The organism is Psychromonas sp. 14N.309.X.WAT.B.A12 (assembly GCF_030397575.1).
Classification (GTDB): domain Bacteria; phylum Pseudomonadota; class Gammaproteobacteria; order Enterobacterales; family Psychromonadaceae; genus Psychromonas.
On record NZ_JAPNXS010000008.1, the window covers coordinates 1 to 188,256 of the forward strand.

162 protein-coding genes, 3 tRNA genes and 3 pseudogenes are annotated in these 188,256 nt (G+C 38.0%); 100 read left to right on the forward strand and 68 right to left on the reverse strand.

Annotated elements, in window-relative coordinates:
* A partial coding sequence (locus tag OW492_RS11380; RefSeq protein WP_290040072.1) for a DNA-directed RNA polymerase subunit alpha C-terminal domain-containing protein occupies window positions 1-260 on the forward strand: 260 nt, incomplete at its 5' end.
* A gap of 36 nt (window positions 261-296) precedes the next feature.
* Window positions 297-677 carry a 50S ribosomal protein L17 gene (gene rplQ / locus OW492_RS11385; RefSeq protein WP_028869287.1) on the forward strand — a complete coding sequence of 127 codons (381 nt, stop codon included), beginning with the start codon at window positions 297-299 and terminating at the stop codon, window positions 675-677.
* A 97-nt stretch (window positions 678-774) separates the two neighbouring features.
* Here rplQ and oxyR read toward each other — a convergent pair whose 3' ends face one another.
* On the reverse strand, window positions 775-1,680 hold the full coding sequence (gene oxyR, locus OW492_RS11390; RefSeq protein ID WP_290040073.1) for a DNA-binding transcriptional regulator OxyR: 906 nt from the start codon (window positions 1,678-1,680) through the stop codon (window positions 775-777).
* Between the two features lie 176 nt (window positions 1,681-1,856).
* Between oxyR and OW492_RS11395 the strand changes: the two genes are divergently transcribed.
* The 4 genes from OW492_RS11395 to OW492_RS11410 all read left to right on the forward strand — a co-directional run bounded on the left by OW492_RS11395 (window position 1,857) and on the right by OW492_RS11410 (window position 6,090).
* Complete coding sequence (locus OW492_RS11395; RefSeq protein WP_290040074.1) at window positions 1,857-2,447, forward strand: superinfection exclusion B family protein; 591 nt, start codon at window positions 1,857-1,859, stop codon at window positions 2,445-2,447.
* A gap of 119 nt (window positions 2,448-2,566) precedes the next feature.
* Window positions 2,567-3,253 (forward strand): tRNA (guanosine(18)-2'-O)-methyltransferase TrmH, encoded by a 687-nt coding sequence (trmH, locus tag OW492_RS11400; RefSeq protein ID WP_290040075.1) that lies wholly within the window; start codon window positions 2,567-2,569, stop codon window positions 3,251-3,253.
* Between the two features lie 16 nt (window positions 3,254-3,269).
* Window positions 3,270-4,703, forward strand: a complete 1,434-nt coding sequence (locus OW492_RS11405) for a DUF2868 domain-containing protein (RefSeq protein ID WP_290040076.1) — start codon at window positions 3,270-3,272, stop codon at window positions 4,701-4,703.
* The gene (locus tag OW492_RS11410; RefSeq protein WP_290040077.1) at window positions 4,696-6,090 is read left to right on the forward strand and encodes a GTPase/DUF3482 domain-containing protein; all 1,395 of its coding nucleotides are present in this window, start codon (window positions 4,696-4,698) and stop codon (window positions 6,088-6,090) included. Before OW492_RS11405 ends, OW492_RS11410 begins: the two co-directional genes overlap by 8 nt.
* 11 nt (window positions 6,091-6,101) lie before the next feature.
* Here OW492_RS11410 and OW492_RS11415 read toward each other — a convergent pair whose 3' ends face one another.
* Window positions 6,102-7,004, reverse strand: coding sequence for a phospholipase A (locus tag OW492_RS11415; RefSeq protein WP_290040078.1), 903 nt, complete (start codon window positions 7,002-7,004; stop codon window positions 6,102-6,104).
* Between the two features lie 129 nt (window positions 7,005-7,133).
* Here OW492_RS11415 and recG point away from each other — a divergent pair, with 129 nt between their 5' ends.
* Window positions 7,134-9,206, forward strand: a complete 2,073-nt coding sequence (recG, locus tag OW492_RS11420; protein ID WP_290040079.1) for an ATP-dependent DNA helicase RecG — start codon at window positions 7,134-7,136, stop codon at window positions 9,204-9,206.
* Between the two features lie 83 nt (window positions 9,207-9,289).
* Here recG and glnG read toward each other — a convergent pair whose 3' ends face one another.
* The 5 genes from glnG to glnA form a co-directional block, all read right to left on the reverse strand.
* Window positions 9,290-10,690: a nitrogen regulation protein NR(I) gene (glnG, locus tag OW492_RS11425; RefSeq protein ID WP_290040080.1), complete on the reverse strand. Its 1,401-nt coding sequence runs from the start codon at window positions 10,688-10,690 to the stop codon at window positions 9,290-9,292.
* Window positions 10,691-10,724: 34 nt separating this feature from the next.
* A complete protein-coding gene (gene glnL / locus OW492_RS11430) occupies window positions 10,725-11,786 on the reverse strand; it encodes a nitrogen regulation protein NR(II) (RefSeq protein WP_290040081.1) in 1,062 nt (353 codons plus the stop codon).
* Between the two features lie 11 nt (window positions 11,787-11,797).
* On the reverse strand, window positions 11,798-12,340 hold the full coding sequence (locus OW492_RS11435) for a DUF4124 domain-containing protein (RefSeq protein WP_290040082.1): 543 nt from the start codon (window positions 12,338-12,340) through the stop codon (window positions 11,798-11,800).
* A gap of 235 nt (window positions 12,341-12,575) precedes the next feature.
* Entirely contained in the window at window positions 12,576-14,747 is a 2,172-nt protein-coding gene (locus OW492_RS11440; protein WP_290040083.1) for a glutamine synthetase III, read from the reverse strand.
* Window positions 14,748-14,947: 200 nt separating this feature from the next.
* A complete protein-coding gene (gene glnA, locus OW492_RS11445) occupies window positions 14,948-16,366 on the reverse strand; it encodes a glutamate--ammonia ligase (RefSeq protein ID WP_290040084.1) in 1,419 nt (472 codons plus the stop codon).
* A 459-nt stretch (window positions 16,367-16,825) separates the two neighbouring features.
* Here glnA and typA point away from each other — a divergent pair, with 459 nt between their 5' ends.
* From typA to dtd, 3 genes are all read left to right on the forward strand, one after another.
* The gene (gene typA / locus OW492_RS11450) at window positions 16,826-18,649 is read left to right on the forward strand and encodes a translational GTPase TypA (RefSeq protein ID WP_290040085.1); all 1,824 of its coding nucleotides are present in this window, start codon (window positions 16,826-16,828) and stop codon (window positions 18,647-18,649) included.
* 123 nt (window positions 18,650-18,772) lie between these two features.
* A complete protein-coding gene (locus tag OW492_RS11455; RefSeq protein ID WP_290040086.1) occupies window positions 18,773-19,645 on the forward strand; it encodes a virulence factor BrkB family protein in 873 nt (290 codons plus the stop codon).
* The gene (gene dtd, locus OW492_RS11460; RefSeq protein WP_290040087.1) at window positions 19,642-20,079 is read left to right on the forward strand and encodes a D-aminoacyl-tRNA deacylase; all 438 of its coding nucleotides are present in this window, start codon (window positions 19,642-19,644) and stop codon (window positions 20,077-20,079) included. The genes OW492_RS11455 and dtd overlap by 4 nt, the downstream gene beginning before the upstream one ends.
* 90 nt (window positions 20,080-20,169) lie before the next feature.
* On the opposite strand, the gene OW492_RS11465 is transcribed toward dtd, so the two are convergent.
* Genes OW492_RS11465 through OW492_RS11485 form a run of 5 tightly spaced genes read right to left on the reverse strand, consistent with a single transcriptional unit; the run spans window position 20,170 to window position 23,703 of the window.
* Complete coding sequence (locus OW492_RS11465; RefSeq protein WP_290040088.1) at window positions 20,170-21,801, reverse strand: pilus assembly PilX N-terminal domain-containing protein; 1,632 nt, start codon at window positions 21,799-21,801, stop codon at window positions 20,170-20,172.
* A gap of 14 nt (window positions 21,802-21,815) precedes the next feature.
* On the reverse strand, window positions 21,816-22,388 hold the full coding sequence (locus OW492_RS11470; protein WP_290040089.1) for a prepilin-type N-terminal cleavage/methylation domain-containing protein: 573 nt from the start codon (window positions 22,386-22,388) through the stop codon (window positions 21,816-21,818).
* Between the two features lie 9 nt (window positions 22,389-22,397).
* Window positions 22,398-22,814, reverse strand: a complete 417-nt coding sequence (locus OW492_RS11475; protein WP_290040090.1) for a prepilin-type N-terminal cleavage/methylation domain-containing protein — start codon at window positions 22,812-22,814, stop codon at window positions 22,398-22,400.
* Complete coding sequence (locus tag OW492_RS11480; protein WP_290040091.1) at window positions 22,814-23,278, reverse strand: GspH/FimT family pseudopilin; 465 nt, start codon at window positions 23,276-23,278, stop codon at window positions 22,814-22,816. Before OW492_RS11480 ends, OW492_RS11475 begins: the two co-directional genes overlap by 1 nt.
* 2 nt (window positions 23,279-23,280) lie before the next feature.
* Window positions 23,281-23,703 (reverse strand): type IV pilin protein, encoded by a 423-nt coding sequence (locus OW492_RS11485; RefSeq protein ID WP_290040092.1) that lies wholly within the window; start codon window positions 23,701-23,703, stop codon window positions 23,281-23,283.
* A 247-nt stretch (window positions 23,704-23,950) separates the two neighbouring features.
* Between OW492_RS11485 and OW492_RS11490 the strand changes: the two genes are divergently transcribed.
* From OW492_RS11490 to pyrE, 5 genes are all read left to right on the forward strand, one after another.
* Entirely contained in the window at window positions 23,951-26,848 is a 2,898-nt protein-coding gene (locus OW492_RS11490; RefSeq protein ID WP_290040093.1) for an insulinase family protein, read from the forward strand.
* A gap of 360 nt (window positions 26,849-27,208) precedes the next feature.
* The gene (locus OW492_RS11495) at window positions 27,209-27,958 is read left to right on the forward strand and encodes a DUF481 domain-containing protein (protein ID WP_290040094.1); all 750 of its coding nucleotides are present in this window, start codon (window positions 27,209-27,211) and stop codon (window positions 27,956-27,958) included.
* Between the two features lie 344 nt (window positions 27,959-28,302).
* Complete coding sequence (locus OW492_RS11500; protein WP_290040095.1) at window positions 28,303-30,513, forward strand: transporter substrate-binding domain-containing protein; 2,211 nt, start codon at window positions 28,303-28,305, stop codon at window positions 30,511-30,513.
* Between the two features lie 166 nt (window positions 30,514-30,679).
* Window positions 30,680-31,399 carry a ribonuclease PH gene (gene rph / locus OW492_RS11505; protein ID WP_290040096.1) on the forward strand — a complete coding sequence of 240 codons (720 nt, stop codon included), beginning with the start codon at window positions 30,680-30,682 and terminating at the stop codon, window positions 31,397-31,399.
* Between the two features lie 3 nt (window positions 31,400-31,402).
* A complete protein-coding gene (gene pyrE, locus OW492_RS11510; protein WP_290040097.1) occupies window positions 31,403-32,044 on the forward strand; it encodes an orotate phosphoribosyltransferase in 642 nt (213 codons plus the stop codon).
* A gap of 137 nt (window positions 32,045-32,181) precedes the next feature.
* On the opposite strand, the gene OW492_RS11515 is transcribed toward pyrE, so the two are convergent.
* Genes OW492_RS11515 through OW492_RS11525 form a run of 3 tightly spaced genes read right to left on the reverse strand, consistent with a single transcriptional unit; the run spans window position 32,182 to window position 36,987 of the window.
* Window positions 32,182-35,271, reverse strand: coding sequence for a multidrug efflux RND transporter permease subunit (locus tag OW492_RS11515; protein ID WP_290040098.1), 3,090 nt, complete (start codon window positions 35,269-35,271; stop codon window positions 32,182-32,184).
* A gap of 8 nt (window positions 35,272-35,279) precedes the next feature.
* Entirely contained in the window at window positions 35,280-36,401 is a 1,122-nt protein-coding gene (locus OW492_RS11520; protein WP_290040099.1) for an efflux RND transporter periplasmic adaptor subunit, read from the reverse strand.
* Between the two features lie 4 nt (window positions 36,402-36,405).
* On the reverse strand, window positions 36,406-36,987 hold the full coding sequence (locus OW492_RS11525) for a TetR/AcrR family transcriptional regulator (protein WP_290040100.1): 582 nt from the start codon (window positions 36,985-36,987) through the stop codon (window positions 36,406-36,408).
* Window positions 36,988-37,210: 223 nt separating this feature from the next.
* On the opposite strand from OW492_RS11525, the gene rep reads away from it, so the two are divergent.
* The 3 genes from rep to OW492_RS11540 all read left to right on the forward strand — a co-directional run bounded on the left by rep (window position 37,211) and on the right by OW492_RS11540 (window position 41,695).
* Window positions 37,211-39,220: a DNA helicase Rep gene (gene rep / locus OW492_RS11530; RefSeq protein ID WP_290040101.1), complete on the forward strand. Its 2,010-nt coding sequence runs from the start codon at window positions 37,211-37,213 to the stop codon at window positions 39,218-39,220.
* Window positions 39,221-39,361: 141 nt separating this feature from the next.
* Entirely contained in the window at window positions 39,362-40,093 is a 732-nt protein-coding gene (locus OW492_RS11535; protein WP_290040102.1) for a glutathione peroxidase, read from the forward strand.
* Between the two features lie 150 nt (window positions 40,094-40,243).
* Entirely contained in the window at window positions 40,244-41,695 is a 1,452-nt protein-coding gene (locus OW492_RS11540; protein WP_290040103.1) for a dihydrolipoyl dehydrogenase, read from the forward strand.
* Here OW492_RS11540 and OW492_RS17040 read toward each other — a convergent pair.
* The 3 genes and pseudogenes from OW492_RS17040 to OW492_RS11550 form a co-directional block, all read right to left on the reverse strand.
* Window positions 41,663-41,731: pseudogene (locus OW492_RS17040) on the reverse strand (hypothetical protein); the annotation flags it as partial. The gene OW492_RS11540 and the pseudogene OW492_RS17040 overlap by 33 nt on opposite strands.
* A gap of 44 nt (window positions 41,732-41,775) precedes the next feature.
* Window positions 41,776-42,642: a 4-hydroxybenzoate octaprenyltransferase gene (gene ubiA / locus OW492_RS11545; RefSeq protein ID WP_290040104.1), complete on the reverse strand. Its 867-nt coding sequence runs from the start codon at window positions 42,640-42,642 to the stop codon at window positions 41,776-41,778.
* Window positions 42,639-43,196, reverse strand: coding sequence for a chorismate lyase (locus tag OW492_RS11550; RefSeq protein ID WP_290040105.1), 558 nt, complete (start codon window positions 43,194-43,196; stop codon window positions 42,639-42,641). Before OW492_RS11550 ends, ubiA begins: the two co-directional genes overlap by 4 nt.
* A 294-nt stretch (window positions 43,197-43,490) precedes the next feature.
* Between OW492_RS11550 and OW492_RS11555 the strand changes: the two genes are divergently transcribed.
* Entirely contained in the window at window positions 43,491-43,907 is a 417-nt protein-coding gene (locus OW492_RS11555) for a flagellar basal body-associated FliL family protein (protein ID WP_290040106.1), read from the forward strand.
* A 17-nt stretch (window positions 43,908-43,924) separates the two neighbouring features.
* Here OW492_RS11555 and glpG read toward each other — a convergent pair whose 3' ends face one another.
* On the reverse strand, window positions 43,925-44,761 hold the full coding sequence (gene glpG, locus OW492_RS11560; protein WP_290040107.1) for a rhomboid family intramembrane serine protease GlpG: 837 nt from the start codon (window positions 44,759-44,761) through the stop codon (window positions 43,925-43,927).
* Between the two features lie 437 nt (window positions 44,762-45,198).
* On the opposite strand from glpG, the gene OW492_RS11565 reads away from it, so the two are divergent.
* Window positions 45,199-45,606, forward strand: coding sequence for a helix-hairpin-helix domain-containing protein (locus tag OW492_RS11565; protein WP_290040108.1), 408 nt, complete (start codon window positions 45,199-45,201; stop codon window positions 45,604-45,606).
* Between the two features lie 81 nt (window positions 45,607-45,687).
* Window positions 45,688-46,701: a UDP-glucose 4-epimerase GalE gene (gene galE, locus OW492_RS11570; RefSeq protein ID WP_290040109.1), complete on the forward strand. Its 1,014-nt coding sequence runs from the start codon at window positions 45,688-45,690 to the stop codon at window positions 46,699-46,701.
* 62 nt (window positions 46,702-46,763) lie between these two features.
* Here galE and OW492_RS11575 read toward each other — a convergent pair whose 3' ends face one another.
* On the reverse strand, window positions 46,764-47,642 hold the full coding sequence (locus OW492_RS11575; protein WP_290040110.1) for a GGDEF domain-containing protein: 879 nt from the start codon (window positions 47,640-47,642) through the stop codon (window positions 46,764-46,766).
* A 204-nt stretch (window positions 47,643-47,846) separates the two neighbouring features.
* Here OW492_RS11575 and OW492_RS11580 point away from each other — a divergent pair, with 204 nt between their 5' ends.
* Together OW492_RS11580 and miaE are read left to right on the forward strand one after the other, a co-directional pair.
* A complete protein-coding gene (locus OW492_RS11580) occupies window positions 47,847-51,089 on the forward strand; it encodes an SNF2-related protein (protein WP_290040111.1) in 3,243 nt (1,080 codons plus the stop codon).
* Window positions 51,090-51,848, forward strand: a complete 759-nt coding sequence (gene miaE, locus OW492_RS11585; protein ID WP_290040112.1) for a tRNA isopentenyl-2-thiomethyl-A-37 hydroxylase MiaE — start codon at window positions 51,090-51,092, stop codon at window positions 51,846-51,848. It abuts the gene before it with no gap.
* A gap of 56 nt (window positions 51,849-51,904) precedes the next feature.
* Here miaE and OW492_RS11590 read toward each other — a convergent pair whose 3' ends face one another.
* The 3 genes from OW492_RS11590 to OW492_RS11600 are packed head-to-tail and all read right to left on the reverse strand — an operon-like array spanning window position 51,905 to window position 53,854.
* Window positions 51,905-53,005, reverse strand: coding sequence for an MOSC N-terminal beta barrel domain-containing protein (locus tag OW492_RS11590; RefSeq protein ID WP_290040113.1), 1,101 nt, complete (start codon window positions 53,003-53,005; stop codon window positions 51,905-51,907).
* 9 nt (window positions 53,006-53,014) lie between these two features.
* Complete coding sequence (locus OW492_RS11595) at window positions 53,015-53,473, reverse strand: methylglyoxal synthase (RefSeq protein ID WP_290040114.1); 459 nt, start codon at window positions 53,471-53,473, stop codon at window positions 53,015-53,017.
* Window positions 53,474-53,494: 21 nt separating this feature from the next.
* Window positions 53,495-53,854, reverse strand: coding sequence for a YijD family membrane protein (locus OW492_RS11600; RefSeq protein ID WP_290040115.1), 360 nt, complete (start codon window positions 53,852-53,854; stop codon window positions 53,495-53,497).
* 209 nt (window positions 53,855-54,063) lie between these two features.
* Between OW492_RS11600 and sthA the strand changes: the two genes are divergently transcribed.
* On the forward strand, window positions 54,064-55,494 hold the full coding sequence (sthA, locus tag OW492_RS11605) for a Si-specific NAD(P)(+) transhydrogenase (protein WP_290040116.1): 1,431 nt from the start codon (window positions 54,064-54,066) through the stop codon (window positions 55,492-55,494).
* Window positions 55,495-55,548: 54 nt separating this feature from the next.
* Here sthA and nudE read toward each other — a convergent pair whose 3' ends face one another.
* Complete coding sequence (gene nudE, locus OW492_RS11610) at window positions 55,549-56,100, reverse strand: ADP compounds hydrolase NudE (protein ID WP_290040117.1); 552 nt, start codon at window positions 56,098-56,100, stop codon at window positions 55,549-55,551.
* Window positions 56,101-56,232: 132 nt separating this feature from the next.
* On the reverse strand, window positions 56,233-58,806 hold the full coding sequence (locus tag OW492_RS11615; protein WP_290040118.1) for a PBP1A family penicillin-binding protein: 2,574 nt from the start codon (window positions 58,804-58,806) through the stop codon (window positions 56,233-56,235).
* Between the two features lie 196 nt (window positions 58,807-59,002).
* Between OW492_RS11615 and pilM the strand changes: the two genes are divergently transcribed.
* The 12 genes from pilM to trpS all read left to right on the forward strand — a co-directional run bounded on the left by pilM (window position 59,003) and on the right by trpS (window position 70,442).
* On the forward strand, window positions 59,003-60,061 hold the full coding sequence (pilM, locus tag OW492_RS11620; RefSeq protein ID WP_290040119.1) for a type IV pilus assembly protein PilM: 1,059 nt from the start codon (window positions 59,003-59,005) through the stop codon (window positions 60,059-60,061).
* On the forward strand, window positions 60,061-60,618 hold the full coding sequence (locus OW492_RS11625; RefSeq protein ID WP_290040120.1) for a PilN domain-containing protein: 558 nt from the start codon (window positions 60,061-60,063) through the stop codon (window positions 60,616-60,618). The genes pilM and OW492_RS11625 overlap by 1 nt, the downstream gene beginning before the upstream one ends.
* Before the next feature lie 2 nt (window positions 60,619-60,620).
* The gene (locus tag OW492_RS11630; protein WP_290040121.1) at window positions 60,621-61,190 is read left to right on the forward strand and encodes a type 4a pilus biogenesis protein PilO; all 570 of its coding nucleotides are present in this window, start codon (window positions 60,621-60,623) and stop codon (window positions 61,188-61,190) included.
* Complete coding sequence (locus OW492_RS11635) at window positions 61,190-61,708, forward strand: pilus assembly protein PilP (RefSeq protein WP_290040122.1); 519 nt, start codon at window positions 61,190-61,192, stop codon at window positions 61,706-61,708. Before OW492_RS11630 ends, OW492_RS11635 begins: the two co-directional genes overlap by 1 nt.
* A gap of 26 nt (window positions 61,709-61,734) precedes the next feature.
* Window positions 61,735-63,813, forward strand: coding sequence for a type IV pilus secretin PilQ family protein (locus OW492_RS11640; RefSeq protein WP_290040123.1), 2,079 nt, complete (start codon window positions 61,735-61,737; stop codon window positions 63,811-63,813).
* Window positions 63,814-63,971: 158 nt separating this feature from the next.
* Entirely contained in the window at window positions 63,972-64,487 is a 516-nt protein-coding gene (gene aroK, locus OW492_RS11645; RefSeq protein WP_113819341.1) for a shikimate kinase AroK, read from the forward strand.
* On the forward strand, window positions 64,487-65,557 hold the full coding sequence (gene aroB / locus OW492_RS11650; protein ID WP_290040124.1) for a 3-dehydroquinate synthase: 1,071 nt from the start codon (window positions 64,487-64,489) through the stop codon (window positions 65,555-65,557). The genes aroK and aroB overlap by 1 nt, the downstream gene beginning before the upstream one ends.
* 6 nt (window positions 65,558-65,563) lie before the next feature.
* Complete coding sequence (locus tag OW492_RS11655) at window positions 65,564-67,159, forward strand: AAA family ATPase (protein ID WP_290040126.1); 1,596 nt, start codon at window positions 65,564-65,566, stop codon at window positions 67,157-67,159.
* Complete coding sequence (locus OW492_RS11660) at window positions 67,152-67,994, forward strand: Dam family site-specific DNA-(adenine-N6)-methyltransferase (protein WP_290040127.1); 843 nt, start codon at window positions 67,152-67,154, stop codon at window positions 67,992-67,994. The genes OW492_RS11655 and OW492_RS11660 overlap by 8 nt, the downstream gene beginning before the upstream one ends.
* A gap of 71 nt (window positions 67,995-68,065) precedes the next feature.
* Window positions 68,066-68,737: a ribulose-phosphate 3-epimerase gene (gene rpe, locus OW492_RS11665; protein WP_290040128.1), complete on the forward strand. Its 672-nt coding sequence runs from the start codon at window positions 68,066-68,068 to the stop codon at window positions 68,735-68,737.
* 10 nt (window positions 68,738-68,747) lie between these two features.
* Complete coding sequence (locus OW492_RS11670; RefSeq protein ID WP_290040130.1) at window positions 68,748-69,419, forward strand: phosphoglycolate phosphatase; 672 nt, start codon at window positions 68,748-68,750, stop codon at window positions 69,417-69,419.
* 21 nt (window positions 69,420-69,440) lie between these two features.
* On the forward strand, window positions 69,441-70,442 hold the full coding sequence (gene trpS, locus OW492_RS11675) for a tryptophan--tRNA ligase (RefSeq protein ID WP_290040132.1): 1,002 nt from the start codon (window positions 69,441-69,443) through the stop codon (window positions 70,440-70,442).
* 82 nt (window positions 70,443-70,524) lie between these two features.
* On the opposite strand, the gene gloA is transcribed toward trpS, so the two are convergent.
* Together gloA and plsY are read right to left on the reverse strand one after the other, a co-directional pair.
* The gene (gene gloA, locus OW492_RS11680) at window positions 70,525-70,935 is read right to left on the reverse strand and encodes a lactoylglutathione lyase (protein ID WP_290040134.1); all 411 of its coding nucleotides are present in this window, start codon (window positions 70,933-70,935) and stop codon (window positions 70,525-70,527) included.
* A 107-nt stretch (window positions 70,936-71,042) separates the two neighbouring features.
* The gene (plsY, locus tag OW492_RS11685) at window positions 71,043-71,639 is read right to left on the reverse strand and encodes a glycerol-3-phosphate 1-O-acyltransferase PlsY (RefSeq protein ID WP_290040136.1); all 597 of its coding nucleotides are present in this window, start codon (window positions 71,637-71,639) and stop codon (window positions 71,043-71,045) included.
* A gap of 173 nt (window positions 71,640-71,812) precedes the next feature.
* On the opposite strand from plsY, the gene folB reads away from it, so the two are divergent.
* Genes folB through OW492_RS11700 form a run of 3 tightly spaced genes read left to right on the forward strand, consistent with a single transcriptional unit; the run spans window position 71,813 to window position 73,485 of the window.
* On the forward strand, window positions 71,813-72,166 hold the full coding sequence (gene folB, locus OW492_RS11690) for a dihydroneopterin aldolase (protein WP_290040137.1): 354 nt from the start codon (window positions 71,813-71,815) through the stop codon (window positions 72,164-72,166).
* A complete protein-coding gene (gene folK, locus OW492_RS11695) occupies window positions 72,166-72,669 on the forward strand; it encodes a 2-amino-4-hydroxy-6-hydroxymethyldihydropteridine diphosphokinase (RefSeq protein ID WP_290040138.1) in 504 nt (167 codons plus the stop codon). The genes folB and folK overlap by 1 nt, the downstream gene beginning before the upstream one ends.
* Window positions 72,670-72,687: 18 nt before the next feature.
* Window positions 72,688-73,485, forward strand: coding sequence for an undecaprenyl-diphosphate phosphatase (locus tag OW492_RS11700; RefSeq protein ID WP_290040139.1), 798 nt, complete (start codon window positions 72,688-72,690; stop codon window positions 73,483-73,485).
* Between the two features lie 62 nt (window positions 73,486-73,547).
* On the opposite strand, the gene OW492_RS11705 is transcribed toward OW492_RS11700, so the two are convergent.
* A complete protein-coding gene (locus OW492_RS11705) occupies window positions 73,548-74,783 on the reverse strand; it encodes a multifunctional CCA addition/repair protein (RefSeq protein WP_290040141.1) in 1,236 nt (411 codons plus the stop codon).
* A gap of 184 nt (window positions 74,784-74,967) precedes the next feature.
* Between OW492_RS11705 and OW492_RS11710 the strand changes: the two genes are divergently transcribed.
* Both OW492_RS11710 and OW492_RS11715 read left to right on the forward strand, forming a co-directional pair.
* Window positions 74,968-76,620, forward strand: coding sequence for an AAA family ATPase (locus tag OW492_RS11710; protein ID WP_290040143.1), 1,653 nt, complete (start codon window positions 74,968-74,970; stop codon window positions 76,618-76,620).
* A 7-nt stretch (window positions 76,621-76,627) separates the two neighbouring features.
* Window positions 76,628-77,449 carry a general secretion pathway protein GspB gene (locus OW492_RS11715; protein WP_290040145.1) on the forward strand — a complete coding sequence of 274 codons (822 nt, stop codon included), beginning with the start codon at window positions 76,628-76,630 and terminating at the stop codon, window positions 77,447-77,449.
* 88 nt (window positions 77,450-77,537) lie between these two features.
* Here the strand turns inward: OW492_RS11715 and OW492_RS11720 are convergent, their stop codons facing one another.
* The 3 genes from OW492_RS11720 to OW492_RS11730 form a co-directional block, all read right to left on the reverse strand.
* Window positions 77,538-78,140: a TIGR04211 family SH3 domain-containing protein gene (locus OW492_RS11720; RefSeq protein ID WP_290040147.1), complete on the reverse strand. Its 603-nt coding sequence runs from the start codon at window positions 78,138-78,140 to the stop codon at window positions 77,538-77,540.
* A gap of 109 nt (window positions 78,141-78,249) precedes the next feature.
* Complete coding sequence (locus OW492_RS11725) at window positions 78,250-79,515, reverse strand: inorganic phosphate transporter (protein WP_290040149.1); 1,266 nt, start codon at window positions 79,513-79,515, stop codon at window positions 78,250-78,252.
* Between the two features lie 16 nt (window positions 79,516-79,531).
* Window positions 79,532-80,212 carry a TIGR00153 family protein gene (locus OW492_RS11730; protein ID WP_290040150.1) on the reverse strand — a complete coding sequence of 227 codons (681 nt, stop codon included), beginning with the start codon at window positions 80,210-80,212 and terminating at the stop codon, window positions 79,532-79,534.
* Window positions 80,213-80,389: 177 nt separating this feature from the next.
* On the opposite strand from OW492_RS11730, the gene OW492_RS11735 reads away from it, so the two are divergent.
* Both OW492_RS11735 and OW492_RS11740 read left to right on the forward strand, forming a co-directional pair.
* Window positions 80,390-81,901 (forward strand): CYTH and CHAD domain-containing protein, encoded by a 1,512-nt coding sequence (locus OW492_RS11735; protein WP_290040152.1) that lies wholly within the window; start codon window positions 80,390-80,392, stop codon window positions 81,899-81,901.
* Window positions 81,902-82,114: 213 nt separating this feature from the next.
* Window positions 82,115-83,260: a methyl-accepting chemotaxis protein gene (locus OW492_RS11740; protein WP_290040154.1), complete on the forward strand. Its 1,146-nt coding sequence runs from the start codon at window positions 82,115-82,117 to the stop codon at window positions 83,258-83,260.
* A gap of 101 nt (window positions 83,261-83,361) precedes the next feature.
* On the opposite strand, the gene OW492_RS11745 is transcribed toward OW492_RS11740, so the two are convergent.
* From OW492_RS11745 to OW492_RS11760, 4 genes are all read right to left on the reverse strand, one after another.
* Window positions 83,362-83,706 carry a hypothetical protein gene (locus OW492_RS11745; RefSeq protein WP_290040156.1) on the reverse strand — a complete coding sequence of 115 codons (345 nt, stop codon included), beginning with the start codon at window positions 83,704-83,706 and terminating at the stop codon, window positions 83,362-83,364.
* A gap of 2 nt (window positions 83,707-83,708) precedes the next feature.
* Window positions 83,709-84,356: a hypothetical protein gene (locus OW492_RS11750; protein ID WP_290040158.1), complete on the reverse strand. Its 648-nt coding sequence runs from the start codon at window positions 84,354-84,356 to the stop codon at window positions 83,709-83,711.
* 107 nt (window positions 84,357-84,463) lie between these two features.
* Window positions 84,464-85,147, reverse strand: a complete 684-nt coding sequence (locus OW492_RS11755; RefSeq protein ID WP_290040159.1) for a PspA/IM30 family protein — start codon at window positions 85,145-85,147, stop codon at window positions 84,464-84,466.
* Window positions 85,148-85,160: 13 nt separating this feature from the next.
* On the reverse strand, window positions 85,161-85,574 hold the full coding sequence (locus tag OW492_RS11760; protein WP_290040161.1) for a YjfI family protein: 414 nt from the start codon (window positions 85,572-85,574) through the stop codon (window positions 85,161-85,163).
* Between the two features lie 296 nt (window positions 85,575-85,870).
* Between OW492_RS11760 and glnE the strand changes: the two genes are divergently transcribed.
* Window positions 85,871-88,726, forward strand: coding sequence for a bifunctional [glutamate--ammonia ligase]-adenylyl-L-tyrosine phosphorylase/[glutamate--ammonia-ligase] adenylyltransferase (gene glnE / locus OW492_RS11765; RefSeq protein ID WP_290040162.1), 2,856 nt, complete (start codon window positions 85,871-85,873; stop codon window positions 88,724-88,726).
* Window positions 88,727-88,792: 66 nt separating this feature from the next.
* Here glnE and lpxL read toward each other — a convergent pair whose 3' ends face one another.
* A complete protein-coding gene (gene lpxL, locus OW492_RS11770) occupies window positions 88,793-89,716 on the reverse strand; it encodes an LpxL/LpxP family Kdo(2)-lipid IV(A) lauroyl/palmitoleoyl acyltransferase (protein ID WP_290040163.1) in 924 nt (307 codons plus the stop codon).
* Window positions 89,717-89,842: 126 nt separating this feature from the next.
* On the opposite strand from lpxL, the gene OW492_RS11775 reads away from it, so the two are divergent.
* Window positions 89,843-92,116, forward strand: coding sequence for a diguanylate cyclase (locus OW492_RS11775; protein WP_290040164.1), 2,274 nt, complete (start codon window positions 89,843-89,845; stop codon window positions 92,114-92,116).
* Here the strand turns inward: OW492_RS11775 and OW492_RS11780 are convergent.
* From OW492_RS11780 to OW492_RS11800, 5 genes are all read right to left on the reverse strand, one after another.
* On the reverse strand, window positions 92,105-93,550 hold the full coding sequence (locus OW492_RS11780) for an AMP-binding protein (protein ID WP_290040165.1): 1,446 nt from the start codon (window positions 93,548-93,550) through the stop codon (window positions 92,105-92,107). The two genes, OW492_RS11775 and OW492_RS11780, sit on opposite strands and share 12 nt — an antisense overlap.
* The gene (locus OW492_RS11785) at window positions 93,544-93,933 is read right to left on the reverse strand and encodes a hypothetical protein (protein WP_290040166.1); all 390 of its coding nucleotides are present in this window, start codon (window positions 93,931-93,933) and stop codon (window positions 93,544-93,546) included. Before OW492_RS11785 ends, OW492_RS11780 begins: the two co-directional genes overlap by 7 nt.
* 50 nt (window positions 93,934-93,983) lie before the next feature.
* A complete protein-coding gene (locus tag OW492_RS11790; RefSeq protein WP_290040167.1) occupies window positions 93,984-94,559 on the reverse strand; it encodes a hypothetical protein in 576 nt (191 codons plus the stop codon).
* Between the two features lie 63 nt (window positions 94,560-94,622).
* Window positions 94,623-96,026 carry a replicative DNA helicase gene (gene dnaB / locus OW492_RS11795; protein WP_290040169.1) on the reverse strand — a complete coding sequence of 468 codons (1,404 nt, stop codon included), beginning with the start codon at window positions 96,024-96,026 and terminating at the stop codon, window positions 94,623-94,625.
* 26 nt (window positions 96,027-96,052) lie between these two features.
* Window positions 96,053-96,409, reverse strand: a complete 357-nt coding sequence (locus tag OW492_RS11800) for a diacylglycerol kinase (protein WP_290040171.1) — start codon at window positions 96,407-96,409, stop codon at window positions 96,053-96,055.
* Between the two features lie 188 nt (window positions 96,410-96,597).
* Between OW492_RS11800 and plsB the strand changes: the two genes are divergently transcribed.
* The 6 genes from plsB to recQ all read left to right on the forward strand — a co-directional run bounded on the left by plsB (window position 96,598) and on the right by recQ (window position 103,866).
* Window positions 96,598-98,931, forward strand: a complete 2,334-nt coding sequence (gene plsB, locus OW492_RS11805) for a glycerol-3-phosphate 1-O-acyltransferase PlsB (protein WP_290040173.1) — start codon at window positions 96,598-96,600, stop codon at window positions 98,929-98,931.
* Window positions 98,932-98,939: 8 nt separating this feature from the next.
* The gene (locus tag OW492_RS11810; RefSeq protein WP_290040174.1) at window positions 98,940-99,335 is read left to right on the forward strand and encodes a rhodanese-like domain-containing protein; all 396 of its coding nucleotides are present in this window, start codon (window positions 98,940-98,942) and stop codon (window positions 99,333-99,335) included.
* Window positions 99,328-99,963 (forward strand): YigZ family protein, encoded by a 636-nt coding sequence (locus tag OW492_RS11815; protein ID WP_290040175.1) that lies wholly within the window; start codon window positions 99,328-99,330, stop codon window positions 99,961-99,963. Before OW492_RS11810 ends, OW492_RS11815 begins: the two co-directional genes overlap by 8 nt.
* Window positions 99,964-99,966: 3 nt before the next feature.
* Entirely contained in the window at window positions 99,967-101,424 is a 1,458-nt protein-coding gene (locus tag OW492_RS11820; protein WP_290040176.1) for a TrkH family potassium uptake protein, read from the forward strand.
* Window positions 101,425-101,964, forward strand: coding sequence for a menaquinone-dependent protoporphyrinogen IX dehydrogenase (gene hemG / locus OW492_RS11825; RefSeq protein ID WP_290040178.1), 540 nt, complete (start codon window positions 101,425-101,427; stop codon window positions 101,962-101,964). It abuts the gene before it with no gap.
* Window positions 101,965-102,063: 99 nt separating this feature from the next.
* A complete protein-coding gene (gene recQ / locus OW492_RS11830) occupies window positions 102,064-103,866 on the forward strand; it encodes a DNA helicase RecQ (RefSeq protein ID WP_290040179.1) in 1,803 nt (600 codons plus the stop codon).
* A gap of 57 nt (window positions 103,867-103,923) precedes the next feature.
* Here the strand turns inward: recQ and OW492_RS11835 are convergent, their stop codons facing one another.
* The 6 genes from OW492_RS11835 to OW492_RS11860 all read right to left on the reverse strand — a co-directional run bounded on the left by OW492_RS11835 (window position 103,924) and on the right by OW492_RS11860 (window position 109,735).
* The gene (locus OW492_RS11835) at window positions 103,924-104,886 is read right to left on the reverse strand and encodes a metal-dependent hydrolase (RefSeq protein WP_290040181.1); all 963 of its coding nucleotides are present in this window, start codon (window positions 104,884-104,886) and stop codon (window positions 103,924-103,926) included.
* A 134-nt stretch (window positions 104,887-105,020) separates the two neighbouring features.
* A complete protein-coding gene (locus OW492_RS11840; RefSeq protein ID WP_290040183.1) occupies window positions 105,021-105,374 on the reverse strand; it encodes a hypothetical protein in 354 nt (117 codons plus the stop codon).
* Between the two features lie 269 nt (window positions 105,375-105,643).
* Window positions 105,644-106,066, reverse strand: a complete 423-nt coding sequence (locus OW492_RS11845) for an META domain-containing protein (RefSeq protein WP_290040185.1) — start codon at window positions 106,064-106,066, stop codon at window positions 105,644-105,646.
* Window positions 106,067-106,180: 114 nt separating this feature from the next.
* Window positions 106,181-108,304, reverse strand: coding sequence for a RelA/SpoT family protein (locus tag OW492_RS11850; protein WP_290040285.1), 2,124 nt, complete (start codon window positions 108,302-108,304; stop codon window positions 106,181-106,183).
* 89 nt (window positions 108,305-108,393) lie between these two features.
* Window positions 108,394-109,242 (reverse strand): deoxyribonuclease IV, encoded by an 849-nt coding sequence (nfo, locus tag OW492_RS11855; protein ID WP_290040187.1) that lies wholly within the window; start codon window positions 109,240-109,242, stop codon window positions 108,394-108,396.
* A 193-nt stretch (window positions 109,243-109,435) separates the two neighbouring features.
* Complete coding sequence (locus tag OW492_RS11860; RefSeq protein WP_290040189.1) at window positions 109,436-109,735, reverse strand: hypothetical protein; 300 nt, start codon at window positions 109,733-109,735, stop codon at window positions 109,436-109,438.
* 76 nt (window positions 109,736-109,811) lie between these two features.
* Here OW492_RS11860 and OW492_RS11865 point away from each other — a divergent pair, with 76 nt between their 5' ends.
* Complete coding sequence (locus tag OW492_RS11865) at window positions 109,812-110,048, forward strand: DUF3624 family protein (protein ID WP_290040191.1); 237 nt, start codon at window positions 109,812-109,814, stop codon at window positions 110,046-110,048.
* A 29-nt stretch (window positions 110,049-110,077) separates the two neighbouring features.
* On the opposite strand, the gene OW492_RS11870 is transcribed toward OW492_RS11865, so the two are convergent.
* From OW492_RS11870 to yihI, 4 genes are all read right to left on the reverse strand, one after another.
* Window positions 110,078-111,184 (reverse strand): anhydro-N-acetylmuramic acid kinase, encoded by a 1,107-nt coding sequence (locus OW492_RS11870; protein WP_290040193.1) that lies wholly within the window; start codon window positions 111,182-111,184, stop codon window positions 110,078-110,080.
* A 3-nt stretch (window positions 111,185-111,187) separates the two neighbouring features.
* Window positions 111,188-112,555, reverse strand: a complete 1,368-nt coding sequence (gene hemN, locus OW492_RS11875) for an oxygen-independent coproporphyrinogen III oxidase (RefSeq protein ID WP_290040195.1) — start codon at window positions 112,553-112,555, stop codon at window positions 111,188-111,190.
* Window positions 112,556-112,793: 238 nt separating this feature from the next.
* Window positions 112,794-113,273: a DUF2489 domain-containing protein gene (locus OW492_RS11880; protein WP_290040197.1), complete on the reverse strand. Its 480-nt coding sequence runs from the start codon at window positions 113,271-113,273 to the stop codon at window positions 112,794-112,796.
* A 12-nt stretch (window positions 113,274-113,285) separates the two neighbouring features.
* On the reverse strand, window positions 113,286-113,858 hold the full coding sequence (gene yihI / locus OW492_RS11885; protein ID WP_290040198.1) for a Der GTPase-activating protein YihI: 573 nt from the start codon (window positions 113,856-113,858) through the stop codon (window positions 113,286-113,288).
* A 488-nt stretch (window positions 113,859-114,346) separates the two neighbouring features.
* Here yihI and yihA point away from each other — a divergent pair, with 488 nt between their 5' ends.
* On the forward strand, window positions 114,347-115,027 hold the full coding sequence (gene yihA / locus OW492_RS11890) for a ribosome biogenesis GTP-binding protein YihA/YsxC (RefSeq protein WP_290040200.1): 681 nt from the start codon (window positions 114,347-114,349) through the stop codon (window positions 115,025-115,027).
* 49 nt (window positions 115,028-115,076) lie between these two features.
* Here yihA and OW492_RS11895 read toward each other — a convergent pair whose 3' ends face one another.
* On the reverse strand, window positions 115,077-117,065 hold the full coding sequence (locus OW492_RS11895; protein WP_290040202.1) for an ATP-binding protein: 1,989 nt from the start codon (window positions 117,063-117,065) through the stop codon (window positions 115,077-115,079).
* 204 nt (window positions 117,066-117,269) lie between these two features.
* On the opposite strand from OW492_RS11895, the gene prlC reads away from it, so the two are divergent.
* The gene (gene prlC / locus OW492_RS11900) at window positions 117,270-119,321 is read left to right on the forward strand and encodes an oligopeptidase A (protein WP_290040204.1); all 2,052 of its coding nucleotides are present in this window, start codon (window positions 117,270-117,272) and stop codon (window positions 119,319-119,321) included.
* A 105-nt stretch (window positions 119,322-119,426) separates the two neighbouring features.
* Here prlC and cobO read toward each other — a convergent pair whose 3' ends face one another.
* Window positions 119,427-120,035, reverse strand: a complete 609-nt coding sequence (cobO, locus tag OW492_RS11905; RefSeq protein ID WP_290040206.1) for a cob(I)yrinic acid a,c-diamide adenosyltransferase — start codon at window positions 120,033-120,035, stop codon at window positions 119,427-119,429.
* Between the two features lie 580 nt (window positions 120,036-120,615).
* Here cobO and OW492_RS11910 point away from each other — a divergent pair.
* Entirely contained in the window at window positions 120,616-121,827 is a 1,212-nt protein-coding gene (locus tag OW492_RS11910) for a DUF945 family protein (protein ID WP_290040207.1), read from the forward strand.
* A 69-nt stretch (window positions 121,828-121,896) separates the two neighbouring features.
* Here OW492_RS11910 and OW492_RS11915 read toward each other — a convergent pair whose 3' ends face one another.
* Entirely contained in the window at window positions 121,897-122,526 is a 630-nt protein-coding gene (locus OW492_RS11915) for an MBL fold metallo-hydrolase (protein WP_290040208.1), read from the reverse strand.
* A gap of 228 nt (window positions 122,527-122,754) precedes the next feature.
* On the opposite strand from OW492_RS11915, the pseudogene msrB reads away from it, so the two are divergent.
* Window positions 122,755-123,171 (forward strand): annotated as a pseudogene (gene msrB / locus OW492_RS11920) (peptide-methionine (R)-S-oxide reductase MsrB); the annotation flags it as partial.
* Here the strand turns inward: msrB and OW492_RS11925 are convergent.
* Window positions 123,168-123,605, reverse strand: a complete 438-nt coding sequence (locus OW492_RS11925) for a GNAT family N-acetyltransferase (RefSeq protein WP_290040210.1) — start codon at window positions 123,603-123,605, stop codon at window positions 123,168-123,170. The pseudogene msrB and the gene OW492_RS11925 sit on opposite strands and share 4 nt — an antisense overlap.
* 88 nt (window positions 123,606-123,693) lie before the next feature.
* Here OW492_RS11925 and murB point away from each other — a divergent pair, with 88 nt between their 5' ends.
* From murB to OW492_RS11950, 5 genes are all read left to right on the forward strand, one after another.
* Complete coding sequence (murB, locus tag OW492_RS11930) at window positions 123,694-124,755, forward strand: UDP-N-acetylmuramate dehydrogenase (RefSeq protein WP_290040211.1); 1,062 nt, start codon at window positions 123,694-123,696, stop codon at window positions 124,753-124,755.
* Window positions 124,748-125,719 carry a bifunctional biotin--[acetyl-CoA-carboxylase] ligase/biotin operon repressor BirA gene (birA, locus tag OW492_RS11935; RefSeq protein WP_290040213.1) on the forward strand — a complete coding sequence of 324 codons (972 nt, stop codon included), beginning with the start codon at window positions 124,748-124,750 and terminating at the stop codon, window positions 125,717-125,719. The genes murB and birA overlap by 8 nt, the downstream gene beginning before the upstream one ends.
* 117 nt (window positions 125,720-125,836) lie before the next feature.
* Window positions 125,837-125,912, forward strand: a tRNA-Thr gene (locus OW492_RS11940).
* 10 nt (window positions 125,913-125,922) lie between these two features.
* Window positions 125,923-126,006, forward strand: a tRNA-Tyr gene (locus OW492_RS11945).
* A gap of 91 nt (window positions 126,007-126,097) precedes the next feature.
* Window positions 126,098-126,172 (forward strand) — tRNA-Gly (locus OW492_RS11950).
* A 116-nt stretch (window positions 126,173-126,288) separates the two neighbouring features.
* Here OW492_RS11950 and OW492_RS17045 read toward each other — a convergent pair.
* Both OW492_RS17045 and acnA read right to left on the reverse strand, forming a co-directional pair.
* A complete protein-coding gene (locus OW492_RS17045) occupies window positions 126,289-126,462 on the reverse strand; it encodes a helix-turn-helix transcriptional regulator (RefSeq protein WP_354669233.1) in 174 nt (57 codons plus the stop codon).
* Window positions 126,463-126,773: 311 nt separating this feature from the next.
* Window positions 126,774-129,500: an aconitate hydratase AcnA gene (acnA, locus tag OW492_RS11955; RefSeq protein ID WP_290040214.1), complete on the reverse strand. Its 2,727-nt coding sequence runs from the start codon at window positions 129,498-129,500 to the stop codon at window positions 126,774-126,776.
* Window positions 129,501-130,469: 969 nt separating this feature from the next.
* Here acnA and OW492_RS11960 point away from each other — a divergent pair.
* Genes OW492_RS11960 through OW492_RS11985 form a run of 6 tightly spaced genes read left to right on the forward strand, consistent with a single transcriptional unit; the run spans window position 130,470 to window position 136,264 of the window.
* Window positions 130,470-133,265 (forward strand): monovalent cation/H+ antiporter subunit A, encoded by a 2,796-nt coding sequence (locus OW492_RS11960; protein ID WP_290040215.1) that lies wholly within the window; start codon window positions 130,470-130,472, stop codon window positions 133,263-133,265.
* Window positions 133,265-133,615 carry a Na+/H+ antiporter subunit C gene (locus OW492_RS11965; protein WP_290040216.1) on the forward strand — a complete coding sequence of 117 codons (351 nt, stop codon included), beginning with the start codon at window positions 133,265-133,267 and terminating at the stop codon, window positions 133,613-133,615. Before OW492_RS11960 ends, OW492_RS11965 begins: the two co-directional genes overlap by 1 nt.
* A complete protein-coding gene (locus OW492_RS11970; protein ID WP_290040218.1) occupies window positions 133,615-135,126 on the forward strand; it encodes a monovalent cation/H+ antiporter subunit D in 1,512 nt (503 codons plus the stop codon). The genes OW492_RS11965 and OW492_RS11970 overlap by 1 nt, the downstream gene beginning before the upstream one ends.
* Window positions 135,126-135,626: a Na+/H+ antiporter subunit E gene (locus tag OW492_RS11975; RefSeq protein ID WP_290040219.1), complete on the forward strand. Its 501-nt coding sequence runs from the start codon at window positions 135,126-135,128 to the stop codon at window positions 135,624-135,626. The genes OW492_RS11970 and OW492_RS11975 overlap by 1 nt, the downstream gene beginning before the upstream one ends.
* A complete protein-coding gene (locus OW492_RS11980) occupies window positions 135,620-135,889 on the forward strand; it encodes a K+/H+ antiporter subunit F (protein WP_290040221.1) in 270 nt (89 codons plus the stop codon). Before OW492_RS11975 ends, OW492_RS11980 begins: the two co-directional genes overlap by 7 nt.
* A gap of 9 nt (window positions 135,890-135,898) precedes the next feature.
* Window positions 135,899-136,264 (forward strand): Na+/H+ antiporter subunit G, encoded by a 366-nt coding sequence (locus tag OW492_RS11985; protein ID WP_290040222.1) that lies wholly within the window; start codon window positions 135,899-135,901, stop codon window positions 136,262-136,264.
* A 156-nt stretch (window positions 136,265-136,420) separates the two neighbouring features.
* Here the strand turns inward: OW492_RS11985 and OW492_RS11990 are convergent, their stop codons facing one another.
* Window positions 136,421-137,320, reverse strand: coding sequence for a LysR family transcriptional regulator (locus OW492_RS11990; RefSeq protein ID WP_290040224.1), 900 nt, complete (start codon window positions 137,318-137,320; stop codon window positions 136,421-136,423).
* Between the two features lie 179 nt (window positions 137,321-137,499).
* Here OW492_RS11990 and OW492_RS11995 point away from each other — a divergent pair, with 179 nt between their 5' ends.
* The 3 genes from OW492_RS11995 to OW492_RS12005 all read left to right on the forward strand — a co-directional run bounded on the left by OW492_RS11995 (window position 137,500) and on the right by OW492_RS12005 (window position 142,607).
* A complete protein-coding gene (locus OW492_RS11995; protein WP_290040227.1) occupies window positions 137,500-138,783 on the forward strand; it encodes an aminotransferase class V-fold PLP-dependent enzyme in 1,284 nt (427 codons plus the stop codon).
* A gap of 165 nt (window positions 138,784-138,948) precedes the next feature.
* Window positions 138,949-139,938 carry a TAXI family TRAP transporter solute-binding subunit gene (locus OW492_RS12000; RefSeq protein WP_290040229.1) on the forward strand — a complete coding sequence of 330 codons (990 nt, stop codon included), beginning with the start codon at window positions 138,949-138,951 and terminating at the stop codon, window positions 139,936-139,938.
* 65 nt (window positions 139,939-140,003) lie between these two features.
* On the forward strand, window positions 140,004-142,607 hold the full coding sequence (locus tag OW492_RS12005; protein WP_290040230.1) for a TRAP transporter permease: 2,604 nt from the start codon (window positions 140,004-140,006) through the stop codon (window positions 142,605-142,607).
* Window positions 142,608-142,693: 86 nt separating this feature from the next.
* Here OW492_RS12005 and OW492_RS12010 read toward each other — a convergent pair whose 3' ends face one another.
* Complete coding sequence (locus OW492_RS12010; protein WP_290040232.1) at window positions 142,694-143,590, reverse strand: LysR family transcriptional regulator; 897 nt, start codon at window positions 143,588-143,590, stop codon at window positions 142,694-142,696.
* A 158-nt stretch (window positions 143,591-143,748) separates the two neighbouring features.
* Here OW492_RS12010 and OW492_RS12015 point away from each other — a divergent pair, with 158 nt between their 5' ends.
* From OW492_RS12015 to OW492_RS12080, 14 genes are all read left to right on the forward strand, one after another.
* Window positions 143,749-144,675, forward strand: a complete 927-nt coding sequence (locus OW492_RS12015; protein ID WP_290040233.1) for a DMT family transporter — start codon at window positions 143,749-143,751, stop codon at window positions 144,673-144,675.
* A gap of 729 nt (window positions 144,676-145,404) precedes the next feature.
* Window positions 145,405-146,310, forward strand: a complete 906-nt coding sequence (locus tag OW492_RS12020) for a LysR family transcriptional regulator (RefSeq protein WP_290040234.1) — start codon at window positions 145,405-145,407, stop codon at window positions 146,308-146,310.
* 168 nt (window positions 146,311-146,478) lie between these two features.
* Complete coding sequence (locus OW492_RS12025) at window positions 146,479-146,823, forward strand: RidA family protein (protein WP_290040235.1); 345 nt, start codon at window positions 146,479-146,481, stop codon at window positions 146,821-146,823.
* Window positions 146,824-146,876: 53 nt separating this feature from the next.
* Window positions 146,877-148,130, forward strand: coding sequence for an FAD-dependent oxidoreductase (locus OW492_RS12030; protein ID WP_290040236.1), 1,254 nt, complete (start codon window positions 146,877-146,879; stop codon window positions 148,128-148,130).
* A gap of 126 nt (window positions 148,131-148,256) precedes the next feature.
* Window positions 148,257-149,117: an NAD(P)-dependent oxidoreductase gene (locus tag OW492_RS12035; RefSeq protein ID WP_290040237.1), complete on the forward strand. Its 861-nt coding sequence runs from the start codon at window positions 148,257-148,259 to the stop codon at window positions 149,115-149,117.
* A 464-nt stretch (window positions 149,118-149,581) separates the two neighbouring features.
* Entirely contained in the window at window positions 149,582-150,409 is an 828-nt protein-coding gene (locus OW492_RS12040) for a transporter substrate-binding domain-containing protein (RefSeq protein WP_290040238.1), read from the forward strand.
* 52 nt (window positions 150,410-150,461) lie between these two features.
* Window positions 150,462-151,124 carry an amino acid ABC transporter permease gene (locus OW492_RS12045; protein WP_290040239.1) on the forward strand — a complete coding sequence of 221 codons (663 nt, stop codon included), beginning with the start codon at window positions 150,462-150,464 and terminating at the stop codon, window positions 151,122-151,124.
* Between the two features lie 11 nt (window positions 151,125-151,135).
* A complete protein-coding gene (locus OW492_RS12050) occupies window positions 151,136-151,891 on the forward strand; it encodes an amino acid ABC transporter ATP-binding protein (protein WP_290040240.1) in 756 nt (251 codons plus the stop codon).
* 103 nt (window positions 151,892-151,994) lie between these two features.
* On the forward strand, window positions 151,995-153,299 hold the full coding sequence (locus OW492_RS12055) for an aminotransferase class III-fold pyridoxal phosphate-dependent enzyme (protein ID WP_290040241.1): 1,305 nt from the start codon (window positions 151,995-151,997) through the stop codon (window positions 153,297-153,299).
* Between the two features lie 3 nt (window positions 153,300-153,302).
* Complete coding sequence (locus OW492_RS12060) at window positions 153,303-154,787, forward strand: PLP-dependent aminotransferase family protein (protein WP_290040242.1); 1,485 nt, start codon at window positions 153,303-153,305, stop codon at window positions 154,785-154,787.
* A gap of 284 nt (window positions 154,788-155,071) precedes the next feature.
* Entirely contained in the window at window positions 155,072-155,722 is a 651-nt protein-coding gene (locus OW492_RS12065) for a DUF1826 domain-containing protein (protein ID WP_290040244.1), read from the forward strand.
* A 4-nt stretch (window positions 155,723-155,726) separates the two neighbouring features.
* The gene (locus OW492_RS12070) at window positions 155,727-156,179 is read left to right on the forward strand and encodes a Fur family transcriptional regulator (RefSeq protein ID WP_290040245.1); all 453 of its coding nucleotides are present in this window, start codon (window positions 155,727-155,729) and stop codon (window positions 156,177-156,179) included.
* Window positions 156,180-156,242: 63 nt separating this feature from the next.
* On the forward strand, window positions 156,243-157,577 hold the full coding sequence (locus OW492_RS12075; protein ID WP_290040246.1) for a dihydroorotase: 1,335 nt from the start codon (window positions 156,243-156,245) through the stop codon (window positions 157,575-157,577).
* 101 nt (window positions 157,578-157,678) lie between these two features.
* Window positions 157,679-158,674, forward strand: coding sequence for a GTP-binding protein (locus OW492_RS12080; protein ID WP_290040248.1), 996 nt, complete (start codon window positions 157,679-157,681; stop codon window positions 158,672-158,674).
* Between the two features lie 133 nt (window positions 158,675-158,807).
* On the opposite strand, the gene OW492_RS12085 is transcribed toward OW492_RS12080, so the two are convergent.
* From OW492_RS12085 to OW492_RS12095, 3 genes are read right to left on the reverse strand one after another with little or no spacing between them, the layout of a single operon-like run.
* Complete coding sequence (locus OW492_RS12085; RefSeq protein ID WP_290040249.1) at window positions 158,808-159,374, reverse strand: ABC-type transport auxiliary lipoprotein family protein; 567 nt, start codon at window positions 159,372-159,374, stop codon at window positions 158,808-158,810.
* A complete protein-coding gene (gene pqiB / locus OW492_RS12090; RefSeq protein WP_290040251.1) occupies window positions 159,374-161,020 on the reverse strand; it encodes an intermembrane transport protein PqiB in 1,647 nt (548 codons plus the stop codon). The genes OW492_RS12085 and pqiB overlap by 1 nt, the downstream gene beginning before the upstream one ends.
* Window positions 161,021-161,035: 15 nt before the next feature.
* Window positions 161,036-162,379, reverse strand: a complete 1,344-nt coding sequence (locus OW492_RS12095) for a paraquat-inducible protein A (protein WP_290040253.1) — start codon at window positions 162,377-162,379, stop codon at window positions 161,036-161,038.
* Between the two features lie 458 nt (window positions 162,380-162,837).
* Between OW492_RS12095 and OW492_RS12100 the strand changes: the two genes are divergently transcribed.
* The 11 genes and pseudogenes from OW492_RS12100 to OW492_RS12145 all read left to right on the forward strand — a co-directional run bounded on the left by OW492_RS12100 (window position 162,838) and on the right by OW492_RS12145 (window position 173,998).
* Complete coding sequence (locus tag OW492_RS12100; protein WP_290040254.1) at window positions 162,838-164,709, forward strand: methyl-accepting chemotaxis protein; 1,872 nt, start codon at window positions 162,838-162,840, stop codon at window positions 164,707-164,709.
* A 208-nt stretch (window positions 164,710-164,917) separates the two neighbouring features.
* Window positions 164,918-165,712 (forward strand): LuxR family transcriptional regulator, encoded by a 795-nt coding sequence (locus OW492_RS12105; protein ID WP_290040255.1) that lies wholly within the window; start codon window positions 164,918-164,920, stop codon window positions 165,710-165,712.
* A gap of 98 nt (window positions 165,713-165,810) precedes the next feature.
* On the forward strand, window positions 165,811-167,034 hold the full coding sequence (locus OW492_RS12110; protein WP_290040256.1) for a Zn-dependent hydrolase: 1,224 nt from the start codon (window positions 165,811-165,813) through the stop codon (window positions 167,032-167,034).
* Between the two features lie 13 nt (window positions 167,035-167,047).
* Window positions 167,048-167,950, forward strand: coding sequence for an arginine deiminase family protein (locus tag OW492_RS12115; protein WP_290040258.1), 903 nt, complete (start codon window positions 167,048-167,050; stop codon window positions 167,948-167,950).
* 33 nt (window positions 167,951-167,983) lie between these two features.
* On the forward strand, window positions 167,984-168,829 hold the full coding sequence (locus OW492_RS12120) for a sugar phosphate isomerase/epimerase (protein ID WP_290040260.1): 846 nt from the start codon (window positions 167,984-167,986) through the stop codon (window positions 168,827-168,829).
* A gap of 40 nt (window positions 168,830-168,869) precedes the next feature.
* Window positions 168,870-169,916, forward strand: coding sequence for a 2-oxoglutarate and iron-dependent oxygenase domain-containing protein (locus tag OW492_RS12125; RefSeq protein WP_290040262.1), 1,047 nt, complete (start codon window positions 168,870-168,872; stop codon window positions 169,914-169,916).
* A 47-nt stretch (window positions 169,917-169,963) separates the two neighbouring features.
* The gene (locus OW492_RS12130) at window positions 169,964-170,764 is read left to right on the forward strand and encodes an ABC transporter substrate-binding protein (protein ID WP_290040264.1); all 801 of its coding nucleotides are present in this window, start codon (window positions 169,964-169,966) and stop codon (window positions 170,762-170,764) included.
* A gap of 128 nt (window positions 170,765-170,892) precedes the next feature.
* Window positions 170,893-171,501, forward strand: a pseudogene (locus tag OW492_RS17050) (amino acid ABC transporter permease); the annotation flags it as partial.
* 120 nt (window positions 171,502-171,621) lie between these two features.
* Window positions 171,622-172,383, forward strand: coding sequence for an amino acid ABC transporter ATP-binding protein (locus tag OW492_RS17055; RefSeq protein ID WP_354669234.1), 762 nt, complete (start codon window positions 171,622-171,624; stop codon window positions 172,381-172,383).
* Window positions 172,383-173,114 carry a class II aldolase/adducin family protein gene (locus OW492_RS12140; RefSeq protein ID WP_290040267.1) on the forward strand — a complete coding sequence of 244 codons (732 nt, stop codon included), beginning with the start codon at window positions 172,383-172,385 and terminating at the stop codon, window positions 173,112-173,114. Before OW492_RS17055 ends, OW492_RS12140 begins: the two co-directional genes overlap by 1 nt.
* A 2-nt stretch (window positions 173,115-173,116) precedes the next feature.
* The gene (locus OW492_RS12145) at window positions 173,117-173,998 is read left to right on the forward strand and encodes an NAD(P)-dependent oxidoreductase (protein ID WP_290040268.1); all 882 of its coding nucleotides are present in this window, start codon (window positions 173,117-173,119) and stop codon (window positions 173,996-173,998) included.
* A gap of 132 nt (window positions 173,999-174,130) precedes the next feature.
* Here OW492_RS12145 and OW492_RS12150 read toward each other — a convergent pair whose 3' ends face one another.
* On the reverse strand, window positions 174,131-176,536 hold the full coding sequence (locus OW492_RS12150) for an EAL domain-containing protein (protein WP_290040269.1): 2,406 nt from the start codon (window positions 176,534-176,536) through the stop codon (window positions 174,131-174,133).
* Window positions 176,537-176,543: 7 nt separating this feature from the next.
* Entirely contained in the window at window positions 176,544-177,575 is a 1,032-nt protein-coding gene (locus tag OW492_RS12155) for a spermidine/putrescine ABC transporter substrate-binding protein (protein WP_290040271.1), read from the reverse strand.
* 672 nt (window positions 177,576-178,247) lie between these two features.
* Here OW492_RS12155 and OW492_RS12160 point away from each other — a divergent pair.
* Genes OW492_RS12160 through OW492_RS12170 form a run of 3 tightly spaced genes read left to right on the forward strand, consistent with a single transcriptional unit; the run spans window position 178,248 to window position 180,210 of the window.
* Window positions 178,248-178,613 (forward strand): response regulator, encoded by a 366-nt coding sequence (locus OW492_RS12160; protein ID WP_290040272.1) that lies wholly within the window; start codon window positions 178,248-178,250, stop codon window positions 178,611-178,613.
* Window positions 178,610-179,239 (forward strand): hypothetical protein, encoded by a 630-nt coding sequence (locus OW492_RS12165; RefSeq protein ID WP_290040274.1) that lies wholly within the window; start codon window positions 178,610-178,612, stop codon window positions 179,237-179,239. The genes OW492_RS12160 and OW492_RS12165 overlap by 4 nt, the downstream gene beginning before the upstream one ends.
* 5 nt (window positions 179,240-179,244) lie before the next feature.
* Window positions 179,245-180,210 carry a diguanylate cyclase gene (locus OW492_RS12170; protein WP_290040276.1) on the forward strand — a complete coding sequence of 322 codons (966 nt, stop codon included), beginning with the start codon at window positions 179,245-179,247 and terminating at the stop codon, window positions 180,208-180,210.
* A gap of 50 nt (window positions 180,211-180,260) precedes the next feature.
* Here OW492_RS12170 and OW492_RS12175 read toward each other — a convergent pair whose 3' ends face one another.
* The 4 genes from OW492_RS12175 to OW492_RS12190 form a co-directional block, all read right to left on the reverse strand.
* Entirely contained in the window at window positions 180,261-181,571 is a 1,311-nt protein-coding gene (locus tag OW492_RS12175) for a sensor domain-containing diguanylate cyclase (RefSeq protein WP_290040278.1), read from the reverse strand.
* Window positions 181,571-182,593: an ABC transporter substrate binding protein gene (locus tag OW492_RS12180; RefSeq protein ID WP_290040280.1), complete on the reverse strand. Its 1,023-nt coding sequence runs from the start codon at window positions 182,591-182,593 to the stop codon at window positions 181,571-181,573. The genes OW492_RS12175 and OW492_RS12180 overlap by 1 nt, the downstream gene beginning before the upstream one ends.
* 334 nt (window positions 182,594-182,927) lie before the next feature.
* Entirely contained in the window at window positions 182,928-183,512 is a 585-nt protein-coding gene (locus OW492_RS12185; protein ID WP_290040281.1) for a VTT domain-containing protein, read from the reverse strand.
* Window positions 183,513-183,705: 193 nt separating this feature from the next.
* Entirely contained in the window at window positions 183,706-184,674 is a 969-nt protein-coding gene (locus OW492_RS12190; RefSeq protein WP_290040282.1) for an endonuclease/exonuclease/phosphatase family protein, read from the reverse strand.
* 456 nt (window positions 184,675-185,130) lie between these two features.
* On the opposite strand from OW492_RS12190, the gene OW492_RS12195 reads away from it, so the two are divergent.
* Both OW492_RS12195 and OW492_RS12200 read left to right on the forward strand, forming a co-directional pair.
* Window positions 185,131-186,090: an OmpA family protein gene (locus tag OW492_RS12195; protein WP_290040283.1), complete on the forward strand. Its 960-nt coding sequence runs from the start codon at window positions 185,131-185,133 to the stop codon at window positions 186,088-186,090.
* Window positions 186,091-186,131: 41 nt separating this feature from the next.
* Window positions 186,132-188,256, forward strand: a 2,125-nt coding sequence (locus OW492_RS12200; RefSeq protein WP_290040284.1) for an Ig-like domain-containing protein, incomplete at its 3' end; no start/stop codon positions are given.

Genomic DNA, 188,256 nt, shown 5'->3' on the forward strand with positions numbered 1-188,256 from the left:
AAGCTAAACCTGAGTTTGATCCAATTCTTTTACGCCCAGTAGATGATTTAGAACTAACTGTTCGTTCTGCTAACTGTTTGAAAGCAGAGTCGATTCACTATATCGGTGATCTAGTACAACGTACTGAAGTTGAACTTCTAAAAACGCCTAACTTAGGTAAGAAGTCTCTAACTGAAATCAAAGATGTGCTTGCATCACGTGGACTGTCTCTAGGCATGCGCTTAGAAAACTGGCCACCAGCAAGTCTAATCGAAGATTAGTATTAAACCGATTCACGAATAAATAAGGATTAGGTTATGCGCCATCGTCAAAGTGGACGTCAACTTAACCGAAACAGCAGCCACCGTCAGGCTATGTTTCGTAATATGGCAATCTCTATTGCTACGCACGAAGTTATTAAAACTACAGTGCCAAAAGCAAAAGAATTGCGTCGTGTAATTGAGCCATTAATTACATTAGCTAAAACGGATAGCGTTGCTAACCGTCGTCTAGCATTTGCTCGTCTTCGTGATGATGCAGTAGTGGCAAAATTATTTAATGAACTAGGTCCTCGCTACGCGACTCGTCCTGGTGGTTACACTAGTATCATTAAATGTGGTTTCCGTACTGGCGATAAAGCTCCAATGGCTTACATCCAGTTTGTAGACCGTCCAGTTGTAGCGGACGAAGAAGCGTAAGCTTCTTTATAGTTGCAATAAAAAAGCCGAACTTATGTTCGGCTTTTTTGTGTCTGAAATTCAAACTACCTTATATTAGTAAGATAGTTTGTTGTACTTAAAGGTACTCGTCTAATCGCGCCTGCACGGCTTTATTAATTACTTCCGCTAACTTATCAAAGCAAGCTTGTCGTGCACTGTTATTGCGACTTAACAGTACGATTTTACGTGATGGTACTGGTGGTTCAAACGGGATATATTTTACACCAGCCTGATAACGATTTAACGGTATTGCCAGTTGAGGCAGCAAAGTAACACCGTTGTCTGCACTGATCATATGACGTAATGTTTCTAAACTCGTTGCTTTAAAGCTATTATCTTCAATCGCACCTGCAGCAAAACAGAATCCTAACGCTTGATCGCGTAAACAATGCCCATCGGCTAACATTAATACATGTTCACCGCTTAGCTCTTGTAAATTAATATGGCGTTGATTAGACCATGCATGTTTATCAGATAATGCGAGTTCTAGTGGCTCATCGTAAAGTACTAGTTGTTTAAATTGTTCCATATCTGGCATTAACGCTAACATTAAACAATCTAATTCACCTTCTTCTAACTGTTTGATCAGAGTCTGGGTTTGATTCTCATGTAGATATAACTCTAAATCAGGGAATGCTTCTTTCATTACTGGAACAATTAATGGGAGTAAGTAAGGAGCAACAGTTGGGATCAGACCAATATGTAATGTGCCTCGCATCGGCTCATTATGGCTCTTTGCAATCTCTTTTAATGACTTGGCTTCCAATAGAATTGTTTTCGCTTTCGCTACGATATCTAGGCCAGCAGGTGTGAAGATAACCTTTCTTGAAGATCGTTCCATTAATTGAACATTAAGCTCTTCTTCTAATTTTTTAATTTGACCACTTAATGTTGGTTGACTGACAAAACATCTATCAGCGGCTTTTCTAAAATGTTTTAATTCTTCTAAAGCAATCAGGTACTCGAGATCTCTGAAATTCATAACATTAACCTTACACAATATATAATACTTTTATCGTACCATATCCAACTACTCGTGTTACTGGATTATTTACCGGTCCAAGTAAATACAAATACATCTTGTTCTTTATGATTTTTATTCTTGGCATGTTTCCTGCTTTTCTATAGCTGTGCAACAATTTATTGGCAGGAGCTATTATGAAACACTTTTTACAACGCATGACAGAGCAACAAGGGATCACCACGACTATGATGTGGATGTGTGTGAGTTGTGCTGTTTTATTAGTTATCCCTAGTTCATTATTTTCTCTCAATAACTCTGATCTATTACCCGCTTCATATGCACCTTACATATGGGTGTTAACCCTATTAACTGGCTGTTATCTATTGACTCGATTGTTATCATTTTCATTCTCTGGGTTAAAAGAGTATTACATGAACCAGCGTTTAATAGTGCGTAGAAACAAGATGATCCGTCAGTTAGACTTTGAAGAAAAAGCCTTATTACGAGAGTTTATTATTCAACGTAAAACCGTATTGGCTTTGCCACTAACGGAACCCGCGGTGAGCAATTTATTAGCTTCTGGTGTACTAGCGCCAGCTTTTGAAACACAAGAAATTAAGGGAAGCAGTCGTATTATCAAACTGTCTATTGCCATTGAAGCAAGAGAGCACTTAACCCACAAGGTAATAGGATTACCTGTTGGAAAATTGACAGAGACTGAAGCGGAAGTATTAAAAGCAGCTCGTCCCCAATATGCTCGTAATAACTATATATCGCTGAAGTAAATCCTCTCTTTATCCTCGCTTTAAAGCAGTGTTTTGAAAACGCTTTTTTGACACTGCTTTAGCCGAGCTCAAACTTTCTATATAATAAACTCTTTTATAACTTCTTTGTGTGAGAGAGTATGACTCCTGAACGTTTTGCCCGTATTACTTCCATGTTAAACCGCCGTCAACCTGACCTAACCGTTTTTATGGAACAGGTGCACATGCAACATAACTTAGCTGCTATCGTTCGTACAGCCGACGCTATGGGTATTAATAATGTGCATGCTACGTGGGATATAGATTCAACACGTATTTCGCGAAATGTTGCGTCAGGTAGTCAGAAATGGGTTAATGTACATTCTCATGATACGGTACAAGATGCGGTCGCTGTCATGCGCGAACAAGGGATGCAAATAATTGCGACTAATTTATCGGATACTGCCATTGATTTCCGAGAAGTTGATTACACGAAACCAACAGCTATTTTAATGGGCCAAGAGAAGTATGGTATTAGTGATGAGGCATTAGCCTTAGCTGACCAAGATGTAATTATTCCAATGGTTGGCATGTGTCAATCATTGAATGTATCGGTCGCATCTGCATTGATTATGTATGAAGCACAACGTCAGCGTGAAATAGCTGGTATGTATGATCAAGTTTGCCGATTACCTAAAGAAGAGCAACACCGTATTTTATTTGAAGGTGGTCATCCAATTTACCGTCAATTGTGTCGTGAAAAAAGCTTACCTTATCCGCCACTTGATGAAGAGGGCCAAATTGCCGCTTCTGAAGACTGGTGGAATGCTATTCGCGGACGTAAATAATTAAAGGGAGCGGTTAATGAGCTTATACCAAGACCGTTTATTGACGGAAGGCATACGTATCATTGAAAAAAGTACTCCATCAGACCAATTTCATGCCGATTACGCTGAGCTAAGCTTTGAACAAGCTTTAACTAAACGTACTAAATTAGCTGAGTTACGTTATCAAATTGCGCCTGTTTTAAAGCACTTTCAACAACTGTTTACTGTATTTTGCGGATTGTTGAGTATTCTGTTTTTTATTTTAGGTGCATCTAGCGTGTCACAGCTTTTAGTTAATCAAAGTAATTCACAGATTAACTTTTTTTGGGCTATCGTATTGTTTCTTGCTCCTAATCTATTATCACTTATCATATGGCTGTTTGTATTTTTCAAACCTGGTGCATTGAGTTCATCTTGGTTAGCAAACGTAAGCCTGTCACTTATTTCATTATTAGATAAGTTACTGCATAAAGCTCATGATCAACACCCTTATTATACGTCGCTGTTTCGTTATTATTTTGAGCATCAATTCGGTGCTTATTTTGGACGTGCTCGTTTATCTTTAGTGAGCCACTTATGGTGGACTTGTTATTTATTGGGCGCCACCTTGTCTCTGTTATTGGTATTAGCGACACATCAAGTGGACTTTATTTGGCAAACCACTATTTTAAGTGAAAGTGTGTTTACTCAAATTACGCAACTATTAACGACTCCGCCTCATTTTTTAGGGATCACTGTACCGAATGCCAATGATGTGGCACAGGCAAGTATTGGTGCGATCAACTCTCTAAGTTCTGCTCAACAAAGCAGAGTGAGTTGGGCTAATTTATTAATTTTTAGCTTAACGGTTTACGCATTGTTGCCTCGCGTTATGTTGATGCTATTTTTTAAACACCGAGTGAAATCTAAAAAGAGGCAGTTTCAGGTTAACTTCTCTTTACCTTATTATGTGCAATTAAAAGGGCAATTACAGCCAGTCAGTAACCGTTCTTTTATTAGCGACCCTGATTCAGAGGGCCGTGATAGTGTTGACTTGGCCGATCGTCATGACTTGGTAAGAAATAGTCGCTTTCCAACTGATGCTTTACCACTCGCCATTGAGTTAAATAGCGCTTTATTAAGTAAGGTTCGTGGACAGATTGATCCCATTTATTCTGTTTCATTAATCAACGTCATCGATGGACAGACTCAACAGCAAGCAATCTCTTTGATTAGTGATTCTAACGTCAATGATTTAGCTTTGTATGTAGATATAAAGCGTGTACCTGATCGAGGCTGGTTAAGCTTTGTGAAGAAGTGTAATACAGATCCTTCAATGATGATTTATTTGGTTATTTTAGGAGAGGTTATTCTACTAGAAGATGAGAGAGCTTCGCTCCGGTTTAAGGATTGGATTGAAATGGCTGCACAGGCAGGTATTGATGCAAGTCGTATCACCTACAAGCAAATCAATGAGGTTGAAAGTGAATAAACAATTATTATCAGTTGCAGTAGTAGGTCATGCGAATACGGGTAAAACTTCTTTAATTCGCACCTTGTTACGTGACGCTAGCTTCGGTGAGGTTGCTGATAAAGCGGGCACTACACGCCACGTTGAAGGCGCTGAAATCCGTGTTGATAACAATCAAAACTTAGTGATTTATGACACACCTGGATTAGAAGATTCGATTAATTTGTTGCAAGTGATTGATGGGCAATCACACCAAAATGATGGTGTGGATCGCTTACTCTCTTTTATTCAACATGAAGTTAACTTCCCTGAATTAAGCCAAGAGCTTAAAGTATTAAAGGCATTGTTAAGCAACGATATTATTTTTTATGTGGTAGATGTACGTGAGCCTATTTTAGGAAAATACCGCGATGAATTAAAAATATTAAGTTATGCGGCTAAACCTATTATCCCAGTATTAAATTTTATCGACTCACCGGGAGCAGATGTTGCAGCATGGCAAGCACAATTGGCACGTTTAAACCTACATGCATTTGTGAGCTTTGATAGCGTAGTATTTCGTTTTTCTGATGAATTAAAAATCTATCAAAAGATGCAGACCTTATTGGCTCACAGAGAACAGCAACTTGCGCAGCTTATTGAGCAACGTAAACAGCAATGGCAAGAAAGGGAGGTTGCTGCACAACAACTTATTGCACAGTTGTTAGTAGAAGCAGCAGCTTGTCGTTTCAAAGTCGATAATAATGAACAAAGCATTGAAGTATATAGTGAAAAATTGCAATCACGTATTCGTCAGTTGGAAAGGCAAACACTAACGCAATTATTAGCACTTTATCAGTTTAAACAAGATGATATTGACCAGCATGATTTGCCGATTCAAGAGGGACAATGGGAGTTAGACCTTTTTTCTTCTGATAATTTACAAGAGTTTGGTGTTAAAGCGACCAGTAACTTTGTAAAGGGAGCGGGGGTTGGTGTCGCTGTTGATTTGGTTGCCGCTGGTATGACTTTAGGTGCTGCTGCTTTAGCGGGTGGTGTTGCTGGCGTTTTATGGGGGGTGAAGCAACGTTACTATGATGAAATTCAAGCCAAGGTTACCGGCCATCGTTATCTATGTGCCGATGACTTAACATTACAAGTGTTATGGGCAAGACAGTTGAGTTTGTTACTTGCACTACAACAACGTGGTCACGCTAGCATGACTAAAGTTTCATTAGCTACTGTTCAGTCAGATAAAATAGAGCTGCCTAAAAAGTGGGGAAAATGGTTACGTAGAGCACGGCAGCACCCACAATGGTTGGCCTCTAATAATAGTGACCAACCTCTGTTAGCAGATAAAAAACAGCTTATCATCGAGCAAATCACCACCGCTTTAGCGGCGATCAGTGAAGGCAAAGTAGCTGATTAAACGATACAAGCTTAGAGCAAGTCTGAAATAGAAATACCTAAACCAACGGTATTAGTATATTCATTATATTCAATCAAGCTGTTGCCATACCCAGAGGTTACTTGTAAGTAACCTTTTACTTTCCCATAGAGTGGGAAGCTCCATGCTGCTTCAACTGTGCCTTTACTAAAGCCACTTTCTATATTGTTTTGGCTAGTGAATGAATACACATGTTCATTATGTTTATAGGCAATAATCACCTTACCATGACCGTAATAATCTAATAGATCGGGGTTATCATCATCTGAGCTTGCTTCTTCTAGTCGATACCAAGGGTTGATCGAGATAACTAGGTTTTGGCGATCAAAGATAAGATTACTCTCAATGCGATTCCAACTACGCGAGCTTGGTTCTGACTTGCCATTAGATTGATGCACAAAGCCAATGCTTGCGGCTTTAAAACGCCAACTAGAGCCTAAATTTTTATCGGCATCCCAGATTAAAAAAGCTTCTGGCTCATAGTTTGTTTCACGGAAGGGGGATGATGAGGCAGTATTATAAGCTTGCCATAATGACCGTTGTGTATAAGCCACATAACCTGAGATAGGCAAATCACCTATATTATGAAATAAAGGCATTTTGAAACTAATTTGAAACTTCACCTCTAAGCGTCGATACGTATTACCATCATTCTGATATATATCATAATCTTGGATTTTATCGTTAAAAGATAAGGGTAATAAATAGTTAGGTTTATGCGGTATAATTGAAAAATTAACCAGTTCACTAATTGCCTCATCTTCTAATCGCTCATCGATGGCATTTGTTTCTGGTAACAAGGTAACATCATCTTCAATAGGCTCTACGAGTGGCTCTGTTTCAGCCAATGCAAAAACATTCCATGTTGTTATGAAGATAAAAAAAATAAAACGCATACTTATTCCCTTAAATAAAAGATGCATACCACAAAGTTTATGTATTACATTATCGTTAATGTTGGTTCAGTCTAAACTATTATAAGTTTACGTATAGATTATTAAGCTTATAAGTTGCTAGGATTCAAAATGAAATTAAATAAAATTCCTCTATCAGCACTAAAGGGTGTTGGTGCAAAAGTAGCTGAAAGATTGAGTAAAATAGGCTTAAACTCAGTTGAGGATATGTTATTTCATTTACCTTTACATTATCAAGATCGCACTCGAATTTACCCTATTAAAGCAATCAAAGATGGGATGCAAGTGAGTGTGCAAGGTGAGGTAGTCAGTTGCCAAGTTCAGTTTGGGAAACGTCGTATCTTAAAGTGTAAAATAAGCGATGGTGAAGGCATTGCCACACTTAATTTTTTTCACTTTAACGCAGGGCAAAAAAACAGTTTTAAAGAAGGGCAATGGATCCAGTGTTTTGGAGAGTTTAAGCGAGGTTATCAAGGGTTAGAGGTCACTCATCCCGATTATTCCTTGGTGAGTGAAAATACTACTGTTTCCATGGCAGAAGCATTAACACCGATTTATCCAACAACCGAAGGGTTAAAGCAAAATAGCTTACGTCAATTGACTGAACAAGCGTTGCAGCACCTACAACAAAACCAAGTTGAAGAGTTAATTCCTACCGCCTTATTAACCCATCCAATTAGTCTATTTGATGCGCTAATGACGATCCATAGACCACCTCCATCGGCGAGCATTGAACAATTAGAAGATCGTTCTCATCCTGCTCAACAACGATTAATTATTGAGGAATTATTAGCTCAACAAATTAGTATGTTGGTGCTGCGCAGCCAAGCGCAACAGCATCAAGCGCCAGCATTGAGCGCCACAGGTGCATTATCGAATAAATTACTTGCCAATTTACCTTTTACACCGACCGGTGCTCAGCAACGAGTTAACCATGAAATTCAGCAAGATCTGATAAAAAGTGTGCCGATGATGCGCTTAGTACAAGGTGATGTTGGGTCAGGTAAAACGTTAGTGGCTGCATTAGCGGCATTAACCGCCATTGAAGCCGGTTATCAAGTTGCATTAATGGCACCTACTGAATTATTAGCTGAACAACATTTACTGAACTTCCAAGGTTGGTTTGAACCATTGGATATTAGAGTTGGTATGCTGTCAGGTAAAATGAAGGTAAAAGAGAAACGTGACCAAACTGAGAATATTACATTAGGTTTGTCGCAAATGGTGGTAGGCACACACGCTTTATTTTCTGATAACGTGAAGTTTCATAATCTGGCATTAATCATAGTTGATGAGCAACACCGTTTTGGTGTTGACCAACGTTTATCGCTACGTGAAAAAGGCATTAATAATGGTTTAGTACCTCATCAGTTAACCATGACAGCTACACCAATCCCTCGTACCTTAGCAATGACAGCTTATGCTGATTTAAGTGTTTCTATTATTGATGAGTTACCCCCAGGTAGAACACCTATCCAAACTGTTGCTCTTGCTGACTCTAGACGTGAGGAAATTATTGAGCGAGTTTATCAAGCCTGTAAAAATGAAGGACGTCAGGCTTATTGGGTGTGTACATTGATTGAAGAGTCAGAAGCGTTGGAATGCCAGGCAGCTGAAGATACGGCTAATGAATTACAGTTAGCGTTAACTGATTTACGCATTGGTTTAGTACATGGTCGAATGAAGGCTGCTGAAAAGCAATATGTGATGGATGCGTTTAAAGCCGGAGAACTTGATTTACTGGTAGCAACGACAGTGATTGAAGTGGGTGTTGATGTACCGAACTCTAGTTTAATGATTATTGAAAACCCTGAGCGTCTTGGTTTAGCACAGCTACATCAATTACGTGGGCGTGTCGGCCGTGGTGACGTTGCGAGTCATTGTGTCTTATTGTACAAATACCCTTTGTCTAAAACAGCACTAAAGCGCCTTAATGTACTTAGAGAAAGTAATGATGGTTTTTATATTGCAGAGCAAGATTTAGCGATTCGAGGCCCTGGTGAAGTGTTAGGCACAAAACAAACGGGCGTTGCGGATATGAAGATTGCGGATCTGTTAAGAGACCAAGTGCTAATTCCACAAGTACAGCAATTAGCATTAACGCTAATTCAATACCATCCTGAATATATTAAACCGCTGGTGGAACGTTGGTTGGGCGATAAGCCAGTTTATGCGCAAGTCTAATTGTGAACCGCTTATATCAAAAAGCCTCGCTTATTTATATAAGCAAGGCTTTTTGGCGGTATTACTAAATGATTAAAATAGGGTTAATCAGATAGATTAAGCTCTTTGAGTTTACGTGTGAGTGTATTACGACCCCAACCCAATAACTTAGCAGCTTCATGTTTTTTACCTTGAGTGTGTTTTAATGCGCTTTGTAGCATTATTTTTTCAAACTCAGGTAATAGTTGCCCTAAAATATTACTTTCACCATTTTTTAGTTGTGCATCAGCCCATTTCTTTAAGCTTTCTTGCCAAATAACTGGCTCGCCTTCTTGTTGAGGTACTTCCTGCTCACTTAACTCTGGAGGTAGGTCACTAATATGCACTTCCTGACCACTAGCCATCACCGTTAACCATCGACATATGTTTTCTAATTGACGAACATTACCCGGCCAAGGCAAGTCACTTAAATAGTTAATCGTTGCTTTTGTCAGTTGCTTACTTTCTACAGTTAGCTCGTTGGCTATGTTTTGTAAAAAGTGGTTGGCTAATAAAGCAATATCTTCACGACGCTCTTTTAACGCAGGTAACTGTAAGCGGATAACATTTAAACGGTGGAAGAGATCTTCTCGAAAATCGCCACTTTGTACTTTTTTCTCAAGGTTTTGATGAGTTGCTGCAATAATACGTACATCTACTTTAATAGCTTGATGCCCACCAACACGATAAAACTGTCCATCGGCTAATACACGCAATAGACGTGTTTGCACATCCAATGGCATATCTCCAATTTCATCTAAGAATAGTGTGCCACCATCAGCCTGTTCGAAACGACCTTGGCGATTAGCTGCAGCACCTGTAAAAGCACCTTTTTCATGTCCAAATAATTCAGCTTCGATCAGCTCTTTTGGGATCGCTGCCATATTTAAGGCGATGAAGGTTTCATTCTTTCGAGGGCTATGTTTATGTAAAGCTTGTGCAACCAACTCTTTACCAGTGCCTGATTGACCGTTAATTAATACACTCATACTTGAACGAGATAAACGTCCAATTACACGGAAAACTTCTTGCATCGCTGGCGCTTCACCAATGATTTCTGGTGTAGCAATAGGCTGTGTATTAGGCTTTCTTTGCTGTTTCAGCTCTTTACTATGGTTAAGTGCACGTTTGATTAGATCTGTTGCTTCATGGATATCAAAGGGTTTAGGTAAGTACTCAAAGGCACCACTTTGATAAGCATTTACAGCACTGTCTAAGTCTGAATGTGCGGTCATAATAATGATCGGTATCAGCGGGTAACGTTGATGTATTTTTTGCATCAACTCTAAGCCATCTATGCCAGGCATACGCACGTCAGAAATAATAATCTCTGGTTGTTCAATCAGCAGTTGTTGCCATAAACATTCTGCATCAGGGAAGCTAGCATGTTCAATATTTTCTGCTTTTAATGTGCGTTCTAATACCCAGCGAATGGCGTGGTCATCATCTACAATCCAAGCGGCCATTATAGCTCCTTATTTTTTATTATTATATTTAACGTTAAATTGGTAAAAACACAGAGAATTCTGTTTTGCCTTTACTACTTTTAAATTCAATTCGTCCATGATGTTGCTTGATTAATTCTTGGGCAATGGATAACCCTAAACCTGTACCGTCTTTACGTCCAGTGACCATCGGATAAAAAAGAGTGCTACGGAGGTGCATTGGAATACCAGGCCCTGTATCTGTTATTTTTATCTCTGTCGCTAAACGCTGTGGTAAACCATTAATGGTTACTTGATGCGCAGTGCGTGTACGTAAAGTAATGGAATGATTTTCTGGCAGGTCCTGCAATGCTTGTACCGCGTTTTGCACTATGTTCAAAAATGCTTGCTGTAGCTGATCGGGTTGCATTTCAAAATCTGGAATACTCGGATCGTAATCAATATTCAGAGTAATATTATCTGGGATATTGAAGCTCACTAGTTTACGTACTTTTTCTAATACCGAATGAATATTATGGATACTTTTAGCGCCCGGTTTTTGTGGGCCTAGTAATCTGTTTACTAGTGCACTGAGTCGATCTGCTTGTTCAATGATGATTTGCGTGAATTCTTTAAGATCTGGGTTAGGCAGCTCTGCTTCTAATAATTGTGCTGCTCCACGTAAACCCCCTAATGGGTTCTTAATTTCATGTGCTAAACCACGTACTAGCTCTTGTGCTGCTTTTTGTTGATGCTCTTGATAATGTACTTGGCTAATGCGTTTCTGTTGTTCGATACAACGCATTTCTATCAGTATGTATGGTGTGGCTTTAGTGTCAATATAACTCGCACTTAAATCGATAAGTAGCGGGCTGCCATCAATTAACAGTGTTGTTTCGTTTTCAGTAAATGAAGATTCTTCTAATAATAGGTTTTCTATCGACTCCGGTGAAAAGTGAAATTGCTCGGCGATAGCTTTTAAGGTCTGACCATATAATCGCTGTTTACTTTGCGATAGCAATTGCTCACTAGCTGGATTTGCATAGATCAGAGTTAATGAAGAATCTAAAGCTACAAATGCTGTTTTTGCTTCTTCAAGAAAGGTAGAGATAAGATCGAGACTAGGTTCTTTTTGCATATATTGGCAATCTACTTAATGGATATACGTTGTAAATGAATCGTAACAATTTGTGTTTTTGCTAGTACTTTTCCATCTTCATCAAGTAAGTGTGCTTGTACTTGGTGTGTGCCTCGGTCGACATTGAGTGCTCTGATGGTTGGTGACATTTGTGGAGATCCTAATGCTTGTCCATCTAAATATAATTGTAGCAACTGTGTGCTTTCTTTTTCTGGTGTTGTTTTGACATTAATTTCCAATGTGCCTTCATTGCTGCGAATAGCAGTATCATCTTGTGGATAAACAATTTCGGCCTGGTATTGAACTGCTGCTTTTTTATCTTTACCTGTTTCTTGTTTATTTTTGTTGGCAGGATTTACTGTGCGAGTATCAATAGGGTCTTGATTGGAAACAAGGTTTTTATTTTCAACTGTTATTTGTGGTGTTCCTGGAGGAGCGGTATCTGCAAAATGTGTTTTGCCTTGGCTGTCCACCCAACGGTATATTTTTGTTTCAGCAAAGGAAAGCGTGGAATAGGTGCAAAGTAATAATGTTAAAAATGTAGTTAATTTCATAATCTAAACCTTAATAGTAAATACTTGATTGTCGAATAGCTAAAGGATTAAGACAATAAAAAAATTTACTGTAAACGAGGTTATTCTATAAATGTTAACCTTTGCTCATATAATGAGGTTATTCAATGTAACAGTGGTCTGCATTTTCTATTGATAATTTTGCTTAGTTTTTATATGAAAACGTTAAAATAAAAGGAGTGAGCAACAGCCCACTCCTGATTCGGCTTTGTTACTATTATTTAATAAATAACATTTCAGAGTATTTAGGCAATGGCCATAACTCATCAGCAACAAGTAGCTCAAGTGCATCAGCGTGCTCACGTGCTTCACCCATAAGAGGACAAAGAACGTCTGCACTATGGCGCATATGTGCTTCTGCATCAGCAAAATCATGCTTAGCAACTTCAGTATCAATCTTAGTGATTGCAGCTAATAGACCATTTACATGTTCAGCAACTTGCTTAGTAATGCTTGAATCTAATTCAATACCTAAGTCTTGTGTTGATGTAGCAGCTAGGCTTAGCTCTGATAAGTAAGCAATTGCTGCTGGGTAGATTTTAGTTTTAGCAATATCACTTACTAATTTAGCTTCAACTTCAATCGCTAGATTGTATTGTTCAGCATAAACTTCGTAACGGCTTTCTAGTTCAACCGGTGTTAGTACACCCGTGTTTTGGAATAGATCAATCACTTCTTGTGATTTGAATGCAGGTAAAGCATCTGCCGTTGTTGGGATATTTTTAAGACCACGTTCTTCAACTGCGGCTTTATGCCATTCCTCTGAGTAACCGTCACCACCGAATACAGCGTTGCCGTGTAGTTCCATTAACTCTTTCAGTACAGTAATAACTGCGGCTGTTTGATCTTCAGTTTTTAAAGCAGCTTCTAGTTTTTCTGCAATCCAGTTTAATGAATCAGCAAGCATTGTGTTCATTGCAACTAATGGACCTGATACAGATTGCTCAGAACCTACAGCACGGAACTCAAAACGGTTACCTGTGAATGCAAATGGAGACGTACGGTTACGGTCACCTGGATCACGGTCAAAGTTAAGAATTTGCGAAAGACCTAGGTCCATCTCGCCGCCTTGAGTACAAGTTGTTAATTTACCTGTTTTGATTTCATCAAATACTTTTTCTAATTGGTCACCTAGGTAAACAGAAAGGATTGCTGGTGGCGCTTCATTAGCACCTAAACGATGGTCATTACCAGCAGAAGCGATAACTGCACGTAATAATGGACCGTATTTGTGTACACCACGAATTACCGCACCACAGAATAATAGGAACTGTAGGTTTTTATGTGGTGTTTTACCTGGATCAAGTAAGTTACCTTGTGTGCTGTTACCAACAGACCAGTTAACATGTTTACCTGAACCATTTACGCCTGCGAATGGTTTTTCATGCAATAGACATAGGAAGCCGTGCTCTTTAGCCGTTTGCTTCATCATTGTCATTAACAATTGTTGTTGGTCTGCACCTACGTTTGCTGCACCGTAGTAAGGAGCAATTTCAAATTGCCCTGGAGCAACTTCGTTATGGTGAGTTTTAGCTGGGATACCTAGCTTGTATAGTTTGTCTTCAAAATCTTGCATGAACACTTGAACACGTGCAGGGATTGCACCGAAGTAGTGATCATCAAATTGTTGACCTTTAGCTGGTGCTGCACCAAATAAAGTACGGCCAGCTAATAGTAAGTCTGGACGTGCATTAGCAAAGTTTTCATCAACTAAGAAGTACTCTTGCTCTGGACCACAGCTTGAGTTTAATGTAGCAACTTCTGTCTCGCCCATTAATTTAAGTACTTTCTGTGCTGCTGTATCCATTGCTGAATTAGAGCGTAATAGCGGGATTTTTTTATCTAGTGCTTCACCAGTCCAAGACATGAATACACTTGGGATCATTAATGTTGCGCCATTCGCTGTTTGTTGGATATAAGCAGGGCTCGTTGGATCCCATGCAGTATAACCACGTGCAGCGTTAGTCATACGTAGGCTACCGTTAGGGAAAGAAGAACCATCTGGTTCACCTTTAATTAATAGGCTACCTGTAAATTCGTTAATAGCATTACCTTCAGAGTTAGTCAGGATGAATGCATCATGTTTTTCAGCAGTAATGTTAGTCATTGGGTAGAAAACATGAGAGAAGAACTTAGCACCTTTAGATAGCGCCCAGTCTTTCATTGCTGCAGCAATAATATCAGCTGTTGCTTTATCTAAAGCAACACCTGTTTGAACTGTTTTCTTGATCGCTTTAAATGCATTTTTTGATACCGCTTCTTCCATCTTAGCTAGATTAAAAACATCAGTAGCCCAGATTTGATTTAGTGGCTCAGTTTGAGCGACCTCTTTTGGTGCACGGTTAGTAATTTGTTCAATTGCTTGTAGGCGGACTTGGTTTCCACTCATGTAATGCTCCTTGCTGATATTAATAGCGCTATTGTTATTTGTGATAACTATTATTAGATACTAAAATATGAAGTTATGACAACTAGATAACAAGAATTTAGCAAGAAGTAAGCCAGTTTTGTTTTTACAGGGATATTTGTAGATGAAAACAAAAAAGGACCGCAAGAAGCAGTCCTTTTAAATTTAAAAAGAGAGAAGGATTATACGCTGTAGTATAGGTCAAACTCTTTTGGATGTGTTGCTTGTGAAACAGCTTCACATTCAGCAGTTTTTAGCTCAATAAATGCATCAATTGCTTCGTTTGAGAACACGCCGCCTTCCGTCAAGAAGTCACGGTCAGCATCTAGTGCTGCTAGTGCTTCTTCGAAAGAAACCGCTACTTGCGGGATTGCATCAGCTTCTTCTTTTGGTAGGTCGTATAAATCTTTATCTAAAGAGTCGCCAGGGTGGATTTTGTTTTTAATACCGTCAAGGCCAGCCATTAACATCGCAGAAAAACCTAGGTAAGGGTTCATTGTTGGGTCTGGGAAACGTACTTCAATACGTGCTGCACGTGCTGTTGGTACGATTGGAATACGGATAGATGCAGAACGGTTACCCGCTGAGTAAGCTAACATTACAGGTGCTTCAAAGCCTGGGATAAGACGTTTGTAAGAGTTAGTTGATGCATTAGTAAATGCATTAATTGCTTTCGCATGCTTAATGATACCGCCAATGTAGTAAAGCGCTAATTCGGATAAGCCGCCGTAACCATCTCCAGAGAATAAGTTAACGCCATCTTTACCTAATGATTGGTGACAGTGGTTACCAGAACCGTTATCGCCAACTAATGGCTTAGGCATAAACGTTGCTGTTTGGCCGTATGCGTGTGCCACGTTATGTACAACGTACTTGTAGATTTGAATCTCATCGGCTTTTTCAACCATAGTGTTAAAGCGACAAGCGATCTCATTCTGACCCGCCGTTGCTACTTCATGGTGGTGAGCTTCAACTACTAAGCCCATCTCTTCCATGATTAAACACATAGCTGAACGTGTATTTTGTGAAGAATCAACAGGTGCTACAGGGAAGTAACCACCTTTGATGCCCGGGCGGTGACCTGTGTTACCGTCTTCATAAGATGTACCTGAGTTCCATGCTGCTTCTTTTGCATCGATTGAGTAGAAAGCACCAGCAATACTGTTACCGTATTTCACGTCATCAAATAGGAAAAATTCTGGTTCTGGGCCAAATAATACTGTGTCTGCAATACCTGTAGAGCGCATGTATGCTTCAGCACGCTTAGCAACTGAACGAGGGTCGCGGTCGTAGCCTTGCATGGTTTTTGGTTCTAATACGTCACAACGTAAATTAAGTGTTACATCGTCTGTAAATGGGTCTAGTACCGCTGTTGAAGGTACTGGCATTAGCACCATGTCAGAGTCTTGAATGCCTTTCCAACCTGCAATTGAAGAACCATCAAACATCTTACCTTCTTCGAAGAAGTCTTCCGTTACTTGATGGTGTGGGATCGATACGTGTTGCTCTTTACCATGAGTATCAGTAAAGCGTAAATCAACGAATTTTACATCTTGCTCTTGGATTAAAGCTAAAACGTCTTGGATTGTTTGTACAGACATGTTGTAGAACCTCATTTGACATCGGAAATGTTATGAATTGAAAATTATATTTCTTGATAAAGAAATAAGAATTTATCGACTTTCTAAACTTATATATATCATGTTGCTTAAAATATGCCAACTCGATTGTCCCCATCAAGCTTGACGGTTGGCACCATAAAAAAGGGTGATTTAGCGCTTTTTTGAACTTATTTGGTGCGTTTGTGCACTTATTTGGTGCATTAGTGTTTTAGTGTGATAATTACGCTGCTTTATTTCGGTGTTTTATCCATTTTAACTATCTGTGACAGACTTAAAACTTTCTATTTTTGAAATTATGTTTACAATGTGCGCACATTTGGCTAGAACACTTCCTGTGCTTTTATTGCCTAATTCTTTTTATACCAATTAAATAAAAGTAGATCCGTCTACTTTTATCTAATTGGTATTTTTAATAGTAAGTTATTTTTGAGGCGCATCATGTCGTTAGATAAATTAAGAAATATTGCCATCATTGCTCACGTTGACCATGGTAAAACAACATTGGTTGATAAACTGTTAGAGCAGTCTGGTACATTAGATTCACGCGGTGGTTCTGAAGAACGTGTAATGGACTCTAACGATCTTGAAAAAGAACGTGGTATTACCATCCTTGCAAAAAACACTGCAATTGTATGGAATGATTACCATATCAATATCGTAGATACACCTGGACATGCTGATTTCGGTGGTGAAGTAGAGCGTATTCTATCTATGGTAGATAGTGTTTGTCTTATTGTTGATGCGGTTGATGGTCCAATGCCACAAACTCGCTTCGTAACACAAAAAGCATTCGCACATGGCCTTAAGCCAATTGTTGTTATTAACAAAATTGATAAGCCTGGTGCACGTCCTGAGTGGGTAATGGATCAAGTATTTGATTTGTTCGATAACTTGGGTGCAACTGATGACCAGTTAGACTTCCAAGTTGTTTATGCTTCTGCATTAAACGGTTGGGCAAGTATTGAGATGGACGAGCAAAAAGATGACATGGAAGACTTATTCCAAACTATCGTTGATACTGTTGCGCCACCTGAAGCGGATCGCGAAGGCGATTTCCAAATGCAAATTTCTCAACTTGATTACAACTCTTACGTTGGTGTAATCGGTGTTGGCCGTATTACACGTGGTAACGTTAAAGTTAATCAACAAGTTACTATTGTTGGTGCTGACGGTAAAGAACGTAAAGGTAAAGTTGGCCAAGTATTAGGTTACTTAGGTCTTGAGCGTCATGATGTTGAAGTCGCAGAAGCGGGTGACATTATTGCAATCAGTGGTTTAGGCGAGCTTAAAATTTCTGACACTATCTGTGCTCAAACAAACGTTGAAGCATTACCACCGTTAACAGTTGATGAACCAACGGTAACAATGACATTCCAAGTAAATACATCTCCATTCTGTGGTAAAGAAGGTAAATACGTTACTTCACGTAATATCTTAGATCGTCTACACAAAGAGCTAGTACATAACGTAGCACTTAAAGTAGAAGAAACAGAAGATCCTGATAAATTTAAAGTATCAGGACGTGGTGAACTACATTTAGGTATCTTAATCGAGAACATGCGTCGTGAAGGTTATGAGCTAGCAGTATCTCGTCCTGAAGTTATCGAAAAGGTGATTGACGGCCAGTTACATGAGCCAATGGAAACATTGACAATTGACTGTGAAGAAGAGCATCAAGGTTCTATCATGGAACAATTAGGTATCCGTAAAGCGGAACTAACTAATATGATTCCAGATGGTAAAGGACGTGTTCGTTTAGACTTTATGATTCCAAGTCGTGGTTTAATCGGTTTCCAAACTGAGTTTATGACAATCACTTCTGGTTCTGGTCTTCTATACCATAGCTTTGATCACTACGGTCCTCATAAAGGCGGTACTATTGGTCAACGTCAAAATGGTGTATTGATCTCAAATCAAGCAGGTAAAGCGGTTACTTACTCATTATTCTTCTTACAAGATCGTGGTCGCCTATTCTTAGGTCACGGTACTGAAGTATATGAAGGTCAAATTATCGGTATTCATAACCGTGCTAACGATTTAACAGTAAACTGTGTGAAAGGTAAGCAACTTACTAACGTACGTGCATCAGGAACAGATGAAGCACAAACGTTGTCACCAGAAATCAAACTAACACTTGAGCAAGCGTTAGAGTTTATTGATGTTGATGAATTAGTAGAAGTAACACCTGAAAGCATTCGTATTCGTAAGAAACTACTTACAGAGAACGAACGTAAACGTGCTGCTCGTCCAGCTAAAGGTTAATTCGTTTACATAAACGCTTAACTTGTTACTATGAGGCCTTACGATTGTAAGGCCTTTTTTTTATGTTAAATTTAGTGCTAGCCATTTAATGGCTAACATTCATTGATGATGCTGAGGAGTATTATGTTTCAACTAGACCAGCAAATATTAATAGGAAAAATGAAAGCGCTCTATGGCTATGGCATTTTTCTCTTCAAACGCAGTAAAGAAGATAATATCAAAGTACCCGCAGGCCACCTTGCTTACGTGACTTTATTGTCGATCGTCCCTTGTCTTGCTGTGGTTTTTTATATGCTCTCGGCTTTTCCCATGTTTTCTGAGTTAAACAGCATTATCGAAGATCTGATCTATAACAGTTTTGTGCCCACAGCAGGTGATGCCGTTAAAGAGCACATGACTGGTTTTATTGAAAACACCAAACAGATGAGTATGGTCGGGATAGCTTCATTGGTAGTAATTGCTCTGCTATTGATCTCAACGATCGATCAAACCTTGAATCGTATTTGGCGTTGTAATAGAAAACGCTCAACTATTCACGCATTTACCATCTACTGGACTATTTTGAGCTTAGGCCCAATTATTATCGGTGGTAGCATTGCATTAAGTTCTTATCTCTTTTCTATTGTGCAAACTGATGGTTTCTTGTCAGTAGGGCAGCAGCTGCTAAGTTTTATGCCTTTTCTGTTCTCATGGTTAGCTTTTGCAGGGGTTTATACTTTAGTACCACATCAACGTGTCACACTTCGTTGTGCTGTTATTGGCGGTTTTGTTGCGGCGTTAATGTTTAATTTAGCGACTGACTTATTCAGCTTATACATTACCAACTTCCCATCTCAACAAATTATTTATGGCGCTTTAGCGGTTATCCCTATTATGTTTGTTTGGATCTACTTTAGTTGGTTAATTGTATTAATAGGTGCGGAGGTGACATCTACCTTAGATGAGTTCTTTTATCCTGAAGAAACCGAGCTCGATGAGCTTGAGGAAGCCTCATGATAGCCATGATACAACGTGTTAATAATGCATCTGTATCTGTTGATAATGCTGTAGTAGGGCAGATTGATGGTGGTTTGTTGGTATTATTAGGCGTGGAGAAGGGTGATACAGAGAGTCAGGCTAAACGTTTGGCTGAAAAAGTATTAGCTTACCGTATTTTTGCCGATGATAATGACAAAATGAACCTCAATGTCAAACAAGCTAATGGTGACTTGTTAGTTATTTCTCAATTCACCTTGGTCGCTGAGACTAAAAAAGGCAATCGTCCAGGCTTCAGTAATAGCGCAGAACCTGCTGAAGCGAAACGCCTCTATGAGTATTTCAGTAAGCAATGTGAACAGTTAGGTTGCCATGTTGAAAATGGGATTTTTGCGGCAGATATGCAAGTGACTTCAACTAATGATGGACCTACGACATTTTGGTTGCAGGTTTAATTCGCTGAAAGTGAATGCTTGGCTAGTGATAAACCCATAGCATTAAAGATTAGAATACTATGGGTAAATTCGATAGGAGTGTGATTTTATTTAAAACCAACGTGTGATTTCTGGTGTTGATGAGCTAGAGCCTGAGCTGCCTATATTCGTACTGGTGATTTGTTCATCAAAGTGAACGCCTGCACCGCCAGTTACCTTTAGATAATCACTACGTAAAGAGCCATAGATATCACCACTTGCTGTAACTTTGATTGCCGCATCGGGTGCATAAGCGGTTAAAAACATATCCGTTGAGCCAGACAAGGTAACACCATAATCATTATTATCGCCGTCAGAGTCATACCCTGAGTATAGAATAAATGAATTTTCACCATCACTATTTACTGCCGAAGTAGCTGTATTACCATCACTATCTAAAGCATATACACCACCATCAGCTGTTGTTGTAAAAGTACCTTCGGTGATAATGGTTAGCGTTGCGCCATCTTCCACATAAATTTTATCTTCAATAGAGGTATCCCCACTTAAATAGATAGTGACATTATTACCGCTTTCGATAGTGATTGTATTACCACTTTGAAAGCTATCAATACTCATCACATAGACTTCTGTTTCTTCACCTAAAAAGTCGATAGTTGCTGTTTCTGTATCAAAGCTATCTGTGGTGCCACTGCTTTTGTTATATGACTCTAGTCCTGTATCGGTAAATACATAGTCAGTGTAAGGCCAATAGGAAAAAGAGTAAGCAGTTGGAGAGACACTTCCTAAACTACCTACACCATCCGTTGTGTTGGCAAATTCACTGGCTAAATCTAATATGTCGCAAGTTTCAGTACCAACGTCACTAACTTGGTTTGTATCATAATAGGTTGCATTACTAACACTGCCATAACTAGGATAATTTAATTCACCACTATATGAAATCGGGTTATCAAAACTGTTCCGTATGGTGACATCGCCGTTGGCGCTAATACTATCCATTGTTGTTGAAGAGTAGGAGTTGGTGACATTACCGGTCGCCTGTGCGTTTCCATCAATAGATCCTGAGCTGCCTAAATCAATATTACCTGATACATGTGCATCACCTGAAATAGAAGCTGATCCCGACATGGTTAAGTCGCCATTAATCGACACACTTCCATCAATAGGTGAGCTGCCACTTAAAGTTAAGCCACTAGCATCTTCGTTTAATACTGAAACATCGCCATTATTACCTGGATTACTGGAGTCATAAGCACCTTCGCTTGAATCATAGCTATCAATGGTGCCACTGCCTCCTAATGTTGCGCCATCACAGGTAGTAATTGCGCCAGTAAAGACTGAGTTTCCTGAAGAGGAAGTTAATGAAAATGATCCGCGCATTGCATATGTGCCATCGTAGTGAAAACCTGAGCTATTTATTTCTCTGATATCACTATCTAACCAAGCATCAATATTGTGGTAATAACCACCAGAACTATTTTGTGCACTGTTCAATTGAGTCATCATATCATCGGTCGATAGGCTACTGTCTGTGCTGAGCATATTGTAAGCTTCAGCAAGTCCATTTTCAGCTTGTAACCGGGCATTAAGTTCTTTGGTATAATTACCCGCCATACGCTCTTGATTGAGGTTTTCTTGGATGGTGTCGAACACAATTAAGCTACCGAGAAATGAGATCACTAATACGGTAATTAATGCAAAACCTTGGTTCTCTTTAGGTTGAGTGTTAGTGGTGTTCATGTTCATTCCCTAAACTATTCATTCAAGCCTAAAATGGCTTGGCGTTGTGCAAACATCATTTGTATTGAATCAGTTTCATCAGCTGGTGTAATAGTGATAGTTAATAAATTATCAGTAGTTGCAAAGCTTAATGTATCAATATTAGTACCAATAGCAGTAAAGCTTTTGCTGGCATCATCTAAACCCGCTGTTGTATATTCTGCACACATTAATTGTCCATCAGTCAGGCGATAGCTTTCATAATATTGGCTACTCATGCCATTACCTAAACAGCTGGTATAAGTTTCGCCTGTATCTAAATTGTCTAGATTAAAAGTTAAATCTAATTGCTTGTAAGTATTACCATCACTACCAGTATAGGATTTATCATCCATTTCATCTGCTCGGTGTATTGCTCGGCTAAAAATTGAGTTACTAAAACGCAGTACTTCTTGTGTGTTTTCTAATTGCTGCGAGTAAGTTGAGGTTTCTTTTAAGCTTGAGAATACCGTTGCTATGCCTAATACAATCAACAATGACAAAGCCATTGCAATCATTAATTCAGTTAAACTAAATCCAGTTTGTTTTGCCTTATATAGTGGTTTCATTTTATTCACCTATGGACAGATATCTGGAAAAACAGCTTGCACGGATACTTCATCTTCTACATCAGTTAAACGCTGATCACCCCAGTCTATGGTGATCTTTAATGTATTGGTAATATCAAAGGTAGTTGGATCAAAAGTACGAGTAAATCCATCTGCTAAGGTTAAATCATCGAGCGCTTCAGAGCCATCTTTTAACTCACAAAGTGAATTCCAAATCTGTTCTACTGTATTGCTTGCCTCAATACTTGCTCGCGTATACTGGCTACTGCTTCGTGCATATTGCAGGCTTTTATTTTGTGTATAAGCCAAGCCTAAAACGGATAAAGCAGCAATTAGGATGGCAATCAGTAGTTCAATTAAAGTAAAGCCGCTCTGTTTGCTTTTTTGTTTACCATTATGTGTAACACGACTAAAGGAATCTTGCATTAATTACAGTCTCCACTATCTGTGCTGATCTGAGTTTGGCCACTGCTATAAATGGATAAACAACGATATTCATCTTCCCAAGTAAAAGCGAGTTGCTCATTTTCTGCAAAACCCGTTTTTTGTACGGCAATGGATACTTCACTAGCACTACCAGCGGAGGGAACAATAGAGACTTGATCTGTAGCTAGGGTAATGGTTTTAATGGTGCTATCCGCTCCCGACACCTGATTTGTTAATGTCCAAGTTAAACGGTTGTTTGATGAAGTTAAGGTCACTTCTTCATTACGTTTTAATGCTTCAGAGCGTGTTAATTGGTAAATACTTTGCACTTGGTTAACCGCAACGGAAATACTATTATCACGGATTAAAGCGGTCCAACTGGGAATGGCGATTATGGATAAAATAATAACAATCGCGACGGTGACCATAAGTTCAATCAGTGTGAAACCATGTTGTTTGGTCATTATCATTTCCAGCATCCAGAAGTGCTTGGCGTTTTGTTACCAAGATAATCAAAGGTTAAAGTGCCACAACTATCACTAGATTGGCTAGTGCTTGAAATAGGCACCGCTGAGATGGTGTACTCATCATCCTCTAATTCACTAAAGCTTACCGTATAATAGTCAGTACTGAAGTCACTAGCCGTTGTGCTTGAACCGGAATAATCGCCATTACGAGAGTAGTAACGTTCTAATTGTTGACTTAACTCAACCATTGATTGTTGTACTTCGTAACGATAACTTTTTTGCACTGCTGTGACATATGAAGCAAACCCAATTTGCGCTAAAATAGCGACAACGGCTATAACGATTAATAATTCAATAAGTGTAAAGCCAGTTTGCTTTTTTGCATATTGATACTTGCTTTTTGGGGGCCAAAATCTTGTCATAAAAAGTAACATTATATGTATACCATTGGTTGGGTAAGGCGTGCTTATACAGTATATCGGTAGCATCTTATTATAGTTTAATAATAATACAAATAATAAGCGTGTAAACAGAAAATAATAATTATTGGGTAGTTGAGTTCTTAAAACTCTTATTCATAGTGAGAAGACTTTTATTTTGCTTTAACTTGTTGCATAGTCCACTGTCTCAACCATTTGCTTCCATAATATAATTAAAAGAGCTCATTAAATGATGCCAGTTAAGCCTATTTGTCTACTATTTTATTGCCTGTCTTTAACGCTTTCTGCTTCCGTTTATGCGGCTACTAATTCCTCTCCTGAGTCTACTATGAAAAATATTGAAGTGATTAACAACTCCATTATCCAAAGTCCTAATGATAAGCGCGAATATCAAGTGATCCGTTTAGCGAACCAATTGGAGGTTCTGCTTATTTCCGACCCTGATTTAAAAAATAGTGCTGCTTCTTTATCTGTGCCAATCGGTAGTATGCATAACCCAGATTCACAGCTTGGTTTAGCACATTATTTAGAGCATATGCTATTCCTAGGTTCTAAGCGTTATCCTGTGATTAATGAATATAGTAAATTCATGAGTCAAAATGGTGGGTATACTAATGCTTATACTGCACAAGATGTGACTGTATACGGATTTGAAGTGAATGATAGTGCATTTGGTGAAGCCTTAGATAGGTTGGGCGATGTAATGAGTGAGCCTCTTTTAGATGAGCAGTATGCCGAAAAAGAGCGCCATACAGTGAATGCTGAAAATGAGACCTATGTTGATAATGATATGCGTAAATTATATGCCCTTCAGCGTTATTCACTGAACCCAGAACATCCCATGGCACGTTTCAGCACTGGTAATTTAGAGACATTAGTAGATAAACCTAATAGTAACTTGCAAGAAGAATTAACTGCTTTTTTTAGAGCGCATTACTCAGCAAATAACATGAAGGTCGCTTTGATTAGCCCTCGCCCAATCAAAGACATGCAAACTATTGCTGCAAAATTTTTAACACAAATTCCTAATAATAATGCCACCACTCCAGAGATCATGACTCCATTAGTCACTGATCAACAATTAGCTTTAGAAGTACAGATGAAACCAACGGTTGATCTGAAATTGCTGCAAGTGAATTTTTTAATCCCGAGCGTGAAAGATGAATATATGTATCAACCGGGTGGTTATATTAGTCGTTTATTAGGATCTGATCATAAAGGAGGCTTATCTGATTATCTGCAAAAACAAGGTTTAGCTGAATCAGTTTCTGCGGGGTTTTATGCTGCACAAAGCGAACAGTATTCTCAGTTTAGTATGACCTTTAAACTCACTAGTAAAGGTTTAACTCAGCAAGATACGGTACTAGCGAGCCTATTTGCTTACATTCAGTTGATTAAAGATAAAGGCATTAATCAGTTACAATATTCAGAGCAGAAAAAAAGTTTAGATAACTATTTCCAGTTCTTACCGAAACAAGCCAGTTTTCAATATGTGATGTCATTATCTGCAAATATGCAGAAATATCCTTTACAGGATCTATTGTCCTATTCATTTCGTTTAGATGGTTTTAAACCTAAATTAATAGCTCAACTAATAACATATTTAACACCCGAGAATAGCCGTGTATTTGTTGTCTCCCCAGATGCATCTGTGAATAAAAATATTCCCTTTTATAAAGGACAGTATGCGCAGCATAAAATAAAATCATCTCGCCTACAGCAATGGTCGAGGTCTGCTCAGAATATTCAATTGCAAATGACTCTGCCAGTGCGTAATGAATGGTTACCTGAAGATCTCTCTTTAGTTCAAGAGGAGAAAAGTAAGCAGGCTATTTCTCTGGTTAAAGAGTCTGGATTATCGGTTTGGATCAAACAAAGCCAATTAAACCAGCCTAAAGGAGCCTATAAGTTACAATTGAATAATGATTTGAATGATCGAAGTCCTGCTGCACGTATTAAAATAAATTTATTGTTAGATGTATTACAAAAACAATTAGCAGAGTTAAGTTTTGTTACCCAAGAAGCTGGGCTTGGGTTTTCTATTAGCAGTAACGACGGACTATTGATCAGTACCAGTGGCTATAGTGACAAGCAGGGAGAGTTATTACTGACGTTGTTGAGTTATTTAGACAGCATGGAAATTGATCAGCAATCGTTAACCTTAGCTAAACAAGAGCTAATACGCAGGCTCAAGAATCAATCTAAAATGAAAGCGATGGACTTAGGGTTAGATGGCTTTAGAAAAGTGGTGCGTTCTCCCTCTTGGTCAAATGAAACATTACTAAAAGCGGTTGAGCCCGTGACTGCGGATGACCTAAAACAACTAATTAAACAAATACTATCCCAATCAAGTGTAAGACTATTGGCCCTAGGTAACTTTTCTGCTGTTGATGTATTGCAATTAACTGCGCAATTAAAAGTGAAGGTGAAGATTCAACCGAATGCATTTTATACCGTCCAGCGATTACATGCCGATCCAGAACAAGGTGCGTTAAATTTTGTTCGTCAATCAGAATTAGAAGATGATGCATTAGCTAGTGTGTATCTGATGGCCGACCAAGACCCTACCTCACAAGCAAAAGCAGAATTATTGAATAAGTTATTAAAACCTGCTTTTTACGATCAAATTCGTACCCAAGAGCAATTAACTTACTCTCCTTTCACAGCCAGTATTGAAGTCGATAAGAGCGTTGGTTTTGGTTTGTTCACACAAAGTCCAACCATTGGAAGCGCGGCTTTATATGGGCGTTTTCAAGCATTTTTAGAGAGTTTTAAAACGGTATTAGCAAATACTACTGAAAGTGAGTTTGAAGAGATAAAGAAAGCGCATATTGCTAACTATTTAGCAAAATCAAGCAATCTAAGTACAGAATTTTCTTATCTGATTGGTGAGTGGATGAGTAACAAAGATAAAATCGATACAAAATCACAGCATATCGAACTGTTACAATCTGTAACCTTAAAACAAGTACAGGAATATTATACCCGCTTATTTTTTGATAAAAGCGCCGCTCAACAAATAATTGTTCAAGTCAAAGGCAAAAAGTTTAGTGAGGAAGCTCCTCTATCACTAACGCCTGAAGTCGCTATTTCAAGTGTTGAACAGTTAAATACTGCACCAAAATAAATATTACTTTTCATTAATAATGTGTGAACTTTTATAAGTGATTAGGCTCACACTTAATGTACACAGGTAAGGAACTCGCTGAAAATTCATTTAATGACTCTCTATTCAAGCCCTTAGGCGAAAGCCTATAAGGGCTTTTGTTTATGGTGAGAATATGAAATAGATGGAGAGTTATCTGAAGCAAGCTCGATATGAGGATAACTTTTAGATCATCTGTATTATTTGAATAGGGTGGTGAGGGCGACCAATTACATGAAATTAAGTCAGTTTTTACTGAGGTAAAAAATTGATCTATTAATTACTGTAATGGGTATAAGTACAGAGTAAATTTATAACAATAAAAACGAAAGGACGAACAGTATGAAAAAAATACTATTTACAACGGCTATTGCATTAGCATTACCATTAAGTGCTTATGCCGCTGATGAAAAAAGCGAATTTGTTGAAGGTGACGCAACGATTGGTGGTGAAGCCGAGTTAGGAGCAACAGTCACAACAGGTAACACTGATACCTCTTCATTTAAAGCTGCTTTAGAGATAAAACAAGAACTGTCTGATTGGGAAAATACTTACTCTTTTGATGGTACCTACAAAAAAGATGAGGATGAAGTAACAGCAAAACGTTATTACTTCGAAGTACAAGGTGACTATCAAATTGATGATTTAAGTTATCTATTTGCTAATACTAACTATGAGATCGACCCGTTCTCAGGTTATGACTACTCATCTAGTACATCTGCTGGTTATGGTTACCGTTTTATTGATACGAAACGCATGTCATTAACTGCTGAAGCAGGTCCTGGTTATGTTTACCAAAAATATGATGATGATTCAGCGGAAACTGAAGGCGAAGATTACGATGCAAGCGCTGTTGCGCATATCGTTGTTGATTTCCAAACTAAAATTGGTGATTCTGCTAAGTTTCAACAAAAGTTTGTTGCGGATTGGGGGAGTAAGCTGGATGGCCGTTCAGAAACATCGATCTCAGCTAATCTAGTAGGTTCATTAGCCATGAAATTTGCTGTTGTGGTTCGTTATGATAATAAACCACTTGAAGATGTTAAAAGCACTGACACTGAAACGACTATGACGCTCTTATACGGATTCTAATACAAAGACTAATAGCTCGCTTTATTTTCTCAGTTAGCTTACTTAGTGCAAGCGGAACAGTTAATAAAAAAATAAAATAAACTCATGATAAGACAATTAATAAACCTCTAATTTTTGGTTGTTTTATCGTGATTTTAAACTTGTTATACCTCTCTTAAATACTTCTTGTTTCACTTTTTATATCCATAATCACCTGATAAATATGATAATTTGGCCCATATTGATGTGCGAGATGTTACTCAAGTCACATTAGCTTCGTTGTATTTTATTTTTATTTTTTAATTGTTATGTTACTTAATGACATTTGTTAGAATCCTTTGATCTAAAATAAAAGGTTAATATTCATGCGGCTGTCTTTGCCCCCTGCTTTAATAACAATGATTAATATTGTATTTATGACACTGGCTTTTGCTCATAATGCTTTTGCACAGCTAGAGAAAGTGGATGTAGAATTTACTGATCAAGAGAAGCAATATATTAAAGATCATCCAATTATTAAAGTTCACACTGCAGCTTCATGGCACCCTTTTAATTATATCGAAAATGGCAAAGCATCGGGTTATAACAATGATTTGATTCGACTGGTTGCAGAAAGAGCAGGTTTAAACATTGAATTTGTTGTTGGTTATGAGTGGAGTGAATATTTAGAAAAACTCAAAAACAAAGAGATAGATGTTATCTCTAATATGAAAATTACCCCCGAAAGACAAAAATTTACTACCTTCACCCATTATCAAACCTTAAGTTCAGTAGATGGTTTACTTACCCGTTCTGGTGAAGTTTTTTTAAATGATTTAAGCGATATACAATCAATTGCTGTGATAAAAGACTTTTACTATGAAGAGCTTCTCCGTAAATATTATCCTGATATTCATTTAATGGTTACCAATACAACAGAAGAGGCTATTCAGTTGTTGGTAGAAGAGAAAGTGAATGGTGTCTTAGACTCTTATGACGCTATTAATTATTATGTAGAACGCTCTTTACTTCAAAATTTAGTCAACACTGCATTAATAGACCATAAAATTTTTCATTATTTGCCAAAGTTTATGGGGGTGCAGAAGGGTAATTTAATATTACGTGACATTCTCGATAAAGGTTTGTTGTCGCTGAATAAACAAGACATCGATAAATTGCATCAAAAGTGGAAATCACAAATCAGCTTTGGTAAATCTTCTTACGCAGTAAACTATCAAGACCGCCTGCCTATTTTATCTTCTAGACAACAAAACTATTTAGACAAGCATGGTGCATTAATTATGTGTGTCGACCCAGATTGGCTTCCAATAGAAGCGATTCGTCATGGTAAACATATCGGTATTTCCGCAGAGTTTGTACGCTTATTTGCACAGCGTATTAGCAGCCCGATTGAACTATTAGAAACCTCAACCTGGGCTGAAACATTGCAGGCATTAAAAGATGGGACCTGTGACTTTACACCGACGATTAAAAATACGCCCAGTCGTAAGGAGTTTTTATCTTTTACGCCAGATTATGTAACTTTCCCATTAGCATTAATAACAGAAGAAGATAACCATCCCTATAAACTGCAGCAAGTACTCCATAAACCGTTGGGGATGTTAAAAGATGGTTCATATCGTGAGCTGTTAAGTGAAAGGTACTCGGATACTCAATTTCATGAATTTCGCACTTTAAAAGAGGGGTTAGATGCAGTTAGTGATGGTGATATTTATGGCTTTATTGATGTCTTACCTGTAATGGTTAATCAGATTCAACATGGTTATCCTAATTTAAAAATAGTGGACCAATTTGAAAGTGATTACTCATTTGCACTCGCAGTTGAAAAAGGTAATTTACCTCTATTAAGTATTTTTAATAAAGTTATTGAATCGATTAGCCTACAAAAGAAACAAGAAATTTTAAACAAATGGTTACCTGCATTATATGAAAGAAAAACCAGTGTGCAGGGGTATTTAATTGCTGTTATCGGAATGTCTCTTATTATTTTCTTGTTATTACTACTATTGTTTTCTAATAAAATGAAGTATGTAAAGTTACAGAAAAAAAATACCCATCTAGAAAAATTAGCTATGCGTGATTATTTAACGAGCTTACCAAATCAGGCTTATTTTAATGAGTTTTTTAAAAAAGAGTGGGTGAGAAGTAGGCGTTCAGGCGAAAATATCTCGTTATTGTTAATTGATGTTGATAATACAAAGTTGATTAATGAACAGCATGGTCGCAGTGCAGGGGACCAATGCTTAATTGAGCTAGCTCAACGGTTAAATAATGTTATTCAACGTCCAGCGGATCTGCTAGCGAGACTTGAACAGGATACCTTTGCTGTTCTATTGCCAGATACTTCCGAGGAAGGCGTTAAAGCACTTACGGCGGAAATCTTTTACATGGTCAACAGCTGGAGTTTCTCGTTTAAAGGGATGAATCAACCTGATTCGATTACAGTGAGTATTGGTGCTGCTTGCATGGTATCTAATGGCGACTACTTAGAAGATGAGTTGAGTCGCCGTGCTGAGCAAGCTTTATATCAAGCTCAAGATAAAGGAAAAGGGAAACTAGTCATTTACAAAAAATAGCGATCAATAGCAAGCATTCTACATAAGCTCTTTATGAGTAGTAAGGGTTGTTTTGATGCAATCACTTCTCTGTGAGTCTCTTCTATTTCTTGTTCTTTAAGGTGTTTTGCACCTGCTGAGATAATCGGTATAATCTGCGCTTATTTACTCATAAGGCCCGCTTTTTATGCGTCCTAGCCACCGTTCTCCCGAACAATATCGCGACATTACCATCACTCGACATTATACCGATCATGCCGAAGGCTCTGTATTAATAGAAGTTGGTAAAACTAAAGTGTTATGTAATGCCAGTGTTGCTAACTCTGTACCTCGCTTTTTAAGAGGCAAAGGAAAAGGTTGGATAACAGCTGAATATGCGATGCTACCACGTGCCACCCATGCGCGTAATCAACGCGAAGTGATAAAAGGCAAACAAGATGGCCGCACCTTAGAGATTCAACGTTTGATTGCTCGTTCTTTACGTGCAGCAGTCAATCTAAAAGCATTAGGTGAATATACCATTACTGTCGATTGCGATGTTATCCAAGCAGACGGAGGAACACGTACCGCAGCTATTACCGGAGCCTGTATTGCCTTGGCTGATGCACTGAATTGGATGGTTGCTAAGGGCAAACTAAAGAAAAGTCCATTAAAACAGATGATCGCCGCTATTTCTGTCGGCATTTACCAAGATACTGCAATCTGTGATTTAGACTACGCGGAAGACTCAAAAGCACAAACCGATATGAATATTGTGATGACAGAGCAAGGCGGTATGATTGAAATTCAAGGAACGGCTGAACAAGGCGAGTTTAGCCACCCACAATTACTAGCAATGTTGGCATTAGCCAATAGCAGTATTACCCAGTTAATTATCGAGCAGAAAAAAGCATTGGAGATGGAGTAAAAAATGAAAGCTTATCAAAAAGAGTTTATTGAGTTTGCAATTGAAAAACAGGTGTTGAAGTTTGGTGAATTCACCCTAAAATCTGGGCGTATTAGTCCTTATTTCTTTAATGCTGGCCTGTTTAATACTGGCAGAGACTTAGCTCGATTAGGTCGTTTTTATGCTGCTGCATTACAGGACTCAGGTATCGACTATGATTTACTATTTGGCCCTGCTTATAAAGGTATTCCAATTGCTACAACTACAGCGGTAGCATTGTCTAATGATTATGATCTAGATGTTCCTTACTGCTTCAACCGCAAAGAAGCAAAAACGCACGGTGAGGGTGGCAGCTTGGTTGGATCTGATTTAGAAGGCAAAATTATGCTGGTGGATGATGTGATCACTGCAGGCACTGCGATTCGAGAATCAATGGACATTATTAATGCGCATCAAGCACAGCTAGCTGGTGTCTTAATCGCTTTAGATCGCCAAGAGAAAGGTAAAGCTGAGTTATCAGCGATTCAAGAAGTGGAACGTGACTACGATGCAAAAGTGATTTCAATTGTTAAATTAGCGGATGTGGTAACTTACCTTGAAACATTACCAGAGATGCAACAACACCTTGAGTCTGTTAAGGCTTACCGTGCACAATACGGTATCTAATCTTAAACGAATCATGTGTTTAATCTAAGTGTGATTAGTTACTGGTTTGATTTAACGAATGCCTAGATATAAAAAAGGCGAAGCAGAGATGCTTCGCCTTTTTACGTTTTATTCAAATAGCTTTATCAGCTTCTCATTTATGATTCAGCTTTGCTATTTACCATTGGCACTTTATCTTCATCAAATTCAGGGCTTGCTTTATGTTTGCTTGCAATGAATGAATAGATAACTGGCAGAATGAACAGGGTAAATAAAGTACCGATTGATAGACCTGCTACGATTACAATACCAATACCAAAACGACTGACCGCACCTGCACCTGATGCAAATAACAGTGGAATCAAACCAGCTACCATGGCTGCTGTGGTCATTAAAATTGGACGTAAACGAACCGTCGCAGCTTTTGTCACAGCAGCGATACGATCTAATCCGTGATGTAGCTGTTCTTCTTTTGCTACTTCTGCAATTAAAATACCATGCTTAGTGATCAGGCCGACTAAGGTAATCAATCCGACTTGTGTGTAGATGTTCATGGTTGCAGCACCCCAGGCAAGTACCATCAACGCACCACTAATTGCCAGTGGAACCGTCATGATAATGACTAGTGGATCACGCATACTTTCAAATTGACTAGCGAGCACTAGGAAGATGATAAATAGCGCCAAGATAAAGGTGATATACAATGCCCCACCTTCCGTTACAAACTGGCGAGCTTCACCTAAGTAATCATGAGTATAACCTTGTGGTAATTTCGTCTCCGATAATCCTTCGAAGAAAGTAATCGCCGTGCCCATAGTCACTCCTGGGGATAATACAGCCCCCACAGTTGCACTATTAAGCTGATTAAAGTGAGGTAATGAACGTGGCTCTGCAATCACATCAATTGTAATTAACTCGCTTAACGGTACCATATCGCCATTTTTAGCTGGGACATAAAAATCGCCTAATTTTTCTGGCGCTAATCGATATTTCCGCTCTACTTGTGCAATTACTTCATAACTACGCCCGATTAAGTTAATACGATTTAAATAGCCGTCACTTAATAATGTCCCTAGTGTTATCCCGATATCTTGCATAGTTACCCCGTAGGCACCTGCTTTGTCGCGGTCTATTTTGATATTCATTGTTGCTGAATCAAAGGCTAAATCTAGCTCTGAATAAACAAAGTTAGGGTTCGCTTGGGTTTCAGCTAAGACATCTGTAGCAATGCTCACTAAGCTTTGGAACGGATTAGATGTAGTGATTACAAACTGCACCGGTAAACCACCAGAAGATCCTGGTAATTCAGGTCGTTGGAAGGTTACTGTTGCAACAGAAGGGATCTTTCCAAAGGCGGGGGTTAAGGTTGCAGATAATTCAGCAGGGCCTTTTTCACGCTGACTCCAAGGCTTCATGATTGCAATACCAAATGCCTGGTTAGCATTCGGGATACCAGACATGGCCAAGCTACTTTCTACTTCTGGTTGTCTAGAAATCTCATCAGTCACTAAACGCATACTATTTTCAATGAAATCGAGATTTGCATTAGAAGGGGCTTTAGAGAGCATCATTAATACCCCTTTATCCTCCTTCGGTGCTAATTCCGATGGAATGAATTTAAATAAGTAAGGTAGTGAAATAAATACTAATATTGCAAAGATGATAATAGCAGGACGGCGAGTCATAATCACATCAAGTGTATTACCATATTTATTGGTTAATCCTGTTAATACTTTATCAACACTACGTTCAAAGCGATTTGGTTGATGATTAATGGTTAACATCTTGCTACACATCATTGGGGATAATGTTAAGGCAACAATGCCCGATACAAATACCGCGCCGGCGAGTGTTAAAGCAAACTCGGTAAATAATGAACCGGTAATACCACCCATTAACGCGATAGGAGCGTATACGGCTGCAAGTGTGATGGTCATTGATATTACTGGGACTGCAATTTCACGTGTGCCTATAATCGCTGCACGGAAAGGGTCTTCACCGGCTTTAATATGTCGATCGATATTTTCTACAACAACAATCGCATCATCTACTACCAACCCGATTGCCAATACCATCGCCAGTAGTGTCATCAAGTTGATGGTAAAACCAAACACCTGCATTACTACAGCCACACCAATCAGTGATAGTGGAATAGTAATTATTGGAATTAAAACCGCACGCCATGAACCTAAGAATAGGATCATCACAATGAGTACAATTAAACCTGCCTCAGCGATGGTTTTAACCACTTCCTCAATGGACTCTTCGATAGCAATAGTCGAGTCGTATAGCACTTCCATATTGATTGAACTTGGATTACTTTTTTCCAAGCTTGGTAGCATATCTCTTACATCTGCAGTGATATCTAAAGGATTAGCCGTAGGTGTTGAGTCAATCGCAACCACAACTGCATCATTACCATTTGCCATTGCACGGTAAGCATCATGGCTTTTTTCTAATGAAACACGAGCAATATCTTGTAAATGTATTGTTCTGCCATCATCACGAGTTGCAATAATTAGCTTCTCAAGCTCTTCAGCACTCGTTACCTGTGTTTTTGCATTACCATTAAACAAGGTGTAATAGCCCATTGCTTGGCCAGTAGCAGATTGAATATTATTTGCCTGTAGAATGCTAATGACTTCCGAGGTACTTAATCCAAATGCAGCCATGCGCTCGGGATCTAACCAAATACGCATTGCAAACTCAGTACCACCATAAAGGTTAACTTTTGCTACCCCATTAATACTGAATAGCTGTGGCTTAATTACACGCTGAAGATAATCGGTAATTTGACTAGAATTTAATTGATCACTAGAAAAAGCAATATAGATAACAGAAGTAGTAGAGCCTGTACTTACATCGATCGTTGGATCTTCGGCTTCACTAGGTAGTTGTGAGCTAACTCCATTAACCTTGGCGAGAATATCAGCTACCGCACCGCTTGGGTCAGTATTCAAGTTCATATTAACGGTAATAACCGAACTACCTAAGGTACTTTGCGAGCTGATATAATCAATGTTATCAGCTTGTGCAATCGCTTGTTCAATAGGCTGTGTAATAAAGCCTTGAATCAAGTCAGCATTGGCACCGTAATAACTGGTGGTAACCGTTACTACGGTATTGGTCATATTGGGGTACTCTCGTACCTGCATTTTGCTCAGCGCTTGTACGCCTAGCAGTACAATGAGCAAGCTCAGAGATATTGCTAAAACAGGGCGTTTTATAAAAATATCGGTAAACTTCATTCAATCACCTATAGAGCTGGAAGAACAGAGGGAGTATCAAGCGCATCAGATTCAACAACATTAACATGTGAGCCATTGCTCAAACGTATTTGCCCGCTAGTGACGATTCGGTCACCTGCTTTAATGCCTGACAATACGTGTATTTTGTCCTCTTTAGTTTTACCTAAAGTGACAATCTGCTGTTTTACTTCTAAGTAACTACTACCATCATCCGCTTCTTTTTCTGTGATTACATAAACTGTTTCACCATATAAAGTGTAGTTAACAGCAGTAACGGGTATCACTATTTGAGCTTCAAGGGTTGGTAAAATCACATTGGCTTTAGCGAACATACCTGAACGTAATATTTGTTGGTCATTAGGGATAGAGGCTTGTACTTGGACGAGGCCACTTTGTGAATTTACGGCAGGCTCAATAGCAGAAATTTTACCGGTAAAGGCTGTATCTGGCTGAGCATCAATGAAGATATTCATCGCCTGACCAATGTGTAACTTATTCAAATCGTTTTGCGCAACGGTAAAGCGCATTTGCATGCGGCTAATGTCTTCTAGTTGTACAATATCAGAGCCACTTGCTAAGTATTGACCTAAGAATACATTACGTAGCCCGGCGATACCTGAAAATGGGGCGCGAATAGTACGTAAGCTAATAGTGGCTTCATAACCCTCTATCTCACCCTGTAACGCAAGGAACTCTGCTTCTGCATCATCCACATCACCTTGTGAAATAGAGCCTTTTTTAAGTAGCGAGTTTAGGCGTTTGTAATTACGTTCGATCGCAGGTAAACGGGCTTTGGCTGTTTTTAGGTTTGCTTTTTCTACTTCACTGTCTAAGTATAAAATAGGCTCATCTTTCTTCATCTGTTGTCCAGAAGTAAAGTTGATTTTTGCTACTTTACCTGCCACTTCATTAGCAATGGTTACACCTTGAATCGGCTCAATAAAACCAATTGCACGTAAATGTGGTGTCCAATCTTCCAATTGTGCTGTTGTAGCAGTAACTGAAAAAACAGGAATAGGGCGAGAAGCAAGGTACTCTTTAATCTTTTGCGCTTTAAACATGTTAAACCCAATGACACTGCCAAACACGACAATTGCCAAGATAATTGCCGAAGCGATCCATTTTTTCATTATGTTAGTCCTGTTGATTAAGGTGTTGATTTTGGATGATATTCCAAGATACATTTTTAACTTGATCTTGCTGTTCTTGATCAAGTGTGACTCTGCCTCTTATAACTTGTTTTGCTAAAGCAACTGCTGTTTCAATACTGGCCGCTATTAATGCGAATAACTGCCAATTGATAAAACGTCCTGAGTCGATCCCTTCTTGATAGAAATCAATGAGTAATTTAAAGGTTTCATTCTCAAACAGTGTTAACTCTGTCTGGTCAATATTAGGTACATAGTGCAGCATCTCTAATAAGGTTAAGCGTTTTGGATTTTCAATGACAAAGTTAAATATATTTTGCCAAACGAGATCATATTTTTGTTTATCAGATAGGTTTGCATCCCAGCCTTCGAAAACCTCTTGTGCAGACTCAGTACAAATGAATTTTTGTAATTCGTTGAGTAAGACTTCCTTATTCTCAAAGTAGCGATAAATCGTGCCAATAGACACTTCTGCTTGCTCAGCTAAATTCTGCATTGAGAAAGCGTAAAAACCACGTTCGGTTAGTACTGTTTCTGTCGCTCTTAAAATTTTAATTTTTTTTTGCATTATCTTATTCAAAAAATGAATGAATGTTCATTATCGTTTAATGACATCGTTTTGCAATATTAAAGTGGAAAAATATTTTGTGACCATTATGGACTATTTTAAATTATTTTTATAAAAAATTTGTATATTTATTAGTGTTAATGAGTATAGTTTTTTTGCTGTACTGACTTTTTATATAAAGATCCGTAAAATCTAATGGCTCTTTTTTAACTTAGGACAGCTCATGAAATTAAATCCAGGTCAGGATGCCGCCGTCAAAATGATTTCCGGACCTTGTCTCGTACTTGCCGGTGCAGGTAGTGGTAAAACCCGAGTGATCACTAACAAAATTGCTTATTTAGTACAACACTGTGATTACCATGCTAAAAATATCGTTGCCGTTACTTTTACTAATAAAGCGGCACGCGAGATGAAAGAGCGTGTAAGTGAAACATTAGGTCGTAAAGAGTCGCGTGGATTAATGGTCTCAACCTTCCACTCTTTAGGCTTAGAGATTATTAAACGAGAAGTTAAAACGCTCGGAATGAAAGCGGGATTTACGCTATTTGATGATCAAGATACTTTAGCATTATTGAAAGAGTTAACAGAGAAACAGTTAAAAGAAGATATGGATTTGATTAAGGCTTTGGTAACGCAGATTTCCAACTGGAAAAATGCGTTGATTTTACCAGCACAAGCGATCAAACAAGCGAAGGGTGAGCGAGATGTTATTTTTGCGCATTGTTATGACTTATACCAACGCCAATTAAAAGCGTATAACGCATTAGATTTCGATGATCTGATTGTTTTACCTACCTTATTATTAAAGTTCAAAGAAGAAGTACGCCTACGTTGGCAAAAGAAGATTCGTTACTTGCTGGTGGATGAATATCAAGATACCAATACTAGTCAATATGAACTGATTAAATCCTTAGTGGGTGAACGTGCACGTTTTACTGTGGTAGGTGATGATGATCAGTCGATCTACTCATGGCGAGGTGCAAGACCTGAAAACTTAGTTTTGTTACAGCGAGATTTCCCACAATTAAAAGTGATTAAGTTAGAGCAAAATTATCGTTCTAGTCAACGCGTTTTAAAAGCGGCGAATGTGTTAATTGCTAATAACCCTCATGAGTTTGATAAACGTTTGTTCAGTGAATTAGCTTACGGTGAATCCATTAAAGTGTTATTTGCTAAAAATGAGCAGCACGAAGCAGAACGAGTAGTAATGGAGTTGTCTGGTCATAAATTCATGAATGGTGCTAATTTTAAAGATTACGCTGTGTTATATCGAGGCAATCATCAAAGTCGATTACTTGAAAAAGTAATGATGGAAAACCGCATTCCATACAAAATTAGCGGTGGTACCTCTTTCTTCGCGCGTAGTGAAGTAAAAGATATCATGGCGTATTTGAAATTATTGGTGAATCATGATGATGAGAATGCATTTATACGTGTTGTGAATAAGCCGCCGAGAGGAATAGGTGCAGTAAGCCGTGAAAAGCTTGGTAATTATGCAAATTTACGTCATATAAGTATGTTTGCTGCAAGTTTTGAAATAGGTTTAGAGCAAACCTTAAATGGTAAAGGATTACAATCAGTTCAAGCTTTCACACGTTGGCTAGTTGAATTAAACGACCGTTTAAAACGTGAAGATGACATCGAAGTTGTACGTGATTTAATCCGTGATATTGGCTATGAAGACTGGTTATATGAAAGTAGCCCGAGCCCGAAAGCCGCAGAGATGCAAATGAAAAACGTATCTACGCTATTTAAGTGGGTAACTGAAATGTTAAAAGGCGATGATCTCGATGAAGAGATGACACTAGAGCAAGTCGTCGCGCGCTTAACCTTACGTGATATGTTGTCACGTAATGAAAATGAAGAAGAGTTAGATCAAGTACAATTAATGACATTACACGCGTCTAAAGGTCTAGAGTTTCCTTATGTGTACATGATTGGGATGGAAGAAGGATTATTACCACATCAAGTGAGTATTGATGAAGATAACGTGGAAGAAGAGCGTCGTTTAGCCTATGTTGGCATTACTCGAGCACAAAAAGAACTAACTTTCACCCTTGCTAAAGAACGCAGTCAATACGGGGAAACCGTTAAACCGGTTCCGAGTCGCTTCTTAAATGAGCTGCCACAGGAAGATGTAGAGTGGGAAAGTGGGCCTAAAAAACGCACTGAAGAACAGAAACAGCAGTTAGCAGATAAAGGTATTGCCAGCTTAAAAGCATTGTTTGATTGATTTAAATACTCGCTGGTGTCGAGTTTTTCTACTAATTAGTAACAGAGGTCGATAGGCCTAGAAAGGATTCACAACTTGTTTGCGGCAAATAGGTTTTTGCTCGCAACTTTAATACTAAACTTAGACTATTAGGAGTCACACATGTTAGATAACATCGAAGGTCAACACGTACCCAATGTTACTTTCCCAACTCGTCAGGGTGATGAGTGGGTTAATATCACTACTGACCAGTTATTTAAAAATAAAACGGTAGTAGTATTTGCATTACCTGGTGCATTTACACCAACTTGCTCTTCAACACATCTTCCACGTTATAATGAATTAGCTGCTGTTTTAAAAGAAAACGGTGTTGATGAAGTGGTATGTTTAAGCGTTAATGATACGTTTGTGATGAATGCATGGCTTGCAGATCAAGAAGCAGATCATATTACAGTAGTACCTGATGGCAGTGGCGAGTTCACTGAAGGCATGGGGATGTTAGTGAATAAAAATGACATCGGTTTTGGTAAGCGTAGCTGGCGTTACAGCATGCTAGTGAAAGATGGCGTGATTGATAAAATGTTTATCGAGCCAAATCAACCGGGAGACCCGTTTGAAGTGTCTGACGCTGATACGATGTTAAATTACATCAACCCAAATGCAAAAGCCCCTTCAGCTGTTGCGTTATTAACTAAACCAGGTTGCCCTTTCTGCGAAAAAGCAAAAGCCGCTTTAAAAGACAATAGTATTAAGTTTGAAGAGATTGTATTAGGCAAAGATGCAACTAGCGTAGCGCTAAAAGCAATGTCTGGCCAAACAACGGTACCGCAAATATTTGTTGACGGTAAGCACCTGGGTGATAGTGACGCAGCAGTCGCTTACGCAAATAGCTAAACTGTTCCTCGATCATTATTGATTATAAGCGTATGTTTTTATTATTAAGGCATACGCTTTTTTTTATCCTGTTTTTCTTTAAGCCTCTTTTTGAAGAACGGCGATGATTTAAATTATCATTATTTACCTTAGTCAAAAGTGGAGAACACTATGAAGCAAGTTAATGTTCAAGTTGCCGTTATTGGCGCTGGATCTGCGGGTTTGTCAGCCTATCGAGCGGCGAAACAAAAAACAGATTCAGTGGTGCTCATTGAAGGCGATGCATATGGTACTACCTGTGCCCGTGTCGGTTGTATGCCAAGTAAGTTATTAATTGCTGCTGCAGAGGTTGCTCATAATGCGGCTCACACTGAACCCTTTGGTATTGTTATTGATGGGCAAATAAATATTGATGGCAAAAAAGTAATGCAACGGGTGCGCGACGAACGTGATCGGTTTGTAGGATTGGTGGTGGGTGCTATTGATGAGATAGATCCACATGATAAGTTAATAGGTCATGTTAAGTTTGTAACAGAAACACAATTACAACTTGATGAACACACCACTGTGAATGCACAGCGCGTGGTTATTGCTACCGGATCTCGCCCTACTTATCCAAGTGCTTGGAATGACCTTGGGGATAAGTTAATTGTGAATGATGATGTATTTGATTGGCAAGATTTACCAAGCTCAGTGGCTGTATTTGGGCCTGGCGTGATTGGTTTAGAATTAGGGCAAGCATTACACCGACTAGGTGTTGAAGTGTTGATGTTTGGCATGGGAGGAAAAGTAGGCCCCTTTACTGACTCTGACATTATGGCGTACGCTGAAAAAACTTTTAGTGATGAATTTTATTTAGATGCGGATGCAAAAATTAGTAATATGCAACTAAATGGAGAATTAGTTGAAATAACATATATTGATAAGCAGGGAAAAGAGAAAATTAAGCACGTTGATTATGTACTTGCTGCAACGGGACGTCGCCCTAATGTGGATAACCTAGGGTTAGATAAAATAGCAATAGATGTCGATGATCGAGGTGTGCCGGTTGCTGACCCTCATACAATGCAAACGTCCATACCCTCAATCTTTATTGCTGGTGATGCCAGTAACCAAGTTCCTTTATTACATGAAGCGGCAGACCAAGGCAAAATAGCGGGTAGCAATGCCGGTATTTATCCAAATATTGTTGCTGGTTTACGTCGTTCTTCGATTGCTGCAGTATTTACCGATCCACAATTAGCAATGGTAGGGTTAAGTTATCAACAGGTAACAGAGAAACTGGGAGGATGTGGTTGTTTTGAAACGGGAAGCGTCTCCTTTGAAAATCAAGGTCGTAGTCGTGTTATACTTAAAAATAAAGGCTTATTACACCTTTATGGCGAACAAGGAACTGGACGCTTTTTAGGAGCGGAAATAATCGGCCCTGAAGCAGAGCACCTTGCTCACTTACTCGCCTGGGCTCATCAAAATCAAATGACTATATCTCAAATGTTAGCAATGCCTTTTTATCATCCGGTGATAGAAGAAGGGGTGCGAACCGCCTTGCGAGACCTTAATGCAAAACTGAAACTGGGATCTGCGATGATCAGCGAATGTATGGAGTGTGGACCTGGTTGCTAAACTGTAAAAAGTGAGATTAAGTGTTGCTGTATCGATAGAGTTTCATATAGCGACACTTAATAATGATGATGTTGTATAACTTAAAGGTAAGCTAAAAATAAGCCTACAAAAATTAGGATACCCACGTAGTTATTATCTAAAAATGCTTTAAAGCAGTTAGCGCGCTGTCTATTTTTAATATGTATTTGCTGTTGTACAAATAAGCCAGCCACTACAATAAGAGCAACATAATAAAAGCTATTTAAGCTTTCTAATATGCCTACTGTGAATAACAGCAATAAAGTTATTAACTGAAAACCTGCAATGATAACTTTATCGAATCGGCCAAATAAAATAGCTGTAGATTTTATGCCTATTTTCAAATCATCTTCTTTATCCACCATGCCATACATAGTGTCATAAGCGACCGTCCAAGTTAGGTTGGCGATGAATAATAACCAAACAACATTATCAATTTGATCTGCTTGTGCTGCATACGCCATGGGAATTGACCAGCTAAAAGCTAAGCCTAATACAAACTGAGGTAAATTAGTAAACCGCTTCATGAATGGGTAGATAAAGGCTAACAGTAAACCAATAAATGATAATTGAATCGTTAATGCATTCTGTGTCAGTACTAATAAAAAAGCAACTAAGGCTAATATTATAAATAAGTATATTGCTTCTTTACTGGTAGCCCGTCCAGAAGGTAATGGACGATTTTTAGTGCGTTCTACAAAGCCATCTACTTTACGGTCGGCAAAATCATTAATCACACAACCCGCACTGCGCATAACAAAGACACCTAAACAAAATACAATTAAGGTATCCAGGTTTGGTAACCCCTCCGCTGCAATCCATAGCGCCCATAAAGTGGGCCAGAGCAATAATAATGTCCCAATGGGTTTATCTGCTCGCATTAGTTGAATAAAAGCTTGGCGTTTAGGGGCGTTTATATATGAGATCATTGATAAATTTCCGAGGCAGGAAGAAACACTTCGCTAACTAATAAGGGTTTGTTTTCTATATAAAAAATAGAACGTCTTGCCCAAAGTGAATGGTCACAGTTTTGCGCTAATGTTTGGCATAGTTGATGTATTAAAGAGCCTGATTTAAATTCGGCTATTTCTATTGTGCCACGTTTTAAAGATGTGTTTTGAAAGAGGAAACGACCTAGTGATTCACTGCCAATATGAGCTAATGCTTGTTGGCTATCTGACAAAGTATCTGAAGGTATTTCTGTTTGTGCAAAAACATGAGCCTGTTGATCACAGTACAAAAACACTTCTCGTACCAATATTTTTCGAGCATTTGAAAAATGTGGAGAGAGTGGTGTAATTTCTGCATTGGTAGTGATTTGTTGGCGAACTTGAACCTTAAATGTTTGGCAATATTGTTCAAGTTTTTTAGTTAATGAACTCTCATCTAATAACCATGAAAGTACTTGCTGCGAGCAATTATTGACTGACTGGGCTTCTTGCCAAGTGGTCGATGAAGCAATATTAAGCAGTTGGTTAAACATACAAGCCTTTCATTGAATAGTATTAATCACACTCATTAGTAGGCTCTTTGATGTTAATAAAAGAATAGAGGCTACCTAACTCAGTAAATTGCTGAAGGTGACGGATAAATACTGATTATAACAATACTGTTTGGTTTATTAACTTAACTTAATAAAAAATTATGATTTATTCTCAAGGGCATGCAGAAAATATCATGATATTTTTTATTATTGCTACTTTTTTATCCACAATAATCAGCTGTGACTGCTATCATATACCGCAAAAAATATTATTATAGTTTTTAGGAATTTAGAATGTTTAAAAAAGTATTATTTTGCGTTTTATCTTTGGTGTTATTGTCGCCATTAAATTTTGTTGTGGCTGAAGAAGAATCGACTCAACTCACATCAGACTACCAGTATTTTGCATTAGACCCTGACATCATCACTAATTATATTAAGCCTGGCAAACGACTTGGCTATATCAGAGTTGGCATTGATCTTATGGTCAAGTCGACTAAAGCTTTTCAGGAAGTGGAACTTCATGAACCTCTAATTCGAGATCGTATTATCACGGTATTAGGCGAACAAAATGAGCAACAAATTCGTTCTATCAGTGAGCGTAAAGCGATTAGGTTACGTTGTTTAAATGAAATTAATGATGCTATTTTTGAAATCACAGGTGATAGACCAGTAGAAGATCTACTTTTTACTAAATACTTAGATCAATAATCACCTGTGGGCTGTTGTTAAAGTTTCAATCTATGGCAAACAAAAGCTAATATTAGTCCTGCTAATAAACCAACTAGGTGCGCATAGTTGGCTAGGTTAGTAGGCAAAATATCAAGAAAACCAAGTACTAGCCAACCTAATAAAATAGCGAACATACCATTTGGAAGCTGTACTCTGCTGGTTTTGTCTAATTGTCCAAATAACCAACAATATCCAACCAATGCATAAACGACACCACTTAACCCTCCAAAGTACGGACCGACTAAGAAAAATTGAGAGACGTTCGAGGCAACGGCTGAAAATAAAAATAATAGTATGAGGCGCTGTTTACCATGTTGTTTTTCTACTAAGCCACCTAATTGCCACCACCACAGTAAATTAAATACGATATGTAGCAGGCTAAAATGCAATAAAGCAGGTGTGATAAAGCGCCAGCTCTGAAGATAATCAAAAGGTTGCTGTTGATAAAATGCTAAGAATGAATTCAAAGGATTAAAGACACCGAACGCAATTAGTGCATAAATAACGCAGCAAATAACAAATAAGCTATGCGTTAATATGCCTGCCTGGCGTTTAAAGTTACTGAATAAATCAGCATTAGCATAAGATAGTTGATCTGGTGCACTTTTTAAGTTGCCTGATTCCCAACTTGCTGAGAGATATTTACTTTGAGTTGGGTTAGCTAAGAACTCAGCCAATGCTTTTTCTGCGAGCGTTAATTGTTGTTCTTGTTCAAGTAATATTTCATAAGAAAATTCAGAATATTGAATTATATTACTGATTTTTTGGCTATTTAAATAATCTGACAATGCTTGGGCTAAGCGAAGATGTTCAAAACGGTGTAAGGATATCATAGCGTTTCCTATAATTTTTTATGAGTGTAGCAAAAAATATATTGATAGAACTGTTAATAATATTGATGGTGTAACTTGCTATTCATATCAACTGAACTAATTTAATTAGAACTGTCTGATAGTTGTACCGATAGTATTAACCATATGAATAAGATTGTACGGAATAAAATAGGTTCGTTTAGGTGTTAATTGATCTAATCAATTAAGCTTATCGAAAAATTAATTATTGGAGTAGTACAAGTCATCATATTAACTAATGTTATTGGTGTTAGATGGTATTGAACTGGATTAATTACTAATCCATGATATCAAAGGACTAGTACTATATAGGTATATGAAAAATATAGCGATATAGACTATTGGCAGTTTATAGTTTATTGATTAAAATGACATAAATTGTATTAGCCAAGACACATTATAATAACAAGGAAAATAATATGAATATCAAATTTGTTCGCACTGCCGCACTGGCTGCTTCACTATTTTTAGTACCAACAAGCTTCCAAGCTGCATTTGCTGCTGACTTTGGGAGTATTGCTACTTCAAGTCTCGAAAAAGTAAATTCTGCAACAAGCAGTGCAGAAGAAAAAGTAAGCTCAGCAACGGCTAGCGCAGAAGATAAAGTAAGTTCTGTTGGTTCAAGCGCTGATAGCTCAAAAATCGATATCAACAGTGCATCGGTAGAAGAGTTAACCTCTGTTTCTGGTATCGGTACGTCAATTGCTGAAAAAATCGTTGAATACCGTGAGCAATATGGTGACTTCACTGACTTAGCTGATTTAACTAATATCAGTGGTATAGGTAGTGCTACTTTAGCTAAGATCTTACCTTACTTAAGCCTATAATTGGGCCTAAAAGGTGACTTGAAAAACCACTATTATTAGTGGTTTTTTTGTTTTTAACCTTAATATTATTGGGAATTACTAATGACAATCTTAGTAACAGGCGGCGCAGGTTATATCGGTTCTCATACCGTTGTTGAATTATTGAATAAAGGTCAGCAGGTTATTATTGTTGATAATTTAGTTAATGCTTCATTGGAGTCTTTAAATCGAGTTGAAAAGATAACTGGTAAAACGCCTTTATTCTATGAAGGTGATATTTTAAATAAATCTTTTTTAGATAGTGTTTTCGCCGAACATGATATTGATTGCGTTATTCACTTTGCTGGATTAAAAGCAGTGGGCGAGTCGGTTGCTAAACCTATTTCTTATTATCAAAATAATGTTCAAGGCACCTTGACCTTATTAGATGCGATGAAAGAGGCGGGTGTATTTAAGCTAGTTTTTAGTTCTTCAGCTACTGTATACGGGGATCCTGCAAGTTTACCAATACGTGAAGACTTTCCTGTCGGCGGTACAACCAACCCTTATGGTACCTCTAAGTTAATGGTAGAGATGGTGTTGGCTGATGTGGCTAAATCAGATTCACGTTGGGCTTTTGTTATTTTGCGTTACTTTAACCCAGTTGGAGCTCATTTATCTGGTTTAATTGGAGAAGACCCTAATGGTATCCCAAACAACTTATTACCATATATTTCACAAGTAGGTGTTGGAAAGTTAAGCCAATTAGCAATATTTGGCGATGATTATGATACTCACGATGGCACTGGTGTACGTGATTATATCCATGTTGTTGATTTAGCCATTGGTCATTTAAAAGCCCTCACACGCATTAAAAGTGAAACGGGTGTCTTTATTTATAATTTAGGTACGGGGAATGGTTATTCTGTATTAGATATGGTTAAGGCCTTTGAAGCTGCCAGCGGTAAAGCGATTCCATATCAAGTATCTCCTAGAAGGGAAGGCGACATAGCTGCTTGTTATGCTGCACCGGAAAAAGCTTTATTAGATTTAGGTTGGCAAGCAGAACGTGATTTAGATGCGATGATGCAAGATACATGGCGCTGGCAATCTGCTAACCCTAATGGTTATAAATAATAGCCATGTTTATTGCGGGTGATTGAGTTATCGTAGTACTAGATATAACTGCGATAACTGGTTTAAGGGGCGTATAAATGAACTCTGTTTTTACCTTCACTTTTTGCTTGAAACAAACCTTGTTCAGCATAATCGACTAATTTGCTACTTTTTAATTCATTTCGGTAAGTGACTGCACCAATACTAACCGTAATATTAATTATTTCATCCTCATATTGAACGCAAAGTAACTCGGTACTTTTACGAATCATTTCTGCCACCTGTTGGGCAACCTCATCATTACTATTATTAAGTAATATAATAAATTCTTCGCCTTCCCAGCGAGCCACTAGATCGGTTTTTCGAATACAGTCTTTTAATTTATTAGCGAGTCTTTTGAGGACTGCATCTCCAGCTGTTTGATTATATAGTTCGTTAATTTGTTTAAAGTTATCTATATTGATCAGCAATATAGAAAATGAGCCTTTTTTCGTATGCTGTGTAAGTAACTTATCTGACAGTAAATCATTGAAATAGCGGCGTGTATAGACATTGGTTAATTCATCTTTTTCTGATAACTGCTTTAATTTTATTGAATGGTCACTATTTTGTGTGATCCAACGGTGAATACCATAAGAGACAAGAATAAAACCACACAGCTGAACGATATCTTTAAAGAACACGGCTAATAACCAAGGCTGACTGAAAATCTCGTTTAGGGTGTTAGTTAAAGTTGCGGTAAACAGAAAAAAGAATCCACTCACTAAGAACTTATGAACGGCCAAGTTATATTTCACTTTATTTAAATTGACTAATAAAACGAATAGCGTGATAGAAATAATGGTGTGAAAGAAAAGATTATAGAGATTGATTTGGTTGGCAATAGGAAAGATCCAAGCTTGTAATGAAATATAAGCAAGAACAAAAGAGTAAAATGAATGTAGTGTACTTTTTTTGGTCAATGGCTGTTCTCTATTGGCTAAATGATAATCATATCAGCTAATGTTGATGATAAATAAATATTTTAGTTAACTTACTATAATTGTTTTTTTTAGTAAATAAATGAACTTGATTATTACCGAATATTTGAATTATGTGATTAATGCTTTATTTCTGTGGACTATCTCTCTATCATTAAGGATCCGTTTTTTAGATGGTTTTTTCCGATGCCTAAAGTGACTCAGCAAGATATTTCAACAAGTTTTGGTCGTAACATTATTGACCGAGGTACCCAGTATTTTAAAGAAAGTCGTGTATTAGCTTGCGACTTCGATGAATCCACTAACTCGCTGGTGGGACTCGTCAGAGGGAGTAGCGACACACCCTATAATACCAAAGCATCTATCAAGCCTTCCAATAAAGGCGGGTATATCATTCACAGCACCTGCTCTTGTAAAGTAGGGTGGAATTGTAAACACGCTGTCGCGCTATTATTAGCTTATCAGGCAGATACCCCTGATTATAACGTCGAAAACAGTTATCAAACTTGGTATGAGATGCTAAGTAGTAAAGCTGCTGTACCAGAAAAAGTAAGAGCATCTGCCTACCAAGGTCACTTCCGTTTTTCTTTCGACAAAAAAGTGTTAAACCATGAACATCGTTACATCAAACTCGAATACGGGACGGTGCGCTTCCTTAAAAGTGAAAATACCTATGTATTCAGTGAAAAAGATTTAGTGTCTGTTGCAGATAACGAAAGTTGGATGGAAAGCTTTAAATGGGTAGAAGATGTTGATGTTGAGATCCTACGTTTATTGCTAACTAAAGAGGGGCGTCCGACTAAACTAGGTAAAACTTATATTAAGACTGAGTTGGATCTATTAGCCCTACAAAAAATATTAGCCACTGGACGTTGTTTTTGGGAAACCTTAGATCAAAAAATAACATCTGCAGACCCTCGTGCTTTAAATTTAGATTGGGAAAGTGCTGAAGATGACCTGAAACAATTAACAGTAAACCTCGCTGACTGTGAAGAATGGTTATTAATTCCTACGCCAACACCTTATTTTTACGACTTAACTCGTCATCAAGCAGGGCAAATAACCACGCAGTTCAATCGTGATTGGTTGTTATCATTATTACAGACTCCACCATTAGGTGAAGAACAGAGAGCGCATTTTACGCAGGAAGTCTCATTAGGCTTTGCACAGGATGTACTACCTAATCCACAACACTATGATATTCAGCAAATTGACGAGCCGTTGCAGGTTATCTTTAAGTTGGATGTACAGACGATTAAAAGTCAGTCTTTATTTTTGGGACGTTTGTATTTCAAATATGGGGAGTTAATTTTAACGCCAAGTATTTTGGAAGATAAACAACGTAACCAGTATATGCACAAAGGCCAAATAGTTAGCATTAATCGCGATATTGAAGCGGAAACTGCTGCACTTAATGAGTTTAACGAGTTGTGCTTGCTTGATGTTTATATGTACGACCCTAAATACAAAGTAACTAAAGATTTACAAGGTATTTTGCCACCTGAATTAGGAGGCACTCAAGAGTTCCAATGGCTATCACTACTAACTGCACATAAAGCACGTTTAGAAGTATTGGGGTGGCAGTTTGATATTGCTAAAGATTTAGCATTACAAAGTCAGCAGGTAGATAGCATTGATATTGATATTGATGAAAAAGGTAACTGGTTTGATCTAGGTGTTTCTATTGAAGTCGATGGAAAACGCATTGAGTTATTACCATTATTGCTAGAATGGTTACGAAGCAATGAAGATTGGCAACAAAATAGCTACGATATCCTCTTAGCACAAGGTAATGGTCGCCCATTACGTGTTAAACGAGAGTCGATTCAACCTATCTTATCTATCTTACAAGAGTTAGGTGAAGTCAATGAAAGCAAAATTAATTTACCACAAAACCAAGCTGCATTATTAGCCCAGTTACCTGAAATTAATCGTTGGATTGGCGGTGAACATGTTCAAGCATTAGCAGAAAAACTCGCTAACTTTAGTGGTATTCAAGATATTGATGCGCCAAATCGATTAGCGGCAGATCTTCGTGATTATCAGAAAGAGGGTTTAAATTGGTTAATGTTCTTAAATGAATATGGGTTCTCTGGCGTATTAGCCGATGACATGGGGTTAGGGAAAACAGTACAAACACTCGCTTATTTATTGTATAAAAAGCAGCATCAACTGTTATCGCAACCTGCAATGGTTATTTGTCCAACGTCGTTAGTGGGCAACTGGTTGAATGAAGCTACCAAGTTTACGCCAGACCTCAAAGTATTAGTATTACACGGCGTTAACCGTCATCAGTTCTTTAAAGAAATTAATGATTATGATTTGGTGATCACGACTTACCCATTGATTGCACGTGATTTTAAAGAATTTACTGATTATTCATTTTCGGATTTGATTTTAGATGAAGCTCAAACCATCAAAAACCCGTTAGCAAAAATGACTAAAAGTATTAAATTGATCGATGCTAAACAACGTTTATGTTTGACCGGTACACCAATGGAAAACCATCTAGGTGAACTATGGTCACTATTTGATTTCCTAATGCCAGGTTTTCTTGGTTCATACAGCACATTTAATCGTGTTTATCGTAAAGGTATTGAAGGTGAAGGTAACCATCAAATTCAACAATGGTTGATTCAAAAAACTAAACCATTTTTACTACGTCGTACTAAAGATGATGTAGCCAAAGAGTTACCTGCGAAAACTGAAATTATCCATACTATTGGCCTACAAAACGATCAACGTACTCTGTATGAAAGCATTCGTATTACTATGGAAGCAAAAGTGCGAGACTTATTACGTGAGAAAGGTATGGCTAGAAGCCGCATTGAATTTTTAGATGCATTATTAAAATTACGCCAAGCTTGTTGTGACCCTCGTTTGGTGAAATTAGAGCATGCACAAGATATTAAGAGTTCAGCGAAGTTAGATTTTTTAATGGAGCTACTACCGGAAATGGTCGAAGAGGGACGTCGTATCTTAATCTTCTCACAATTTGCGCAAATGCTTGGTTTAATTGGTGATGCGTTACAGGAAGCAGGCATTGATTTTGTAAAACTCACCGGTCAAACTCGCAACCGAACTGAAGTCATTGAAAAATTCCAAGTGGGCGATGTACCTGTTTTCTTAATCTCTCTAAAAGCAGGTGGTGTAGGCCTTAACTTAACTGCTGCAGATACTGTGATTCATTACGACCCATGGTGGAATCCTGCGGTAGAGAACCAAGCCACTGACCGAGCTTATCGTATTGGCCAAGATAAACCGGTATTTGTGTATAAACTAATTTGTGAACAAACCGTTGAAGAGCGCGTATTAGCATTACAATCACGTAAACAGAAATTAGCTGATAGCGTTTACGGTAAAGAGCAAGAAGAGAATTTTGCACCTGATAACAGCGATGCGCTATTAAAACTGTTTGAACGTTACTAAATGTCTATAGAACAGGACTTATTAGCCCCAATTAAGGCGTTTTTATACGTAGAGACACCACAAGCTTGGATAGATAAAGCTAAGCTTGTGGAGAATCAATCAGCTTTACTCGTTGATCATATGATTTGCGAGCTAAAAGCGGCACAGACAGCCATGTTATTAATTCGTCGTTACGCTGTAGACAAAGACAGTGGCGATGCTTTAATGGCATGGTTAACGCCTTACAATGATTATGTTTACCGCAAACAAGGGGATTGGAAGGCATTATCTAATAATAGTTTGTCTAAAAACATCGTTGCTAAAGTTGGGACTGTTTATGGACAAGACTTGACCGATAAAATGGTTTTGTTGATCAAAGAAGAGCTACATCATTTTTATCAGGTCGTAGAGATTATGCAAGCTCGAGATATTCATTTTGATTTTGTTGGCTCTAGTCGTTATGCAAAAGAGTTACTAAGCCATGTCACCACACATGAACCAAACACTCTAATTGATAAATTAATTTGTAGTGCTTATATTGAGGCGCGATCTTGTGAGCGCTTTGCTAAAATAGCTGAGCATCTTGACCCAATTTTAAATAAATTTTATGTCTCTTTATTGCGTTCAGAAGCAAGGCATTATCAAGATTATTTAACGTTAGCTGAGCAGGTTGCCGGTCAGGATATCTCTGATCGAATAGCTTACTTTGGGCAGTTAGAAGGTCGACTGATCAGTGAACCTGATACAGATTTTAAATTTCATAGTGGATGCCCAATCTAACTATATCCCCCTGAATTCGATTAAAGGACTGTAATTCACATTACAGTCCTTACAGATTAATGTTCTATACTGATATCAGTCTTGGGAATACAACTACAAGCTAACACATAACCGTCTTCTATCTCTTCTTTAAACATACCTTGGTTATTCAGTACTTTTACTTCACCTGATAGTAATTTAGTTTTACAGCGCCCACATTTACCACCACGGCAGGAAAAAGGAATATTAATACCAGCGGCTTCAGCTTGTTCTAATAATAAACCGTTATCGTTACCTGCCACTTTGATATCTGATTTTGAAAAATATATCTGAATGGCTTTATGGCTTAGTTTTTCTTCGCCTAACATGGAGGTGTATTGTGGAGGTTGTTGGGTTTCTAGTACTTGAACACTATCACCAGCGCAGATCACTCCTTCGTTAAGTGGGATTAAATTCTGCCCAAAATCAATATCACCATCATGGAAGCGGAAACCAGCCAGTGTCTTCAAAGGTTGTTCTAAGTCTGGCACACCGGTTAAAGGATCTACATTAGTAAAGTTACAGCGTGAACAAGGTTTACTGACTTCAAACTCAACTTCGCCAATTTTAATGCGTAACCAGGTATCTTCAATAAAAGCCGATTCTCCCTTAACAATAAGATTAGGACGGAAGTGCAGGGCTGTTACTGGCTTATTTAAATGAGTATTAAGCTCATCTACAGATGCTTGATTGATTAACAAAAGCGGATAACCATCAGCAAAGGAAACTTGATTGGTGCGGTTTTTAACACAGCGAGTGGTATTTTCTGAAAAATAAACCAGTTGGCAATCTTGCTTTAAGTAAGTTGAAAACCACTGATCATAATCAGGGTGGCAATGTTGAGCTTGCATATTATCAGCCCAAACCTCTACTTTTTGCATCTGCTCAGTGAAATGCTCTGGTTGAATATAAATACTGGGTTGCTTTGGTGCGCTCACTAACAACCCTTTTTTAGAAAATTCTATAGTAACCTGTGTCAATTGTGGGTGAGTACGACCAGTAATAAACTTGCCATCAAGATCTACTAACATATAACGCCTATCGTTAGTTAAGCCTTTTTCCTCAACAAATGTTTGAGGTAACTGAATACCTTTAGTGGACTTAATTGGATAAATATAGAGATCTGTTAAGCTTTGCACGCTCACTCCTTAAGTAGTTCGTTCTCGTAGGTAACCTGCATAATCAGGAATGCGTGTCGCGTAGACTTTATCGATATGATACGAATCCATAATAAAGTCGGCAGTGGCGATATTAGTTGCAATAGGAATATTCCATACTGCCGCTAAACGCAATAATGCTTTTACATCAGTATCATGAGGTACTGCATTCATTGGGTCCCAGAAAAAGATTAATAGGTCTAGGTTGCCTTCGGCTATTTTTGCACCTAGTTGTTGATCACCACCCATTGGACCAGATAATAAACATTGAATTGGCAAGCCAGTCTTTTTTTGTAATAAAACACCAGTGGTGCCTGTTGCATAAAGATCATGTTTTGTTAACTGATCTTTGCGTTTGTCAGCCCAGTTAATCAGTAGATCTTTCATGTGGTCGTGTGCAACTAACGCAATTTTTTTAGACTGCGATATGTCACGCGTAATATATTCCATAGTATTACCTTTTGATAAAAATTATGCAGAGTAGTGCTTATCACCAAACATCATTTTATACATTAGCCAAATTGCCAATATGAGTGTGATAGTAATAGACAGGAAGTTAGATCCTAGCTCTGGGTATAAGGCACCAGTAAAAGCGGCATAAGAGAAAATGCCAATAAAAAATGCAGCCCAAGCAGGGCGAATACTGGTTTCATTATTCGCTTCATGGATATATAAACGATAAAAGTGACTGATAGAGAAAAACAAAGTAACAAATGGAAAAAGAGAAAAAGTCACTTGTGAGATTGTTAAAATAGAGAAACAGGCGTTGGCCGATAAACCTATTAAAAAAGTATAAATTAACCATTTAACCGATATGTTGCTCTCTTGCATTTTATCACTCCTAGAATTTGGCTATCTGAAATCTAAAAATAGCATGAACCCATGCCTATTTCTTGTTTTTTATAACGATGGTGAGAGCTTAGCACCTGATCTTGAAGTTGTTCTAAAAATTTTACCCTACGCGCGAATTGTTGTAAGAATGTGTGACAAATGCTATCAAATTGTTAATATAACTTTTATTTCCTATTTGAGGTTGTCTAATGTCTACACCAAAAAGTCCAAAAGCCGCTACTGTAAATTATGATTATGATGCAATTGTTATTGGTACTGGCCCCGGCGGTGAAGGCTCTGCAATGAAGCTAGCAAAGGCGGGTAAACGTGTAGCTGTTGTTGAAAAATATAGAGATATTGGCGGTGGTTGTACTCATTGGGGAACCATACCTTCGAAAGCATTGCGACATAGTGTTACGCAATTGATTGAATTAAAAAATAACGCGTTATTTACTAATAACTACCCACAAAAGCATGCTTTTACCTTTGCCGATGTACTTCGCCATACTCAGCAAGTGATTGGTCAGCAAGTTAAGATGCGCAGTAGCTTTTATAATCGTAATAACTGTACATTACATTTTGGCGAAGCATCTTTTGTTGATAACCACTCCATCAAAGTTAAAAATCCAGATGGTTCTGTGGAAATCATTACTGCACAAGATATCATTATTGCTACTGGATCTAGGCCTTATCACCCTACTGATATTAATTTTGAAGCCGCCAATATTTATGATAGTGACACTATTTTGTCATTGGATTATCAGCCTAAAAATATTGTTATTTATGGTGCGGGTGTTATTGGTTGTGAATACGCTTCTATTTTTAGAGGCTTAAGTGTTAAAACTGATTTAATTAATACTCGAGATAGGTTGCTATCTTTTTTAGATGCCGAGATGTCCGATGCTTTGTCTTATCACTTTAGAAATTCAGGCATTATTCTTCGTCACGATGAAGAATATAAAAAAGTAGAAGCTACAGCAGAAGGAGTGGTTATTCACTTTAAGTCTGGTAAAAAAATGAAAGCAGATTGTTTACTCTATGCAAATGGTCGTACCGGTAATACTGACTTATTAAACCTTGAAGCAGTTGGCTTAACACCCGATGGGCGAGGCCAATTAGCGATTAACGAGCATTATCAAACCGCTGTGGATAACATCTATGCTGTTGGTGATGTAATTGGTTATCCAAGTTTAGCTAGTGCCGCTTATGATCAAGGACGTATTGCCGCCAACTTAATCATTACACGTGAAGGTAATAAAAAGCTAATTAAAGACATCCCAACGGGTATTTTTACTATTCCTGAGATCAGTTCAGTGGGTAAAACGGAACAAATGTTGACTCAACAAAAAGTCCCTTATGAAGTTGGTCGAGCGCAATTTAAGGATTTAGCACGTTCACAAATTCTTGGCTCTGACGTGGGTAGTTTGAAGATCTTATTTCATCGTGAAAGCAAAGAAATTTTAGGTATTCATTGCTTTGGCGAAAGAGCAGCGGAAATCATTCACATTGGACAGGCCATCATGGAGCAAGAAGGGGCAGGTAACACCATTGAATACTTTGTACGTACTACATTCAACTATCCAACCATGGCTGAGGCATACCGAGTGGCAGCTTTAAATGGTTTAAATAGATTATTTTAAGGTCAGTTTTGTAGGTGAATATGTGGGCAGTTTAGATGATGCTGCCCATTAAATTTATCGATAGTTCTTCATAACCCATAATAGAGCACTGATACAACGTGCTTCTTGAAAGTCATCTCTATTCAATAACTCATCTACTTTACTAATTGGCCACTTGATCACTTCTAATGGCTCAGGCTCGTCACCGACTAAGCGTTCTGAGTATAAATTTTTAGCCATAAATAAGGTCATTTCACTGCTAAAGTAACTCGGTGCCATCACCACTTTTCTTAACTCAGTAAACTCCTTTGCACCATAACCCACTTCTTCTTTAAGTTCTCTATTAGCTGCTTCCATAGGTGTTTCACCTGGGTCAATGAGACCTTTTGGAAAGCCTAATTCATAGCTATGAGTACCAGCAGCGTACTCACGAATTAAGAGAATAGTGTCTTCGTCATAAAAAGGAACCACTAATACAGCACCTTGTGTGCTACTTTTCATGCGTTCAAATTCCCGCTGTTCACCGTTACTGAATTTAAGTTGTAATGTTTCAATTTTAAAAAAACGACTGCATGCGGCAACACTCTTACTTAATATAGTTGGTAAAATTGGTGATGAATTACTCATAGCTGCCTCGTAATGTTAAATAAGTAGTGTTGATACATAACGTACCATTGAATGCCATGACTATTAATCAAAATAGTAAAAAGCTTACAACTATACATTGTAAGCTTTTCAGTTACTGTTAACGGTCGCTATTTAAAATAGCTCATCATCATAGATAGTCCCGCCTGTTTGCGAGTCTGAACTCCCATAAATAGGTTCTGGTACATAATCTGTTGGGATATGATCTGCTCTGAAGAACTCAAATAACGTTGATTCATCTGTTGCTGTGGATAATAACCCAGTAGCCGCATCGATTCGCACTGTTGAAATAGAGGCAGGACGTTCAGGTTTATACTCAGGTTTATCTTTCATTACCTTACTCATGAACATGTTCCATGCTGGTGATGCCGTTCTACCACCGAATTCCCCGCCTGCTACCTGGTTCCTGCCTAGATTATTATTGTAAGCTGCGCGACCTAGTTCTCGATTAAAGTCATCAAAACCTACCCAGGAAGTGGCTACCATGTTACCTACAAAACCAGAGAACCAAGCATCTTTTGAGTCATTAGTGGTACCTGTTTTACCGCCCATGTCTTGTCTACCGATTGCACGTGCTGCTCGCCAACCAGTACCATTCCAGTTAGTTTTATTTTTCCTATTACCGCCACCCCATACAGCCGTACGTAATAGCTCTCGAACTAAAAATGCAGTATCAGGAGAAATTGCTGATTCAGCTATTTGTGAGCGGCTTACAGGAGAGATTGCGCAGACTTCTGCATTATGGTCATTAACTGTTTTAGTCGCTAATGGATTAGCCGCGATTGCTGACGCTTGTGCTTGATATTCTTCAGCACATTTTGGACAAGCAATTTTAGGTTCTGCTTGATATAAAACAGTGCCGTATGCATCTTCAATGCGTTCAATAATATAAGGTTCTACTTTGTAACCGCCGTTAGCAATAATGGCGTAACCAGTTGCTAAATCGATAGGTGTCATTGATGCTGAACCTAAAGCAATCGAGTTACTTCTTGGCATATCATTTTCATTAAAACCAAATTTAGTCAGTTGGTCAATGACAGTGGTTAACCCTAAATCTTCAACTAAACGTACTGAGACAACATTTTTAGATTGTCCTAGTGCTTGGCGTAAGCGAATTGGCCCTGCATAGACTGCAGGAGAATTTTTGGGACGCCATGCTGCACTGCCACTCCATTGGTTAATCGGGGTATCATTAACCAAAGTTGCTAAGGTATAACCATTATCTAAAGCGGCTGAATAAATGAATGGTTTAATGTTAGAGCCTACTTGACGCTTTGCTTGTGTTGCACGATTAAACTTACTTTGCACAAAGCTATACCCACCAACTAATGAGGTAATGGCACCATCCTGTGGGTTTAAAGATACAAATGCAGAGCTAACCGCTGGGTATTGTGATAATTGTAGTTGTTTTGTTACTTTATTATCTTTAGTCACGTCAATTTGACGTACCCAGATCTGTTCACCTACTTTAACAATGTCGGCCGCTTTTTTCGGTGGCAAACCTTGTCTTGAATCGCTAATGAAAGATCGAGCCCAGCTTAATCCATCCCATTCAATGGTTGATTTTTGTTCTGCTTGACCTTTGATTAGTACTTCAATACTTTTGTCTTTTACTGCCATTACAACAGCGGGTTGTAACTTACCGAAGTTAGTTTCTTGAGCTAATGTCTTAGCAATCTTTTCTGTAGACCAAGCTGTTTCACCTTCTTCCCACAATACTTTTGTTGGACCACGGTAACCGTGTCGCATATCGTAGTTATGGGAGTTTTCAATAACAGCTTCATTTGCTGCTTGTTGTGCTTCCCTGGTAATAGTGGTGTAAACATTAAAGCCTTCGTTATAGCTTCTATCTTTGCCATACAGTTCAATCAGTTTATTACGTGCTATTTCTGCGACATAATGTGCTGATAATGTGATTTCTGCACCATGATAGCGACTCAACACCACCTCATTACGTGCATCTTCATATTCTTTTTGCGAAATATACCCTTCATCTAACATCCGCATTAATACAAGATTGCGTCGTTCTGTTGCATTTTCTACTGAATAGATAGGGTTTAAACGAGATGGGGCTTTAGGTAAGCCGGCTAGTACGGCCATTTCAGATAATGTTAAATCAGATACGTTTTTGCCGAAGTAAACTTGTGCTGCTGCGCCAACACCAAAAGAGCGATGTCCTAATGCAATCTTATTAAGATACAGCATTAATATTTCATCTTTTGTTAAAATCTGCTCTATCTGTATTGCGATAAATATTTCACGAACTTTACGAAGAATTGTCTTTTCATTGCTTAAAAAGAAGTTTCGTGCAACCTGTTGGGTGATCGTACTTGCTCCTTGTTTCGCACTACCTGACATGATGTAAACACTCGCTGCACGCAATATTCCGATTGGATCCATACCTACATGTTGGTAAAAACGACTATCTTCTGTTGCAATAAATGCATTTACTAGTTGATCTGGAATTTCTTTGCGTAATAATGGGATACGTCGCTTTTCACCAAATTGAGAAATGAGCTCTCCATCTTTACTTAATACTTTCATTGGTACTTGTAGAGGTATATCTTGGATACTAGTAACATCAGGTAGGTCAGACTTAAGTTGATAATAAATGACAAATACTGCGGCTACGCCAATAAAAGTCAATATAATAGCAACTAAAAAAAGTCTCTTGAGCCATTTCATCATATTTAAATAATTCCATCGGTATCGTGACTAAGTCACTTTTATGTTAGATATATAGGGTATGTAGTATATAGTGATAAATTATGAGTTAAAGAGCGAACTGTGACTTATCGGCTTGGAAGTTATCGAAATTAAACTTATTATCATCATACACTAATTTAAAAAATTATTTATTATAGCTATAGGTAGCAAGGAAATTATGTTTTTTGGATTGAAAAAATTAGGTTCTCGCAGCGTTATTGGCATTGATTTTGGGTCAAGTTCAATAAAAGCCATTGCGATCTCAAAAGGACAAGGAACGTATCGCGTTGACGGTATCGCTGAGGCACCAGTAGCAAAAGGATTGATCGTTGATAATCGCTTTGAAGAAGTGGATAAAATCACCGCTATTCTTAAACAAATTCGCCACAGCTTCCCTTCTAGTCTTAAAAATGTTGCGATTGCAGTCACTGGATCTGATGTCATTACTAAAGTCATGAAAATGAACGCTTCATTAGATGAACTAGACTTAGAATCTCGTGTTGAAATTGAAGTCGAGAATAGCATCCCTTTCCCATTGGATGAGATATTTATTGATTTTGAAGTGATGGGGCCTAGCGAAAATGATAAATCATTAAATGACATTTTAGTGAGTGCTGCTCGGAAAGAGCGAGTTTTGTCCCAAGCTCAATGTGTTGATAATAGTGGATTAAAAACAACGATTGTAGATATTGCCAGCCATGCTTTAGCACGGTCAGCAGAGGTGATTATGACCTCTGATGATTACAATCGAGGCGTTGCAGTAGTTGATATTGGTGCCTCGCAAATGATGCTGAATATTTTATATCAGGGGAATGTCATTTTTACCCGTAGTAAAAGTCACGGTGGAGGGCTTTGTAGTCAAATGCTCTCGGAGCGTTATGGCATGCCAATTCAAGAAGCTGAACAAGCTAAAATTAATGAGGACCTTCCTGTTGATGCCGAAGTCGATGTGATTACTCCTTTTGTTAATATGACTGTTAATCACTTACGCTTTGACTTACGCATGTTTACTAATGCACCTAATAATGTTGATGTGCAGAAGCTTATTCTGACAGGCGGTGGTGTGTTGATGAAACCTTTAGCAAAACAATTGCAAGAAGAGCTTGAATTTGAAGTAGAAATTGCCGACCCATCGCTGGCACTTGAATGTAAAAGCGAAGAAGAAAATAAATTATTAAAAGAATCTGGGGCTAAATATATGATGGCTCTCGGGTTAGCATTAAGAGGCGTTTCATAATGTCGAATATTAACTTACTGCCATGGCGCGAGAATTATAAAAAGCAGAAGAAAACAGCCTTCTTTATTATATTGGCTATTAGTGCCTTGGTGGCATTAGGTTTATCTTATGCTGGAAAAATGTATGTAGACTCCTTAATTAATGCACAAAATGAAAGGAATCAATATTTACAAACAGAGACTATCATTCTAGATCGTCGTATTGCTGAAATCAGTGATATTAAAAAACAAAAAGCTGAATTGGTTCGACGTATTAATTTAATTCAACAGCTTGAAGAGCAGCGAAATACGATTACAAGGTTTTTTAATACGTTACCTGAAGTAACTCCTCCAGGTGTTTATACAAACTCTATCACCTTTGATAAAGGAAAAGCAGATGTTAGAGGGTTATCTGATTCAACAGGACAAGTAAGTAATATGCTAAGAAATGTTGATAGTTCAGGTTGGTTAGGTGACGCTGCGCTACCTTCCATTGTGAGTGGGCCAACAGAGCCTATCAAGTTATATAATTTTTCGATGAACTTTATTGTTCTACCTGAAGATGAAGACGGGAAATAATCATGCATATTAATGATATGGATTTCGATAATGTAGGCAGTTGGCCTAAGTTGCATAAAACAGTGGTGATTGCCATTGTTTGTATTTTGTTGATTGGTGGTTTTTATTATTATGTTATTGAAGATCAGCTTAAGCAATTAGATAAAGTCGAAGCAAAAGAGTTAGCACTTAAAAATGAATTTAAAGTCAAAGCTGCATTATCTTCAAACCTTGAAGCATATCGAGAACAAATGACTGAAATTGAGGTAATATTAGCTGGATTAGTGAATAAATTACCAACCAAAAAAGAACTTGCTAGTTTATTAGATGATATTGGTTTTATTGGTGCAAATAACGGGTTGCAATTTAAAAGCCTTAACTGGGGTGTAAAAAAACAATTAGAGTTAGCAGAGGAAGTTCCAATAAGTATTAAAGTGGTAGGTACCTATGAGCAATTAGGTAAGTTTTCTGCAGACATCGCAGCTTTACCCCGTATTGTGATATTAGATAATTTACGATTAAAGCATAATGATGAAAATACCTTAATGCTTGATATTGTTGCAAAAACTTACCAATACAAAGGACATAAATAATGAAAAATTTATTACCTTTACCTCTGGTTTTTTTACTTTTTTCTTGTTCTGAGGCAAACCTCGAAGACTTGAATCAGTTTGTTGTTGATACGAAATCTAAAGTTTATCCTGTGAAAAATGAAGTGCCTACACTGAAAAAAATCGACACTCTTAACTTTACACAGGCAGATGGAAGGAATCCTTTTTCTCAACCTAAGCTTGAAGTCATTGCAGAAGTAAAGGATACTCCTAAAAGTTGCCCTCAACCAAATTTTGAACGTAAAAAACAGGCGCTTGAGATGTATTCATTAGGGCAAATGCAAATGCGTGGCACCTTACTTAAGGACGATCAATTATGGGCGTTAGTACAAATATCTGGTAGTGAAGTACATCGTGTTAAGCCAGGAAATTATTTAGGGTTAAATTACGGAAAAGTACTAAAAATAAATAAAGAACAAATTGATCTGTTGGAGCTCGCACCAGATAAAAATGGTTGTTGGGAAGAACGGCTTACACAGATTAAATTAGTCTCAAAATAAAGTTAATCAGGGATGAAACGGAAATCATGAAATTATTAAATATAAAGCAAATTGCGCTGTTGAGTATTAGTAGCCTTTTGCTCATTTTATCTCCTTTTGCAGTTGCCGAGTCGCAATTGGTTAAATTAAACGTTAATCCTCTTTCAGAAGGGAAGTTTGAATTAAAGTTTGAATTTAATGAAGCCATCAGCAGTTATACTGATAAATTAAATTATCGCCCAAATAAACTGGTTATTGATGTCGCGGACGCGAGCTCTTTGCTTGAGTTAAACCCTATTACCATTGATAAAAATGGTGTTAAAACCGTTGAAGCTGAACGTATGAGCGAAGGGTTACGTTTAACTATCAATATTGAAGAGCTAATGCCTTATTATGTTGCGGAGCAAGGTAAGAATTTAGTAGTCCGTTTCGGGGATACTCAACAAAAATCTGCTGCTACAGAATCTGAATCAGCGATTGCAGCTGCAATCATGCAAGAATCTGGTGATCAAACTGCACAAAATACATTAAGTGAAGCGGCTGAAAAAGCACGTAAAGCAGCATTAATTGAACGTCCTAAAGGCTATGTTAATACCATCGCAGATATCGATTTTAAACGCGGATCTGAAGGCCAAGGTAAATTATTTGTTTATCTAGATAACTCTAGCGTTGCTGTCGATATTAAACGTCGCGACCAACAGCTTATTGTAGAATTTCAAAGTACATTTATTCCTGATGATTTCTTATACATCATGGATGTGGTCGATTTTGCCACGACTGTGAATAAAATTGAGACCTTTCGTGAAGATGGTACAACGCGTTTTGTTTTCAACATCAAAGACGAATACAACTATCGCTACGATCAACTAGATACCTTATTCATGATTGAAGTGTCTAAGAAACCTGAAGATGAAGCTGATGCGCCATATGAAGGTAAGGCTATCTCGCTTAACTTCCAAGATATTCCTGTACGTACAGTGTTACAGTTAATTGCTGATTTTAATGGTTTTAACTTAGTTATTACTGACTCTGTAAGCGGTAATATTACATTGCGTTTAGATGATGTTCCATGGGAACAGGCATTAGATATTATCCTAAAAGTACGTGGTTTAGGTAAGCGTATGGATGGTAACGTATTAATGGTTGCTCCTGCATCCGAACTAGCAGCTTCTGAGCGTCAGCAATTAGAGTCTAACAATGAGGTTGCTGCGTTAGCTCCATTATATTCAGAGTTTATTCAAATTAATTACGCAAAAGCTGAAACTATCGCTGCATTATTATCTGGTCAGAGTGCAAGCTTACTTTCTGAACGCGGTAATGTAACAGTAGATACGCGAACTAATATTCTATTGATTAAAGATACTGCTGCGGTGATTGATTCTGTTAAAGAAATTATCGAAGTATTAGATGTTGCTGTTCGCCAAGTCGTTATTGAAGCGCGTATGGTTACTGTTAGTGATTCTGTTGCAGAAGACTTAGGGGTAAGTTGGGGGCTAGATACAGACTCTGCAAGTTCTGATTCAAGATTGAATACGCTAGATGTAAATCTACCAGTTGCTTCATCAGCGGGTACATTAGGCTTCCAAATCGCAACGTTAGCTAATGGTAATATTCTAGATTTAGAGTTATCAGCGTTAGAGCAAGAGAGTAAAGCGGAGATTATTGCGAGTCCTCGTATTACAACGCTTAACCAACAAACTGCTTATATTGAGCAAGGTACCGAAATTCCATATGTTGAATCTTCTTCATCAGGTGCAACGACGGTGAGCTTTGAAAAAGCAGTATTAAGCTTACAAGTAACACCACAGATAACGCCGGATAACAAATTGATCTTAGATTTAGTTATCACACAGGACTCTGTTGGTGAAACGGTAACAACTAGTGATGGTGAGTCAGTATCTATTGATACACAAGAGATACAAACTCAAGTGTTAGTTGATAATGGTGAAACCCTTGTTTTAGGTGGTATCTACCAACAACAAATCTCAGATACGATCAGTAAGGTGCCAGTCTTAGGTGACATTCCTTATTTAGGTTACTTTTTTAGAAACTCGGTTACTGACAATACAAAATCAGAGCTACTCATTTTTGTTACACCACGTATTGTGATGCAAACAAAATACTAAGTTAGATTTTTCTTAAGTTATTCAAAAAGCCTGAAGTTTATCTTCGGGCTTCTTTTTTTATGGCTTGCAATATATTGTTAACAATTGCGATAATAAGGCACTTCTCTTTAATTTTTAAGGGGCTTCCCAATAATCAACCACTTGAGTAAAAATTCAACATGGCAGAACAGCGTAATATATTTTTAATTGGCCCAATGGGGGCTGGTAAAAGCACAATTGGCCGTCAACTAGCACAAATGCTGCACTTAGACTTCCTTGATTCAGATAGTGAAATTGAACGCAAAACAGGCGCTGATATCGCTTGGGTGTTTGATGTCGAAGGCGAAGAAGGTTTTAGAAACCGTGAACAAGAGATGTTAGACGAGCTGACTAAAAAACATGGTATTGTTTTAGCAACAGGTGGTGGTGCCGTTATTCGTCAAGAAAACAGAACGCACTTATCTGCTCGTGGTATTGTTGTTTATTTAAAAACAAGCGTACAAAAGCAATTAGCAAGAACATTAAAAGACAAACGTCGACCACTTCTACAAACAGATGATCCACAATCAGTATTAGAAACACTTGCTGAAAAACGTAATGCACTTTACGAAGAAGCTGCGGATTACACTATTGAAACTGATGAGCAAAGTGCCAAAGTTGTTGCTAGTCAAATTATAGCTTTATTGGATTTTTAATGGAAAAGTTACTCGTTGATCTAGGTGATCGTAGTTACCCTATCTCGATAGGTTCACACCTCCTATCAGATACTGGCTTGTTAAGCAGTGCGATAAAAGGTAAAAAAGTCATGATTGTGACTAATGATGTTGTTGCTCCGCTCTATTTAGAAGCTTGTAAAAATACATTAAAAGACTATCAAATAGATGACGTAATTTTACCGGATGGCGAGCAACATAAAAACCTAAGCACTTTTGAAATCATTTTAAGTGAATTATTAGCCAAAAAACATGCTCGTGATACTACTATTATTGCACTAGGTGGTGGTGTGATTGGAGACATGGCAGGCTTTGCTGCTGCATGTTATCAACGTGGTATTGCCTTTGTACAAATACCAACCACGTTATTATCTCAAGTTGATTCTTCTGTTGGTGGTAAAACTGCAGTGAATCATCCTTTAGGTAAAAATATGATTGGTGCATTTTATCAACCACAGGCTGTTGTGATTGATATTGAGTGCTTAAAAACCTTACCTGCACGTGAGTTTGCAGCAGGTATGGCAGAAGTCATTAAGTATGGCATTATATACGATCAAGAGTTTTTCCAATGGCTTGAACAAAATATCGAAGCGATTAAATCGTTAGACCCAACGTCTATTATTTATATGTTGAAACGTTGTTGTGCAATTAAAGCCGAAGTGGTTGCATTAGATGAGAAAGAGCATGGTATCCGTGCATTATTAAATCTAGGACATACCTTTGGTCATGCCATTGAAGCTGAGCAAGGTTATGGTAATTGGTTACACGGTGAAGCCGTCGCTGCGGGTATGGTATTAGCCGCTGAAACATCTTTTGTTTTAGGCTTAATTGAGCACGATGATGTCGATCGTATTATCGATTTAATTGAAGCTTTTGATCTACCGTTAGCAGCACCAGAAAACATGCAATACAAGCATTTTGCTGAGCATATGCAGTTAGATAAAAAAGTGTTGGATGGGAAACTGCGTTTAGTATTACCAACGTCTATTGGTACCAGTGCATTATTTGATAATGTGAGTGAGATTGTGCTTCGCGATGTAATAGAATCTTAATCTATTATGGTCGAAAGAACGCTTATTTCGCTTCCTTCACAGTTGCAGCTTTTAGAGCGGCTGCAACACCATATCTATTTATCTTCATCTCTTATTTTTATCACCGGAGAAACCGGATCTGGTAAAACGACACTGACTGAAAACTTATCTAATACTTTACCTCCCGACTTAAAACAGGTTTATCTGTCTTTATCTAATGTCGCTACTGTTCCGGTATTAAGACAAAAAGTGATTGAGCAGTTATTTGACCGTGCTTTATTTAATGCCCAGGACAAACTAGTTGATTCAGTAGAGCGTTTACAAGAAGAGTTTAGTCAACCGCAAAATCGGTTGTTGATTCTTGATAATGCACATCTATTACCAACGGATTTTTTGATTGAGTTATGTGAGTTATTAGCGTCCTTTGAATTAACTGAAGAGACGACGGTTAATGTCATGTTATTAGTGGATCCTGCATCAACTAAGCACTTTTTAAGTTATTTAGATTCACATCTAGTTGAAAGATTAAGTCATCGAGTTAATCGTTTAGAGCTAGTCTTGCCTGCTTTAACAATCCAAGAGGCAACGGCATTGTTAGTGCATAATTTCCAACAAATGGGCTATGAGGCTAAATTACAACATCAAGATGCGTTAAATCATCAATTACATCTCTGTGCAGGCAACCCGAAAAAGATTATTTTATTAGCAGAAGAGCTTAGTCAGGGAGGCTTTAAAGAAGATAAACATGCTTGGGCTAAAACATGGCTACCAGCTGCGTTATTAATGCTGTCATTGGTTGCTATTGTCTCGGCACTTGGAGTCTATTTGTATCCTAAGTTTATTCCGGTGCAACAGCCCCAGAACTATGTACCTGAGGTAGCGGAACAAGTTCTCCCTGAATTTGAAACGGAATCAAATCTTCAATCAAGCTTAATTTCTGAGCCACTGGCTGGTGGGTGGTCTAGCTTTGACTTAGATATTGATGATAATGAAAGTCTGGTGGGCTTATCCGATGAAACAGAACAGCGGGTGGTTATCTCTAATGATCAATTAATAGAGTTATCTGTACTTGTTGAACAGCCGAATAATGAAATGGAAGAAGCGCCTCAAGCAATGCAGGAACATGCTATACCACCATTATTGAAATCAAATACTCAAGTTGAGGCTGCAGAAAGTAGTGTTGCGGAACAACTGCAAGCGCAGATAAAAGAAAAATCTGAAATCACTAAACAAGCAGTGATAGAGAATACAGAAGAGGTTGAAAATGTGACAACACAGAATCAGCCTCAACCTGAAATAACGCGATCAACAGATAGTTTACTGACAGCTCCCAGGGTTTTATTGAGTAAAAAACCTAGCAACTTAACAATACAAATTTCGGCTATGTCGACGCGATCTTATTTAGCAGATTTTAAGCGGAAGTTTGGTTCAACAGAAAATGTATTTACCTATCAAACTATCCGTAACAATAAACCTTTGTTTGTTGTCGTTTATGGTGAATACACATCAAAAGCATCTGCAAACTTGGCAATTAAAAACTTGCCAAGAGCATTTGCAGGTATGCCTACTTGGATAAAGTCATGGCAAGCAGTACACAATGATTTGCGGTTAAATAATGAATAAAAAAAATAGAGCCTTTTTAAAATGGGCTGGTGGGAAGTTTACCTTAACTGAACAAATTAATGCACGCTTACCAAAAGCTAATAGATTAATAGAACCCTTTGTTGGTGCTGGCTCAGTGTTTTTAAACAGCGATTTCGATGAGTATGTACTGAATGATATTAATCCTGATTTAATTGAAATGTATAAAATTATCAAGCGTAAACCTAAACAGTTTATCCGAGATGCTAAAGTATATTTTCAAGCAAAATATAATCAGGAAGAGGTTTATTACCAATTACGTGAAAAATTTAATAAAAGTGATGACGTTTATCTTCGTTCATTATTGTTCTTATACATGAATCGTCACGGCTACAATGGCTTATGCCGTTATAATAAAAGTGGTGGGTTTAACGTACCTTTTGGACGCTATAAACAACCATACTTTCCTGAAAGCGAACTGCTGTTTTTTGCTGAAAAAGCGAAAAAAGCCACTTTTACTTGTAAACCATATCAAAAACTATTTTTGTATTTGCGTGATAGCGATGTGTTGTATTGTGATCCACCATACGTGCCTTTAAGTAAAAGTGCTTCTTTTACTAGCTACGCAACGCAAGGTTTTAGTTTGGATGATCAAGCTCAATTAGCTAAGTTGGCGCGTGAAAGTAAAGCAGCAGTGTTATTAAGCAATCACGATACAACGTTAACTCAGGAGTTATACCGTGATGCTGAGTGCGATAAAATATTTGTATCTCGTACTATCAGTAGCAAGTCGACTGACCGTAAACCTGTCGCCGAGTTATTTGCTTTTTTTCCAGCTAAAACGAAATCAAACGCAAACATCGCAAATAAAAATTAGTGTGTTAGTCCCTGCTTAGGTAGAATAACGCGCTCATACTTTAGCTTATTTCTATTTAGGAACAGACCATTATGACAGACTATTTAATCGCACCTTCAATCCTTTCTGCAGACTTTGCTCGTTTGGGTGATGATGTTAAAAAAGTATTAGCTGATGGCGCTGATGTGGTGCATTTTGACGTAATGGATAACCACTACGTACCTAACCTAACAATTGGTCCAATGGTGTGTAAAGCGCTTCGTGACTATGGTATCACTGCACCTATTGATGTTCACTTAATGGTTGAACCAGTAGATAGTATGATAGTTCAGTTTGCAGAAGCAGGAGCTTCTATTATCACTTTCCACCCTGAAGCATCTAAACATGTGGATCGTTCATTACAACTTATCAAGTCTTACGGTTGCAAAGCAGGTCTAGTATTAAATCCTGCCACTTCTTTAGAAGAACTAACACATGTCATGGATAAATTAGATGTCGTGCTATTAATGTCTGTAAACCCTGGTTTTGGTGGACAATCATTTATTCCTCATACACTAGAAAAATTACGTCAAGTACGTAAATTAATCGATGCAAGTGGTCGTGATATCCGCTTAGAAGTTGATGGTGGCGTTAAAACAGATAATATCAAAGAGATTGCAGAAGCGGGTGCAGATATGTTTGTTGCAGGTTCAGCTATCTTTAATCAACCTGATTACAAAGCAGTCATTGATGAAATGCGTGAGCAACTGGCTGAAGTAAAATAAATTACTGATTATGACTCAACTTACTGATATTAAATTAATCTGTTTTGATCTTGATGGGACACTAGTTAATAGTGTTCCTGACCTGCGTTTATCCTTAAATGCTATGTTAGAAGAGTTATCTTTACCTCATGTTAATGATCTAGTGGTAAAAACTTGGGTAGGGGATGGTATTCCTAAAATGGTTGAACGTTGCTTACAGCATGTCAACGGTAATGATTTTTCTCAGGACGTACTCGCTAATGCAGTGAGTATTTTCGAGGGATATTATCAGCAATTTTTAAATACGGAGTCTGGCTTATACCCAGCGGTAAAAAGCACCTTATTTAAACTGCAAGACAAAGGTTATAAGATTGCACTCATTACTAATAAAGCTGAAAAATTCTTACCTGATTTACTTGCCTACTTTGGTATTAACCGATGTTTTGATCTCCTACTTGGTGGCGATACATTAGCGCGTAATAAGCCAGATCCTATGCAAGTTGAATATGCTTGTGAGCACTTCAATATTGGTGCTTCAGAGACGGTTATGATTGGTGATTCACGTAATGACATTTTAGCCGGACAGAATGCCAAGGTATCTACCATCGCCTTAACTTATGGTTACAACTTTGGCGAGCCGATTGCACAGATTAACCCAGATTATATTGTTAATCATTTCGATGAATTATTAACATTGCTGTAAGAGCAATGAAGGAAAGTAAAAATGACTAAACCCGTTGTATTAAGTGGATGCCAGCCATCAGGCGGCTTAACGATTGGTAACTACATGGGTGCGTTACGCCAATGGGTAGTGATGCAAGAAACCAATGATTGTTTATTCTGTTTGGTTGACCTACATGCTATTACGGTTCGTCAAGACCCTAAAGCATTACGTAACGCGATCTATGATGGCTTAGCAATGTATCAAGCAGTGGGTATTGACCCACAAAAAAGTACCATGTTTATTCAATCGCAAGTACCTGAACATGCTGAATTATCTTGGATTTTAAACTGTCATACACAAATGGGTGAGTTAAATCGTATGACGCAGTTTAAAGATAAGTCGCAAAAAAATGTTACTAATATCAATGCTGGTCTATACAGCTACCCGGTATTAATGGCTGCAGATATCTTATTGTATGGTCCAAAACATGTACCAGTGGGCAGCGACCAAAAACAACACCTTGAGCTAGCTCGTGATATTGCGACTCGTTTTAATAATGCTTATGGCGATACTTTTGTGGTACCTGAGCCAGCTATTCCTGAGCACGGTGCCCGTATCATGAGTCTACAAGATCCGACTAAGAAAATGTCTAAGTCTGATGATAATGAAAAGAACTTTATCGCATTATTAGAAGATCCGAAAAAAATAGCGAAAAAAATTAAAAGTGCCGCGACTGATTCTGATGAACAAGCTCGAATCTACTTTGATACTGCTGAAAAACCAGGGGTATCTAATCTATTAACTTTATTGTCATGTTCAACAAACCGTTCAATTGATAGTTTGATTCCTGAATATGAAGATAAAATGTATGGTCACTTGAAATCAGATACTGCAGATGCTGTTGTTACTTTATTAGAGCCTATACAAGCTCGTTTTAAAGAGTTACGTGCAGATGAGCAAGCATTACAAGCAATGGCTCGAGTGGGGGCAGAAAAAGCTCGTGAACGTGCTGCAGCGACTTTAGCTAAGGTTTACGATCGTATTGGTTTTTTGCCTAAATAGTTGTTTAGTGAAAATATAATTAATAAAAAGGGCTGATAATATGAGATGTTATCAGCCCTTTTTATAGTAGGTAGTTTGGATATTAGCTTTCGCCTAAACCTTTACCTGCATCTTTTTTATTAATTAACTCAATCATATAGCCATCAGGGTCTTTAACAAATGCAATCACTGTTGAACCACCTTTTACTGGCCCTGGCTCACGAGTAATAATACCGCCTAAGCTTTTGATTTTTTCACAAGTTTCGTAAATGTCATCGGTTTCAATGGCAATATGCCCGTAAGCATTACCCATATCGTAGCTGTCAGTACCCCAGTTATAAGTTAACTCGATCACTGTCGTATCCACTTCATCGCCATAACCAAGAAAAGCCAGTGTATATTTATACTCAGTGTTTTCTGATTGACGTAATAGTTTCATATCTAATACTTGTTGATAAAAATCGATCGATTTTTGTAAATCGGTAACACGTAACATAGTGTGTAATAAACGCATAAGTCTTTCCTTTCATTAAAATAATTAAATGATCAATTTCTCGCTTCTTATCGATTATTTAGATCCTATCATAAATGATCTTAATGATAGGTTAATCTTGGTATTCATTATTGCTTCCAGTTAACTATTTTTTTCTCTTTGCCTATTAACAAACGACGAATGTTACTGATATGTCGCAATATGATTAAACACGATAGCATTAACACAGGTAAGGTAAATTCTGGCTTGATGAGATGAACATAAACAGGGGCTGCAATGGCGGTGATAATAGCGGCTAAAGAAGCATAACCACTGATTGCGACTGTTAATAACCAAGTGATCACAACTAATCCAGTCATATCCATACCTAAAGGCAATAATGTACCAAGTCCGGTTGCAACGGCTTTCCCTCCTTTAAAGTTAAAGTAGGGCGGGAATATATGACCTAAACAGGTAGCAATACCAATAAAGCCAATAGCAAACGGTGGAATGCCAACAAAGTAAGCAAGATAAACAGGGATTGTGCCTTTCAACAGGTCAAAGATAAGTACCAGGCTTGCTGCTTGCGCATGATGCATACGTAGCATATTGGTTGCACCAGGATTTTTTGAACCATGTGTTCTAGGATCTGGCCAGCCTTTATACTTACACAGTAAAATGGCGCCGTTTACTGCACCAAGAAAATAGGCCGATATGCTAAAAATAAGTGTTGCCAGTATAATCATGGTACTTATTTCATCCTATTAAGGTAAAATGCGAGTCAATTATATATTGTCTACAAAGAAAGTCAGTGGCAAGAGCAATTATAATTTTCAGGTTAACATCTGAGTCTACTCGCTAACCGCAACAAAAAAAAGTGTAGTGGCATCAAAATAAAATACAATGATGGGATAGAAATATGGATATCGTTTTTATAAAACAGCTGCAAGTGATCAGTACAATTGGTGTGTATGGTTGGGAAAAGGGTGTACAACAAAAACTCTATTTTGATTTAGAGATGGCACATGATAATAAACCTGCAGCAGCTAATGACGATATTAAGCTAGCATTAAATTATTTTAGTGTTTCAGAGCGTGTTAGCCAATTTGCTCAACAAAACCAGTTTGAATTGATTGAAACCATGGCGGAACGAGTAGCGGCATTAATAATGGAAGAGTTTGCAGTTCCTTGGATTAAGTTAACGTTACACAAACCAGGCGCACTACCTAAAGCGCAAAGCTTAGGGGTACAAATCGAGCGTGGTGCTAAGTAATGGCTCATATTTTCATTGGGGTGGGGTCAAGCATCAATCGACGTGAAAATATTCGTTTAGGGATACAAGCATTACAACAAGCATTTGGTGAGCTGAGGTTATCCAAAGTGTATGAAAGCGAAGCGGTGGGGTTTAAAGGAAGCCACTTTTATAATTTAGTGGTGGAACTATCCAGTCATTTATCCATCGAACAGCTGATAAAACAGTTAAAAGCGATAGAAATACAATTAGGCAGACCATTAAAAGCATTAAAATATGCACCAAGAACATTAGATCTGGACCTACTATTATACGACGATGTCATTGATAATAGTCGTGATCTCCCTCGTGCAGAAATTACTTTAAATGCATTTGTATTAAAACCGTTGGCAGAGTTAGCACCTACATTATTGCATCCTGTTTTGCAGCTTAGTTACCATACTTTATGGTCACAATACCCAGCTGATAAACAGAAATTATGGAAGGTGGATCCACCTGTTATTATCGAATCACTATCATCATAGTAACCAAAAGAGATAAATATGAGTTTTTTAGAAGTTATCGTTCTAGCCTTGATTCAAGGTTTAACTGAGTTTTTACCTATTTCAAGTTCTGCACACTTATTGCTACCTTCTGTTTTATTAGGGTGGCAAGACCAAGGTCTAGCATTTGATCTCGTATTGAACATTGGTACCTTAGCTGCAGTTGTGCTTTATTTCCATAAAGACCTACGCAATATGTCATTGGCCTGGTGTAACTCGATCAAACATAAACAAACGACACCAGATAGCAAATTAGCTTGGTGGATTATTTGGGCGACTATTCCTGCTGCATTGATTGGTTTTTTTGGTAAAGATTATATCGAATTATATCTACGCAGCGGTTATGTAGTTGCCGCTACAACAGTGTTTTTTGGCCTGTTATTATGGTGGGCAGATGCTAAAGCGGTACAGGTTAAAACTGAGTATCAAACAGGGTTAAAAGGGGCAATCTTTTTAGGTTGTGCACAAGCTTTGGCCCTAATTCCTGGTACGTCTCGTTCAGGTATTACTATTACAGCAGGTTTGATGCTAGGACTTACACGTAATGCCGCAGCACGATTTTCATTTTTGATGTCGGTACCAATTATCTCTATGGCATCTGGATACGATTTGCTTAAATTTATCTTATCGGATCAATATGTAGATTGGGGCGCTTTAATGCTGGGCGCTGGTGTTTCTTTTATCAGTGCCATTTTATGTATTCACTTTTTCTTAATACTATTGAATAAAGTAGGCATGTTACCTTTTGTTATATATCGTTTGATACTAGGTGCGGCATTGTTTTACGTGCTGAGTTAACTCATTGCAAACGCCCTTATGGACGTTTGCAGTTTTCAATCAATATAACCTTAAGCGAATATTTACGTTGGTTTGGGGTTATTATTTTTAAAGTCCTGTACTAAGTCAATTCTTTGTTGTTGTAGTTTATTTCTGATCTCTTGGCCTTGAAATCCCTGCTTAATAATCGCTTGGATATCCGCTGTTAAGGCTTGTTGAAAAGCTTGCCACATATAATCGGCAGTAGGGTAAGGTAATAATTCAAAGCCTGTCCTGCCTTTAGAGTCAGCCACACAACACTGCAACATTTGTTGGAAACGTTGTGGCTTACGCCATGCATCACACTTATCCATAATGCCCACCATAGTGCTTGCGCGTAACTCAAAAGCGCTGTGGATATTAGTATGGTGCTCGCTCACTAAGAGTGCTAAATCTCGACATTCATTAGGTACTTTCAAGCGTTTACAGAACTTCTTAATGACTGCTAATCCCTTGATACCATGCCCCTTATGACTAGGCCATTCACTTTCAGGGGTTAAGGCTTTACCTAAATCGTGTACTAAACAAGCAAAGCGAAAAGCAACGGAATCAGATAATAAACAAGCTTGCTCTACAACCATTAACGTATGAATACCGGTATCTATTTCTGGATGCCAACGTTTTGGAGCTGGTACGCCATATAAATTATCGATTTCAGGAAATAGGGCTGCTAATGCGCCACAGTCTCGCAACACTTGAAAGTATACTTGCGGACTATCGGTACGTAATGCTTTTTCTGTCTCTATCCAAACACGCTCTGGAGTTAAGCTTTGCAATTCACCACTTGCCGCTATGTCAGACATGAGCAGCATGGTTTCTGGGGCAATACTAAAACCTAATTGGGCAAAACGTGCGGCAAAACGTGCAACACGTAATACTCGAAGTGGATCTTCGCTAAAAGCGGGGCTGATATGGCGTAATACTTTATCAGCTAAATCTTGTTGGCCTCTATAGGGGTCTATTAACTCACCATCCGTAGCTTGAGCTATGGCATTGATGGTTAGGTCTCGGCGTGCTAAATCATCCTCTAAGGTGACATCTTCACCGGCATAACAAGTAAAGCCGGTGTAGCCAATTCCCTGCTTACGCTCAGTTCGCGCTAATGCGTATTCTTCAGCTGTTGTGGGATGTAAAAATACAGGGAAGTCTTTACCTACTTGAGTAAAACCTTTTGCTAACATATTGTCTGGCGTGCTATTTGTGACAAGAAAATCTCGATCCTTTACTTCGATATCTAATAACTTGTCTCTTACTGCACCACCGACCAAAAACACCTGCATTATCTATCCCCTTAATCACCAATACTCTTATTATAACCAAACTATTAAAAGATGCAGAAGCTTGTGCGTCCCATTAATAATGATTGTCACGGATATATGTTTTAATATGGTGTTAACATAGTAATAATTAGCTTATTTATTTCGGTTTTTATGAACACGGATCCACTCGAGCGTAAGGTTTAAAATGTATCAAGAATTCTTTTCTTTGAAAGAGCAACCCTTCTCCATTTCCCCCGATCCTGATTTTCTATTTTTAAGTGATCGACACAAAGAGGCATTAGCACATTTAATGTATGGCCTGCAGGGGAACGGTGGTTTTGTTTTACTCACAGGTGAGGTTGGAACTGGCAAAACCACGGTTTGCCGTGCATTATTACAGGATATGTCAGAGCAAACTGATATCGCTTTTGTACTGAACCCTGCACAAACTGAAGTAGAGCTTCTAGCAACTATTTGCGACCAGTTTAAGATTGACTATGATGAGCAACGAGCGAGCTTAAAAAGCCTATTTGATGCAATCAGTGGTTGGATGTTACATAACCTAGAAAAAGGGCGCAGTGCAATTGTTTTAATTGATGAAGCACAGCATTTGAGTTTTGCCGTATTGGAACAATTACGTTTGTTAACCAATATTGAATCAAATAATAAAAAACCGTTACAGGTGATTCTTATTGGCCAAACAGAGCTACAACAAAAACTAAAAGAAAACCAATTACGTCAGCTTGCTCAGCGCATTACCGCGCGTTATCACTTATTGCCATTGACGCTACAAGAAACAGAGTATTACATTCAACATCGCCTTAATGTTGCAGGTGCCAGCTACCCTATTTTTGAGACTAAGCTATTAAAGAGGATCTTTAAATACAGCCGAGGTATTCCTCGTTTAATCAATCTTATATGCGACCGTAGTTTACTCTGTGCGTTTAGTCAGAACACACCAAAAGTAACAGCAAGTATGGTTGATTTAGCAGTCAAAGAGATTGACCTAAGCTTAGAGCCCGACAGTACCAAAAATTTATTTAAATATGGCTGGCGAGTGTTATTTCTGGTGACACTTATTGGGATTACCGTTTATCAGGCTCCGAAAATTTGGCATCATTTAATGCAGCCTGAACAAGCCTTTGAAACAGTAAGTGAATTACATTTAAGTGTCATTCCTGTTGAACAACAAGTGCAAGAACAAGCGGTGTTTGATTCGCCAGTATTAACTGCACCGCCAGTACCAATACAGGATAACTTATCTTGGTTTGATAATTACCCTGCACTGGATTTATCTAAAGGTGAGTTCGCAACTGCATTGCAAACTTTATACGCGGTGTGGGGTTATCAAGTTGAGTTGAGTAGGGCTAATTGTGAGCAAGCGAGTAGAGCTTCATTATTATGTTTATCAACCAATACCTCTTTGGATAGGCTAACCACGTTAAACTATCCTGCTGTGATTGAATTAGCTTCCGATGAAGATATTATCTATGCCGTTTTATATCGTGTTGAAGATCAATTTGAGTTATTAATTGGTACTCAAAAAATAAAGGTAGATCGTGATTGGTTAAGTGAATACTGGAGCGGTGAATTAACGTTATTATGGCAACCACCATTTGATATAACAAAGCCATTAAAATTTGGTGAAAAAAGTGGTCGAGTAATGTGGCTTGCGGCGCAACTTAATCGTTTATATGGCTTGCCAGATACACAGAAAGATCGCTTTGACTGGAAGTTGAAAGAGCAAGTTATTGAGTTTCAGGAAGATAATGGTTTAGTTGCAGATGGCATTGCTGGGCAACAAACATTAATGCTACTCGCACAGCAGTTAGACCCTAAAATTCCGTCATTATTATAGAGGCATTATGTCGACCATTTTAAAAGCATTAGAAAAGAGTAAAGCGCAAGGTGTCACATCACCAGTTGAACCTATTGCCAATAACGGTTGGAAGGTCATGGTAGTATCCGGATTACTTTTAATCGCTATATTATTAGGGGTAGTTATCTTTTTATTGTTACGCCCTGCCTCACAAACTTCGGAGCCAACTGCGACACCTGTCGCTGAAGTATTAGCATCAGAGCCTGTTGTTTTAACAAAAAATATAGGGCCTCTTGAGCAGTCAGAGAGCCGAGTCAGTGAAGTACAGTTTAAAACAATCCCTTTGCCAATTAGGCAAGCTCCTGCACCTTCTTGGGATACAGCTGCAGCAGTGACGACTATCGAACAAGATCCTGCATTGCCTGAGCCAATCAATGAGGATGGGGCCACTGCACAGGATAAGTTAGATGCAATTAATGCAAGGCAACAAGATCAAACAGTTTTATCGGATATTGATTTAGATAATGTGCCTGACTCACTGAAACAGCGCTTTGCTTTAGCTGTTGAAGAAGAAAAAAATGGCGTATTAAGAGATCAAGTTATTGAACAAGGACCCGAAGAAGTCGTTGCATCGGAGATCCATGAAATGCCAATTCGTTTTCAGGAGCAAATCCCAACCATGCGTTATGATTCACACGTGTATTCTAGTGATGAAGCAGACCGTTGGATCCGAATCAATGGTGTCGATATGCGAGTAGGAGATTTTGTGGGGGATATTGAGCTGGTGGATATACTGCCCCAACAAAGTGTTTTCCGTTTAGGTGGGCAAAGCTTCACTATTGAGTCTTTACAGGATTGGAAAGGTTAATAGCGACATTAATTTCAGGGTTATTGGATGGTGTTTAAGTAATAAGAAACGCACCGAAATGCGTTTCTTATTAGGGATAAAAAGTTTTTTACCAGTTATCCGTACGTTTCTTACGACGTGGTAAAAATGGGATAATTAAACCAACTAACATACCAAAGAATAAAACACTTCCTCCGTACATCAACCATTCCATTTTAACGCGCTCATCTTTTGTGTCTTGTAGTAAATCTAACTCCATATTACGCTCTTTTAAATCAGCAATGGTGTCACGAAGTGCTCTTTTCTCACTGTCTAATTGCGCAATTAAGCTATCTTTATCGATGATTGCTTGCGTTTGTTCTGCATTAGCCGCTTCATTTTCACTATTAATCGTATTGAGCTTATCCTGGCTCTCTTGATATTTCTTTTGTAGTGCAGGTAGTAATGATTTTGCTGGCTGTTGAGTTTGAATTTCTGATGCTTTTACCCAACCAACACGACCTGTAGAGGTTCTTACCTGTGAGAATTTAGTCTTTTCGTTATACTGTAATGTATCTACCGCAGTACCTACTTCAATCGTACCAATAATACGATATTGTAAACTTGGACCAGAGTGCATGTAGATAGAAAGTTCGTCACTTACGTATTGTGTTGCCGCAAAGCTGCTGATCGGGAAGAGTAAACACAGCAAAAATAATTTGATTAATTTCAAAAGAAAAACCCTTAACAAATAAATTGAGCAATCATTCTAAAAGCAATTGCCGCTCAGTAAAAGCAAAAAGAGAGCCTAAGCTCTCTTTTTCGTTTAGAAGTATTAATTACTAAGAAAAAATACTTTTTAATAGGTAGAAGAACAAGATAGATAATCCAGCCCCAATAGGTAGTGTTACCACCCAAGAGATAACTATGTTACGTACTACACCTAAATTTAATGCCGCAATACCACGAGCCATACCTACACCTAATACCGCACCTACTAATGTTTGTGTTGTAGAAATAGGTAAACCAGTGCCTGATGCGATAACAACGGTTGAAGCTGCTGCTAATTCAGCGGCAAAACCACGGCTTGGTGTTAAATGAGTAATGCCATTACCAATAGTCGCCATTACGCGCTTACCGAATATAGCAAGACCTAATACGATACCTAGACCACCTAGCGGTAAGATCCACCAAGCAAGTTGTGCTTTAGCTGTAATTTCACCATCATGTTCAACGATATTAACTACTGCAGCTAATGGACCAATTGCATTTGCTACATCATTCGAACCGTGTGCAAAGGCCATCGCACAAGCTGTTACTATCATCAAGATAGCAAAGATTTTTTCTACGTTAGCAAAATGCATCTCTTTATCAGCTTTAGGGTCTATTTTAACTCGGTTAATAAATACTTTACCGATAATGGCTACGATCACACCAATTGCTATTGCTAAGATAACAGCTTCAAATGTTGTGAAGTGTAAGCCGATATGTTTAAGACCTTTCGTAATTGTCACTAGTGACAATACAAAACCAGCTAAAAACATATACAAAGGTACGTAACGTTTAGCATTGGTTATCGGGTCTTTGGTATTAAATATTAGCTTTTGAGAGCTCATAAATATCAAGTAGGCAATAATACCCGAGATAAGAGGGGTGATAATCCAGCTACCCACGATCCCAACAACTTTACTCCAAGTAACACTATCTACGCCAACACCCACTGCTGAAAAGCCAACAATCGCACCAACGATCGAGTGAGTCGTTGAGACAGGCCAACCGTAGAAAGATGCGATAATTAGCCATAAACCTGCTGCTAATAATGCTGCTGTCATACCATAAACGAGTAATTCAGGTTGATCGATAAAGTAAGCTGCATCAATAATACCCTTACGTATTGTTGATGTTACTTCTCCACCTGCTAAATAAGCACCAGAAAACTCAAAGATCATCGCGATGATAATCGCTTGTTTAATGGTTAATGCTTTTGATCCTACAGAGGTGCCCATAGCATTTGCCACGTCATTTGCACCAATACCCCAAGCCATCAAAAAGCCGACTGTACCGGCAAGCAAAATTAGCATACTGCCGTATGTGTTTAAAATATCCATGATTTAGTCCTTAACGCTACGATCTTACTAGGATCAGCTCTAGTTGAGTGCCGATCAGTTCAGAATGGTCAGCTAGACTGCCTACCCACTCTAAAATTTTATACAAAAACATTACATCTACTGGTTTGTAGTTATCTTCAATGGCTAACAAATTGCGGCGAAGTTTGATTTGTAATGAGTCTGTATCATCTTCAATCGTTTCAAGTACTTCAATCATCTTAGTAACGATGTCCACTTCACGACCTTTAAAGCCGGTTTCAAGTAGTTCATCTAATTCATTAATCGCATTTTTTGCTTGTTGGATCGCATCCAAACTACGTTGTATATACGCCATGAAATCAACAAAGATTTCACTTGGTATTTGTAGTTGGCGTCCGTATACGCGTCCTGCTATATCTTTTGCGGTATTAGCAATTTTATCTTGGCGATTAACTAGCTCAATTAAATCAGCTCGGTCAATCGGCATGAACAGACCTTTAGGTAGCGTTAAACGTAATTCACGCTTAAGCTCATCGGCGTCTTGTTCAAACTGAGATATTTGTTGACGTACTTGTTCCGCTTTTACCCAATCATTGTTTGAGCTTGCTTCAAAGAATGGCAACAATAATTCGCTACATACTGCGACTTTGTCCATGTGTAATTGGATTGGTTTAATTGGAGATTTTGCAAATACTCCAAATATCGAATTAACTGGCATGATTCACCTTCGAGTTTTATGGCATTATTGCCACTTTCTAGTTCTATTGACTTCTATTAAGCGGCGCATGTTAACTTTCTTTTGCACACAATAGAACATCAATTTAGTATTATTCAGTAAAATTTACGATTTAAAATGATCCAAACCACCAAAATAAGGGTAATTTCGGTAAACATTATGGAAACAGAAATAGAAATTAAGTTTTTTTTCAATGCACACTTTGCCGATGAATTATTGCATAAAATCAGCCAATACACGGTAATTTCCCATAAAAATCAAATGTTATACAACGTTTATTTTGAAACACCTACACGTGCGTTAAGATCAATGGACATGGGCTTGCGAGTTAGGCGTATTGATGGTCAGTGCACACAAACCATTAAAACATCAGGTCGTGTTATTGGTGGTTTGCATCAACGACCTGAATATAATGAAGCGATAGACGGTTTAGAGCCACAATTAGCGCTATTTAATAAGAAAATTTGGCCTGAAGGTTGTGATATTGAACAGTTACAAACTCAACTATCACCCTTGTTTAGTACTGATTTTAGACGTTTACATTGGTTATTAGAGATGGCTGATGGCACTTTGATCGAAGTCGCTTATGACTGCGGTAAAATAACAGCGACGCAAGAAGAAGCTGATATTTGTGAAATTGAGCTGGAGTTAGTGAAAGGTGATGAAGCGCAATTATTTGTATTAGGCAAAGATATTGCCTCATTGCCACAAGTTCGTTTAGGTAATGTGAGTAAAGCGCAACGTGGCTATATGTTGAATGAAGGTGCGAGTTTTGCTGTCAAGCCTATCGACTTTTCTGATTTACAGCCGGAAATGGATTTAAAAGAAGCCTTGTCTGTGAATTTTCAACATGGCCTAAAACACCTTCAATACCATGAAAATTGCTATCTTGAAGGTGGAGACTTTAATGCGTTGGTTGAATTACAAAAAAGTATTATGTTTTTGCATCAAAATATTCACTTGTTCCATGATGCTGGTACTTCCTTTAAAGGTTATAGCTGGGTAGAGGACTTACAATGGTTAGCAAGAAGCTTCTCATGGGTGGATGAGCGCTTGGTATTTCAAAAGCTATTAGAAAATAAAGCCTATTACATTCGTAAGTTACCGAAACTAAAGCAACTTCAAAAGAATCTACGTTTAGCAGAGCAAGCTTTACCGAGTGAAGAAGATATCTTCAACATGTTGCATAGTTCGCGCTATTGCCATTTTGTATTAGGGTTAACTGAGTGGTTAATTAAACTAGAAAAGACGGCTCAGAAAGAGCAAAACTCAGACTCCCTATTATCTTTCTCAGATAAAGTATTAACCGAGGGGTGGTCTAAATTAAAAGCTGAATTATCTGCAGAGCCAATATTAACGATTGAAAACCTATTACAGCATCAAGGGTTATTAGCGACGAACTTAATGACTGGGTTTAGTTTTGGTAATCTATTTGATGCACAGCGTAGTGTTGAGTATTGCTATCCATGGTTAGATATTTACCAAGGAATGCAGGAGCTTTCAATGTTAGACGCTATCTATGAACAGGCGCTCGAAGAGGAAGATAATGAAATTAGAAATGAATACTTAAAGTGGGTGAAACGTAAACAGTATTCATTGTTAAGTGCCATCGAGCAATCTAAACAATATGCGGTTGCGAATGAAATGTACTGGTTAGAGTCTGAGCACTAAATTTTCTCCGTAACAGGGAGAAGTGAGCCTTATAATAGTGAGTGGATCACAATCCCTTTATATTTACTCCTAATTGGATAATTTTTTCGGTAGATTAAGCTAATGTTTTGAATCTAAAGGCCGAGAACCTATTCATGGTTATCTTCCTTTACTTTATGGCAATCAGATTAACTTAATATGATTGCCATTATTTACTTACATTTGAGCGATTTTATGGAAAAAATACAATTAAACGGTTTAGAAAAACAACTCGTTAATACTTCTGCATTAAGTAAAGGTATTCTTTTATTTGTATTGGGTGCAGTCGTTGCGCTGATACTTAGTCAATTTTTTTCGTTTAGCCTGATCCCTGTTTTTATTCTGTTATTTTTATTAAGTCTTTTTGTTGTTTGGCAGGACTACTGCAATCAAAAGCAGTTATCGGTATTACAGAGCTATCTTCAAGATCCGGACTTATCTCAACCAGAACAATTAAAAGGCGTTTTTTCACAATTGTATTTTTTTGCCAGTAACCAAGCTGCTGGCGCTAACCAACAAAGTGAAGCAGATAAAAATACCCTAGGAAAATTGCATGAAGTCACTGAGCAATTTGGCTCATGCATGGAAATGATCAACGATTCTATTGCCGAAGAGTTTGATCAAATAGAGTCATTAGCAACTGCGATGAATCAGATGACAGCTGCGGTACGTGAAGTTGAAGATAATGCTGAAAGTGCTTCTGCTTCTACATTAGAAGCCTCAATGGTTGCAGAGGAAGGGCGTCAAGCAGTTGATGCAACCATTGCCTCGATTAATTCTCTTTCTCGTAATATCGATGATTCAGCAACGGCAGTGAATAATGTTGAATCAAAAGTAGAAAGTATCGGTAGTGTTGTTGATACTATTCGTAGCATTTCAGACCAAACTAACTTACTGGCTTTAAATGCTGCAATTGAAGCGGCTCGTGCTGGTGAAGCAGGCCGAGGCTTTGCGGTTGTTGCCGATGAGGTGCGTAATCTAGCGAAACGTACTCAAGATGCAACTGTTGAGATTCAAGCGATGATTGAACTATTACAGCAAAGTGCACAGCAGGCAGTAGGATTAATGGACAGTAGTGTGAAAGAAGCGGAAGTTGGAGTAACTGAAGTAACGAAAGCTGGCATTAAGTTATCGGATATTGTAGGTAAAGTAAGCCACATCTCAGACTTAAACTACCAAATCGCATCAGCGGCTAAAGAGCAAGCTACTGTTGCCGATGACATTAATACCAATCTCGTTCAGGTGAAAGAGATAGTCGAAGGTTCTGTAGTGGTGCTACAAGAAGTGACTGAAATGACTGATGAAATTTTAGGTTACACGGTGTTATTAGTGAAAAAATAGCGATTAGGTGTGAAAATAAGCACAATTTAACTGTGCTTGTTTTCAAGTTTATTGTAATGCATTGGTTGATTTCAATATCTATTCTGATATTGCTTACCTATTTATTCTGCTTGCTCAAAATATTCACTACCAGAGGCAAATTGTGTTAACTCTTCAACGACACACTTTTTGATATCTAACTGGTTTTCAGCAGGGATATTATAACGTAAGCCCAACTGTACATAATCATCGGCGCTTAAGCTTACGGTTAAACGAGGACGTTTTGGCTTTTTATGTGTTGGCAGTTCTAATAAATCTCGGATCTTTTCTGAAGGGCTAATCCCTTCATCTAACGCACTACGGCGAATGCTATATTGCAATTTGCTATCCATATCAAAAGCAATTTGTACTGCTTTGACTACTTTAGCCGATTGCTGCCATTTTTTAGGTAATTCACCGTTTGGCATGCTTACTCTCCTTTGATCCATAATTCTGCAATATCATTGGCAGGTCGAAAACTAGATAAATAAACGTCAGTATCACCATTTTCAAAAATGAAAATATCAATGCCTCGTAACTCTTTATTACCTTCAAGTGAAAAATATTGAAACTCTCTACCGTGGTTTTGATCAGTAAATTGCGGTGGTTGAGTATCACGATAGTCTGCTTGATGGATATAACCCGAGGTTTCAAAATCTTGTTGGATATATTCAGAGGCTAACATGTCACCGTAATTATGTTGTTCAGTAAGAGGCGTTAACCTGGCTTTACCAGGCGCTTCAAAAATCTCAGAAAATGCATCTAAATCAAATAAAGTCTCAACCTCTGCACGACTTAATAGCAAACTACATTTGATTAAGTTTTTAGGGTTCTTGGGAAAGCTTAAGTAAACCAATTTATCACTTGCACCTTGGCTAGTTAATTGAACATAGTGCTCATGTTGAAATTCAACAGTAGTGATATCAGTGACTTGTAATTGTTGTTTGCGCATTGCTTCCGGTAACGCAAAGCTATCACCAAAACAAAATATATCACCTTGTAATAATTGCTTAGGCTCATTAAGAATACGAGTAGGTGCTACGGGTTTCTTTTTAAATAGTGAAGATAGAAAGCTCATGGTGCTCCTTAAACAAGCAAGATTGGTACTATATACTATTTTATATGGCAAAAAACACGACGAGCAAGTGCAGGTCGTGTTTTGGATAGGGCTAAACTACAAAGCCCTTATTTTTTCTTTAAACGATCCAACACTGATTGTGCACTGGTTTGCTGTGCGCCAATGCCGGCATCTTGTAGTTTGCTTTTTAATGTTTGTTCTGGTGTTTCAGCCTCTAATTGCTCAGCTGCTTTTAGTTTATCATCAAACATAGCTTGTTTTTTCTTAATTCTTTCTAATGAATCTTTAGCATTCAATAGTTTAGAATTACTTGCTGAAAAGTTATCGGTAATCGCTGATGTTGCTTTTTGCACACTTTCAGTGGTCTTTACCATGGTTAACTGGCGTTTATATTCAGTTAATTGACGTTCACTTTTCTTGATCAGTTCTTTCAAACGATCTGCGCTACTTAAAAAGCTTTCGTTTGCTTGTTGTTGGTCAGCTGCACTGCTTTCTAATTCAGCTATTTTTTCTGCTACTTCAATCGCTAAGGCTTCATTACCTTGATTAAGCGCTTGCATTGCATAACCTTCGTGCTCTTTGATACTTGCTTGTAGTTGCGCTAATTCACGCGCTGCTTGCATCTGTTTTGCCATCACTTCAGTTAAGTCACGTTTTGCGATAGTGATATGTTTTTCAGAATCACGGATCTCTTGTTCAAAAATGCGTGTTGCGTTAGCGTCAACAATTGCTTCACCGGCTTCAGTTGCGCCACCACGTACTGCTGTAATAATCTTTTTAAATATGCTCATTATTCACTCCAAATTATTTTAAGTAACTATCCATTTCACTAATTACTTCAAGGCTATTATCGCTTAAAGTGACTAGTTCAAGCTCAATATCTTCAAGGCTTGAGTTAATAGATAGCGCGCCAAAAACAACATATTTGTTTTCGACTTTAGCAAAAGCTGATAACGGCATTGGAATGTTCATCTCTAACATTGCTTCCATCATATTCGCTTTCAGTTCAGTTTTAATCTCATCTTCACCCCACAAGTAGGCGATGCATAAAATTTGGTTATCACTAATAGAAACAAAAATAGGGATCTCTTCGCGACCAATGATTTCTACCTGTAGCACATCTATTTCGCCATTGATTGGTGTACAGTCAAAATTAAAGCCCGTTTCGGTATCGTCTGCTAACTTATTTAAATGGGTAGCAATAGTATGAATATTCATCGTGTTCCTTAACCATGTTTGACATTAAATGTCTTGTGACTATTAATTTAGTAGTCTTGTCATTATATGTCAATGGATTTATGTTTTTATTTATGCAAGTTGATCGTTCAACCTGCTGCGATAATGAACAAAGTCTTAATTGTGCATAATGATTATTAATAAGTCCGCTCTGTGACCAATATTATAATAATGCGGTGTTTAAATTAGTTTTCAATGATTAAATGTTGAAAACTACTGATCGGTTTCACAACAACTGTTAAGTTAATGAATGGTTTAACCTTTCTTTTAGGTACTTTATGTCTTTATTAATAGAAATCGCAGATAAACATTTTCTACAACTCAGTGAACGTTTGGACTTATCTTTTCTAAATGAACAACAGAAGCAGCAAGTATATGATTTATGTGCCTTGAGTGACTTTGTTGCTGAGTCATTAATAAAGCAGCCTAACTTGCTTGAAATACTTTTTGCCAGTGAGTTACTGCAGAGTGAAGATAGAAATACGTTAATACAAAGTGAGTTGCAAGCACAATTAGAGACAGTGCAAACCGAGCTTGAATTACATCAAACTTTACGATTATTTAGACGCAAGCATATGGTGGTGATTGCATGGCGAGAACTGTTAAACATAAGTTCGCTTCAAGAAAGCTTAGCGCAGACCTCCTTCCTTGCTGATCAACTGATACAACAAAGTACAGATTGGTTATATGAACGTCAGTGCAAAGAGCAAGGCACTCCAATTGGTGAATCTGGTGAACAGCAACGCTTATATATTTTTGCGATGGGTAAATTAGGTGGTCAAGAACTTAACTTTTCTTCTGATATTGACCTCATATTTGCTTATCCTGAAAAAGGTCATACTCAAGGTGGACGTAGACAGGTTGAAAACTCAGTTTTCTTCACAAAATTAGGTCAGCGTTTAATTGCTGCACTTCATCAAATCACTGTCGATGGTTTTGTCTATCGAGTGGATATGCGTTTACGTCCCTTTGGTGAATCCGGCCCCCTGGTGTCTAGCTTTAATTCTTTAGAAGACTATTACCAAACTCATGGTCGAGAGTGGGAACGTTATGCCATGGTAAAAGCGCGAGTATTGGGTAAAGAGGGACCTGATAAAGTTGCCTTAATAGCGATGTTGCGGCCTTTTGTATTTAGGCGTTATATTGACTTCAGTGCAATAGATTCTTTACGAAAAATGAAAGCAATGATCAGTGCTGAAGTGCGAAGAAAGGGCTTAAAAGATAACATTAAATTAGGAATGGGTGGGATCCGTGAAATTGAATTTGTGGTACAGGCTTTTCAATTAATTCATGGCGGTCGCAATATCGAATTACAGTGTAAAGGCTTAGAGCAAGCTTTGCAGGTGATTGCTGACTTAGAGATATTGCCACAACAACGAGTTGATTGTTTGCTAGCATCTTATCGATTTCTACGCACGGTGGAAAATGTTCTCCAACAAATAGGTGATCAACAAACTCAAACACTGCCAGATAATGAGTTAGATCGATTACGTTTAGTCACAGTATTAAAATTTGCAGATTGGCAAGGTTTTTATGCACACTTAACGCGAGTCATGGAGAAGGTAAATAATGAGTTTAATTGGGTGGTGGGTGAGTCTGAAGAGCAACACCATGAAGCAGAGCAAGCCTTTGTTGAAATTTGGGAGTTAGCACTTGCTAGCGAAGAGATGGAGCCTCTCTTATCTGACAGTGTTACCTGTGAGCAGGTCACAACAACACAAATAACCCATTTCGCTAAGATGATTGTTTCGCTTAAGCAAGATATGAGTCGTCGTCCAATCGGGCCAAGAGGACAAGAGACGATTGATAAGTTATTGCCGAGAATCATCGCTTTGATATGTGAGTATCCTCAACCAGATCAATTGTTTGATCGTATCCATCACCTACTCATCAAGATCATGCGTCGAACCGCTTATTTAGAATTATTAAATGAGAATGAAGGTGCATTAAAGCAATTATTGAAGCTATGTTCGGAGAGTTATCGTGTCTCTGAACAATTGGCTCGTCATCCTATTTTGTTAGATGAGCTATTAGACCCTGCAAAGCTTTACCATCCTACAGGTTTAGATAACTATCGTAGTGAGTTACAGCAGTTTATGTTACGTATTCCCGAAGAGGATATGGAGCAACAGATGGAAGCATTACGTCAGTTTAAACAGATGCAATTTTTGCATATTGCCACTGCGGATATTGCCAAAGGTATTAAATTACCGCAGGTTAGTGATCATCTGACTGCCTTGAGCGAAGCAATTTTGGACTATGTGGTACAGATAGCGTGGACGCAGATTACTGATAAATTTGGTTTTCCTAGTAATGTTGTAGGGACTGACCGTAAAGGCTTTGCTGTCATTGCTTACGGAAAAATGGGTGGGTTTGAGTTAGGTTATGGTTCCGATCTTGATGTGGTGTTTTTACATGATACGCATATTGCTGGTGAGACCAGTGGCAGTCGTCCTATTGATAATCGTTTATTCTACTTTCGTTTAGCACAACGCATTATCCACTTGTTTAGCTCGCGAACTAACTCTGGAATATTGTATGAAATTGATATGCGGTTACGCCCCTCCGGTAATGCAGGGCCATTAGTAGCCGGATTAGGTGGTTTCAAACGCTATCTAGTAGAAGAAGCATGGACATGGGAGCATCAAGCCTTAGTTCGCACTCGTCCAGTTTTTATTGATCAAGATATGCTAGAAGAGTTTAAGGCTATTCGTTGCCAAGTATTAAGTCAGGAACGAGATAAAGATAAATTGAGTAACGATGTTGTTGCGATGCGCAATAAAATGCGTACTCATTTAAATAGAGCAACTGCAGGGCAGTTTGACTTGAAACAATCGCCAGGAGGCATGGTTGATATTGAGTTTATTGCGCAATATCTCGTATTAGCATATGCACATCAACATCCAGAGTTGCTCACACAATGGTCGGATAACTTACGTATTTTTAATGCCTGCCGAGAGGCTGGATTATTAACTGAAAAGCAAACGACACAATTGAGTAATGCCTATTGTCATATTCGAGATACAGCACACCGTTTAACGTTAGGTAAAGAAGCTCGTATCACAGTGGTGGATCAATTTGCTGAAGAAAGAGAATGGGTAGTGGCAATTTGGAAACAGCTTTTTAATCAGTAATAAGAAAGTTTTGAAAATTCTGAGTAAAGCTAACTATTGTCGTTAGCTTTACTCATTATAGAAAGACTATTTATAAAACGAGGCTTCGCCTTCAGGGCGGGTTTTAAAACGACGATGTAACCACATATATTGGTCGTCACACTCCTTCACCATTTTTTCAATCTCTTGATTGGTACGAGTCGTATCAGCAATAACATCATTACTTGGGAAATCCACAAGCGGAGGATTAAAGATAAGCTCATAGCCTTCAGTGCCAGGTAAACGTTTTAAAAATAAAGGAATTACTACGCTGTTTTTAACGCGAGCTAAGGTACTGGTGCCAGAAACCGTATTCGCTTTCTCCACATTAAAAAACGGTGCGAAGACACTGCTTTTATGTCTGCCGTAGTCATGGTCTGGTGCATACCATAATGATTGGCCAGTTTTTAACACACGTAGCATCGCTTTGAAGTCTTTACGATCTAACATCGCTTTATGTTCACGACTACGACCTCGGTAAAACCAATAATCTAAAACTTGATTGCTGTTTTTTCTATAAACTGGATAGCACGGGTGTATTAATCCCAATGCTCGCGCTCCCATTTCTAAGGTTAAGAAATGGGCCCCTAAAAAGATAATACCTTGGTCTTGTCGCATTGCGTGTTCAAGGTTATCTAAACCTCGTACACTTAATAGACCACGTACACGCCAAGTAGGCCAAAACCATGCCATGCCCATTTCAAACAAAGCAATACCAGTATTCTCAAAATTGGTTTTAACCTTGGCGTCAACCTCCTCTTCACTTAATTCTGGAAAGCATAGTTCAAGATTACGACGAGCGGTATGGAAACGTTGCTTCGCAAAGGGAATTGAAATACGGCCTACCAATCTACCGAGTTTAAGTAGAGTGGAATAAGGAAGCAATGAGGATAAAAATAAAGCACAAATGCCTAACCAAGATAGCCAATATCGAGGGTGAATAAAACTCAGTTTTAGTGTATATGCTTCCATAAATTGCTCTCTATTTTCAGGAGGATTTATTCTACCGATTATTACTTCAAATGACTATTTTGTAGCTGAATATTTTAAGTGAGTTAGTATATACTCTATTTTATTTTTGATTATTTTAGGTCTAAAATGTTGAGAGCAAAGCGTTTTTACTTTTTTGATTTTATCTTTTTTAGCATAATGATGGCGTTAATTATTGCCATTTTTATTGTGATGTCAGACGATGAAAGCCAAAGACAGCAACGTAAATTAGTAGAAAGAACTGTATATAACAGTTTTATGTCGACACTTGCTCAAACCAAATCCAACGCAACATTACTGTTTGAATTGCAATATGGAAATCAGGCTGTTGCAATGCTTTTAGATCAAGCGAATCAAGCAAAAGAGTCGCCCGAAAAATTACAAGAAGTAACCGAACAGCTAAATCAGAGCCTGCAACCTCAGTTTAAAATCAGCCGTAAAAAATTTCCTTTCCAGCAAATATATCTGACTAACAGTCAATTGTTACTTCATTTGGATCAACAAGGGGCTTCTGATGTTCAGCTTGCTAATAATAAAATTGGTTTGGAAAAAGTCATTAAAAAACATAAACCTTTTTCTGGATTGTCCTTAAAGAATGGGCGTTATGTATATCGATATTTCTTCCCTGTTTTCAATGCTTCTAATGAATTTATTGCGGTTGTTGAGTTATCCCTTCCCTTGGCAAAAATACAAAACTCTTTAGCTGATGGGAGCGAGGTTACGTCTCAATATTTGTGGGCAAAAAGACCTTTATTAGCGGTAACACGAAAAAATAATATTTATCGGAACACGCCTCTATCGAAGAGTTTTTTAATTAGTCTTAATCGAGGCAATGAAGATACAGATAAAGCGACCTTATCCGATGAAGACTTAACAGAATTAAAAAGTAAATTAACTGCTGAGCAGAGTGCAAAGTTATTACAGCTCAAACGTTTCTCTTTTAATACGAAGATTAATGGGCGTGATGGCGTGGTTATGTTTATGCCTATTAGCAATATATATGGTTACCACGTTGGGGGGCTAGTGACCTTTATGCCGACGATGAAACTCTATATCTCTAGTGCAGAATTTAATGTTATTACATTTATTTTAGCCTTGTTGTTAGTTGTTATCTTTTTATATGCACTGAAAAAATCAGCCCACTTATATCAAATAAAAGTGTCATTTCAGCGATTTTTAGATGCCATGCCATTTCCTATTTATCTTAAAAACAATAACAATCAATATTGTGGTGCCAATAAAGCTTTTTGTGAATTTTTTGCACTAAGTAAAAGGAAACTATTTAATCGAGATGCTAGTTATGATCATGATTTTGAAGCTTTTAAGGTCCCAATGTCTGACGTCGAAGAAGCTGGTGGGTATCTTGAAGTTGAATCTGAAAAAGTTAAAGGTGATGAAGATTTAACTTATAAAATGTACTGTTTTTCAATGGCTGAACAGGGGATGCCTAAGCAAGGTTTTGTTGGCTATATTAATGATGTCAGTAATTATAAGTCTCTTAATAAAAAGCTAAAATCCTCTTTATTTGATCAATCCCAGTTTATGGATATTCTGCCGTTTGGCGTGAGGATATTTAATTTAGAAGGGCATGTAACTTACGTTAATAAAGCATTGAGGATGATTAATGGCGGGGTTACTAATGAATTCTTAAGCAGTGATTGTGAAGCGGTATTTAGTTGTATGGAGTGTCATACGAGTGTTTGTGCACTACATAAAAGTCGGATATTAAAGGCTCCACAACGTATCGAAACTATCAAACATAATGATCAAGGCGAAGCATTTACTTATGAAGTCAGTTACCACCCTTATTATACAGTAGATAAAAAGATTCAAGGTGTTGTGGAGTTAACTAACGATATCACCATTAACAAGTCACTATTAGATAAGAATCATGAATTAGTACTAAGTGATGAGTTGACCGGAGTATTAAATTACCGTGGTTTAATCAATGCCGGCGAGAACTATTTCCGTCTTGCAGCACGAGCGAAGAAACCCTTTTTTGTATTGTATCTAAATATTATAGGGCTTAATAAAATAAGCGCAGAGCATGGTACTGCTGCAAGTGAAAAGTTAATTACGTGTTTTGCTGAACTATTAAAAGATACATTCCGTGAAACAGATATTATTGCGCGCATCGGTAATGACGAGTTTGTTGTTTTAATGAATGATAGTGAATACGAGGTGATTGACTCAGGGAAGTTTGCACGTTTAGATGAGGCAATTAAAAGATTTAATGTAGAGGCTGATTTAGCCTATCGTTTAGTATGTGACACTGGCATTGTTGAATATAAATCAGCGATTCATGATGACTTATCTGCCTTGATTAAAGAAGCTGAGCAAGTGGTTTATGAGCAAGGCATTAGGCGTGGTTTAGGCAATTAATCCTCGTTTTAATAAACTGTCTTTAAAGTGTTGTTGAGTAACTTTCAGCGTGTTCACACCTTTTAGTGCTGGCCAAGGTAGATAATGTAGTGGAAGTTTGAAACTTGTTAGCTGTTGGCTAAGGTAGTGCTCTAATTGCTTACAATATTGCCTAAAGTAAGTTGAGTCTATCTCAGTAAATGCAACAAAAAGGGCAAGGCGTTGCCCATATTGTGGATCTTGAATTGGGTAGATATAGGCGTTTTCTACATTATTATGTTGTAAGCAAAGTGTTTCTATCTCTTCGGGCTGTATATTTTCTCCACCACTAATAAATTGCCTGTCTTTTCTTCCCGAAATAATTAATTGATTACCTTGTAATTGCCCACAATCACCGCAACTTAACCATTTTTGTGGTGGGATTGTGAGCAATTTGTTTTCCTCAAAATAGCCAATAAAGCGTGTTTTTCCACGCAAGAATATCTCATTGTTTTCTATTTTCACCTGTCGATAGGGCAGTATTGTCAATTGGTTATTCTTATTTGACGTCGCTACTTGGGAAGCCATTTCAGTACAGCCATAACTGAGGTGATAGGTAAATGAGCGTATTGCTAATGCGTTTAATAATGTCTCTGAGAAAGCACTGCCACCCAATAAGAGGTGTTTAATCTTGGTCTTTTGTGGAGAAAACCTAGCGTCTTTTAATAAGCGTATTAATTGAGTAGACACTAAGGAAAGGTGAGTTATCTTTCTGTCATATATGAGGTCATAACTGAGTGGTTGATGGCTTAACTCAAGGGTAGCGCCTGCGATAATAGTTCGTATTACTGTAGCGTAACCACTAACATGAAAAAGTGGTAGCGATAGTAAATTATGATCTTTGTTTTGCAGTGGGATTAAGCTTTGTGAACCTAATGCACTGAAAAAGTGATTCTGGTAATGGTGCACAATCGCTTTTGGAAAACCACTACTGCCTGAGGTGAAAATAATATTGCAGGGCTGAAGGGAATCAATACTTAACGCCGTTGATTGCTTGCTAGGTAAAGGGGAAAAAGCGAAATTGATAGTTATTGTTTTTAATCCTTCGTGGCAAGAATCATCTTCTACCCAGCAATAAGGGCTGTTTAGTACTGTTAATCTCTGTTGTATTTCTGTATCAGTAAAGCGGGGGTTTAAAGGGCAGAATAACCAGCCTGTGCGTAAGCATAATAGTTGTAACAATAGTAATTGCAGACCGTTACTTGCAATGCAAATGAGTCTATTAGCTTCAGATTTATCTGTTTTTGTTTGGTATGAAACTAATGTTGTTTGTTGCTCTAGTTGTTCAGCCAGTAGGGTCAATTGATTATCTAGTTGTTGGTAAGTTAACGGTTGTTGATCATCTTGTATTGCTATTTGCTGCCCCTGATTGATTGCATGATAACGAACTGGACATTGATCGATTAAAGTTACCATAAGCGTTTCGCCTTTTTTAAGTAAGCCTCAAGTTGAGCCCTTGTACTTATTATTCGATGCTGAATGTCTTCAGTAAACGCTTGTTGTGTGTCTAAGCCTAACGCAATATTAAGCTGTGTTTGTTGTTGCCAGTGTTGTGCTAAAGCTCGCAGTTGGTTAAGGGCAATAGGGGACTCAAAGCATGCACTGATAGTCACTTGCAGATTATATTGCTGTGCATGAATCAGTAGGTCATTGATACGATCAGGATCGCCAATTAAAGTTGGCTTAAGTACCAATGCTTTAATGCTACTATCAATAGGTAAGGTTACGGCAGTTAAGAGACTCTCATCTAACCCTAAACGACTCTCATATCGTTGGGCGACTCTTATATTATCTGCCATTGACTGAGTTGGCTCTTCTATATAATCAATATGTTGCGCGTTAATATTTTTTAGAAAAAAACATAGGTTTGTTTATCCCATTGCTGATTTGCATCCAATCTAAAACGTATCTTAGGGTTCACTTTGATTAACGCTTTGATCAGTTGAACCTCTTTTTGCACTGTTAGTCTGCCGACTTTTAATTTAGCTACATTGGGATTATTCAATACTTTATATCGCTGGATAATGTCAGCAGGCTTACCTTGGAATAGGGCAATACTTTGTTGATCAAGGCTGGGAAGAGTTTGCCATGGAATTTGTTGTAATAAACAGTGTATTGCAAATTGCACACTAGGCAGTGTTTGTAGGGTCTCTATTTGCTGTTTGGTGATTGTTGAGTTGTGCAATAGTGCTAATAAGTAGTCTTCACAATCCTCCAATGTTTCATGACTAAAGCCAGGTAAAGGCGCAATTTCACCGATTGAATAATCACCAGCGGCTGTTTGTTTCACTAACCATAAACCCTGTCGTTGTGTGAGTTGGTGGCCGTTAAAGTTGATTGGCTTTTGCAGAGGCAATGAAAAGCGATACAAGCTTAAGCACTTATTTGTGTTTTTAAATAATGTCTTAAGCTTGTTGGTATACATTGTGAACCCCTTGATCTTTTTAACAGTTATACACTGCTTAAGATTAGGAGATCTTGATAAGGATCACTCTTCGCCATGGTAGGCAGTCCCTGTGTAATCATCAAAACGAGAATAACGTCCTTGGAAGGTTAAGCGAACCTTACCGATTGGACCGTTACGCTGTTTACCTATGATGATCTCTGCAATGCCCTTATGTTCACTGTCTTCGTGATAAACCTCATCACGGTAAATAAACATGATTAAATCGGCATCCTGCTCAATTGCGCCTGATTCACGTAAATCTGAGTTAATCGGGCGTTTATCTGCACGTTGCTCTAGACCACGGTTTAGCTGAGATAGTGCGATAACCGGACAGCGCAGTTCTTTGGCTAATGCTTTCAAAGAGCGAGATATCTCAGAGATCTCTAAAGTACGGTTTTCACTTAATGAAGGAACGCGCATTAATTGCAGGTAATCGACCATGATCATACTGACACCGCCATGGTCACGAGCAATACGTCGTGCTCGTGAGCGCAGCTCGGTAGGGGTTAAGCCTGAACTATCATCAATAAACATTTTACCTCTATCCAATAAGATAGACATAGTTGAAGACAGTGATGCCCAGTCGTTCTCATCAAGTTGACCAGTACGGATTTTACCTTGGTCGATACGACCCAATGATGCCAACATACGGTTCATGATCTGATCCGCAGGCATCTCTAATGAGAAGATAATCGTTGGTTTGTCGGCATTGAGGGCCGCATGCTCTGCTAAGTTCATAGCAAAGGTTGTTTTACCCATAGATGGACGGGCAGCAACTATGATTAAGTCACCGGGTTGGAAACCTGTAGTCATTTGGTCTAAATCGTTATAACCCGATGATAAACCAGTAATACCATCGCGTGGGTTTTTGCATAAATCATCAATTTTAGCGACCGTCTCTTTCAAGATGTCTTTGATCGCCTGTGGACCTTCATTTTTATTATTACGCGCTTCTGCTATTTGGAATACTTTGGTTTCAGCAAAGTCTAATAATTCTGAGCTATCGCGACCTTCTGTATCATAACCGGCTTCGGCAATATCATTAGCTACTCCGATTAACTCTCGGACAATGGCACGTTCACGTACAATATCCGCATAATTATTAATATTCGCGGCACTAGGTGTATTCTGTAATAGCTCAGCTAAGTAGGCGATGCCACCTATCCCTTCTAAGTCCTGTGTGTTTTCAAGTTTTTCAGACAGTGTCACGATATCAACAGGGATATCATCACTACTGAGTTTCTCAATGGTTGAAAATATTAGGCGATGAGCACGAGTATAAAAATCACGATCAACCACTCGCTCAGAAACATCAGACCAAGTATCGTTATCTAATAATAAGCCACCGATAACCGCTTGCTCAGCCTCAAAAGAGTGAGGAACCGTTTTGATCGGTGAGTTCATGGTGTTATTTTTTTGTTTGGTAAAAGCTGGCTTGTCCGCCATATTAAAATCCTAACGAGTGAAGTTGATTAAAAAAACAGAGTTTCTATCCAGATGTATGCGGTTAAGATCACGCTGACCAACACTGCTGCTGAACCCATGTCTTTAGCTCTGCCTGCTAGTTCATGGAACTCACTACCAATTCTATCCACTACTGCTTCAATAGCAGAATTGACCATTTCAAACATTAACATGAGTATGATTGGCAGTATGAGTAAAATACGTTCTACTTGAGTTACATCTATAAAAAACGCAGTTGGAATTAATATGCAAGTTAGCCATATCTCTTGTCGAAAAGCTGCTTCATGTTTATATGCACTTTTTAAACCGTTAGTAGAATAACCCAGTGCTAAACAGATGCGCTTTAATCCAGTGTTTTTTTGCATTGATAAATGAGCTCATTGGCATAAATTCAAGAAAGGTACTTTAACAAATAGACGGCCTTTGGTCATCATTTAGCTGTGTATTGCTGTGATTGATTTGTCAAAATAGCAGAACTGTTTTATCTATTTATACGCATCATTTGGGTATGTTAAACTACAATGCTTAAAGACAAAGGATACAAGGATAGTATGTGTTAGCAACAGGGACTTTGGGGTCACGGATAACGAATCGGTTTTGGGTTAAAAATACAGTGGTACCACGCGATCCATTGTCAACCTTTGCAATCGACTCTGACCGACCTATTATTTATGTGTTAGCGCAAAATTGCCCCAGTGATTTGCTTGCGTTACAAAAGGGCTGTCAACAAGCTGCTTTGCCTGACCCTTTTCAATCAATTAATATTGCTGGAGAAAAATTTTCTTCGATGATATTTTTGCATGAGCAGTATTGGTTTAAAAAAGCAGAGTTAAAGCAACAGCAAGCAACGCATGTTAATCAGTACCAGCAGTTATCCAACTTACTCCATCAACATCGTGAATTAGATGTGCAATTAATCCCTGTGACTTTTTTCTGGGGAAGAAATCCTGGAAGTCAGGTCGCACAACATAGTTCACCTCATTTTAGTGATCTGAATCGTTTACAAAAAGCCTCCCGAGTTCTGCGCTTTGGCCGAGAACTGTTGATACAATTTAATTCTCCTATTTCTGCTCACGTTTTATTAAAAAAAAATGCAGAACTCAAGGTTGAAAAATACGTTCATAGGTTAGCAAAAGTCGGGTTACATTCTTTTAATAGATTGCAGCGTTGCGGTATTGGCCCTGCTATTCCTGCTCGACAAAAAATCATTAAACAGCTGCTTGAAAGTGAACAATTGCAGCAAGAAATTAATCAATATTGTGCAGAAACAGGCTTGTCAGAAACACAGGTGACAGAGCAATGTCAGTCTTATTTACAAGAAATAAGTAGCCAATTTTCATATCGATTTATACGTTTTTTTCGCACTATTTTAGGTCGAGTTTGGAACGGGATTTATCAAGGTATTGAGGTGAACAACGCCCAAACAGTGAGAGATGCGACGCAAAGTGGTGCTGAAATAGTGTATATGCCTTGTCACCGTAGCCACATGGATTACCTGTTACTTTCTTATCTATTATATGAAGAAGGTCTAATGCCTCCGCATATCGCAGCCGGAGTGAATCTTAACTTTTTTCCTGCTGGTGGTATTTTTAGGCGTTCTGGTGCATTTTTTATACGTCGTAGCTTTAAGGGGGACCCTTTGTATAGCAAGGTATTTAAAGCTTATTTTTCTATGTTATTTAAGCAAGGTTATCCAATAGAGTTTTTCACTGAAGGTGGGCGTAGTCGGACAGGGCGGTTATTACCTCCGAAAATTGGCCTATTGACCATGAGTGTCGATACTTTTTTAGCACAAACTAATCGCAATGTTGTATTAGTGCCGATATATATAGGATATGACCATATCATGGAAGTGAGTACTTACATGAAAGAGTTGTCAGGCAAGCAGAAAAAGCAAGAAAACCTATGGCAAGTATTGGGGATAATAAAAAAATTAGGTAATTTTGGTCGTGCTTTTGTGAATTTTGGAGAGCCGATTAGTTTGAGGAACTATTTCGATCAACAAACACCTCAATGGCGAGAAAATAGGTTAGCGAAAGAAGATATAATTGAGCATGTGAACCACATTGCAGGCCAAGTGATGCAAGGTATTAACCAAGCAACTGCTGTTAATGCTTTACCCTTATGTGCAGCAATTTTGTTAGCTAGTACACATCATCAGTTAAGTAAACAGCGTTTACTTAACTTGATAGCATTGCATCAGCAGTTGTTTGGGTTATCGTTAAAAAATACGTTAATGACGTATCCAACACAAGCGCCTGAAATCGTTTATCAACAGGCATTGGCGATCAATAAATTTTCTGAGCTTGATAACGTAATCAGTGCAAATAGTCGTCAAAGTGCACAATTAACCTATTACCGTAATACCATAGTGCATTTGCTTGCTTTGCCTGCTTTACTTAGTTTTTGTTTAATACAATTAAATAAGCACTCTCAATATACAAAGGGAATAAAGCGCATACACAGAACCTCGCTTGAACAAATGATGAAGCTGCTGTTACCCTTTGTTGAAGCTGAATATTTTTTAGTACCTTCAGCACAACGCATAGCGGAACGGGTTAGATTGTTATTATTTGAACTACAAACTGTGAATATAGTGAGGGTGGATGACGACTTTATTGAAATAAATCACCTATCATTCATAAAAGTGCTGAGCGCTCACTTAAATGAGACGCGATTGCGCTATCATTGTGTGTTATCACAATTAATCTTAGATTTTCAACAGAGTGATGAAGATTTGATTACCGCGAGTAAAAGAGTATTAACCACAAAAAGTATTGAACCATTTGATCAAAAAGTGATTGAGGTGTTTATTAAACAGCTTGATAGACAACGTTTTACAATCGACGCTGCACAGCAGTTGTTAGATTGTTTATCCGACCAATAGGGAAAAGTATGTTATTAGATGGAAAAGCATTGGTGGCGTCGTTACGTGCGGAAGTTAATGAAGTCGACTGTGTAACAGTGTATGAGCATTTACAAAATAATACACCGTTACTGTTTATTGATATCAGAGAGCCTAATGAAACTGCAGCGGGATATCCAGTTGGCAGTGAGTTAATACCGCGTGGTGTACTAGAGATGCAGTTAACTGGCTTACCTGCTTACCAGCACTTAATTGAAGGTTTAGCATCGGCGGCGCAGCTTCCTATCTATTTATTATGTCGTTCTGGAGCTCGAAGTGTATTAGCGGCTGCTTCATTGCAGAATATGGGGTATGAAAATGTATATTCTGTTGCTGGTGGAGTTATTGAATGGCAACGACAAGGGTTATTGATTCAAAGTGAATAAGCCGTATTTAATTCTAAAAGAAGCGGTTTTCTTTCAAGAAGAGATTAAAAAAAGCCGCTTTCTGACGTTTTTACAGCCAGCTAAAGGCAAAGCAGCGGCCATGCAGTTTCTTGCGGATATTAAAGCGGAACATAAAGATGCTCGCCATCACTGTTGGGCTTTTATTGGTGGTAGCCCTAAAGACAGTGTAAACATGGGGTGTAGTGATGATGGTGAGCCAAAAGGTACTGCGGGAAAACCGATGTTAGCTGTTCTACAAGGTAGTCATGTTGGAGAGATGGTTGCGGTTGTTGTTAGGTACTCTGGCGGCATTAAGTTGGGGACAGGAGGGTTAGTTCGTGCTTATAGTAACGGTTTGCAACAGTTATGCCCAACTATGCCAACAATGGAAAAGCGTTTTTTTGAGCAATTTCAGTTACAATGCAACTATGCGCAAATGGCAACGTTAGAACATATACTGTCAGCGCATTCAGGACGTCTTATTGAAGTCGATTATCAACAGACTGTTCAAGCATTGATAGAAGTTGATAGGGAACAGGTCAGTTTGTTTAAACAAAAATTACAATCATTGATGCAGGGACAAGTCATTGCAAAAAAAATTAATCGTTCTGTTAATGAATTGGGTTAACTAATGGCTATCCGTTCAATTATCAGAATCGTAGCCATGCTAATAGGGTTATTTAGTTTAACCATGCTACCTCCGGTTTTTATTGCTTATATCTATCAAGATGGTGGTGGTAATGACTTTTTAGCGGCATTTTTTGTGACGTTACTAATTGGCTTTGCATTCTGGTTACCGAATCGACGTTATAAAAGTGAATTAAAAGCCCGTGAAGGCTTTTTAATTGTGGTGTTGTTTTGGGCAACCCTAGGCAGTGTCGGTGCGATTCCTTTCCTGATGAGCTCCAGTGTGGATATGAATTTGGCCACTGCCTTTTTTGAATCTTTCTCTGGGCTTACTACCACTGGCGCAACCACTATTGCGGAACTCAATGATTTACCTAAGTCGATTCTTTTCTACCGACAAATGCTGCAATGGTTTGGTGGCATGGGGATTATTGTATTAGCCGTTGCTGTTTTACCGATGTTAGGTATAGGTGGTATGCAGCTATATCGTGCAGAGACCCCAGGGCCAGTTAAAGACTCTAAAATGACACCGCGTATTGCAGAAACCGCAAAGGCACTTTGGTACGTTTATTTATGTTTAACCGTAGCTTGTATGTTGGCTTTTTGGCTTGCTGGCATGACGCTGTTTGATGCATTAGGACATAGCTTTTCTACTGTGTCGATTGGTGGGTTTTCTACTTATGACGCTAGTATGGGGCACTTTGATAGCGATGTGATCAATATGATCACTGTGGTGTTCTTACTTATTTCCGGTATTAACTATGCGTTACATTTTACCGCTTTTTCTGCGAAGGAATTTAGCTTAAAAGTATATCGAAAAGACCCTGAAGTACGTGCCTTTATCTTTATTCAATTGTTCCTTACTGGGATCTGTTTCTGGGTATTAATGGGTAATGATATTTATAGCACCATTGAAACTACTTTCTCACACGCGTTATTTCAAGCCGTCTCTATTTCAACGACAGCAGGTTTCACAACGACCTCCTTTTCTGACTGGCCATTGTTTTTACCGGTATTATTGATCTTTTCTAGTTTTATCGGGGGATGTGCAGGTTCAACGGGCGGTGGATTAAAAGTGATCCGCGTATTGTTATTAAACCTACAAGGGCAGCGTGAGCTAAAACGTCTTGTGCATCCTAAAGCTGTTTATAAAATTAAGTTAGGCAATAAAGCCTTGCCCGACCGTGTTGTAGAGGCAGTATGGGGCTTTTTCTCAACCTATGCGTTGGTGTTTATTATTTGTATGTTAGCCTTGTTAATGACTGGTATGGATGAGTTAAGTGCTTTCTCCTCAGTTGCAGCCATGTTAAATAACTTAGGCCCTGGTTTAGGTGATGTGGCGTTACACTTTAATGATGTGAGTGATGCGTCTAAGTGGATTATGATCATTGCCATGCTGTTCGGTCGATTAGAGGTATTTACCTTGTTGGTTCTCTTTACCCCTGTTTTTTGGAAAAATTAAATGATGTCTACAACACAAGTACCTGCAAACACCTTAATTCTCTACTCTTCAGTAGATGGGCAAACATTAAAAATCATCAATCGTATTAAACAATCTATTGAAGGTGAAGTAACCGTTATTAACGTTGATGATAAGCTGGAAATTGATTTTACTCTATATAACAAAGTGTTAGTGGGCGCATCTATTCGCTACGGTAATTTTAGAAAGAATATGATTAACTTTGTAAATCAGCATAAGCAACAGTTAGACGCGTTGCCGAATGCCTTTTTTGTGGTGTGTTTAACTGCGCGTAAACCTGAAAAAGCGGTACCTGAAAACAACGCTTATATGAAAAAATTTGAACAGTTATCAGCGTGGCAGCCTCAACACAAAGCGGTGTTCGCCGGTGCTTTATTGTATTCTCGTTATAATTGGTGGCAGACATTATTGATTCAACTGATCATGAAAATGACCGGTGGAAGCACTGACAAAACACAGGATATGGAGTTAACGGATTGGCAAAAAGTAGAACAGTTTGGTGAGCACTTTAATCGTCTGTAAAGAGGAAATTTAAGCTGAAATATTTATGCCACTGATTTACAATGTTCGCCCTTTTACCCGCTTCGATGATCAATAGGTTGCTATATTTTGAGTCAGAATATGACTAGTCCCGCACAGAATGTCTTGTTAGATGTCTTCGGCTACAGCCAATTTAGAGATGGTCAAGAAACGGTTATCAATGAATTGATAGCAGGGCGTGACGCGTTAGTCGTGATGCCAACGGGCGGCGGTAAAAGTTTATGTTTTCAAATCCCAGCATTAGTGCGTGAAGGGATATGCATTGTTATCTCGCCATTAATCTCTTTAATGAAAGATCAAGTTGATACCTTACAAGCTTGTGGTGTCGCTGCCGCCTATTTAAACTCAACGCTTTCTTATCAAGAACAAAATGAGATTATCAACGCCTTACATCAAGGTCGTTTAAAGTTGTTGTATGTTGCCCCTGAGCGTTTATTACGCCAAGACTTTATTGCGCGATTACAACATCTACCGATTAACTTATTTGCGGTGGATGAAGCGCATTGTATTTCCTCTTGGGGCCACGATTTTAGACCTGAATATGCACAATTAGGTCATCTTAAAGAATATTTTCCTAATATCCCTTTAGTGGCTTTAACGGCGACCGCTGACCATGCAACACAGCAGGATATTTTACAGCGTTTACAATTGCAGGATCCATTAATTGAAATCCGTAGTTTTGATCGCCCTAACATCGAATACTTGTTGATTGAAAAATATCGTCCATTAACGCAACTGTTTAATTATTTAGATCAGCATAAAGATGAAAGCGGTATTATTTATTGTACTAGCCGTAAACGTACAGAAGAGATTGCGGGTAAACTGGCGGCAAAAGGGCTTAACTCTCGTTGCTATCATGCAGGGCTACCTCTAGAAGAGCGGCAGCATGTACAAGACCTATTCATTAAAGATGAAGTAGAGATTGTAGTGGCAACCGTGGCCTTTGGTATGGGTATCGATAAGCCTAATGTGCGTTTTGTTGTGCATTACGAGATCCCGAAAAATATTGAATCTTATTATCAAGAAACTGGGCGTGCTGGGCGAGATGGCCTACCTGCACAAGCTATGTTGTTTTATGACCCTGCCGATCCTGCACGTATTCGTAGTTTATTAGAAAAGAATCCTAATCAAGAGCAGTTACGCATTGAATTACATAAACTAAATACCATGGTGGCCTTTGCAGAAGCACAAACTTGCCGTCGTCGCGTCGTATTAAACTATTTTGGTGAGTATAGCCCTAAAGCCTGTGGTAACTGTGATATCTGTTTAGATCCACCGCAAAGCTATGATGCGACTGTGGATGCGCAAAAGATTTTATCTTGTGTTTATCGCACTGGGCAGCATTTTGGTATCACACATGTGGTTGAGGTCTTGCGTGGTGCACAAACAGCACGTGTTAAGAGCCTAGGGCATGATCAGTTATCGACTTTTGGTATTGGTAAAGATAAGTCTACGGAGCATTGGTTTAGTATAGCTAGACAGCTGATTCATTGTGGTTTATTAATGCAGAACTTAACACGGGGGTCTGCTTTGCAATTGACAGAAGCCGCTCGTACCGTATTAAAATCTGAACAAGCTTTAATGTTAGCGGTACCGCGATTACAACTAGTAAAAACCACTGCGAAGCAAAAACGCCGTAGTATTTCTGCGAATGCAGATAGTAAGCTCTTTGCTAAGTTACGTCATTTACGGAAGCAGATAGCGGACCAAGAAAATCTGCCTCCATATGTTATTTTCAGTGATGTATCACTCTCAGAAATGAGCGAAATGATGCCAACCAATGACTCACAATTCCTGTCAATCACTGGCGTAGGTCATATTAAACTAGATAAATATGGCGAAGAATTCTTATCTGAAATTAAGCAGTATGTGGATACTCTATAACATTTCTTTATTTAAGAGCTGTGTCGTTGATGCCAAGACTCGATTAATTAACCGGGCTTAAAGGTGGAGCAACTCTAATAATTTTGTCCAATTAATTTTAGGGGCTGCCATTTTTTCGGATAATACAGGTTGCCATTGATTTTCGTCTTTGGCCAAACTAAATGCAAAGGGATAATAAAGTGTTAGCCCTACGCGTAGATCAGTCGCAATCAATTGACCTTCCTGTTTAGTAAACTGCAAAAAACCGCTGCTAAACCATTCTAAGCGCTCTAACTCAGTTGAGTTAAAGCCGTTTAATAGCTCCCGTCCAGTATCAAAAGGTTGCCATGATAGTGGCTGTTGATTAAAGGCGTGGGTGAAACTGACATAATATCTATCTTCTTGATAACTCAGAACTCGCCATAATAAGGTATTAAAAGGTGTGGGAGAAATAAATATCTCACCCGTCTGTGCTATTGGGTCATGTTGTAATTGCGTGTGGATTTGTACACGCTGTGCTTGGCCTTGAATAAGGTATAAGCAGCTTACTCCTAACATAACGGCATTGATTTTTTGCCACCTCACTGAGCCTCGTTTAACCCATAACCCAATGACGCCAAATAACAGAGGTAGGGTATAAAGAGGATCAATAATAAAGATGCTTGACCAAGAGATAGGCGGAATATTGATTGGCCATAATAGCTGGGTGCCATACGTAGTTAAAGCATCGAGTAAAGGATGGGTAATTAAAGGCAGAAAGATAACTAAGAATAAGGCTTTTTTATGGGAGCTTAATGTAGGTTTCAGGAGTAAAACTAAATAATAAATAACGATGCTTAATGCACTTAATACTAATAAAGAGTGGCTGAATCCGCGATGAAAAGTAAAGTCTTGAATAGCTGTTTGGTAATTTAATAATACATCTAAATCTGGAAGAGTGCCTAAAATGGCTCCTGTGACTAACGCTTTACGGCCAAAAGACTTTGTACCTACAATACCAGCAACACTAGCACCTAATGCTATTTGAGTGATTGAATCCATGTTTACTCTTTTAGTAACAGCTAAAATGCTAGTGTAATGCAATCGTAATTAAGCACAAATCAAGTTGACATAAAATCCATGATATTGCCTTTGGTTTTTATTTATTTAGCCTTGCTTTATGTTTGCTTCAACGTTCATTTAAAGTCATTTAGGCGCGTTAAAATAGCACTAAAAACAGCCGAAGGAATACTTCTCTCAATCTCATTTAAACTATTTTTTTTAAAGGTTTCACTGAGAAAGGCGCATAAATAGGTCAATGGTGCGTGAGCAAAAAGTTTAGGGTTCGATAGATAATCATGACCTCTGTGCATCATCCAAGCTGCATTATCTTCTTGATCCATAAAGTGACCACGTAAAATCACATCTTGTAATTTTTCTAACAGTTGACAGTAATCAAAATAGCCATTTTCAAAATCACCTTTATAGGACGCAATAAGGTTAATTGTGGCTTGTTTAGGTAAATTATTAAGTTGGTGTATATTACTCATTTCGAACCTCTCATTACGTTATTGTGCGTATTAAAAAAGCTGAAAAAATATCAGATAACAGCTAAAAATTAGCATATTTTTATGACGTAATTGTTATTGGAGGTTGCAGTTTTATGGAAACAAAAGTGGTGTTATTGGATTAGTGTGAGTGAGATCACTACTTTGAAATAAACAAGCACGATAGCTAAACCGTGAAGCTAATAAGTTATATTTAATGTCATTGGTATAAGTCGATTGTAAGCAAGCTAACAATCGACTTCATTAGATTATTATTTAGCTAATTGGTAAGTGAGTGAATGTTTGTTATTACCGATAATTAAAGAGTCATTATCAACCATGACATTTGACCAGTCACTAAGGACGCTAGTCACATCCATTTCAACACCATTTTTCAGTTCACCACACATTTTTCGTGTATTAGCCATTTTGCTAATGCGTAATTGGTTATCGCTGAATTCGGCTGTACCAACAAAGTTATTACAGCCTAGATTACCTGTGCTTTTATTAGCAGGATCAATCATTAATGTGCTATTGATTACAGTAGCCAATTGAATATTATCAATATGTGTTAATTTCCAATTGTGTTGTAGCTGCTCTATTTTTACTTCTTGCGGTATTATTTGTGTTTCTGCAGTACAAGCACCCAAAACTACACTGCTTAGAATAAGTGTAATCGCTTTAACAGTTTTCATAATATTTAATCCATTTAATATGTAGATATTGTTTATTTATTATTCTTATTATTAACAATATAAATGATACTTCTTATCATGTGAAGTAATTGATTTCGATACCATTTTTTTTGGTTATTTTTTATTGTTTCGTTTAACGCTTTTGACGCCGCTTAGTTTCTTAATTTGACGCATGATACGTGATAAATGTATGCGATTAATCACGGTTAAAGTGACGTTAATGGAATAAATTTGATTGGTCACCGCAGTGGTTTGTAAATCTATAACGTTAGCGTTACTTTTTGCTATCACATTAAACATTTTAGCTAAGCCAGCTTTATGATTTGCCATTTGAATAACCAGATCACTGGAATATTCATATTGGTTCATAAACTTCATGTCCCATTCGACAGCAATATACTTATCAAGTTCATTTTCAAATCCATTTACATTATGACAATTTGTAACATGGACCACCAAACCTTTTCCGCTACTGGTATGAGCTACAATCGGGTCACCTGGTAATGGTTTACAGCAATTTGCATAAGACAACATAATATCTTCTGCACCTTTAATAGCACTTTGGCGAATATTTTGTTTATGTTGTGATTCCGTTAGCTCACCTGCATTACCACGTAAACGTCTGGCAATGATTAAACTGAGTAATTTTCCGCTACCAATCTCATGTAATAGGTGATTAAAGCCATCGAGGTGATGATCTGCAATCACTTTGTCGATGTTCTCTTGAGGAATATCTGTTAAGTTGGTGGCATTCAATGCTTGCTTTAATAAGCGTCGACCTAATGGGATAGTTGTCGTTTGAGGTAACTGTTTAAGATAGTTACGAATACTGTTTCTAGCTCTATGTGTCGCTGCAAAGTTTAACCATTCAGGGCTTGGGCTAGCCTCTTTACCTGTAATTATTTCAATGGTTTGACCACTTTCTAGTTTTTGGCTTAACACTGAGTATTCATTATCTACTTTGGCACCAATACAGTGATGGCCAATATTGGTATGCACTGCGTAAGCAAAATCTACCGCAGTCGCAAAAGCAGGTAATACGATAATTTTACCCTGAGGGGTTAGTACGTGAATATCGTTTTTACCCAATTCTTGTTTAATATTTTCTAACAAGACAATAGAGTTGGTGCTGTTATCTTCTTGTTCTGTTAGGCCTTGGAACCAGTTGCGTGTTTGTAATTGTGCTGCGATATTAGTGGTCTTTTTACCTTCTTTGTAGCTCCAATGTGCCGCAATACCATGTTTTGCTACAGCATCCATATCTTCAGTACGAATTTGGATCTCGATATTCACACCTTGATGGGTGATTAACGTGGTATGTAGAGACTGGTAACTATTGGTTTTTGGTAAGGCAATATAATCTTCAAAGAATTCTAATTTTGGCTGATACAGATGATGTATCTGACCTAATACGCGATAACAAGTATCTAAGTCTTTTACAATAATTCTAAAAGCATATACGTCCATAACATCATGGAATTGACAGCCTTTTTTGCGCATTTTTTTATACAGGCTATATAGATGCTTTTCACGACCAATCACTTGTGCATCGATAGACATTGAGGTTAATTGCTCAGATATCTCATCACAAATACTTTCAATGAAGTCTTGGCGATTACCGCGAGCTTTAGCAATGGCTTCTTTTAACACATGGTAACGAGCCGAGTTTTGTGCTTTAAAGGCAAGTTCTTCAAGTTCATTTTTTAAATGATGTAAGCCTAGGCGATTTGCAATTGGCGTAAAGATTTCAAAGGTTTCTTGAGCAATGCGTTGTCGTTTATCAAGGCGTAAAGAATCTAGGGTTCGCATGTTATGTACGCGGTCAGCAAGCTTGATTAACATCACTCGAAAGTCTTTAGACATCGCAATTAACATCTTACGAATGTTTTGTGCCTGTGCTTGTTCACGATTCTCAAAATTAAACTTATCTAACTTCGTCACACCCTCTACAAGTTGTGCCACATCTGCATTAAATGCTTCTGCTAACTCTTCATGTGTAGTATCTGTGTCTTCTAATACGTCATGCATTAAGGCAGCTGAAATCGCTTCATAATCGAGTTTCATACCTGCAAGAATTTCAGCCACTGCAACAGGGTGGGTAATATAAGGTTCACCACTTGCTCTTTTCACACCATCATGTGCCGCATATGCATAATGATACGCGCGTTCGACAAAGGCAACATGCTCTTCTGTCATATAGGTTTGAATAGATGCTTTTAGTGTTTGGAACATGAATATTACTTTCCTTATTTTAACGTTACTTTAGTAGCATAATCGCAGTTTAGTGAGTTTCAAAGTATTTAATGCCATAAAGCAACAAATAGCGGCTAATCCGCTTCTGACCATTGTTTTAAACGACTTATCTCTTGTGGCCATAAACTTTCATCAGTGGTTTCTAAGACCAGTGGGATCTCATCAAAGCGTTTGTCTTTCATTATAAATTCAAAACAATCCCAACCAATTTCACCTTCCCCTAAAGGAGCGTGTCGATCAACACGGCTAGCAAAAGGTACTTTGCTGTCATTGATGTGCATGGCGCGTAAATACTCAAACCCCACTACATCTGAGTATTCTTTAAAGGTTGCTTCTGTTGCAGCCATGCCCCGTAATTCGTAACCTGCAGTAAAAGTATGGCAGGTATCAATACAAACGCCCACACGTTGTTTATCGTCGACTTGCTCAATAATCTTCGCGAGGTGCTCAAAGCGATAACCTAAGTTAGTGCCTTGACCGGCTGTGTTTTCAATAATCGCTGAAACCGAACTAGTTTGCTGTAATGCAATATTGATTGATTCGGCAATGCGTTTTAAACAATCATCTTCAGATAGTTTTTTAAGGTGACTACCTGGATGAAAGTTTAATAAGGTTAACCCTAATTGTTCACAACGTTGCATCTCATCTAAGAATGCATTGCGAGATTTTTCTAGAGCTTCTGCTTCAGGGTGACCTAAATTAATTAAATATGAGTCATGAGGTAAAATATTTTGGCTTTGAATTTTATAACGTAAGCAAGCCGCTTTGAATTTACGGATTGTATTGTCGTCAAGTGGTTTAGCATCCCAACGTCGTTGATTTTTAGTAAATAAAGCGAAAGCTGTTGCCCCGATATCATAGGCATTTTTAGGCGCGTTAAATACGCCGCCAGAGGCACTAACATGTGCGCCAATATATTTCATTCATTAAGCTCTTAAATTCAAGTGGATAACCAGTATATCTAATGGTTACTGTAGGTCAAACAGTAAACGACTTAAGAGGTTATTTATTATAAGAGGGCGTTGAGATAGGGTGTAAAAAGTTTGCTTGGTGTCGGTAGAGTCTGTTTTAATTAGGGAGTTCTGCTGGATTATTATTGAATAGTGGTTGTGCTGATCATACTGCGGGGAGAGATGGAATAGTGCCCTCACTATTATTAGTTGAAGGTGTTGGTTGTGTTTGATCCCCTGTTTGCTGTTTTGGAGTGGGTGTTTTCTCTGAACTTTTAGTTTTGTTAAGTTCACTGCCGATACTATTAAAATTATCGATAGGCTCAATAAAGGTGTTTTTTAATAGCCCTTGTGTACCATTGTTATGTGGTACAGCTGAGTCACTCTTGGCGGTAGCTGAGTCTTTTTCTTCTGCCCCTACTGAAAATATTACCAGGGTAAATAAGAGACTGATAAAGTAATGCATAATGTTTGCTCAATAGATAAATAGTGGGTAAATATTAATCAAACTCATCTTGATTAACAAGAGATAGGGGAATTGAGTGGCTTGTAATCGTTGTATGAGTAGTGTTTTTAAAGATAAAATTGGCCGTTGCAACCAATGTATGGCGATTAACTTAGTGTTATTGATTGGCTTGTCCGGCATTTATTTATTGGCAAATGTAGAGCAATGGTTAGCGGTGCAACGGGTGGCTTTTCTAATGTTTCTTATGCTTACCGCTATTTTAATGGGATTACATTTAATCGCTTGGTGTTATTACCGCTTAACCGGTACATAGTCAATATACCTTGATTGCCAGACCTGGGTTTAGGGTAAATAAATACAGCCTAAAATCGCATCTCTACTGGCCCCAGTCACAGCTTTCAATGGGACTTTTCTTTCTAACATTCTTTGCTCAGCTAGCCAGGCAAAGGCAACGGCTTCTACATACATTGGGTTAATCGCTAAAGCATCAGTAGTATGTACTTGGTGATTTACCAATAATGCACTTAAACGTCCCATTAATAACGGGTTTAAGGCTCCGCCACCACAGACGTAAACCGTACCACCTTTACTTTGTAGTTTTATTTGATCGACAATTGTGAGTGCAGTGAATTCCAGTAGGGTACGTTGTACATCTTGTACTTGGTAGTTTTGCTTAGCTATTTGCTCAGTTAGCCAAGAGAGATTAAATTTTTCTCGTCCCGTACTTTTGGGGGCAGCTAATGCAAAATAGGGATCGGCTAATAACAAATTCAATAATGACTGGTTAACTATACCACTACTGGCAAACCAAGCATTTTTATCATAGGTTTGTTGGTGATGTAGATTAATCCAAGCATCCATTAACATATTACCAGGACCTGTATCATAACCAAAAGCATGTTCAGTGCCATTCAATACACTGATGTTAGCAATGCCGCCTATGTTTAAAATAATCCGTTGTTCACCGCTTTTTGCAAACAAGGCTTGGTGAAAGGCTGGCACTAAAGGTGCTCCTTGACCACCGTAAGCCATATCCATTCTTCTAAAATCAGCAATACAGGGGATTTGTGTTTGTGCTGCGATCACATTTGCGTCACCAATTTGTTGGGTAAAAGCGATCTTAGTATCAGGGGAATGGTAAATGGTTTGTCCATGACTACCAATAGCGCTGACAGAGGTGGCTTGAATATTTTCATTTTTCAGAAGGCTATTTACTGCTTGTGCACAGGCAACTGCAAATTGATGGTCTACTTCACCTAACTGATGCAGACTAGCGTGTTTTTCATTGCATATTGAAAGTAATTGCTGACGCAGCTCAGGTGCTAATTCGATTGCAGTACCGGCAATTTGTATAAAGCCTTCTTCGTTCCGTTCACATAGTGCAACATCAATTGCATCTAAGCTAGTGCCCGACATTAACCCTAAATATAAACCTGGTACATTACTCATTAACTAAATAACTCGAGAAAATTGTTGTTGGCGTGCTTGTTGACGCAAGTAAACATCAAAACACATGCAAATATTACGGATCAAAAGCTTACCTGTTGCTGAAACTTGAATGTGATGTTTATCCATAGTGATCAGTTGATCCTCTAAAAAAGGCGTTAATAATTGCATGTCATGCGAAAAATAATGATCAAATTGTATCGTAAATTGTTGTTCGATGGTGGTTTTGTTTAGACTAAAGTTACAGATTAATTGTTTGATCACCTCACGACGGATCAAGTCATCTTTTGTTAATTGAATACCACGCCATTGAGCATGACCTAGTTCTTCAACTTGTTGATAATATGCCTTGAGTTTTTTTTGGTTCTGGGAGTAACAATCGCCTATTTGGCTGATTGCTGAGACGCCCATTCCTAATAAATCAGCCTCTTGCTGTGTGGTGTAACCTTGAAAGTTACGGTGTAAATTACCTTGTTGTTGAGCTAGTGCAAGCTCGTCGTCTGGTTTAGCAAAATGGTCCATGCCGATAAATTGATAACCCGAGTTAGTTAATAATTCGATAGTTTGCTGCAACATAACTAGTTTTTCTGCCGGTTTTGGCATCTCATCTTCATTAATTTTACGTTGAGCTGCAAATAAACTAGGCATATGTGCGTAATTAAATACAGATAAACGAGCGGGATCTAAAGCGAGCACTTTATGTAGAGTATAAGCAAAACTTTGTTGGTTCTGTAGCGGTAGTCCATAAATCATATCGAGGTTAATGGATTGAAAACCTTGTTGTTTCGCACGCGCTAATAACTGTTCAATAAAAATCTCATCTTGTTCGCGATTCACCGCTTTTTGCACCGCTTTATTAAAGTCTTGAATCCCTAAACTCAGACGATTAAAACCCTCTTTTGCTAAATGATCTATGGTGCTTAATTCAATCTCTCTTGGATCAACCTCAATGCTTAACTCTGCATTTTTGGCAAAATTAAAATGTGTTCGTAGCAATGTCATTAAGCGAGTTATTTGCGCGGGTAATAAAAAAGTAGGTGTACCACCACCCCAGTGTAACTGGGTGACTACTCGATTTTTCATTCGGCTAGCTTGGTGAGCAATCTCTGTTGCTAAGTAATCTAAGTACTTATCTGCTTTTTCTTGGTGGCGAGTAATAATCTTATTGCAGCCACAAAAATAACAGAGCTTGTGACAAAAAGGGATGTGAATATATAAGGATAAAGGGCGTTCAGGGTATTGCTGTGTTGCTGCTGATAAATCGCTCTGATTAAAGCTTTCGTTAAACTCTAAGGCTGTTGGATATGAAGTGTAGCGTGGGCCACTATAATTGTATTTTTCAATTAGGGCTTGATCCCAAATCAGCTGTTGCATCTATCACTCTCTATTATGCTTTGGTTATGAGTGAGGGTAGAATAACAGCTAAATAGCACGTTTTTATTGAGCTGCATCAGTTGCTTAGCTAATAAAAAGTGCTATTGATTTAGACTAAATAATTTCAATTCTGGATAAGAAAAGCGAGTCAACACCGCTATTTATACAGATTTCTGCGTTAAATAATTTAATTATCTGATTTTATATAATGTTTCGCTTCCATTACTCAGAACTGAGGTTAAATAGTAAATTCTGCGAGTAGTGCGCTTTCTTTGATGATCGCCTCTTCCATTTCGGCTTCAAAAAGCTCGCGTCTCACGTCTAATATTTTAATCTCTTTTACCGGACGCGCCTTACGCTCTTCATGGGTTGGCATATCTTTAACTTTTTCAAACATTGCAGTCAAAGCAGGGTAGTCACCTGCAATATCAACTGGTTTTTCAAGTTGTAAGGTTTCTAATAATACCGTTAAACGTATTGCAGCTTCCGATACATTACATTGCTTTTGCATGGTCGCTTTAGCAATAAAACGAATACTTTCTACGATATTATCATTTCGCTCTTGGATTTTTTGTTGCTTAAACTCAGCCTGGGCTTGTTCTGCTTTTAATGCTCGCGCTTTATGGGTTTTAATTTTGTTAAGCAACATGCCTGCATAAAAAGCCAACGCTAAAATAACGACAACAGCGACAATTGCTAATATCATACTTGTATTCATATTAAGGTTAACCTATCTAAACTCGTCTAATGCAGAGCTTGCATCTTCAAATTGTTGCAATAAATCTTCTTCGCCTTCATCGTCCACCCAACCTAACTCTTTCATTAGTTCTTGGTGGCGTTTTAGTTGCTGATCAACCCAAGCTTGATCTTCTTTCGATAAAGCTTGGTCAGTTTCAGCTTGCTCTAAAAGGTCATTCAAACGGTCATCATTTTCGATATTTGCTAACTCTTTCTCTGGTGAAATTTTAACTGGCGCCTTTTGTGGAGCCGGTGTGCTTTTAACCACTTTTACTTTTGGTTGCATATCGATTTTAGGCTTAACCGCTTCTTGCGGTTTGTCGTTAAGCGTAAGTGCAACTGGTTTCTTGCTGCCAACACGCTTGTCATTTTTTGCTTGGCGTTGGCTTTGTTGTGCACCTTGTTTGCTTTCAACTGCATTACGATTGCCGGCTTTATTACCTTTTAATTTTTCTTTACGTTTCTTTTCACGTGCTTCTTTTGCTTGTGTTGACGTTTCTTTTCTACGGCCATCAAATTTAGCGTCACTGTTACCCGCTGTACGGCTTTTTTTAGAACGAGACATGTTTATAGTTACCTTTAAATATCAGTTTTATCTTAATGCCATTAGTACATTTCATAACATTAAGAACAGTGGTGTTTACACACCAAAATTGGGGATGTTAATGATGCGCAGAATAACAGGTTTGTAGGGTGCTTAGCAATCAAGCAACCTTAATCAATGGCTATTTATTAGGTCTTAAATCTATGTGCTGTAGAATTATATTTAATAAGTCATTTTCATGAGCTAAACAACGCGTCTGAGACTTTCTATTGAGTGTAGGCTAAGCATAAGATTTTTATCACCTTTCGGTTAACTAGGAAACATGACTTAACTTATTCTGAAGAGATCCTATTACCTGGAATTTGAGCGCAATAAATTTTCATCATCACTCTATTTAATTCCTAAAGTTTGTTGAATTAGCCGTGCTATAATGCGCACAAATAAAAACCGTCATAAGATAGTTTTTCAAGAATATAATAAATTGCTATATAAAACAGATGAGGCATATCGTGGAGTTTCCAAAAATACATTTTCAAAAAGCGCACTTTTTAATTAGTGCACCAGATATTCGTCATTTAGATAAGCATTTACCTGTTGAGAGTGGTATTGAAGTTGCTTTTGCGGGACGTTCTAACGCTGGAAAGTCAAGTGCTTTGAATCGTCTTACTCGTCAAAAAAGCTTAGCAAGAACCAGTAAAACACCTGGTCGAACGCAGTTAATCAATGTGTTTGAAGTGGAAGAAGGTAAACGCTTAATTGATTTACCTGGTTATGGTTTTGCGAAAGTACCATTAGAGATGAAACTGAAATGGCAAAAGTCGCTAGGTGAATACCTACAAGAGCGTGAGTCACTAAAAGGATTAGTGGTACTAATGGATGTTCGCCACCCTTTTAAAGATCTAGACCAACAGTTAATTTTTTGGGCTATCGATGCCAATATTCCTGTGTTAGCGCTATTAACTAAAGCTGATAAGTTGAAACAGGGTGCTCGTAAAGCGACATTACTAAAAATGCGTGAAGAAGCAAAAAACTTTGAAGGCGATGTACAGGTAGAACTGTTTTCATCATTAAAAGGGTTAGGTGTTGATGTATTAGAGCGTAAAATTGCGCAATGGTATGGTGAACATGATTTGCTTGAAGTTGAACAAGAAACAGTAGAAACACCAATACAAGAAAACGACGAAAACTAGCCATTTAATCCCTGTTGTAGTGGCTACGACAGGGATTTATACCTCTTTATTATCCGTTCATACTGGCACGATAGGGAATAGACATAACAAAGCGTGCTCCCTCTGCTTCAGCGATATATTCAATATTTCCTTTAAATAATTGACTGACGATATTGTAAACAATATGTGTACCTAAACCGCTGCCACCAGAGCCTTTTTGAGAAGTTACAAAGGGGTCAAACACACGTTGTGCAATATCTTCAGCAATGCCTCTTCCAGTATCTCGGTAATCAATAATTAATGTTTTATCCTGTAATGCAATATTGATGAAAATATTGCGTTCGCCTGGCCAATCGTGAAAACCATGAATAATAGAGTTGATGATGAGGTTCGAGTAAATTTGTACAAAGCTGCCAGGGAAACTATACATAGAGAGTGCCTCTGGGCAGTCAATATGCACCTGCGTTTTACTTTGTTTTATTTTGTGTTTTAAAGAGATTGCGACTTGTTCAACATTTTCTTTCAGGTTAAATGAATAACAAGATTCTGATGATTGATCTACTGCAACTTGTTTAAAACTGCTGATCAGTTCAGCTGCTCGTTTTAGGTTACTATGTAGTTGCTTACTTGATTCTTGAGATTGTTCTACAAAACGGTTTAAATAAGATCGAGAAATTTCATCTTCATGAAGGTGCTCATTCAAGGCTGTAATCTCTTCTTGTAAAGCGGAGGCTGTGGTCACACTCATACCAATAGGCGTGTTAATCTCATGTGCAACGCCAGCCACTAAACTGCCTAGCGAAGCCATTTTTTTAGACTCCACTAAGGTTTGTTGGGTACGTTTTAGTTGCTCAACAGTCTGTACCATTTGCGCATTACTTGCGGTTAATGCTGCGGTTCGTTTATTGACTTTATCTTCTAATTGATCGTTAAGTTGCAGTATTTGCTGTTCAACTTGTTTTTGCTGAGTAATATCGTGACCAAAGCCAATTAGATACTTAATATCCATGCCTTCATAGAAAGCTGAGAAGGTCCAGAGTAGGGTATTTACTTCCCCCATCTGGTCGTGCATCTCTATTTCAATCCCATCTAAAGGCTCATTTTCAGATAGCTTTTCTTGTAACTCAGGTTGGCGCTCTGCTAACACAAAAATGTCTAACCAATTTTTCTGGTTTAACTCTTCTTGAGAGTAACCAGTTAGTATAACCGCTGCTGGGTTAATGGTGGCTATTTTGAAATCTGCATCTAAGCAACAGATGATAGTACTAGAGGAGTTAATTATAGTGGCTGAGAAATCTCGCTCTTGTTGCAATTCATTAATGGCTATCTCTTTATCAGTTAATTCTGCCACGATCCGTCTTTGCATCTTATTCAGTAGGTAAACCAATTCATCTAACTCATCATTGGAAGTTGATAGGTTGGCTTTTCGTCCATCCAGTACCAAGTTTTTATTGTGAGAGGAAAGCTTGATATGACGTGTGTACAAAGCGATTTTATTGATATGTCGAATCACAGTGTAATAGATAATGAGTAGAATACTGAGGGCAACAACCATGATCTTAAGTGTTTGGTTAACTAAGATGGACAGCGCATTATCAAGTAATTGCTGGTAAACCTGATCTAAAGAGGCCGCGACAAATAATGTGCCTACCACTTGTCTTTGGTGTACTAAATCAAACTTTGCACTTATGTCATACTTCTCTTGAAATATACCTTGATGAGAAATAGCTACTTCAGTATTACCCACCACTTCATAGACTTTAACGTATTGCATATAAGGCAAGTTTATAATGCCTTTGCTTTGGGCTTCGATTTGTTCTTTATCAAAGTTCCAAAGGCTATTTGCTAAGGGCTCTACAAAGCTAGATTCAACTTGAGCTATATTGGCATTAATTTTGGCTAAGTTATTTTGATAATCGAATAATAGCTGTAATAGGGTAATAATCACAGCCAGCGCAAAGCTGCATACTAAAACGTAAGAAAACAGACGAATCGACAAACTATTTTTCATTCTAAAAGATTGTAAATTAATTAATGATTGCATTTTATTTCTTAACATTTATATGAACCTACTACCCAAATCGTTGTAGGTAAGACTACCATTTAGACCTCGCCTTTAAAATATTTATGAGTCGCTAAGTCATTATATTAGATAAGTTTTAGTTATTTGCCCGAAATATATGTTTGCTTACGGTGCTGATACCTTGAATTTTACGATTCTTAGCCTCATATTATTAGTTCCTTCTCAGATAAGATGAATGCTATGACTACAATAAAAGATTCAAGTTTATTAAAAACAGATGGCCTTCCTTTGTTTAGCCAATTAAAAATCGCTGAAATTGAGCCGATTGTTAAACAAACTATTGCCGATAATAAAGCCTTAATTGAACAAAAATTAGCTGAGCTAGATACCTACACTTGGGATAACTTTGTTGCCGTATTAGATGAAGCAGATGACCATCTTGGCAAGCTTTGGTCCCCAATTTCGCACATGAACTCAGTGGTCAGTAACGATGAATTACGTGCAGCACATGATGCTTGTCTTGGTTTGTTTTCAGAATATGGCACTTACGTTGGCCAACACCAAGGTTTATATGAGGCATACCTCAGCATTGCTAACAGTAGTGATTTCTCAGAATTAACAGGCGCACAACAAAAAGTCATTGAAAATGAACTACGCGACTTTAAATTAGCGGGTATTGCACTAAGTGAAGAAAAACAAAAACGCTACGGTGAAATTAAACAACAACTTTCGCAGTTACAATCAACCTTTAGCAATAATGTTATGGATGCGACATTAGCGTGGAGTAAATTAGTGACAGATCTTGATCTGTTAGCTGGTTTACCAAAAACAGCGATTGCAGCGGCACAACAAGCGGCGCAAGAAAAAGAGCAAGAAGGGTACTTATTTACTTTAGATTTCCCAAGCTACTTAGCGGTAATGTCTTATGCTGAAAATCGTGAACTACGTGAAGAGATGTACACGGCTTTTGCGACACGTGCTTCAGATCAAGGACCAAATGCCAATGAGTTTGATAACAGCGATATCATTGAGCAAATTTTAGCATTACGCCATGAACTAGCACAGTTACTTGATTTTAATGATTACGGCGAATACAGCTTAGCAACTAAAATGGCTGACGAACCCGATCAAGTGATTGATTTCTTAACTCAACTTGCTGAAAAGTCAACAAAGCAAGCAGAACAAGAACGAGATGAAGTATTAGCCTTTGCTCGACAAAAAGATGGTTTAGAAACGTTAGAGTCTTGGGACTTAAGCTATTATGCAGAGCTGTTAAAACAGCAACGCTACCAAATCTCTGATGAACAGCTCCGCCCTTACTTCCCAGAAAGCCGAGTAGTATCGGGTTTATTTGACGTTGTAAATCGCCTATTTGATTTAAACATTAAAGAGTCAAAAGACGTCGATGTGTGGCATCAGGATGTGCGTTTTTTTGAAATCTATAACCGTCAAAAAGAGCTAGTAGGTAGTTTCTATCTTGACTTATATGCTCGCGCGCACAAACGTGGTGGAGCATGGATGAATACATGTCGAGGTCGCCGCCGTAAGGTTGATGGTAGTTTACAATTACCAGTGGCGTACTTAACTTGTAACTTTAATAAACCAGTGGGTGAACAAGAAGCGTTGTTTACGCATGATGAAGTAGTAACGCTGTTCCATGAGTTTGGTCACGGTCTTCACCATATGTTAACCAAGGTTGAAGCCTCTGGTGTAGCTGGGATTAATGGTGTTGCATGGGATGCTGTTGAGCTACCAAGTCAGTTTTTAGAGAACTGGTGTTGGGAACCAGAAGCATTAGCGTTAATTTCCGGACATGTTGATACGGGTGATACTTTACCATCTGATTTATTGAAGAAGATGTTACAGGCTAAAAATTACAATAGTGCATTACAAATGGTTCGTCAGCTTGAATTTTCACTGTTTGATTTCTTGTTACATCATCAGTATCAGGCTGGTCATACTGGCCAAGCACAAGTGGTCTTAAGTGAAGTGAGAGCCAAAGTTGCAGTGATTAATGCACCGTCATTTAATCGCTTCCAACATAGTTTTAGCCATATTTTCGCTGGTGGTTATGCTGCTGGTTATTACAGTTACAAATGGGCTGAAGTATTATCTGCAGATGCGTTCTCACGTTTTGAAGAAAATGGTATCTTTGATGCAGAGACAGGGCGTTCTTTCTTAAATAACATTCTTGAGAAAGGGGGGAGTGAAGCACCAATGACCTTGTTTAAAAACTTTATGGGACGTGAGCCATCAATTGATGCGTTATTACGTCATTCAGGTATTCAGTAAGCTGGACGAACAGTTCTAGCTGCAATTAAAAAGGGCTTGTCGTTATAATACGACAAGCCCTTTTTTGTTTTAATCAGCTGTAGCGATTACCTAGTAGTATGGTTATTACCACTCAATGCCAGCTTGTGCTTTTACGCCATCTTTAAAAGCATGTTTTTCAGCAAGGATCATACTGTAAGTATCAACCGCATCGATTAATTCTTGTTTTGGACCTCGACCGGTTAATACTACATTCATGTCACGAGGACGATTTTTAAGTGCATCTAGTGTTGGTTGTAGTTCAAGGTACTGATATTTAAACATGTAAGTGATTTCATCTAGAATCACCAACTGGTATGAATCATCAGCAAGCAATTCTTCCGCTTTTTTCCATGCTTTCTCTGCACTGGCAATATCATTCTGACGGTTTTGAGTTTCCCAAGTGAAGCCATCACCCATAGTGTACCAATCAACATTGTCATGACTGTTAAAAAACTTTTCTTCGCCTGTCGACATCGCACCTTTTAGGAACTGGACTACTGCAACTTTATGGCCATGTCCTAGTGAGCGCGCTAACATACCAAAAGCAGAGCTACTTTTACCTTTACCTGGGCCGGCTAATAAAATACTGACACCACGCTCTTCTTTAGCAGCAGCGATCTTTTGATCTTGTTTTTCTTTCACTGCTTTCATTTTCTTTAAATGTTTTTCTTCTGAGATTTGGTCAGTAGCCATGTTGTGTTCCTTATCAATAATATAAAGCCTACAAGGGCAGACTTTTAATAGTGGAGTTGCGTGATGCATTTACTCCGCTTTAGTGCTTTCATTAATATAATGTAATCAATAATACCTGAAATGGTTGAGGTCAGTGAAACTGCTCTTTAACAGTCATCAGAGACTTCGGCTCTTTGCAGATAATATCGCTAATAATTAACGACATTGTAAAGCTCATACCCGCAATAAACCAGCATCCGCTTTGTTATTACTTACGCTCTTTAATCCTTTTAGGTTTGATTTAAGTTGTTACTCATGAATATTTTTGTCTGATGGAATCCTGAAAGTTATCGCAACGCCTGTCTGAAGCAATACTAGAAGGGGTCATAAAAGCCCCTAGAGATAGGTTCTATCATCAAACTTATTTACGTAAATCGGTTAACACTGCAGTTTGATTTAATTTATTTTAGTCAAATCTACCTCTATATGTGCTCTGACTATTGTAATCTATAATGTTTTACATAAATAATGAGGTAAATCTCACTCTCTTTTCTATTGATTTGAGCGTGTCTTAATTATCCGCTTTTTTGATGAGGTTATAATGAGAAAATTATTCATTATAAGTATATTAATCGTAGGTTGTCTGTTATTGGGTAGCACTTACTTTGTTGGCGTTCAAATAGAAAAAACATTAAAGGAGCAAATTGCTCAACTTGATAGCCCTGATGTGGATGTTCAGTTACTTGATTATCACAAGTCGTTCTTTCATGCTCACGCAGATTTTAAAGTGTTAGTTTCTCTGCCAGAGCGCGCGCCGTTAGAGATTATAATGGCATCTGATATTACTCATTACCCTTATAAAGCTCGTTCTGTGAATACAATGCAATTATCTGATCAAGCGTTGCAGAATAAGTTGAACACTTTCTTCCAAACCGAAGATTGGTTTAGTTCTACAGAAGAAATTAATGTGTTTGGTAAAGTACAAGGCAAACTATCTCTACCTAAAGGTCTTTATGAAACGTCACAAGAGACGTTAAATACAGGGCCATTAACATTAACTTATGATTACGACTTAAAAAACCAACAAAGTGATATGAAGTTGAACTGGGGTGGTTTTAATGGTGTGGTAGAAAGCGATCATTTTGCGGCAAAGGATATCTCTATTGTCGCTTCTTTTATCAAATTAGAGGCTGCGAATCTCGTCGATTATCAATACAAAGCTGATATTGGAGAGTTTGATTTTCAACGTGCGGATAAACAGCTGACCTTACAACAGGCTAGTTTAAGTGGCGCGAGTACAACCGCCGATGACCGATTAACACTGAATAGCCAAAATACATGGAAAGTGAAAAGTTTACACAATGGACCACAAACGTTTACTGATACTGAGCTCTCTTTAGCGCTTAATAAATTGAATATTGCAGCATTGAACGAGTTGAAGATGAATATCGATGATCCTGAGGTTATGCACAAAGCTTTAAGTTACTTAGTGAGTTTAGGTGTAAATGTTGATTTGGATAAGCTCCATTCAAAAACGCCTTGGGGGCAAGTGAGTGCTAACTTGAAAGTGGATGTTCAACCGAATGTTGCGTTACAAACTGTTACTAATAATCCACTGATGTTAATTGATTACAGTAATGGAACTTTAAATCTCAGCTTACCGCAATCGTTACTTGGGGAGTCTGCTTTTACAGGCTTTTTACAAATGGCTTTAAACAATGGCATCTTGGCTCAAGACGCAGATAAATTAAGTTTACAGGCAACTTTAGATAGAGGGGAGTTGATAGTAAACGATCGAGTCATACCTATGTAGTTTGGTCAGTTTTATAGGCATTAAAACTGCGAATAACCACCACACAAAGTGATTATTCGTTAATGCCCCTTAACGTAAGTAAGGATTGTTTTTTTGCTCTTGGCCAATGGTTGTGGTTGGGCCATGACCTGGGTAAACCAAAGTATCCTGTGGCAATGTTAACAATTTCTGTTTAATACCTGAGATCAATTGTTGATGATTGCCACGCGGGAAGTCTGAACGCCCTACTGCGCCATTGAATAAAATATCTCCAACAATAACTTGTTTGCTTTTGCCGTCAAATAAAGCGATATGACCCGGTGTATGGCCAGGGATATGTAAAATATCGAGTTTAATATTCCCTACCTTCAACGCTTCACCTTCTTCCAGCCACTTTGTTGGTTCAAAACTAGTGGTGTGTGGAAAACCAAACATTGTACTTTGTGTTTCGAGTTGCTGTAGCCAGAAAGCATCTTCTTTCTCAGGCCCAAGTACTGGAATATCGAGTTTTTCTAACAGTGCTTCTGTGCCACCTACGTGATCTAAATGTCCGTGTGTTAAGATAATTTTATCCACAGTCACATTATAATTTTTCACCGCACTTAAAATACGTTCACTTTCTCCGCCGGGGTCAATAATCGCTGCTTTTTTGGTTTCTTCACAAATGATTAAACTGCAGTTTTGCTGGTAAGGGGTAACGGGGATAACCACGACTTTCATTACAAATCCTTATACTTAATTATATCGAATATGAGGGATATTTTACCTGCTTGAAATGAAGAACACATAATTAAATTGTTGCTAATGGACTTGTAAATAACCACAGGTGGTCTTTTTCAAAGAAATGACCGTAATCTTTGTGTGTTTTTCTTTTATTGAAAACATCGTACTATCGACTACCTATAAGAGAGAGGAAATCGCATGAGCAAATTTGAAAAGCCATCACAGGATGCATTAAAAACCCAATTAAATGAAATGCAATACCAAGTGACTCAATTGGAAGGTACTGAACCGCCTTTTAACAATATCTACTGGGATCACCGAGAAGAAGGTATCTACGTGGATATCGTGTCCGGCGAACCTTTATTTAGCTCTTTAGATAAGTTTGATGCACATTGTGGTTGGCCAAGTTTTACTCAGCCGATTGAAAATACCGAACTAACCGAAAAAGTTGATACTAAACTGTTTTCTCAACGTACTGAGGTGAGAAGTGCACAGGCCGACTCACACTTAGGGCATGTATTTGATGATGGCCCTGCGCCAACGGGATTACGTTATTGTATTAATTCAGCATCATTACGCTTTGTAAAAAAAGAGGAAATGGCAGAACAAGGTTATGAGCATTTATTAAACTTATTTTCTTAACGCGTGGAGTTGCTTACTTTGTAGCTCATTGATAGTAAAGGGGGACGATTATTGTAACGAGAATACTGCTCGGCTAGTTTGGCAGGTAGCAACTCCGCTGACAGTAATTGAAACCCTAACTGCTGATAAAACCTCTGTAGATGTGGGTAAGGAAAACAATAAACGGTTTCCGTTTGTAACCTTAAAATATATTGGATTAATTGGCTGGCCAACCCTTGATGACGATAAGCAGGGTCGCAGGCAACACCAGTTAATAACTTATTACCATCTACTTCTTTTAACCTTGCTGCACAAATTATTTGGTTTGTCTTTAATACAAACACCCGTTCGCTTTTGTTCGCTGCTCCTTTCTTGTATACCTGCTTATAAAATTGGTTTACTAAAGGGATTTGTAGCTTATCCAGTTCGCCACATTGTAATGTCTTAACATCCATCGAAAATCCTGTTTATTTGTTTCAAATGCTTGATAAGGTATTATGAATAAAAGTACGCGCAGTTAAATTAATACCATAAAGGATTATCATGATTGAAAAAAACAGCTCACTCAAGGCCTTTAATAGCTTTTCAATTGATGCTCAGGCGCATCTGCTCTTCCATTTTACCGCTTTATCTCAGCTTTCTGAGCTACTAGAATTAATTAAAAAAACAAGAGAAGAGAGCCGACCTATTTTGGTATTAGGTGGTGGAAGTAACACGCTATTTTGTGATGACTTTGATGGGTTAGTGATTAAAGTTGAGTTAATGGGCATTAAGCACACAGAAACATCTGAACATCACTTATTAGCAGTCGCCGCAGGTGAAGACTGGCATCAGCTTGTTGAACAGACGGTAGAACAAGGCATCAATGGTTTAGAAAATTTGGCATTAATTCCGGGGGTAGTTGGTGCTGCACCTGTACAAAACATTGGTGCTTATGGTGTTGAACTAAAAGATTTTTGTGAACAAGTGGATTATATCGATTTAGTGGATGGCAGTATTCATTCTTTAACTAACGAACAATGTAAGTTTGCCTATCGAGACAGTATCTTCAAAGGTGAGTTAAAAGATCGTGTATTAATTACCTCAGTTTCATTGAAACTCCCTAAGCAATGGCAAGCACATTGCCAATACGGGCTGCTACAAGGTTTAAATGAAACCGAAGAGTCAGTAAGTGCACTGCAAATATTTGATAGTGTTTGTCGTATCCGTACTGAGAAACTGCCTGATCCTAAAGTGTTAGGCAATGCAGGTAGTTTCTTTAAAAATCCCATTGTCAGTGAATATTTAAGTGATCAATTATTATCTCATCATTCAGATATGCCACATTACCCTCAGCAAGATGGTAATGTGAAATTAGCGGCAGGATGGTTAATTGATCAGTGTGGTTTAAAAGGTCATAAGATTGGTGGTGCAGCGGTTCATCTACAACAAGCTTTAGTCTTGATTAATGAAGATGGAAGAGCTACTGCTGATGATGTTATTCAATTAGCTTGGTTTGTCAGAGAGCAAGTATTACAAAAATTTGCAGTATTATTAGAGCATGAGGTGCGATTTATTGGCGCACAGGGTGAAACCAACTTATTACAGGTTACAGGCAATGTCTGAATTAAATGAAAAAGGCAATAAACTACTGGCTTTGTTAGCTGATGGCGAGTTTCACTCTGGTGAAAAAATAGGTGAGTTATTAGGTGTATCAAGAACGTCTGTTAATAACTACATCAAAGCATTGCAAGAGATTGGGTTAGATATCTACAAAGTTACCGGTAAAGGTTATTGCAGTGCAACACCGCTAGCTTTGTTAAACCAACAAGCGATTCGTGACATTAGTGGTGTGACTCATGTTCATGTGGAGCAAATTTTACCGTCTACTAATGAATATCTATTGGATAAAATTCCAAATTTAGTAAATGGACAAACGTGTATTACCGAGTGTCAAACTGCTGGACGTGGCAGACGTGGTAGGCAGTGGGTTTCACCGTTTGCATCGCATCTCTATTTTTCTATTTATTGGCGTTTAGAAGCTGGTATCGAAAAAGCCTCTGGTTTAAGCCTGCTGGTGGGGATTGCAGTGGTTAATGCCCTAGAGAAGCTTGGTATTCATGGTGTGGGTTTAAAATGGCCTAATGATCTCTATTACCAAGGGAAAAAACTTGCTGGTATATTGATTGAGTTAAACGCGCAAGCTTCGGAGGTATGCCATTGTGTGATTGGGATTGGTATTAATATTAGGATGCCTGCACATCAAGCCGGTGCCATTGACCAACCCTGGACCGATCTTAATACTATTAACTCCCAACCCGTGGATCGTAATCAGCTGTCTGGGTTATTGATTACTGAATTACAAACTTTGTTAGCTGATTATGAAGAAAAAGGGCTCGCACCATTTTTAGCGCGTTGGTTTGAACTAGATTGTTTCTTGAATCAGGACGTTAATTTGATTATGGCTGACAAAATCCAAAAAGGAATTTGTCGAGGAATCAACGAGCAGGGGGCATTGCTGTTAGAGGTTGATCAACAAGTCACTCCATACATCGGTGGTGAAATATCACTACGTTTGGCGAATAATTAGGCTAAATTAACAAAATTGATTTGTTTTTGAGCAAACAAACAAAAAACTGTGTTTTTTTGCTAATAAACACTTGCAAGGCAAGCTCAAGTTCTTTAATATTCGCGGCACTTAGACAGCGCCGACTTAGCTCAGTAGGTAGAGCAACTGACTTGTAATCAGTAGGTCACCAGTTCGACTCCGGTAGTCGGCACCATCTAAGTCCTGGAGGGGTTCCCGAGTGGCCAAAGGGAACAGATTGTAAATCTGTCGCGAAAGCTTCGGTGGTTCGAATCCACCTCCCTCCACCATATTTTATCTCACTTGTCACAGTGAGTAAGTAAAGAACAATGCAATAGCATTGTTTTTTGCTATGTAGCTAACGCTACCGATGCAATATTTGCGGGCATCGTATAATGGCTATTACCTCAGCCTTCCAAGCTGATGATGCGGGTTCGATTCCCGCTGCCCGCTCCAAGTATTTATACTTTAAAACCAAGCTCTTATGCTTGGTTTTTTTGTTTCTAGCATCTATTGAAAATCACCGAGGGACTAAAAGTCGCCCTCTTGTAGCCCAAGCCTATCTTTATCCTTTATAAATTATTTTTATCTTGCTCACTGTAAACTTCAAGTAACTCTCCCACAGTGCAATCTAAATAATTGCATAGTAGTTCTAGCGTTTCAAAATCAATGCGATTATTTGTATCATGGCATACTCTCGTTGCAGTGCTTCTATCAACTCCGACACCTCTAAATATATCAGCCAACTCGGCAACAAGAACAACAGATGCGTAAGTTTAAATCACAAGGCCGAGCGCAACGGTTTTTGAGTTGTCATGGGGTGGCCGTCATTTAATACAAGCAAAATATTATTGGGTGTTTCGAGAACGCTCCTCCTCTGAATGGAGGCGAGTTAGAGGTGGCCCAAATTTAGATTCAGGCTGAATTAATCAGCCTTTAGTCATTCTGGTTACATAAGTTGACAATACCCGAATGGGTTATGGAAGCTCGAAACCTATCAAGAATATTGTGTGATGGATTTCGAGCCTGTTGATGGCTAAATAACGTTTATAATCAATTAAAGCAGTGATCTCATTACATATTGAAGTATTCCACCATGACGGAAGTATTCAAATTCATTCGGGGTATCAATACGGATATCTGCTTCAAAAGAAAACGCGTCTCCATTTTCTTTGGTTACATTAACGGTGACTTGTTTTTGTTCTGCTGTAATCGCTTCAATTGAAAAAGATTCGGTACCATCCAAATCATACTTTTCAGCCCCTTCACCTTTTTTAAATTGTAACGGTAATATACCCATACCGATCAGATTTGAGCGATGGATGCGTTCATAGGTTTCTGCAATGGTCGCTTTTACGCCTAATAATAAAGGTCCTTTTGCTGCCCAGTCGCGAGAACTCCCTGTTCCGTACTCTTTACCTGCAATCACGACTGTAGATACATTATTGGCCGTGTATTGTTGTGCCGCCTCAAATACAGTCATCTGCTTGCCTTCAGGTTGATAAGTTGTAAATCCGCCTTCTGTGCCGGGGGCAAGTTGGTTTTTTAACCTGACGTTAGCAAATGTACCTCGCATCATTACTTCATGATTACCGCGTCTTGAACCGTACGAGTTAAAGTCTTTTGCTTGTACTTGGTTTTCAACAAGGTATTTGGCCGCTGGCGTTTCTTTTCCGATAGAGCCGGCAGGTGAGATATGGTCGGTTGTCACACTGTCACCTAGTTTTAATAAACAACGTGCATTTTCAATCGCTTTTATTGGTTCAGGTTGCACATTCATGTTGTCAAAAAAGCTTGGTTTTTTAACATAGGTACTTGTCGGCCAGTTATAAATATCACTATCAACGGTTTCGAGGTTTTTCCAACTATCGCCACCATCGTAAACTGAACCATATTTATCCGAGAACATTTGTTTGTTGACCACGCGAGTCACAATGTCTTGTATCTCTTGCTGACTTGGCCAAATGTCTTTCAAATAAACAGGCTTCCCTTCATGACTAATGCCTAATGCTTCATTAGCAATATCCATTTTCATATTGCCAGCTAACGCATAAGCAACAACAAGTGGTGGTGACGCTAAGTAATTGGCTTTCACATCTGAATGGATGCGACCTTCAAAGTTTCTATTTCCAGATAATACCGAAGTAACGGTTAAATCATTTTCTTTGATCGCATTACTTATTGGCTCTGCTAACGGCCCTGAATTACCAATACAGGTGGTACAACCATAACCTACTAAATTGAAACCCAGTTTATCCAGCTCTGTTGATAAACCTGCATTATTTAAATATTCAGTTACCACTTGTGAGCCAGGTGCAAAACTGGTTTTTACCCAAGGCTTGACGGTTAACCCTAATGCATTGGCTTTTTTAGCGAGTAAGGCGGCAGCCACCAGTACCGATGGATTCGATGTGTTAGTACAACTAGTGATGGCCGCGATGACCACTGCGCCTTCATGCAGCTCTACATCTTGTCCTTTTAGGTGATAAGAGGCAGATGTTTTGGGCGCTACCGCTGTTGAACCAATATTTTTAGCGCCACCTTCATCATCAAAACGTTTGTTTTGTTGTTCCGCAGGAATGATTGATAACTCTTTTTGTTGTTTAATCCAGTCTTCAAAAGCTGATGCTGCTTGGTCTAAATTAATTCTATCTTGTGGGCGCTTAGGGCCAGCAATAGCAGGAACTACCTTCTCTAAATCGAGACTAACTTGGGCATGGTATTCAGTATTTTTCTGAGACTCGCTTCCCCACATACCTTGCGCTTTTGCATAGGCTTCTATGATATCGATTTGTTCTTGGCTTCTTCCCGTTAGCTCGAGGTATTTTGATGTTTGTTCGTCAATTGGGAATAAACCACAGGTTGCACCATATTCAGGTGACATATTAGCAATCGTTGCGCGATCAGCCACGGTTAAGTGTTGTATGCCTGAGCCAAAGAATTCAACAAACTTACCGACTACGCCATGTGCTCTTAATTTTTCGGTGACGGCTAATACTAAATCTGTTGCTGTTGCACCCGCTGGTAATTTCCCGGTCAATTCCATTCCTACCACTTCTGGAATTAACATGGTGACAGGTTGACCTAGCATCGCTGCTTCTGCTTCTATACCGCCAACGCCCCAGCCTAGTACTCCTAGTCCATTTATCATGGTGGAGTGTGAGTCGGTTCCCACTAAGGTATCTGGATAGAGCAGGGGAGTATCATGTTGATCATCAACAAAGGTGACTCTTGCGAGGAACTCTAAATTAACTTGATGTACTATACCTTTGCCTGGAGGGACAACTTTAAAGTTATCAAATGCACTTTGTCCCCATTTTAAAAACTGATAACGCTCTTTATTTCGTGCTATTTCAATTTCAGTATTTTTTTCAAAGGAGTCTGCTTTACCAAACTCATCTACCATGATCGAATGGTCTATGACTAAGTCTACTGGTTTTAAGGGATTGATTTTATTGGCATCGCCACCGAGTTCAAGCATCGCATTACGCATTGCCGCTAAATCAACAACAGCAGGGACACCAGTAAAGTCTTGTAAAATTACACGTGATGGGACAAATGCAATCTCTGTATCAAGTGCAGCTTTAGTATCCCACTGGGATAGGGTTTTAATATCATCCTCTTTCACATACAGTTGCTCACTGTGGCGGAGTAAATTTTCTAATAAAATTTTTGCAGTTAAAGGAAGTCGATTAATATCAATATCTAAGCTTGATAAGTCGAAATAGTTATAATCTCTACCATTAATCGTCAAGTTTGATAAGTATTTGTTTGATGATGTCACTTTACTCTCCTTATTACGCTTAAAATGCTTTAATTGTAAAATTCAATCTAGTTGTGATTGGATGATGTTTGATTACTTATTGAGACCTCTTATCTGCCTATAATTTAACAATGTAATAAAAATACTACAGCCAATGGCATTACCCAATAAAGTTAATAAGATAACGGGTGTTATTGTGATTAATGTAATATTGGCTGACATGAGGTTATCCAATAAACAATTTAACAGAACCGGCAATAAAATGGTGAAGCCCACCTATGCCGATAAGTAATGTAGCAATATAAATGCACAGGATCTGGCTGAAAGTTGAGTGGGTAGAAAGCATTCTTTATGCGCCAATTGCCATTAACCATCCAGCCTCGCAGATTACTTATGAGTAAGCTGCCTGTTGCCTTTTTACTTTGATACCAGTCATTTGAATGACTAATCCATCACTTTTTACGTTAGTTACACAGATATTATGAGCAATCACTGTGCCAGGATAATAAAAAGCGCGGTATACCATGATGGGAAAAGGGAAATATTATAATTATCAAGGGAATAGAAGGTGTTCGCTCACTTACATAAATCAGGAAATGATATAAAACTGAATACAATGGGTATTGCTCGTGTAAGCTTTACTTGAATGATTATAAATTTTACACATTTAATCGTTTTTTAATTTATTCACTTGGCTGTCAATCCAAGTACTCACATAGCATTTCCAACTATAACACTGCTAATTTCCATTACTATCTGATATTAAAGATCTCTGATTTCGCTTCTTCAGAGTACAATTAGCATAAGTAAAGCATCAAAAAACGTCACGGTAGGAAAGATTATGAGGGTTGTAGCTTAAACATAAAAATAGAAGTGTATAATAATCAATTATTTAATGCTATTTGACATAATAAGGCATTGATTTTTGCCCCATTAATCACTATCGTTGTTTGAAAATACCAACCACTTAGCTAACGGAGCTTCGCTTAAATGCATTATTTCTGGGTGCCATTTTTACCCATGTTCGGGATACTTGTTCCCTTACTTACCAATAAACTTAATCGTAGCGCATGCACGCTGGCTACTGCGTTGTTGCCTGCTCTAGCACTTTGCTTAATTTTCCTCGATTTACCAGCGGTATTTGCAGGGGAATCTTTTAGTAAAAGCGTAGAGTGGATCCCTCAATTAGGTTTATCGTTGTCATTTCGGCTGGATGGTTTAGCTGCATTATTCAGTATATTGATCTTGGGGATTGGTTTACTGGTGATCTTATATGCGCGTTACTATTTATCTGAAAAAGATAATATGGGGCGTTTTTACAGTTATTTAATTATGTTTATGACGGCAATGCTTGGCATTGTTATGTCGAACAATATGCTACAACTCTGGTTTTTTTGGGAGTTGACTAGTATTAGCTCATTCTTGCTAATTGGTTTTTGGTCACACAATAGCGATGCCCGTAAAGGCGCTAGAATGGCGCTTACTATTACAGGAGCGGGTGGTTTAGCGTTATTGGCCGGAATTATTCTATTAGGTCAAGTGGTCGGCAGTTACGAATTAGATGTCGTTCTTAACAGTGCTGAGTTGGTAAAACAAAGTCCATATTATATTGCTATTTTAAGTTTATTTTTAATTGGTGCATTTACAAAGTCTGCCCAATTTCCATTCCACTTTTGGTTGCCTCACGCAATGTCAGCACCGACGCCAGTTAGTGCTTACTTGCATTCAGCGACTATGGTAAAAGCAGGAATATTCTTATTAGCACGTTTCTATCCGGTATTGGCTGGTACAGAAACGTGGTTTGTTGTGGTTTCTTTGACAGGTTTGTTTACGCTATTATTGGGTGCTTATACCGCATTATTTAAACATGATTTAAAAGGGCTATTAGCTTACTCAACCATTAGTCACCTTGGTTTGATTGTACTGCTTCTCGGTTTAAATACTGAATTAGCCGCAATTGCTGCGATATTTCATATTATGAATCATGCTGTTTTTAAAGCGTCATTATTTATGGCTGCAGGCATTATTGATCATGAATCCGGCTCGCGAGATATGCGTAAAATTAATGGGTTATGGAAGTACATGCCTATTACCGCTACCTTAGCAATGGTGGCATCGGCTTCGATGGCTGGCGTGCCGTTGCTCAATGGTTTTTTATCTAAAGAAATGTTCTTTGCTGAGACGTTAGAACAAAGTATTTTAGGGGCGATGTCTTGGTTAATCCCTGTCTTAGCAACGATTGCTGGCGCTTTCTCTGTTGCTTATTCTCTGCGTTTTATACATGATGTATTTTTTAATGGTGAACCGAAAGGGTTAACTAAAACGCCTCATGAACCTCCACGTTATATGCGTGTGCCAGTGGAAATCTTAGTGGCAATATGTTTGTTGGTAGGTATCTTCCCTAACTACACTATTGGACCTTTGCTTCAAAGTACTTCATTAGTGGTGCTTAATCATCCGTTACCTGAATATAGCCTTTCTATTTGGCATGGGTTTAACCTTCCTTTGTTAATGAGTGCATTAGCTATTATTGGTGGTGTGGCGATTTATTTGAACCGCAAACATTTGTTTAAATTTGCAGGCATGTTCCCGGATGTTGACGCAAAATTGGTATTTGAAGATTGTATTCAGGCCTGTGTAAAATGGTCACAAAAAATAACCACTAAAATGGAGACGGGCTCTCTACAGCGCTATGCTTTTTGCCTGTGTTTCTTCGCGTTATTATTGATTGCACCTCCTCTATTTGACTTAGAGACGACGAAGGGAAGTTTAGCTGGTACACCTATAAACGGTGCTGTGATAGTGGCTGCCATTTTGATCGTTGCTGGGTCGCTAGCCACTATCATCTGGAGTCATTATCGTCTTATTGCTTTATTAATGTTGTCGTTAGTGGGATTAGTGGTATCGATAACCTTTGCTTACTTCTCTGCACCCGATTTAGCCCTTACGCAGCTTTCGGTAGAAATCGTAACGGTGATTTTATTATTGCTTGCACTGTACTTTTTCCCACAACAAACTCCAACCAGTAAAAGTCGACCTAGTCACTTTGTGCGTGATTTAGCCGTTGCATCATTTATCGGTTGTATTATTGGCGCCATTTGTTTTGCGTTAATGACCCATCCTTTGGATAGTATTTCCGCGTATTTCTTAGAAAATGCAAAAATCGGCGGTGGTGGAACCAATGTGGTGAACGTTATTCTGGTTGACTTCCGTGGCTTTGATACCTTTGGTGAGATAACAGTATTAGGTATTGCTGCATTAGGCATTCATAAGTTGATCGCGCGTATGCGTTTATCAATGCGCACTAAAGATTACGCAGGGCGTTTATGGGCTAAAGAGAAATACCCTGTACTATTATCGGTTGTATCACAAAGTTTATTACCGCTATTTTTACTTATCTCTGCTTATATATTTATGCGCGGACACAACTTACCAGGCGGTGGTTTTATTGCCGGTTTGATTACATCTATTGCATTAATTCAACAGTACCTTGCACACGGTGTGGATTGGATGGCTAAAAGAGTAAGTGTAAGTTATCACTATATGATCGCGATTGGTTTAACCATTGCCGGACTAACTGGTTTAGGTAGTTGGGCTTTTGGTCGACCATTTTTAACTTCTTGGTTTGAGTATGTATCCTTGCCTTGGATAGGTAAGTTCGAACTTGCTAGTGCATTGGTGTTTGATATTGGTGTTTATTTCACCGTGATCGGTGCGACATTACTTATATTAGCAAGCTTAGGTAAGTTAACCACGACAGAACGACTTACAGTAGGAGAAAGATAATGGAATTAGTCTATGCAATTTGTGTTGGCTTTATGAGTGCCTGCGGTATCTTTTTGATGCTACGTGGGCATACTTTTACTTTAGTTATTGGGCTTACTTTATTGTCTTATGCAGTTAATTTATTCCTATTCGCTAGTGGTGGTTTAACGATAGGTGCACCAGCTGTACTAAACAGCAGTGAGAATTATGCAGATCCACTACCGCAGGCGTTAGTACTTACGGCTATTGTTATTGGCTTTGCGATGACTGCTTTTGCTGTAATTTTAGCGATGCGCGGACGAGCAGACCTAGGCAGTGACCATGTAGATGGTATAGAGCCTTTTGATCCTTTAGCTGAGGAAAAATCCTAATGAGTTTGTTTGACCATTTAGCTATCTTTCCGGTACTGATCCCTTTTATTGTGGCTGTTGCTCTGCTTTTTCCAGGGCTAAATAATTCTTTAAATAAACAACGTGTAGTGAGTATCACTGCTAATGTATTAATGGTTGTCGTTGCCTTTTCATTGCTATTTAAGGTTCAAGGCGAAGGTATCCAAGTGTATGCGCTTGGTGATTGGTCTGCGCCTTTTGGCATTGTATTAGTTGCTGATCTATTCTCGGTATTAATGGTGTGTTTAAGTGCTATTTTAGGCTTAGCAGTCACGCTATATGCGAGTGCTGGTGAAGATAAAACAGGTGCCTTCTTTCATTCCCTTATTATGTTCCAATTAATGGGGATTAACGGTGCATTTTTAACGGGTGATGCATTTAACTTATTTGTATTTTTCGAAGTGTTATTAATCGCTTCATATTCACTGATGATACACGGTGGTGGTAAGCAAAAAACACAAGCTAATATCCATTATGTATTTCTTAACTTAATTGGTTCATCGTTATTTTTGTTTGCACTGGGCACCTTGTACGGCACGTTAGGGACACTTAATTTTGCTGATATGGCAGATAAAATTCCGTTACTTTCAGACAATGAGCTACTGATTGCTAAGTCTGGCGCTTTATTATTACTAGCTGTATTTGGATTGAAAGCAGCGATGCTCCCTTTGCATTTTTGGTTACCCAAAGCTTACTCCTCTACAAGCACTTCAGTGGCCGCATTATTTGCCATTATGACTAAAGTGGGTATTTATAGTATTTGGCGAGTGCATGGAGTGATATTTGGTGATCAAGCAGGTGAACTAGCTAATATCGCCTTACCATGGTTGTGGCCAATTGCTTTATTAACTATTGCTGTTGCTAGTATTGCGGTATTAGCCAGTAAAAGTTTGAAAGTGCTTTGTAGTAACTTGGTCATTGTATCTGTGGGTACGTTATTGGTGACCATTAGTTTGAATACGGTACAGGCCACTTCAGCTGGAATTTATTACTTAATACACAGTACCGTCGCTTGTGCTGCTATGTTCTTGTTAGCTGGCTTAATTCAACAACAACGTGGCCAAGCGGAAGATCGTTTTGTTGCTGCTAGAGCAATGTCGCAAGCTGGCATTTTAGGCTTTATCTTTGCATTATTAGCGATCGCTTTAATTGGCATGCCGCCGTTATCAGGTTTTGTTGGTAAAGCGTTAATTTTGCAATCAGTTACTAAAGCAAGCCAAGCAATGTGGGTTTTCCCACTGGTACTTGTGGGAGGGTTGATAGCAATGATTGCTTTAGCACGCGCTGGTACGTCTTTGTTCTGGCAAACTACTGGTGAAAATACTAGCGCACTTAAAAGTCATCCTATGCAATATATTGCTATTGGCTTATTAGTCGGGATACTGCCTTTGATGGTTATTTTTGGTGGAACTGTAAATGATTATACGCAATTGGCTGCAGAGCAACTTAAAGCTGGTTTAAGTTTACAACAACTTAATGAGGTCGCTAAATAATGGACAAAGTACGTAAATTTGTTTGGTTTCCTACGCCTTACCACAGCATATTACTATGGCTAGTGTGGCAAATATTACATGATTTTAGTCGTGGACATATGGTATTAGGTGCTGTGTTTGCGATTGTTATTCCTTGGATTGTAGCTCCTCTGAGTGAAGAAGCAGCAGTAGCAAAAAAACCTATTAAGGCGTTGACGTATACGTTTCGCTTGCTGATTGATATTGCTGTCTCTAATTACGATGTAGCGAAGCGCGTATTACAAAGTAATCGTCATTTAAAGCCAGCTTTCATTGTTGTCCCTTTAGATATTAAAGAGCCTGTGCCACTGACTATTTTTACAAGTAGTGTTTCATTAACACCAGGAACTGTGAGTGTTGAGTTATCTGAGGATAGGAAGTGGTTATACGTGCATGTATTACACCTTGAAGATGAGCAGGCATTAATCAAGCTTATCAAAGATCGTTATGAAGCACCTTTAAAGGAGATTTTCGGATGTTAAGTGTCGCTATACTGATTGCTTGTGGATTAATGTCTTGTGCTTTAGCGTTAAATGCGTGGCGTTTAATCATTGGCCCCACTACACCAGACAGAATCATCGCCGTTGATACCATGTACATTAATAGCATTGCGCTGATCATCTTGTTAGGGCTTCATCAAGGCTCTGCCATTTATTATGAAAGTGCATTATTAATTGCGCTGCTTGGTTTTGTAAGTACTTCTGCTTTTTGTAAGTACTTACTACGTGGCGATATTATCGAATAAGGAAAAGAGATGACTGTATTGTTAGAAGTAGTGGTGAGTGTTTTGTTAGTGTTCGGTAGTATGGTAATGCTAATCGGCTCTATTGGCTTAGCAAAACTCCCTGATTATTTTACTCGCTTACACGCTCCTACGAAAGCCAGTACCTTAGGGGTTGCCTGTATATTAGTGGCATCGATGATATTTTTCAGCGTGCAACTTGGCCACGTAAGCTTAAAAGAAGTATTGATCAGTATGTTTTTATTGATCACAGCTCCCGTTGCCGCACATATGCTAGGGAAAGCAGGCTTACATTACAAAGTAAAAATGACTGATACTACTCAGAACCAACATTTAGCTAAAAAAGCCTACTTACAACAACATCCAGAGGATAAGTAGCTCGTTTTTCTTTGAGAATATAATTGTAAGTAACGTATTATCGATCATCTCGAGACGGATTTTTGTAATAGATGTAGGTTAGCTTTATTAATTTTTCTGTTTTCCTGTAATAACTGGATAATCCCCATAAACTATTTATTTATCATTTTAAGGGGATTATTTAATACTATTAAGGAATTGCTCTGTTTTCATATAACTTTCAAGAGCCTTTGAAAACTGCTTAATAGTTTTTATTTTGCTAGGTTTAGGGTTTCTGTTAAATACATGATAACAAGCATACTCCGGCGGCTCAGTAGAAAGCTCTGAGATTTTAACAGGATGAATCTTTTCGAACTTTCTAGCTATCCATACCGGCACTATTGCCCACTTTTCCTTCAGATCAAACATAGTGAACAGCAACGATACGGTATCAACACTAGAATACTCACTTTGATCATGTTCCCACCAAAAGTTATGCCATATTTCATATTCAGGTATGTAAGAAAAGAGTATTTCATCCGAGGTTTTTAAATCATGAGGATGCACTTCTTCCGGATATTTTGAAGATATTGATGAAATAAGCACACCTCTAGACTTAAATAGAGGAGTGGCAATGGCATTCGGGTATTTTAATGAATTGAGTGTGAATCCGATGTCAATCTCATTACTTTCAATTAAATCGTAAATTGTTTTGCTCCAATGTGAGCTGACATTAAGAGAAATAGCATTATTACTATCGATAATATCTTTATAAAGACTTGAAAAAACGCACGTATTTAAGCTATCAATACTTGCTAATTTTAAATTCATCTTAGATTCTTGAAGTGTCCAAAGCTTAGTTTCGTTACTTAGGATTTTCCAGCGAGTGGCGATTTCAATAAATTCCTCCCCTTTTAAGGTTAGGCTGACAAACTTTTCTCCTCGTGATCTAATCAATAATTCACACCCCAAAGCTTCCTCTAAAGAACGAATTCGGTGGCTGACAGCCGACTGTGAAATAAAAAGGCTCTTAGCTGCTATAGATAGATTTTTTGTTTCAGTAATCATCAAAAAAGTTTCAATCTGCTCAATATTCATTATTTATCTCAAATAGTTAAATATTAATAATATGAATATATAAATGCAATTTAATTCATTATTTTAATATTTAAAAAGTTGATAGATTTAAATGCGTACAAAAGTTGTCTATCTAATAGGCTACTAGCAGGGAAAATATCGGCTTAATTAGCGTTTTAAAAGCGTGAAGGAAAATCATAATGAAAAGCAATATAGAGCAAGGTGAGTTTTTTAGTGACTCACTTTTAAAAGAAATTAAAGAAAAATTTTATCATGTAGATATCGATCCAATACAAAATAAAAAAAGAATATTTTTCGATAATTCTGGTGGTGCTTTTCGACTTAAATCCGCAAGTAATAAATTTAAACAATTAGATGAGTTACCGGACTGTCCTGAACATGGTAATAAAACTGCGACATGGCTGATGGATATACAAAAGGAAGGTTATAGATCAATTAAAACTATGCTCAATTTTGACACCGGTAGTATTGTAACGTCGTACACAGCGTCAATGGTTATGTTCGATATGGTTAGACTAGTGATGGAGAACATTCCTGGTGGTAACGTGGTAACTACTATGTTGGAACATCCTTCTGCTTATGATGCGATGGTCTTTTTTGCTGAACAAAATGGGAAGGAACTCAGAGTTGCTAAAACCAACCCTTTAACTGGTGGTGTTGATGTTGAAGAAATAACAAGGCTGATTGACGAAGATACTTGTTTATTAACATTTATGTATGCATCAAATGTTTCTGGTGCCTTGTTAGATGAACAAAAAATTGTTGAACAGGCGAGAAAGATCAAGCCGGATCTCTATATCGTTGCTGATGCCGTTCAACATGCTCCACATGGCGTTATTGATGTTACTAAAGTACCTGTTGATGGCATTAATTTTGCTCCATATAAATTTTTTGGTCCGCGCGGTTTTGGCGTGGGCTATGTGTCAGAAAGACTCTCGAAAATTCCTCACAATAAGTTGATTGCTAAGCCACAAGGTTGTTGGCAGCTTGGTAGTCCTGCACCTGCACATTTTGCTGCACTCACCGAGGTGGTTAATTATGTTTGCTGGATAGGTGAGAAGTTTAATACTTCAAATAATAGAAGGGCACTTTTTGTTGAAGGGATGGAACGAATAAAACTGCATGAAAGAGCCCTTATGAATGCAATGTTAGAAGGGACAGAAAATACAGAAGGCCTTAGACATATAGCAGGTGCTCATGTCTATTTAGACTACAAAGACTTAACCAAGAAAGACTTCATTATGGCAATTGGTTTTGACAATATCGAGTATAAAAAGGCAGTAGATATGTATGAAGAATTAGGCATTATTGCTTTTGAACGTCTTTTATCAAGCCCTTACTCATCAAGAATGCTGGAATCATTTGATTTAAAAGGTGCTATCCGCGTATCACCAATCCACTGTCACAACCTGCAAGATATAGAAGAGTTTTTAACAGCTACCAAAGCGATCAGCAATAGCTGATATTTGTTTAGGCAATATTCTATAACCTCTTGGTTCTAAGTTATTCGTTGTAAATAGTTAACTGATAATACCAAAGAGGTTTGGGATTTATTCTAGAGAAAATTCTAGAAATTTTAACAAGAAAAATGCATTAATTTTGAACATCTATTTTAAGGATAAAATGTTATGTCTAGAAAAAGTAAACTTGCAAAACTATTTATACCATCTGTTATTGGTTTAGCGGCTTCATTTAGTACTGCGGTTGTCAGTGCTGAGCAAACATATGTAAAAATAGGCACGGGAGGACAAACAGGTGTTTATTATGTTGCTGGTCAGTCTATATGTCGTCTAGTTAATAAAGGGACAGATGATCATGGTATTAAGTGTACTGCACCGTCAACAGGTGGTTCTGTTGCTAATATTAATGCTGTTCGTCAAGGTCAGTTAGATTTCGGTGTCGCACAATCAGATTGGCAGTCATATGCTTTATCGGGCACTAAGCATACTTCCTTTATTGAGCAAGGAAAATTTGAAGATTTACGTGCTCTATTTGGGCTTTATAGTGAACCATTCACTGTTGTTGCTCGTGCAGATTCAGGTGTAGAAACTTTTGATGATCTCGTTGGAAAACGTGTCAACCTTAGTAATCCAGGATCTGGTACTCGCGGTACAATGGAAATTATTATGGCAGAGAAAGGTTGGACGCAAGACACGTTCAAACTGGCTGCTGAGTTAAAAGTATCAGAGCAATCGCAAGCTTTATGTGACAATAAACTTGATGTGATCTTAGTGAATGTCGGGCATCCTTCTGGGGTTATTAAAGAAGCAACGACTTCTTGTGATACGAAAATAATACCTGTAACGGGCCCTGCTATAGACAAGCTTATTGCCGATAATGATTTTTACGCACCAGCGATTATTAAAGGGGGCCTTTATAGCGGTAATGATACTGATGTAAAAACCTTTGGTAATGCAGCCACTATGGTGACCTCTGCAAAAGTTGATGACGAAGTTGTTTATCAAATGGTGAAAGCTGTATTTGATAACTTCAAAAACTTTAAGCGCTTACACCCCGCCTTTGCAAACCTAGATCCAAAAACAATGATCACTGACGGTTTATCTGCTCCATTACATGCTGGTGCTGTTCGTTATTATAAAGAACGTGGTTGGATGTAGTCTAACTATTTCATTAAGAGGTGCTTTTTGCATCTCTTTTTTATTTTAACTTTTCAGGAGCTTATATGATTAGTCCACCTAAACAGCCGACAGAAATGGATGATAAAGCACTTCAAGATATGGTCGCTGCAAATGATACTGGTGCACGTATTCCAAAGGGGTGGCAAGGAGCGGTATTACTTGGGACAGCACTAATATGGTCATTGTTTCAATTATGGATAGCATCCCCCCTCCCTTTTTATGATTGGCCAATTATTGGTAGCTTTGGTATTTTTAATGATACTGAAGTACGTGCAATCCATTTAGGGTTTGCGATTTTTTTAGCCTTTACTGCATTTCCTGCCACCTCTAAATCCTCGCAATATCGAGTACCTTTAAGTGATATGGTATTTAGTCTTATTGCTGCTTTTTGTGCTTCTTATCTATTCACATTTTACGACCAACTTGTAACACGACCTGGCTTACCTAATACACAAGACTTAGTTGTGTCTGTTATTGGTATTGTACTTTTGCTTGAAGCAACTCGACGGACACTTGGACCACCGTTGATGATTGTAGCTATTATCTTTTTAACTTATTCCGTAGCTGGTCCTTACATGCCTGAAATTATTGCTCACAAAGGCGTAACATTAAAAGAGCTTGTTAACCACCAGTGGCTAACTACTGAAGGTGTTTTTGGTATTGCTGTTGGGGTATCGTCTAATTTTGTTTTCTTATTTGTTTTATTTGGTGCTTTATTAGATAAAGCAGGCGCGGGTAATTATTTTATCCAAGTTGCCTTTTCTCTATTAGGTCATATGCGCGGAGGTCCTGCAAAAGCGGCTGTTGTTGCTTCTGGTCTCACAGGATTAATTTCCGGATCTTCTATTGCCAATGTAGTAACAACAGGAACATTTACGATTCCAATGATGAAACGTGTTGGCTTTTCTTCTGAAAAAGCGGGCGCGGTTGAAGTTGCTTCGTCCGTCAATGGCCAAATTATGCCACCAGTGATGGGAGCTGCTGCATTTTTGATGGTTGAGTATGTTGGTATCAGTTATGTTGAAGTGATTACGCATGCCTTTTTACCAGCATTAATATCTTATATTGCATTAGTTTACATTGTACATTTGGAAGCGCTTAAATTAGATATGCAGGGGTTACCACGTCGTAGTGCAGTTAAACCTTGGCATCTGCGTGTAATGGGCGTATTGACTGGATTTATGGTAACCGCTGTTATTGCTGCCGCTGTTTACTTCGGTATCGGTTGGATAAAACCGGCTTTTGGTGATTATGCTGGAATAATTATTGCCGTTTTGTTGAGTATTACTTATCTTTATTTACTACGCATTGCTTCTTCAGTTCCAGATTTAGTCATGGATAATCCTGATACGCAGATGCTGGAATTGCCTGAAGTTGCACCAACGGTTAAATCTGGATTGCATTTCCTACTACCCGTTGTAGTACTGGTTTGGTGTTTGATGGTTGAGCGATTATCTCCTGGGTTATCAGCATTTTGGGCTACCATGCTAATGCTGTTTATTTTGATCACACAACGACCTATTATGGCTTTCTTTCGCCAACAACAAGATACTACTTCTCAATTACGTAGAGGTGGAGCAGAGCTGGTAGATGGCCTTATTGTTGGTGCGCGTAATATGATAGGGATTGGTATTGCGACGGCAACTGCAGGGATTATCGTGGGAGCGGTTTCGCAGACTGGGGTTGGTTCAGTATTAGCAGATCTCGTTGAAATATTGTCAATGGGTAACTTGTTATTAATGCTCATTTTGACTGCTGTTTTAAGCTTAATTTTAGGGATGGGCTTACCAACAACGGCTAACTATATTGTGGTTTCGTCATTATTAGCACCAGTGGTGGTTTTATTAGGTCAAGAATCTGGTTTGATCGTTCCACTCATAGCGGTTCATTTGTTTGTCTTTTATTTCGGTATTATGGCTGATGTGACGCCACCTGTTGGATTGGCATCTTTTGCAGCTGCTGCTGTTTCAAGAGGTAATCCTATTAAGACTGGTTTTGTCGCTTTTAATTACAGTTTACGTACTGCTGCATTACCTTTTCTATTTATTTTTAATACTGACTTATTATTAATAGATGTTACTTGGCTAGAAGGTGTGTTTGTTTTTATTGCAGCAACTATAGCTATCCTTATTTTTACTGCTGCAACTCAAGGATTTTTCCTTACTAAGAGCCGCTGGTACGAATCTTTATTGTTGTTATTGATTGCATTTTCATTATTTCGTCCAGGTTTTTGGATGGATATGATTGTTGCACCTTACCACCAATTAGCAGCCACTGAATTAGTGCAGCCAAAGTCTACTATTGAATCTGGTGCTGCAGTGCGTTTTTGGGTTGATGGAGTTGATGGTGTTGGTAATGAACGAACATTTCTTGTCACTATGACCTTAGGTCAAGGAGCTGATATTTCAGAGCGTTTAGCTGAAGTTGGCATTGAGCTAATCAATAAGGATGGAAAAATAATTGTCGATTATGTTGGTTATGATAGCCCAGCGGAACAAGCTGGTTTAACCTTTGATCAAGTGATTACCTTAGTAGAGACGCCGCAAGTTCAACCTATTAAACAACTTATTTATATTCCTACGTTTGCATTACTTGCTTTGGTAATGATTATTCAGCGCCGCCGTAAATGGTCATTAATACACAGTTAACTTAATAGATAACCTGACCTGCCAATGGTCAGGTTATTCATTTTCTAAAAAGGGTAAAAGTCATACTCATTAGTGTTATAGATTACTTAAGAGGTTTTATGCCAATCTACCAATAATTTAACGAGTTGTTCGCTAGCGCTGTTTTTCTTTTCACTCTCTCGGGTGAGCGCAGACCATGCTAGATCAAGCCCTTTTTGTCCAAGCTGAACACTACTAATTCGTTGCGATTCAATTGCTGCATTAACAGCCCACTTAGAGAGTATACTTACCCCTAAACCAGCACTAATTAGCTCGATGATTGCATCTGTCATTTCAACCACTTCGACTTGGTGTGGGATAACACCTGACGGTCGAATAAAGCGTTCATATTCAAAGCCTGGTAAGACTGTTTGGCTATAGGTGTAGTATTGAATATCTCTGAGGTCTTCGGGATTAATAAAAGCTTGGTGGCTAAGAGAATGAGCATAGGGAGTCACTAAGACAAGTTCATCCATAAAAAGAGGTGTGTTAAAAATACCGGGCGTGGCCAAGTAACCAGGTGCAATTACAATATCGACAGAGCTATGCTGTAAGCTTGAAATCGGATTTTGTGTAGTAGACGCGACTAATCTTAACTTGAGGTGACCTGCTTTCTGATTAACAAATTTAATAAAATCAGGTATCCAGTAATAACTGGAGTAAGAGGCAACGCCTAAACGAACTATTTGTTTTTCTAGGTGTGCATTTTGCTCAAAATCCGCTTCAGCACGTTCTAAGATTGGTAAGGTTTGTAATGCAACTTTTGTGATTAAACTACCAGCTGGCGTTAATTTTAAGCGCCGTCCTTCTTTTTCAAATAATTTTCCATCAATACGACGTTCTGCCTCAGCGATTCGATGGCTCAAGGCTGATTGACTAATACCGAGCGCATCTGCTGCTTGAGCGATACTGCCTAATTCAGAGAGTGCTTTAAGCATTTGCCAGTGTCTAATTTCTAGTTTCATAAAGAGGCCAAATTATTAAGTTAATACATGAATATAATGCATGTATAAACATTATAATTCACTTATATATTAATGTAGTTTCGAGTATTGTCTAGCTCATCAAATACGCATATAAACGAATATAGTCTGTTTACAGTCTTAAAAAAGAATGGGATACGATGAGACAAGCAAGGGGAGTTAAATTACAAATGAGCGGAGCAGCGATGGTTTTACTCGCGGCTATAGGGTTTGGTTTTAATCCACTTTTTGCCCAAATTCTATTTACTCAAGGTATGTCAGTAGAAGTTGTTACTCTTTGTCGTTTTATATTACCTGGCGTTGTTTTGTCATTTTATCTGCGAGTACCTTCAGCATTATGGCCAGAAGTTGGCCGTATGCTTATTATTGGTTTTGCTAATGCTTTAGGAGTATTGGCTTACTTCTATGCTTTGCAGAATTTAACTGCAGCTAGCGCTATATTGATATACTACACTTATCCATTTTTCTCCCTATTGATTGGCGTTCTGATCTTCAAACGATCGTTAAGCGTCAATGCTCTATTGTCTGCTGCCTTAGTATTAATAGCTGCTTCATTGGTAATAGAACCTTCGGAGCTATCTATGGAGTCAAAGTGGGCATTATTGGGCTGTTTTTTAGCTCCTATGGTTTTTGCTTTTCAAATACAATACTTAGCTAAACCTAAGCAGAATTTAATGGCGCTTAGTCGAGTAGCTTGGAGCACGCTAGGTCACTTAATTGTTCTCATTCCACTGGTAATGTATACCTCTCCTAAGGTGATCCTCCCTCATGAGATAAATGCTTGGTGGGCTTTATTAGGTTTAGCATTTATTGCCGCAGCCTTACCTCAATACTTGTTTGTGATAGGGGCCGTTAAAACCAAGCCAGAAGTTATTGCTGTGTTAGGGGCAGTTGAATTAATCGTTGCAATGCTTTCTTGTGCTGTATTTCTCGATCAACCCCTAACTAGGCTTGATATAACTGCGATGCTATTAGTTATTATTGCACTTGGAATACGACAGCCTAAAAAGGCTGTAATAACGTTTGAATCTGAGCAAAAATCCCGAGAATATACTGAGTTAGTTTAAACCCATTTAAGAGATAGTTCCGTTACCAATCAAAGTGTTTTAACCAGTGTTGTTTACTCGTTATCAAAACAGCCGTAAAAAGATAATACCGTTGAAATCACTAATATTTTTAGTTTATTTTTTCAGGTGTTAAGCTGCGGATTAATAGTAAAGTTGACACTTTACTGCCGAATAATTTGTTGAACTTATTTTGTTTATCACTCTTTTCCTAAAAGTAAATCTAATGCTACTTACCTCATTTCTTTTCAATATCTTTAAACATTTAGGTTACCGTTTTATTTAACCTCAATACTGGATAAGAAAAGCAAGTTAATACAGCTATTTATAGGGGTTACTGCGTTAATTTATTTCACAATAACCCGTTATTCCTTCAATAATCAGCTTTGAGCTTCGCACAGCTAGCAGTATTACCTATTAAATAATTTAACTATCTGATTTTATATAATGTTTCGCTTCCATTAACCAGAACTGAGGTTAGTTACATACGCTGCATCAGATGATGTTGGACAATACTGCTTAACTATTTTACTCGCTTATATTCAACTAAAAAGCTTTCTTACAGTAATACCCTAATGATAAATAGTCTGTTGTTTGACAGTGGATACATGTAAAATTGCATTTATATTAGAGTTCATATTTCTTTAATAAATGGCATATTAATTCGCTATTTATTTCACTTCATACCATCACTATTGAATCACTGGTACACTTTAAATAGGTTTATCCAAAATGAACATTAAACAGCTTAAAGCCTTCAAAGAAGTCATGATCACTGGTTCTGTTTCTAAAGCTGCGAGTAATTTATTTCGAACTCAACCAGCAGTCAGTGCGCAGCTAACAAGCTTAGAAAATGAAATCGGTATGGCTTTATTTGAACGCAGAGAAGGACGTTTATATCCAGTGCCTGAAGCGAAATATTTATTGTGTGAAGCAGTTGAGATACTTGAAAAAATTGAACGTTTGGAAGATAATTTAACGCGAGTACGTAAACTAGAAACAGGAAAGATCAACGTTATTGCTATGTTGAGCCCTTCTATATTTTTCTTACCTAAGCTGATTAGTGAGTTTGTTAAAGATCGTGAAGGAGTAGATGTTTCATTGTTATCTCAAAGCTCTTTTCAAGCACAGCAACTAATATCTGCACAGCGTTATGATGTTGGTATTATTGACTATATGACAGAATCATCCTCCCCATTACTAAATCATGATCGACTAGATTATTGTTGTTTATGTGCTGTATCTGTTAACGATCCTTTAGCAAAAAAATCTTATATCACAGCAGAAGATCTTAATGGCAGACCATTAGCAATGTTATCAGAAACTCATATGATACATACGCAAATGAAACAAATCTTCAATGACAAAAAATTAAGTCTAAATGTACGTTTTGAAACACAATATTTTTTGCCACAATTATCTTTTGTTGAAAACGGCTTAGCTTGTGCATTGATTGATCCAATTACTGTTGCTAGTTATCAAGAAAATTGTATAACTCATAGCAGAGTGGTCTTTTTGCCTTTTAAGCCTGATATTACTTTCTCTATCTCTATCGTTACACCTGCCCACCGTTCACTTTCTTTATTAGCATCAATGTTTGTTGGTACGCTGAAAAAATCATTACAAGAGTTACAATAGTCTGTTAGTAAAGTCTATAAGAAAAATTTATAGGTTGTAAGATATTACTAATTTGCCTTAATAGATGTTTCCCCTCTATGATTTAAATTGCTCCATTCGATACGTGAAGTATTACTTTAAAAGGGTGCTTCATATAAGCAGATATCTATTTTTATGTAAGAGAACTCTATGATTGAACGTAAACACTCTAATAAAGTATTAAGCAAAATAGTTACCACTGAATCCTCTGCTTATTTAGCAGGACAGGTGGCCGATGACACTACACAAGATGTAGCTGGACAAACTAAGCAAGTTTTAGCAAAAATAGATGCGTTATTGGCAGAAGCGGGAACTGATAAAACTAAGATGTTGAGTGTGACGATCTGGTTAGCGAATATTGATGATAAAGGGGAAATGAATAGTGTCTGGTTCGAATGGGTTAAACCTGAAGATACACCAGCTCGAGCTTGTGTGGAAGCTCGTTTAGCACGTCCTGACATACTAGTAGAAATGAAAGTAGAGGCAGCTCGTTAAGAGTCGCGTTAATAAACGAGATTGAACTTGGTTATATTAATACGAGGGACGGCATGTCAGAAAGTAAAAATATTGTCATTATTGGTGCGGGTATTATTGGTTTATCTTCTGCTTTATGGTTACAAAAAGCAGGGCATAAAGTTAGCATTATTGATCGACAAAAAGCTGGTGAAGGTACCTCTTTTGGTAACGCAGGGGTACTAGCGAGTTTTGCATGCTTGCCTTTTACTAGATTCAGTATGCTTGGCAAGATACCTAAAATGTTATTGGATCAAAATAGCCCTTTATCTATTTCGTCTCGTTATGTTCCTGAGATGTGTCCTTATGCTTGGCAATACTTTCGTTCTTGTTTTCGCTACCCTACTGCACGAGAAGCCTTAACTGAATTACAATCTAAAGCATTTGAATCAGACCAAATATTATTGAATATGACGGGCGGTCAATCTTTTATTCGTAGTCAAGGTAGTCTAGCGCTATTAGCTGACCCGGAAAGTATTGAGAAAATACGCAAGGGAGAAGTGTTAGAACGACAAGGGCAAGGTGTTAACTTATCTCTATGTGATGCTAAAAAAGTGCAGGATATGGAGCCTAGTTTAGCTCCTTTTTATGCCGGTGGTATCTATTATCCAGATACACGCTTTACGGTCAGTCCGATACAGCTGAGTCGTTGTTACGCTGAGCACTTCATTGCTAATGGAGGAGCGATTGTAGAGGAGGAGGTGCAATCTATTAACACCAATAATCAAGGAGTAGAAGTTCAACTATCAGCGAGTGCACAGTATTTTGATCACTTAGTTATTGCAGCTGGTACGGCTTCTAAGAAACTGGTTAAACAACTTAATGTAAACATTCCATTGGTCAGTGAACGAGGTTATCACTTGATGATTAACTCAAGTAGCAATAAAACGCCTTTATCACGTCCAGTAGCATGGTTAGATAAGTCTATTTTTATGACACCGATAGAAAAGCAAATCCGTCTTGCCGGTACAGCAGAGTTTTCTGATATCAATGCGCCAGCGGTACAAAGACGCATTGATAACCTAAAAAAAGTCGCTAGTACTATGTTAGGCGGGGAGGTAGAGGTGACCTCTGATTGGCTAGGAAGTCGACCTTCAACCCCAGATTCTTTGCCTATTATTGGTAATTTACCTTCTCAACCAAAAGTAACTTTAGCCTTCGGTCATGGGCATTTAGGGTTAACTCTAAGTGCTGTTACAGGACGTCTTGTTAGTGAAATAATTGCGGGGGAGACTCCTTGCGTAGATCTCGCTGCTTTTTCACCATTGCGTTTTAACTCATTACTTTAACTGAAAAATTGTATCGTTTTATCGTTTTATCGTTGTACATCTATCAAGGCTTAAACAGATTCTATTATTCATTAGATGTGACATTAAATATAAATAAAAACTAATTAACAATAAGGAAACTATTTTATGAAAAAATTCGGTTTTATCGGATTAGGCATTATGGGAAACGCAATGGCTTTAAACTTAGTTAAAGCTGGTTTAGATGTGACTGTTTGGAATCGTAATAGTGATAAATGTGTAGATTTGGTTGCACAAGGTGCAAAGCAAGGTAGCACGCCAAGAGAAGTTGCAGAAACCTGTGATATTACTTTTACCATTGTTTCTGACCCTGCTGCTGCGCTAGCAATTTGTGAAGGCCCTGATGGTATTATTGCAGGTATTGGTGAAGGGCGTAGTTATATTGATATGTCTACAGTTGATGATGCAACCTCACAAAAGATCTCAGCTGCGATCACTGAAGCGGGGGGACGTTTTTTAGAAGCTCCTGTATCAGGTACTAAAAAGCCAGCTGAGGATGGTACGTTAATTATTTTAGCTGCTGGTGATAAGTCTGTGTATGACGATGCATTGCCTGCTTTTGAAATAATGGGGAAAATGTCGCCGTACTTAGGTGAAATTGGTCAAGGTGCTAAAATGAAGCTGGTGGTTAATATGATCATGGGTGGCATGTTAAGTATTTTCAGTGAAGGGGTATCCCTAGGGTTAAAAGCTGACCTTGATGGTGAACAATTATTAGAGATTATTGCGGCAGGAGCAATGGCTAATCCTATGTTTGCGGTTAAAGGGCCAATGTTATTAGCTGAGAAGTACGATACGAGTTTTCCACTTAAACATATGCAAAAGGATATGCGCTTAGCAGTTGATTTAGGCGACCAATTAGATCTATCACTGCCAACGGCAGCTACAAGTAATGAATCTTTCAAACAGGCACGTAAAGCTGGTTATGCTGATGAAGATATCGCTGCTATTTATAAAACGGTGAAATAAATGCCTAATCGCTGTTTAAATCTCTCTGATTAATCAATAACGCGAATTTTGTTTCATTATTGTCAATAATCGTAATCATACTTAATCTGGTAGGGTTGCGATTTTTCACTTCTATTTTTATTTCTGTAACTTGTATTTATTTTTCTCGCTTTATCTTTTCTGATTTTTCTTACATTCTCACTTTCTTATTGTTTCAAACCAATTACCTCAGAAATTCGACATGTATATAAAGGCACTTATGTTCTAAGAGTGGCTGTTTCACGCAGTTCAGTAGTCAATTCCCACTGTAATAATGCCTTTGATTAAGTGCACTTTTTTTGTGCGCTTTGCACTCAATTAATACATTCTGTAACCATTAAAATTAAATTTTTTGTGTCTTTTGTAAGTTCAGATTAAGGCATATATTAAACACTCAATTGTTATTACATCACGTTTTTACTGCACTCAATGGAATGGAGAATACAATGAAATTTTTTAACACATTAAAAGTTGCAACAATAGGTTTAATGGCTATCTTTGCACTTAACACAACTGCTGCGGCACAAACCACACTGGAAGAGATCCAAAGCTCAGGTAAATTAAGAATTGGTGGTGTAACAGATGCTGCTCCTACCTTTAAAAAAGATAGACGCTCTGGTGAATGGCAAGGAATTTTCATCGATATTGCTGAGTCTTTAGCCAAAGATTTAGGCGTGGAATTAGAAATCGTAACAACCACATGGGGAAACTCAGTGCTTGATTTGCAGTCTGACAAAATCGATATCATGTTTGGTTTGAACCCAACAGAGGCACGTAAGAAGGTTATCGACTTTTCTAGCCCTGTTTTTAATAACGCATTCACATTAGTGGTGCGTGATGATGCCAAGTTTGAAACCTGGGAAGACTATAACAAGCCTGAAATTCGTATCGCCGTTGATGCGGGCTCTGCTCATGATGCAACAGTTACTAAGTTATTGCCAAACGCCACTATTCTTCGTTTTGACAATGTAAGCGAAGCTTCAATTGCATTGCAGTCAGGTAAAGCTGATGCACAATGTTTTGTGATGATGTTGAGCTTACCTATTGTTAAGAAAAATTCTCAATTAGGCACTGTTATCGCGCCTTCTCCTGTTTCTTACACTACCTCTCACGCGGGTTTCCAGAGAAAACCGGGTGATACTAGCTTACAAGAGTATGTTAATGCATGGTTAGCAAAAAATAGTGAAAGTGGATTTATCGGCGAAGCAGTCAAACGCAACATGTCACTTGTGGGGGTAACACCTGAAGACTTCCCATCTAACTTAAAACTTTAAAGGTCATTTAATTTTTTAACTTGCCACTCTAACTTATAGGAACGTCATCATTATGTATCAATGGAACTTTTCATGGCTTTGGGATAATTATGATTTTTTATTTAGTGGATTAATGGTCACCATTTTATTATCAGCGGCGGTTGTTGTTGCTGGTTTAATCTTAGGGACCGTTAATGCATTAGGTACTATCTCTAAACACAAGTTTTTTAGAATTATCTCAATATCGATGATTGAAGTCTCTCGCTGTACCCCAGTTTTAGTGGCTTTAATTTGGATTTACTATGCGCTACCTATTTTAATTGGTGTAGAAATTTCAGCATTAACAGCTTCATTTATTGCATTGACTCTTTATGGTGCCTCTTTTTATGCGGAGATCATTCGAGGTGGTATTCAAGGTGTTGACCCTGGGCAATATGAAGCAGGTGAAGCAATTGGTTTAATGCACGGTGATATTTTACGTCGCATTATTTTACCGCAAGCGATCAGAAAGATGCTGCCTTCTTTGGTTAATCAATCGGTTATCAACTTAAAAAATACATCATTAGTTTCTGTATTAGCGATACCAGACCTGTTGTACCAAGGTAAATTAATCGCTCTTGAAACCTTCAGACCTTTAGAGGTTTATACAGTTGTCGCATTATTTTATTTTGCACTTCTTTTTCCTTTAACCATGTTAGTACGTCACCTTGAGTCACGTAACAGCGTAAAACACTAAAAGGTTTAATTATGATCAGAATCGATGCTATTCAAAAACAATTTGGTGACCTTGTGGTGTTACGCGATGTCAATTTAAAAATCGAGAAAGGGGAGGTGGTTGCGCTAATTGGCCCTTCAGGATCGGGAAAGTCGACTTTATTACGCTGTTTGAATGTTTTAGTACCACCTGATGCAGGTCGTATTGAAATAGGCAATACCAGAATGGTATTTGGTGAATCTCGCCTACAGTTAAAACCCAAAGAGCTGGCTGAGTTCCGTCGTCACACTGGTATGGTATTCCAACATTTTAATCTTTTTCCACATATGACAGTGCTACAAAATGTTATGGAAGGACCGGTAACGGCAAAGAAAATGAACAAGCAGCAAGCACAAGAATTAGCCATGGAACAGCTTGAAAAAGTAGGCATGAGTATTAAGGCTAATGATTACCCATCCTCTTTATCAGGCGGACAGAAGCAACGTATTGCAATCGCACGTGCCTTAGCGATGGAACCACAGGTGATATTGTTTGATGAGGCAACCTCTGCATTAGACCCAGAGTTAGTGGGGGAAGTGTTGTCGGTAATGAAGGAGTTGGCGGCAGAGGGGATGACCATGATCGTGGTGACACATGAGATGTCGTTTGCAAGAGAGGTTGCTAATCGAGTGGTCTTTATGAGGGATGGTGTTGTCGTCGAGGATGGCCCTGCAAAACAAGTAATCGACCACCCTAAAGATGAGCGCACGAAAGCATTTTTATCTCATTTTCATGCTAATGAGCATTAATAATAGTCAGAGTCTTGGTTATTTTTGGCTAGATAAGATTGCCTATATTGATCATCAACAACCAAGTAATTAATGGCAACTTTTGTTAAAACAAGGAATTATAATGGATAACTCGTTAACCTCTCAATGGGTTGAGGATTTTGAAGGTAGCACTGTTCCCGATACGATTATCTCCTCAGGTAAAGGTGGATGGGCTAAAATTGTAGGCCATGATTATGCTTATGAAGCGGTTTCTGGACACAGTTGTTTAAACCTAGGTCATGCACATCCAGAATTGATAGAAGCAGCCACTGAAGGCTTAAAAACACTCTCTTATTGTTCTCCTGAGCATCAAAGTCATGCCAGTATTAAGCTGTCTAATCGTCTAAGCGATTTATTAGGCGGGAGCTACAAAATAAAATATGCGATCAGTGGTTCATCGGCTAATGAAATGGCATTGAACATTGCACGCAAACGTTGGCAGGCATTAGGTTATACAAAGAAAACGGTTTGTTTATCTTTAGACCGTAGTTATCACGGTAATCTTGGGCAGGCTAAGCAAGTCACTGGTTTTGTACCTTTTAAAGTGGATACTCATATCACTTCTGATGATTTTGTTTATATCTCTAGTGCACGTAATGCGAGTACTGGTGCTCTGTATTCATTAACTGAAATACAAGCCCAACTTGAAGCGAAAATTGCAGAGATTGGACAAGCACGTATCGCTTGTTTATTTGTAGAGCCAGTAGGTTTTGCTGGTGGTGTTATTATTCCGCCAAAAGGTTATTTGAGGTTATTAAGATCGCTTTGCGATCAATATCAAATCAGCTTAGTGGTTGATGAAGTGATTACAGGTTTTGGCCGCACTGGTACTTGGTTCGGGTTTCAGCAAGAAGGGATCCGCCCTGATATGGTGACCTTAGGTAAAGGTATAACTGCGGGGTATTTTCCCTTAGCTGCTGTCGCGGTAGATGAGCCGATTTATCACGATTTACTGACGCATAGTGTGCCACTTAAAATGGTGATCACCATGGCTGGGCACCCTACTGGGTGTAGTATTGCATTAAAAGCGATAGAGATAATTGAACGCGATAATTTATGCGCTAAAACTGCAGATAATGAGCAACACATTAAGATTTATTTTGCACAAATAAAGCAACTTCCTATCTTGCAAGATATTCGTGGTTTTGGACATATGTGGGGGTTAGAGTTTCGTGATTTTAATGGATATTCAGCCACTGAATTAGCGAATAGAGTTGCCCAAGTTTGCCAAGAAAATGCATGTATTGTTGCGGCGGCAGACGGCATTATTCGTATCAACCCTCCTCTTAATATTAATCAAGAAGAGTGTGATATGATGAGCCAAGCCATTGTTAATGCAATTATTAGTGTAACGGATTCAGTAAAGAATAAACTTACAAAGGAATGATCTATGTTTGGTGTTGAAATTGTTGCGCGTTATATTCAAATTGACCGACAGTCTCCCACACCACTCTTTTTACAAGCTAAAAAAGGACTTGAACAAGCAATTCTTGAAGGTCATTTTCAAAGTATAAAATTACCATCAACCCGTAATTTATCCGAGCAACTTAATGTTAGTTTGAATACAGTATTAATGGCTTATGAAGAGTTAGAAGCACAAGGTATTATTTATTCTAAAGCTCGATTAGGTCGCTATGTTAATCCAGAAATAGCCACGCAAGAATCGTTAAAAACAGTATTAAAAGAAAATACTAGGCATCAAGGATGGATGAAGCGTGCTAAAAGTACTGCTACCCCGGGTAACCCTGTGCAATTACAGCGTTCAGCAGTGGATGCAGAGTTACCTTTTCCATTTATCACTGCTTCAATTCCTGAAGATAGTTTTCCGAGCGCAGCTTGGATTAAAGCATCTCGGGAAGCATTGCAAGCAGGTAGTAGGAAGTTTAGTTTATATGATAATTTTGGTGCTGATGACCCAGTACTTATTGATATTATTTTAAAAGAACTTTTAGTGTCGAGAGGCATTAAAGCAAACGCAGAAAACATCATATTAACAGTGGGTACACAACACGCACTTTTTTTAATTTCAGAGTTGTTAATAAAAAAAGGGACGCCCGTTGCAGTCGAAGAGCCGGGCTATCCCGATGCTCGGCATGCTTTTTTAAGAGCGGGAGCAAATATTTGTCCTGTGCCGGTTGATGATAGTGGGATCCATTTAGAATCGATTCCTAATAATACTGAAATCATTTATACAACGCCTAGTCATCAGTTACCGAGTAACATCAGTATGTCCATGCCACGAAAGGCTGGATTACTGCAAAAAGCCAAGCAGATAGACAGTTGTATTATTGAAGATGATTATGATGCTGAGATGCGCTTTATTGGGCGATCATCACCACCTATAGCCTCCCAAGGGTTGGACAATGTTATTTATATCAGTGGGTTTTCAAAGTATTTAGGAGCTGTGTGTCGCATTGCTTATATCATTGCGCATAAAGATATTATTTCATCATTGTTGGATATTCGTCGTTATCAATTACGTAACCTCTCAGGACATGAACAACGTACTTTAGCTCATTTTATTGCTAATGGCGGTTATGATCAGCAGATTCGGAACTTACGTAAAGTGGCAAAAAAGAGATGGAAACTATGCCAAAAACTTATTAAAGAGTTACTACCTGAATGGAAGTTCACCACATCAACTGGTGGTTTAAATCTATGGGTTGAAGTACCTGCCGATATCAATACTACTGTATTAGCCAGTCACTTACGAAAGCAGGGTGTAGTGATAGAACCAGGTCCGGTATTTTTTTCTCAACACGAACAGGGTAATAATTTCATTAAGCTCGGTTTTATACTGCTTAATGAAGAACAATTACGTGAAGGGTTAACTAAAATCGCTATTTATATTAACTCAAGTCGGCTTAATAAATAATCTACTTCATTCAATAAGTTTACTTAAAATTACTTCACCTTTGCTATATACCTTTAATAGGCTTGTAACGTTTATCCTTTTACTATTTTTATCACTATCAATGCTGATGCTAAGAATAAATCACCTACGCTTTTATAAATATCCCTTCTTAACTAGTAATTGCCTTTTGTGTTATGTTATAACATATCTATTGGGTTGAAGTGATGCCATTAAAGTAACAGTAAAGATTACTGTTTTAATGGGCAATATCTAGAGCAAGTTATGAATAATACAAGGGTAATTATATGAATGTTAATACAGTTGTTAAAGGTGATGTGGTTGAGTCTCTATTACCATTACCAATCGATAAGCAATCAAGTGTATTAACTGATATCTACCAACCAGAAAACAATATCGCGATCTGGCAACGCACATTACCAATAGAGATGACAACTTCTATTCATGAAATGTTACAAGTCAGTAAACCATTGGCGCTCGTTAAATACGTGACACCTGATGATGTAGCAGAATGGATCAGATATAAACTTGATGGCTATGCTTGTGCAAATGCTTTGAGTGACGATATTGCATTAATTGTCGATATGTTCTGCTGTTTATTTGAGACAAAAGAAGCTGGGTTGCGGCTGACGACATTAGATAAAGCGATGTGTCCGAAATTTCATGTTGATCAAATACCATGTCGTTTAGTGAGTACTTATGCTGGCACAGCAACAGAGTGGTTAGAGAATCATCACGTAGATCGCAGCCAATTAGGCACAGGCAATAAGGCAAGTCATTCTGATAATGATTTTACGATGCAACGTATGCAGTCAGGTGATGTTGCTTTATTAAAGGGGAGTGGTTGGGAGAGCAATGAAAATATGGGGTTAGTGCATCGCTCACCTGCTTTAAAGTTAAATGAAAAACGATTATTACTCACTTTGGATATAGTGTGATCTCATGAGTGAATTTGATGCCATCATTGATTATGTAGAGCAAAGCTGTAAAACACGCGGTAAAAAACTAACGCCAAAGCGTAAATTAGTTTTACAGACACTGCTGCATGCTAACAAAGCACTTTCTGCCTATGAATTGTTAGATTATTGCCAAACTCATTTCAAGCAGCCTATGCAGGTTATGACAATTTATCGTACTTTAGACTTTCTTGAACAAGAACTCTTTGTGCATAAGTTAACAGTATCTAACCAATATGTCGCTTGTTCGCACATTCTTTGCGAAGATGAGCATGGTACTCCGCAGTTTTTGATCTGTGCAAAATGTAACAAAATCAATGAACAAATAATTGATCCTCAAATGATGATAGGGCTTAAATCAAACGCCCAGCAAGAAGGTTTTACTGTGGTTAATTCACAGATTGAAATCAACGGTATATGCGATCAATGTGTTGAATAAAGTGCTTCAGACCTGCCTTTAAACTATTTCTTATATTATTTCCTCAAAGGAGTGTGAAAACTTATGTCTGCGACATTAATTAAAAATGCCCACGTGGTTAATGAAGGCTCTATTACCTACACAGATGTACGTATTGTTGACCAACGTATTGAGCGTATCGCGGTTAATATAGAAGCAAAATCAGGTGACCAAATTATTAATGCTGAGGGCGCTTTCTTATTGCCTGGGATGATTGATGACCAAGTGCATTTCCGTGAACCAGGTTTAACTCATAAAGGAACGATTGCTAGTGAGTCACGAGCTGCGGTTGCTGGTGGTATTACTAGTTATATGGAGATGCCTAATGTTAACCCTGCAACAACTACCATAGCGGCATTGGAGCGTAAGTTTGATATTGCAGAACAAAGCTCATTGGCTAATTATTCATTTTATCTAGGAGCAACTGAAGATAACCTAGAGCAAATCAAGTTATTAGACCCTCGCAAACATTGTGGTGTAAAAGTATTTATGGGCGCTTCAACGGGAGATTTATTAGTTGAAGATCCACAAGCGTTAGAAGCTATTTTCCGTGATGCACCGGTGCTGATTGTGACGCACTGTGAAAGTGGTGCTGTTATTAAAGCAAACCAAGAAAAATTATTAAGTAGTAAAACGCAATTTGCTATAGATGATCACCCTGTATTACGAGATGAGCATGCCTGTTATGCTTCTTCTTCATATGCAGTTGAATTAGCGAAAAAATATAATAGCCAACTGCATGTATTACATATTACCAGTGCAAAAGAGCTCGCATTGTTTGAAGCTGGGGCGATTGATAACAAATCTATTACAGCAGAGGCCTGTGTACATCACCTTTGGTTTAGCGAGAAAGATTACGCTGTATTGGGCAACCAAATAAAATGTAACCCAGCCATTAAAACAGAGCATGATCGCAATAGTTTATTAGCAGCATTAAAGACAGGGCAGATTGATATTATTGCCACTGATCATGCGCCGCATACTTGGCAAGAAAAACAAGTCCCTTATGAACAAGCACCAGCGGGTTTGCCTTTAGTTCAACATGCTTTGTTGAGTTTATTTGATCAAGTGAAACAGGGGAAAATGACCCTACCGCAGATTGTTGAAAAAACAGCACATAATCCAGCTATTCGTTATCGTATTCAAGATCGTGGCTATATTCGTGAAGGTTATTATGCTGATTTAGTATTAGTTGATAGTAAAGCTGGTACTTTAGTGACTAATGAAAATAGTTTGTATCACTGTGCTTGGTCACCTTTTGCTGGGCACCGTTTTTCTGCTCAGATTGAGAAAACGTGGGTGAATGGTTGTTTAGTCTATGCCGACCAACAAGTGATTGAGCACTCCTCTGCTGCGATGCGTTTAGCATTTGCAGGTTAGTGAGATTGGTATTAGGCTTCTAGTTAAGCTAAATCAGTATGTTAAGGAAAATTTTTAATGAACGACAGCGTAGTAATATCGATACAGTACAGGGGTCAATAATGAGCTCTACTAAACAACCCATTTTAGGAGTACCAACTAATATTATTACGGGGTTTCTTGGGGTGGGGAAAACCTCTGCTATTCTCAATCTTATTAAAAATAAGCCTCGAAATGAACGCTGGGCTGTCTTAGTGAATGAGTTTGGTGAAATTGGTGTTGATGGTAGTTTAATGCAGGGCGAATACAGTGAAATGCAACAAGTTTATATTCGAGAAGTGCCTGGTGGTTGCATGTGTTGCGCTGCCGGTCTACCGATGCAAACTGCGCTTAATCAATTATTATTAAAAGCAAAACCAGATCGTTTATTGATTGAGCCCACTGGATTGGGACATCCTAAGGAAGTTTTACAGGTGCTTTCTACCGCGTATTATCGCGATATTTTACAACTTCAGCATAATATCACTCTAGTTGATGCCCGTAATTTATCAGATACTCGGTATACTGAGCATGAGACGTTTAACCAACAAATTGCAATTGCTGATGTTGTCGTGGGTAATAAGCAGGATCTTTATCAAGTAGGTGATGCTGATAGGTTGCAAGATTACGTAGTAAAAATAGCGGGACCGAGTACAAAAGTGGTTTTTTCTGAACATGGCTCATTCTGTTTAACTGAGTTGGACAGTGCGATATTTGTTGAGCAATCTTTGCCTGGTCACCATCATACTAATAACAAACCGCTTGCATCAGAAGCGGCTATGCCGAACAGTGGTGTCATTAAAGCAGTTAATAAAGGTGAAGGTTTTTGCAGTATTGGCTGGCGTTTCGCTGCGACAAAAATATTTGATCACAAACAGTTGTTGTCATTATTTTCTACGTTGAAAGTGGAACGTATGAAAGCGGTGTTAATTACTGACAAGGGTATTTTGGGTTACAACCTTACTGGCGATGGATTAACTGAAACACCATTAGAGGAATGCCGGGAAAGTCGTATTGAGCTAATTGCTGAACAATTCGATGAATTATTTGAAAAGCAGTTACTTAACTGTATCCGTTAGTGATTCTTTCGAAAAATTACCTATAGATTATTATTACTAATAAGTACTTCATCGTTATTTAAATAAGAAACTTCAGACATTTGGTTGAAGTTTCTTTGTATCTCTCATCTTATCTTTTTTGTTTTATTTTTATTTATAGCAAGCTAATTTGCTTAGTGATCATCTCACTTAGTTGATTTAAGCCTTGTGTAAGGGCGAACACTAGTTGATCGTAGCCTGATTCTTGTAATGGCATGTTGATTTGAAAGTTGTCACTTTTTATTAAGTTGCCTTGCCCGTCAATCAGTAACCATTCACCACTTAATTCAGCGTCACCAGTGAAGACACCATTAAATTTAGAGAAATGAATTTGCAGGCTAGGTTGGTTCGTTAACTGTATTGATGCATTGCGCTCTATTGGCCAAAATGTACCTTGATTAGTACGTAAATTAGTCACCATTCGTTGATTAATTTGTTCGGATATTTGATGTGCCCAACGATTATGCTTTGCTAATACAATTTTAGTATCTGACACTCTATAGACTAAACTAGCTTGGTCTAGGTAGGTATCTAAGTTAGTGCTTACTAGTAGCATAGGTAAGCTATTATTTGCTATTGCCGCTGTAGTATTTTCAGGTAATAAAAAAAGTGAGTTTTGTTGCTCTACATTAGAGCTACAACCAGCGATAAATATAACAAGTATTAATAACCACTTTTTCATTAGTTTGCTCTCTTAGTTGGCATTGGGTCTGTCACTTGGTCTTCACCAAAAATGAGTGAGTTTGGCTTATCGTTAATTTGCTTTAAGACGGGTTGTAGCTCAAGCATGACTTTTTCAACTTTGTCGAGCGTTTGCTGCAAGTCGTTATACATGACAGAGTTAGGGCTGAAACCCGCTAGTGTTTGTTGCAGTTGTTGTAAGCTAGTCTGTACATCTGCTGGTATTGCTTGCACCTCTTTTTGTGAGATTATCTCATTGAGTTTATCGAAGGTGTTGTTAGCAGACGTTAAGGTCTGATTTAAAGAATCCATTGTTTTAGTCATTGACCCTGCTACTTCATTTAAAGGAATATCATTAAACTTATCCATGAATGATGATATTTGTTGCTGAATCATGGCCAGTCCTCCTTTTTTGGTGGGGAAAACGTCGTATTCACCTACTTTAGTTATCTTGAAATCGGGATTTGGCGTGTCGAATTCTGTATCAATAAAGAGCGCTCCTGTTAATAAATTGCCACTTTTCAATTGGCCTTTAAGACCACTTTTAAAGTGTTTCTCAATGGTTTCTCGAAAATTACTCAAAGACAAGTTACGATCAGCATTAAATAATCTACCAAGCTCAATTTTGATTAATACTTGGATCTTCACCGATGAAGTATCGCCTTGAGGTACCATCATGTCGTAAGGGGCTTGTAATACTGTTCCTATGCGAATGCCGCGATATTCAACAGGCGCGCCAACCGTTAAGCCTCGAATCGTTTCATCAAACTCCATAATGAATTTCACATACTGTTTATAAAGCCCGTTCTGTACTTGTTCATAGTTATCAAAGAGAGGCAATTTTACCACATCACTAGCAAAGGGAGTGCCCGCTCTTTCGCCTGAAGGAATACCAAAAGTAACGCCACCAGAGACCAAGCTTTGTAATGAATCCACTTGTACTTTAATGCCATCCGCATTGAGTTGTACATCAACGCCTGAAGTTAACCAAAACTGTGAGCCAGAAAGCAATAGGTCATCATAGGGTTCAAATATAAATAGCTGATATAAGGCTTTTTTAGTTTTTAAATCAAAAGAGGTCTTTTCTACCCGGCCAACAGTGAACCCTTGATAAGAAACGGGATCGCCGACGCTGAGTTTCCCTGCACTATTATGGCTTAAGATGACTCGTTTTCCTTTACTACCTAAAGGGGCTACAGGAGGAAGGTCTAATGCTTCAAAAGTGAGCTTTTTAGTTTTAGAGTCACCAGGCTGTATTTGGATATAAGCACCAGACAAAATGGTCTCTAAACCAGAAATACCCTCGCTACCTACTCGTGGTTTAACCACCCAAAATTGGGTTTTATCATTGAGCATTCTTTCACTATCTTTACTCATTTGTGCCGTTATCTCGATGTGGTCGTAATTCTCACTAAGTGTTACAGCAGTGACCATTCCAACTTTCACATTTAAAGATCTAATTTCGGTTTTTCCTACTTTAATCCCTTCTGCTGTTGGCATGATGATGGTGATTTCTGTACCTTTGTTATTTACATATTGAAATAACATCCATGCACCAATAAGCAGGGCCAATATTGGAATGATCCATATTGCAGATATCTTTTTCTGTTTTTTTATTGTTGCTTGTACTGGAGTCTCATCGCTCATTATTGGTTATCTCTTTTAATCATTTATTGGTTGAGTATATAGCGCTGCTTTATTGACGCTTTTTGGCGTTATATTGTTGGTGTTACGCCACAACATACGAGAATCAAATTTCATTGCTGAGAGCATAGTGAATATCACAACTGCTGCAAATGAAAGGGCTGCTGGACCAGGGTAAATGGACATCAGCTTTTGTAATTGAACTAGTGCCACTAATATTGCTACTACAAAAATATCAATCATTGACCAACGTCCAATAAATTCAGTTATTCGATATATTTTTAATTTTTTAATTGCATCGCTCTCAGGTAAGTTGTTCAGCGTTTTCGCAGTAATAAATAACCATGCTAATGCAAATATTTTAATTAATGGGATAAACACACTAGCAATAAAGATGATTGCCGCCACTGGATATGAGCCTAATTGCCATAGAAGAATAACCCCTTCCATAATTGTCGATGGGCTAGTTGATCCTAGACTAACGGTATACATCATCGGGTATAAGTTGGCCGGGAAATAAAAGATGATGGCTGTGATTAATAAAGCCCATACTTTTTGTAGATTAGCATCCATATCAAAATGATGAAGTGGTGCGTCGCATCTTATACAAGTCTGTTTCTGAGTTTGGTCATTAGGGTTGATTTGATGACAAATATGGCAGCTGAGATGCGTATTAGAATGGTGAGTATCACCCAGATAATTTTGTTTAACCGGTTTACCGGGAATAAGTTGTTGCCAAAGCCAGCTCTTATCAACAATCGCCACACATTTAACGACTAAAACGGCGTAAATACAGAAAGTAAAAAATGAGTATCCAAGGCTGATTTCAGCAAGTGAGGCTATTTTAACCAAGCTGACTAAAACACCAAGTAGAAATACATCAACCATTAACCATGGCTCAATCATAAATAGCAATTTACACAGGTTCTTAATCACCTTTCTAGGCTTATGGCTCATTGTAGTTGGTGGTTGCTTCGCTGCCTTAAAATAAAGGTATAACATCAAACTGATATATAAGCCTGGTAAGATAATCACCGTACTTAATAATAAAAAGGCTAGAAGTGTATTTTGATATTCACCCAGCATCTGGGCCGCTTGTAGCAAGTGAATCTCTTGGGTTAACCCTTGTACTGAGAAGGACATAAAAGGAAAAGAGATACTTAATGTCAACATAACTAAGCAAGCAGAAGCGAAAGCTACCGCTTTTTGATGAGGAAATGCAATTTTTTGTATCAGCAGGTGTTCACATCTAGGACAATGTGCTTTTTGATTCTCGTGTAATTCAGGAATAGCGACAACTAACCCGCATTCTTCACAGGAGATCATTAAGTTCGTATCTGTCGAGCTTATTGCAGTAGTCACGTAATTAATATCTTCGCTATTATGAATAAAGAACTGAATAATGCTGGTGGATTATATAATAAGCATTATGAAAAGAGCTATTTTTGATAATAGCAGATGTTTTTTTGTACATCTATGCGAAGCCAAAAGTAATCTAAAGGCATTTATAGAGTTTAACGGTTACTTAACCAGTTGATCGAAACTAGTTATGTCTCAAGCTGTGAAAGAAGAAGTAGAATGAGCATGACTCATTTGAAATGATCAATATTGAATTAATAAAAACAATAACTTATTTGTTAAGTATTAAAACTCTCCTATATTTATTTAAGTAAATATCATTACTTCGTTTAAAAAAGACAGAATAGAGGTAATATCACTATAAACTAACCATATAGATATACTAAATTGGTTGATATTCAATCTATTCTTTGTGGTAGGTAATCTCACAAACTACTTAACTTTACATTTTAGGATCCATAATGGCTATTTCGATCGGATTTAAACAACGAATAATATTGGCATCGACACTTTTGTTAGGTGCGTCTTTATTAGTTTCAAATTGGGTGTCGTATAGTACGACTCGGGCAGAAAGTGTAGCTGAAGTAGAAAGAAATTCTTACGCAGTTTTAAAGAAGGTTAAAGAAGATATCAACGCGTGGTTGCAAAGTAGTGAGGTAGTGATCACGAGTGCAAAAAAATTATTAAATAGTAATGATACAGCTAAAAAAGAAGAAATTGCCAAGTTACTGGTAGCTTCAACTCCTTTAGATGCGGTTAACTTTGCTGACCAACAAGGCCTTACCGTAGGCAATGCAGGTGTTATTGATAATTATGATGCGACTCAAGAAGAGTGGTATCAAGATGCAAAAAGAGCAAATAAGTTAATTATTACTGATATTTACTTTGATAAAGGTATCTCTGATAAATATATGTTTAGCTTTTTAGACGTTGAAAATAACGGGGTAATTGGTGGAGATATATTTTTAGAAGCGGTTGACCATTTTATCAAAGATATTGACTTTAAAGGTGCTGAAATCAGTATTTATGATGCAGATGGAGGTTTAATTAGCACTTCTGGAAATGGTAAGTTTGGCGATCGAATGGTTGATAAAGCATTGGAGCGACAAGTACTAACGACTGATAATGGTAAATTCTTTTATCAAAAAGGGAGTCATCAGCAGCAAGCAGTTTTTTCTGATTTAACATTACTTGGCGGTAAAAAATGGCATATTGTCATGGATATTGATGAGTCGATTGTCTATCAATTTTTAGATGACCAACTTAGCTCGGCGATTATCACTGCTGCGATATTAATATTAGTGACGATTATTTTACTGTGGCTAACTTTAGCCAAGGTTTATAAACCAATTATTTCATTAAAAGAAAGAATTGGTAGTCTAGCTCAGGGAGAAGGCGATCTTACACAACGTTTAGACGTTAAAGGAAATGATGATCTTGCGCAAATAGCAATGGATGTGAATTCCTTTATTAGCCAACTGCAATCTATGTTAATTGATGTGCTAACTTCCTCTGCTAAAATATCAGAAGAAATCAAACAACTTAAACAAGCATCGCTCGCGAATACACAGTCGTTGAAAATGCATTCTGATGAAACAAATCAAGTGGTAGCTGCGATTACCGAAATGAGTGCTTCAGCTAATGCGGTGGCTGACAACGCAAGACAAACAGCTTTAAGTACACAGAAAACAAGCGATGAAGCATTAGTATCAAAAGAACTTGTTCAAACATCTTCTGAAAGTGTAAGGATGCTTGTTACTGAGGTTGATACAGCTTCAGAGCGCATTAATACTATGAACGAAAATACACAGGAGATTGTATCGGTATTAAGTGTTATTGGTGCTATTGCCGATCAAACTAACTTACTTGCTCTAAATGCAGCGATTGAAGCTGCGCGTGCAGGTGAGCAAGGTCGAGGATTTGCCGTGGTTGCTGATGAAGTTCGCTCGTTAGCAGCAAGAACCCAAACCAGTACCGCTGAAATTAATGAAATACTGTTAAAATTAACAAGTGATGCTGGGCTGTCAGTTAAAGCAATGGAAGTGACAAGAGAGAGCTGTCAAAGCACGACTGATAATACGATACGCGTGGGGAGTGGCTTAGATGCAATGGTGGGATCTATTATAGAAGTAAATGAGTTAAGCTCACAAATTGCTACTGCTGCCTCAGAACAAAGTACGGTTGCAGATGAAATCAGTCGCAATATGTCATCAATCCAAAATATGGTGAATGATTTAACCGAAAATGGCCAGTTAACAACAAACAGTACAGAAAATTTAGTAACTGCAAATCAACAACTTGCTGCATTAGTGAGTCGCTTTAAACTAAATTAATCTCAATGCTGGATAAGAAAAGTGAGTTAATACAGATCCCTTTTATAAAAATCATAAAAGGGATTTTTGCTATTCACCAACGGTCAAAGCATTTTAACTGTTCTCTTTATAGTCTTTAGCAACCCTTAGCATGTTCATTTTTATTATATTGTCTACTTTTCCCTCGCAATTTGGTAACTTATGTCTAAATGAATTGATGAGAATATTTATGCATAAAGACCAACTGACTTTTAATAATATGATCACCTATGGTATTGCTGATTTAATTCTATCTATTGGCGATCCAGCTTTTTTTGACAAGTTAACCTACTTGTTAAAATCTGCAGCGAGCTTTGATGATTATGTTATTTTAATTTACCACCCTACAGAGTCGCCGACAGTCTTAAATTCTTCCTTTGCAACAGATGAAATGGCGGTGTGGGATCGTTATCTAGCAGGAGCTTACTTATTGAGCCCATTTTATAATTATGGGGTTAATCAGGGAAAAGAAGGTTTTGTTACGTTAGATGAAATTGTGCCCGATGATTTTTATCAAAGTGCATATTATGAGGATTATTTTCGTCAATCTAAATTGGTGGATGAGACCTGTTTTGCCGTACAAGGCGCAGACGATAATGTATACCTGTTGTCTTTAGGGAGAACTAAAACCTTATCTAAATTCAGTGACCGTATGTTAGTAAGGTTAAGAGAGTTATATCCTATTTTTAGCTCTGCAGTGAAAATGCATGATAAGACACAACATTTACCAGACCGTCATTCTCATGTTCAAATAAAGGAATATATTGAACAGTTTGGTATGGATGTATTGACTCCTAGAGAGCATGAAGTCACGTTATTATTGATTCGGGGCTACTCCAGTAAAGAAGCAGCACGTTTGCTTAATATCTCCTCTGAAACCGAAAGAGTACACCGTAAAAATATCTATACCAAGCTGCAAGTAAACTCTCAGCATGAGCTATTAGCCAAGATATTTGACGATATTGTAAACCTCACTCCAAATTAATTTTTGCTTTAAGTATGTCTATACCGCAATTGGGTAATAGCGCTCAGTAGTTTCTCTCTCTATGATAATTTTAACGATTATCAAGGTAGCAGATACTGATGGCACAAATACAAATTAAACCAGAAAGATTACTTTCATTTATCACTGAAATGGCAAATATTGGTGGTACACCTAATGGCGGGTGTAACCGCCAAGCGCTTACCGAAGAAGATCGCATCGGTCGTACTTTATTTCTTAACTGGTGTAGTGAGATTGGTGGTGTTGCTCGACTTGATAGCATGGGTAATATCTTTGTTCATTTCAAAGGAACAGATACCACAAAACTCCCTGTATTAATGGGCTCGCATTTAGATACTCAACCTTCTGGTGGTAAGTTTGATGGTGTTTATGGTGTGCTTGCTGCATTAGAAGTGATGTCTTCGTTACATGATCAAAACATAACTTTGACACACCCTGTTGAAATTGTGGTGTGGAGTAACGAAGAAGGATCTCGATTTAGTCCTGCTATGTCTGGCTCTGGTGTTTTTGCTGGTAAATTATCACAATCGACACTTTATCAATCTGTTGATGACCAAGGCGTTAGTTATCAACAAGCTCTTATTACCACAGAGCAGCTTGGTGAGTTCCCATGCCAATCTTTTCCCTTTGCTGCAGCATTAGAGCTCCATATCGAACAAGGTCCTATTCTAGAAGCTGAGCAAAAAAGCATTGGTATTGTGACTGGTGTGCAAGGGATGAACTGGTATCAAGTTACTATTTCTGGTGAAACTACCCACGCAGGGCCTACACCAATGTCAATGCGTAAAGATCCAGTGCAAGGGTTGCATGCCATGTTACCCAGTTTATACGCTAAAGTCGCAGAGTATGGCGAACAAGCTAGGATCACCATAGGTAAAATTACCACTATCCCATCCTCTCCAAACACTGTCCCGGAACAGGTTATTTTTACACTTGATTTAAGACATCCAGAGCAAAGCATACTAGATAAAATGTCAGAAGAGTTGTTAAGTCTTTGCCAGCAGGTTCCTTCTATCTTAGGTTCACAAGTTGATGTGTTATGGCAATCTCCTGCGGTTGTATTCGATGCTCGCTGTATTGATGTAGTAACACAAGCAGCTGAGCAGTTGTCTTTAACTGCAATGCCGATAGTTTCTGGTGCAGGCCATGATTCAGTTTATTTATCTACCGTTGGACCTACTGGAATGATTTTTGTGCCATGTAAAGATGGCATTTCCCATAACGAAAAAGAGCATGTTGAACCTGAGCATTTAATCGCTGGTGGTAATGTTCTATTGCATAGCTTGATGCAATTAGCACAATAAAAGGAAGGATAAAATGGATAATTTATTAAGTCGCCGTCAAGTCAATGGCGGAACAACTGCGTTAACTGATTGGGGAATTACTTCTGAAACAGGACGCTTAAAAGAAGTACTAGTTGGGCCCATTGACCATTTTGAATGGCGTTCAGGTAACTCAACATCTCGACGTCACATGGAGGCAGGCGAGCGTTATGATTTAAATGTCGCTAAAGCACAATATAACGAAATGCTTGATGTTTACCGTGAAACTGGGGTGAATGTGCATTTTTTAAATGCTAAATCAGAGCAGCCGTATTCTATTTATGCTCGAGACTCATCTGTGATGACGCCATGGGGACCGATTATTAGTCAAATGTACAGTCCTTGGAGGCAGAGTGAGTGGTTAACGGTTTTAGAGTTTTATACCAAGAAAAATATCCCTATTTTTGATGTTGTGACTGCTGGGAATTTTGAAGGTGGTGACTTTATGTTGATTGAACCCGGTGTAGTGCTTTGTGGCTATTCAGGAGAGCGCACTAATGAAGCTGGGATGAATCAGGTAAAAGGCTGGTTTGAGAAAGAGGGGTGGGAATTCCAAGGAATTAAATTTGATCCTCACTTTTTACATATGGATGTTCAGTGCGTCATGGTTGCTGAGAAATTAGCGGCAGTATGTACTGCTGTTGCGCCAGATAGCTTATTGAAATGGTTAAAAAGTAAAAACATCGACATTATTGATATTCCCTACAAAGAGGCGATGGAGCTAGGTTGTAATATCGTGTCGTTAGGTGATGAAAGAGTGTTAATTCCATCGGATAGTTTGACCTTAAGAGATCAATGTAATGCGCGTGGATTAAGCGTTTATGATCCTGATATTTCGATGATTACTAAAGGTGGCGGTGGTGTACATTGCATGTGCCAAGCCTTGAAAAGAGATTAAAAAAATAAACATTAATATTGGATAGGTGAAAAGATGGATCTCGCATTATATCGAACATTATGGGGTGTGACAGAGCCGATCACTGATTTAGCTGATAAGTTACGTGAAGCTGGATTTGATGGTGTCGAAGGTAGGATCCCTAACGATCCTGATACCAGAGAAGCATTTAAACAAGCGTTAACAACAACGGGTTTAGATTATATCGCGATTATTTTTACTGGTGGTGATGTTATTCCTGATCAAAGTAAAACAGTGGATGACCACTTACAAGTGTTAGCTGAGCAGTTAGAGTATGCGAAAGAGCTTGGTGCTCAATTTGTTAATGTATTAGCGGGAAATGACCGTTGGCCAATGGTAACTCAAGTTGAGTTTTTTAATAAAGCGGTCGCGATAGCAAAACAAGCTGGTATTACTTGTAGCTTCGAAACACATAGAGGGACTTCTCTTTATAGCCCTTGGGTAACGCTTGAGTTAATGACAAAAGTGCCTGATATGTTATTCACTATGGATATTAGCCATTGGATTCTAGTATGTGAACGTTTACTAGATAGACCAGAAGATGACTTGTCAGCTTTCTTAAATCGTGTCTTTCATTTACAAGCTAGAGTAGGTTATGACCAAGGGGCGCAAGTTCCCCATCCTGCTGCACCAGAATATCAAACAGCGTTAGCATTTCATCAAAACCTATGGCAACAGGTTTGGAAAAATCATCAAGCACAAGGCCGTAAAATCACCACAATGACTACTGAGTTTGGCCCTGATGGCTATTTACACCACCTGCCTTTTACTGATGTGCCTGTCGCTGATTTATGGTCGTTGAATGATTGGATAGCCAAGGAAGAAAGAGCACATTTTTCTCGCTTTAAACGATCATTGTAAATAAAGCATATAACTAATTAACGGATTTGAAGGGCTTAATATGAACACTCAAAAAAATACATTCACCAGCATTCCCGTGATCGATGTCTCTGGATTATTTAGTGATGATAAAAAGCAGCGTGAAGTAGTTGCACAAGAAATGGGTAAAGCTGCTGCCGAAGTTGGCTTTTTATATGTTACTGGTCATGGTATCCCGAAAGATAAAATTGCCAATTTACGTCAGGCTGCGAAACATTTTTTTAGCCAACCATTTGATACAAAAATGCAACATTATATTGGTGATTCTAAAACGCATAAAGGTTTTGTTCCGGAAGGAGAAGAAATTTACGGTACCGGTAAACCCGATAACAAAGAAGCCTACGATGTTGGTTTTCCAGCACCTAAAAACAACCCTTACGTATTAAATAACACACCATTAATTGGTGAAAATGAATGGCCAGCGTTAGCTAATTTTCGTGAGCCTATTTTAGATTATTACAGCACTCTGTTTGCGTTAGGTAGAAAACTCTTTTCTGGTTTTGCTTTAGCGTTAGGGTTAGCAGAAAACTACTTTGACAGTATGGTGACTTGTCCACCAGCTAAGTTACGTTTAATACATTATCCATATGATGAAAATGTAGTAGATCGTCCAGGTATTGGTGCACACACGGATTATGAATGTTTCACCATGTTATTAGCAGATCAACCTGGGTTGGAAGTATTAAATGATGATGGAGTCTGGGTAGATGCTCCTCCCGTAACTGTAGAGGGTGAAGAGGCGTTTGTGATTAATATTGGCGATATGTTAGAGGTGTTAACCGCTGGTCGATTTGTTGCAACTTCACACCGAGTAAGAAAAGTCGCACACGAACGTTATTCATTTCCGCTGTTTTTTGCTTGTGACTACGACACACTTGTTAAGCCGTTACCGCAATTTGATGATGGTGAAAGTGAATATAAAGAGCTCAGTATTGGTGAACATATGTATAGCCAAGCGTTACAAACTTACCGTTATTTACGAGAGAAAGTAGCAAAGGGGGAGTTGTCATTGCCAGAGCGAGCAACAGGCGTAGCCACCTTTGGACATTTAAAGAAACAGAAAGCATAGCAATATCAAACTTAATTAAAACTAATTTTTTAACAAGGAGAATACTTATGGAAAAGGCAAAAAAATTACTTACAACAACACTGATTGCAGCGGCAATAGCGACAAGTTCAGCTAGTGCAATGGCGGCATCAACTCTCTCTGAAGGTAAGTTAACAGTTGGCATGGAGATCACTTATCCACCATTTGAATCCTATGAAGGGGACAAAGTGGTTGGATTTGACCCAGAGTTAACGGCGTTACTTACCAATAAAATGGGAGTGGGTTATGAATTCAGTGATAATAAGTTTACTGGGCTAATTCTCGGCTTAAGTGCGAATAAGTTCGATGCCGTTATTTCAGGTATGTATATCATTCCAGATCGCCTTAAAAAAGCGGATGCGATTCCCTATGCGAAAACTGGTGCTTCAATTATGGTGCCTAAAGGTAGTGATATTCAACCTAAAACCGGTGAAGATTTATGTGGTGTTAAAGTGGGCCTCCAACAAGGAACTACTTGGGTTAAGACTTTAAATGATTTATCCACTTCATATTGCGTAGAAAATGGTCTTAAACCTATCATCGTTCAAGAATTTCCTACTGCACCTGAAGTAACGCAAGCAATGATGTCTAAAAATGTACAAGCGCAATTGGAAATTGCTGGTGCGGCAACCATGTTTGTAGAGCGCACTAAAGGACGTGTTCAAATTAGCTCAGATACGCTTGTTTTCCCTCAGACTTTAGGTATTTACATCAAAAAAGGTAATGAAGAGTTAAAAGCAGAACTAGAAAAAGCGATGGCTGAGATTAAAGCCGATGGGTCGTACGAACAGTTGATTACCAAATATGAATTAACTCCTGTCACTGAGTGATCAGAAAGCGTTATGGTCAAGCACCATAACGCTTTTCTATTATATTTTTTAGTATTGGCTAGAAGCAGTGCACTTCTAGAGGAGTTATTATGAGTTTAGATTGGCAGTATTTTTTCTCTCTGTTTACCATGTCTGCTTTCTACGAAGCCTGTGTTGTGGTGATTGTATTAAGTATTTTAGCTTGGGTAATTGGTGCGGTATTAGGTTTCATCATCGCCTGTGGTAAGTTATCTGAAAAACGGTGGTTATCGGTACCCACATCGTTGTTTATTTGGTTTTTCCGCAGTGTGCCTTTACTAGTTGTTTTGGTGTTTGTTTATAACATGCCGCAACTTTTTCCATCTACAGGTGCGTTCTTAGGTGTGCCTTTCTTTGCTGGTTTGGTGAGTTTAGTGGTGACCGAAGCGGCTTATATGGCTGAAATCCATCGTAGTGGTTTGCTGTCTGTGGCAAAAGGTCAAAAAGAGGCGGGGCACGCATTAAGTATCAGTTTCTTGGGGATTCAACGCATTATCATTATTCCTCAAGCGATTCGTGTGTCGATGCCAGCGATGATTAATGAATTTGTTACTATTATTAAACTCAGCTCATTGGTGTCTGCCATTTCATTGTCGGAGCTATTACAAGTAGGGCAGCGTCTTTATTCTCAAAATTTTCTTGTATTGGAAACGCTATTAGCCGTTGCTGTCTATTATGTGGGGATTGTGACTATTTTTGGTTCTGTTTTACATTGGGCAGAGAAAAAAATGGATATTCCATCTCGTGCACCAGAGACATTATCGGATCAGGAGTGTGATGTATTACGTCAACAGGCGATAGCGATAAAAAGTGAACAAATCGACCCCAATCAACAGGGGATGCCTCATGCTCTGTCGTTGCGTGAAATTGAAAAGTCCTATGGTCATCATCAGGTACTAAAAGGGATTAATTTAGCTGTTAAATCTGGCGAGGTAATTAGTATTATTGGCCCTTCAGGGTCAGGTAAAACAACCTTGATTAGAACCATCAATGATCTTGAAAAAATTGATAATGGTGAAATCGTTTTATTTGGTGAAGACTTTATTAAACCTAAACAAGAAAGTATTAAACACGATGTGTACCAAGGCATTAAACGTATTGGTATGGTGTTTCAGTCCTTTAACTTGTTTCCTCATAAAACCGTGTTACAAAACATTATGATTGCGCCTCATTATCACCAGAAAAATAGCTCAGTTGCAGAAACTAAAGCACAGGCACTGTTTTTATTAGACCGCGTTGGTTTATTAGCGCATGCGGATAAATATCCCCATCAATTATCTGGAGGGCAACAGCAGCGAGTTGCAATTGCACGCGCGTTAGCTATGTCGCCTGATATTATGCTGTTTGATGAGCCGACTTCTGCGTTAGATCCTGAGATGGTTGGAGAAGTATTGAAAGTGATTCAAGATTTAGCTAAAGAGGGGATGACAATGATTATTGTGACTCATGAAATGGAGTTTGCCCTATCGGTATCAGATCGAGTGATTATGATGGAAGAGGGCATAGTGCAAGTAGATGCTAGTCCTAATGAGATTATCAATAATCCAGAGCAGACAGAAGATTTTAAACGTATTAAAGAATTTATGGGGAAGGTTGCCTAATGGACGAGCAAGAACAAAAGTTACGCCTTGATTTAGCCGCAGCTTATCGGTTAGCGGCTATGTTTGGATGGGAAGATACTTTATATACACACTTCTCTGTGCGCTTACCTGGAGAGGGTGAACCGCGGTTTTTAATTAACCCTTTTGGTTTGATGTTTGATGAAATCACTGCCAGTAATTTAATCGTGGTTGATGCTCAAGGTCATATTGTGAGTGGCGATGCAAAATATAACCCTGCTGGTTTTACTATTCATAGTGCTGTACATAATGCTCGTGATGATGCCCATTGTGTCATTCACACCCATACTTTAGCTGGCATGGCGGTCGCAGCTTGTGAAAAAGGTTTACTGAATCTTAATCAAATCAGTGCAGAGTTTCATGAACAAGTCGGGTATCACGATTATGAAGGCGTGGCATTTAACTTAGCAGAAAGAGAGCGAATCCAAGCATCTCTCGGTGACAATATGGCACTGATTTTAAAAAGTCATGGTTTATTAAGTGTCGGTGAAACCGTTGCAGATGCCTTTCAAATTATGTTCTATTTGAATAAAGCCTGTGAAATTCAATTAGCAGTAGGGCAAATGTCGAGCTTATCTTCTATTGAAACTATTCCCGATAAGCTCGCAAGTTATGTGTCAGGTCAATTTCAAAAAGTGGCGTATGAGAGACAAATAGTGTGGGATGCATGGTTAAGAAAACTTGACCGACTTGATCCATCATATAAGGAGTGAGAATGAAACCTGTTGTACTGAGCATGATTGATAATGAAGAGTTAACTGAGCAACTGTTGGTCTGTGCTAAAAAAAATCATCCCGAAGTGGAATGGGTGTTGCCGGATAACCCTTTAGCAATACAAGCAAAAGTAGCCGCTTGTTGGCACCCACCTGCAACAATATTAACAGACTTCCCCAATTTACAATGTTTACATTCAGTGGGAGCTGGTGTGGATAATTTAGGGGAGTTACTCAATTCATCGGTAAAAGTAAACCGTATTATCGACGATGGACAAAAGATTGGGATGTTTGAGTATGTGTTATGGGGCGTTTTATATTACCAACGAGATATGGACCGATATAATCAAGATAAGAAGCTAAAACAGTGGAACCCTCTGCCTCAGCGTACCATGGAAAGTATCAAAATCGGTATTTTAGGTTTGGGCGAGTTAGGTGGTTATGTTGGTGAAAAGCTGGCAGCTATGGGCTATCAAGTTTACGGTTGGTCGAGAACAGAAAAACAAATTAATGGCATAACAAGCTACCATGGACAATCCATGTTACCGACACTATTGGAAGATCTGGATATACTAGTAAATCTATTGCCTTTAAATTCACAAACAAAAGGGATCCTTAATCTGGATTTACTTTCAAAGTTACCGAGTAAAGCCGCATTAATTCATTGTGGGCGAGGTGCTCATTTAGTAGAGAAAGATCTAGAGACATTATTGAATAATAACCAGCTTCGTGGTGCTCTTTTAGATGTCTTTTCAACAGAGCCCTTACCAAAAGACAGTAATCTGATGGCGATGGATAAAGTATTTGTTACTCCTCATATTGCTTCTACTGCAAGCAATGAAAGTATTGCCTCTCAAGTAGTACAATCAACTTTAGATTTATGAGTTAAGTGTTATGACTAATAAGGCTGGTACTTTTTCTGAAACTACGAATAACTAATCGCACTTTAAGTAGGTAATAGAATAAATCTATCACCTACTGCTTTAATAGTATTTTTTGTTTTAAAAACAGTCTGTTTAAGTTGTTTTAAATGACGTAAGTGATTCATTTATTTTGTTCTTTTCACATTCTATTACAACATCTTCCCATGTTTGAGGCATCGTAAAATAGAAGCCTTGTACCATTACATCAGGTAGTAGTTGAGCATGTTTAATATCTGCCTCTGTTTCAATACCCTCTACAATTACTTCAAGCTCATATACTTTTGCAAGCTCGTAAATGATATCCAGCGTTGGTTTTTTACCTATTGGGGTGTTGCTTAAACTTTGTACAAAAGATCGATCTATTTTTAAGGTATCTAATGGGTAATTCACTAACTGATTAAAAGAGGTATAACCCGTGCCAAAATCATCTATGGCAATACTCACTCCTAAAGATTTTAGTTGTTTAAGACTTGTAATAGCTTGGTAATCTTCTGGCATTAAACAGGTTTCTGTTATTTCGAGTTCTATCTGTTTAACGTCTAGATCATATTTATCGATTAGTGCTTTTAATCGAATATAAAAATCATCGTTACGTAATGATTTGGATGAAACATTGATGGCAAAGAAACCTGCAAAATCAGTTTTGTTTGTTAGCTCTTGAAGTTTAATGAAAGCATGTTCCGCTACCCATAAATCAATCATTAAAATTAAATCGGTTTGTTCCGCAATGGGAATAAATATATCTGGTCCGACACCAATGTTAGTTAACGTTGGACATCTTAATAAGACCTCATAGCCTTTAAGTTCGAAACTTGCTGCACAATAAGCGGGCATAAAGACGAGCTGTAATTCATTATTCTGTATTGCATCAGTTAGTTTATTGCCAATTTTTATTTCATTATTTATCTTATTTTCAAGTTCAGCTGTATATAATTTGTAATTATTTTTGCCTACACTTTTTGCTAAATACATTGCGCTGTCAGCTTGATTGAGGAGTACTTCTCCACTTTCAGTTTTGTCTTTTGTATAGGCAATACCCACGCTTGCATGAATAGTAAATTTATTGGAGCCGATATTAAAACTGTCATCAAAAATGTGACAAATTTGTTTACCGATTTTTTGTATTTCAGAAATAGATGTCATGTTACTCAGTAAAATCACAAACTCATCTCCTCCAAGCCTTGCGATACTCATTATTTGTTGATTCGTGTTGATATTGCCACTCATCCTCAGCATATTTTTTAATCTTTGGCTAAATGTGATTAATAATAGATCGCCAGTATCGTGTCCACAGGTGTCATTTACATACTTGAAGTTATCCAAATCTATAAAAAATAGTGCAATGTAATGTGTATTTTTAATCTCAGGGAGAGAATATAAAGTTTCATTAAAGCTTGCTCTATTTGCAAGCCCTGTAAGCGAGTCGTTATTAGCAAGGTTATTTATTTTTGTAATCAAAGAAATGTAACTTTCATTTAAGTCTGACACTTCGTCATCGGTCGATAATGGCTTTAACTCGACGGTCAAAGAGGCTTCAACTTCTTTGATACTTTTAGCCAATGCGGTAATGGGAAAAATAATTTGCTTATCAATAAGCCTAACAACTACAAAGTAACTTAACCCAATCAGTATTAAGCTGACCAAAATAAGTTTAATGAGGAATACGTTTAAATCTTTTGCAAAATAACTCTCATCTAGTGTTATCTCTATAGTAAACAGTTCTGTTTCGATCTTGGCTTGGTATGCATCGTGATTCATAGACTGAAACGGAACAAGGTTAGCGGATATTTTATCTATTATTGTATTTTTACTTAGCGTTATTTTGGATGTGATGAATCCGTGATTAGCTTTGATCAGATCCTCTATTGCGACTCTGATTAAACCTCTACCAAGTTGAGTTTGAGTAATATAGAGATCGTCATGAGGATCATAATGTTGTTTTGATGTTAGTTGATAAGGAGAAAAAACTTGAATTATATTAAATAACCTATGTTCAGTATTATCAATAAAGTAATAATACTGGGATATTTTTTGATTTGGGTTATTTTTAATTTTATCCAAAATAGTTTGGGTCTGCTCTTGCAAAATAGGAGCTGCAAAAGGATCTTGAGTATTAATGTGTATGATGAGCTTTTCATTTTTATCATAAATAATAAAGTCATTTACAATATGTGAGGGATTGCTTTTTTTGTTTGTCTTATCAATAAACTGTTCTAAAAATTGGCTTATGTAAGGGGCTGTTAATTTAATACCAAGTTCATTCTGTGTGAAGATAAGTGATGCTTCTTTGCTGTCAATTTTATGTTGAAGATAGCTTTGCGCGTAAGCTAATTCGTACTCTGATTTCATAACCGTATTTTTAAGGTATTCATTAAGAGAGTAAATTTTATTGTCGATCAGTTGTGTTTTATAAATACCATAGTAGATACTCGTGACGGCCGCAGAAACGAGTACTATTACAGGTAAAATAATGTATCTTAATTTCTTTCCAAGTTTCACTGTATAGTTACTCTTGGATATTTAATATAGATACCATACGGTTACGTATCACAAGGTCTTCATCAGATATTATTTTATAATATTCACTTCTATTAATGACCTCTGCGTTAGGCGATATTTCACTGTCGTTCTTATAATCATCATCTGCGATTAATTTTGCTGCTTCATTAGTCGTTGAAAACCACATTTCAGATGCATTTTTATAGGCAACGGTAGGTTCATTAATAAAAGAAAGGAAAGTTTTAGTGGCTTCTGTTATTGGTTTTCCTCCTGGTGCTGCTAGGCAATCGATAAAAAGTAGAGTGCCTTCTTTAGGCACAACATATGTCCAGTCATTTTGTCCTGTTGCTTGTTTAAGGTTAAAAATATCACCGGAGTAAATAACTGAAAGCGTCAATTTAGATGCACTTTTTTGCTCATCAACATAACTGAGGGGGTATCCGTATCCAAGTAAGTATTGTGATTGTGCTTTGAGTAAAGCATATGCAGATTTTAATTCATTTTTATTATTAGAGAATGGGTCAAACCCTTGAGCAAGTAAAGCAACCGCGACCGTATCTAGATCATCTTTGAGCATCATGGTTGTTCCAATATGTTCATCGGCCGGAGTTATAATATCATTCCATGAATCAACCTTTTTCTTGGCAATAGAAGAGCGATAGGCAATGCCCATCGTTCCAGTGGAATAAGGAACCCCATATTGACCGCATGACTCTCTTGATTTCAAGCTATTATTTTGCAGGTTATCTATTTCAAGAGTTGGTAGTACAGCTAAAACACCTGTTTCTCCATATCTCTTGGCAGTTGCATTATCGACGAGTACTAAATCGTAACGAATGCCTTGTCCATTCATTAAAAGTGCATTTCGGTCAACTTCATTATCGAAAAAGTATTGTTTTACAGTGTGCCCAGTTTTCTGAGTAAACTCATTAATAATTTCTTCTGAAATGAAGTGCTCCCATATAAAAATTTTAATTTCTTGCGCATTGAGCGGTAAAGAAAATGTTAAAGCAAGCAATGTTTTTAATACATTCTTCATATTTATTCCTAATTTTTACTTATAAAAGTAGCACTTTGGGGGTATTTATCCAGTTTTTTAAACGAAAAATTACTTAAAATAAGCAGTAAATCCTAAATCCTAAATCCTAAATCTAAATAGCATTAAGGTATTGGGGCAAAGAATAAATATTTAGATATATTTATAATGAAAATTGTTATGGAAATAGGGCGTGATAAAAAATGTGTAAGCAGTAAAGGCAAAAGGAGGGACTATTTGAAGCAGCTTATTTAAGTTACTTGTGCATCCATTTTAACACTTTTCCTGTGATATCTATGTAGCTCTCTAAAAATAATCTATCTATTGTCTAAAATTTTTCTTCTTATTCTCTGCTAAAGGTTGCTCCGCTGATAGGCTTATTGATTTTAAATACTTACTCATCTTATTATAGAACTTGCCGATATATAAAATATGTTATTAGTAAGTGGTTTATTTTACGATAAAGACCAGCTATCAAACTTAAGTTTTTAATACTTAAAATTTTTTCGTGAAGGGCAATGACGACTACTAAATATTACGTAACGACTTATTTTAATTTACACATTAAATATTCTAGTAAATGAAATATTTAGTTATCAAATCAATTAACAATAATAAAAAACTAATATCAGTTAAGTCTGTTATGGTTAATTATTTTAAGCTTAAGGAAGTAACATGACGGTTTCTGTTTTAATTTGCGATGATTCGAATATTGCTAGAAAACAATTAAAAAAAGCACTTCCTGAACAATGGAAAGAAAGTGCGCTATTGGTTAATAATGGTGAAGAAGCACTTGAAGCATTGCAAATGGGGAATTTTGATCTATTATTTTTAGATTTAACGATGCCCGTGATGGATGGTTTTCAGGTTTTAGAAAATATTAAAGCACAAGGCTTAAAAGTAAAAACAATTGTTGTTTCTGCTGATTTACAGATTGAGGCAAGAAATAAAGTAGCTGAGGATGGCGCAATTGATTTTATTAGGAAGCCTGTTTCCGAATCGGCATTAATAGGTGTTTTAAATACACATGGATTATTATGATTGAAAGCCTAAACTTCAATGAAGATCAACGCGATTACTTACAAGAAATCTGCAATATAGGTATGGGGCAGGCTGGCGAGTCGTTATCGATGTTGTTTGAGCAATATGTAACACTGTCGGTTCCAGCGATTGAAATTATTAAGGCGACAGAGCTTAATTCTGTATTACGTCGCTTAATTCCTGCGGAAACGATCTCTGTTGTTAGCCAAGGCTTTTATACTCATGTAACTAACCCTAAGTTTTGTGGTGAATCCTTAACGATTTTCAGTGATACCAGTTTTGATAATCTAGCTCAATTGCTTGCCTTTGACGAAGAAATGACACCCGAGTTTGAACAGGAAATTTTGCTAGAAATCTCCAATATTATCAATGGAGCTTGTTTAAGCGGTATTGCAGAGCAGCTCTCTGAGCGTTTTTTTAATACGCCACCTTCTATTATCGGCCAGTCTATGCCTGTTGATAACTTATTATCTCAACAAAAGATTCGATGGGATCATGCTCTATCAATAAAAATAGAATATAAAGTTGAAAAACACTCCTTTAAGTGTGATTTATTATTGTTGTTACCTGATAGCTCTATTAAATATTTACAAAGTATTTTAGATAAACTATTGGATGAGTTTTAAATCTGATGACGAATAAATTTGCTTACACTCATAATATTATTGATTGTCTTGATAATGGCATTTTCGTTGTTGATAAGAACTTTACTATCCAACTGTGGAATAAATTTATGGAGGTGCACAGTGACTTCACTGAAAGTGAAATCATTGGTAGAAATTTTTTTGAGTGTTTTCAAAACCTTCCTCAAAAATGGCTTGAAAGAAAGATAAACAGCGTTTTCCTACTTAATCATGAGTCTTATACTTCATGGGAACAAAGACCATATTTATTGCAGTTTTCTCATGGTAGATCGGTGACGGGTCACTTAGGGTTTATGTATCAAAATTGTAACTTTGCACCCATCTGTAATCAGGATGATGAGGTTGAATATGTTTGTATATCTATTAAAGATATGACAGATATCGCTATCTCTACTATGCAATTAAAGGAAGCTTGTGCAGAATTAGAGCGTATTAGTAGTATCGATGGGCTAACTCAATTATTCAATCGAGCACATTGGGAAAGAGCATTTGCAAATGAAGTGGAAAGAATAGATAGATACGGCGGTAAGGTTTCATTAATTATTTTTGATATGGACAATTTCAAAAGTATCAATGATCGCAATGGCCATTTATTTGGTGACCAAGTGTTGAAGGAAGTGGCTAAACGCTGCAAAAGTGTGCTGCGTTCGGTAGATGTTATTGGACGTTATGGTGGAGAAGAATTCGTGGTTTTCTTACCTGAAACTAACATTCAAGAAACGGCTTTAGTCGCTGAAAAGCTAAGAAAAAATATATGTGATACACCTGTACGTTACGAGGGGGTTGCGTTATCTATCTCTATTAGTGCTGGTTTTACTACTTCAGGAAGCGAGTATAATGATTTTGAAAAGTTACTTCATCAAGCTGATATTGCCTTGTATCAAGCAAAGGCAAAAGGTAGAAATCAATGCGTAAATTATTTAAATCTGCCAGCAGAAGCGTTTGAAAAATAATTGAATTGCAATGTATTACAAGGTTGATAAGTAAAATGGGAAACTAGTTGTTAGTATTCACTGATAACATAATCTAAGCCTTTTGTTTTAGCTTGATACATTGCCTTGTCTGCAAAGGACAATAACCCTTCAGCATCACAATCCACCTCTTTACTTAGAAATGCAATACCAATACTGACGCCTAAAGATAAAATTTGTCCTTCATGGTGGATAGGTTTTTCAACAGCGACTTTTATTTTTTCTGCTACTTTGACTAAAGAATTAGTATTAGTGTGATCTTCAATAATAAAAATAAATTCATCTCCACCAACACGGTAAGCACTATCACGCTGACGAAGAGAAGTAAGTATACGTGCTCCAATTGTTTTCAATGCCGTATCACCTGCCGCATGTCCAAAGTTATCATTAATATATTTAAAACGATCTAGATCTGCCATTAATACCGCAAAGTGGTGGCCTCTTTTTTTAGCATTTTCAAATCGAGTACTCAATAGCTCTTCTAGCTTCGTACGATTATGAAATCCAGTTAATGGATCGGTTCTCGCAAGGCTATATAAACGTTTGTTTGCTTTATTAAGTGATTTTGTTCTGGACTCAACACGTTCTTCTAATTCATTAGTAAGCTTTTGTAATTTTAAATTTGAATCCGCTAATGAATTTTGACTGTTAGATAACCGACTCATCATTGCGTTAAAGGTGATTGCCACAGTGCTTAATTCATCTCTTCTTCGCAGTAGATCCCAGTGAGTTCCTTGTTGAGAGTCTAAGTCTATATTTCTAATATGGTTGATTAATGAATTAATAGGTTTGCCTAAATTATTACGTAAAAAATGGATCATTAAAATAACCCCTGTAAAAATGATCAAAGACGCATACATAAGCATTTTTATGATAAATTCGGTGAGTTTAGACTCAAGTAAGTGTTGGTCTATTGTTGCTATTATGTAATGTTGTTGCTGAGTAACAGGCGGTAGGGATTTTTTGATTAAATACTGGTTATCTTGTGAAATGAAGTGGTTGGGTTTTGATATGGTAGTCTGTTGGTTGTTCAGAGGGGTTGATTCAAAGAGAACTTTTCCATTTTCATCAATTAATGCCGCGTAGATGAGGCCTTCTGTATTATCTACCAATTTTTGGCATAGTGCTTCATAACCAAAAAATTCATTAGGTAATAAACCAAGCTGCAGTAAACGTTCTGTTTTATAGATGAGCTCTTGTACGGCAATATCACCTCGCTGAATAAATAAATTTTTGTTGGTATTATAAACTTCTATCGTAAATACAAATAAAATGATTGAGGTAATGAGAGTTAGGCTCACGGTAAACAAGATTGCTATTTTACTGGTGAGTGAAATGGGCATTATTCGCTCCAATCGTACTGTTTCTTAGTTTTTACACTGAGTAAAAGTTGCACATCGATGTTTATTCCTAGTGTTTTTGCACGTGCAAGGCTGATCATTGGTTCACCTTTTTCACTTGAGCTAATAGGAATATCGCTTGGGGAAACCCCATCAACTAATATTTTTCTAGCCATTCCCCCAGCAATGTACCCTTGTTGATAAGCGGAGATCGCTACAGCTGCTAGCGTACCTAAGTCAACACGAGACTCCCAAAATGAGAAGTCTGGGAGTTGGCTATTCTCTGCTGTCCATTTTAAAATTTCTTTGAAATCAATGTCCTTGTTATTTTCGTCTTTAATATTAAAAACACCTAGTAAAGCAACCGCATCCACCTTAGTTTGTAATGACATCATCATGTCTTTGTAATCACTAAATGTGTTAGCAAGGTACCATTGTGTAACTTCAATATCTGGATTTGCTTTTAGCTTCTCTTTTATGCGTTTAACAACCCCTGCCCACATTGGATCAGAGTCAATGATCACTGCAATGCGTTTTATATTTTTGTTAAACGATCTGAGTAAGTTTACTGCGGGAATAAAGTGTTCATATTCCATAACTCCAGTGACATTGTTGGAATTTGAAAAATGGTAGAGCGAAGGATCTCGATTAACGGCACTGAATACGATGGGTAAGGTAGTATTCACATAATCCTGAGCAAAGTACTTTTGTGCATTATCATCATTGCTATAAAGTAAGTCAGGTTGCCATTGAGTGACTAAGTCTTTTGCTATAGTTACTTTTTGTTGGATAAGGATAGGGTCACTAGCTCGTTTAGTGTCTAATTCAACAATCTTATACTCTACATTATTAAGTGCTAGGCCATCTTTAAAGCCTTGTAGCTGATCTATATTCCACTCCCATGACATATGGTAACTAGGGACATGTAAAATACGTAATGGTTGGTTTTCATCAGCCAGTAGGCGAGTCGTAAGACTTGAAAAGATAATATAAAAAACGATAGCAAATCGAAAAAACATATTCATGACCCTCTTAAAAAATTGGAGCGAGCATTTATTCGATAGTATTTTTTGGTGGCTAACATTGTTGATTATAATCTGAATAGGTCAAATTAACTAAAAAAACATTACCACTATCTCAATATAAGAAATAATACAGATTTACAGATAATTGTTAAATTAAATTATATTTAAATCACATAACTATTTAAAAGTGAGTATTTATTTGTATTTACTAATTGTGTTCTAGTAAGCATCATCAGCAATTGGCGAAAGTGAACAGAGATAGAGATGTTCCTCGCTATGTATTGTAAATAAATGAAGATGTTTTAGTTCAAAGCATTTTAAATAAGTATCGATATTATAGCGATATGCTGATCGCCCAAATGGCTAAAATAGTTACAGTGATAAAGATCATTGCTTTGGTTTTGTGCTTTTTAATCAACTTCTCTGCCTGGTTCCCTGCATAGTAAACTATGATTGCTAATCCAAAGTAACGTATCGATCGTGCAATGGTGGCGGCCATTAAAAATAATAACAGTGAATATTTAGTTGCCCCAGCGGCGAGCATGGCAATTTGAAAAGGGATGGGAATAATACCTAAGGTCATAACAAACCAAAAACCTTGGGCTTGCATTTTTTGCCTTACCATTTCAAATTGCTCTGGTGTTGATAGCGTATTGATTACCCAGTCTCCAACGGCATCAAATAAATAATAGCCTAATGTGTAACCAAAGAGTGCGCCAATCAAACACCCGATTGTTGCCATTAATGCGATAATCCATAATCTCTCTCTACGAGCTTGCATTAAAGGAACTAAGATTGCTTCTAGTGGAATAGGGACGATCACTGATTCTAAAAACGAAGCGATGGTGATCCCAGTAAGCATATGTTTTGAATCGATAAACTGGCGAGTTCTTTGTTTTAAATTAATCTTGGTTGGCATAAGACTCTCTTAGTCGGTATTAATATAACTGAGCTTATCTCTTAAATTCAGAGATCTATAAGTTTATATCAAGTTTTATGCCAATGACTAAGTTGTTATTAATTAAGTGAAAATAAGCTATTAACTATTGTTTATAGTGTAATTTTTACAGAGTTAATACTTGATCTACTGTATTTTTACAGACAGGACTATTTTACTTTGGATCGTAGATAAGCTCGCTTAATAGCGGAAAGTGATCAGAACTAACAGAAGGCATTCTCTCTATTTTACTTAAAGTGAAGTGCTCGCTATGGAAGATATGATCTAATGGCCAACGTAAAAATGGGTAGTCAGCATGAAATGTATTAAACATTCCCCTGCCTATTCTTGGATCTTTTAAGCCGCTTATTTGTCTAAATGCTTTGGTGGTTGGTGACCAAGCTACGTCATTTAAATCTCCGGTCACTATTGTTGCTTCTGTTTTTTTCGCTATCTGTTTTGCTATTACCAGCAACTCTTTATCCCTAGGTGTAGAAGTATCATTTTCAGTAGGGCTAGGTGGAGCTGGATGAAGAAAATGGCACTTAATCTTAGTGTCTTCATTGAGAATTAAATAACAATGAATAGAAGGAATATCTTTTTCAATTAGCTCTAATACTTGGATATCCTCTAGAGCATATTTACTGTAGAGGTGCATTCCATATAGGTTATCGAGAGGGTGATTTACTCTATAAGGGTAATCCTTGTGAATTGATGCTAATTGAGTTTCCCACCAAAGGTCTGTTTCCAGTGTTACTAGCACGTCTGGTTGGTGATGATTAACGAGATCAATTAATTTGTTTACTTGTCGGTTTGGCATTAACACATTACTGGTCATTATTTTAATTGATGGTTGCCCTTGAATTCCTGAGCTTTTAGGGACTTGCTTAGTACACAATCTTGTATAAGGAAAGATCCACATTAATTGATAGCTAGTTAATAATGCGTTGGTGATAAGTAAGACTAAACATAGAACTGGCGAATCGATAAAACTGCTAGCAAACATTAATACAAGCGTAATCACTGCTATCTGTACTCTTGGAAATTCCCAAACTCTTGATATCCAGTGATTTGAGGGAGAAAAAGGTGCGAAAGTAACAAACATCATGATACTTGTTATTAGCAATATAGTGATTTCGAACATTTGTAATTCCTAGTGATGGTGTCGGCTTTCTTTTCATAACAATTGCATTAAATAAGTGATCTAAACTTTGCTCTATATAGTTAAACAGAGTCAAAGATAAATACAAGAGATTCATATAATTAGATAGATAAATATGCTATTTAATTTTTGTTTTTTTATGGAGGAAATTCGGCTTACATAGCCTGAAGGGACTCTGAACGGAAATAACTTATAGCTACTATTTTTTTAATTAGTAACAGCTGTCGCAATGATATAAATCAATTTCCATCTTAAATATATCTTTAAAAATGCAAACTAGATCTCTTTTGTACATCACAAAACTATCCTAATTGGTGAAGTTAACTATACTTTTTGAGTAGTTTTTGTATTTAATTATTCATTTTATGTATAATCATTGTGAATTTTAGATCAAATGAAGTTTCTGTTAGAGTTAGTTCTTACTGGTGAGGGATGTCTATGAAGGAAAATAATAAGCCATTAATATATCTTTTTTTATGCTTATTTCTGTTGGTCGGTTGTACTTCTGACCAGCATTATCTGGTTGGTCCTACTAAAGACGTTGAGGCTTCAACTAACTCCGATGAATTAGATAAAGTTCAGGTTTTATTCTACTTTGAAAGTGATGATTCTGATAAAAAACAATCAGTTTTAGTTCATTCAGAAACACGCTTATTGGGTGCGTTATTGGATAAATTATATTTTTATTCGGCTTTTTGTGTTGGTGAGGAAGTGCTTCGTTTTGAAAAAAGAGAGAAAGGCTTTCATGCTCAAGATACGATCACTAATACTCATTATGGAAGTTTTAAAATAGAAAAAGATCAACCTCTTTATTTAGGGGTTGTTGTGAATCAAGATGGGACTATTGCTACCAATATTACAACTAAAAAAGATGCTGAAAAAGTCGTTGGAAAAATTGTAAATAGGACATTTTTAGTGAATCGAAAAGTTGAAGCGTGTGACCCTCCAATAGTTGAAGCGACTCCTCCCAAGCAAGATGTGAAATTAAAAAATATTGAGTTATCTGCTGATGCATTATTCGCTTTTGATAGTGCGACTTTAAATAAACAGTTAGTAAAAAAGAATATGAGCCACATATTAGAGCAAGTAAATCGTTCTGATATTTCTGTTACCCGCATAGTGGTGAGTGGACATAGTGATCGCTTAGGTGAAGCTGGTTACAACCAAAGGCTTTCTGAAGAAAGAGCTCAGGCTATTGTCAATTATTTGATTTCAGAAGAAGTCAGAGCTCCAATCGAATCGATCGGCTATGGAAGCCGACAACCCATTACAGATTCTGAATGTTCAAGCCAATTATCTCAAAAATCATTAATTGACTGCTTACAACCCGATAGACGTGTGAGTGTTGAGTTATGGGGTAATTATCAAGATGAATCTACTTTAAGTGCAACAAAATAAACACTGTTTCAATTTTATTAACAGGGTTTTAGGAGGGCAAAATGTTTAATAATATTAATATTTTAACACAGGGTACTGAAGGTCAATTAGAAGCTAACATCGTCACCAATGATAGCCTAAGTCCCACTGTCCTCAAAGCACAAGACGGAGTAGCTTATGAGTTACGCGCGGTTGATTCCCAATTAGCACCTCAACAAGTGTTAGTTTCCAGAAATGGATCTGATCTAGAGCTACGTTTTGATGAGTTTGCGACGGTAGATACTCCTGTTGATGCGATCATTGAAGGGTATTACGATCTCCCACAGCCTCCTGCTTTAACAGGGATTTCTGAAACAGGGATTTATTATGATTATGTCCCTCAGACAGGCCTAGAAGATGCCTTGTCATGGAATCTAAGTGATGGTTTTAGTACTTATCAAAGCCTTGGTTACACGCAGGTTGCATCTAATGCTGTTCCTTGGCTTTCAGTTGCTGCTGTTGGTGCTTCTACTGCTGGAGTTGCCGTTGCTGCAACTGCTGTAGCATCTTCAAGCAGTGATGAATCTTCAGCAGAGCCCGACCCATCAATTACAGTAAGTCAGCTTAGTTTAGATACTAAACGTCCGGGGTTTAAGGGGTCAGTAAAAGATCCTAATGCAGAAGTTATATTAACGATTGAAGGCATTGACTATGTCGCTACTAATAATGGTGATGGCACTTGGCAATTAGATGAAAATACGGTTGAACCTCTAGATGAAGGGGAGACGACTTTATCGGTGACTATGATTGATGAACAAGGCAATGCCGACACTATAACAGACACTGTTATTGTTGATATGATCCCTGTAGAAGTGACAATAGATAGTTTAGTTACCAATAACACTCTACCAACGCTAACAGGTTCTATTAATGATGCTACAGCAGATATTGTAGTAACACTTAATGGTGTTGATTATGATGCGGTAAATAATGGCGATGGGACTTGGACTTTAGATGGTGACCTTCTTTCTGAATTAGCAGAAGGTGAAGTAACGGTTAATATCTTGGCTACGGATTCTGCAGGTAATAATGATGTTGAGAGTACAACCATTGTTATCGATACTACAGCGCCTACTGTTTCATTGGATTCACTTATTACTGATGACCCAACTGCTTTATTAACTGGGTTAGTCGATGATACTGAAGCAAGTGTTGTTGTTACTGTTGATAGTATTGATTACCAAGCAGTAAATAATGGTGATGGGAGTTGGAGTTTACCAGATAATACATTAACTGAATTAGCTGAGGGTGAAACCCAAATTACAGTCACCGCAACAGATAGCGCTAATAATACTGAAACAATCATTGATAGTGTCGTTGTTAATACCGAACAAGTTGAAATAGGAACAAGGAGTTTAGTTTCTGGGGAAACTAAACCTGAGCTTACAGGGTTTATTGATAATCCTGATGCGAGAGTTGTTGTTACAATTAAAGGGATTAAATGTGAAGCTAAAAATAACGGTGATGGAACCTGGACATTAGATCCAGATAGTATGCCTGTTTTATCAGAAGGCACTACTGCATACACAGTTACTTCAATAGATGATGCAGGCCTGAGAATTTCAACAAGTGGTACTGTTACTGTGGATTTATCAGGTCCTGAAGTCTCGGTTAATTCAATCATTACTAAGGACACTACCCCAGCTTTAACAGGTAATGTGGATGATCCTGATGCAACCGTTATTGTTACTGTGAATGGTGATGATTACGCTGCAATCAATAATGCTGACGGTACTTGGACAGTGAGCGATAATTCCTTATTAGCTTTAAGCGAAGGGGAGACTGAGGTTACTGTTTTAGCTACCGATGCATTAGGAAATAGTACTTCATCAACAGGAAATATTACTGTTGACACAATAGGGGTTAATGTCACCCTCGATGCGTTAACTACCAATGAAATTTCACCTGCGTTAAGCGGCAGTATTGATGACCCAACAGCCACTGTGATTGTGACGGTCAATGCGGTTGAATATACCGCAGTGAATAACGGTGATAACACCTGGAGTTTAGCGGCTGATACTTTACCTGACTTAGCAGAAGGTGAGGTTGAAGTGAGTGTGTCTGCGAGTGATGAGGCCGGCCATAGCGACAGCGCAACAACAACCATTGAGATTGATACCACCGCACCAGTGGTCAGCGTCGATTCAA

Coding starts and splice junctions, on each gene's coding strand:
- rplQ (WP_028869287.1), top strand. CDS start 297: ATGCGCCATCGTCAAAGTGGACGTCAACTTAACCGAAACAGCAGCCAC.
- oxyR (WP_290040073.1), bottom strand. CDS start 1,680: ATGAATTTCAGAGATCTCGAGTACCTGATTGCTTTAGAAGAATTAAAA.
- OW492_RS11395 (WP_290040074.1), top strand. CDS start 1,857: ATGAAACACTTTTTACAACGCATGACAGAGCAACAAGGGATCACCACG.
- trmH (WP_290040075.1), top strand. CDS start 2,567: ATGACTCCTGAACGTTTTGCCCGTATTACTTCCATGTTAAACCGCCGT.
- OW492_RS11405 (WP_290040076.1), top strand. CDS start 3,270: ATGAGCTTATACCAAGACCGTTTATTGACGGAAGGCATACGTATCATT.
- OW492_RS11415 (WP_290040078.1), bottom strand. CDS start 7,004: ATGCGTTTTATTTTTTTTATCTTCATAACAACATGGAATGTTTTTGCA.
- recG (WP_290040079.1), top strand. CDS start 7,134: ATGAAATTAAATAAAATTCCTCTATCAGCACTAAAGGGTGTTGGTGCA.
- glnG (WP_290040080.1), bottom strand. CDS start 10,690: ATGGCCGCTTGGATTGTAGATGATGACCACGCCATTCGCTGGGTATTA.
- glnL (WP_290040081.1), bottom strand. CDS start 11,786: ATGCAAAAAGAACCTAGTCTCGATCTTATCTCTACCTTTCTTGAAGAA.
- OW492_RS11435 (WP_290040082.1), bottom strand. CDS start 12,340: ATGAAATTAACTACATTTTTAACATTATTACTTTGCACCTATTCCACG.
- OW492_RS11440 (WP_290040083.1), bottom strand. CDS start 14,747: ATGAGTGGAAACCAAGTCCGCCTACAAGCAATTGAACAAATTACTAAC.
- glnA (WP_290040084.1), bottom strand. CDS start 16,366: ATGTCTGTACAAACAATCCAAGACGTTTTAGCTTTAATCCAAGAGCAA.
- typA (WP_290040085.1), top strand. CDS start 16,826: ATGTCGTTAGATAAATTAAGAAATATTGCCATCATTGCTCACGTTGAC.
- OW492_RS11455 (WP_290040086.1), top strand. CDS start 18,773: ATGTTTCAACTAGACCAGCAAATATTAATAGGAAAAATGAAAGCGCTC.
- dtd (WP_290040087.1), top strand. CDS start 19,642: ATGATAGCCATGATACAACGTGTTAATAATGCATCTGTATCTGTTGAT.
- OW492_RS11465 (WP_290040088.1), bottom strand. CDS start 21,801: ATGAACACCACTAACACTCAACCTAAAGAGAACCAAGGTTTTGCATTA.
- OW492_RS11470 (WP_290040089.1), bottom strand. CDS start 22,388: ATGAAACCACTATATAAGGCAAAACAAACTGGATTTAGTTTAACTGAA.
- OW492_RS11475 (WP_290040090.1), bottom strand. CDS start 22,814: ATGCAAGATTCCTTTAGTCGTGTTACACATAATGGTAAACAAAAAAGC.
- OW492_RS11480 (WP_290040091.1), bottom strand. CDS start 23,278: ATGACCAAACAACATGGTTTCACACTGATTGAACTTATGGTCACCGTC.
- OW492_RS11485 (WP_290040092.1), bottom strand. CDS start 23,703: ATGACAAGATTTTGGCCCCCAAAAAGCAAGTATCAATATGCAAAAAAG.
- OW492_RS11490 (WP_290040093.1), top strand. CDS start 23,951: ATGATGCCAGTTAAGCCTATTTGTCTACTATTTTATTGCCTGTCTTTA.
- OW492_RS11495 (WP_290040094.1), top strand. CDS start 27,209: ATGAAAAAAATACTATTTACAACGGCTATTGCATTAGCATTACCATTA.
- OW492_RS11500 (WP_290040095.1), top strand. CDS start 28,303: ATGCGGCTGTCTTTGCCCCCTGCTTTAATAACAATGATTAATATTGTA.
- rph (WP_290040096.1), top strand. CDS start 30,680: ATGCGTCCTAGCCACCGTTCTCCCGAACAATATCGCGACATTACCATC.
- pyrE (WP_290040097.1), top strand. CDS start 31,403: ATGAAAGCTTATCAAAAAGAGTTTATTGAGTTTGCAATTGAAAAACAG.
- OW492_RS11515 (WP_290040098.1), bottom strand. CDS start 35,271: ATGAAGTTTACCGATATTTTTATAAAACGCCCTGTTTTAGCAATATCT.
- OW492_RS11520 (WP_290040099.1), bottom strand. CDS start 36,401: ATGAAAAAATGGATCGCTTCGGCAATTATCTTGGCAATTGTCGTGTTT.
- OW492_RS11525 (WP_290040100.1), bottom strand. CDS start 36,987: ATGCAAAAAAAAATTAAAATTTTAAGAGCGACAGAAACAGTACTAACC.
- rep (WP_290040101.1), top strand. CDS start 37,211: ATGAAATTAAATCCAGGTCAGGATGCCGCCGTCAAAATGATTTCCGGA.
- OW492_RS11535 (WP_290040102.1), top strand. CDS start 39,362: ATGTTAGATAACATCGAAGGTCAACACGTACCCAATGTTACTTTCCCA.
- OW492_RS11540 (WP_290040103.1), top strand. CDS start 40,244: ATGAAGCAAGTTAATGTTCAAGTTGCCGTTATTGGCGCTGGATCTGCG.
- ubiA (WP_290040104.1), bottom strand. CDS start 42,642: ATGATCTCATATATAAACGCCCCTAAACGCCAAGCTTTTATTCAACTA.
- OW492_RS11550 (WP_290040105.1), bottom strand. CDS start 43,196: ATGTTTAACCAACTGCTTAATATTGCTTCATCGACCACTTGGCAAGAA.
- OW492_RS11555 (WP_290040106.1), top strand. CDS start 43,491: ATGTTTAAAAAAGTATTATTTTGCGTTTTATCTTTGGTGTTATTGTCG.
- glpG (WP_290040107.1), bottom strand. CDS start 44,761: ATGATATCCTTACACCGTTTTGAACATCTTCGCTTAGCCCAAGCATTG.
- OW492_RS11565 (WP_290040108.1), top strand. CDS start 45,199: ATGAATATCAAATTTGTTCGCACTGCCGCACTGGCTGCTTCACTATTT.
- galE (WP_290040109.1), top strand. CDS start 45,688: ATGACAATCTTAGTAACAGGCGGCGCAGGTTATATCGGTTCTCATACC.
- OW492_RS11580 (WP_290040111.1), top strand. CDS start 47,847: ATGCCTAAAGTGACTCAGCAAGATATTTCAACAAGTTTTGGTCGTAAC.
- miaE (WP_290040112.1), top strand. CDS start 51,090: ATGTCTATAGAACAGGACTTATTAGCCCCAATTAAGGCGTTTTTATAC.
- OW492_RS11595 (WP_290040114.1), bottom strand. CDS start 53,473: ATGGAATATATTACGCGTGACATATCGCAGTCTAAAAAAATTGCGTTA.
- OW492_RS11600 (WP_290040115.1), bottom strand. CDS start 53,854: ATGCAAGAGAGCAACATATCGGTTAAATGGTTAATTTATACTTTTTTA.
- sthA (WP_290040116.1), top strand. CDS start 54,064: ATGTCTACACCAAAAAGTCCAAAAGCCGCTACTGTAAATTATGATTAT.
- nudE (WP_290040117.1), bottom strand. CDS start 56,100: ATGAGTAATTCATCACCAATTTTACCAACTATATTAAGTAAGAGTGTT.
- OW492_RS11615 (WP_290040118.1), bottom strand. CDS start 58,806: ATGATGAAATGGCTCAAGAGACTTTTTTTAGTTGCTATTATATTGACT.
- pilM (WP_290040119.1), top strand. CDS start 59,003: ATGTTTTTTGGATTGAAAAAATTAGGTTCTCGCAGCGTTATTGGCATT.
- OW492_RS11625 (WP_290040120.1), top strand. CDS start 60,061: ATGTCGAATATTAACTTACTGCCATGGCGCGAGAATTATAAAAAGCAG.
- OW492_RS11630 (WP_290040121.1), top strand. CDS start 60,621: ATGCATATTAATGATATGGATTTCGATAATGTAGGCAGTTGGCCTAAG.
- OW492_RS11635 (WP_290040122.1), top strand. CDS start 61,190: ATGAAAAATTTATTACCTTTACCTCTGGTTTTTTTACTTTTTTCTTGT.
- OW492_RS11640 (WP_290040123.1), top strand. CDS start 61,735: ATGAAATTATTAAATATAAAGCAAATTGCGCTGTTGAGTATTAGTAGC.
- aroK (WP_113819341.1), top strand. CDS start 63,972: ATGGCAGAACAGCGTAATATATTTTTAATTGGCCCAATGGGGGCTGGT.
- aroB (WP_290040124.1), top strand. CDS start 64,487: ATGGAAAAGTTACTCGTTGATCTAGGTGATCGTAGTTACCCTATCTCG.
- OW492_RS11655 (WP_290040126.1), top strand. CDS start 65,564: ATGGTCGAAAGAACGCTTATTTCGCTTCCTTCACAGTTGCAGCTTTTA.
- OW492_RS11660 (WP_290040127.1), top strand. CDS start 67,152: ATGAATAAAAAAAATAGAGCCTTTTTAAAATGGGCTGGTGGGAAGTTT.
- rpe (WP_290040128.1), top strand. CDS start 68,066: ATGACAGACTATTTAATCGCACCTTCAATCCTTTCTGCAGACTTTGCT.
- OW492_RS11670 (WP_290040130.1), top strand. CDS start 68,748: ATGACTCAACTTACTGATATTAAATTAATCTGTTTTGATCTTGATGGG.
- trpS (WP_290040132.1), top strand. CDS start 69,441: ATGACTAAACCCGTTGTATTAAGTGGATGCCAGCCATCAGGCGGCTTA.
- gloA (WP_290040134.1), bottom strand. CDS start 70,935: ATGCGTTTATTACACACTATGTTACGTGTTACCGATTTACAAAAATCG.
- plsY (WP_290040136.1), bottom strand. CDS start 71,639: ATGATTATACTGGCAACACTTATTTTTAGCATATCGGCCTATTTTCTT.
- folB (WP_290040137.1), top strand. CDS start 71,813: ATGGATATCGTTTTTATAAAACAGCTGCAAGTGATCAGTACAATTGGT.
- folK (WP_290040138.1), top strand. CDS start 72,166: ATGGCTCATATTTTCATTGGGGTGGGGTCAAGCATCAATCGACGTGAA.
- OW492_RS11700 (WP_290040139.1), top strand. CDS start 72,688: ATGAGTTTTTTAGAAGTTATCGTTCTAGCCTTGATTCAAGGTTTAACT.
- OW492_RS11705 (WP_290040141.1), bottom strand. CDS start 74,783: ATGCAGGTGTTTTTGGTCGGTGGTGCAGTAAGAGACAAGTTATTAGAT.
- OW492_RS11710 (WP_290040143.1), top strand. CDS start 74,968: ATGTATCAAGAATTCTTTTCTTTGAAAGAGCAACCCTTCTCCATTTCC.
- OW492_RS11715 (WP_290040145.1), top strand. CDS start 76,628: ATGTCGACCATTTTAAAAGCATTAGAAAAGAGTAAAGCGCAAGGTGTC.
- OW492_RS11725 (WP_290040149.1), bottom strand. CDS start 79,515: ATGGATATTTTAAACACATACGGCAGTATGCTAATTTTGCTTGCCGGT.
- OW492_RS11730 (WP_290040150.1), bottom strand. CDS start 80,212: ATGCCAGTTAATTCGATATTTGGAGTATTTGCAAAATCTCCAATTAAA.
- OW492_RS11735 (WP_290040152.1), top strand. CDS start 80,390: ATGGAAACAGAAATAGAAATTAAGTTTTTTTTCAATGCACACTTTGCC.
- OW492_RS11740 (WP_290040154.1), top strand. CDS start 82,115: ATGGAAAAAATACAATTAAACGGTTTAGAAAAACAACTCGTTAATACT.
- OW492_RS11745 (WP_290040156.1), bottom strand. CDS start 83,706: ATGCCAAACGGTGAATTACCTAAAAAATGGCAGCAATCGGCTAAAGTA.
- OW492_RS11750 (WP_290040158.1), bottom strand. CDS start 84,356: ATGAGCTTTCTATCTTCACTATTTAAAAAGAAACCCGTAGCACCTACT.
- OW492_RS11755 (WP_290040159.1), bottom strand. CDS start 85,147: ATGAGCATATTTAAAAAGATTATTACAGCAGTACGTGGTGGCGCAACT.
- OW492_RS11760 (WP_290040161.1), bottom strand. CDS start 85,574: ATGAATATTCATACTATTGCTACCCATTTAAATAAGTTAGCAGACGAT.
- glnE (WP_290040162.1), top strand. CDS start 85,871: ATGTCTTTATTAATAGAAATCGCAGATAAACATTTTCTACAACTCAGT.
- lpxL (WP_290040163.1), bottom strand. CDS start 89,716: ATGGAAGCATATACACTAAAACTGAGTTTTATTCACCCTCGATATTGG.
- OW492_RS11775 (WP_290040164.1), top strand. CDS start 89,843: ATGTTGAGAGCAAAGCGTTTTTACTTTTTTGATTTTATCTTTTTTAGC.
- OW492_RS11780 (WP_290040165.1), bottom strand. CDS start 93,550: ATGGTAACTTTAATCGATCAATGTCCAGTTCGTTATCATGCAATCAAT.
- OW492_RS11785 (WP_290040166.1), bottom strand. CDS start 93,933: ATGGCAGATAATATAAGAGTCGCCCAACGATATGAGAGTCGTTTAGGG.
- OW492_RS11790 (WP_290040167.1), bottom strand. CDS start 94,559: ATGTATACCAACAAGCTTAAGACATTATTTAAAAACACAAATAAGTGC.
- dnaB (WP_290040169.1), bottom strand. CDS start 96,026: ATGGCGGACAAGCCAGCTTTTACCAAACAAAAAAATAACACCATGAAC.
- OW492_RS11800 (WP_290040171.1), bottom strand. CDS start 96,409: ATGCAAAAAAACACTGGATTAAAGCGCATCTGTTTAGCACTGGGTTAT.
- OW492_RS11810 (WP_290040174.1), top strand. CDS start 98,940: ATGTTATTAGATGGAAAAGCATTGGTGGCGTCGTTACGTGCGGAAGTT.
- OW492_RS11820 (WP_290040176.1), top strand. CDS start 99,967: ATGGCTATCCGTTCAATTATCAGAATCGTAGCCATGCTAATAGGGTTA.
- hemG (WP_290040178.1), top strand. CDS start 101,425: ATGATGTCTACAACACAAGTACCTGCAAACACCTTAATTCTCTACTCT.
- recQ (WP_290040179.1), top strand. CDS start 102,064: ATGACTAGTCCCGCACAGAATGTCTTGTTAGATGTCTTCGGCTACAGC.
- OW492_RS11835 (WP_290040181.1), bottom strand. CDS start 104,886: ATGGATTCAATCACTCAAATAGCATTAGGTGCTAGTGTTGCTGGTATT.
- OW492_RS11840 (WP_290040183.1), bottom strand. CDS start 105,374: ATGAGTAATATACACCAACTTAATAATTTACCTAAACAAGCCACAATT.
- OW492_RS11845 (WP_290040185.1), bottom strand. CDS start 106,066: ATGAAAACTGTTAAAGCGATTACACTTATTCTAAGCAGTGTAGTTTTG.
- nfo (WP_290040187.1), bottom strand. CDS start 109,242: ATGAAATATATTGGCGCACATGTTAGTGCCTCTGGCGGCGTATTTAAC.
- OW492_RS11860 (WP_290040189.1), bottom strand. CDS start 109,735: ATGCATTACTTTATCAGTCTCTTATTTACCCTGGTAATATTTTCAGTA.
- OW492_RS11870 (WP_290040193.1), bottom strand. CDS start 111,184: ATGAGTAATGTACCAGGTTTATATTTAGGGTTAATGTCGGGCACTAGC.
- hemN (WP_290040195.1), bottom strand. CDS start 112,555: ATGCAACAGCTGATTTGGGATCAAGCCCTAATTGAAAAATACAATTAT.
- OW492_RS11880 (WP_290040197.1), bottom strand. CDS start 113,273: ATGAATACAAGTATGATATTAGCAATTGTCGCTGTTGTCGTTATTTTA.
- yihI (WP_290040198.1), bottom strand. CDS start 113,858: ATGTCTCGTTCTAAAAAAAGCCGTACAGCGGGTAACAGTGACGCTAAA.
- OW492_RS11895 (WP_290040202.1), bottom strand. CDS start 117,065: ATGTTAAGAAATAAAATGCAATCATTAATTAATTTACAATCTTTTAGA.
- prlC (WP_290040204.1), top strand. CDS start 117,270: ATGACTACAATAAAAGATTCAAGTTTATTAAAAACAGATGGCCTTCCT.
- cobO (WP_290040206.1), bottom strand. CDS start 120,035: ATGGCTACTGACCAAATCTCAGAAGAAAAACATTTAAAGAAAATGAAA.
- OW492_RS11910 (WP_290040207.1), top strand. CDS start 120,616: ATGAGAAAATTATTCATTATAAGTATATTAATCGTAGGTTGTCTGTTA.
- OW492_RS11915 (WP_290040208.1), bottom strand. CDS start 122,526: ATGAAAGTCGTGGTTATCCCCGTTACCCCTTACCAGCAAAACTGCAGT.
- OW492_RS11925 (WP_290040210.1), bottom strand. CDS start 123,605: ATGGATGTTAAGACATTACAATGTGGCGAACTGGATAAGCTACAAATC.
- murB (WP_290040211.1), top strand. CDS start 123,694: ATGATTGAAAAAAACAGCTCACTCAAGGCCTTTAATAGCTTTTCAATT.
- birA (WP_290040213.1), top strand. CDS start 124,748: ATGTCTGAATTAAATGAAAAAGGCAATAAACTACTGGCTTTGTTAGCT.
- OW492_RS11960 (WP_290040215.1), top strand. CDS start 130,470: ATGCATTATTTCTGGGTGCCATTTTTACCCATGTTCGGGATACTTGTT.
- OW492_RS11965 (WP_290040216.1), top strand. CDS start 133,265: ATGGAATTAGTCTATGCAATTTGTGTTGGCTTTATGAGTGCCTGCGGT.
- OW492_RS11970 (WP_290040218.1), top strand. CDS start 133,615: ATGAGTTTGTTTGACCATTTAGCTATCTTTCCGGTACTGATCCCTTTT.
- OW492_RS11975 (WP_290040219.1), top strand. CDS start 135,126: ATGGACAAAGTACGTAAATTTGTTTGGTTTCCTACGCCTTACCACAGC.
- OW492_RS11980 (WP_290040221.1), top strand. CDS start 135,620: ATGTTAAGTGTCGCTATACTGATTGCTTGTGGATTAATGTCTTGTGCT.
- OW492_RS11985 (WP_290040222.1), top strand. CDS start 135,899: ATGACTGTATTGTTAGAAGTAGTGGTGAGTGTTTTGTTAGTGTTCGGT.
- OW492_RS11990 (WP_290040224.1), bottom strand. CDS start 137,320: ATGAATATTGAGCAGATTGAAACTTTTTTGATGATTACTGAAACAAAA.
- OW492_RS11995 (WP_290040227.1), top strand. CDS start 137,500: ATGAAAAGCAATATAGAGCAAGGTGAGTTTTTTAGTGACTCACTTTTA.
- OW492_RS12000 (WP_290040229.1), top strand. CDS start 138,949: ATGTCTAGAAAAAGTAAACTTGCAAAACTATTTATACCATCTGTTATT.
- OW492_RS12005 (WP_290040230.1), top strand. CDS start 140,004: ATGATTAGTCCACCTAAACAGCCGACAGAAATGGATGATAAAGCACTT.
- OW492_RS12010 (WP_290040232.1), bottom strand. CDS start 143,590: ATGAAACTAGAAATTAGACACTGGCAAATGCTTAAAGCACTCTCTGAA.
- OW492_RS12015 (WP_290040233.1), top strand. CDS start 143,749: ATGAGACAAGCAAGGGGAGTTAAATTACAAATGAGCGGAGCAGCGATG.
- OW492_RS12020 (WP_290040234.1), top strand. CDS start 145,405: ATGAACATTAAACAGCTTAAAGCCTTCAAAGAAGTCATGATCACTGGT.
- OW492_RS12025 (WP_290040235.1), top strand. CDS start 146,479: ATGATTGAACGTAAACACTCTAATAAAGTATTAAGCAAAATAGTTACC.
- OW492_RS12030 (WP_290040236.1), top strand. CDS start 146,877: ATGTCAGAAAGTAAAAATATTGTCATTATTGGTGCGGGTATTATTGGT.
- OW492_RS12035 (WP_290040237.1), top strand. CDS start 148,257: ATGAAAAAATTCGGTTTTATCGGATTAGGCATTATGGGAAACGCAATG.
- OW492_RS12040 (WP_290040238.1), top strand. CDS start 149,582: ATGAAATTTTTTAACACATTAAAAGTTGCAACAATAGGTTTAATGGCT.
- OW492_RS12045 (WP_290040239.1), top strand. CDS start 150,462: ATGTATCAATGGAACTTTTCATGGCTTTGGGATAATTATGATTTTTTA.
- OW492_RS12050 (WP_290040240.1), top strand. CDS start 151,136: ATGATCAGAATCGATGCTATTCAAAAACAATTTGGTGACCTTGTGGTG.
- OW492_RS12055 (WP_290040241.1), top strand. CDS start 151,995: ATGGATAACTCGTTAACCTCTCAATGGGTTGAGGATTTTGAAGGTAGC.
- OW492_RS12060 (WP_290040242.1), top strand. CDS start 153,303: ATGTTTGGTGTTGAAATTGTTGCGCGTTATATTCAAATTGACCGACAG.
- OW492_RS12065 (WP_290040244.1), top strand. CDS start 155,072: ATGAATGTTAATACAGTTGTTAAAGGTGATGTGGTTGAGTCTCTATTA.
- OW492_RS12070 (WP_290040245.1), top strand. CDS start 155,727: ATGAGTGAATTTGATGCCATCATTGATTATGTAGAGCAAAGCTGTAAA.
- OW492_RS12075 (WP_290040246.1), top strand. CDS start 156,243: ATGTCTGCGACATTAATTAAAAATGCCCACGTGGTTAATGAAGGCTCT.
- OW492_RS12080 (WP_290040248.1), top strand. CDS start 157,679: ATGAGCTCTACTAAACAACCCATTTTAGGAGTACCAACTAATATTATT.
- OW492_RS12085 (WP_290040249.1), bottom strand. CDS start 159,374: ATGAAAAAGTGGTTATTAATACTTGTTATATTTATCGCTGGTTGTAGC.
- pqiB (WP_290040251.1), bottom strand. CDS start 161,020: ATGAGCGATGAGACTCCAGTACAAGCAACAATAAAAAAACAGAAAAAG.
- OW492_RS12100 (WP_290040254.1), top strand. CDS start 162,838: ATGGCTATTTCGATCGGATTTAAACAACGAATAATATTGGCATCGACA.
- OW492_RS12105 (WP_290040255.1), top strand. CDS start 164,918: ATGCATAAAGACCAACTGACTTTTAATAATATGATCACCTATGGTATT.
- OW492_RS12110 (WP_290040256.1), top strand. CDS start 165,811: ATGGCACAAATACAAATTAAACCAGAAAGATTACTTTCATTTATCACT.
- OW492_RS12115 (WP_290040258.1), top strand. CDS start 167,048: ATGGATAATTTATTAAGTCGCCGTCAAGTCAATGGCGGAACAACTGCG.
- OW492_RS12120 (WP_290040260.1), top strand. CDS start 167,984: ATGGATCTCGCATTATATCGAACATTATGGGGTGTGACAGAGCCGATC.
- OW492_RS12125 (WP_290040262.1), top strand. CDS start 168,870: ATGAACACTCAAAAAAATACATTCACCAGCATTCCCGTGATCGATGTC.
- OW492_RS12130 (WP_290040264.1), top strand. CDS start 169,964: ATGGAAAAGGCAAAAAAATTACTTACAACAACACTGATTGCAGCGGCA.
- OW492_RS17055 (WP_354669234.1), top strand. CDS start 171,622: ATGCCTCATGCTCTGTCGTTGCGTGAAATTGAAAAGTCCTATGGTCAT.
- OW492_RS12140 (WP_290040267.1), top strand. CDS start 172,383: ATGGACGAGCAAGAACAAAAGTTACGCCTTGATTTAGCCGCAGCTTAT.
- OW492_RS12145 (WP_290040268.1), top strand. CDS start 173,117: ATGAAACCTGTTGTACTGAGCATGATTGATAATGAAGAGTTAACTGAG.
- OW492_RS12155 (WP_290040271.1), bottom strand. CDS start 177,575: ATGAAGAATGTATTAAAAACATTGCTTGCTTTAACATTTTCTTTACCG.
- OW492_RS12160 (WP_290040272.1), top strand. CDS start 178,248: ATGACGGTTTCTGTTTTAATTTGCGATGATTCGAATATTGCTAGAAAA.
- OW492_RS12165 (WP_290040274.1), top strand. CDS start 178,610: ATGATTGAAAGCCTAAACTTCAATGAAGATCAACGCGATTACTTACAA.
- OW492_RS12170 (WP_290040276.1), top strand. CDS start 179,245: ATGACGAATAAATTTGCTTACACTCATAATATTATTGATTGTCTTGAT.
- OW492_RS12175 (WP_290040278.1), bottom strand. CDS start 181,571: ATGCCCATTTCACTCACCAGTAAAATAGCAATCTTGTTTACCGTGAGC.
- OW492_RS12180 (WP_290040280.1), bottom strand. CDS start 182,593: ATGAATATGTTTTTTCGATTTGCTATCGTTTTTTATATTATCTTTTCA.
- OW492_RS12185 (WP_290040281.1), bottom strand. CDS start 183,512: ATGCCAACCAAGATTAATTTAAAACAAAGAACTCGCCAGTTTATCGAT.
- OW492_RS12190 (WP_290040282.1), bottom strand. CDS start 184,674: ATGTTCGAAATCACTATATTGCTAATAACAAGTATCATGATGTTTGTT.
- OW492_RS12195 (WP_290040283.1), top strand. CDS start 185,131: ATGAAGGAAAATAATAAGCCATTAATATATCTTTTTTTATGCTTATTT.